The 230686-nt window shown below is 45.9% G+C and carries 203 protein-coding genes, 2 tRNA genes and 4 pseudogenes (1 of these 209 cut by a window edge); 125 read left to right on the plus strand and 84 right to left on the minus strand.

Annotated features, from left to right (window positions below; all coding sequences use genetic code 11):
* Positions 1-611: 611 nt before the first annotated feature.
* The 4 genes and pseudogenes from IPL83_03955 (at position 612) to dnaK (ending at position 3692) form a co-directional block, all read left to right on the plus strand.
* Positions 612-1054, plus strand: a pseudogene (locus IPL83_03955) (DnaJ domain-containing protein).
* Between the two features lie 256 nt (positions 1055-1310).
* Positions 1311-1682 (plus strand): hypothetical protein, encoded by a 372-nt coding sequence (locus tag IPL83_03960; protein ID MBK9038310.1) that lies wholly within the window; start codon positions 1311-1313, stop codon positions 1680-1682.
* Between the two features lie 111 nt (positions 1683-1793).
* Positions 1794-2136: pseudogene (locus IPL83_03965) on the plus strand (Hsp70 family protein).
* 46 nt (positions 2137-2182) lie between these two features.
* A pseudogene (dnaK, locus tag IPL83_03970) lies at positions 2183-3692 on the plus strand (molecular chaperone DnaK).
* A gap of 129 nt (positions 3693-3821) precedes the next feature.
* Here dnaK and IPL83_03975 read toward each other — a convergent pair.
* On the minus strand, positions 3822-4484 hold the full coding sequence (locus IPL83_03975) for a hypothetical protein (GenBank protein MBK9038311.1): 663 nt from the start codon (positions 4482-4484) through the stop codon (positions 3822-3824).
* 335 nt (positions 4485-4819) lie between these two features.
* On the opposite strand from IPL83_03975, the gene IPL83_03980 reads away from it, so the two are divergent.
* Together IPL83_03980 and IPL83_03985 are read left to right on the plus strand one after the other, a co-directional pair.
* A complete protein-coding gene (locus IPL83_03980) occupies positions 4820-6133 on the plus strand; it encodes a FecR domain-containing protein (GenBank protein ID MBK9038312.1) in 1314 nt (437 codons plus the stop codon).
* A 122-nt stretch (positions 6134-6255) separates the two neighbouring features.
* A tRNA-His gene (locus IPL83_03985) sits at positions 6256-6331 on the plus strand.
* A 154-nt stretch (positions 6332-6485) separates the two neighbouring features.
* On the opposite strand, the gene IPL83_03990 is transcribed toward IPL83_03985, so the two are convergent.
* The 9 genes from IPL83_03990 to tnpB (IPL83_04030) form a co-directional block, all read right to left on the minus strand.
* The gene (locus IPL83_03990; GenBank protein ID MBK9038313.1) at positions 6486-7658 is read right to left on the minus strand and encodes a hypothetical protein; all 1173 of its coding nucleotides are present in this window, start codon (positions 7656-7658) and stop codon (positions 6486-6488) included.
* Positions 7651-8283, minus strand: coding sequence for a TauD/TfdA family dioxygenase (locus IPL83_03995; protein MBK9038314.1), 633 nt, complete (start codon positions 8281-8283; stop codon positions 7651-7653). Before IPL83_03995 ends, IPL83_03990 begins: the two co-directional genes overlap by 8 nt.
* An 8-nt stretch (positions 8284-8291) precedes the next feature.
* The gene (locus tag IPL83_04000; protein ID MBK9038315.1) at positions 8292-8738 is read right to left on the minus strand and encodes a hypothetical protein; all 447 of its coding nucleotides are present in this window, start codon (positions 8736-8738) and stop codon (positions 8292-8294) included.
* Between the two features lie 603 nt (positions 8739-9341).
* Entirely contained in the window at positions 9342-9575 is a 234-nt protein-coding gene (locus tag IPL83_04005; protein ID MBK9038316.1) for a hypothetical protein, read from the minus strand.
* A gap of 141 nt (positions 9576-9716) precedes the next feature.
* Positions 9717-11399: a transglutaminase domain-containing protein gene (locus IPL83_04010; GenBank protein MBK9038317.1), complete on the minus strand. Its 1683-nt coding sequence runs from the start codon at positions 11397-11399 to the stop codon at positions 9717-9719.
* Positions 11400-12165: 766 nt separating this feature from the next.
* On the minus strand, positions 12166-12426 hold the full coding sequence (locus IPL83_04015; protein MBK9038318.1) for a transposase: 261 nt from the start codon (positions 12424-12426) through the stop codon (positions 12166-12168).
* Entirely contained in the window at positions 12357-12980 is a 624-nt protein-coding gene (locus IPL83_04020; GenBank protein ID MBK9038319.1) for a transposase, read from the minus strand. Before IPL83_04020 ends, IPL83_04015 begins: the two co-directional genes overlap by 70 nt.
* Before the next feature lie 5 nt (positions 12981-12985).
* Positions 12986-13543, minus strand: coding sequence for a hypothetical protein (locus IPL83_04025; protein ID MBK9038320.1), 558 nt, complete (start codon positions 13541-13543; stop codon positions 12986-12988).
* Positions 13512-13922: an IS66 family insertion sequence element accessory protein TnpB gene (gene tnpB, locus IPL83_04030; protein ID MBK9038321.1), complete on the minus strand. Its 411-nt coding sequence runs from the start codon at positions 13920-13922 to the stop codon at positions 13512-13514. Before tnpB (IPL83_04030) ends, IPL83_04025 begins: the two co-directional genes overlap by 32 nt.
* A gap of 989 nt (positions 13923-14911) precedes the next feature.
* Between tnpB (IPL83_04030) and IPL83_04035 the strand changes: the two genes are divergently transcribed.
* The 8 genes from IPL83_04035 to IPL83_04070 all read left to right on the plus strand — a co-directional run bounded on the left by IPL83_04035 (position 14912) and on the right by IPL83_04070 (position 18958).
* Positions 14912-15511 carry a hypothetical protein gene (locus IPL83_04035; GenBank protein ID MBK9038322.1) on the plus strand — a complete coding sequence of 200 codons (600 nt, stop codon included), beginning with the start codon at positions 14912-14914 and terminating at the stop codon, positions 15509-15511.
* A gap of 53 nt (positions 15512-15564) precedes the next feature.
* Positions 15565-15837 carry a hypothetical protein gene (locus IPL83_04040; protein MBK9038323.1) on the plus strand — a complete coding sequence of 91 codons (273 nt, stop codon included), beginning with the start codon at positions 15565-15567 and terminating at the stop codon, positions 15835-15837.
* Complete coding sequence (locus IPL83_04045) at positions 15800-16060, plus strand: transposase (GenBank protein ID MBK9038324.1); 261 nt, start codon at positions 15800-15802, stop codon at positions 16058-16060. The genes IPL83_04040 and IPL83_04045 overlap by 38 nt, the downstream gene beginning before the upstream one ends.
* A gap of 138 nt (positions 16061-16198) precedes the next feature.
* Positions 16199-16339, plus strand: coding sequence for a transposase (locus IPL83_04050; GenBank protein MBK9038325.1), 141 nt, complete (start codon positions 16199-16201; stop codon positions 16337-16339).
* A gap of 44 nt (positions 16340-16383) precedes the next feature.
* Positions 16384-16950 (plus strand): IS3 family transposase, encoded by a 567-nt coding sequence (locus tag IPL83_04055; protein ID MBK9038326.1) that lies wholly within the window; start codon positions 16384-16386, stop codon positions 16948-16950.
* Between the two features lie 38 nt (positions 16951-16988).
* Positions 16989-17498, plus strand: a complete 510-nt coding sequence (locus IPL83_04060; protein ID MBK9038327.1) for a hypothetical protein — start codon at positions 16989-16991, stop codon at positions 17496-17498.
* Between the two features lie 946 nt (positions 17499-18444).
* Entirely contained in the window at positions 18445-18699 is a 255-nt protein-coding gene (locus tag IPL83_04065) for a type II toxin-antitoxin system Phd/YefM family antitoxin (GenBank protein MBK9038328.1), read from the plus strand.
* Positions 18686-18958 (plus strand): type II toxin-antitoxin system RelE/ParE family toxin, encoded by a 273-nt coding sequence (locus IPL83_04070; GenBank protein MBK9038329.1) that lies wholly within the window; start codon positions 18686-18688, stop codon positions 18956-18958. Before IPL83_04065 ends, IPL83_04070 begins: the two co-directional genes overlap by 14 nt.
* A gap of 392 nt (positions 18959-19350) precedes the next feature.
* On the opposite strand, the gene IPL83_04075 is transcribed toward IPL83_04070, so the two are convergent.
* The 8 genes from IPL83_04075 to IPL83_04110 form a co-directional block, all read right to left on the minus strand.
* On the minus strand, positions 19351-20121 hold the full coding sequence (locus IPL83_04075; protein MBK9038330.1) for a transposase: 771 nt from the start codon (positions 20119-20121) through the stop codon (positions 19351-19353).
* 12 nt (positions 20122-20133) lie between these two features.
* Complete coding sequence (locus IPL83_04080; protein ID MBK9038331.1) at positions 20134-20571, minus strand: transposase; 438 nt, start codon at positions 20569-20571, stop codon at positions 20134-20136.
* Entirely contained in the window at positions 20544-21734 is a 1191-nt protein-coding gene (locus IPL83_04085; protein MBK9038332.1) for an IS66 family transposase, read from the minus strand. The genes IPL83_04080 and IPL83_04085 overlap by 28 nt, the downstream gene beginning before the upstream one ends.
* Positions 21718-22074, minus strand: coding sequence for an IS66 family insertion sequence element accessory protein TnpB (gene tnpB / locus IPL83_04090; protein MBK9038333.1), 357 nt, complete (start codon positions 22072-22074; stop codon positions 21718-21720). Before tnpB (IPL83_04090) ends, IPL83_04085 begins: the two co-directional genes overlap by 17 nt.
* Positions 22052-22372, minus strand: a complete 321-nt coding sequence (locus IPL83_04095; GenBank protein MBK9038334.1) for a hypothetical protein — start codon at positions 22370-22372, stop codon at positions 22052-22054. The genes tnpB (IPL83_04090) and IPL83_04095 overlap by 23 nt, the downstream gene beginning before the upstream one ends.
* Positions 22373-22927: 555 nt before the next feature.
* Positions 22928-23533 carry a hypothetical protein gene (locus IPL83_04100; GenBank protein ID MBK9038335.1) on the minus strand — a complete coding sequence of 202 codons (606 nt, stop codon included), beginning with the start codon at positions 23531-23533 and terminating at the stop codon, positions 22928-22930.
* Between the two features lie 130 nt (positions 23534-23663).
* Positions 23664-24089 carry a hypothetical protein gene (locus IPL83_04105; GenBank protein ID MBK9038336.1) on the minus strand — a complete coding sequence of 142 codons (426 nt, stop codon included), beginning with the start codon at positions 24087-24089 and terminating at the stop codon, positions 23664-23666.
* Positions 24090-24368: 279 nt separating this feature from the next.
* Positions 24369-24668: a recombinase family protein gene (locus IPL83_04110; protein MBK9038337.1), complete on the minus strand. Its 300-nt coding sequence runs from the start codon at positions 24666-24668 to the stop codon at positions 24369-24371.
* Between the two features lie 494 nt (positions 24669-25162).
* On the opposite strand from IPL83_04110, the gene IPL83_04115 reads away from it, so the two are divergent.
* The 11 genes from IPL83_04115 (at position 25163) to IPL83_04165 (ending at position 34773) form a co-directional block, all read left to right on the plus strand.
* A complete protein-coding gene (locus tag IPL83_04115; protein MBK9038338.1) occupies positions 25163-26269 on the plus strand; it encodes a Fic family protein in 1107 nt (368 codons plus the stop codon).
* 417 nt (positions 26270-26686) lie between these two features.
* Positions 26687-27007 (plus strand): DUF393 domain-containing protein, encoded by a 321-nt coding sequence (locus IPL83_04120; protein MBK9038339.1) that lies wholly within the window; start codon positions 26687-26689, stop codon positions 27005-27007.
* Positions 27008-27041: 34 nt separating this feature from the next.
* Positions 27042-27878 (plus strand): hypothetical protein, encoded by an 837-nt coding sequence (locus IPL83_04125; protein ID MBK9038340.1) that lies wholly within the window; start codon positions 27042-27044, stop codon positions 27876-27878.
* A 111-nt stretch (positions 27879-27989) separates the two neighbouring features.
* A complete protein-coding gene (locus IPL83_04130) occupies positions 27990-28331 on the plus strand; it encodes a hypothetical protein (GenBank protein MBK9038341.1) in 342 nt (113 codons plus the stop codon).
* Positions 28332-28475: 144 nt separating this feature from the next.
* Entirely contained in the window at positions 28476-29882 is a 1407-nt protein-coding gene (locus tag IPL83_04135) for an amidohydrolase family protein (GenBank protein MBK9038342.1), read from the plus strand.
* Positions 29882-30415, plus strand: coding sequence for an LOG family protein (locus IPL83_04140; GenBank protein MBK9038343.1), 534 nt, complete (start codon positions 29882-29884; stop codon positions 30413-30415). The genes IPL83_04135 and IPL83_04140 overlap by 1 nt, the downstream gene beginning before the upstream one ends.
* Before the next feature lie 10 nt (positions 30416-30425).
* A complete protein-coding gene (locus IPL83_04145) occupies positions 30426-31061 on the plus strand; it encodes a GTP cyclohydrolase I (GenBank protein MBK9038344.1) in 636 nt (211 codons plus the stop codon).
* The gene (locus IPL83_04150) at positions 31058-31324 is read left to right on the plus strand and encodes a hypothetical protein (protein MBK9038345.1); all 267 of its coding nucleotides are present in this window, start codon (positions 31058-31060) and stop codon (positions 31322-31324) included. Before IPL83_04145 ends, IPL83_04150 begins: the two co-directional genes overlap by 4 nt.
* 28 nt (positions 31325-31352) lie before the next feature.
* Positions 31353-32504 carry a cupin domain-containing protein gene (locus tag IPL83_04155; GenBank protein ID MBK9038346.1) on the plus strand — a complete coding sequence of 384 codons (1152 nt, stop codon included), beginning with the start codon at positions 31353-31355 and terminating at the stop codon, positions 32502-32504.
* Positions 32501-33118, plus strand: a complete 618-nt coding sequence (locus IPL83_04160; protein MBK9038347.1) for a cysteine hydrolase — start codon at positions 32501-32503, stop codon at positions 33116-33118. Before IPL83_04155 ends, IPL83_04160 begins: the two co-directional genes overlap by 4 nt.
* Positions 33115-34773 (plus strand): thiamine pyrophosphate-requiring protein, encoded by a 1659-nt coding sequence (locus tag IPL83_04165; GenBank protein ID MBK9038348.1) that lies wholly within the window; start codon positions 33115-33117, stop codon positions 34771-34773. The genes IPL83_04160 and IPL83_04165 overlap by 4 nt, the downstream gene beginning before the upstream one ends.
* Positions 34774-34792: 19 nt before the next feature.
* Here the strand turns inward: IPL83_04165 and IPL83_04170 are convergent, their stop codons facing one another.
* Positions 34793-35260, minus strand: coding sequence for a Crp/Fnr family transcriptional regulator (locus IPL83_04170; GenBank protein ID MBK9038349.1), 468 nt, complete (start codon positions 35258-35260; stop codon positions 34793-34795).
* A gap of 304 nt (positions 35261-35564) precedes the next feature.
* Positions 35565-36008 (minus strand): hypothetical protein, encoded by a 444-nt coding sequence (locus tag IPL83_04175; protein ID MBK9038350.1) that lies wholly within the window; start codon positions 36006-36008, stop codon positions 35565-35567.
* A 228-nt stretch (positions 36009-36236) separates the two neighbouring features.
* On the opposite strand from IPL83_04175, the gene IPL83_04180 reads away from it, so the two are divergent.
* The 3 genes from IPL83_04180 (at position 36237) to IPL83_04190 (ending at position 38123) form a co-directional block, all read left to right on the plus strand.
* Positions 36237-37649 carry a hypothetical protein gene (locus tag IPL83_04180; GenBank protein MBK9038351.1) on the plus strand — a complete coding sequence of 471 codons (1413 nt, stop codon included), beginning with the start codon at positions 36237-36239 and terminating at the stop codon, positions 37647-37649.
* Positions 37650-37731: 82 nt separating this feature from the next.
* Positions 37732-37935, plus strand: coding sequence for a hypothetical protein (locus IPL83_04185; GenBank protein ID MBK9038352.1), 204 nt, complete (start codon positions 37732-37734; stop codon positions 37933-37935).
* A 44-nt stretch (positions 37936-37979) separates the two neighbouring features.
* Positions 37980-38123: a hypothetical protein gene (locus tag IPL83_04190; GenBank protein MBK9038353.1), complete on the plus strand. Its 144-nt coding sequence runs from the start codon at positions 37980-37982 to the stop codon at positions 38121-38123.
* 28 nt (positions 38124-38151) lie between these two features.
* Here the strand turns inward: IPL83_04190 and IPL83_04195 are convergent, their stop codons facing one another.
* Positions 38152-38535 carry a tellurite resistance TerB family protein gene (locus IPL83_04195; GenBank protein ID MBK9038354.1) on the minus strand — a complete coding sequence of 128 codons (384 nt, stop codon included), beginning with the start codon at positions 38533-38535 and terminating at the stop codon, positions 38152-38154.
* A gap of 123 nt (positions 38536-38658) precedes the next feature.
* Complete coding sequence (locus tag IPL83_04200; GenBank protein ID MBK9038355.1) at positions 38659-40014, minus strand: MATE family efflux transporter; 1356 nt, start codon at positions 40012-40014, stop codon at positions 38659-38661.
* A gap of 201 nt (positions 40015-40215) precedes the next feature.
* Here IPL83_04200 and IPL83_04205 point away from each other — a divergent pair, with 201 nt between their 5' ends.
* From IPL83_04205 to IPL83_04220, 4 genes are all read left to right on the plus strand, one after another.
* A complete protein-coding gene (locus IPL83_04205) occupies positions 40216-41118 on the plus strand; it encodes a phosphate/phosphite/phosphonate ABC transporter substrate-binding protein (protein MBK9038356.1) in 903 nt (300 codons plus the stop codon).
* Complete coding sequence (gene phnC / locus IPL83_04210; protein ID MBK9038357.1) at positions 41118-41885, plus strand: phosphonate ABC transporter ATP-binding protein; 768 nt, start codon at positions 41118-41120, stop codon at positions 41883-41885. The genes IPL83_04205 and phnC overlap by 1 nt, the downstream gene beginning before the upstream one ends.
* Positions 41875-42945: a phosphonate ABC transporter, permease protein PhnE gene (gene phnE / locus IPL83_04215; protein MBK9038358.1), complete on the plus strand. Its 1071-nt coding sequence runs from the start codon at positions 41875-41877 to the stop codon at positions 42943-42945. Before phnC ends, phnE begins: the two co-directional genes overlap by 11 nt.
* 77 nt (positions 42946-43022) lie before the next feature.
* Positions 43023-44567: a hypothetical protein gene (locus tag IPL83_04220; protein MBK9038359.1), complete on the plus strand. Its 1545-nt coding sequence runs from the start codon at positions 43023-43025 to the stop codon at positions 44565-44567.
* Between the two features lie 76 nt (positions 44568-44643).
* Here the strand turns inward: IPL83_04220 and IPL83_04225 are convergent, their stop codons facing one another.
* From IPL83_04225 to IPL83_04235, 3 genes are read right to left on the minus strand one after another with little or no spacing between them, the layout of a single operon-like run.
* Positions 44644-45087 carry an ATP-binding protein gene (locus IPL83_04225; protein ID MBK9038360.1) on the minus strand — a complete coding sequence of 148 codons (444 nt, stop codon included), beginning with the start codon at positions 45085-45087 and terminating at the stop codon, positions 44644-44646.
* Positions 45084-45386: a hypothetical protein gene (locus tag IPL83_04230; protein MBK9038361.1), complete on the minus strand. Its 303-nt coding sequence runs from the start codon at positions 45384-45386 to the stop codon at positions 45084-45086. Before IPL83_04230 ends, IPL83_04225 begins: the two co-directional genes overlap by 4 nt.
* 2 nt (positions 45387-45388) lie before the next feature.
* On the minus strand, positions 45389-46867 hold the full coding sequence (locus tag IPL83_04235) for an IS21 family transposase (GenBank protein ID MBK9038362.1): 1479 nt from the start codon (positions 46865-46867) through the stop codon (positions 45389-45391).
* A 155-nt stretch (positions 46868-47022) separates the two neighbouring features.
* On the opposite strand from IPL83_04235, the gene IPL83_04240 reads away from it, so the two are divergent.
* Positions 47023-47385, plus strand: a complete 363-nt coding sequence (locus IPL83_04240; protein ID MBK9038363.1) for a hypothetical protein — start codon at positions 47023-47025, stop codon at positions 47383-47385.
* A gap of 69 nt (positions 47386-47454) precedes the next feature.
* On the opposite strand, the gene IPL83_04245 is transcribed toward IPL83_04240, so the two are convergent.
* On the minus strand, positions 47455-48486 hold the full coding sequence (locus tag IPL83_04245) for a metallophosphoesterase (GenBank protein MBK9038364.1): 1032 nt from the start codon (positions 48484-48486) through the stop codon (positions 47455-47457).
* 185 nt (positions 48487-48671) lie between these two features.
* Positions 48672-49049: a hypothetical protein gene (locus IPL83_04250; protein ID MBK9038365.1), complete on the minus strand. Its 378-nt coding sequence runs from the start codon at positions 49047-49049 to the stop codon at positions 48672-48674.
* A 380-nt stretch (positions 49050-49429) separates the two neighbouring features.
* On the opposite strand from IPL83_04250, the gene IPL83_04255 reads away from it, so the two are divergent.
* Positions 49430-49570, plus strand: a complete 141-nt coding sequence (locus IPL83_04255) for a hypothetical protein (GenBank protein MBK9038366.1) — start codon at positions 49430-49432, stop codon at positions 49568-49570.
* Between the two features lie 26 nt (positions 49571-49596).
* Here IPL83_04255 and IPL83_04260 read toward each other — a convergent pair whose 3' ends face one another.
* Positions 49597-50028 (minus strand): hypothetical protein, encoded by a 432-nt coding sequence (locus IPL83_04260; GenBank protein ID MBK9038367.1) that lies wholly within the window; start codon positions 50026-50028, stop codon positions 49597-49599.
* A 250-nt stretch (positions 50029-50278) separates the two neighbouring features.
* Here IPL83_04260 and IPL83_04265 point away from each other — a divergent pair, with 250 nt between their 5' ends.
* From IPL83_04265 to ftsH, 3 genes are all read left to right on the plus strand, one after another.
* Positions 50279-50677 (plus strand): CBS domain-containing protein, encoded by a 399-nt coding sequence (locus tag IPL83_04265; protein MBK9038368.1) that lies wholly within the window; start codon positions 50279-50281, stop codon positions 50675-50677.
* Between the two features lie 28 nt (positions 50678-50705).
* Complete coding sequence (locus tag IPL83_04270) at positions 50706-51332, plus strand: hypothetical protein (GenBank protein ID MBK9038369.1); 627 nt, start codon at positions 50706-50708, stop codon at positions 51330-51332.
* A gap of 148 nt (positions 51333-51480) precedes the next feature.
* Positions 51481-53286 carry an ATP-dependent zinc metalloprotease FtsH gene (gene ftsH, locus IPL83_04275; protein ID MBK9038370.1) on the plus strand — a complete coding sequence of 602 codons (1806 nt, stop codon included), beginning with the start codon at positions 51481-51483 and terminating at the stop codon, positions 53284-53286.
* A gap of 3 nt (positions 53287-53289) precedes the next feature.
* Here the strand turns inward: ftsH and IPL83_04280 are convergent, their stop codons facing one another.
* Positions 53290-54438 carry a hypothetical protein gene (locus IPL83_04280; protein MBK9038371.1) on the minus strand — a complete coding sequence of 383 codons (1149 nt, stop codon included), beginning with the start codon at positions 54436-54438 and terminating at the stop codon, positions 53290-53292.
* A 262-nt stretch (positions 54439-54700) separates the two neighbouring features.
* Here IPL83_04280 and IPL83_04285 point away from each other — a divergent pair, with 262 nt between their 5' ends.
* The 4 genes from IPL83_04285 to IPL83_04300 all read left to right on the plus strand — a co-directional run bounded on the left by IPL83_04285 (position 54701) and on the right by IPL83_04300 (position 59580).
* Positions 54701-55141 (plus strand): hypothetical protein, encoded by a 441-nt coding sequence (locus tag IPL83_04285; GenBank protein ID MBK9038372.1) that lies wholly within the window; start codon positions 54701-54703, stop codon positions 55139-55141.
* An 821-nt stretch (positions 55142-55962) separates the two neighbouring features.
* Positions 55963-56736 carry a hypothetical protein gene (locus tag IPL83_04290; protein ID MBK9038373.1) on the plus strand — a complete coding sequence of 258 codons (774 nt, stop codon included), beginning with the start codon at positions 55963-55965 and terminating at the stop codon, positions 56734-56736.
* A gap of 127 nt (positions 56737-56863) precedes the next feature.
* Positions 56864-58123 carry a Flp pilus assembly complex ATPase component TadA gene (tadA, locus tag IPL83_04295; protein ID MBK9038374.1) on the plus strand — a complete coding sequence of 420 codons (1260 nt, stop codon included), beginning with the start codon at positions 56864-56866 and terminating at the stop codon, positions 58121-58123.
* A gap of 200 nt (positions 58124-58323) precedes the next feature.
* The gene (locus IPL83_04300; GenBank protein ID MBK9038375.1) at positions 58324-59580 is read left to right on the plus strand and encodes a S8 family serine peptidase; all 1257 of its coding nucleotides are present in this window, start codon (positions 58324-58326) and stop codon (positions 59578-59580) included.
* 28 nt (positions 59581-59608) lie between these two features.
* Here the strand turns inward: IPL83_04300 and IPL83_04305 are convergent, their stop codons facing one another.
* From IPL83_04305 to IPL83_04320, 4 genes are all read right to left on the minus strand, one after another.
* A complete protein-coding gene (locus tag IPL83_04305) occupies positions 59609-60364 on the minus strand; it encodes a pentapeptide repeat-containing protein (protein ID MBK9038376.1) in 756 nt (251 codons plus the stop codon).
* Between the two features lie 87 nt (positions 60365-60451).
* Positions 60452-62980 carry a hypothetical protein gene (locus IPL83_04310; GenBank protein ID MBK9038377.1) on the minus strand — a complete coding sequence of 843 codons (2529 nt, stop codon included), beginning with the start codon at positions 62978-62980 and terminating at the stop codon, positions 60452-60454.
* A 207-nt stretch (positions 62981-63187) separates the two neighbouring features.
* Positions 63188-63784, minus strand: coding sequence for a hypothetical protein (locus tag IPL83_04315; protein ID MBK9038378.1), 597 nt, complete (start codon positions 63782-63784; stop codon positions 63188-63190).
* Positions 63785-63815: 31 nt separating this feature from the next.
* On the minus strand, positions 63816-64577 hold the full coding sequence (locus IPL83_04320) for a hypothetical protein (GenBank protein MBK9038379.1): 762 nt from the start codon (positions 64575-64577) through the stop codon (positions 63816-63818).
* Positions 64578-64914: 337 nt separating this feature from the next.
* Between IPL83_04320 and IPL83_04325 the strand changes: the two genes are divergently transcribed.
* The 4 genes from IPL83_04325 (at position 64915) to IPL83_04340 (ending at position 68568) form a co-directional block, all read left to right on the plus strand.
* Entirely contained in the window at positions 64915-65202 is a 288-nt protein-coding gene (locus IPL83_04325; GenBank protein MBK9038380.1) for an RNA-binding protein, read from the plus strand.
* A gap of 200 nt (positions 65203-65402) precedes the next feature.
* A complete protein-coding gene (locus IPL83_04330) occupies positions 65403-66503 on the plus strand; it encodes a universal stress protein (protein MBK9038381.1) in 1101 nt (366 codons plus the stop codon).
* 17 nt (positions 66504-66520) lie between these two features.
* Positions 66521-67945 (plus strand): MBL fold metallo-hydrolase, encoded by a 1425-nt coding sequence (locus IPL83_04335; protein MBK9038382.1) that lies wholly within the window; start codon positions 66521-66523, stop codon positions 67943-67945.
* Positions 67942-68568 (plus strand): ATP-binding protein, encoded by a 627-nt coding sequence (locus IPL83_04340; protein ID MBK9038383.1) that lies wholly within the window; start codon positions 67942-67944, stop codon positions 68566-68568. Before IPL83_04335 ends, IPL83_04340 begins: the two co-directional genes overlap by 4 nt.
* Before the next feature lie 28 nt (positions 68569-68596).
* Here the strand turns inward: IPL83_04340 and IPL83_04345 are convergent, their stop codons facing one another.
* A complete protein-coding gene (locus IPL83_04345; GenBank protein MBK9038384.1) occupies positions 68597-69829 on the minus strand; it encodes an endonuclease/exonuclease/phosphatase family protein in 1233 nt (410 codons plus the stop codon).
* Between the two features lie 70 nt (positions 69830-69899).
* On the opposite strand from IPL83_04345, the gene IPL83_04350 reads away from it, so the two are divergent.
* From IPL83_04350 to IPL83_04365, 4 genes are all read left to right on the plus strand, one after another.
* Complete coding sequence (locus IPL83_04350; protein ID MBK9038385.1) at positions 69900-70898, plus strand: hypothetical protein; 999 nt, start codon at positions 69900-69902, stop codon at positions 70896-70898.
* 2 nt (positions 70899-70900) lie between these two features.
* Complete coding sequence (locus tag IPL83_04355) at positions 70901-72067, plus strand: hypothetical protein (GenBank protein MBK9038386.1); 1167 nt, start codon at positions 70901-70903, stop codon at positions 72065-72067.
* A gap of 731 nt (positions 72068-72798) precedes the next feature.
* Complete coding sequence (locus IPL83_04360) at positions 72799-73704, plus strand: tetratricopeptide repeat protein (GenBank protein ID MBK9038387.1); 906 nt, start codon at positions 72799-72801, stop codon at positions 73702-73704.
* Positions 73705-73778: 74 nt separating this feature from the next.
* Complete coding sequence (locus IPL83_04365; GenBank protein MBK9038388.1) at positions 73779-74363, plus strand: chalcone isomerase family protein; 585 nt, start codon at positions 73779-73781, stop codon at positions 74361-74363.
* A gap of 36 nt (positions 74364-74399) precedes the next feature.
* On the opposite strand, the gene IPL83_04370 is transcribed toward IPL83_04365, so the two are convergent.
* From IPL83_04370 to rpsD, 4 genes are all read right to left on the minus strand, one after another.
* Positions 74400-74924: a hypothetical protein gene (locus IPL83_04370; GenBank protein ID MBK9038389.1), complete on the minus strand. Its 525-nt coding sequence runs from the start codon at positions 74922-74924 to the stop codon at positions 74400-74402.
* A gap of 246 nt (positions 74925-75170) precedes the next feature.
* Positions 75171-75518: a hypothetical protein gene (locus tag IPL83_04375; GenBank protein ID MBK9038390.1), complete on the minus strand. Its 348-nt coding sequence runs from the start codon at positions 75516-75518 to the stop codon at positions 75171-75173.
* A 25-nt stretch (positions 75519-75543) separates the two neighbouring features.
* On the minus strand, positions 75544-78300 hold the full coding sequence (locus tag IPL83_04380) for a hypothetical protein (protein MBK9038391.1): 2757 nt from the start codon (positions 78298-78300) through the stop codon (positions 75544-75546).
* 211 nt (positions 78301-78511) lie between these two features.
* The gene (gene rpsD, locus IPL83_04385; GenBank protein MBK9038392.1) at positions 78512-79144 is read right to left on the minus strand and encodes a 30S ribosomal protein S4; all 633 of its coding nucleotides are present in this window, start codon (positions 79142-79144) and stop codon (positions 78512-78514) included.
* 379 nt (positions 79145-79523) lie between these two features.
* Here rpsD and IPL83_04390 point away from each other — a divergent pair, with 379 nt between their 5' ends.
* From IPL83_04390 to IPL83_04415, 6 genes are all read left to right on the plus strand, one after another.
* Positions 79524-80669 (plus strand): hypothetical protein, encoded by a 1146-nt coding sequence (locus IPL83_04390; GenBank protein MBK9038393.1) that lies wholly within the window; start codon positions 79524-79526, stop codon positions 80667-80669.
* A 180-nt stretch (positions 80670-80849) separates the two neighbouring features.
* The gene (locus IPL83_04395) at positions 80850-82181 is read left to right on the plus strand and encodes a HAMP domain-containing protein (protein MBK9038394.1); all 1332 of its coding nucleotides are present in this window, start codon (positions 80850-80852) and stop codon (positions 82179-82181) included.
* Entirely contained in the window at positions 82139-82951 is an 813-nt protein-coding gene (locus IPL83_04400) for a HAMP domain-containing histidine kinase (GenBank protein ID MBK9038395.1), read from the plus strand. Before IPL83_04395 ends, IPL83_04400 begins: the two co-directional genes overlap by 43 nt.
* Complete coding sequence (locus tag IPL83_04405) at positions 82948-84234, plus strand: hybrid sensor histidine kinase/response regulator (protein MBK9038396.1); 1287 nt, start codon at positions 82948-82950, stop codon at positions 84232-84234. Before IPL83_04400 ends, IPL83_04405 begins: the two co-directional genes overlap by 4 nt.
* Complete coding sequence (locus IPL83_04410) at positions 84227-84655, plus strand: response regulator (protein ID MBK9038397.1); 429 nt, start codon at positions 84227-84229, stop codon at positions 84653-84655. The genes IPL83_04405 and IPL83_04410 overlap by 8 nt, the downstream gene beginning before the upstream one ends.
* Positions 84633-86339: a hypothetical protein gene (locus IPL83_04415; protein ID MBK9038398.1), complete on the plus strand. Its 1707-nt coding sequence runs from the start codon at positions 84633-84635 to the stop codon at positions 86337-86339. The genes IPL83_04410 and IPL83_04415 overlap by 23 nt, the downstream gene beginning before the upstream one ends.
* On the opposite strand, the gene IPL83_04420 is transcribed toward IPL83_04415, so the two are convergent.
* Both IPL83_04420 and IPL83_04425 read right to left on the minus strand, forming a co-directional pair.
* On the minus strand, positions 86298-86807 hold the full coding sequence (locus IPL83_04420) for a hypothetical protein (protein MBK9038399.1): 510 nt from the start codon (positions 86805-86807) through the stop codon (positions 86298-86300). The genes IPL83_04415 and IPL83_04420 overlap by 42 nt on opposite strands.
* A gap of 50 nt (positions 86808-86857) precedes the next feature.
* A complete protein-coding gene (locus tag IPL83_04425; GenBank protein ID MBK9038400.1) occupies positions 86858-88804 on the minus strand; it encodes a hypothetical protein in 1947 nt (648 codons plus the stop codon).
* 137 nt (positions 88805-88941) lie between these two features.
* Here IPL83_04425 and IPL83_04430 point away from each other — a divergent pair, with 137 nt between their 5' ends.
* Entirely contained in the window at positions 88942-89874 is a 933-nt protein-coding gene (locus IPL83_04430; GenBank protein ID MBK9038401.1) for a diguanylate cyclase, read from the plus strand.
* Between the two features lie 45 nt (positions 89875-89919).
* Here the strand turns inward: IPL83_04430 and IPL83_04435 are convergent, their stop codons facing one another.
* The gene (locus IPL83_04435; protein ID MBK9038402.1) at positions 89920-91062 is read right to left on the minus strand and encodes a hypothetical protein; all 1143 of its coding nucleotides are present in this window, start codon (positions 91060-91062) and stop codon (positions 89920-89922) included.
* 64 nt (positions 91063-91126) lie between these two features.
* Positions 91127-91801: a TetR family transcriptional regulator gene (locus IPL83_04440; GenBank protein MBK9038403.1), complete on the minus strand. Its 675-nt coding sequence runs from the start codon at positions 91799-91801 to the stop codon at positions 91127-91129.
* A gap of 214 nt (positions 91802-92015) precedes the next feature.
* Between IPL83_04440 and IPL83_04445 the strand changes: the two genes are divergently transcribed.
* From IPL83_04445 to IPL83_04455, 3 genes are all read left to right on the plus strand, one after another.
* A complete protein-coding gene (locus IPL83_04445; GenBank protein ID MBK9038404.1) occupies positions 92016-94607 on the plus strand; it encodes an acyl-CoA dehydrogenase in 2592 nt (863 codons plus the stop codon).
* A gap of 141 nt (positions 94608-94748) precedes the next feature.
* Positions 94749-95240 carry a hypothetical protein gene (locus tag IPL83_04450; protein ID MBK9038405.1) on the plus strand — a complete coding sequence of 164 codons (492 nt, stop codon included), beginning with the start codon at positions 94749-94751 and terminating at the stop codon, positions 95238-95240.
* A gap of 237 nt (positions 95241-95477) precedes the next feature.
* Complete coding sequence (locus IPL83_04455; protein MBK9038406.1) at positions 95478-96146, plus strand: PilZ domain-containing protein; 669 nt, start codon at positions 95478-95480, stop codon at positions 96144-96146.
* Between the two features lie 48 nt (positions 96147-96194).
* Here the strand turns inward: IPL83_04455 and IPL83_04460 are convergent, their stop codons facing one another.
* Both IPL83_04460 and IPL83_04465 read right to left on the minus strand, forming a co-directional pair.
* Positions 96195-97448, minus strand: coding sequence for an alkaline phosphatase (locus IPL83_04460; protein ID MBK9038407.1), 1254 nt, complete (start codon positions 97446-97448; stop codon positions 96195-96197).
* A gap of 149 nt (positions 97449-97597) precedes the next feature.
* Entirely contained in the window at positions 97598-99430 is a 1833-nt protein-coding gene (locus tag IPL83_04465; protein MBK9038408.1) for a DUF885 domain-containing protein, read from the minus strand.
* A 207-nt stretch (positions 99431-99637) separates the two neighbouring features.
* On the opposite strand from IPL83_04465, the gene IPL83_04470 reads away from it, so the two are divergent.
* The 5 genes from IPL83_04470 (at position 99638) to IPL83_04490 (ending at position 106129) form a co-directional block, all read left to right on the plus strand.
* Positions 99638-100900 (plus strand): hypothetical protein, encoded by a 1263-nt coding sequence (locus tag IPL83_04470; protein MBK9038409.1) that lies wholly within the window; start codon positions 99638-99640, stop codon positions 100898-100900.
* Between the two features lie 6 nt (positions 100901-100906).
* The gene (locus IPL83_04475) at positions 100907-103975 is read left to right on the plus strand and encodes a DUF4214 domain-containing protein (protein MBK9038410.1); all 3069 of its coding nucleotides are present in this window, start codon (positions 100907-100909) and stop codon (positions 103973-103975) included.
* Positions 103976-104058: 83 nt separating this feature from the next.
* Positions 104059-104406, plus strand: a complete 348-nt coding sequence (locus IPL83_04480) for a DUF4214 domain-containing protein (GenBank protein ID MBK9038411.1) — start codon at positions 104059-104061, stop codon at positions 104404-104406.
* Between the two features lie 426 nt (positions 104407-104832).
* Entirely contained in the window at positions 104833-105876 is a 1044-nt protein-coding gene (locus IPL83_04485) for a patatin-like phospholipase family protein (protein ID MBK9038412.1), read from the plus strand.
* A gap of 34 nt (positions 105877-105910) precedes the next feature.
* Positions 105911-106129, plus strand: a complete 219-nt coding sequence (locus IPL83_04490; GenBank protein ID MBK9038413.1) for a hypothetical protein — start codon at positions 105911-105913, stop codon at positions 106127-106129.
* Here IPL83_04490 and IPL83_04495 read toward each other — a convergent pair.
* The 5 genes from IPL83_04495 to IPL83_04515 all read right to left on the minus strand — a co-directional run bounded on the left by IPL83_04495 (position 106126) and on the right by IPL83_04515 (position 111530).
* Positions 106126-106677 carry a hypothetical protein gene (locus IPL83_04495; GenBank protein MBK9038414.1) on the minus strand — a complete coding sequence of 184 codons (552 nt, stop codon included), beginning with the start codon at positions 106675-106677 and terminating at the stop codon, positions 106126-106128. The two genes, IPL83_04490 and IPL83_04495, sit on opposite strands and share 4 nt — an antisense overlap.
* A gap of 88 nt (positions 106678-106765) precedes the next feature.
* Positions 106766-108130 carry an aldehyde dehydrogenase family protein gene (locus IPL83_04500; protein ID MBK9038415.1) on the minus strand — a complete coding sequence of 455 codons (1365 nt, stop codon included), beginning with the start codon at positions 108128-108130 and terminating at the stop codon, positions 106766-106768.
* Positions 108131-108145: 15 nt separating this feature from the next.
* Positions 108146-108955 carry a type 1 glutamine amidotransferase gene (locus IPL83_04505; GenBank protein ID MBK9038416.1) on the minus strand — a complete coding sequence of 270 codons (810 nt, stop codon included), beginning with the start codon at positions 108953-108955 and terminating at the stop codon, positions 108146-108148.
* On the minus strand, positions 108952-110145 hold the full coding sequence (locus IPL83_04510) for an iron-containing alcohol dehydrogenase (GenBank protein ID MBK9038417.1): 1194 nt from the start codon (positions 110143-110145) through the stop codon (positions 108952-108954). The genes IPL83_04505 and IPL83_04510 overlap by 4 nt, the downstream gene beginning before the upstream one ends.
* A 20-nt stretch (positions 110146-110165) precedes the next feature.
* Positions 110166-111530 (minus strand): glutamine synthetase, encoded by a 1365-nt coding sequence (locus IPL83_04515; protein MBK9038418.1) that lies wholly within the window; start codon positions 111528-111530, stop codon positions 110166-110168.
* A 308-nt stretch (positions 111531-111838) separates the two neighbouring features.
* Between IPL83_04515 and IPL83_04520 the strand changes: the two genes are divergently transcribed.
* The 4 genes from IPL83_04520 to IPL83_04535 all read left to right on the plus strand — a co-directional run bounded on the left by IPL83_04520 (position 111839) and on the right by IPL83_04535 (position 116177).
* The gene (locus IPL83_04520; GenBank protein MBK9038419.1) at positions 111839-113656 is read left to right on the plus strand and encodes a cyclic nucleotide-binding domain-containing protein; all 1818 of its coding nucleotides are present in this window, start codon (positions 111839-111841) and stop codon (positions 113654-113656) included.
* A 178-nt stretch (positions 113657-113834) separates the two neighbouring features.
* Positions 113835-114101: a type B 50S ribosomal protein L31 gene (locus IPL83_04525; GenBank protein ID MBK9038420.1), complete on the plus strand. Its 267-nt coding sequence runs from the start codon at positions 113835-113837 to the stop codon at positions 114099-114101.
* 258 nt (positions 114102-114359) lie between these two features.
* Entirely contained in the window at positions 114360-115478 is a 1119-nt protein-coding gene (locus tag IPL83_04530) for a hypothetical protein (GenBank protein MBK9038421.1), read from the plus strand.
* A gap of 114 nt (positions 115479-115592) precedes the next feature.
* Positions 115593-116177, plus strand: coding sequence for a hypothetical protein (locus IPL83_04535; GenBank protein ID MBK9038422.1), 585 nt, complete (start codon positions 115593-115595; stop codon positions 116175-116177).
* A 4-nt stretch (positions 116178-116181) separates the two neighbouring features.
* On the opposite strand, the gene IPL83_04540 is transcribed toward IPL83_04535, so the two are convergent.
* The gene (locus tag IPL83_04540) at positions 116182-117225 is read right to left on the minus strand and encodes a hypothetical protein (protein ID MBK9038423.1); all 1044 of its coding nucleotides are present in this window, start codon (positions 117223-117225) and stop codon (positions 116182-116184) included.
* Positions 117222-118523, minus strand: a complete 1302-nt coding sequence (locus IPL83_04545) for a NupC/NupG family nucleoside CNT transporter (GenBank protein MBK9038424.1) — start codon at positions 118521-118523, stop codon at positions 117222-117224. Before IPL83_04545 ends, IPL83_04540 begins: the two co-directional genes overlap by 4 nt.
* A 364-nt stretch (positions 118524-118887) precedes the next feature.
* Between IPL83_04545 and IPL83_04550 the strand changes: the two genes are divergently transcribed.
* The 4 genes from IPL83_04550 to IPL83_04565 are packed head-to-tail and all read left to right on the plus strand — an operon-like array spanning position 118888 to position 121893.
* Positions 118888-120594 (plus strand): hypothetical protein, encoded by a 1707-nt coding sequence (locus tag IPL83_04550; GenBank protein MBK9038425.1) that lies wholly within the window; start codon positions 118888-118890, stop codon positions 120592-120594.
* Between the two features lie 45 nt (positions 120595-120639).
* Positions 120640-121116 (plus strand): hypothetical protein, encoded by a 477-nt coding sequence (locus IPL83_04555; GenBank protein MBK9038426.1) that lies wholly within the window; start codon positions 120640-120642, stop codon positions 121114-121116.
* Between the two features lie 32 nt (positions 121117-121148).
* A complete protein-coding gene (locus IPL83_04560) occupies positions 121149-121634 on the plus strand; it encodes a sigma-70 family RNA polymerase sigma factor (protein ID MBK9038427.1) in 486 nt (161 codons plus the stop codon).
* Complete coding sequence (locus IPL83_04565) at positions 121627-121893, plus strand: hypothetical protein (protein ID MBK9038428.1); 267 nt, start codon at positions 121627-121629, stop codon at positions 121891-121893. Before IPL83_04560 ends, IPL83_04565 begins: the two co-directional genes overlap by 8 nt.
* Here the strand turns inward: IPL83_04565 and IPL83_04570 are convergent.
* The 9 genes from IPL83_04570 to IPL83_04610 all read right to left on the minus strand — a co-directional run bounded on the left by IPL83_04570 (position 121873) and on the right by IPL83_04610 (position 136581).
* Positions 121873-123492, minus strand: coding sequence for a serine/threonine protein kinase (locus IPL83_04570; GenBank protein ID MBK9038429.1), 1620 nt, complete (start codon positions 123490-123492; stop codon positions 121873-121875). The two genes, IPL83_04565 and IPL83_04570, sit on opposite strands and share 21 nt — an antisense overlap.
* A gap of 112 nt (positions 123493-123604) precedes the next feature.
* Positions 123605-125722, minus strand: coding sequence for a serine hydrolase (locus IPL83_04575; protein ID MBK9038430.1), 2118 nt, complete (start codon positions 125720-125722; stop codon positions 123605-123607).
* Between the two features lie 134 nt (positions 125723-125856).
* A complete protein-coding gene (locus IPL83_04580; protein ID MBK9038431.1) occupies positions 125857-126765 on the minus strand; it encodes a trypsin-like peptidase domain-containing protein in 909 nt (302 codons plus the stop codon).
* A gap of 298 nt (positions 126766-127063) precedes the next feature.
* Entirely contained in the window at positions 127064-127405 is a 342-nt protein-coding gene (locus IPL83_04585; GenBank protein ID MBK9038432.1) for a BamA/TamA family outer membrane protein, read from the minus strand.
* Positions 127386-129869 carry a BamA/TamA family outer membrane protein gene (locus tag IPL83_04590; protein MBK9038433.1) on the minus strand — a complete coding sequence of 828 codons (2484 nt, stop codon included), beginning with the start codon at positions 129867-129869 and terminating at the stop codon, positions 127386-127388. The genes IPL83_04585 and IPL83_04590 overlap by 20 nt, the downstream gene beginning before the upstream one ends.
* 3 nt (positions 129870-129872) lie before the next feature.
* On the minus strand, positions 129873-133853 hold the full coding sequence (locus IPL83_04595) for a translocation/assembly module TamB (GenBank protein MBK9038434.1): 3981 nt from the start codon (positions 133851-133853) through the stop codon (positions 129873-129875).
* A complete protein-coding gene (locus tag IPL83_04600) occupies positions 133850-134902 on the minus strand; it encodes a flavodoxin family protein (protein MBK9038435.1) in 1053 nt (350 codons plus the stop codon). The genes IPL83_04595 and IPL83_04600 overlap by 4 nt, the downstream gene beginning before the upstream one ends.
* Positions 134903-135100: 198 nt before the next feature.
* Complete coding sequence (efp, locus tag IPL83_04605) at positions 135101-135664, minus strand: elongation factor P (GenBank protein ID MBK9038436.1); 564 nt, start codon at positions 135662-135664, stop codon at positions 135101-135103.
* 77 nt (positions 135665-135741) lie between these two features.
* Complete coding sequence (locus tag IPL83_04610; GenBank protein MBK9038437.1) at positions 135742-136581, minus strand: tetratricopeptide repeat protein; 840 nt, start codon at positions 136579-136581, stop codon at positions 135742-135744.
* A gap of 130 nt (positions 136582-136711) precedes the next feature.
* On the opposite strand from IPL83_04610, the gene ruvC reads away from it, so the two are divergent.
* From ruvC to ald, 6 genes are all read left to right on the plus strand, one after another.
* Positions 136712-137227 carry a crossover junction endodeoxyribonuclease RuvC gene (gene ruvC, locus IPL83_04615; GenBank protein ID MBK9038438.1) on the plus strand — a complete coding sequence of 172 codons (516 nt, stop codon included), beginning with the start codon at positions 136712-136714 and terminating at the stop codon, positions 137225-137227.
* The gene (ruvA, locus tag IPL83_04620) at positions 137224-137805 is read left to right on the plus strand and encodes a Holliday junction branch migration protein RuvA (GenBank protein MBK9038439.1); all 582 of its coding nucleotides are present in this window, start codon (positions 137224-137226) and stop codon (positions 137803-137805) included. Before ruvC ends, ruvA begins: the two co-directional genes overlap by 4 nt.
* A gap of 10 nt (positions 137806-137815) precedes the next feature.
* On the plus strand, positions 137816-138841 hold the full coding sequence (gene ruvB, locus IPL83_04625) for a Holliday junction branch migration DNA helicase RuvB (GenBank protein MBK9038440.1): 1026 nt from the start codon (positions 137816-137818) through the stop codon (positions 138839-138841).
* A 122-nt stretch (positions 138842-138963) separates the two neighbouring features.
* Positions 138964-140196, plus strand: a complete 1233-nt coding sequence (locus IPL83_04630) for a hypothetical protein (GenBank protein MBK9038441.1) — start codon at positions 138964-138966, stop codon at positions 140194-140196.
* A 556-nt stretch (positions 140197-140752) separates the two neighbouring features.
* Positions 140753-141661, plus strand: a complete 909-nt coding sequence (locus IPL83_04635; GenBank protein ID MBK9038442.1) for a UDP-3-O-acyl-N-acetylglucosamine deacetylase — start codon at positions 140753-140755, stop codon at positions 141659-141661.
* A 125-nt stretch (positions 141662-141786) separates the two neighbouring features.
* Entirely contained in the window at positions 141787-142893 is a 1107-nt protein-coding gene (ald, locus tag IPL83_04640; GenBank protein ID MBK9038443.1) for an alanine dehydrogenase, read from the plus strand.
* Here ald and IPL83_04645 read toward each other — a convergent pair.
* Positions 142839-143675, minus strand: coding sequence for a hydrolase (locus IPL83_04645; GenBank protein ID MBK9038444.1), 837 nt, complete (start codon positions 143673-143675; stop codon positions 142839-142841). The genes ald and IPL83_04645 overlap by 55 nt on opposite strands.
* The gene (locus IPL83_04650; protein ID MBK9038445.1) at positions 143642-144475 is read right to left on the minus strand and encodes a ComEC/Rec2 family competence protein; all 834 of its coding nucleotides are present in this window, start codon (positions 144473-144475) and stop codon (positions 143642-143644) included. The genes IPL83_04645 and IPL83_04650 overlap by 34 nt, the downstream gene beginning before the upstream one ends.
* A gap of 453 nt (positions 144476-144928) precedes the next feature.
* Between IPL83_04650 and IPL83_04655 the strand changes: the two genes are divergently transcribed.
* From IPL83_04655 to IPL83_04665, 3 genes are all read left to right on the plus strand, one after another.
* Complete coding sequence (locus tag IPL83_04655) at positions 144929-145588, plus strand: tetratricopeptide repeat protein (protein ID MBK9038446.1); 660 nt, start codon at positions 144929-144931, stop codon at positions 145586-145588.
* 36 nt (positions 145589-145624) lie between these two features.
* Entirely contained in the window at positions 145625-147373 is a 1749-nt protein-coding gene (locus tag IPL83_04660; GenBank protein ID MBK9038447.1) for a LysM peptidoglycan-binding domain-containing protein, read from the plus strand.
* Positions 147374-147478: 105 nt separating this feature from the next.
* Positions 147479-148363, plus strand: coding sequence for a DNA-processing protein DprA (locus IPL83_04665; protein MBK9038448.1), 885 nt, complete (start codon positions 147479-147481; stop codon positions 148361-148363).
* A gap of 31 nt (positions 148364-148394) precedes the next feature.
* Here the strand turns inward: IPL83_04665 and IPL83_04670 are convergent, their stop codons facing one another.
* Positions 148395-149456: an LptF/LptG family permease gene (locus IPL83_04670; protein ID MBK9038449.1), complete on the minus strand. Its 1062-nt coding sequence runs from the start codon at positions 149454-149456 to the stop codon at positions 148395-148397.
* Positions 149457-149575: 119 nt separating this feature from the next.
* Positions 149576-150472 (minus strand): 3-deoxy-8-phosphooctulonate synthase, encoded by an 897-nt coding sequence (kdsA, locus tag IPL83_04675; GenBank protein MBK9038450.1) that lies wholly within the window; start codon positions 150470-150472, stop codon positions 149576-149578.
* 210 nt (positions 150473-150682) lie between these two features.
* On the opposite strand from kdsA, the gene IPL83_04680 reads away from it, so the two are divergent.
* Positions 150683-151504 carry a hypothetical protein gene (locus tag IPL83_04680; GenBank protein ID MBK9038451.1) on the plus strand — a complete coding sequence of 274 codons (822 nt, stop codon included), beginning with the start codon at positions 150683-150685 and terminating at the stop codon, positions 151502-151504.
* A gap of 23 nt (positions 151505-151527) precedes the next feature.
* On the opposite strand, the gene IPL83_04685 is transcribed toward IPL83_04680, so the two are convergent.
* Positions 151528-153474 carry a response regulator gene (locus tag IPL83_04685; protein MBK9038452.1) on the minus strand — a complete coding sequence of 649 codons (1947 nt, stop codon included), beginning with the start codon at positions 153472-153474 and terminating at the stop codon, positions 151528-151530.
* Positions 153475-153663: 189 nt separating this feature from the next.
* Here IPL83_04685 and trxA point away from each other — a divergent pair, with 189 nt between their 5' ends.
* Positions 153664-153984 (plus strand): thioredoxin, encoded by a 321-nt coding sequence (trxA, locus tag IPL83_04690; protein ID MBK9038453.1) that lies wholly within the window; start codon positions 153664-153666, stop codon positions 153982-153984.
* A 23-nt stretch (positions 153985-154007) separates the two neighbouring features.
* Here trxA and IPL83_04695 read toward each other — a convergent pair whose 3' ends face one another.
* From IPL83_04695 to mreC, 5 genes are read right to left on the minus strand one after another with little or no spacing between them, the layout of a single operon-like run.
* Positions 154008-155411, minus strand: a complete 1404-nt coding sequence (locus tag IPL83_04695; GenBank protein ID MBK9038454.1) for a hypothetical protein — start codon at positions 155409-155411, stop codon at positions 154008-154010.
* A 26-nt stretch (positions 155412-155437) separates the two neighbouring features.
* Entirely contained in the window at positions 155438-156559 is a 1122-nt protein-coding gene (rodA, locus tag IPL83_04700) for a rod shape-determining protein RodA (GenBank protein ID MBK9038455.1), read from the minus strand.
* 52 nt (positions 156560-156611) lie between these two features.
* Positions 156612-158612: a penicillin-binding protein 2 gene (gene mrdA / locus IPL83_04705; protein MBK9038456.1), complete on the minus strand. Its 2001-nt coding sequence runs from the start codon at positions 158610-158612 to the stop codon at positions 156612-156614.
* On the minus strand, positions 158602-159147 hold the full coding sequence (locus IPL83_04710) for a hypothetical protein (GenBank protein MBK9038457.1): 546 nt from the start codon (positions 159145-159147) through the stop codon (positions 158602-158604). Before IPL83_04710 ends, mrdA begins: the two co-directional genes overlap by 11 nt.
* Positions 159148-159150: 3 nt before the next feature.
* A complete protein-coding gene (mreC, locus tag IPL83_04715; protein MBK9038458.1) occupies positions 159151-160077 on the minus strand; it encodes a rod shape-determining protein MreC in 927 nt (308 codons plus the stop codon).
* A gap of 115 nt (positions 160078-160192) precedes the next feature.
* Between mreC and IPL83_04720 the strand changes: the two genes are divergently transcribed.
* Positions 160193-161722 (plus strand): SurA N-terminal domain-containing protein, encoded by a 1530-nt coding sequence (locus tag IPL83_04720; protein ID MBK9038459.1) that lies wholly within the window; start codon positions 160193-160195, stop codon positions 161720-161722.
* 275 nt (positions 161723-161997) lie between these two features.
* A complete protein-coding gene (locus tag IPL83_04725) occupies positions 161998-163860 on the plus strand; it encodes a S8 family serine peptidase (protein MBK9038460.1) in 1863 nt (620 codons plus the stop codon).
* Positions 163861-163879: 19 nt separating this feature from the next.
* Here the strand turns inward: IPL83_04725 and IPL83_04730 are convergent, their stop codons facing one another.
* The 4 genes from IPL83_04730 to IPL83_04745 form a co-directional block, all read right to left on the minus strand.
* Positions 163880-164389: a hypothetical protein gene (locus tag IPL83_04730; GenBank protein MBK9038461.1), complete on the minus strand. Its 510-nt coding sequence runs from the start codon at positions 164387-164389 to the stop codon at positions 163880-163882.
* A gap of 56 nt (positions 164390-164445) precedes the next feature.
* Complete coding sequence (locus tag IPL83_04735) at positions 164446-165147, minus strand: hypothetical protein (protein MBK9038462.1); 702 nt, start codon at positions 165145-165147, stop codon at positions 164446-164448.
* Positions 165148-165157: 10 nt separating this feature from the next.
* Positions 165158-166513, minus strand: a complete 1356-nt coding sequence (locus IPL83_04740; protein MBK9038463.1) for a hypothetical protein — start codon at positions 166511-166513, stop codon at positions 165158-165160.
* Between the two features lie 140 nt (positions 166514-166653).
* Positions 166654-166740, minus strand: a tRNA-Leu gene (locus IPL83_04745).
* A gap of 344 nt (positions 166741-167084) precedes the next feature.
* Between IPL83_04745 and IPL83_04750 the strand changes: the two genes are divergently transcribed.
* Entirely contained in the window at positions 167085-168410 is a 1326-nt protein-coding gene (locus tag IPL83_04750; GenBank protein MBK9038464.1) for an outer membrane beta-barrel protein, read from the plus strand.
* Positions 168411-168456: 46 nt separating this feature from the next.
* Here IPL83_04750 and IPL83_04755 read toward each other — a convergent pair whose 3' ends face one another.
* On the minus strand, positions 168457-169041 hold the full coding sequence (locus IPL83_04755; GenBank protein ID MBK9038465.1) for a hypothetical protein: 585 nt from the start codon (positions 169039-169041) through the stop codon (positions 168457-168459).
* A 380-nt stretch (positions 169042-169421) separates the two neighbouring features.
* On the opposite strand from IPL83_04755, the gene IPL83_04760 reads away from it, so the two are divergent.
* The 16 genes and pseudogenes from IPL83_04760 to dut all read left to right on the plus strand — a co-directional run bounded on the left by IPL83_04760 (position 169422) and on the right by dut (position 191206).
* Positions 169422-171608 (plus strand): hypothetical protein, encoded by a 2187-nt coding sequence (locus tag IPL83_04760; GenBank protein ID MBK9038466.1) that lies wholly within the window; start codon positions 169422-169424, stop codon positions 171606-171608.
* Positions 171609-171628: 20 nt separating this feature from the next.
* Positions 171629-174103, plus strand: coding sequence for a hypothetical protein (locus tag IPL83_04765; protein ID MBK9038467.1), 2475 nt, complete (start codon positions 171629-171631; stop codon positions 174101-174103).
* Positions 174100-174384, plus strand: a complete 285-nt coding sequence (locus IPL83_04770) for a hypothetical protein (GenBank protein MBK9038468.1) — start codon at positions 174100-174102, stop codon at positions 174382-174384. The genes IPL83_04765 and IPL83_04770 overlap by 4 nt, the downstream gene beginning before the upstream one ends.
* A gap of 337 nt (positions 174385-174721) precedes the next feature.
* Positions 174722-177880: a hypothetical protein gene (locus tag IPL83_04775; GenBank protein ID MBK9038469.1), complete on the plus strand. Its 3159-nt coding sequence runs from the start codon at positions 174722-174724 to the stop codon at positions 177878-177880.
* A complete protein-coding gene (locus IPL83_04780; GenBank protein ID MBK9038470.1) occupies positions 177877-178860 on the plus strand; it encodes a hypothetical protein in 984 nt (327 codons plus the stop codon). Before IPL83_04775 ends, IPL83_04780 begins: the two co-directional genes overlap by 4 nt.
* 96 nt (positions 178861-178956) lie before the next feature.
* On the plus strand, positions 178957-179712 hold the full coding sequence (locus IPL83_04785) for a hypothetical protein (GenBank protein ID MBK9038471.1): 756 nt from the start codon (positions 178957-178959) through the stop codon (positions 179710-179712).
* Positions 179712-180182, plus strand: a complete 471-nt coding sequence (locus IPL83_04790; GenBank protein ID MBK9038472.1) for a GNAT family N-acetyltransferase — start codon at positions 179712-179714, stop codon at positions 180180-180182. The genes IPL83_04785 and IPL83_04790 overlap by 1 nt, the downstream gene beginning before the upstream one ends.
* A 151-nt stretch (positions 180183-180333) precedes the next feature.
* Complete coding sequence (locus IPL83_04795) at positions 180334-180882, plus strand: ribosome maturation factor RimP (GenBank protein MBK9038473.1); 549 nt, start codon at positions 180334-180336, stop codon at positions 180880-180882.
* Between the two features lie 5 nt (positions 180883-180887).
* Positions 180888-182321, plus strand: coding sequence for a transcription termination/antitermination protein NusA (gene nusA / locus IPL83_04800; protein MBK9038474.1), 1434 nt, complete (start codon positions 180888-180890; stop codon positions 182319-182321).
* An 82-nt stretch (positions 182322-182403) separates the two neighbouring features.
* A complete protein-coding gene (infB, locus tag IPL83_04805; protein MBK9038475.1) occupies positions 182404-185121 on the plus strand; it encodes a translation initiation factor IF-2 in 2718 nt (905 codons plus the stop codon).
* Between the two features lies 1 nt (position 185122).
* Positions 185123-185515: a 30S ribosome-binding factor RbfA gene (gene rbfA, locus IPL83_04810; GenBank protein ID MBK9038476.1), complete on the plus strand. Its 393-nt coding sequence runs from the start codon at positions 185123-185125 to the stop codon at positions 185513-185515.
* Positions 185505-186551: a tRNA pseudouridine(55) synthase TruB gene (gene truB / locus IPL83_04815; GenBank protein MBK9038477.1), complete on the plus strand. Its 1047-nt coding sequence runs from the start codon at positions 185505-185507 to the stop codon at positions 186549-186551. The genes rbfA and truB overlap by 11 nt, the downstream gene beginning before the upstream one ends.
* A gap of 131 nt (positions 186552-186682) precedes the next feature.
* Positions 186683-186952, plus strand: coding sequence for a 30S ribosomal protein S15 (gene rpsO, locus IPL83_04820; protein MBK9038478.1), 270 nt, complete (start codon positions 186683-186685; stop codon positions 186950-186952).
* Positions 186953-187075: 123 nt separating this feature from the next.
* A pseudogene (gene pnp, locus IPL83_04825) lies at positions 187076-189174 on the plus strand (polyribonucleotide nucleotidyltransferase).
* Positions 189158-190483, plus strand: coding sequence for an insulinase family protein (locus IPL83_04830; GenBank protein MBK9038479.1), 1326 nt, complete (start codon positions 189158-189160; stop codon positions 190481-190483). The pseudogene pnp and the gene IPL83_04830 overlap by 17 nt, the downstream one beginning before the upstream one ends.
* 180 nt (positions 190484-190663) lie before the next feature.
* Positions 190664-191206: a dUTP diphosphatase gene (gene dut / locus IPL83_04835; protein ID MBK9038480.1), complete on the plus strand. Its 543-nt coding sequence runs from the start codon at positions 190664-190666 to the stop codon at positions 191204-191206.
* A 47-nt stretch (positions 191207-191253) separates the two neighbouring features.
* Here the strand turns inward: dut and IPL83_04840 are convergent, their stop codons facing one another.
* Positions 191254-191487 carry a hypothetical protein gene (locus tag IPL83_04840; GenBank protein ID MBK9038481.1) on the minus strand — a complete coding sequence of 78 codons (234 nt, stop codon included), beginning with the start codon at positions 191485-191487 and terminating at the stop codon, positions 191254-191256.
* Between the two features lie 420 nt (positions 191488-191907).
* Between IPL83_04840 and IPL83_04845 the strand changes: the two genes are divergently transcribed.
* From IPL83_04845 to IPL83_04875, 7 genes are all read left to right on the plus strand, one after another.
* Positions 191908-192513, plus strand: coding sequence for a DUF4360 domain-containing protein (locus tag IPL83_04845; GenBank protein ID MBK9038482.1), 606 nt, complete (start codon positions 191908-191910; stop codon positions 192511-192513).
* Positions 192514-192763: 250 nt separating this feature from the next.
* Positions 192764-194512: a hypothetical protein gene (locus IPL83_04850; GenBank protein ID MBK9038483.1), complete on the plus strand. Its 1749-nt coding sequence runs from the start codon at positions 192764-192766 to the stop codon at positions 194510-194512.
* Between the two features lie 25 nt (positions 194513-194537).
* Positions 194538-195533 carry a hypothetical protein gene (locus IPL83_04855; GenBank protein ID MBK9038484.1) on the plus strand — a complete coding sequence of 332 codons (996 nt, stop codon included), beginning with the start codon at positions 194538-194540 and terminating at the stop codon, positions 195531-195533.
* 20 nt (positions 195534-195553) lie between these two features.
* A complete protein-coding gene (locus IPL83_04860; GenBank protein MBK9038485.1) occupies positions 195554-199159 on the plus strand; it encodes an FHA domain-containing protein in 3606 nt (1201 codons plus the stop codon).
* Positions 199160-199269: 110 nt separating this feature from the next.
* Complete coding sequence (locus IPL83_04865; protein ID MBK9038486.1) at positions 199270-200196, plus strand: AAA family ATPase; 927 nt, start codon at positions 199270-199272, stop codon at positions 200194-200196.
* The gene (locus IPL83_04870; protein ID MBK9038487.1) at positions 200197-201135 is read left to right on the plus strand and encodes a DUF58 domain-containing protein; all 939 of its coding nucleotides are present in this window, start codon (positions 200197-200199) and stop codon (positions 201133-201135) included.
* A gap of 6 nt (positions 201136-201141) precedes the next feature.
* Complete coding sequence (locus IPL83_04875) at positions 201142-203196, plus strand: DUF3488 domain-containing transglutaminase family protein (protein MBK9038488.1); 2055 nt, start codon at positions 201142-201144, stop codon at positions 203194-203196.
* A 4-nt stretch (positions 203197-203200) separates the two neighbouring features.
* Here IPL83_04875 and IPL83_04880 read toward each other — a convergent pair whose 3' ends face one another.
* Positions 203201-203590 (minus strand): TM2 domain-containing protein, encoded by a 390-nt coding sequence (locus IPL83_04880; protein ID MBK9038489.1) that lies wholly within the window; start codon positions 203588-203590, stop codon positions 203201-203203.
* 141 nt (positions 203591-203731) lie between these two features.
* On the opposite strand from IPL83_04880, the gene IPL83_04885 reads away from it, so the two are divergent.
* The 5 genes from IPL83_04885 (at position 203732) to IPL83_04905 (ending at position 208669) form a co-directional block, all read left to right on the plus strand.
* Entirely contained in the window at positions 203732-205138 is a 1407-nt protein-coding gene (locus IPL83_04885; GenBank protein ID MBK9038490.1) for an aldehyde dehydrogenase family protein, read from the plus strand.
* Positions 205139-205187: 49 nt separating this feature from the next.
* Entirely contained in the window at positions 205188-205592 is a 405-nt protein-coding gene (locus IPL83_04890) for an AgmX/PglI C-terminal domain-containing protein (GenBank protein ID MBK9038491.1), read from the plus strand.
* Between the two features lie 157 nt (positions 205593-205749).
* Complete coding sequence (locus tag IPL83_04895; protein MBK9038492.1) at positions 205750-207069, plus strand: hypothetical protein; 1320 nt, start codon at positions 205750-205752, stop codon at positions 207067-207069.
* A 387-nt stretch (positions 207070-207456) separates the two neighbouring features.
* Positions 207457-208137 carry a hypothetical protein gene (locus IPL83_04900; protein MBK9038493.1) on the plus strand — a complete coding sequence of 227 codons (681 nt, stop codon included), beginning with the start codon at positions 207457-207459 and terminating at the stop codon, positions 208135-208137.
* A 265-nt stretch (positions 208138-208402) separates the two neighbouring features.
* A complete protein-coding gene (locus IPL83_04905; GenBank protein MBK9038494.1) occupies positions 208403-208669 on the plus strand; it encodes a hypothetical protein in 267 nt (88 codons plus the stop codon).
* A 372-nt stretch (positions 208670-209041) separates the two neighbouring features.
* On the opposite strand, the gene IPL83_04910 is transcribed toward IPL83_04905, so the two are convergent.
* Positions 209042-210007 (minus strand): hypothetical protein, encoded by a 966-nt coding sequence (locus tag IPL83_04910; protein ID MBK9038495.1) that lies wholly within the window; start codon positions 210005-210007, stop codon positions 209042-209044.
* 451 nt (positions 210008-210458) lie between these two features.
* On the opposite strand from IPL83_04910, the gene IPL83_04915 reads away from it, so the two are divergent.
* The 3 genes from IPL83_04915 to IPL83_04925 all read left to right on the plus strand — a co-directional run bounded on the left by IPL83_04915 (position 210459) and on the right by IPL83_04925 (position 215393).
* A complete protein-coding gene (locus tag IPL83_04915) occupies positions 210459-212603 on the plus strand; it encodes a hypothetical protein (protein MBK9038496.1) in 2145 nt (714 codons plus the stop codon).
* Positions 212600-214447 (plus strand): hypothetical protein, encoded by a 1848-nt coding sequence (locus IPL83_04920; GenBank protein ID MBK9038497.1) that lies wholly within the window; start codon positions 212600-212602, stop codon positions 214445-214447. The genes IPL83_04915 and IPL83_04920 overlap by 4 nt, the downstream gene beginning before the upstream one ends.
* Before the next feature lie 154 nt (positions 214448-214601).
* Positions 214602-215393 (plus strand): hypothetical protein, encoded by a 792-nt coding sequence (locus IPL83_04925; protein ID MBK9038498.1) that lies wholly within the window; start codon positions 214602-214604, stop codon positions 215391-215393.
* 454 nt (positions 215394-215847) lie between these two features.
* Here IPL83_04925 and IPL83_04930 read toward each other — a convergent pair whose 3' ends face one another.
* On the minus strand, positions 215848-216153 hold the full coding sequence (locus tag IPL83_04930; GenBank protein ID MBK9038499.1) for a hypothetical protein: 306 nt from the start codon (positions 216151-216153) through the stop codon (positions 215848-215850).
* A gap of 134 nt (positions 216154-216287) precedes the next feature.
* Here IPL83_04930 and IPL83_04935 point away from each other — a divergent pair, with 134 nt between their 5' ends.
* Positions 216288-216428, plus strand: coding sequence for a hypothetical protein (locus IPL83_04935; protein MBK9038500.1), 141 nt, complete (start codon positions 216288-216290; stop codon positions 216426-216428).
* 220 nt (positions 216429-216648) lie between these two features.
* Positions 216649-218433, plus strand: coding sequence for a right-handed parallel beta-helix repeat-containing protein (locus tag IPL83_04940; protein ID MBK9038501.1), 1785 nt, complete (start codon positions 216649-216651; stop codon positions 218431-218433).
* A 909-nt stretch (positions 218434-219342) separates the two neighbouring features.
* On the opposite strand, the gene IPL83_04945 is transcribed toward IPL83_04940, so the two are convergent.
* From IPL83_04945 to IPL83_04960, 4 genes are read right to left on the minus strand one after another with little or no spacing between them, the layout of a single operon-like run.
* Positions 219343-220116 (minus strand): ThiF family adenylyltransferase, encoded by a 774-nt coding sequence (locus IPL83_04945; protein ID MBK9038502.1) that lies wholly within the window; start codon positions 220114-220116, stop codon positions 219343-219345.
* Between the two features lie 43 nt (positions 220117-220159).
* On the minus strand, positions 220160-220945 hold the full coding sequence (locus tag IPL83_04950; GenBank protein MBK9038503.1) for a TatD family hydrolase: 786 nt from the start codon (positions 220943-220945) through the stop codon (positions 220160-220162).
* Positions 220946-220958: 13 nt separating this feature from the next.
* The gene (locus tag IPL83_04955; GenBank protein MBK9038504.1) at positions 220959-222908 is read right to left on the minus strand and encodes a M48 family metalloprotease; all 1950 of its coding nucleotides are present in this window, start codon (positions 222906-222908) and stop codon (positions 220959-220961) included.
* A 41-nt stretch (positions 222909-222949) separates the two neighbouring features.
* Positions 222950-223324, minus strand: coding sequence for a hypothetical protein (locus IPL83_04960; protein MBK9038505.1), 375 nt, complete (start codon positions 223322-223324; stop codon positions 222950-222952).
* A gap of 391 nt (positions 223325-223715) precedes the next feature.
* On the opposite strand from IPL83_04960, the gene IPL83_04965 reads away from it, so the two are divergent.
* Together IPL83_04965 and IPL83_04970 are read left to right on the plus strand one after the other, a co-directional pair.
* Positions 223716-223898, plus strand: a complete 183-nt coding sequence (locus IPL83_04965; protein ID MBK9038506.1) for a hypothetical protein — start codon at positions 223716-223718, stop codon at positions 223896-223898.
* 50 nt (positions 223899-223948) lie between these two features.
* A complete protein-coding gene (locus IPL83_04970) occupies positions 223949-224494 on the plus strand; it encodes a hypothetical protein (GenBank protein MBK9038507.1) in 546 nt (181 codons plus the stop codon).
* A 37-nt stretch (positions 224495-224531) separates the two neighbouring features.
* On the opposite strand, the gene IPL83_04975 is transcribed toward IPL83_04970, so the two are convergent.
* Complete coding sequence (locus IPL83_04975) at positions 224532-225668, minus strand: c-type cytochrome (protein MBK9038508.1); 1137 nt, start codon at positions 225666-225668, stop codon at positions 224532-224534.
* Between the two features lie 236 nt (positions 225669-225904).
* Here IPL83_04975 and IPL83_04980 point away from each other — a divergent pair, with 236 nt between their 5' ends.
* From IPL83_04980 to IPL83_04995, 4 genes are all read left to right on the plus strand, one after another.
* Positions 225905-227155: a hypothetical protein gene (locus IPL83_04980; protein ID MBK9038509.1), complete on the plus strand. Its 1251-nt coding sequence runs from the start codon at positions 225905-225907 to the stop codon at positions 227153-227155.
* Between the two features lie 69 nt (positions 227156-227224).
* On the plus strand, positions 227225-228508 hold the full coding sequence (locus tag IPL83_04985) for a S1 RNA-binding domain-containing protein (protein MBK9038510.1): 1284 nt from the start codon (positions 227225-227227) through the stop codon (positions 228506-228508).
* Between the two features lie 113 nt (positions 228509-228621).
* Positions 228622-229512, plus strand: a complete 891-nt coding sequence (locus tag IPL83_04990; protein ID MBK9038511.1) for an efflux RND transporter periplasmic adaptor subunit — start codon at positions 228622-228624, stop codon at positions 229510-229512.
* Positions 229509-230686, plus strand: partial view of an efflux RND transporter permease subunit gene (locus IPL83_04995; GenBank protein MBK9038512.1) — the 5' end (the start) only. Its footprint extends 1972 nt past the window's final position; only the first 1178 of its 3150 coding nucleotides appear in the window; it begins with the start codon at positions 229509-229511; the stop codon falls past the right edge of the window. The genes IPL83_04990 and IPL83_04995 overlap by 4 nt, the downstream gene beginning before the upstream one ends.

Here is a 230686-nt window from a genome sequence, read left to right on the forward strand (position 1 = left end):
ACACCATGGGGGCGACAGGATTGAGTATCCTTGTTGATGACCGGGAAGGAGCGGAGATCATTTTTGACAAAGGGTTGTTGCTTTTCCTCGAGTTTGGCAGATCTCTTATACGGCCGCCTATCATGCTCTTTTTGAGACAGGAAACTTAGAGAAAGGGCCAGGCTTCTTAGCAAGCGGGAGATTCGGGAGCCCTAGCTGGGTCTATTTTTTGGCAACCACGTTTACTCCCAGGCTGGCCTGGCTGAGCTAGGAAAGGCAGTCGTAGAGGAATACATACAAAAATTCCCCTGACGAGGTGCCTTTGCGTGCAAAACAGAGGTTGGCAGAAGTTGAGGCGATCCTCCGCAAGGAGAGAGGCATTTCATCGCTAACCCCATCTCAATCAGCGGATTTAAAGAAATAGAGGGACGCCCACCAAGCCCTGATAATGTTTGGATTCTTGGGCAAACATGATCGTTTTGTCCTTTCATCTGGAGCCCTCTGTCGAGATTTAGTTAAAATATGAGAATATTCGTCGTCTTGGCCTTGACGTGGCTAGAGAAAAATCCCAGTTTGAGGGGGTGTGTCTGGCCCGGATCGGAGCCTCGCGTAGTCTTTTAAAAAGGTGGGATATGAGCGGAGATTATTATCAGGTGCTTGGAGTGGGCCGCGAGGCAGATCAGTCGACAATTAAGAAAGCCTATCGAAAAATGGCGATGCAGTTTCATCCTGACAAAAATCCTGGAGATAAGGCCGCCGAAGAGAAATTTAAGGGAAGCCGCTCGGGCCTATGAGGTTCTCGGAAACCCTGATAAGCGTTGCTCGCTATGATCGATTTGGTCGGGCAGGAGTTGACGGTCCGCAAAGTGGCGGGGCAGGTTTTTCTGACGTGAACGACGTTTTTAGCGCTTTTGGTGATATTTTTGGCGACTTTTTTGGTGGAGGAGCTCAGCGGTCGACTCAGCAGCGAAATCGTCCTCGAAGAGGGCGTGATCTCAGGTATCTTTTGGAAATCAGTTACCGAGATGTGATGTTGGGGGCTCAGCATAAGGTGGAATTTCTTTCGGGGGGTTGATTGTGAGCCTTGCCGGGGAGCGGAGCCCAAAACAGGAACAGAACCGAGAATTGTTTGACTTGTGGGGGTCTGGGCAGGTCGTTCCGAGCGTCAGGTTTTTTTTTCAATGGCCACAACTTGTCCTGATTGCAAAGGGCAGGGTCAGTGGTGATTAAAGACCCTGTGTGTGCCATGGCCGTGGCCGGATAGAAAAAAACGCGAAATGATGATCAATGTTCCTGCAGGTGTTGATAAGGGACTCAGTTGAGATTGTCGAATGAAGGAGAAGGCGGTTTTTTGGGGGGCCAGTGGTGATTTGTATGTCGAAATTGATGTGACGGAAGAAGAGTCTTTTCGACGGCAGGAAGAACATCTCATTGGGGGTTTAGAGATTAGCTATCTCCAGGCTCTCTTGAGTGCAGAGGTTAACTTCCCAGTCTGTGGTAGATCAGAGAAGGTGCAAATTCCTAGAGGGACGTCGAGCGGGGACAGAATTCGTCTCGGCGGCAAGGGATTCCCTCGCTTCGGGGGAGGACGTCGTGGTGATTTGATTTTGGAAATTGAAGTGAAGATGCCAAAAAAATTGGGAAAGAAGGAAGAGCAGCTCCTGCGTGAAATTGCTGGGAGTAAAAGGCGAGTCAGTGTCTGAGGGGCAAAGGTCTGTTTGGTTTTAAATTCAATCTTATATCTTGACGGCTGAAAATGGCGACCCAAGTTAAGGTGTGAAGAGTAAAATTTTTAGAATAAGGGGTATGTGAGTATGGGAAAAATCATTGGGATTGATTTAGGTACGACGAACTCTGTTGTGGCTATCATGGAGGGCGGAGAGCCCAAGGTTCTCGTTAATGAAGAGGGTGGGAGGACGACGCCTTCGGTGGTTGGATTTACTAAAGATGGACAAAAGTTAGTGGGTCAAATTGCGAAGCGCCAAGCAGTGACAAATCCTGAAAAACACGATTTTTTCGGCAAAACGGTTTATTGGTCGACGTTTGGAGGAAGTCTCCGAAGAGAGTCGGTTGGTGCCTTACAAGGTCGTCAAAAAGGTACGGATTCTGCGTTTGATATCAACGGTAAGGCCGTCCTCCGGAGGAAATCTCCGCTGATTTTGGGTAAACCAAAAAAGTTGCAGAGGATTATTTAGGCCATGAGGTGACCGAGGCGGTGATCACGGTTCCAGCCTACTTCAATGATGCTCAACGTCAGGCGACGAAGGATGCTGGTCGGATTGCCGGCCTTGAGGTGAAGCGAATCATCAATGAGCCAACTGCAGCGGCTCTCGCTTATGGGCTTGATAAGAAAAAAGATCAGAAAATTGTCGTTTTTGATTTGGGTGGAGGTACGTTTGATATTTCCATTCTCGAGGTTGGCGATAATGTTGTGGAGGTTAAGGCGACGAACGGGGACACTCATCTGGGTGGTGACAACTTTGATGAACGCATTCTTGTTTGGATAATGGATGAGTTCAAAAGGATCAGGGAATCGAGTTGCGCTCGGATAAGATGGCGCTTCAGCGCCTCAAGAGGCCTCTGAAAAGGCCAAAGTTGAGTTGAGTTCGGCCCAGGAAACAGAAATCAACCTTCCATTTATCACTGCAGATGCCTCTGGTCCGAAACATCTGAACATGAAATTGACCCGGGCTAAGTTTGAGCAGTTAACAGGGGATTTAGTAAAGAGGACTATGGAGCCTTGCAAAAAGGCTTTGGCTGATTCTGGTATGTCTATTTCCGATATCGATGAAGTCGTGTTGGTTGGAGGTTCTACTCGCATTCCAGCTGTTCAAGCAGCTGTAAAAGATTTTTTTAAAAAGGAGCCAAATCGTTCGGTAAATCCCGATGAAGTGGTGGCTCTTGGAGCCGCTGTTCAGGGTGGTGTACTTGCGGGCGATGTTAAAGATGTACTTCTCCTTGACGTGACTCCTTTGTCTCTGGGTATTGAAACCTTGGGTGGAGTGATGACAAAGTTAATTGAGCGTAACACGACAATTCCAACTCGAAAGAGCCAGACTTTTCTACAGCAGCTGACAATCAGACGAGCGTTGATGTTCATGTGTTGCAGGGCGAGCGTGAGCTGGCGGGTGACAATAAGGCGCTGGGGCGTTTTGAGTTGGTGGGAATTCCCTCCATCCCCTCGTGACATGCCTCAGATCGAGTTTACTTTTGACCTCGATGCAAACGGTATCCTGAATGTGTCTGCTAAAGATGTCGGGACGGGCAAGGAACAGGCGATTAAGATCACCGCTAAGTCAGGACTTTCTGAGGATGACATTCAGCGTATGGTGAAAGACGCTGAACTTCATGCTGATGAAGATAAAAGAAAGAAAGAGACAATCATCCATCGTAACGACTTGGATAATTTAATTTATCAAACTGAGAAATTGGTTGCTGATAATAAATCTAGCCTTAATGATGGAGATCGAAAACCCATTGAGGACGCAATCGAGGAAGCAAAAAGAGTTCTGAATAATACAGGGGCTTCGGTGGGCGATCTTAAGTCAGCGACCGAGCGCCTCACGAATTCAAGTCAAACTTTGAGCAGTCTTCTTTACGAAAAGCAAAAAGGCAAGGCAAGTGCTGGCGGCGCTCCTGATAGTGGATCCGGAGGCTCGGGTGACAGCAAGTCAGGTGATGTTATTGATGCAGATTACAAGGACGTCAATTAACTCAGCTGACTTTTCTTTGCTCTGTAGTTGGAGGAGAGAAAACCCCATCTTTTTTGAAGGGTGGGGCCTCCTGTGATGGTTTTTCGCTTGATGTTTATTTAGTGTCAGATTTCGCGTCAGATTGAGATATTAATCAAGTGAGAAGCCATTTTCTTTGTCCCACTGGACACGGGCTCCAAGGGAGAAATAGGAGAAGGCTTCATGTACATTGAAACCAACTTCTCCTGTAAAGGTGATGTTGTCCCACTGTTCAGTTTTCCACTCAACGCCGCCGGTGAGTTGGACGGGGAATTTTCCTTCACCTTCTCTGGATGAAACGCCGATCGGAATGGAAGCATAAGAATTCATTTCTCCAATTTCTGTTTTTATTTTCTTACTGATGAGAGGGTGAAAGCGGAGAGATATTTCATCGATGTCTTCATTTCTGTTTGAGGAATCAAATCCGTCGTATCTTGCATAGATAATGCCTGAGGAGAGACCGATTGCTGGCTGGCCCTCCGTATCTGGATAAGGAACCCATTTGAAAAATCCGCCAGCATAGAAGTCAGTTGTGCCGGAGCCCACGACGGCTCTTAGGTTGGCGTCCTGGTTAAACCAGGAATCAATTCGGCCAATCAAATTAACACCCCGATCTCCGTCAGAGATAAATTGAGACTCTAGGCTTGCCTTAAATGAGCCTTCAGAGAGGATATCTCCAGTTTCCATGACTGAATAGAGAGCTCTCGCTTTGGTCGCAAAACATAGACTCAAGATAAAAACAGCAAGTCTTAGGGAGGGTCTGTCCAAATTCATTGTCTCATTCCTTTCCGTTGTCTCTAGGGGCGGAACCATAACTCTGACTGCCGTGTTAGACAAGCGGCGAGGTTATGCCTTTTGGGAACTTGTAACTAAAATTATTTTTCATGGGACATATGCCGAGCCATATGAAAAAAATATAGGTCTCACTTGGCGAAAACCTACCGCGCTTGGGCTGAACAGAGACAAGTTGACATCTATATTTCTGAAAATCTCAAACTGGTACTAAGGTCGCAGAGAGGAGATGTCGAAAAACTCATGTGGGATGCGAGCGGCGCCCATTTGTTGCTGACATCTTCCTACCTTAAGTTGGAAAGTTGGAGAAATGAGTCATGATTAAGTGCATAATAGCGAAAGCCTTTGAGAGCACGATTGTGTACACAGGCCGTGGCGGTGTCCTTGGCAAGCTAGAATTGTCCCGTTTTGGAACTTCAGGTTTGTTGCCAACATCCTTTTTGATATTGGTGCTCGCCTTGGTGTTTGGAGTTTGTGTTCAATCCTTTGCTGGGTCGGGAGATCCCTGCGACTGTCCGAGGCTTGAATGCAGTTCATGCGAAAACCAAACTGGCCTTACGTTCTATTCCGAAAAGTGTGGCAATAACAGAGTTCGCAGTTGTTCGAGACCAAGTTGTCAATTGAAGGATCCAATCCCATCTGGTTGCGAAATTTCTCAGAAGAAAGGGACCTCGGAGGTCCCTGAGGGAAAGCGCACTCCGGCTTCAGCGGCGGCGGAAAATGAAGCTTTGCCTCGCGGTGGTGAAATCGGAAAAGTCATGTGGAGCAAAGGCGATTCATGGCTTGTGGAGCCTTCTGGAAAGCAGCACGCAGCTCGTGTCGGAATATCTGTGCATACGAAGGACACAGTAAAGACCGAGGCTCAGGCTGAGATCAGAATAGAATTTCAGGATGCGAATGAACTTCATATTCAGCCCCAGTCAGAAGTTTTGATGTCTGAGTATGAGTCTGATTCTAAGCTAGATCGGCGAGCCTTGCTGGATTTGATCAAGGGCAAGGTGAGGAGCAAAGTTAAGCAGAAGTACAAGAGCGATACGAGCTCTTACTTTAAGGTTCGAACAAAGAGTGCTGTTGCCGGAGTGCGAGGAACCGATTTTGTGGTCAGTTTTGATATTGGGGACAAAGAGGTAACTAAAGTTGAAACTTTGACGGGATCTGTTGTTCTGGCCAATGCCGACCAGTCGCAATCTTTGGATATCAACAATGGGACCTATGCCAGTTATGTTGTTGAGGCGAATAGTTCGGAAGTCTTTTCTGATAAAGAAATCAATGAATTTGTTGCTCGTGGATATATGACGCCGGTTCATAAAATGAGTGCCAAAGAAATTGAGCAATTGGATTGGGAATCATCCGTCGGAGAGAAGCCAAAAGGAAAGACAGCTGCCCTGAAGGCAAAAGGAGCTGCAAATTCTGTTTGTCAATCGCCTCAAGCTGAAATTGACCAATGCTACTGGGCTTGCGAAAACAATCCAAAGGGAGCAAAGTACTGCCGCACGGATCTTGCTCAGGTCAGTTGCCTGAGAAGGCGGTGTGATGCCAACGGAAAATGGGCTGATGAAACAAGGCTTCCTGCAAATTTTCATGAGCAATGCCAAGCGAAGGGTGTACGGGTTGGACCTTGCGACTACTAGGGGTTTCACGTGAATCATACCCAGGCTTTATTGGTGTCGCTAAATCTTAATGCATTGTATTATATTTAACTCAGTTGATATTTAGGGTTCAATTTTTTATAAACAGTCACTGTTATTCTGTGGCGGCCGTAGCTCAGTTGGTAGAGCCCCGGATTGTGATTCCGGTTGTCGCGGGTTCAAGCCCCGTCGGTCGCCCCAATTTCTTATCCCTCGGTTGGGGGGAAAATAAAATTTTGTAATGATACCAAACATGTAATCGCGGGCACTTAGCTTGGGTCCAACTTGCGTTCCACCACGAACCGAGAAGAGCCGGAGAGCCCAGGCCTGCCGCTGAATGTGCGCAAGACGTGTTTCACATTTCACTCAACTTCAACAACTTTGAAAAAGCGACCCATCTGGCCAGGAGCAATCCAGTAGAAATATAAGTAATCCAGTGTAGTGGTACAGTTGAAGCAAATGTGCCTAAGAACATTCCTAAAAATACACCCAAATCCATGAGAAAATTAACTGAACCTACACTTGAACCAACTGTCTCCGACTTAGAAAGGACTGCTGTAATAATATGAGTTTTCGCCGAGAATTGGATTGATAAAAAGACATACAAGGAGGCAAAACCAATGACGATAACAGGGTGGATGCTGCTAAATGCATTATATAGGAGCATGCACATGCCAAAAGTAATGCCTAAAAACCACTTCTTACTATCAAGGATTTTAGTTTTTCTCATTATAACCGTTGCAGAAAAACCAGAGAGACCGGCCACTAGCCAAAAAAGAGAAATATCCTTAGGTGTACCAATTTTTTCCAAATGCAAAACAAACAAGGGATTAAAAGGTATAGATAACATACCAGTTAGAAAAGCTGCTAAGACAAAAACAGGTGAGGAAAATAATGAAGCCATATTTTTCAGGCTAAGTTTAAAAGCCTTTTCGGAGTTAGTTACTTTGACGCTGATGACGGGAGAAGTTTTCAAAATTAATATCAATTGAATAATTGATGTCATGAGGAACGCTCCACCACAAATAAGTAGACTATTTCTTCCAATAGTGAGGAATAACAATGGACCCAGAGAGAATCCTAAAAGTTTTGAGATTAGAGTCAGCATTGTTCTATCTAAAATGCGTTTCTGGAAATCAATTGTTTCGGTTGACTTCAATAGCCATACGGATTCAGAAATAAATCCCAGAGAAAAATTAAAATAGAGTAATGGCAAAACAAAAAGAAGATATCGCTTAGTCTCTCCAAAGGTAAAACCAAAGATTGTAAGAATGAAAATAAAGCTAACAAAGTGGCTTCGAACAGCAAGCTTGCCATAGTTCCCGGTATCACCCCATACACCGCCAATTAATGTAAACAAAAGAGTTCCTAGGGTGGCTAGAGTGTATACACCCGAAAGTGACCAGCTCGTGTTCGTTATGGATGCATAGTAAACTGGAAAACCCGTCCAGAATAAGCTGGCACCAAAAGTTCCGATAGAAGCTGCAATGAGAAGAAAGAGGACAGAAGAGCTAATGTTGTTATTCACTTTTGATCCAGTTGCGCATAAGGAACCTATCACTTTTTGGGTCAAGTAGAGGTCTGCGATGAAGCATTCTTCTATTTTCAATAATTAAAAGATCATTCTGTTTCCAAAAGAATATATTTTTTAAGCCATCGTTTAAACGTAGTAATCGTTTTACTTCTTCTATGGTCTGTTTTTGCAGCTCGTTCAGCTTGTCGTCTATAAGCCAAGGGCAAAAATATAAGATTAATTCGCCGTTGGAAGATCCTGAGACCATCGTAGTTTCTTCCTCACAATCATCAGAAGTTCTTATAGTCGTTTTGATGCTTTTTAATATTTCTATTTCTACAGGTGATAAAAGATTAAAGAGAATTCGGCCATCGAAGGTTTCTGTTGGTTCGCCTGGGTTAATGCAAAACCATGCTAACCACTTAGCTTCTGGGGAATCTTGATGCCATTCAAGGGGTTCTGCAGTTTGAACCATCGCTGTCGCATCTGACTTGATTTTTACATCAGTTTTAAGGATGACGTGTCCTAAGAGAGAGGAAATGGATTCAAAGGTTGCAATGTCTTGATTTTCGAGAAATATAAGCCCGTCTTGATCTAAATTGGTTCTAATTTGTTCTAATAGTGCTGTGTTTATTGGCATCGGATCTTCTATAGTAGTTCTGGGAAATGTTTCCCCATTAGACCGATAGTGTTTTCGATAAACTTCTCATCATCCGTTTCTGAAACTTTAGTACCTTCTAGGCCGGCAAAAGGAAAGTGATGAAGATAGTAGCCAAAAACATGCTGGCAGTCCTCGATATAATGTCGAGTGTCCAATATGTGTAGGTGCCAAAAATCGTCCACCTCTTTTGTTGGGACTATAATTTCATCTGGATATGTTTTACATAAAAACAGAAAAGCTCGATATAGATCTGCCACTGATAGTGACACATCAAGTTCCCAATTATACCCGGAATGAGGATCTAGAGATTTGGCTATGACTCTTTTTAAATTAAGATTGTTAATTTGTTTACATGGAGTTTGCAATTTTGGAGGCATGTCTGGAGCAATCTTTAAAGCCGGTTCATAGTAGTACGCATCTTGATTCTTATTCATTAAAAACATCCTTACATAGAAGCCACAGATGATTATGGCACTGAATAAAAAAGATGAATAGATCTAAAATGTTGCTTTATTTGATCAAAGAGGCAGAGGAGACCTTATGCAAGAAATGCATAAGGTCTGTCACCTACTACTTGTAAGAAGTGGCTGGCTTTGTATATTTCCAAGAAATTTTTCTCATACGGTCCTCCTTTTTTCCTAGCCTAAAGCAGGTTTTAAAAATTAGACAGGGCATATGGTGTGTTTTGTAAATGTTCCAAAAATGAACTTCTGGGCAGGCTGCTATAAAATCGGGTAGGCCGGTGCATTGCTGAACCGACCCCAACACAGAATCCATCGTGCCAATTTCAAGCAATGGGCTCTTCAGAAGGAAATACACTTATCATCGAGCATAAACGAGCGCCGTCAAAGCGGCACGTATACTTGCCGAAGCCAATAAGACACCGCAAGCCTAAATAGAAACCAAATAAACCCTGTTTTCTAATCTTTGGCAGTTCGGCGGTGCGACGTGCGGCGGTGGGCCTCGGCACTATGGCTGAGTACGTTGCAGTCTTCAAAGATATCTGTCATTGACTGGACAAAAATAAATCATTGGAACTAGCAGAGAAATTTTCGATATTTTCGGTCAAAATTAATCAACACTGATGCGAGATCATTTACTAATAGGATTTTGTCTTTCATTTGCTCAGTAATACTTGAAAATGGAATAAACAATCCAAACCCGCTCACTCTTGATTTTGCACCTTTTAGAATATCAAAGTCTTTGAGTAGTATTGGTTCACCTTCATCTAATTCTAAATAGGGTTCGGCTCCTTTGATTTTGCCCACCATCTCCTTGCTTGCATCAACCGTTTTTTTGGGGGTTCAATTTTCTTTGAACAACTCATCCCAAGTGTCAGATTTCCTCCAGGCCTATACGAGACTGAGCCCGTAAACCCTCTTAGGGGAGAATCACCACCCACCGCAGATTGTTTACTTTGCCATAGGGGCAGTCGTGTCCCTGATCATCATTGCGTCAGGTATAGCGGAAATCAATTGCATGGCGGTCTTGAAGTCAGTGCCGCCTTCAGCGTCATAAGCGAGAGGTAAGTACCTCGAAAAATAGATCTTGCCACTCTCGCTTTGGGGCTCTAAGGGCAGCCAAATTCCATCTGCAAATTCTGATTCTACCCAGGCGTGCATGGCGCTTGAATTAGGATGGAGAGAGACTCCAAACACTGTCCTGGTGGGCAAGCCGACGGCTCTAGCGATTGTGGTAAATAGATTCGCAAAATGCTGACAGACTCCTTTTTTGCGCTCTAAAATTTCCGATGTTTTAAGGCCTTGAACCAAGTTTTCCTCAACCATCTTACCGTCATAGGTGAGATAGGAATTCACTAGCTTCAAGATTTTTAAAGCCATATCTATGCGATTGCCCTTGAAATTCTTGAGCAACTCCTCAGACCAGGCTTGAATTTGCGGCAGGGAAGTCTCTAAGTCCTTGGTTGCCCCTAAATATGGACTTGTGGATCGGCTTGTGTCTAAAGGCAATATGCTTGGAAGGGAGTCATGTTTTTGCCGGCCCACCATTTTATATTTATAATTGTAATTTGGGTTGTCAGTTATCTTATCTGTTTGAATAATGTTCCAATAGGCTCTCATGTTTGGAAATTTCAACTCTTTATTTAGCCAAATGGTCAGGCCAAGTGGGAGTTCGTCTTCGTATGGATTGGTATCGAACTGGATGTCAAAACTTTTGGAGTGACCGCTTGTTGGATAGGTATGCAGCCAAGTATTAAGATCTACTGTATACGTGAATTCACCGTTTTCCAAAATGGATGTATATGGGGACTCGTCAGAGAACTTAAACTCAACCTTAAAAGTGTCATCGGTATCGGGCGACACATATTCTATTAGAAACGATTTGCCCCTTGTATCGGTTTGTTGAATTTCTAATTGAAGAAATGAAATGACACCAACATCGAAGGCGTAGGTGTTTTGACTTTTCACTAACTGCAATAGGCCTTCGGGTTTGTCAGTTGGTACCTCAGAGGCACAAATAGGTGGCTGGCCCTGAAAGGCCTTAGTCTCAATGTCGGGTCCTTCTTTTTTAATCGTATTGTAGGACGCCGTTTCTTTCCTGATAGATTGACCTACCTGTCTCATGTCTTTGTATTCTACCGACGAAAATTGAAGCTCACAGTTATCCGAAACATTGTAATTTTGCACAATTACTGTGGATGAATTGGCTGGGATATTGTCTTCTGAGTATTCCAGCGAAAGTTCATATTTGTATTTAGAACCATCTTCGCCAGGCAAAATTGTGGTTTCGATGACAAAGTTAGACGTTTGATTTTTATAGTAAACTTTTTTGGCAATAGTATGGAAAAAATTCGATCCACGCTTCTGGGAAATCTCGTAGTCCTCTTTTGAAATGGCGATAGAAGCCATGTGATGATTGACTTTTAGAAGACCATCATCAAGGTTGGTTTCGGGCTGATCAGTAAAAAAAATCTTATTCTGAACGATATCGTTTTTAATTTTGCTTAAACATTCCAAAGAAGGACGGGCATCAGGAACCGATTTATTGCCTTTTTTGGCACAGCCAGAAAATAGGAATGCGAGAAAAAAACATAGAAAAATGTTCGGAATACGTATCTGAAACGTTTGAGCCACGGGAATCCTCTCCAAAAAAACCCGATGACCACTGCATTTTTCATGCCGGGCTCACTGGCTATTGGTTCCAGCAAAGGACCAGAATCTAACAATAATATAGAAAGATTCCTCCGGCCGTCTCTCTGAATCGGCAGCAAATTAACAGTCCTCCCTTTTAAATTCAAATGACGATCAGAAAAATATTGCCCTAGCAATGGGAATCCAAATTAAATCGTCACAAAGCCATCAATTCAGCGCACAGAACTGGATTCAAAGACTCACGAGTGACCCTTTCGCTGACCTTGGTTGTATGTAATTTTTGTTTGTATTTCGAATTCTTTTCAAATATTAAGTCTGCCCTTCGTGATTTTTGGGTAGTGGATAGAAGCAAAGAGGAGGAGCCCGCACTTTATCATGGCAATTCCCAAGATTTGAGGCGAGAGAAAAGTGAGTAAATACCCCCCCCCGATACCGTAGATTGCGATATTGATCAAACTCATCCGCTGGTTCACTGCGGCCCAGCCATCGAGGCTTCGAATCTCCTCGGGCAATGAGTGCCGTCGATACGGCACGTTTCCTTGCCATTGCGATAAGAATCAAAACGAAAACTTGTGGCCAGAGAAAATCACGATAATTTGTATCCGTTCATTGACCGTGAATGACTACTTCGAAATTTTGTGTGTAGTTCCATGGCATCCAGTTATCAGGGTTGGACCTGACCAGTTCAAAGTTTTTTGAATGGACACCATATAGTCAAAAGCGTTGGCCTCACTGATGTCACAAGTTTTTATAACTGAGAGAAGAATGTCGCCCACGAAGGCCCCGTATTCACTTTTAAAGAAGAGGAAGTTTTTTTTCGGTTTAGAACGGGGGTACGGAGCTGTTGCTCGAGGATATTGTTGTCGATGGGGGCTCCTGGGTGGCGGAGAAATGCGGTGAGCCCCTTCCAATGCTTCTGCATGTATTTGACGCCGGCTCCTAGTTTTGAATTGGGCTCAGCGAGTTTGTTGGGAAATACTTTGTCAATCCAGGTTTTGAGTTCCCCCATCGGCTGGGCACTTTTCTCTTGGTGGTATTGAGGCGCTCTTCGGGGGATAAATTCACATCTTTACAGTGCCGTTCGTTTGCATAGACCTGAGAAATAAGGCCCAGCACAAATTCGCTTTCTCTTTTAAAGTCCTGCTCGATATCCTTAAATTGCCTCCGACCGTGGGTGAGACACAGGTATTTCAATATCTCCTGGGCTCGGTCTTTGATATTATTCATATTCAGAGCATCTGACATGATGGCAATGGGACCCTGACTTTGCCGCCGAGTCAGGAGCTCTTCCAAATTCTCTCCACTGTATTTCCTTCCGGTAAAATATAGAATGATTTTTCCCTCTGGAGTTTCAGAAAGAATGCCCGTGGTGTACATGCCGGTTCTGTTTTTGGTATTTGGCTCCTGAAGTTCATTCTCCCTCATGAGGGAGAGAACTCTGGCCTTGGTGTCATCAATATAGAACAACGCTCCCTCCGAAGCCTTTCGGACCATGACCTTCCAAACCAGAATCATCTGGTTGGCCAGGTTTTCCGTCTGAGTCCAGAGTGTTGATCGAGCCACAGAACTTATAGTGAAGAATGGCTATCATGGCTTTGGCTTGTGCGTCGAATTTTTCCTCCCTTTTCCGATAAACTCAGCCTCAAATATTTTGCCACACAGGTTACAACGAAGTTTCTGGTCTTGTGAACGCTCACTGAAAGTGGCGGATTGTCCGTCACGCGCACATACATGCCTGGATTCCAATTGTACACCCTCCCTTTTTGACAATCCGGACAAGGATCCTTTTCCTTTAGATTTACAATCTCATAATTTTGGACACTGACCGATGGATAATGATCGTGGCCATGGCGACCACTGCTCCGGTGTTCCCATGAGCAGGCTTTTTCTCCTGAGGGTCTTTTTTGTTGAACTTTCTCTGATTGCTTTCCAAATATCTTGCGCAATCTGGCGATGGTGGCACTTTTCAGTCCCACCAAACGATCTAATTCAATCAAGGCTCTGAGAGAATTGATTAATTCTTGACGAGTTTCTTCCGTTAAGTTTGAGCTCTCAATCTCGTCAATCAGCCGATGAAGCTTCTCATCTGTCATCTCAATGTGGATCTTCTTCTTGGCTTTCAACATCGGAAAAGTCTTCCGCTGATTTCACAAAATTGGAAGTACTTTTCCATTCTGTTTGTGGTGCGGCTAAATCGGGATTTCCATTCCAGATAAGAACTGCCAACTCTGAGGCTCGTAGCTCACCCGAGACTCCCTCTCCCGTCCTCCACCACTTAAACGATCCACGACTGAGCCGCTTATGAAATATCCAAAACCCCTGGGAGTCATAAACCAATATCTTGAGAGATTTCCTCGATCTATTGGAGAAAACAAAAAGAGCTCCACTCATGGGGTCCTTCTCCATCTGCTCCTTGCAAACTCCACAAAGGCCATCGATTCCCTTACGAAAATCCACAGCTCCGCAGTGGATATAAATCGGTGAGGACGGACTGATTTGAATCACCGATGAATTTCAATCGTCAAATCAGAAAGTCGTAAAACAACTCGAGGTGCCTCAACTGTTAGATCGGGGGAAAACTTAATAAAGGGCCCAGAATTGTTTGGCACAAAATTCCTCCGCCGAAGCTTAGAGGCGGATCGTTCCCCTACTTGCTTTGGATTGAAAAATCCGGGCGATAAACTGAGTTCTCGACGCAGGAGGCGGTCATCAAATAGCTCTCGCAGACCAAAATCCGACTCCTCAGTTCATCAGAAATTTCTCCTGAGGAGATTTCTTCCTGACTCGCCAGGCTTCGATATCTCTCCTTAATTCTTGCAGAAAATCTGAAGTCATTGGTTACCGCCTTTGAAAGTGTCAATCGGCGGATTTTACTTAAAAAAATATCAGATTCCATTCACGGTCAGTGAACGGATACGATAATTTGGGCCTTAAGTACTTCAGCACTTCAGCACGTCTTTTTGCCTGTCATGTAGGCTGCGCGACTTATCACTTTCCTTAATACCCTATGGGTGTTGGTTCTCGAACATCCAGCACAACAGTGCGTTCCTCTCGAGACTTCTGGGCTTCGTGTTTAAACTCGAGAATTCGTTTGTATACGTCTCTTCCATGAAATTTACCGATGCCCCCGAACCTTGCCGACTCTCACGCTCGAGATAAGACGCTCTTCTGACTTAACTCCTTTCGCATCGAAAAAGATCTTGCGCCGCTATATTTCCAGGTCACCATTGTTTGCTTATCTAAAACCAAAATTCTAGCAAACTGTATTAGAAAAAAAGCGGCTGTGGAAAATCAATCCTAAGTGCGGGCCATTTTTCTGGCATTGGTTTCGTCTTGCTTTCGCTCAAGCAACCGTGCCATATCGACGGCACTCATTCCAAAAGCGTATGTGGAACCCTGGCATCTTAATTGCTGCAGGCAACCACTAGAACTAGATGGCCCTAGGGTCTAAGCCTCAGTTGGTTGACCTTTTACAGTTATGGGAGAATTTTTACATGCCTCGCAGTTGGATTTCTTTTATCTTTGTACTGTTTGTGGTTGTTGGATGCGGCACTCGTTCGGACGAGAAGCACGCAGATACCTCAGATCCAGGAACTGTTTTCCAACAGGCGGAATTATCCTTTTATGAGCTCAAGTGCAAAGGGACTATGAAGGAAACATTCAAGGGCGAAAGTTATAGCGAATACAAGTGTACGCTGGATTGTCTCGAGCTGAAGAATATCGAGGACCAGCGCAAAGGCATAATGGCACTGGGCAACGTACTAGAATTGTCTAAAAAGGCATTGGCGATGTCCCAGACCCTAACTCGTCAGAATTACCTTCGAGCAGTGGTAGCCTGCGCGTCGCCTGAGCTTACAGAACTGAAAGCACTCGAATCCAGGACAGAAGAAAAATTAAAGCGCTACTTAGGCGATGCAGACAAGAAATTTGTGGAGATTGTGAACCTTTGTGGGGACCAGAACTTGTCCTGTTTTGAGAACGGCGACATTAAGAAGGTGTCGGCTCTCTTGCCCAAAATCGAAGCTTACAGGAATTCAATTAAAAAAACCTATGAGTTAACGGGAGACAGAAGTTCGATCACAGTGAAATTTTGAATAGTAAAGTATGGTCTTGCATAGATGCGGCCACTGGCCAAGTGGAGGCAGAGATGTCGGCGTTTCATGAGGATGTAGATCGTAGTTGTGGCTTTGACCCCGCCTACCATAAGTCGGATCTCTTTCATGTTGAACGGTATTCCGATCCGCCTTCGGCAAGACTTGAAAGCCTTCAGGACGCCAAAAACACCGCTGCAAATCTTCGGTCGTTGATAGCCGATCTAGAGTTCCCCAAAAATAGTGGACAGTTTTCTTCGAGCGGTTTAAACAAACCGATGGGAGATAACAATGAGTTCAAAGAGAAGGGTTTTTTCAGAAGAGTATAAGGCCGAAGCCATTGATTTAGCAGAGAAAATGGGAACAACAAAGGCCTCACAAGATCTAGGTATAAATCCGGCAAATATTCGTCGATGGAAAATCGAAGCGCAATCAGGTCGCGCCGCTGCGAGCGGCGCGAAAACCTATGAAGAACTGGAGCTTGAGGTTCGAGAACTCAGAAAGGAAAATGAGTATTTGAACAAAGTCAGCGATGTTCTAAAAAAAGCCTAGGGATCATATCAAAGGATCAAATGAGAAATTCCAAATGATTTTGGACCTTTCAAATGAAGTTCCTATCAACCGCCTGTGCAGACATTTTGGGGTGAGTACCAGTGGGTATTACCAATGGAAAGCGAATAGTCAGTTCAAATTCTTGACGAAAAAAGGGAAATCTGCAAGGAAATTGAGGAGATTTTCAAAGCTAGCAAAAGTACCTATGGCTCACCAAGGATCTTTCATGAGCTGAGGAGCAAGGGATTTTCTGTAAGTGAAAATACTGTTGCGAAGTAAATGATGGAGATGGGATTGGATGCCCGATTAAAGAAAAATATCGAGTGAGAACGACTAATTCGAACCACGAGGGCCCAATTGCTCCACGAGTTTTCAGGATCGAGGATGATCTGCCCAAAGACTCTAATCAGGTCTTTGCCGGAGATATCACTTATCTGAGATTTGGATCTGGCTTTTTCTATCTGGCCATAGTTCTCGATGTTTGTACCCGAAAAGTTGTGGGCTGGTCGGTCACTGACAGTTTAGAAACCACCGGGGTCTTGAATGCTCTGCAGATGGCATTGGCTAATTGCGGAAATAGAGCGAAGATCGTCTTTCACTCGGACCGCGGGATTCAGTACGCGAGCAAATTATTTTTGGCTTTGCTAAAGAAGAAGGATGTGATTCCGAGCATGAGTCGCAAGGGAAACTGCTACGACAATTCGATTGTTGAGAGTTGGTTCAAGTCATTCAAGTCTGAGTGTCTTTACCGTCATGACTACAAAACCGAAGCAGAGTTGAGAATCTTAGTTTTTGAGTATATTGAAACCTGGTACAATAAAAAAAGATTGCATTCATCGCTTGGCTATCAAAGTCCTTTGGAGTATGAATCAACACTAAATGCCGCCTGAGAAACTATCCAGTTTTTCTGGGGAATTCCAATCCTGTTATGAGTTCCCTACTTTGCCATAAGCTAAATCCGATATATTTAACCCTTGATTCGAGGATCAGGTTTCCACTAAAGAGCTCCTCAGATAGGTATAATTATGATCTCAACCTTCGCTGGGAACAGTCCTTACAATTGCCTGTAAACGCCACGGTTGATCAAATTAAATCCCTCCTTAAGGCCGCCCCTCTTTCGAAGGATTTTAGAACGGTCAAGGATTTGGATAAATCAAAAAAAACGACCACGCGAATCACTTGTGTCATGGAGGATTTGGAGAGCTGCTATAGAGTCCTCGCTCTTGCCTATGAAGTACAAGAGTCACTGAAGCCACAACTAGAATGGGGAGACGGAATTCAGATTAAAAACAAAGAGTCCTGTAACCGATCATACTTAGGCACCGAAAGTTTGAGTATAAATTTTAATGCCAGCTGGAATAGGGCGGCAATGTTGGACTATGCCATTTATTGCCTGAACGGCCGATCGTCAGCTCCCGTTGAAGACTTAAATGACTAAATAGAAATCGCTCGGGCCAAATAAAAAACCCGCCCGCGGCGGGTATTGGACTGCGGGTGCAAAATAAACCTGTTTTTCTGATCTTTGGCAGCCCTGTTAGAGCAAAATATCCATTACTTTGATATCCCATTTCGAGCAAAGGTGCCCATGAAAAACAGTAAGGCAAGGACCGTTCTTCGATTGCAAAAGGAAAGGAGGCTCTAAAGAGGGGTCTTTAACGTTGGCGCGTGAGTCGGCAAGGTTCGGGGGAATCGATTAAGTTCAAGGACACGAGATCTATAGCAACGAGCACTCCAGTTTAATCAAGAATCCCAGAAGTCTGGAGTAGCGCGCACTTTTGTGTTGGAATGTTGAGAACCAAAACGATGGATTGAGGAAGAAAGTAATAATAAGTCGCGCAGCCTTCAATCAAGGCAAAAAGACGTGCGGAAGTATTTCTGGTTCGGGCCTCTGCTTTTTTGCTTTGGCGATATTTGTCATTGAAAGGGAAACGAAGGCACCTGATTGATTCCTCGAAGGGTAACAAATTGCAGTTCTCGAGTGCGGGAGCACCTAGATGTATTTAATTATTGCAATGACTCAAATTCTCATCCTACAATAGGACAAGGTGACACCTTAAGTGGATGATATGATTGAGTTCGGGTCTCTCGCCCCAATTAATTTTTCAAGCATGGCCGGAAACGGCCTAAATATCTAAAATCACAAACGAAGGATTGCAAAGGCTTAGCGAGATTGCTCGGGTCTACGGGTCTGGGTCTACGAGCCAATATCGTCCAAATATGCTTGGCCTCATTTTACCAGAGGCTAGGTTAGCACCCTGTTTTACATTTAGAAACGATGCAAACTAAAACTGAGTTAAACCAATCATTTACAGTAAAATTGACTCTTAGATCTACTTGAGCTATTATGGATCTTATAGCTCATTGGAGGAAATATGGGTCTCAAATTGAAATCGTTTTCGGCGAAAGAAGCAAAGGACGAGTTCGGACGACTTTTAGATACAGCGAGGCAAGAACCTGTTGAGATCAAAAAGAACGGTCGCTCTGTTGCTGTGTTGGTTTCGTCTGAAGAATATCAACGGCTGGAAGCAATAGAAGATGCTTGGTGGGGCAGACAGGCCGAAGAAGCTATCAAAGAGGGAACTATCGGTGAGAAAGAGAGCGAGAAGAAACTTGCTCAATGGTTAAATGCTAAAGATTGAAATCACCAGGCGAGCCGATAAGTTTATTGAGTCGTTGCCAGCAAAACAAAAAAGACAAATCACCACCAAAATCCTAGAGCTTCGCAACAAACCAGAGCCGCACGACTCTATTCAGGTCAAAGGTTTTTCGCAGTATCGCCGAACCAGTGTCGGAGAATATCGCATAATCTACCAGGTCCAAGACAACATACTTTTGGTAATCGTGTTGGTAGGCAGAAGAAACGACGACGATGTTTATAAACAACTGAAAAGGCTTTGAAATGAGTGCCGTCGATACGGCACGTTTCCTTGCCTTTGCGTTAACAATCAAAACGAAAATTTGGCCAGAGAAAATCTCGATAAATTGGGCCTTAAGTACTTCAGCACGTCTTTTTGCCCGTCATGCAGGCTGCACGACTTATCATGTTCCTTAATACCCTATAGGTGTTGGTTCTCGAACATCCAGCACAACAGTGCGTTCCTCCCGCGACTTCTGGGCTTCGTGTTTAAACTCGAGAATTCGTTTGTATACGTCTCTTCCATGAAATTTACCGATACCCCTGAATCTTGCCGACTCTCACGCTCGAGATAAGACGCACTTCTGACTTAACTCCTTTCGGAGCGAAAAGGATCTTGCGCCGCTATATTTCCAGGTCACCATTGTTTGCTTATCTAAAACCAAAATTCTAGCAAACTGTTTCTGAGGAGAAGCCTACGAACTGGATTTGACCTTTTGTCGCCAGTGATTTCCGTGCGAGCCTTGTTGATAGCGGGATTCAGAAGGCGCAGCACATGGAACTTGTCCGCAATGGTGATAGCGTTAGGAAAGAAGTCTTTTATAAACTTTTTAAACGGATCACACATGTCAATCACGGCTTGTTCCACGCGCTCTCGCCCGGGAATATAGGAAAGGGCATCTTTCATAGATAGTACAGTTTTTCCATTGACCATTTCGCCGATGCGGCCACGATCATAGTCAACGATGAGCGAGGCAAACTCAGTCATTCCATTTTTGCGGCATTTCCTCCAGCTGTGTTCATCGATGCCGATTCTTTTTCCCCAAGGGTCGTTCATTCGTTCGTGCCATTTGATGTCGAGTTGTTCGTAAAATACTTTATTCACTAGCCATGCGGAGCAGCTGTAGGCCCGGCAGACACGCTTTAGATCAGCGAAGTTTTCACAGGCCCACTTAACCCCTCGGCGGAAGCGTTCGGTGGTTTTATGGCCTTTCCTGACGCCACTAAGGGGTTCTGTGAAAACCTTCTTGCACCCGGGACATCTAAATCGGCGCTTGAGTACTTGCAGCTGAATTCCAGACCCACGGATGGGTTGATCTTGGATTTCGACCCATCTGCGGTCATGGACGGAATAGGATTTCGTGGCGCACTTAGGGCACACTTCGAACTTGGATTCCTTGGCACACTTGTAATGTAAGCGATTCATAACCTGTATTTTTCAGGCTCGAGAATCAGGTGATAAAATGATCTCAGCGAGGCGCTCGAAGTCTTCTAGGGATTTGGCCAGTGGTAGCTCAGTGAGCATTCGAACCATGGCCGCGTAGGGATTCACCCCATTGATTTTGGCTGTTACCGTGAAGCTGTACATGACACTGCTGGCCTCGGCCCCCGCGGGTGTGTCGGAAAACAGCCACGCATTCCTGCCGATGGCATACTTGCGGATCGCTCTCTCCGTAAAGCCATTGTCCGCCTCCAGACGCCCATCCTTGAGGTAGCCTGTCAGGTACTCATACTCATTCAAAAAGTAGCGGAGGGCCCCTCCGATCTTGCTTTTTACTGGAACCTTTGGCTGATGCCTTTCAGCCCACTCCTTCATCTCTTTCCAAATGGGCTCAGCTATTTCCAGCCTCAGGCGGTACCGCTCCTCAGGCGGCATCTCGCCGATTTTTTCTTCCAGATCATACAGTTTTTTAAGTAACCAAGTCCTGCCTCTCCAAGGCTTCGGCCGGACTTAGCCCCATCCACTGTGGCGGATTCAAATTTCCTGCGGGAGTGCATCCCACATCCTATGCGGATCACGCCCTCTTGTTTTTCCAACACATCATAGGCATTCAATCCGTCACATTGCAGATATCCTGTAATTCCGTCCAGAAGCTGCCTGGCCGCTTCCTGGCTCCGGGATATGCGGTAATCAAACAGAACAATCTTCTTGTCCCCGTAGGGCGTACTCCTCACCCACATCCATGATTTGTCTTCGGCCTTCCTGCCATTCTCTTTGAGAACCTGCACTTGCGTCTCATCCACGGCCACATAAAAAGAGGTTATCAGCCGGTCTGAAAGAACATTCCAGACAGGCACGAGAGCCTGCGCCACTTGCACCACCCAGCGGGCCATCGTGCTGCGGGGAAGATCAACTCCCTGACGCTCCATGATCTCCTCAATCCGATACAGCGGAAGTCCATCGCAATATTTGGAGGTGATAATGGCGGCAAGCAACTCGGGAGTGGCAATCCCCTTAGGGATCACGCAAGGCACTGGCGGAGCGGTCTTCACATAGTCCCCGCTATCCACTCCATACTTGGCCCGCTCATAGCGGATCACACTGACTTTAGCTGGCTCATACTTGAGCTTCTCCGAGAACTCCCAGCCAATCACCTTGAGAGGTTGCCCCTCTTCAGAAAAACGCTCGTTTTCTGGAAGCTCGATCTTCACCACTTCCCGCTCAAGGTTCTCGGGGATTGGACGACGATGACCCCGCTGCCTCTTATGCGAAGGAACCGTGACCTCGACCTGCGCCTCATCCTCTTCGGGTGTCCCTTTGGAGACTTCAAGTTCCACTTCGTTGTAGAGAACCCTCTGTTCGGGCGACACCCAAGACTCCGACTTTCTACCAAACTGCGCTCGTTTGAGAGAACGGATCTGCTCATGCAACCAAGTGACCTCACTTTGCAGGAACTTGATCTTCTCTTCATCAAGACGAGCACGCGCTCTCAGGCCTTCATTCTCTGAGGACAACTCTTCTTGTTTTGAAAATAGCTCTCGCGCCTGCATGCGCGGACTCTTCAACATTTTCTTCGAAAGATCAACAGACTCTTTCAAAATTTATTTCTGAAAATGGCTTCATTTTCCAAACATCATAACCTTCCAGAAGCCAGCTCAATTGCTCTGTGGATATGTGGACTACTTCCTGCAAAGATTTCCTCGGCCATGGGAACTTTTCCACATCCAATTGCTTTTGCCATAGACAGAACCCACTTCGATCAAAATACAGAATCTTGATCGTGTGCCGTCGTCGACCACAGAACACGAAAAGATTTTTCCCGTTCAACTTTCCCATCTGGGCACTCTCCACAATCTGACTCAATCCCGGAATCCCACGGCGCAAATCGACAGGATCTCGATGCAGAAAAACACCCTCAAATTGACTGGGAGATTTCACCTAGTACCTCCCTGCAGATAAAGATCAGCTCAGCCACCCATTGTGCGTCAGGGAGCGAACGAACCGCTCTTGGTTTCTGAATTTCCACTGGCACAAAAGCAGAGCTCACCGGCTTTCGGCGTCCAACACTCCCTCTCTTGCTTCCCTTGGATAGTCGATACTTCCAGTTCTTGAACGTGGTGTTGTTCAGTCCCTCTTGCCGACAGAACTCGGTCTCGGAGCCAGAGAAATTTTCTGCCTCCCTGATTTTAGTTTGCCAATATTCTTTGGTTTTTAATCTTTGATCAGAATTTTCCACTCAAGCCTCCTTGGTTGTTGAGCAATATATGTGGAAAGTTCAAATCACAAAAATAGGGTTTATGGAGCGCTTACCTTGTAATGAGTCCTGAACTTGTGACTCTGCCAGTGAGTTAACATTTTCAGTTCTGGCAAAAGGATAAAATTCTGGGTACTTTCCCAACTGGGATTCATCCGTCTCTCCTTTTTAAGATTTAGTCTCGACAACCAAAATTCTAAGAAGATCTGAGACGGCTCTGAATCCCTTTTTCGCCCGCTTGAGTACAAGCGGTGCGACCTAGACCAGAACCCAAGTTAGGCAAAATTGACGCACTCCGAAGTCACTGCTGTTCCGCAATGCGTTCCACCACGAACCGAGAAGAGCCGCAGCTCATGGCTGCAGCGACAGGTATTTACAAACAGGCAGTTTTGCATACTCTTATTTTTTACTATTACACCAAGCAGATTCGATACCAAAATTCAGTTTGCGGATATTGGTGAGTTCATTTTGATGGCGTGTATCTACAGATCGAATCGGACTGATAAACAAATTTCCCGAGGGTGTAAGCGCCATTTTTTAGGTCCTTACCATCTCTGTGAATGCCTTCCCGAATGTAGCCAAAAACAGTGTATGAACCGTCACTGTTTTCGTGACTAGCGATTCGCCACGTCCCGGAGTTTCAGGTTCGTCACCGTTTTTGGACTTCACATTGACTTCAAAGTTGTCTTGGACCGCGAGAGTGCGTTTCCAACTGTAAGAGTCGGTGAATGTTTTGCCTTTGATATCGCCGTTATCTTTTGTGGTCGTTGTGCTCGTCACAGTGGCGCTTTCTTCAAACTGATTGTCGCCAACCGCCTTCACAGTTTTTTGAGTCAAATCCTCAGTATCCGCCGAATAATCGTCGCTTTGAATTGAGTAAACTTCTTTGATTGTGGTTGAATCCCCGGACGTGATGTACAGGCTTGTGCCGGTTTGATATTGTACACGCCGGGTGATGCCGTTTGAATCTGTTCCTTTTGGCACCGGGTGGTCCGTTAAACCGGGCGCCGGGGGATCATATTTTTCAACTGTTATATTCTGGCACTCCGTCGTATACTTGCCATCGGGAAGATTCGATGGAATCGAAGCGGCCATCGCATTTGCGGATAAGATAAAAGCAGACAACACCAATGACTTGTACATCCCAGCGTCCTTTGTATTAGATTCGAGCCAAGCGCCATGTTGATAACACGATAATGCGGCATATTAGAAATGAAAAATTTGGGATGATGTAAAAAATCTATCAATGGCCAACTTAGTGTTTAGTGTCGAATTACCTGATCGGCGGTTGCGGGGGGAGATCTGTCGGACTCAAGTTTATTTGAGTCGGGCCGACGAAAAAGTTCCCAGCGCTGGGCGGCTGTACCTTCCGATTTTTGATTTCAAGCTCACGAAAAATCTGCCTCACCTGGGTGAGTGAACGGTCGGCGATGTTACGCCAGCGTTCGACGGTTCGAGCGCACTGGTCCATCGACTTATAGGTGCATTCCTCAGCACGGACGGTCATCAACATAAAGCGACAATAAGAGAGGTATTCCATGACCGCCATTTCAAGACGAAGTAGATCGCTTGCACATCGTGCTACTCCAAGTTCGGAAGCGAGTTCGACGACGAGCGGAGGAATATGTTTTTCAAAATGGAGGTTTTCCCCAGTCAGCTTAGTCTTCTCAATGAGTTTATTGAGGAAAGTCCAGTCCATCGCCTTGTAACTCGCTGGCGTGATAGCAACCGGGCAGTGGTTCAGCGCCCCTGCGCGTTCATAACGGCGCTCAATGCTTTTGTCCCACCCTTCCTGTTCTAAATAGCGTCGAACCGTCTGTCGTGATACCCCGGCCTGTTTCGCGGCGGCACGAACCGATGGATTTGCAACATAGGCTTCTCTCAGGTCCTAAAGGCGTTCGGGCGAGAGGGCGTTGGACATTAGAAATTCCTTTCAAAGTTGACCATGGTCAATGATAGCCAGTGTCGCATGCGCACGCTATAGCGCAATTCTCGTTAAGATTTTATGCGCGGTCTTGGCTGACCACTTAGCCCTGCCAGTTTTGGTTGGAACCCCCATCGTGTTGAGAACCGCCGTGATCTTCCAGTATGAAAGCCCCTGCGTTATTGGCACCCGCATTTTGGCGATCGCCGCAACCTCGCCAAGATTTCGTTTCACCTGCCGGTCCCGCCATACCTCCCCGTATCCGGTCTGCGATTTTGTTTTAACATCGGTTGAGCGCAGCGGAATTTCAAATCGCTTGAGGTACTTGAGAACGACGCTACGGGAGGACGCCAATTCGGTCGCGATTTCCTTCGCCGACTTCACTTCGACGACTATTTTTGATAAAGGAAGTCCTTTCTTCTATAGGGTGGAATGCCCAAATGGTGAATGAATTTAGGAACCTCAAGGGGAGGACGACTTTCAGGGTTTACCGATGCCCGGCGGCCCCATTTTTAGAGCCCTCGATTCAATAAAAAATAGGAATGCAAATGAAAATTAAGGATTTAGAAGCAAGTAGTATCAAGGAGATAACACCTTCGGGTTTTCCCAGTCAGTCGTGAGATTTCGGGATTTTCCTATTTTTGTCCTACGAAAGGTGTTGCTAGCAATACGTGTTTGAAGAGTTTCCTGAATACCAGGGGCTGGCGCGTGTTGAACTACGGACTTGTCCGCCACTTTCCCGCCATCCGCCACTTGGAGGATAAGGACCAACCTGCATAGGCCTTTATCCAGGCAATACCCATATTTTCATCCATATATACCCATAAATAGCTAATTTTCTGTACTTTATGGGTATTTATGGGTATTTTTATAGGTGTATGAGAGTATCTAAATTAGACCTAATACCGAAAGAAATCACAAATTTCATCGCGGAAATTGATGAGTTCAAAGGCCGCTGGGCCACCACGCAAACGCTTGCGCCAGATCGGCTGGCGGCACTTCGCCAGGTGGCCACTATTGAATCCGTTGGATCCAGCACCCGAATCGAAGGAGTGAAGCTCACCAACTCCGAAGTCGAGGGTTTGCTTCGCGGGATCAAAACTTATTCCTTCCGTTCTCGCGACGAGCAAGAGGTTGGCGGCTACGCAGAGCTGATGGAGATGATCTTTGCTTCCTACAAAGTCATTCCGCTGACAGAAAACTACATCAAACAGCTGCATAGTGTTTTGCTTAAATATAGCACCAAAGATGACCGCCACCGTGGCGAATACAAGAAGTTCGCCAACAGCGTTGAAGCCTTTGGCCCCGACCGCAAAAGCAAGGGAGTCATCTTTCAGACGGCAACGCCTTTTGATACACCAGCACTCATGAAAGAGTTGGTGGATTGGACTAACTCACAGATCACTCGCAAAGAGTTACACCCGCTTTTGGTGGTGGCCGTGTTTGTTGTCGTGTTCCTGCACATCCATCCGTTTCAAGATGGCAATGGCCGTCTGTCGCGGGCGCTGACCACTTTATTGCTGTTGCAATCGGGTTATAGCTACGTGCCTTATAGCTCCTTTGAAAGAGTGATCGAGGAAAACAAAGAGGTTTACTATTTGGCTCTACGCCGTGGACAGGCGGAGTTAGAGGAATCCGAAATAAAAACGAAAAGCAAAACTAAGCCGGGCGGTCTATTTGACTGGCTCACATTTTTCTTGAAGTCCATGCAGAGACAAAAGGTCGCACTCGAAGCGAAGATGAAACACGAGCTGGCAGCGGCTAAGCTTCCGCCTCTTTCATTGCTAATTATTGAGTTTATCAAAGGCCGAGGCGCTACATCTATTGGCGAAGCAGTAACCGCTACCGGGGCCAACCGCAATACGGTGAAAGTGCATTTCAAAAACCTGGTGGCTGATGGCCATCTTGAAAAAGAAGGCGTGGGACGCGGCATGAGGTACCGAATGCGGTCTTGAGCTGACCGGGTTGCGGCGATTTCACTGCCTGGGCGACCCACGGAGGGACCTCCGCTAACTTCTTGAACCTATGGGTGTTCCTACGAGAGCTCCATTATCGACCAGAAAGTGGCTGATATAAACCAAACAATGGTAGATAATATCCCTGCGTTAGAACGGATATTTTGAAACAAAACAGCAGAAAAGGTTTACTTATAGAGAATTAATCGAAAGGGTCTATGAATCAATTCGACTCAAGGAACGGCAGCAACTTTTTGAAATAGGCAGGCGCCCACGAAATTTTATGAGACTGGGCAACCGAAGACATTGCTGGTTTTAGCCATTACCCAAATCCGAAAATCGATCTGCGTCAACTGGTCCATTTTTTCCATATGTGCATCCTTTTCCGAAGAAACAATCATTGAGGAGGGCTCAGTCATGATAAAACAAACCATGACCACTCAGAGTACGACAAAGTCCAAAATATTTTTTGATGGCGCTTGCATTGTTTGCGACATGGAAATCAGCTATTACAAACGCAAAAATCCTGAGATTTTTGATCTGGTGGACATCTATTCTCCGACGTTTGATGCCAAGACCTACGGGCTTACGCCCGAGGAGGTCCAGCTCCACATGCATGTACTTACCCCCGACGGTAGGATTGCAAAAGGGGTCGACGCATTTGCTCATATTTGGAGCCGTATGCCGATGTACAAACCTGTGGCGTTCCTGATCAAGCTACCTGGGATATATTCCTAATAATGCAGCTCAGGGCCATTTTACAGGAGGCTAGATGTCAATCCTATCGACGGTAAGGCTCTTTGCGTCGCTCGTTCTTGCAACCAGCTTGGCGGCATTTCCTGCCGACGCCGATGACGCTCACCATACGTGGGAGAACCGCGCCGTTGCCGAAGCCCATTTTGTTGCGCGATTCGGGGGATTGATTTCCAAAAATGCAAGCCTCCTTCAGCAAGCTAACCAAGTAGGTGAGGAAGTTTATTCTGCCTACAAAGCACTTTATCCGACGTTCATGCAAAACAAACAAAAGCCAATAGTTATTCTCATTGAAAGCCAAACCCCTTTTGAATCCTTTGCTTTCATGCCCCGCATGGATGGACCCCGCCAGGGCATGTTGGCTATGACCGAAGGTCTCGTAAACCTAGTCGGGATAGACAAAGAAACACAGCTAGGTATTGTCGCACACGAAATGGCGCATATTCTCTTTTGGCATCAAGATGTTGACGGAAAATCGTTGCGCCCAATCCTTAGACTTGGCCAGTCTGTTACATCTGAAACTGAGGATTCGTTTTCTCGATGGATGTTCTTGGCCACAATGGCTGGTGGACATAGTCATTCCGTATTGAACGGTCTCCCACTAGGGGGATTATTGAGCGATGACATACGGTTTGTCATCGAGCTGATTAAAGAGAAGGGAAAGGATGACTGCGGACCGATTTTGCTTGCTGAATTAGAGAGTTCGACTCGGAGAATCATGGAGAACTATTCGTATTATCTGTGGGGATTTGATCTGTCGACTCCAGTCGTTGCAGCAAATGTCAGAGAGCGCTCAAGTGCTCTTATTGAAAAGATTGGCGAATGTATTTTGAAGCAGCCGGAACTCAATGAGTAATTCCTCCATCGTAGGAAATATAGACTGGGAGGTCAGCTGTATCAAGCCGCTCAAATCTTTTCCCGTATCTCTCCGAGTCTCGACATAAATGCGGCCACTCCTGATTTTCGATTGATCATTGAAGCTTCACGGCTTGCGCACAACGAGATGAATCAGATTTTTACGCGCGAGAGATTCAGCGCTGTTCGTTGGTACTCTGGTGAGGATCAGGCAGATGAAGCGGCTGCAACTATTCTCAGACACCTCAAGGTGGACCACCGAAAGTATGCAGCGGGTATTCAATCCGCGTTACAGGTTCCGGCCACAGATTCTGCCAGATGCCGGGCCGACATCGACTCCAACATTGAGCCGCCCTATGGAGAATTCTCCGATTCCCACCATTCGAGCTGCTGGCGATCGTGGAGGATTATTAACTTTGGAATTCAGAATACGCGACTACCCTACCTTCAATAAGGCTGAAAACGCACATCGGGAGGAATATTCCCGGTACGTTGATTCGACTCTCTCAAAAGTATGATTTAAATCATATTTCACAATCACCTTAGTCCTTGTCTGCTCCCTGACAGTGAGTTTTCATAGTTGTTCGCGGGGGATTCAATGTTTGATTTGGTTCTTAAAAATGCTCAGGTGGTTACGCCGGTCGGCTTAATTTGCAATGGATCGGTTGGTGTAAAAAACGAGAAAATTGTTGCTGTGGCAGAGAGTGCAAGCAGCATTGGGGGCTCTCTTCGGGAAATCGACCTTGAGGGGAAGACGCTTTTTCCTGGATTGTTTGACCCTCATTGTCACCTAGGAAGTGGAGATGAGCGGACTTACGAGTACATGGCCGAGAGCTTTGCTAAAGACACGCGCGATTTTCTGATCGGTGGTGTCACCGCGATGGCCACAACGACTGTGCTGACTCGTGAGCCGCTTCTAGATAACATCAGCAAAACAAAAAGGGCTGGTCAGTCCAATTCTTGGTGCGATTTCAGAGTGACGAGCGTTGTGCTGACAGATGAACATGTGGAGCAAATTCCGGGAGCAATTCGGGAAGGAGTTCTCTCTTTCAAATTTTATTGTGGATATTGTCTCGATCAAGCTGAGAGAATGGGCATGAATCGAGATGGTGTCCCGCCCGATATGTTCTATCGTGCCTGCGAGCAGGTGGCGAAAACGGATCTCAAGGCGCTCCTTATGATTCATGCCGAAGAACCACATGTGCGGAGAATGCTCGCACAGCGCTTGAAAGATGCGGGGCGGGAAGATTTAATCGCCTGGGCCGAGCACAGTCCCCAGTGGTCCGAAGCCGTTCAAGTTGCTCTTTACGGAGAAATTGCGAACGAACTCAGAGTTCCTCTCTATGTCGTTCATATCTCGCGGGCACCAACGGTAGACATGATTGAATATTTGCGGTCCCGTGGTCATGTTATCTTAGGGGAAACGCTCGCTTGCTTTCTGTCGACCACAGCGCAAGATCGACACGAGTGTGGCTGTGGGCTCAAAGCCAAAATCCAGCCTCCGATCCGGTTTCAAGAGGATCAAGATCGCCTTTGGCGGGCGCTGAGGGAGGGATCTGTTACTTCCGTTGGAACTGACACCATCCCTTACACCTCAAAATATAAAAGCGAGCAGTCCTTTTGGAATTCCAGGCCAGGCTTAAACATCCAAACCATTGACACGCTCCCACTTCTTCTGACCGAGGGTTTTCAGAAAGGGAAGCTTGATTTAGTCACTATGGCCAAGGCCCTTTCAGAGAACCCAGCGAGGTATTTTGGGGCTGGTCACAGAAAGGGGCAGATCAGCCCAGGTTACGATGCCGATTTTGTCGTCATCGATTTGGAAAAGGAGACTGAGCTTGGACTTGAAAGAATGCGTGGCCGTTCCGACTACTCGATTTGGGAGGGGAAGAAAGTTCGTGGTTTGCCGGTTATGACAATTCTTCGCGGGCAAGTGGTTGCTGAAAACGGTGAAATCGTCGCGGAGAGACCGCAGGGCAGATTTCTAGAGAGGGAGGAGCGATAGTGGATACTCTTCGCTTTGGCAGTCGCAAATTGGTTATTGCGATCACGGGTCGCAAGGAGTCCAGTCCTCGTTATACCTTGGAACTTTCCAATGCCGCCATGGCAGCTGGGCGAATTGCTGCCGAGATGGGCTTGACTGTTTTAACAGGAGGGCTTGGCGGCGTCATGGAGCGGGCGGCGGAGGGGGCTAAAATTGCGGGTGGCGAAACAATTGGAATTCTTCCGAGCAATCATCACGATGATGGCAACCGATTTTTGGATTTAGTGCTGCCATCGGGAATTGGGATTGCGCGAAATGTCCTGATGGCAAGCGCCTGTGATTTTATGCTGGCCCTTCCCGGTGGAACAGGAACTCTTGAAGAGCTCTGCTTTGCTCTTGATTTTGATCGTCCGGTCATCTCGTGGGGAAGCTGGGAGATCGAGGGAGTACGGGCTGTCCCTTTTCCCAATGAGGATCTTCTGTTTCGAGAACTTAAGAAGCTCGTTGATGAAAAAATGAAATTGAATCCAAATACAAATCACAAACTGAAGTGAGGAGAGATCTATGAAGGAATACTCTGCGGGAGAGTCCTTGCCCCCAAAACCTGTGGCCTTAAACGATATAGAAGATGGAATACGGCGTCTCCTCATTGGTCTCGGGCAAGAGCATAAAAAGGAGATCATGGAAAACACACCAAGAAGGATTGCAGAAATGTATCAAGACATCATCAATGCTCCTTGGTGTGATATTGAAATTCCGTGGAAGTGTTTCCCGAATCGAGACACTGATGGAAATAAACTCATGGAGGATTTGGTGGTTGTGACGGATTGCCATTATGTGAGTCTTTGTGAGCATCACTTGGCTCCAGCTTTTGGAGTTGCTCATTTTTCCTACGTTCCCAACGAAAAGATCACGGGTTATTCAAAAATAAAGAAGGGACTCAACTACTTGGCCCGACAGCCGCAATTGAACGAAAGACTTTTAAAACAGACTCTTGATGTGGTGGAGAAGGTTTTGGAACCCAAAGGATGCGCTTTGATTTTGCAGTCAATGCACACATGTCTGTCTTGCAAAGCAAATGCTCCATCCCAGGAAATAGTCACAGTTCAAGGATTTCGAGGGTGCCTCAAAGAGGATCCCTTTCGCCGTGAATTTTTGTCTACGGCCTACGGGAAACGACCAGTGTTTGGAGCTGTATGAGTCAGAGGGATTTGCTTGCAGCGAGACTTCGTCAGGCGGTTCAGGGTTGCACGGTTCATTTGCATGGACCCATTCAAGCCTGGGCAGCGATTGAGCAGGCCTGTGTTGAAGGAGCCGTTCAAAGAGATGAAGTGGCGATGCTGGCGATCGAGGCCTGCACAAATCGTATCAAGGATCTGCGGCAGGCTGGGGTTGATCCCAGTGATCTGAGAATAAAGAAGGAAGAGCTGACCCGAACCTTTATAGAGAAGTTATTACTCTAAGCTAGGCACGAGAAAGGGAGGACTGGAAATGGCAAAAAGTGAAATTCACGCGAGAAGGGAAGAGTTCCACAAGAAGCTCAGAAGCAAAGAGCTTCTCGAAGGGTATTCATATGACGATGGAAAGGATTTTGTCACAAGGCCCTACTGGCCCTATGAGCCGAAGAATCGAATGAAGCCCCATCTCTGGCGCTGGGAGGAAGTGCGTCCTTTGATCGTCCAATGTGGAGAAATGATTGGACTTGGTCATGGCTCCACAAAATATGACCGTCGCGTCCTCGCACTTTCAAATCCGGGAGCAAACGGGGATTTTACCATGTCTGGGACCCTATTCGGCGATCTTCAATTGATCCGCCCAGGCGAGGCAGCTCCCAGTCATCGCCATACACCCTGTGCAACTCGATTCATATTAGAGGGCAGCGGGGGGTGGACCACAGTTGCTGGAGAACGGGTGCATGTCAAGCCTGGCGATATTGTCCACACGGGTCAGTTTCCCTGGCACGACCACTCTAACGAAGGAAACGATGATTTTATTTTTCTGGATGTCCTCGATATTCCGCTGCTCTTTTTCACGGGCACGTCTTGTTGGGATTTTGATTATGAGACAGTAACAGGGAGTCAGGATAAGGTGAGTCAGCCACCGCTTCCTTCAAATCTCCAAAATGAAATTTACACAAATTCGAACCTAAAGCTTGCGTTTAAACCGAAATGGAAAAGAGATCCGAACGATTTTGCCCACCTCTCTTGGGAAGAAGCAAAAGGCTCTTTGCTGTCTCTGGCAGAAGAAAGAGGTTCCAGCTACGATGGAATCCGCCTTGAGCTACAGAGCAGAGACAGGAGTCGCGCGGTGGGACAAACAGTTTCTGTGCACACACAGTGGATTCGTCCCGATGAACACACCCTCAGTCATCGCCACACGGGGGCGTTCATTTATGTTTGCGCAGAGGGAGAAGGTAAAGTTTGTATTGAGGAGAAAGTGTTTGAGTTTGGGCCAAAGGATATTTTCGTGATTCCGAGCTGGCACTGGCATTCCTTTGAGAGCGACAGGGGCTGTTTCCTTCATTCGATCAGTGATCTTCCGCTCATTCAAAAAATGAATCTTTTCAGGGAGCAGCGAAAGAACAAGGAAGGAGAAATTCTTGATAGTGGTTGGACTAACTTATTGGATCCATTCGAGCGATGACCACTTTATCGATTCCAAAAATGGAGGCGGCGCTTCTGATTGTCGATATGCAGAATGGCTTCGTGCACTCTGAGAGCAGAATGGGACAGAGTTTCGCGGGAACAAAAAAGCAGCGAGAAATTGTCCCTTCGATCTTAAAACTTATTGATCTTTTCTCATCAGCAGTTATTCCGATCATTTGGAGCCAACAGGAACATTTTTTGGATGACAAGACTCGGGAGAAGAGGGTCATACGTCCGCACTCAATCAAGCAGGGATTCTTACCTTGTCTTCGAGGGACTTGGGAAACCGAAATTTTTGCGCCCTTAAAGGCAGCGATGAGACAAGAAGATCATATTGTTCAAAAACATAGGGCTTCCGTATTCTACAATACGAATCTTGAAACAAAACTAAGGATGCTTGGTACGAGATTCTTATTTATCTCCGGCTGCAACACTGAGTTTTGTATCGAAAGTACCGTTCGTGACGCCTACGCGCGGGATTTTGAAATCATCGTTGTCAGGGATTGCGTGGCGGGGATAATGCCAGAGTTTCACGAGAGCTCTCTCGCGGTCATCGAGTCATATTTTGGAGAAGTTCTGACGCTCGAACAGATTCGGGGCCTCATTCAATGAATCAGAGAAATGTGGGAGAGGTCCTGTTAGCGAGACTCAAACAACTGGGGGTTGATTACTTTTTTGCCAATCCTGGAACAGAGTTTGTATCGGTGATTCGAGGATTTCAAGAAATGTCAAAGGAGTCGATTCCTACGCCCATATTGGCGCCCCACGAACTTCAGGCTGTCAGTATGGCTTATGGTTATTATCTTGCTACGAAGAAGCCTCAGGCGGTCATGACCCATGCCAATGTGGGCGCGGCCAATGCCTTGATTGGGCTCATCGGAGCTTCTCGAATGAACATACCAATTCTTTTCATTTCGGGAATGACTTCTCAGAGCGAGCACAAAACCTTTGGACATCGAGATAAACTCATTCACTGGTCCCAGGATACCAAAGATCAGGGATCAATGTTTCGGGAATATGTAAAATGGGAAGCTGAAATCTCTGATCCATCTGCTGTTTGTGATGTATTGGACCGAGCCCACGCAATTGCAATGTCGGCTCCTCGTGGGCCAGTGGCCATTAAGGTATCTCGTGATATCTTGATGAGCGATGAGGTCAAGTCATTCTCTGATCAGCCATCCGTTAGATGTCAGGCTCCACCCATGCCTGACTCAAAGGTCATGGACCAAATCAAAGAGATGTTGGCGATAGCAAAAAGGCCACTCGTTGTGACAAATCGACTGGGAGCTGATGAGTCTGCGGTTGGTCTTCTTTGCAAGATTTCTGAGAAACATGAAATAGGTGTGCTGACGCCCGAAGACTTTTATTTGAGTTTTCCGGCTGACCATCCAAATCATTTGGGCTTTCGGCAAAGTGAGGCGCTGCAGGAATCAGATCTTGTCTTGGTACTCGACACAGAGTCACCGTGGTATCCGCTGGAGAATGGGCCGATCGCAGGGGCAAAAGTCGTTCATGTTGGACCAGATCCTCTCTTTCAAGCGATCCCATTGAGAAGCCACAGGGGGGATCTATTTATTCAATCCTGTCCAAAATCTTTTCTGGCCGGTCTCTGTGATTTTGCTGCCACCAATTCTTTGATTGGCGGCAGACGAGATTGGATTTCGTTGAAGAAAAGTGCAACAGTTAGCAAAACCCTCGATGGGTCGACGCTCAATGCTGACTCCATTTCTTCTGTTCTTTCGGGATTTCTCAATTCAGATACTGTTTTGATCAACGAGTTAGGCCTTGCCCCAGATTATTTGCAGTGTCGGTATCCGGGAACCTACTTCCGATCTGGTTCTGCATCTCCACTTGGATGGGGGGTCGGTTGCGCATTGGGACTTTGTCTTGCCGATCGAAAAAAGACGGTCATCGCATCAATTGGGGATGGCGTATTTTATCTCTCTCCCATTTTGCCGACTCTTCTTCTTTCTGCCCGGTTGGGGGCCCCATTTATAATATTGGTGCTGAACAATGGTGGTATGAATTCAATTGCAAAAAGCGTCAGGGACTTATACCCAGATAGTTCAGGCAATTTGCCCCTGACTTCATTCTATGGGAACGAGGCTGAATTTGAAAGCTGCGCGGCGATGGTATCTGGGCTTGGGCTTCGTGCGACAACGCCGCGTGAGCTGCATCGGGCCCTTGCAGAGGGGATTGGTTTTTGCCGAGAGCAGCGTCGGCCTGTGATTATCAATGCCATTTTTTCTGAAGCCTATATTTCCTGAAGTTGGCAGGGCAGTTGATCTAGCGAGTAACACGACTTAACAGGCGGTTAGAAAGAAAGATCTTCTTTCCTTGTTCTCGGAGAAGGTTCTCTTTTTTCCACTTTGATAGTTGACGGCTAACGACTTCTTGAGATGCTCCAACCATTTCAGCTAGCTCGACTTTTGTGATCTTGGCGGAAAGCGCACGTCCATCTTTGCATTCAATGCCAAATTTTTTGTCTAGCACACGAAACAGGGAAATCAATCGGGTCGGCACATTCAATTTTTGCTGTTCCAGAAGCCGCCGTTCTGCATTTTCTAGATCATGAGCGATCAGGCGGATAAGGTGGTAGGCAAAATCCTTGTTTGAACTGAAGAAATGAAGCAGCGTTTCGGTCGAGATAAGGCAGACACGAGTCAGTTCTTTGGCCTGAGCTGAACCTCTGTAGGTTTGGCTTGTAAAAATGGAGCGATGTCCGACCCAATCTCCATCGGTGACCAGGCGCACGACAACTTCTCGCGTCCCCTGAGTCTGTGTGACTTTCGCTATGCCAGAAGAAATACAGAAAATCCCTGGACGGGGTCTCCAGATTGGAAGAGGAATTCACCTTTTTTAAAACTGTATTGTTTGATCCTAGAGCTGAGCTCGCGGAGTTCTGCGTTCGACAAAACAAAAAAGGGATTTGATTCGTTCACGGGGCAGCTCAGGCAACCACTGTCGCAAAACTCAAACTTTTTTGTAGACATGGCGAAAAACTATCATGAATGACAGCAATATCAACCCCTTCTCCGCCCGATGGACGTTTTAATATCTACCAAAGAGGAATAGGATGTTGTCTCTTCAGTCCAGACGGCTCAGCAATCACAATATTGATTCCGATCGAGTTTTTCCTTATTTGGGCCGATTGAACTCCTTGAGTTGCCGTCCTACTTTGAATCTTTGGTGTGTTTCGAAACCCGCGGATTCCAATCATAAAATTGCTGACTGAGGGCGGGCAGTTTGCTCTCAGGTTGAAAAAGACCTCTGAATCGGAACCCCTGCCAGCCACGGCCGCATGAATTTGCACGTTTTGGCATTTGTAAGTGTTTCCGAGAACCTGTTCCAGAGAAGCCATTATTTTAGGTACAATAAACTCCTGGAGAAAACTACGATCGAGATTCGATAAAATGTAGAACTTCTGAGTTAACGGCTGGGCATGCCCAAATGGGCCAAATGTCCAAGCCGCTAGCAATACAAGTAAGACCATCGCCTTCATTGCAAACTCCATATAAGATAAAAACAGCGGGTATTGAAGAGCACGCAAAAGGTGAGATGCAAGAATCAGGGGCTGTATAGTTTCCATGTTTACTCGCTCTGAATGGAGAAGAGGCAAAAGGAATATGGGAGGGTCAAAGAGTCCACCGACAAATTCTTTGACAGGTTTGTCAGATATTCAGGTCCAAGGGAAAAATAGATAGGGAGAAAGCGAGAAAATGAAAACTCGTTGAATTCTTTCTCCTTGCGGCATACCTATCAGGCCAAATCTCTAGTTCTAGCGAAGGGCACCCTTGTGATTTGCCAAAGTCCCAGAAAATTTCATCCTCTTCTTATTCTTCCTGTTCTGTTTTCGGTTTTTCATTTCACGGCTTTGGCGAGTTCATCAGGTCGCAGTGGTTGCCGCAATTTGATCGTGTCACCAGGTATCGGTAGTCAAACTGTGATAGAGTTGAGGCAGCTACACAATCGTTTGGCCCGTGAGTACAATGGACTTGAAGCGAAGCATGAAGAGGAAGACGAAGCTATCGCTGAGTTCGATTCCCGGGTTGGATTGCCCGAAGAAGGCCTTTCTTCAGCAGACGGTCGATCTGGTTCAGGCAATTCAGGAATTATTTCAGTGAGTCTTGATTCACCTGAAGGCCCTATTGGCTATGGCCTCAGAATGAATGGGAATCCCTCTCTCGAAAAGTCCAGGCGCTCCGATGTGCTTGGTCGCACAGGGGAGTTATACACTCTGCTCAAAGGATTAAAAGGCAAGGGAGAGAGCAGGGCTCAGTTCTCACAGGTATATGTGGGTAAAGATCGGATTCGAAGCTTTCTTGTCACGATGGCCCGGGCTCTCAATAGGCATTTGAAAAATTCTCCCTCAAGCGGAGGTCTTGATTCTCGTCATTATGGGACGGACCAAGAGGGTGAAAATGCATTTGGTTTGGATCTTGGATTTTTTGAGATCAAATCCTGTAGACAAGGCGATCGTAATTTGTGTTCGATCAGGCTATTCTCAGATGAGCCGATCCTCACCTTTCCTCTGTCGGAATATTTGGTTGCACCCTTTGGAGAATTATTTTCAATCTGGGTTTTCCCGGGGGAACTGATGCTTGAGATCGCAAATGACATAACTCATTTTCAATCTTTGGTAAACGGGGGTCTGTCTTGGTTGTTTACAAATGCGGGATTGACGTGGCTCCTCTCCTCTCCGGTCCATCTATCAGTGCAGGAATCCGCTACAGTTCTGGTAGGTGGTCATATTGCAGTCAACGCCTTGAGATATTTGGTCAATAGGTTTAGCTCTGCCACTGCTCCCACCTCTCCCTCAGCTTCTTCTGCGAGTTCTCCTCAGCCTGTTGAGCCGGAGGGATCTAAGATCTCAAAGATAACTTTGGAAAAAAAACCGGTCCCTATCATCCCCATTGCGGCCCAGTATAAATTGATGATTGCGATGCTAGCGGACCTTGCAAGGGGAAAGCGGATAATTGGTCCCACCGATCTTATCTATTGGAAGAACGAATATGTGTATCGCCCAAGAAGCCCACGTACTTCTGAAGATGGTAGCGAGGAGGATCATGAAATGGCCATTGATATGATCCTTTACTCTCGCAATGGCGAGCCAGTTCTAATGGTCATAAATAGTGGGGAGTGAGAGAATGACAGTTTGGAGATTATAATTCTGTCTCGTGCCCCTGTGTTTTTTGTCCGTTCTCGGACGGGATTCGGGAGCCTCTGTGTCTCCCGGCAAGAAGGGAAGATTTGAACTTATCATGAGTGAGTCAGTTGACTCGAAAGAAGTGGAGTATATTGATTTTCACAAAAATGGCTATGAATCTGCAGTTCGTGATCCTTCTTTTATATTTCAGGAAACCATATCGGTTCGGAATGTCGTTGGACAGTTGATTCTAGGAAATCAAACCAATATACCGAACAGGTAAGCACGAGTTGATCACCGTCCGTGGAAAGGGAGGCTGCAGATATCATGACAGCAGTCCTACAAAGAAACAGGGGGGTGCTTGTTGATCCAAAGGCTGTTGAGGCCGTGAGAAAGGGATCTCTAAAAGATTTGAATGAGAAGTCGAGCAAACAGCAGATTTGTCGTTTGCAGCACATTCGTGGGGACTAGCAAAACATCCAATTGATCATCCATCCAATTAAGAATTGGACTCAATCCCAAGTGCATGAGTGATTTCGTTCAGCACGATATCCTCTGAATCATCAAGCTTCCCGTCGCCCACTGCGGCGGCTCGACAGACTCTTATCACTTCTTGCGCCAAGTGTCCCTGTCCACGTATTTCATTCAATCTCATTTTGGTAACTTTGATTCCGGCTTCGAAGTCATCGGCAAACAAAGTGACCATGTCTCTGAAATATCGCCTGATGTTGTTAACTTCAAATTGGGTTGCAAATGGAGATTGCATCATCACATGGTCATACTTGAGCGCTTCGGTCATATCGACCCCTTTATCCGCGCTGGCCACCCACACGTAGGCACTGGCCAAAACCTTTAAATATTCGTCGGCTTTATTTTTGTCCACACTCTATTGCCCTCGGTTATCATTTATCAGTTTCACGACAGAACGGAACAAAACAAAAACAAAAACAAATCAAGATTTATACAAGTAAAACATATGCCCGTATATATGCCCGCAAATTTAAACTCAATGAATAACGCTCATCGACTTCCAGCGACCCTGCTTGAATCGCAAGACAAGGATGGCCACAATGATCATGGAGTACAGTGCGGCAAAACACCATGCCCAAATCACGGCATTGTTCCAATCTTTGACCAGATAAGCGGGCAGGACCATGAATGGCCAAGGAACGATCAAGGCGACAAGCGACACAAAGCGAGTGTCACCTGCCCCTTTCAAAGCGAGTGAAATATTTAGGTACATGCTATCTAGCAAGGTAAAGCAGGCCACAATTTTCAAAAGAGCTGGGGTCATCGATGTGACTTCCATCCACAGATTTGGATTTTCTTTGTTTGCAAACCAGGACAGGTAAAATTCCGGGAAGGTAAAAAAAGTAAATCCAATGAATGACATATAAACAATTGAGACATGAACTCCAGCCCATGCGATGGCCTCTGCCTTGTCCGGCTGTTTGTCACCAAGATTTTGTCCCACCAAGGACATCACGGCCTGAGCCACGCCCATACAGGGTAGGACTGACAACATCATAACTGTCACTGCAATGCTGCTGCTTGCGAGAGCCGCCTCGCCGTTTGGCAATCGGCCCATGATAATCAAAAACACAGTGAAGGCGAGCCCCTCCAACGCCCATTGCAAGCCACTGGGAAGACCGAATTTCAGAAACTGTTTGAGAAGTCGAAGATTGGGATGCATGGAAGAGCAGGCTCTCAACTTAAAATTTAAATCGGCCTTCCACATTTGATGAAATCCATAGAAAGCGGCCCCCCAAGCGGAGATGGCCGTTGCGTAGCCAGCGCCAGCGATTCCCAGAGCCGGAAACCCAAATTTGCCGAAGATAATCAGGTAATCAAGGAGGGCGTTGAGAGCCAATCCAATCATATTGATGCCAATTATTTTTTTTGTCTGACCCAGACCCGTGAAAAAACCGCTTATCACGGCAACTAAGGCCGTGGGAAGAGCTGAATAGGCCACGGCGTTGAAATACTCAACTTCGAGACCTTGCATATGTCTGGAATGTCCAATAAGAGAATAAAACCAAGGAGAAAGTTGATTCAAGAACAAAAAGGCAAGGCCGCCACAGAGAGCGACAAAAATCGCCTGCCATGTCACTTCTCCAATTTTTTCGCTTTCGTTGGCACCAAAATATTGAGCCACAAAAGTTGTAATATATCCTGAAGTCCCTTGCAAAAGAGCCATCGGCACCCAGAATACTCCCATGACAGCTATCGCCGCACCGAGGGATTCTGTTGATAGAAATCCTAGATAGACCCGGTCAATAGTGAGCTGTAGGTTCCAAAAACCATTGGCAATAATGAGAGGCCATGCAACTTGAATAACTTGTTTCCAGAGATTTTTCTTCATCAGGGCCCCGATCTATTCATATCCTCTTCAGATCTTCTGAACTGAGATCATAAAATGGAAAAATGTCAATTGCGGTTCATTAAAAATTTTGTTGGTATTAAATTATCAATTTGGGGATTCGTACAGCTTAATAAATGAATAATAATATTGGTTCTTCTTTTTTTAATAGACCTTAGTTTGAGAATCTTGGAATATGCGATCATGCGCTATCCTCTACTCTTTCTCCTTGTCTTTGGAATATTGGCTTCAGGCTGCACCCGTAAGCGGGCTGAACTCGGATCAAGTGAAAATCCGATTAAATTTTTCTTTGTCCCATCTGTGGATGTAAAAGTGATCGAAGACACTTCAAACGTTCTCAAGAAGTACCTGGAGTCAAATACCCCCTATAAATTTAAGATCTTGATCCCTCCTAGCTACATTGCCGTGGTTGAGGCTTTTGGAACAAACCGAGCGGATGTGGCCGTTGTTAATACATTCGGATACATTTTGGCCCACGATCGATACGGAGCGAGGGCCCGATTGACGACAATTCGCTACGGAGAGTCGACTTATAGAGGACAGTTTTTGGCAAGATCGGATAGTAAAATTAAAAAGTTGGAGGACTTGGAAGGGAAGAAAATTGCCTTCGTCGATCCCGCCTCAACTTCTGGGTATCTTTTGCCCCTCAAGTATTTAAAGGACAGAAAGATTAAACCCAAGGAAACGATGTTTGCTATGCGCCATGACAATGTGGTGTCGATGATCTACCAGGGCCAAGTCGACGCCGGAGCGACTTTTTATTCGCCCCCCGTCGAGGGCCGAATTCAAGATGCGCGTCGCCTCGTGGTGGCGCAGTATCCAGATGTCGAGGAGAAAGTAAAAATAATTGAACTGACTTCTTCTATACCCAACGATCCTGTTATTTTTCGTAAGGATTTAAACGAGGAGATGGTTGAAAAAGTGGTCTCAGCTTTGCAAGTCTTTACCAAGACTCCCGAGGGCAAGGATGCTCTGGAAAAGCTATCTTCAGTTAATGGGCTGATCCCAGCTGTGGATAAGGACTATGATCAGACAAGGGAGATTCTCAGGGCCTTGGGAAAATCAGCCTCCGAGCTCGTCAAGTGATGGAACCCATTCTCTCAGTTAAGAATTTATCGAAGATCTACCCCAACGGAGTTGCAGCGCTTAAGAATGTTTCGTTTGATGTCTATCCTGGAGAATTTCTCATTGTGATCGGCCTGAGTGGTTCCGGGAAATCGACATTGCTTCGCTGTATCAATCGTCTGCACGATCCTTCTTCAGGTGAAATTTGGTTCGGCGGTGAGCGAATTGATTCTGTCAAGGGGACGCGATTGAGAAACTTGAGGCGGGAAATCGCCATGATCTTTCAGCAATTCAACTTGATACCGCGGCACACAGTCATGGGCAATGTACTCATGGGTCGATTGGGCTCGTCTTCTACGATATCGAGTTTATTTGGAAATTTTAGCAGTCAAGATAAGTCCGATGCAATCAAGTATTTGAAGCTCGTCGGCATCGAAGAGAAAGCCAAAGTTCGTGCAGATCAGTTGTCAGGCGGGCAACAGCAGCGAGTCGCCATTGCCCGAGCCCTCTGCCAGAACCCGAAAGTACTTCTGGCCGATGAACCGGTGGCGAGCCTTGATCCGGCCACTTGTCATCTTGTGATGGATTATTTGAGAAAAGTAAACCGGGAACTTGGAATTACAATTGTTTGTAATCTGCATTTCTTGAGCTTGGTGCGTGAATATGGAACCCGCGTGATTGCCCTACGCGGGGGCGAACTCGTCTATCAAGGTTCACCCAAAGAAATTGATGACCAGTGGTTTTCTCGTATTTATGGTGAAGGAGCAAAAGAAGTTCATGTTAATTAAATCAGAGAGTTTTAAACGTCTTATTTTCGATTCGACGTTTTTTACCTATTCAGTTTGGGTGCTCATTTATTCAGTTTTTCTGATTATCCGGTGGATGGGTTTTACCGATCTAGAGATTGACCAAGAATGGGCGATCACTCACATGAGGATCCTGGCTCTTGCAACTATTTTGGTTGGCGGCTTGATGCTTGGTGTTTCCTCATTGTTGGCTAAAATGAATTGTGTGAGCTTGGGTGAATTTTTATTTGCCGACCCAAAAAGGAAGCAGATTGTAACTGACATCCCATTTTTTCGCTCTTTCTGGGGACCTCATCTACTGGCAACACTCTTTCTCACATTTTTGGTGAGTTTCAATGTCACTGAGGTGTCAATATATGAATTGACTGATCCCGATGGTTTGGCCGGGGCTTGGCGTCTCTTTAAAGGGCTCGCAAACGCAAACCTCGAGCTTCTGCCAACGGCGATTGTTAAAGTGATCGAAACGGTATTCATTGCTTTTCTCGGCACAGCAATTGCTATTCCAATTTCTTTTTTCCTTTCGTTTATTTGCGCTAAAAATATCATGATTCATCCAGTGGCTTTTTTTCTCTATTTTGCTTTGCGCACGATTCTCAATGTCATGCGTTCGGTTGAACCATTAATTTGGGCGATTATTTTTACTGTCTGGGTTGGAGTGGGTCCATTTGCTGGAATGCTGGCTCTGATGATTCATTCCATCGCTTCTCTCACAAAGCAGTATTCGGAGATTGTTGAGGGGGTTGCCGAGGGTCCAATAGATGGCATACGCTCCACGGGAGCGAATTCGATTCAAGTTATTTGGTTTGCGGTCGTCCCTCAGATTGTTCTTCCCTATATCGCATTTACTATTTACCGCTGGGATATCAATGTTCGAATGGCAACTGTGATTGGCTTGGTTGGAGGTGGAGGGATTGGAACACTTTTGATCAAGTACCAAGGGCAAGCGATGTGGCGAGAAGTTGGCTGCATCATTCTCGTCATTGCCGCTGTTGTCTGGCTCATGGACACAGCCTCTGCTTATATTCGCGAAGCACTTAAATAAATTGGAAACTCAGAAGTATCTTTACTTCTATCTTTATCCTAAAATAGGCTAGAATCCCTTTCTGGATGGTTGGATTTATGAAACTGGGCGTTTCGCTCTTTAGAGTAGTGCTACCTATTTGGATCGGGCTATCAGCTGCTGCTGGTGGATCTTCAATTCAATTTTCGTCTTGCAGGGATTCCTCCGATATCTCCTCGGTTGATTTGGGTCATTCGTCGGTAGAGAAGGATTGTCAGATTCATTCAGACCCTCTCGATGCAAAACCAATCAGAACAATCAAGGCGAATATTGACACACAAGCTAGGTCACATTTATTGCAGATGTTATCAAAGCGAGTGAGAATGTTGGCTGGAATCAACATTCAAGAATTAGAAGACTACGAATCCTGTCTACTTCGTCCGGAGGCGAAAGACTGCGCGAATAAAAACAGTGGGGTAAAATCGGCCATCGAAGAGAACTGGCCCGCAATGGAAAAGGGCTTAGTGTACGGATTTTCTCCCAAATGGGGTCAGATCAAAAAGCACCTCTATGATGTTGAATCATTGATTCCCAAAAAAGTAAATTCTCCGTTTTTTGTTGGCAATGGTATCTCCTTAGATAAGGAGGGGCAGGCCCTTTACTTTGATGATTTTGTTTCGGTCGTTAATAAATTTGCGAAGGAGGCGTGCGAAAAGAGAAAGGTTCCATGCGAAGATTTGAGAAGTGCGCAGTATTCGATTAGCAAAAGCGTTGAGGCCGAAGTAGTGGAAAGATTGAATGGTGAGTTTAAGTCGCAGTACAGGAATCAGTTCATGGATGCGATGAGGAAGGCACCTGTGATGACCTACCTAAAATCAAAAAACCCCACAGACCAAGAAATTGTCTTGGCACTCAATGAAATGATCACAAATAACAGGAAAATGCTGGAGACGGAGCTTGACCCTTCGAGTCTGGCCGGATTTACTTCTGCGATAGAAGGTATATTGAGGGAGTTTCCTGAATATTGTGATGTCGCGAAAAAGTGGATTCAGGAAGTACACGAGAGCGAAAAACTGAAAGCGAATCTGGAACTCGCGGCTGCTGGAGCCGTGGTCACCGGATGCGTTGCTGCCGGTTTCTTTTCGGCAGGGATCGCAAGTGCGCTGTGTCTCGCAGCCGACGTGAGTTTGGCATCTTCAACGCTCTATATGCGCCGCCAGGATTACATGATGGAGAAAACCAGAGCCCTGGGGAGTGCTTTGGACAATCGAATGGTCGAGGACTACCATCGCCTTACGAGTGCTGGACAATCCTACTCTTTCGCCTTGGCAGTTGCACCACTAAATGGACTGGGAATTGGTCGTGTCATCAAGGCCAGTGGGGAAGGAGCTTTGGCTGCGGGCAAAAGCGTTCCGAAGACCCTAAATAGAAGCGCAGATTCTTTGGGTTCGGATATTGGTGTGCCCGTTAAGGTGATCTCTCCTTCTGATTCTCAAGTTGTATATCGGATGGATCCGAGGTACCTCACTGAAAATTTGGAGGGTAACTTAGTAAAACCTAGGGTTGTCAACTACGTGGGGAAGGATCAGCACAAGTATCAGGTCATGTCCAAAGGGGACGGAAAGCTATACGATTCAGAGGGCTGCACGATTCAGACTTATTGACCCACCCGATTCGGTGAATTGACCCACCCGGCGGCGACAGAACTGCTAAATAAACGAGCTAGCAGATTTCCACAAGTTATTTTCCTCTGGGAAGCTGATTTAGTTTTTCGCGGTAAGACCCCCCCTTGAGATTTATTCTCTGGCTGGGGTTGATCATTCTATCCACGATGGCTTCGGCAATGACTGGGTCTTCGAAGAGCTTGAACCAACCCTTGGGATCAATCTGGGATGTGACGATGACAGGTCCTTTTCTGGCCCGCGCTTCGAGAAGTTCAACAAGTACATTGGCTTCTTCATGCGAATATTGCCTGAGTCCAAAATCATCGAGGATAAGCACTTGTGTGGAATTGAGTCTGGTGAGAAATCCAATCATCTTGCCCGAGCTTCTGGCTGCGAGAACTTCTTCAAACATGAGGTTTACGGGTAAAAAAGACACTGACAAGTTTTCTTGGCAAATCTTTCTCCCGAGTGTGATTGCCAAATGGGTCTTGCCTTCGCCAGTGCGACCCAGAATGATCAAGTTCTCTTTATTTTTAAAAATGATAGAACCGAAAGCTCCTTGAGTTTTACTTTTGTCAGTCCCCTGTCAAAACTCATGTCCCAATCTTCGAAGTCCGCCTGGTGTCTGAACTTCGCTCGTCTGGTAAGAGATTTTGATAGACGATCTCGTCTGAAGTTTTTCTCATCCTCGAGGATGAGGGACAAAAACTCCAGAGGATGCAGATTTTTACTCACAGCTTCTTGAGACCTAGAATCGATGTTTTGGTGAATACCGAAAAATCTAAGGTCATAGGCGATACGTTTTGCCTGTGCTTCCATAATTAAGGTTCCTTGTTGTTATGTAGATAAATTAAATTGGGATCTCGTTCAGGTTTAATGATGCGTGGTCTTGTACCTCCTACTTTGTGATGGAGAGCCGAAGCTCTGATGAAATTGAACTGGGTTTTATTGAAAATAAGGGCTTGTGTCGCCGCGTACTCGAGATCAGCCTTTGAGACTTCATTTTTGTGAACTAACCTGAGGATGCCCTGAGCCCTTCTGAGAGACTTGAGGGGATAAGGATCACGGAAGACTTTTTGAAAGAGTTCAAAAGTTTTGGATCCGATATTTTGCGCTTGCCTGAGAGCCGAGGCCACTTCGAATCGGGCGGTGGCGACTTGGTGTTCTGGGTAGTGGGCGTCGATGGTGGAGGCCCTGTCTGGGGATTTTACTTTTGCGTGGATTGCGATTGAATCTGAATCCGCAGTAAATATCTCGACGGTATTTATTTTGATTCGGGCTTTGACCGTGGTGCCGACAAACTGATGCGGGACGGAGTAGAATTTGGAATCGACTTGAATATGGCAATCTGGATGAACCTTACAGGTCTTCCAGACGGAGAGTTCAAATGAATTGGGGTTTACAGTTTGCAAAAGAGGTCTTTCATTTTCGAATCTATCCTCTCTTGAAATTCCATCATGATCCTTCATGGGTGCAGAGTTGAGTTCGTTGAGATATTTTTGAAATCTTTGATTGAGATCAAATATTGAATAAAAGATTTGATCTCTGACTTCGTTGAAGAATTGTTTTTGTATAATGCCGATTGCGCCTTCCACCGCGGCTTTATCTTTGGGCCGTCGAGGCCTTGCTGGGAGGACGGCAAATCCATGATGGTTGCTGAACTCAATGAAGGACTGGTTGGTGTCGGGATCATAGATATGGGCTCTTGTGACGCCGGGCTTAAGATTGTCAACGACTGCGTACTTTGGGGTGCCACCGAGTTTGATGAATGAGTTTTCAATGGCTCTGAAGAACTCAGGTTGCTTTTGTCCGAAGGTAAACTCACCGACGGTGTATGAACTCCATGGCAAGGTTCCGACGAAGAGTTGAGTTTTAATCTTAGCTTGAGTCCTTGGATCAGTGATTGAAATCCCATCTGAAAAATCGAAGAAGATTTTTTCGCCGGGATTGTGTTGAAGTCTGATTGTCACCTGCGGTTTTTTTGGGAATCGCCGTCTGAAACGATGATAGAAAATCATATAGGTCATGACTTCGATGGCGTGTTCTTTGTGAAGAATTTTAAGAGGGACACCTTTGTTGAACTCGGTCGCGATAAATTCCCAGTTGATTGGGACAGGCTGGCTCTGTGCGAAACCCACTACCGAGGGGACTGATGATGGTGGACCTGAGTCTCTGATGCAAGCTCTGACGGTATTCCTGGCGATCTTAAGGGCCTGCGCAATCTTGCGGATGCTGCGGCCTTGAGTGTGAAGTTCTAAAATTTGATTTTGCATGGCAACTGAAGTTCTCCGTTGAGTCATGGAACCCTCCTTTTGTTTAAGGATAGGTGCCACGGGATTGAAGATTTAGTCGCTGCCTGGATTTATGACTCAGTGCTCAAGTCGAATATAGGTGGGTCAATTCCCCGAAACGCCTGGGTCAGCTCATCCGAATTGGGTGGGTCAGCTTCTTTGAATTGGGTGGGTCAACTCAAGCCGAATCGGCCAAGGGCGTTCTTTTATCGACATTCGACCCAAAGCGGCCAAAGAAAAAGGCCATTTTTGTCATTACGACCGATGGGAGACTTCTTTTGAATGTTAGCCCTGAACCAGGAAAGTTTCAGCATTCCTCATTAGTAAATGGAGGTCCAGTTCGCTACGCAGGAGAAATGACAATTAAGGATGGTGATATCATGAGGATTACCAATCGGAGCGGTCACTATCACCCAAATCCAGACGCAGGGCTTTTGAAGAAATATTTTAAAGACGGCTTAGGGATTGAGTTGACCGATCAGCAGATTGATTTACTTCCTCGGTCTTTCGGGCAGAAACCCCAATGAGCGCCTTAAACACTTTGGATAGAATAATATAGGGAAGAAGACAAATAGGAAGTTTCTCCACTTTTAGGCTCAATCATTGTTTTCAAAATTTGGGCTAACGAGATGAATTTTCCGTGTCTTTAGATCATAGCGAAGCATGGCGACACATTTTGAAGTCGTGCAGACTCTTCCTTTTGGTGGAAGATTTCCCACAGCAATTGTCTCAGTATCTCCTAATCTTGTTGTTAGATTTAGAGCGTAATGGGAGTGCCCATGGAAGTGAAACCTGGGTTTTAGAGTCAAGATGAGATTTTCAATCCAAGAATGACCTTTGACTTCAAAGGTCGGACCTTGGTGAGTGAGGAGAATGGTACTTTGTGTCTGTTCGAGATACAGATTATCTTTGCCATGATGAGGACGAGCTCCAGATTCTCTGTTTTTCACTCGCAGTTCGCTTTCTGCTTGGGCCATCCTGGAACCCGTTGTTTGACCAAAGCTATCGGTTTCGTTAATTCCGCCTGCGGCTCCAACGTAAATTCTTTCACCAGAGATAAGCTCAAGCTCTTGCATGACCCCATCTGGAAGGATGAAAAAATGGTCTGCAAAAGACGAGACTCTCGAAGTATAAAGAAATTCATCAAGGTAAAAATCATGATTGCCACGGACGACAAAAATATTGCCTTCGATCCGATTGAGTTCATATGAAGTTCCAAAGTATTTATTAAAAATACGATTGTCTCCAAGAAAAAATTCATTTATCTCGGTTCCATTTTTTTGATGCCATCGTGGATATCGAATGGGGTCCTGATTAATCCCAAGATCACCCAGCTGAAAAATAATTGGAAATTTGACCTTATATTCAATCTGTAGTTGCGAGATGAGTGACAGAAAACGATCGAGTTCTCCGTGAACGTCTCCAATGAGAGGGATATAGATGGAGTCGTTTAGAATAAACTTTTGATCTCTAGGCAAAAATTTATTTTCTGTTCTTCGTTGAAAGGGTCTCCTCAGTTTTTCCCAGAGCTGCGGTAGGCAACCACGCTCGTCGGCACTCGCAAAATGAGAACAGGTAGGGTGAGTGAAAAGTAAAATAAAAGCTATTGATCGAAATATGCTAGACATAGAAACAAGCCATATCATGGTCTAAATTTAAAATCAGGTATTCTGAAAAACATTTACGGTTGAACATACCTTGTCCATCTTTGGATCTGGACGATGTTGAGGAGATCTTTGGCTCCTCAACAAATAGACAAGATAGTTGATGGTATTAGCCAGAGGAATCTGAATTTATCTATTTCGACTCCCCTTCAAGGTCGGTTTTCCCTGAAGCATCTAGGAAAGATGCCTTTAGACAATGTGTAGACGCTCTCACCAGAGGGTGACCAGCTTTCAATCTTTTTGATGTTAAATTCTTCTTGGCAGCGAGTTTCTCCCGTCCTGTATCGGACCGAAACTTTTGCAGTATAGGTCATTTCCTCTGGACACATGGGTGTGGGTTTACTCTCGTGGTAAGAGAACTCCGTTGTTACGGCAGAGATCTTTGTGACCCCTTTTAATCCAGCTGTGACAACGGTTTCGAGCTCTTTTTTCATTGCGGCTTGATCGATTGTATAAGAGCAGGCATCTGCTGCATGTGATCTAAGAATCACACCTAGGCTTAGTATAGCTAGAATTTTTGTCATCATCCCCTCCTAAAAAATAAACGGTTTAGATTTCAAAGTCTTCTGCACAAGAATGTTAGGATATGCTTGTGCAGAGTAAACAGAAACAGGCGATTTGAAAAAAATATACAATTGGCGGTCTTCGTAAAAAGAGCGAGATCTAAAAAGAAATTTAGGGGGCCAATATCTTGCGAGTTGGGTTCCTTCGGTGGAATTGCCACGGACGGTTCATCAAACATATTATTCCTCCGTTTTCGCCATTTCCCATCGAGTCGCAGAAGAAATTCGAGAAATGGTTTTGAGGAGCCTAACGGATTTTCGAGAAAAAATGGTTTCAGCTCCTTCAGAGCAACTTTTTGTTTTGTGCTTGGGCGACTACCCTCTTAATCGTTCTCAAGATGGTCATGAGTATAAAAAATTTTGATCGGAAATTCGCCGTTCATGACGATCAGGGATCCATTTGGAATAACGATAGGCAGGCCCTCGCTCTCATCAAACAAGAGGAGGGGCCTATCCATGACTTCGACGGCAATGAGTTGAGGTGAATCAAGCCAGTTAGGGAAACGGCTCTTTATTGCATTTGTGGCCCAATTCCGCTGTCATTTTGTACAAATATCCTGTGGTTATTTAATCGGCCAAGATAAAGACTGCCAGGGTTTATCCTCTTGAGGATTTCTTGATTATTAAATTCTCCCCTTTTGATTTTCCCACCCCAGGTAGCATTTGAAATATCCCTAACTAGTTGCCACAACTGGGGAAAATCCATTTCAGTTGAGATCAAGGGTGAAAGGTATTCGCGGATGAGCTGGACGAGAGGTGTGAACTTATCGAAGGTAAGATATCTTGGGCATGCCTTGGTGGCTTGGGGGCCATGATCTCGATCTTTGTCTGTTTCAGTTACGGCCAAAGATGAAGTCGAAAGGAGCATCAAAAACAAAATCGAAAGCAAACGACGGGGCAGGAGGTATCTTTCAGAAGGGGGCATGAATGCTTGATTCACCATAGACTGAGGATACCCTGCAACAAGTCGGCCAACGGTGCCGTGCGCATTGCCTATTGGCCGGGATGTACCGTGTCATTTTTGATAGACAGGAATCCGGAGGCTGAGTCGGCCAGCCCGAGAGACTGAAAAGAGACTGACAATTTAGGACACTAACTTAAAAAAATCGTCATGCGCTTCTCTCAATCATACTCATACTAGCGGTGTGGGTGGTGTGTGTTCTTAATTGAAGGCGTTTAAAGGGAGGTTTTAAATGAAGAAAACTGTGACAGTGGGAGATTACATGACTCGTGTCCCAAAATCGGTTGGGTTTGATCAGTCGGTCGCGAAGGCACAAAGCGTTATGAGGGATTTGCGAGTCAGGCACCTTCCAGTTTTGAAGGGTGGGAAATTAGTCGGTGTTTTAACAGATCGAGACGTCAACCTGGTTCTTGGGTTTGCCGATGTTGATCCTGAGGTTTTGACCGTGGATGAGGCCTACACGCCTGAGCCCTATTTTACGGCTCCTGATGCAGCCCTGACGGAAGTCGCGGCCTGTATGGCGGAGGGCAAGTATGGCTGTGCTATCGTGCTTGAAAAAGGTAAACTGGTAGGGATTTTCACTGAGGTGGATGCCTATCGGGTTCTCTCGGAAGTCTTAAAAAGAGAATAGTCAGATTGAGTGAGGTTAAAATAATTGCATGAAGGAACGATCCAGTTCTGGTCAAAGTAAAGATCACGGTGATCGGCGTATCCGAAAACTACGCAGGCGTGACAGTCAGTTGAGGTACCGGGTTGAGAGCGGAAAAGTTGTCATTGATCTTCAGGTGAGGAGCCTAAATCAGCTTTTTGATTCCCGGGACCCTTCTCCTTTTAGGGAGAGAGATTTGGACGAAAAGGCCGTGGAGTACATGGTGAGCGCAGCAGAAGAAATTGGGGTAAAGGAACCGCTGAAAATTGTGATTCATTACTCGAAGCAAATCGACGGGGAGTTGAGAGTTGATTCGGTGCCCAGTGCTATTCACAGTTTTTTTGAATACGAAGCCGACATATTACGTCGAAGAGTTGCTTTGTTTTTTCAGAACGGGCGGGTTTCGTTGGGGGTTGGTTTTTTAAGCCTCTTCGTGTTGCTGGGTTTGGCCGAATCCGTTGCAAACTCAAATATTCCGCTGGGGAATATTTTGCGGGAAGGATTTATGATAACGGGATGGGTCGCGTTGTGGACGCCCCTGAACACCTTTTTGTATGGCTGGTGGCCCATCAAGCAAAAGGAGAGGTGCTATGAAAAACTCTCTAGAACTGAAGTCGTGTTAGTTTGCGAAGCATAGCTGAGCAGTGAATCAGACACAAATTTAAGAAGAAAATCAAAAGCGCAACAAAGAAAAATAGTTTTACTTGGGGAGAGATTGGAAAAATTCAGAGATGAGCCAACCAGAAGCTAAAAATAAGATTCCACCACTTGGTTTCAACCCATTGATGTTGTGGGTGGGCCTCATTATTTTTTTTATTGTGAGCTCCTATTACACCAATACAAGTCAAGATCTCAAGACCTACACGGAATTCATCGAGCTTGTTGAAAAAGACCAAGTCAAGGAAGTGGTCTTAGATGAAGAGCGGATTCTTGCAAAATTAAAGGATGAATCCAAGAACGTGATCGCTTATCGGGTCGAGGATGAGGGTCTGATTCCCCTTCTGAAATCCAAGGGAGTGAAACTCGAGGGGTCTCCGAAGGCAACGTTTTGGAGAAGCCTGGCTTTGTGGGTTTTTCCCGTTCTTCTTTTCTTTTTTCTATTTCGGAACATTTTTGCCGCCCAAGGAAGCCGTCTGATGAGTTTCAATAAATCCAAAGCAAAACTTTACATGGAAAAGGATATCAAGGCCTCCTTCGCAGATGTGGCTGGAGTTGACGAGGCAAAAGAGGAATTGATGGAGGTCGTTAATTTTTTAAAGGATCCAAAAAAATATTCGAGATTGGGCGGGAGAGCTCCAAAAGGGGTTTTGCTGGTGGGTCCTCCAGGTACAGGAAAGACCCTCATGGCCAGGGCTGTTGCGGGAGAAGCGAGCGTACCATTTTTCTCTATCAATGGATCTGAGTTTGTCGAGCTGTTTGTGGGGATGGGAGCTTCTAGAGTCAGAGATTTGTTTGATCAGGCTCGGAAGAACTCTCCCTGTATCATTTTTATTGATGAGCTGGATGCCTTAGGAAAAGCAAGAGCACTTGGCGGTTTTGCTGGTGCAAATGATGAAAAGGAGCAGACTCTGAATCAACTCTTGGCGGAGCTAGATGGCTTTGATTCGACAATAGGAGTGATTCTTTTGGCCGCAACCAACAGACCAGAAGTCCTCGATCCAGCACTCCTAAGAGCTGGGAGATTTGATCGACAGGTTCTTTTGGATAATCCCGACCAGAGGGGACGTCTTCAAATCTTAAATATTCACGCCAAAAACATCAAGCTTGAAGAGGGACTCAAGCTTGAAGAGGTGGCCTCAATGACTCCGGGTTTTTCTGGTGCAGATTTGGCCAATCTCGTCAATGAGGCGGCCCTCATTGCGACTCGACGAAATGCCGAAGGTGTTCAATTGCAGGATTTTGTGCAGGCGATGGAGAGGATTGTGGCTGGCCTCGAACGCAAACAAAGATTGATGAACAAGGATGAGAAGAAAAGAGTGGCCTACCATGAAATGGGTCATGCAACAGTCGCCATGGCCCTGCAATTTCTTGATCGGGTTCAGAAAGTGAGTATCATTCCTCGTGGTATTGGGGCACTGGGCTACACGCTCCAGAGGCCTTTGGAAGATCGGTATTTGATGACAAAAGAGGAGTTAAAGCGAAAGATCTCCGTTTTGCTCGCCGGTCGCCTTGCTGAAGAAAGATACTGTGGAGATATATCGACGGGGGCGGGTGATGATCTGGTCAAGGCGACCAATATTGCGCGTGCCATGGTGACTCAATATGGAATGGGGCAAGTTCTGGGTCTCATGAGTGGCGAAGAAAGTGGTTCATCACGATACTTGCAAGGGCCGGCCTATCAAAATCGAGGGATTCGGAGTTGGAGTGACAGCACAGAAGAGAAGATCGATTTGGAAGTGAAATCACTCTTGGATGAATGTCGAGTGAACGCAGAAAGTGTGCTCAATGCCAACGTCCAGTTTGTTGAAATCTGCGTCAACGAACTGATGCAAAAAGAGACTCTCGATGCAACTGAGCTTGCTCGTCTTTGGAAGGCCCATAAAGGGGTCTCGGAGAAGACAAGCTCTCCTTCAATTTTGCCCAAAATCTAAAAACTAAAAAGCACTATTCAAGGAGATGTCGACAAGGTTCACAGGGCGGCCCGGGTCACTCGCAAAACTACCCCGCTTTCCCTTCTCGCTTTCAGTCTGAGTCCATTGAGCTTTTGCGACCAGGGAGGGAGAAACAATATAATTGAGGCCCAGAATTTTTGAGGTCTGTTTTCCGTTTTTTATAAAAGGGTTGGTTGCTTCCAGCTCAGATTCTGCAGAATAAGTGAGATGAGTCAAAATTGACTTTTTCCCCCCCCAGTAATATCCCAGCGTCGCATAGTACGCGGCTATTTTTTCTAGGTCCGAAACGCTATTCTTTTGTTGAACATACTCGCCAAGTGCCAAGACTCTCTCTCCATCCCAGCGAAATCCCATATTAGAAAAAGTGGCTCGGCCAAGATTCAAGGGAGTCACTGAAGTCGTGCGCGCAGATAAGGTATCGTAAGGCGCAGGAAGACCGAGAAGGGTGTCTTTATTCGCGACAATCGAGGCATCCACGTGAGCCTGAAAATAGGCCACCCGAAAACTCAACTCATTGCGCTTTATAGTCAGTGTCGATCCAACTATGTCCCGGGCGTCCAATTCAAAAGTGGTGTCCTTATCTCTGCGAAGGTCGGAATTGGCACCTCCGCCAACCAGCTCAATTTGTAGATTTGTGGATTTTGGCAAGGTGAAAGAAAAGGAATGGCTCATTCCCACAAATGAGGAGAGTGGATTCGTGTCGTACACTTCATTTGGGGGGCGGTTCCAAGGATAAAGAACACCAACGTCTAAGTGATCAGAAATCAGCCATGCGGGTAGCTTCTGTTTTCCAAGCCTCAGCGAGTAGATAGAACTGGGCTCCCAAGTTGCCAAAGCCCAATCCAACTCAGGTTCAAAGCTTCGGTCTCCACCAGTACCCCTAGCCACCAGCTGAAGAGTCGCTGTCCATGTCTCATCAATCGAAATTGTTCCGTTGAGTCCAGCTTTGCTATCGTTGTAAAGGTTGAGCTTGTCATTGAGGTAGCCCCCATAAAGTACATCCGAGTCAGATTGATTTACAGACAAGGTCCAAAAGCCTCCCCAGCGGATCATACTCTGTTCGGCATGCACCATTGAATTTTGAAACAAGAACAGCCAAGAAAACAAAAAACACAATGCGAATGATTTCACAAGAGGCTCCATATTTTATAACTAAAATTCATTTATGCTCGGCCGACACAGCCCTCATGATTGCAAAGGAAATTTTATTGGTCAAATCTTAATAGTGAAATATATTTAGACCTTTTCTATAAAAAGAATTGATTTCGTAGCTCTATTTGCAGGTATAATTGAATGGTATTTTGGGAATGGTATTTTGGAAATTCAGGGCTTTCTGTCGTTAGATTTTTTGTCTGATTGGGTTAGTTCGGAAAGTATTTTTTTGGGGTGGGATGTGAGATTTCAAATCATTCGTTTGACGGTTGTGATTGGTATGTTGATTTTTGTGAAGATAGCTTCGGCCGAAGCTGCTTATTATTTGGCCGTTAATTCAAGCAATAAAATTAGCGAGATCTCCCAAGAGAAGCTTGAGAGTATTTTTTCTGGAAGGATGATTTTTTGGGAATCGGGAGGTCGAATTCGACCTTCCTTAATTGATGAAGAGAGTTCATCTGGTAAAGCCTTCTTAGCTCAAGTTGTGAAGATGGATTCGAAACAGTACGTTGATTTTTGGAGACGCAAACTGTTTAGCGGGAGAGGCCTGCCTCCGAGAAGTTTTAAGTCCGAGAAAGACCTTATTCATTATGTCAGTGAAAATGAGGGTGCCATTGCTGTCCTCTCCTCTCGTCCTGGGGCCGTCGAGCCAGGTTTTCGAATTATTGAGGTTACCCAATAGAACAATGTGAACTGGCCTGCTTGATTGTTGATCCAAACTCCAAAGGTACCTGACTGAACCAAATCTCAGGGGTCCAGGATCTTCAAACATGCGTCCGGCAGCAGCGCTCCCTTTGTGAGCACTGCACCAAGCCGAACTCGATCCTGAACCCCTGAGATTTAGTTCCGCCGGCTCCCTGTGGCTCTTGGATACAACAGCTTCACCCAAGGGCTGCAGGCCAGCCGCTGTATTAAAATCTAGATCTTTATTTTGGAGGCCTTCATCGTGAGATGATCTGGTGATTATGAAAATCTACATATAGGTCAATATGATCCTTAAGCCTTTTGGGATCTTTGGTTGTACATCAGGTTTTACGAATGAGGCGATTGATGTTAGCTCTGAACATGGCGTAGGTGTGATTAAGATAAAATAAAGGATCAAATCCAAATTCTTCTGATTTTTGATCCTCGACCAATGGGCAAGAAAAAGAAACTTTCGGGTGTCCGTCCGACTTTCTGAAAAAAGATCCGAAGTTCGGATCCTTTTGAGGTCGTTCGAAAGTTTCTTTACTTTATAACAGCGGCCGGCCTGCAGCCCTTGGGTGAAGCTGTTGTATCCAAGAGCCACAGGGAGCCGGCTGAACTAAATCTCAGGGGTTCAGGATCGAGTTCGGCTTGGTGCAGTGCTCACAAGGGCGGCTGCGGCGCTGTTTGAAGATCCTGGACCCCTGAGATTTGGTTCAGTCAGGTACCCTTGGAGTTTGGATCAACAATCAAGCAGGCCAGTTCATGGGATTTGCGAACAGCCCTAAATTCAGGTTTGGTATTTTCCGAATACAATTTATGGGTTTCGATTTTTTTTCATTGATGACAGGCTTGATTGTCCTATTTTTTCCGCTTCACGCGCAGGCGGGGGCGGGTGGGGCCGGAGCCGGTGTAGCTGCGGGAAGTGAGCTTTCTCAGATCTGTCATGAAAATGGAGGGGTTTGGAAAAGTACAAGCCATGGGCAAAGGGGTTGCATCTGTCCAAATGGCCAGTATTTGACGAATGTGTATTTCGATGTTTGTGGTTCCGTCTCTAGAACTTCGCGAAAGAAGGTCCTGACAGCCCCTTCTGGCGGACCAAAGTCGGAGTGGGCAGAGAAGGGAGCTGCATGGGGCTTAAGCAGCAGGAAAAGGTCTTTGAGTAGTCCCAAGGAAGTTGTCATGGAATTCGTTACAGACGTTAATCGGGGAGATATTGATTCAGCGATGGGTCTGGTTAACGACTATGAAGTCCACCCCAGCCGGGAGGTCGCGGGAATAGATGAGCTTTTAAGGAGGTTTCGCAAACTTGACTATCGTGAGTGGGATTTTTTGATTCATAGATTCTACAGTGCGATCGCAGAACCCAACGAAAAATTCTCAGGCTGCCTTTACTTGGAGGAGTCAATCACAACGATTGTGAATGGCCTCGACACCAGTCGAGGTCTTGGAAAAATGCATATCTATTGTGTTGATTACTCCGCAAAAAAGCGAGGGCGTCATCCTATCTCGGAGGCAAAAAAGCTGTGTTTGTCCTACCGTCCAAAAAAACCCGATTTTGTTTGTAAAATTGGATTTTTCAAAATGACTTAGGTTTGAATCTTGTATCTTAAACATCTGAAGAGGGATGTCGCCCTTTAGAAGGCCATTAGAAACTCCGACAAAGAGTTGTGCAAATGTATGTGTGTGTGTCACCAAAGACGGGTTGGAGTGTTACTAATTGAAGCAGTCTGACGGAAAAGCTACGAAGCTAACGAGCATTGACCAAGAGGGAGCATCAGTTCCTCATATGGTGGACTATCTCTTTGATTTAGCGATTCGCGCAGGAGCGAGTGATATCCATATGGGGTACAACAATGTGCCTGGAGATAAGCAGAGGTACCTGCTTCGATTAAGAGTCGCCGGCCAGTTGAGAATGGTGAAAAGTCAATTTATCAATATTCACTACAATGAAGTGGTTGCTCGGATCAAGATTCTGGCTGGCCTCAATATTACCAATATTGGCTTGCCTCAGGATGGGCAGATCGTTCTGGAGAGACCAAATCAAGAAAATGTCACTTTGCGATTGGGTATCATTCCTGGTCCTGAGGCGGAGGAAATCTGTATTCGAATTCAACGCAATGAGAAGTTTATCACAATGGACCAATTGCTGATGACCGAAACGATGTACACATCGGTCCAAGATATGATTCGTCGGCAGAACGGAATGATCGTGTTAAATGGTCCAGCTGGATCGGGAAAAACGACAACAATTCTCTCATTTCTTCACGAGTTAGCTGGTCCGGAAAGAAAAATTATCACCGCGGAAGACCCTATTGAAAGACGCCTGCCTTATGTCAACCATATTCAAGTGACCGAGCGAGCGGGGTTTGCTGAACTGAGTCGCAGCTATATGAGACAGGACGCCGATGTCATTTTTCTAGATGAGATTCGTGATGCTGAGTCAGCCATCACAGCTGTTCAATTGGCCCAAACGGGTCATTTGATACTCACTTCTCTTCACACGCGAGATTCCATTGGTGTTATTTCACGGATGCAAGCATTTGATGTCAGTTCGAATTTTGTCGCAGATACGCTGGTCGGATCCTTAGCTCAGCGCCTCGTTCTTGGCTTGTGCCACTACTGCAAAGAAGAGTATGAACCGGAATCGCGAATTCTCGATAACATTTCTGAAATTCTAAAGCCGCCGGAAGACGTGCGGTTTTATAAAGAGGGACCGGGCTGTGAAAAGTGTATTGTTGTTATCAATGGCGAAGTGACGATGAAGGGCACGACGGGACTAGTACCTATTTTCGAGCTACTTCTTGTAAATAATGAGATTCAGGAGGCCATCAACCGAAATAGACCGCGAATGGAAATTCGCGAAATCGCGGGGAAGTATGGAATGGCCTCTTTGGGTGAAGAGGCACTTCTTCGCGTTTATCAGGGGTATATTGATCTTTCCTCCGTTTACGGTACCGTGTTTTCTCCGCGCGATTGATAAGGGTGCCTGGCTGAACCCCTGAGACTTGCTTCAGCCAGCTCCCTTGGAGTTTGGAACAACAATCAAGTGGGCCAGTTCATAAACCCAGAGCTAGACCTAGGTGTAGGTCGTCGGCCTGACTGAAAGCAAATCCGTCCCAAGAACAATTAAGGGGGTATTATCAATGGATGTCACCGCAGGTCCGTTGGAGATGTTTTGTGAGTGGTCGAATTGTCTTGGGTCTTTTTCTACTTCACTTACTTGCGGCCTCCTTTGCTCATGCGGAGAGATGGGTTTTGGTGAATCCTTCTGTTCAAAGGATTCAAGATCAGAAGGTAATTGTTCATCACCAGCTTAGAATTGGTTCCACTCTATTTGTGATAATTGAACGGGATCATGTCGGCCCTTTGGTTTTTTATCCCTCCTCGTTGGTTCGACAATTTGGAGCTGAGAGCGCTCAACCGGATTTTCCAATTGGGTTGGGCGGGCGTTCGAAATTTACTTCAAAAGTTATTTTTTCTGGGATGCCATCGGATGTGGCAGGAAAGGCTTGGCATTTGCAAAGGTTATCTTACGCTAGATTGCCCGCTGAGAAAGCGGGCAAAGGCATCACGGTCGCTGTGATTGATACGGGAGTTGATTACAGGCATCGCCAGCTATCGACGCAAATCTGGGTCAACGAAGCTGAGATACCTTTAAATCGCATCGATGACGATCACAATGGCTTTGTCGACGACGTTTATGGTTATGATTTTGTTAATGGTGATCCTGATCCAATGGATTCTCATTCACACGGGACCCATGTTGCGGGTCTTATCGCAGCTCTTCCTTTTGGGGTCGGGGCAGGAATTGCTCCTGAAGCAAAAATCATGGCAGTGCGAGTGCTCGATAATAATTTGTCTTCAACTTTTTTATCTGATGCTGCTCAAGGGATAATTTACGCTATCGAAAATGGAGCTCAGGTTTTGTCGAGTTCGTGGCGGGTCTATAAGAGCTGGGACGGATATGAGCCTTCAGAGGAAAATTTACTTATCTTGCGCAAAGCCATCGAGTATGCAGAAACGCGCGGGGTGATCTATGTGACTGCAGCGGGAAATGAGGCTCTGAATCTGGAAGACGGGGAGAATAAAATATACCCGGCTGGCTTTTCGGGTCTGAAGAACATGGTTGTCGTGACTTCCTCTGACCGGAATGACCATCTCTCTCTCTTTTCCAACTATGGAACCAAGACTGTTGACGTGGTTGCGCCTGGAAGCAATGTGTTGTCAACTGTTCCGAGCGACCGGTGGCGGCAGATGAGTGGAACATCCATGGCAGCTCCTCTCGTTGCGGGCATTCTGGCACGAGGTTTGAGTGGTGGATGTGACCCCTTTCGACTGATCGATCGACTTTATTCGACCGCCCAATTGCGGGATTCCTTCTCAGATAGGGTCAGGTCAGGATTTATCAACCCACTCGATTTATTGAATGACTAAGAGACAAGACCCTGAGGCCGAAATTCAGCTACTTCCTAAAAATCTTATGACCCATAAAAACATCCATAAAATCTTCGGAACTCTTAATTGTCAGTCCAGAAAAATCGACATTAGCCACTTTTAGATCGCGCAATTTAACTCCAGAGATTCGGGTGCCAAGAAAACGACAATTGCGAAATCGCGAGTTTGAAAAATCGACGTCCTCCCAAACAGAATCGGCCATGTTTACAGAATAAAACTGTGCAGACCCGATTCTCACCCTGTTCCATTCAACGTCTCTCAATGAAAAATCACTCATGCGAGTGTTTTCGATAATAGAAGCATCGCGAACATAGAATCTTTCAATACGGCTTCCCTCTACTCGGGAGGTGAGAATAAAACTGCCATCAAGGAGACAAATCTGATTGAGATGACTTCCGTTAAAGGTGACTTCTTGGAGAGAGCTCTGTCCTTTGAGCTCAAGGTCGTTGAGAGTGCTACTGTTAAGTGAATTTTCAATCATGCGCGAATGACGGAGAGACACGCCCAAAATTTGGGAGGCCTTCAGGCGGTTTCCAACAAAGCGGCTATGCTGAAGGTCCAGTCCCATCAAACAAGACACGCGCGCGTCGTTATTTTCGAATTGACTGTCATGAATGAGAGGAGGCTCAAACTGTGACATGGTAATGGCGTTGCCATTTTCATCTTTAAAACCAAACCGCAATTTTTGAATTTCAATTTCCTTGAGAATGCTTGCAATCACGCGATCTTTAAAATCTCTGACCTGGTGAGAAAACTGAATCATGCTGAGATTTCCTTTGTTGCTCCTTTCTCTCTCGGACTTTAAACAGAGGCAAGAAAAACCATTCCAAATGTAAAAAGTGTGAGCCTGCTACTGACTGATGAGCTCAATGGTACAAAAAGATCTTTGTCCACTGCCGGTATCGCTGTCTATTACGCGAGAAGTCGGGCCATCATGCGATACCTCAAACCAAGCAAACTGTCCGGCCGTCATTCTCACTGTGGTGCTCCCATCTAAAACCGGGAAGTAGGCGACTGTGCCAGCGCCACCCCAGCGAGAGGCAATCATCGTGCGTTTAACTCCATTGTTCCACAGGAATTCAAGATAAGCTCCCTCTGAATTTAGCAAGCTGGAAAGAAATTCGATCTTTGCCGAAATGCGATAGTAGCCTGTGACAGGTGCGGTAAAGTGCCAGGTGGCTCCTGTAGTAACAAAGCTTCCCGTGTCATAATCCGAAGTATTAAAATTAACACGAGGAGCTGATGCTGTGGGAATGGTTTGGTCGTTTGTTAGCATGTAGCGGGCTCCGGTAAATGCTGTTTTCGTATCAACGTAATTTTTAGTGGCGGCGTCTTGGGCTGCCGTTGGATTGGCCACGTTGATGACTTTATTGGATCCGGCGTCGATATCACTTGTAAGAACACGTAATTTTTTGACCTCAACAGTGCCGTCCGAATCAAAGATTCTCATCTGAATGCCGTTTTGAGTTTGGACGTAGTAGTTGTTTGAATCATTGATGTAGATTCGATTGCTGGTCCCGCTGCCGGCACTGCGAAAATTGAGGCCGGAGGTGGTATTTGTGGAATGCATGATGAAAGCATCAATGTTGCTTGAATAGATTTTAAGTGGAGAGGAGGCGTCGGGAGCTCCTCCGACACCAAGTTTGCCACTGACGGTCAAATTATCGGTAAAACGGCCTGAGCCGACGACATCCAGGGGCAAGCCAGGAGAAGAGGTGCCAATTCCGACGCTTCCTGACATTCGCGAAACATTTCCTGACGAGAATTCCCACAAATCATTGCTAGGAATCCACTGTGTGCCATTGTATTTCAAAACTTGATTTGTCGTCGGAGCAGTGGAGGACACCGTCTGACCCTGCAGCTTTGCAACCACAGGACTTGGATAGGTTCCTGACAAGTCACCTGTAGCAGATCCGGAAGGGGAAGTGGTGTCGTAGTCAGCCACGCAGGACCAGGAATAGACGGGTCCTAAACTCATCTGAAGCTTTTGGGCGGCACCACAATTGGGAATCGATGAGTTTTGCAACCATTGAGAGCTGGAGCTCCCAAAATCTGCTTGAACAGAAGTTCCGTTAAAATGAAGCCCGGTGCCTAGGTTGAGTCCCACGGTGGTCGTGTTTGCTAAGACTGAACTTGAGAGGGGAAGATTGAACACAAAACTTTTCGTACTTAAGGTCTCGGCAGCACTGCCGCTCCACACTCTGACTGCACTCAGATCCGAGTTATACCAGGTCGCTCCTTGGTTGGAGGTGTTGAGAGACCCGATAAGTGTTGTTTCTTGGGTGCTATTCATAGTTCCAAGCTGGAGCTTCCCTTGTGGACTGATCTTAATGGAAGGAGTGTTAATGATCGAGGCTGCTCCGAGATCGAGCTGGCCCGAGGCGTTCATCTTCAAGACCTGGTTTGGACCCGTTCCCAGGTCGACGTTGATGGTGCCTGAAGTCGTGATTGTGTTGGCGACTAAACCTACTCCGGCCGTGATTGATGTGACCGTGCCTCCTGCGGGGATCGAATAGGCTTCCCACCTACTGTTGCTCGTGCTCCAGCGAATGGACTGCCCGTCTGTCGGCGCTGGAGCAGAAAAGTTCTGACCTCCCAATTTGCTATCGCTGTAACTTTTATTTACGGCTTCATCAGCAGAAATTGGTGTTGCTAACTGTGAGAGACGCTGATTGTTCATGGTCATCGTACCGGTGGGATTCCAATTAGAACCGTCGCTCTTGGCGTAGAGTGCCGAGGTTCCGTCAGCGAGGTCGTTAAGGGCCGTTGCACGGCTTGAAAGACCTTCAAGTTTGGCCTGGGACACTGAGCCCAGCACCTGAATGAGTTCGCTGGGAGAGATTCCCTGAATTGTTTGAGCAACAAAGGCCGAGGGGACAGAAGAAAGGACGTAGTCAGGTGAGAGTTGCTGTTCGCCACTGACACCGTCATTGACATAAACGCGAAGCTGCCTGGCAGCTCCCGAGGCGGGAGTGTATCCTGAAACGCAAGGTGATGCGGCAGGAATGCTCGTTGAAACCATGTTACTAAAAATCGTGCTCATTGCGTTGCCAGGGTCAGAACCACTGCGCTTTGGATCGCCGAGAGACGATCCAATTTTCAGTGAAAATCGCCCGACGTTTTCTGGATCCGAATTCGATAAATCTATGTTTACTTGAGTTTCTTCATAAAGCATGCAGGAAGATGATGGATCCCATATTTGAAATCGAAAAGATGTAGAATTGCTATTGTTGGGGAATCCGGCGGGAGTAAAAAGCCGACCATCTAAAGTGAATGTCAATTCAACATCACCTGCCTGTGCCTTCGGTTCGATATAAGACGAAACCAATATCAGGACTAACGAAGACAGAATGATAGAAAATCGACTGTCTGTTTTCACCGAACCATTCCCCCCCAGAAACGTACAATTGATGGGATCAACCACAGCCTCGCCAGCGATCACGCCCGCGAGTGCCTACACAGCTTATCGGCTAGACTTTGGTAGAGTTTAAGCGGCCACTCCAGATTTCATAAGTGTGTGTCAAAATCTTCGAGCTATGGGTCTTAATGAGATTTTGCAAAAACCGCCCCAGATTAAACTGGTGTGTCACCGCACAGTGGCGCCTTCGACTCGATAGTTGGGGCTGGTTGATGACTGGGTGTTTCCAAAGTTGATACCAGCATCAAGCTTGTAATTACTCGAAGAAGCGGAGCCTGAACCGGAGGAAATGTTTCCCAAAGGTGGTTTGCCTGAATCTGCGGGTCTGTAGAAGACATTGACAGTGCTGGAGCCACTGGGGCCAATCTTTGTGGAAGAGCGAAGGCTGATCTGAAAAGTTATTGGCTGGGTCAATTGGCCCCAAAATCCGAGCTGAGATAGGCCTTTGAGGGAGAGAGAAAAGGAGCGGCTTGATTTTTCACAATTTATTGAAGGAGGTACCAGCGAAAACTCAGAAGCTCCCGCCCATTGGCTCAGATCTTTAAATTGCACCTCGATGTCCTTCACTCGTTGGTCACACTCGCCTGCCAAGGAAATGGTCTGAGTGGGCGAAGTCAAGGTGATCGTTGTTGTCGACTTTCCTGAAAAAGTGGGAATGGGTATTTTATTTGATCCCAATTCTGAAAATTCAGGAACCCCACCCTCGCATCCGAGGAGAGGCAGAACGAAAAATCCAAAATAGAGACAAGGTCTTATAAGTTTCACTTAATGCACATCGGCAGAAATGGGGAAATTTTTAAGCCTGTCGCTTTTTGATTTCTTGGCGCGTATGTTGAAGTGTTTGATTTGGCTTGAATTGAGCTGAGTTAAGTTCAATTGGTTCGTCGTGACTCGACTCATCTTGAATCGATTTATTTTTCTCAAGAATTTGAAGTCCTTGAAGCCTGAAGTAAAAAGGGAGCAGGCGTTCAATGAATGGCAAATGCAGGTGTCCACTCAGAATTTCCTTTTTCGAAATCCATCCTGCTGTTTCGAACTCCTTTGGCGCTATACGGATTCTCCTTCTTAAAAAAATACTAAGAAATGTGGTCGATAGAAGTGACACAAGAGAGGAGCCAATTCCGAGAGAAGGCCGTCGAAAAACGAGACTGTATCCCTTCTCCAAGGCGATCAGATGAGACTTTAATTCTTTCATCGAGAAACTCTTCGCTATTCCTGGAAAGGCAATCACTTCATAACGCGCACGTTTGACTCCATAGCGCAGGCAAGAGGAGATAGAATCAAAAGGATGGGAAGAAGTAGCAGGAGACGTGACAAAAAAAGCTTTCACATAGGAATAATTTTGTGCAAGCCCGCTCATGATCATTTTTGAGTGATCAGTTGATCCATAGTCAACATATACGATTTCAAATGGAATTTCTAAATTTTCCAGTTCACGGGTGATTTCGGCAAAATTTGCTAAAAGAAGACTTTCGCCATTTTTGACTGGAATAATTAAAGAAATAGCAGGGAGTCGAGACTCAAAACCAGGCTTTGGAGAATTCAAAGGTTCAAGCATTTGGTTTAAATTCTATGAGAGGTTTCCTTCGAAGGCATGAGGATGTCCCAAAGACCAAAGATAACATGAGGCGGGATCGCAACCAATCGGACAAATTGAAATCAAGACCATGCGAAAGAGAGGTTGCTTGGCCGCCAAGGACTTTCGTCTCACGAATTTTGCCATGCGCAAAGCAGAAGACAATTGAGTCGAGTCAGTATTTTCGTCGAGAAGTGCAAATGGGGTTGTGTTCAGTGAGAAAAATTTGTCATAATGAAGAGTGTTATGAATACAATGACTGGATTGGATATTGTTTTTTCCTAGCAATTGAGTGCTGCATCCACGGATGGGAGGATGTGTGGCCAACAAAGTCTATGTGGGAAATCTGTCATATGATTTAACTGATGATGCCTTGCGATCTATCTTTGCAGGTTGTGGAGAGATTCTCGAGTTAAAAATTGTTAAAGATTTTTATACTGGGAAAGCTCGGGGCTTTGGTTTCGTGACATTTGGAAAACCTGAGGCTGTTGAAAAGGCTGTCGCCCTTGATGGAACAATGATTGGGGGGCGTAGTCTCCGGGTCAGTGTCGCTCAGGATCGCGGCCGAAGTAGTTCTTTTTTTCATGGCCGCGGAATGTCCGTTTGAATTGAGAATATTTTTCTGCCCATAGTTTGACTGTTGCGGATGGAAATCTATAATCTACAATTACAGAAAACTTATCTCAACAGTTGAGTCTGAAAGACTAAAGGTATATTCTCTGCCACCCAAACTGTGAATTATTGGACAGACGTTGTTCTCTCTCTTTTTTTAAAAAGTAAGAGGCGGGAGAGCGAGAAAGGCAAACCATGAGCAAAAAGAACACTGCGAAAATGAAAGCTTCAAAAAGATCTGCTGGAAAACCATCTGCTGGAAAAAGAAAGAGTGAGGGAGGAACCCTGAAAAGCAAGAAGCATCTAAAAAGTAAGAAGTCTTCTATTTCTTCCAAGACTTCTTCAAAGATTTCTTCCAAGCCCAAGAGTTCAGATTTTTCTCGTCAGATTGTTTGGGCCGTTGATCCTTTTAAGGCAAGCGGGCCGAGTTGGTCAAAGTTGACATCCATTGTGAAGGCCCTTTCTCTGGAGGGAAAGACCACGATTCAACCAGTTTACGTATTGAGTCCAAGCAATTTTAATTTCACGGGAGAGTTTTCGGGTCCTTGGATGGCCGTGTTTGAGCCAAAAGTAAGAGAGGCCTTCACCAGAGTCCTTTCCGGTCTCGGTATTTCGTCCTTGCTTGAACCTGAAATTATAACGAATAAAGAGACTTCAATGGCTTCCAATGTGAGCAAGCTTTTGAAATTCGTCGAAAAGAGTCAAGCAGAAGTTTTGGTCATGAACAGCCACGCGCGGACAGGATTGGCGCGACTTTTCTTGGGTTCTTTTGCAGAGACAGCTCTCATGACAACAAAAGTGCCACTTATTTTGGTTAATCCCGAGACCAAGTCGGTGACTCAGTTCAAAAAGGTGCTCTTTCCCACTGATTTTTCGGCGTCTAATAAGAAGGCTTTTAAGAAAACTTTGGTGTTTTGCAAAAAATACGGCGCACAACTGATCATTTATCATAAACTCCCGGATCCCATTGAACCAATGGTTCAAACAGGAGTTTACATGGCTGGAGGAGGTTGGGTTTCTGTCCAACAATATATCGATTTAGAGTCGGACGCGAGGGAAAAAGAAAGTCAAGTCTTGGTGGCTGAAGCCGCAAAGATGGGAGTGGATGCTAAATTTTTTATTGAAGAAAAACCTGGTTTTATCACCGATTCAATCAATCAATATGTTTCTCAAAATAGTGTTGATTTGGTTGCGGTAGGGTCAAAATCAGGGCCAATTTCCTCTGTCCTGGTGGGTAGCATTGGCAGACAAATGGTTCGAGAAGCCAGCTGCCCGGTTTGGGTTGTTCACGTTTAAGAAGAGTGGTTTTGATTATGTCTAGGAAGCTTCGTATTCAATTTTTAGGTGGTGCAGGGACTGTCACTGGAAGTCGGACTTTGGTTCATTATGATAAGTTTCGAATTCTCGTGGACTGCGGACTTTATCAGGGGCCCAAAGAGATTCGGCAACTCAATTGGGACGTTTTTCCTGGGGCAAAAAATCTTGATGCAGTTGTTTTGACTCATGCTCACATTGACCATTCTGGATACTTACCCAAGCTGGTCAAAGAGGGTTTTACGGGTCCTGTCTATTCCACGCGTTCAACAAAAGACTTGTGCGAAATCATGCTATTGGACGCGGCTCATCTCCAAGAAGAAGATGCCAGATACGCCAATCGAAGCCGTCATTCGAAACATGATCCGGCCCTTCCTCTTTATACTACCGATGATGCGGTCAGAGTGCTGAGGCACTTTCAACCTCTGAGTTTTGACGATTGGCATGAAATGGTTCCTGGGTTGAGTCTGCGTTTTTTGCGAGCTGGTCATATTTTGGGTTCGTCCATTATTCAGTTTGCTTACGAAGGAGATCATGGTTCGCGCCTGATTAGCTTTTCTGGAGATCTTGGCAATGGGCGTTCTCATATCATTAAACCTCCCGTCGCTCTGACTGAAACAGATTACTTGGTGCTCGAGTCGACCTATGGAGATCGAGTTCAGCCGAGAGAGGATCATATTGATTTGCTTGGCAAAATAATCAAGCGGGTGTTGGGGCGAGGCGGGACTTTGGTCGTTCCAGCTTTTACGGTTGGCAGAACCCAGGAGTTGCTTTACATCATTCGTGAATTGGAGAGTCAAAAGCTCATACCAAAAACACCAGTTTACGTCGATAGCCCCATGGCACTTGATGCGACTCAGGTGTACATGAATCATCCGGAAGAACTGCGGCTTGCATTTATCGATGGGCAATTGCAAACACCTCTTTGTACAACCTCCTACGAAGCCGTGAGATCTGCGGATGATTCCATGTTATTGTGCATGGACACTTCTCCAAAAGTTGTTATTTCGGCGGCTGGCATGCTTACGGGGGGCAGAATCCTTCATCATCTCAAAGCAAAACTGCCAGATCCGAAGAGTGCCGTTCTGTTTGTCGGGTACCAAGCTGAAGGAACAAAAGGCTTACTGCTGAAACAAGGTTTGACAAGTGTTCGGATTCACCACCAGTTGGTGACCGTCGAAGCTGAAATCATATCGGTAGATAGTTTTTCTGCCCATGCAGATTCCGATGATATTATGGATTGGCTCAAGAATCTTAAATGTCCTCCACGAGGTGTGTTTTTGAATCATGGAGAACCAAATGCCTTGCGATCACTCCGGTATCGAATCATTCATGAGTTGGGCTGGAAAGTTGTGATTCCTCAGTTGAATGACGAGTTTCTGATCAATGGTCAGAAGAAAAATCTTGATGTGGAGAGGCAATGAAAATAGTTCTCACGGGAGGTCCTTCAGGCGGAAAGACCACGATGGCTTTGTCTATTACAAAATCATTTTCTCGTCGAGTGACAATGATTCCCGAAGCAGCCAGTATTTTGTTTAGCGGTGGATTTTCGAGGCGTAGTTTTCCCGAAGCGATTAAACTTCAGCAAAAGGCTATTTATGCAGTTCAGATTGCGCATGAAGGAATTTTCGAAATAGAAAATGTGAAGCAAAACTTATTGATCTGCGATCGTGGCACCTTGGATGGGTTGGCTTATTGGCCAGAGATGCGGGAAGATGGTTTTTTTAAGGCCGTTGAATCGACAATGGAACAAGAGTTGAAGCGTTATGACTGGGTTATTCACTTGGATACAGCTGGGGCTGAGTCCTATGACAAGGATAACGTGGTTCGCATCGAAAATCACAAAGAGGCCGACTTAATTAATCAGAAGATAAAAAAGTGCTGGGCTGGGCATCCCCGCCGTTTTATTATCCCGAGCACCGAATCGTTCTTTAAGAAGGTATCGGCTGTGATTTCCATTGTAGAATGTATTCTCTCCAATGAAGATTATGATTCAATCTGTAAAAGTCTGCCGATTGACGTTCGTAATGGTGTTTTTAAAAGCTAGGTTCACGGGGCAGCTGGCTAAAAAAAACTCACTGTGTCTTCAATTCCTTTTTGCGAAGCCAGGCCATAATTGGCCAGTGATCGCTGACTCCTGTCGGAGAGGTCTCTGAAAAGCGAGCAGGTGTGAGCCAGCGGCTGACTTGGTATTTGTTTTGATTTGGAATATAAATGGATTTAGGATCGACGTACCATTTGGCTGAGCCCGCTGGTGACATTTCCTTGTGAAAAAGAAGGGCATCCAAAAATGACCATGATTTAGCCGGAGTAAAATAGTTTGTTCCGCGGCAGTCCTGACATCCAATAAGATGAGAGATTTGCCACTGAGGAGCCAGTCGAAGTCGAAATTGCCCGACCTTCTTCTCCTCCTCTGATGAAATATTAAAATCACCGCCTGCCACAGTCATTCGATCGGTAGGCAATTTGCTTTTCAGTCGAATCAGGTGGTCGATGGCTTGTTCTCTCCAATAAATGGGATTGTGGGGCGAAGGAAAGTGGACTCCGAAGACGGTAAGTGTTTCGGTATCAGGTAGGATGAGATTGACTTGCAAGATTCCCCGGCTTCGGGCCATCCATGTCTGATCTTCTAGATTGTTTGCTTTAAATGGTATCAGATGAAGTTTTGCCGGCTCCGAAGGATTTTCTGGAAGGCGAGATAAGAGTCCAATATCGATTCCGCGCTTGTCGGGGCCCTCGATCAGGATCAGCGTTTGATAGTTGGATTTTTTCAAGTATTGATCGCGCAGGATTTGAAGGACTCGAATATTTTCGACCTCCTCGAGAAGAAGAATGTCAGGTCCAAGGCCTCCGTTGACCTGCAAAATTACCTGTGCCAAACGCTCGAGCTTTCTCTGAAGGACTGGCTCTGACCAGTCCATGTTCAAACAAGTGTCCATATGACGTGAGTTTGACTCTTTGCAATTGTTTCGATGCTCGGCTGACTGCTTTTTTGAGCGGGGAAGATAGTCAAAATCTTCGCGATCTGCATCGTGCTCAGTATCGAAGAGGTTTTCTACATTGTAGGCCATCAAACTGAGGACGCTCTCGTGTTGAGAATCCTGTGACTGGTGATGCACTGTCGTGCAACTCACGATGAATTGCAAAATGAGCATTAATGTCAATCTTGATTTGAGTTTTGGAACTATCGTCGTTTTCAAGTCTCTCACTTTTTGCTCCGGCGCGGCTGCGTTGAATTCTCGAAGTCCATTAAGCCTTATGCCAGACTCAGTTTCAATCAATTTGCCTTGCAAGCTAAATCTATCCATGGGAGAAATCGATGCGCGGGCATTTTGATTGCGATAAGGGCCACTAGAACCATTTCTCGGGGGATTAATCTTGAAATATTGGGGTCGAAGAGGTCGATATTTCCTCTTTGTTCTTGCGATACACGGTTTTCTTGGAATTGTTCATAGTCAAGAGCCGGCGAGTTCTTCCAAATCGCGATTAACGGTGGAAGAGGTTCCAGAGCCAATTCAGGATTTAGCGCTGCCACCTCAGCGACGGGCTCTCATTCCTTTCACCGAGCAAGATACGATGAGTCGAAAAAAATCCCCGTTTTCTTACAGTTATTTTAACTGGGCGACTGTCAACTCGAGAGATTACCGGAATGGGGATGGACAGTTTTCATTTTATAATTTTATTGGTGTGGACTATCGGCTCAATTACGAGAGCAAGATTTCTTTCCGGCCGGTATTTTTTCTATCTAGCGCTGGAAAAAATTTTTTTGGTGAGGATGTTGGTTCTGAAGTTGCAATAGGTGATCCCTATCTGCAGTACTCTCATTATGGCATCGCCTTGTTTCCTGGCGATATTGGTCTGTTTGGTGCATTCAGATTGTACCTCCCTCTCAGTGAAGCTTCAAAGGTGAACAAGCAGTTGACCCGTGCCGAAGCACGATTTGTTTTTACAACTCCAGTTGGGAGAGGGATTGAGCTGTCTTACCACATGCATCAGGGATATTACTTTTACGCTCGTCGCGGGACAACCAATCATTTTGGCTTTGCAAAGGGAAATAAGCAGGCTGAGCTTGAGCATTTTTTAGAATTGAGTGAAATACTGACGACTGAATTGGGCTTCAGCCAGCGAGTGGGAATGACTCACCAGTGGATTTATGATGTTCCCTCGTTGGATTTGGCGGCCAAACGGGATGAGTTTCTGAATCTGAGTTTCATGGTGAGCTACAGTCTGAGTTCAATCAATTTTCTCGCGGGTATCATCAATGATATAAAATTGAGAGAATTTAAGACTCCCTCAGCAAAGCTTCGGCAGAAACCATTGGCTTTATTTCGGGAGGAGGAACTTCAGTATTCACTGATGACCTATGTGAGGTTTTAATTGTGAAAAAATATTCTTTGGTCATATTGCTTGCCTTTATTTTTTTTGGATATTCTCTTCGCCTTTTTGCTGCGGACGAAGCCGAAATCATCTTGAGCTTGGGCAAAGGTCAGGTGAAGATTCAAATTTATGGTCTAGAGATTTCCGCTGATTTAAAAGAAGCTTTGGAAAGAGAATTGGAGCAGGATCGACAGCTGTCCGACCGTGTGATCTCCTCGGCTGTCACTGAAGTCAAACTGCAGGGAGATGTATTGGAATCCATAAAGGATAAATTGAAATCCGGCGAGCCCGAACAGTCTATTGAGGAGATAACAAATCTTGTGCATCTTCAGTTGAATGGGGGCAGTCCTGTTGTCCCTGGAGCAGGGGAAGATGCGGGACAAGAAAATCGGCGAGTCGTTGTTGGAGGCAAGTTTGAGCTAGCTCAAGGAGAATCCTTAGAAGAATTGGTTATACTTGGTGGGCAGGCCGAAATCAGGGGGAAAGTGGCGCGCCTCACCGTGAAGGGTGGGCAGGTGCGGATTCATTCTTCAGCTGAGATAACTGAAGAGCTTGATAATCTTGGTGGAGACCTTCAGATTCATCCAGGAGCAAAGGTGCACCATGGGCCCTCTCAGGTATTTAGTCCCTTTCATCGTTCTTTTGATTTGTTCTTAAACTCTGCGAATGAGTTCAATCTTTTTGACTTGGTTGGTAGCTCAGTTTTTTTATGGGGATTTCGATTTTTCAAAATATTTTTTCTTTTGTGTGTTGGTCTTTTGGTTGTCCGGCTAGCCCCCGATCTTTTCCTCGAGGTTCAGCGGAACATTCGGGAAGATTTTTTTGGAGCTGGATTGGCCGGTTTTTTGTACTTAGTGGCCTATCTTCCGGTCGCTCTTTTTTTGGTTGTGACTGTTTTTGGCATTTCGCTATTGCCAGTCCAATTTTTATTGACGGGCTACCTCTCCGTCATGGGCTGTGTTGCTGCAATGCAGGTGATCGTCAATAAGCTAGGATTTTTCAGGGAACGACACGAGCTGATCATTGTGAGTCTTGGTATTCTTATTTTTGAAATCTTTGGATGGATTCCCTATATTGGGGCCTTGGCCCATGTTGGTATCACTGTGCTGGGGATCGGCGCGAGCTTTTTGGTTCTGTGGGACCGAGTTCGAAGGAGGAAGGTGGTTTGATGAGGGGTCATTATTTTGACTGATCAATTAGAAAATGACGTTTTTTTGGCCGATTGGCATTCGAATGACTGCTGTGGTCTGGGAGCAGAATGAGGATTGAAGAAAATCTACAAAGAACTCCGCCATCCGGACAACGAGTCGGTCGAGTTCAGACAGGTCTAGTCCAGTTTCTTTTAAGAAAAGTCAATTCGATTTAGTGGACGAAATGGTCCATTGTTCTGGTCGTTACGCCACATTTTGGACATTCAGCATTTTCCACCAAGCTCTGAGCATCCGGCTTGAACAGAACATGGATAGTGAGGTCTGTCTCGCACAGGGGGCATTGATTTTGTATCTCAATGAACAATCGATGGCGCTCAGGGCATTGACTGTTAATTCTTGTCTGATCTAAATTCATGTTGTTATCTCCAATGGAATTGATTGGTTTCATATGCAAGAATGGCTCACCAACAAAAGTCGAGTCCTTAGGTTTGAAAGTTTGAATATCAATGCATTTTTTAGAAAATTGTCCCCAGTGTGGAAGTTCCAGTTTGGATCAAGACAATCCCTTCGGGAAGATTGAGTGCCAGAATTGTTCTTGGATCGCAGATGCGAGGGAATTCTCCAGGAAGCCTCATAGGAATTGGTCCAAAACTGTTCAAAGGTGTCTATTTGGTCTGTTTTTGGGCTTCACCCTGTTCTTTGGTGTTCAACTCGTCCTGTGGCAGAAATTCAGCATTGAGGCTTCTTGGTTGATTCTGAAGCGTGCAATGGGCCAGGCCACAATTGAGGACTGGCTCAGCATGGGGGCTATTTGTAACTCTCTTGAGAAATTTGATTGTTCGGTCGATGCCTTTTCTGAAGTCGTGCAGCGCCAACCACGTCAACGCGCAGCTCTAGCAAATCTGGCTATCGCCCACTGTCAACTTGGAAGGTGGAATGAATCTAGAAAGTATTTTGAAGCTTATTTTTCGCTGGGGGGAGAAGCTTATGACGCCATGTTTTGGTATGCCCGCTCCCTTATTCATTTGGGAGAAAGGGAAAGAGGAATAGAGTGGTACTACAAAACTTTGACAAAGAACCCGGATTATCTTGAAGCCCTCACGGAGCTTGTGGATCAGTTGGTGAGCATGGAGAGGACCGAAGAAGCTCTTGCTCTCATCGGACATCATGAAGATGGGCACCCAGAAAAGGATGTTTTTTGGGGACAGAAAGTAATGAGCATAAATTCCTTTTTGCAGAGTCAAGAAAGCAGAAAGGATCGTACTTCGGCTGTGGAATTTCTAGCTCCCTCATTGAACGGAGATCAATATTACCTCCCTTTGTGGCTGGCGGAAAAAGAGCTTGTTAAGTTTGTGCTCGTCGATGAATCTCAGCCTGATTTGATCCTCCCGCGGTCAACGATTGATGCACAACTGATTCGTGAGGTTTTGACGAAGCGCAAGCTTCGTGATTTTAGTGAAATTGAGCGGTTGGAAATTCCTCGCTTGAGGATCGGTCCATGGTGGATGAATAATGTCGCGGTATCGCTTTGTGATGAATGTGAAATGAGAGTGGGCCGGCAGATGTTGGATTATCTTAAAATGAAAGAATGGGTAAAATTCGGAGTTGAGTTTTTATCTTTCTCTAATGATGAGAGTGAATCTAAGGGCAAGTAGCCCGGCGGGCAAATGATTTAAAATTGGAGAAAAATTTGCGCAATAATTTGGACAATAAAAAAGGGGAGATTGCCATGAAGGTGGTTGTTTTTGGGTTTGTATTTGTTTCTTTTTTATCTCTGGTATTTGTCAGAACGGGATACGCAGCCGAGCTTGAAGGTGTAAAAATGGAAGATAGCCTCAGCTTAGCTGAAAAAAAATTAAGTCTCAATGGGCTGGCCCTTCGTAAGGTTTCTAAATTTGGAATTCCTATTAAAGTTTATGTGGCAGGATTGTATCTAGAGGAAAAGAGCGAGGATGGCGACGAAGTCATTTCAGGCGATAAGAGCAAATTTCTTGAAATGGAATTTGTTCGCAATGTTGAGAAGGAACAAATCACAGAAGCTTGGTCTGAAGCCGTTTTTAAGGGTTGTATTGTTGACTGTGATGCCTACAAAGGGCCTTTAAAAGAGTTCAATAGCCTGATGGGTGAAATGAGAAAAGGGCAGCGCATGTCTTTAACTTTTTATCCGGACCGCCTGGAGGTTGATCAAAAGGGTCGAAATCCAAAAAAGGGTTCGATAGCAAGCAAATCATTTGCCAAAAATCTCTTGGCAATCTTTATCGGTCCTAAGATGTTTAGCCAAGAGGTCAAAAATTCGCTTCTTGGGAAAAAGTAGTTCGAGCTGGTTTATCTTTGCGATGAGAGAGCTTTTTTAATTCTCTAGGACCTGCAGGCGAAGTGGGGTTCTTTTCATTGCTTCAGAAATTAATGAGAGCGCAGATTTATCGTAGACTTTAAAAAAGTCTTCGTTGAATTCGGCCAATTCAAAATCGAGTCCTTGGGAGTCAAATTCTGCAGAAAAAGTCACGAATCGTCCATCTTCTGAAACATCAATCTGAACATTTTTTCTTGAGTTCCCGCTCTTTACGCTGACCGATTGAGGACTCAAGTGTTCGCGTAACTGAACATTTGTCGAACGATAGGGTAACTCTAGCGTACAAGAATAGCTGAGTGAATTTTCTTCTCTCACAAGGACCTTGCCGCAGATCTTGTAATCAGTTGGAGTGAATCGAAAGCGTTTTAATTTCAAGTCAAGTGGGGTGTAAAGATTTTCTCCCTCCTGGGCAGAAAAAAAGGCCTTTTTCTTGAGGTTCGTGGTCTTTACTTTTACCGCGTAACTCATCAATGGAGCTAAAAGAGCAAAGCTCAAAATTACGAATCCAAGCAGTTTCCTCATGGCACTCTCCTCAAAGTATGGCTGAACGATGACATCTAGAGCAAGGTCTATGCCGGTGCTTTAGAGGCTCTGAAGATAATAAGGCGAGAGAGGAGCTCTATCTGCGGACATTAAGGGTCTTTGGGGTGACTATTTCCGGCAAAAATATCGACCGCTTCTTCTTCGAAGACCCTCCACTTGCCACCACAGCAATTGCTGACTGGCATCCACATTGCTGTCTCAGACCCCTTTCGGCGAAAAGGTGATTTATTTAATTTGTTCCCGAATTGAATTCAGGACGAAGTTTCCGCGCTTCCTCTCAAAATCTAGGGTGACTGGAGTTGCAATCACGTAGCCCAGCCAATCGGTTTTGGCCGCAGTCCGATACGGATTGCTCAGCGCTTCGATTTCTTCTCGACGCTCATGAAGGGAACGGACGACAAGATTTATCGCCTCAGACACTTCAATTGGGTGCCGAACTTGTTGAGCGAGATGAAACACACAGGTCGAATTTGAGCTTCCTGCCTTCGCGAAAGAAGCCCCCAGGACGACAGAGGTAAACTTGAAAACGAGGAGTACCCGAAGCCAGAAGAATTTGTGCTCGAAGCAAGGCATTATCGTTTCATAAACGTCAACAGCACTAATAGCAATGAGAACCAACACTGCTATTGATCATAGTTTGACTGCCTCCCGGCGAACCGCTGGCACCATTGCTTTCAGAGCCTGTTCCGAATATCCCCCCTGTTACATCAGGAGTTCCGAAGCTGCCAGTACCCGAGCAGGCAAGTCCAAAGACATGTCCGCCACCGCCACCGCCACCACCACGAGCGGTCCCGGCTCCTGTGGCATTTCCTCCGGGCCCACCAGGGGCATAAAGACTCAAGCTCGTCGCGAGGTCTTTTGTGCGGATGACGATCGTGCCGCCGCCGCCGCCGCCGCCAGAGTCATCGTTCGAGACAACCGTATTGCCTCCATTCGAACCGTCGGCTCGAACAATCGATAGGCCGGTTCCGCTTGTGCGAAGGATTCGTTTTGCGTTGATAAGGACAGCTCCGCCGCCGGCTCCGCCCTGAGAGCTGGCCGCATTACCTGAACCGCCGCCACCACCAAAGAACACTCGAAAGCTTGGGTCACAGCCTCCTCCACAAAAGAGAGAGTCCAGACCTTGTCCGCCTTGACCCCCAAAGCTAGTGCCAGAGGCACTGCCCCCGTTTCCTCCCGGTGCTGCCCCGGCTCCGCCGCCGCCACCATACAAAGTCATAGCTCCCCCGGCATTGCCCACGTAGCTATTTGTATTGCTTTGGTTACCCAAATAGCCAATTCCAGTTTCGGAACTGGCGGTGTAAGTCCCACCTTGGAAGCCATTGCCAGAAGACGTGATAACAAAATTATTATTACCGATATAGGAGAGTTCGTTTAAAACTCGAAAGGCAATCAGCCCTCCGCCAGCGACGGAAGTCGTCAGTCCCGCTGCATTCATCATAACAACCGAGCTAGTAGAATTGAGTGTCAGGTTATAAAAATTTGGCACGCGCTGAACAAAAATTCTGCAAACATCTGTTCCGTTTGTAACGCCAACGGACTGAAGGGCGGTGGAGGATAAGCCCGAGCCATTTAGCACAAGAGGGGCCCTCAAAGTGATAGAAGCGGGAGAGGAAGTTGCCGACGCCACTCGATTGAATCCGTAATTGCCCGGCCCAAGTTCGGGTCCGCATCCATTGGTTCCGGTATCTACGAGCACCATCCAAATGATTTCATCCCCAACTTCAAATTCTGGATTTGGAGTATTGATGGGCGAGGCGCCTAAACCTAGCGTGCGTCCATCAGCAGACACTGAGTGGACTTGTCTTTTGGCCATTAAAACTTTACCGCCGAGAACTGTTGTATCAGCGTCGGGGCTTGAAATACTGGATGTGATCGTGCGGCTGCCATCATCTCCAGTTCCAAATTCCTGAGCACCTGTACCTATATCGTGTACCTGCGCTGCAGTCCCTGGAATGAATTTTTCACCCTGATCGAATGGGCATATAAAAGCGATATGATTGTAGACGCTCGCCTGGGGTAGATCCCGCATCAGAAAGGACTCGGCAAGTGGGCCACTAAGCCTAGCTGTTTCTGTAAAACCAAGAGCAGGAAGTTGGGAGCAATCGAAGCGGTCTCCTCCAACATGAAAATTGGAGCTAACTGGATCGAAGCGTTTGAATATTTTAACGCCAGCAATAGCTCCGGGACCAACAAAAACGCCAGGTAAAAACTTCCAGGAAATTTGTGAGGCGCTGATGTGAGACTGATAAAAACTTGTGGCCTGAGTCGGTCCAAGATTGCTTTTTGCGTGTTGGAATGCGCGTTCAAAACCAAACAATGCGCTTGTCCAATCTCCCTGAAGCTCATAATGCAAAAGAGAGAGTTTGTTGACATAATCGATTCCAGATGTGCAGGCCGTCAGGTTCTTGTTGACTCCCCCGCCCAGGCGAGAGAAATGGCCTAAATTGGCTGTGCTTCCAAACCACTGGAGAGGTGTGCTGCCATCCCCAGTCAGCCAGGCCTTTTCCAAAGCAAGGCCGTCGGTCGCATCATAGCAGACGGCTTGAGTTGTGGCTCCCGGACCCGCAAACCCCAAAAATATTGTGCCAGCAGGGAAGAGTTCGTAAGGAGCCGAACCGTCATGATTTTTATCTCCATAAAAGATCGGAAACCGAGCGCGAATCATGCGATTGCTCGCCTGGAAGTCCGGATGGCTAAAATTGAGTCCAGAAAAAAGGATCTCTCCCGTCTCTCGAAGCCTATAGTCCACCGGAGTGGTTTGAAATAAATGTACCTTCATCCATCCACCGAGAACAAAAGAGCTATCCACAACCATCGGAGGTCTGTCCGATGGCGGTTTATATACTAGATCGAGCCATCCAGTAGGGCCTGTGCCGTCAGCTCGCAAATACCGAATTCCACCCTCCGCACTTTCTTCAGATGAAAAAATTGAATTTACGCTGATCTCAACAGCGTTGTCTCCGTTGACAATATTGATCCCTTTGTCGCCATAAGAGAAGGCAGTCTTTCCCGATAAGTCTTCTGACACAATTAGCACTTGAACGAGACGGCTCGGACCTGGATCAACGGGAAGTGCAAAAATAGCGGGAGGATATTCAGTCTGCCCATCTGGGAGACAATGACAAGATTCCCAGCCTCCCGTAATTAACCTCGGACCACCGTGAACGTTGATAGCCACTTTGACTATTTTTCCACCTGCATTTTTAGAACTTGGCTCCTGGCTATAAAGATCAGCCATCGAGAGACTGATCTTGGTGCTTCTTCCATTGTCGCGTGTGCAGCCCCAAGTGACCGATAATATGAATAGACCAATAACCAATGCTTTGGGACGAACAAAATTTGAGTTTTCCATGCCTAGATTATCGGTAGGCTTGGATTTCTTCCACAGAGGGCCACTCTGACTTAATTTGAGAATCAAATGATGACAGGGACTTGCTCTTCTTGATTTGAGACTTATGAATAAAAAATCAATTTAGATTTTAGATTAATCCTACCAAAACACCAGCCTTCTCAAGAAGACTGGGTATTAGGTATTCAATCGAAGAAAAATACCGCTTCCGAATTTAAGCTTTTCGGGCAGCGTAATACTCGGTAAACAAACCGGAATCAAACTGGAAAGGAATATGCTCAAGCCCGGGCACGGCCTGCACGATACCCACTTCCGCACCATTCTGATCCTCTTTTCTAAGAAAATCAGGAATTTCAAGGCGGGGAGCCTGCTTTGCGCGAAGATAAATCTGATTTTCACCAGCCTTCGTGTTTAAGCTCACTTTTGTTCCTGCTTTTAACACACAAGACCCAACGGTGAGGGGTTTGCCATCAACCAATATATGACCGTGGCTGACCAACTGGCGGGCTGATCGAATGCTGGGGGCAAAACCAAGACGAAAAACAACATTGTCGAGGCGACTTTCCAAGAGACCGGCCAGCTTTGATACCCAGTTGGTTCCTGAACCACGCTTTGAGTCGCGAATAAATCGACGCAGCTGTTTCTCGCGCAACTCGTAATTACAGCGGATCTTCTGTTTTTCTTCTAAACGAAGGGCAAAGTCAGAATACTTTCGGCGGCGATTGCCGTTTTGACCTGGGGGATATGGCCTTCTCTCAAGAGCCCCCGCTTTACCTAAACCAGGAAGTTCAACTCCCAAACGACGCTGAATTCTATATCGCGCTACTTTGCCCACTTTTTTGCTCATTACCTAAACCTCTTCTTTGAGCGGTCCAATCGATTCATCCCTCTAACCAGAGGGATGCATATACTAAGAAATTTCACAAACATCAATGCTCTTTTCCCATTTGGAATGAATGGCTTCCAACATGGAAGACCCAACATTCTTTTGGGTGAAAGACGAGAGACGGAGGCTAATGTGGAAGCTCTTGCGGGTCAACTCCTGAATTAAGACACGATATTTGAAACAAGCCTGTCTCAATGATCGACAAAATACCTCAATTTTAGGTGTTTTCTTGAAATATGAATTTTTTTTAACACAAAGTGTTATAAGATAGACGAAATAAAGTAACCATCCAATTAATTAGCCAAAGAGAAGCTATTGGGAGGGTTACAGAGGAGACTCTATGAGGGTTCTGGCGCGTTTGTTGACCCTGACGGTGCTGTTGTTATTGGCTTTGCCATCCTGCGAGGAAGGCGACTCAGTGCTGGTGGACCCAGATGGTGGAGGGGACACGGTGGTGGATATAGTTCCACCTTATATTCCGCCGGATCCCAGCACCTATGTTTGCGATCCCTTTGAGGAATCAACGGCAGGTGATCGAAACCAGGGCTTGGTCGCGTCTTTGTTTTACACTTTGCCCGGAGAGGCCAATTACACAAAGGCAGTCGATTATATTAATCATGCCCACCCGGTGAACGATGTGAGCCTCTTTTTTAATCAGTTGAATATCCCGACCAGGCCCTTTGATCGGGGGTTTATGACCCGCTCCGGAGAGGTTATCTCCACTCCTCAAGGAAATACACTCTATGAGTATTTTGGAATCAATTTTCGATCTTTTTTAACACTTGAGGACAGTGATCCAGAAGGACTTTATCAGCTCGCTGTTCTTTCTGATGATGGTGCAGTTCTTCGGATGAAGGATTCCGCTGGGAACTGGCAGACCATCGTTGACAACGACGGCACTCATCCGACGCGCATGGGTTGTGCGGCGGCGCCTGTGGACATGAGGCATGATTCTTATGTGCCTCTTGAGTTAGACTATTATCAAGGTCCTCGCTACCATATTTCTTTGGTGGTGATGTGGCGTCCTTGGAATGGAAGTGCAGAGGACCCTTCTTGCGGAAAACAGGGCAACGGTATGTTCTTTAATTCCCAGGTTGATCCTCCAGCGCCCCAGGCCGCCTACAATTCTTTGTTGGGCCGTGGCTGGAAGGTCGTCAGTTCTCCACATTATCGCCTTGAAGCCCCTAACCAAAATCCCTGTAATGAGCCAGCTCCACATGTGGAGGATTATGTTGTGTCCAATGTGACTTCAACTGGAGTTACGGCCTCCTGGTTGACTGATATTGCAGCAATAGGAAGGCTTCATGTTACAGAGGTCGGGACGGGGGCGACCACGATCTACACTAAAAAGGGATTCGCCGTCAGACACACGATGACGGTCAATAATCTAACTCCAAACACTCTTTATCGAGTGAAGTCTTCCTCTGAATCGGGATCAGGTTTGGCTACGGAGACAGACTATGTGGAATTTCGAACTCTCAGATAGAAAGCCAATGAGGGTATTTTCAAAGCGTTCCTGAAGTCCACGACTTTCGTTGTGGACCTTTGGTGAAATCAGAATAGACCAGACGAAAGGTCAGTTCTCTCGGGCAATTATTTCAAATTGATACCAAATATGAAATCTCAGATTCAATCGTCCGATAGGGAGGCAGGAGACGCTATTGAAATGAAAGCCATATTTTCGATTCGTTACAAATTCTTGTTCGTCACGACTTTGTTATTGGTACTAAGCGTAGGGGCTTACTTGGGACTGGCAGCTAGGATTCTCAAGGAGGATAAGACTGAGCTCGTTTATGACTACAATCGAAGTGCGGTTTCCAATATGGCTTCCGATATTGATACGTATTTCAAAGGGGTGGCTGATAAGATCAAGATCGTGGCCTTCTTTTTCAATGAGAAACACGGCCGGACATCGCGCTTGATGCAGGAGCTCCTTGAGAATGACGCTGAAACTGTATTTGTTGGAGGAAGCAATAGCTTCAAATCCCTTGATGCGTCGTTATTTATGAACAAAGTCTTCATGGAAACCTACGGTCTCAATGCAGATTTTTTTATGGAGACTCTCCATTTGCAAAAAGCCATACCATTTGATCGAATTCGAATTGATGGCGAAGCCGTTTGGAATTCAACGATACAAGATGGTCCTCCCCTCATAGGATTTGGTCGAAGCGTTGTAGAAGAAACTGATTCGGGTGTCCCCGTTCGCCAGTATGCCGTGATTAGTTACCTGCGGGCCGATAAAATAATGTCCTCTCTTGGCCGCGGAAGTCTCAATGAGGTCTTTATCACGAATGCCCAAGGCGAGGTTCTTGTTCACCCTCTGATGGCGGTCATGGTGGCGGGGCTCAATCCAGACGCTCTGACTCAAAAGGCACTTCAACATCCTCTCAGCACGAGCGTTTTGCCAGCCGAAGTGGATGGAGAAAAAATACTTGGAGCTTTTTCCAAGGCATTCAACAAAAAGATTGTCATAATCTCAAGGGTAAGCGAAGCAAGGGCCTTTAATGTGGTCTATCGCTTGATCTATCGATCTTTGTTTTTTGCACTGATCGTATTAACCGCTGCGTTTATTGCGGCTATTCTATTTTCGCGTTCGTTGACAAGTCCCTTGCAGACTCTCATTGACGGAATGAGAAAGGTCTCAAATGGTGATTTGGGTATACAGATCATTGTTAAAACCAGGGATGAAATCTCGCTTCTTGCAGATTCGTTTAATCGCATGATTCGCGATTTAGGACATTCAAGAAGGGAACTGGAGCATATTAACTCAGAACTGGAGAACAAAGTAAAAGACAGGACCCGTCAACTTGAGATACAAAATCAAGCCGTAAAAAAGGCTCAAGAAGCCTGCTGCGCACGACGCGTTTGGCGGCAGTTGGAGAAATTGCAGGAAGGGCGGCTCATGAAGTACTCAATCCACTCACGGGCATCATGTCCCGAATTCAGAAGATTCAAATGCGGCTGCAAAACCATCAAGGGGGAGAATCTCAACTTTTAAGCGAAATTTTGCAGAGCTGGGAAACTGACATCTCAAAAGGCGGAATGACAAAACTAGTTGAGAGCTGGAGAACGCCGTCCCAGATCATTGAGGGAGCGACTCTCTTTGAGGAGGATCTGGAAAATATCAAGACGGTTGGCAATTCATTGGCTGGGGAAGTCGGAACGACATCGGCTGATGTCGATTTTTTGCTCAAAGAGTGTCAAAGAATCAATCGAATCGTTCAGTCAATGCGATCCTTAAGCGTGGTCAAGGGGGAGTCCAAAGAGCATTCGATTGAAAACTTAGTCAGAGAGTCAATTCATATTATGGCTGACCTCGCATCTCAAATGAATTCAGAAATCAAAATGTCAGAGGGAGATCGAAAAGTCATCGTCTTGGTAGACGAAGATGAGTTCATCCAAAGCATGACGAATTTGATCCGAAATTCCTTGCAAGCGATTAAGGCACGGGAGTCTGAATCAGGTGGAAATTCATTTAAGGGAAAAGTTGAAGTCAACATAGAAACCTTAGAAAACAAGATAAAAATTCATGTGAAAGATAACGGTGTTGGAGTCGAACCAGATCATCGGCAAAGACTATTTGAAACCCAGTTTTCAACGAAGCCTCGCGAGGAGGGGACTGGATTGGGACTAAACATCAGTCGCAGATTCATTCGTTCTTTTGGTGGTGACATCTATTTGCAAGACTCGAAATTGAAAGTGGGAACTGAGTTTGTGGTCGAATTGCCGATACATTTAAAATCTCCAGAAGAAAAGGTGTCAGCATGAAAAAACTGGCCAAAAAGTGGACTGATGGTCAAGAAGCCGATCTGGTTATTGGAGTGGCCTACGATTGGAACAAAAGAATCTTAGTTGTTGATGACGAACCAGCGATTCGTGAAACTTATAATGATATTCTTTGTCCGCCAACGAGAAAGACATTGCCTTTGCGGTCAAGTCGATCTGCTGCTTCAAAGCCGCCCAACGAAACGGATCCGGGATTTGAGTTTGATGTGACGGTTTGCGAGTCCTTCGAAGAAGCTTTGAAGGCCTTTCGGGCGGCAATGGCAGAAGGGCGCCCCTATGTCATGGGATTTTTTGATGTGATGTTGGGGTCTGCAAAAGATGGATACGATTTAGTCAAAGAGATGCATTCTCACGATTCAGATCTTTATGCTGTTTTCGTGACGGCTTACAATGATCGGTCAATTGAGTCCATCAATAGTCTTTTAGGATCCAAGATGGTCGATCGTTGGGACTATATTAATAAACCATTTTCTCAGGGCGAGATTTTACAAAAGGCACGCAACTTTGTAACTCTATGGAATTTAGAGAAAGAGAGCGAATTAAAATCGAATCAATTGGCAGAGGCTCAGGATCGCCTGCTCAGCAGCGAAAGGACGGCGGCGGTAGCGGCTGTAGCAAGAGGGGTAACCCATGAATTTGGAAATATTTTGATGCAGATTATGGGCAAGGCAGATCTGGCGAGAAAAAGAAATGAAGCAGAAATGCGGCGTGCCCTTGAAACTATTGTTGAGGCTTCCCAGCACGCGAGCGATATCTTAGAAAAATTCAAAAATCTATCAACCACAGGTGAATCCATCAGTCGCCATGACTGGGTTTTTGTGCATTCCATCTTGGAAGAGGCCCTTGATCTATTGGATCATCAATTTAAAACCACAAATATGAAGATCTCTATCGTTAAAAAGGATGTGGTTAAAATCAAGGCCTCGGCCACGAGTTTACTCCAGGTTCTGATTAACTTATCCATCAATGCGATTCATGCGATGGGAACTTCTGGTCAAATTGATTTCTCAATTGTTTTGGCAGATCCCTGGGTAGAAATAAAAGTGCGAGATTATGGTCCGGGTATTAGGAGTGACCTTGTCGAAAAGGTACTTGAGCCATTTTTCACGACAAAGGGCAAAAATGGCACTGGACTTGGTCTTTCAATTTGTCGCGAGATCATTGAAATTGAACATCGAGGAACTCTGACTCTCAAGAATCATCCCATTAAGGGTTTGGAGGCGATCATTCGTTTGCCAATAAATGGCGGAGATTTAGATGAATAGTCCTGTCTGGGATCTTCCCTTATTGGTGGTTGACGACGATGCCATGGTTCGGGGAGTCGTGGTGGACTATTTAAAGGATATTGGCTTTACGAGCATTCTTGAAGCCAAGAACTCGCAACAGGGTCTTAAAATGATTCAAAACTCAAAATTTCCGATCGGCTTGGTACTTTCAGATTGGGAAATGCCGGGTGTGAGCGGATTGGTTCTTCTCAAGGCATTGAGGAAAAATCCGCATCGCAAGGGCACTCGATTTGTGATGATCACGAGCCAGCGATCGATGGAAAAGTTTAAGATCACTCAGGCCGCGCAATGGAAAGTCAACGCTTACATTATCAAACCCTTTACCTGTGCCGTATTGAGAGAGAAGATTTGGCAGGTGATGGATTGGGAAGATAGCGATGAAAGAAAAGCCAGTGGCTAAAAAATCACTCATTTTAGCGGGGCTCCTTTTGATGACCGGATGGACGGGGGGAAATGCGAGAGCCTTGACTTGGACAGATGAGGTGACTTCTCTCACCAAAATTGAAAGCCACAATATGGTTTTTAATCTCGCTCAGGGTTTGCTGAATCCGCCTCAGCGACTGGAAGGCTGGAATTCTGGATCCGGTCCTGACATGACTCCACTTGATATGGGCGACGGATCTCTGGGGGCATTTTCAATATCTACTTTTTCATTGTTCGGAACAGTTGTGGGCTCGACCGTGACGATCAACACAGATGCCGCAGGTTTTTATCCGCTCCAGGTGACCTCATTTGATCTTCCCGCCGGTTACACTTTGCGGGGAGTTGGATCCAACCCGCTCGATATTCGCAGTCAAACAGATATTGTGGTGTCTGGGACCATTGACTGTAGTGGTGAGAGCGGAGAGGCCATCGGTTCAAATAATTTGGTGACATCGCAAGGTGGAACGGGTCATTGCGGAGGAGGGGCGGGCGGCAATGGCGGTTCGACAACAGTTGATCCAACAGATGGAATTGCGGGGGGAGCGAGTGTCACAGGGGGGCTTGGCGCGAGTTCGGTCAATGTGGCTCCAGCTGCGACCCCCATTGGCGCTACTGGGGGAGGAGGTGGGGGGGCGTATCGTCAGCTTGGTACTCCTCCAGAAAATGGATATGATTCTGCAGCAGTTCTTTGGGCCGGCAGTGGGGGTATTAATTTTCGAGATGATCAATTCAGTGAGATTGGGGGTGGCTCAGGTGGAGGCGGTGGCAGTGCTTACGATGGCATAATTGTAGCCGATCGCTCAAGCGGCGGCGGCGGTGGAGTTGGTGGAGGTGTTGTTTTGCTGAGGGCGGTTCGTGATATCACAGTCTCAGGTTCCGTTTTGGCTAGAGGCGGTGATGGAGGAGGGACAATCGGGACACTTCGAGCTGGCGGTGGCGGCGGCGGTGGCGGAGGATCCATCGGGGTGTGGGCTGGAAGAAATTTGAGTTTTACGGGGGTTATTTCCGCAACAAATGGAAGTGGAGGTATCTCAGGCATCGATCCAACACATGTTCTTGATCAAGGAGGCGGGGGGAATGGCTCCGAAGGACGAACTTGGATTACGGATAAAGACAAGTGCACGGCTGGGGATTGTCCTTCGACGGAAATACCAACGACACTCCTGACTGATGAAGGTCGAGTTCTTTATCAGACGGGTACCTTTACAATTTTGTCAAAGGTCATTGATCTTGGAAACTCGCAACCGAGTTTTACTTCGGCGACTGTTTCAGGTCATCTCGGGACGGGAAGCTCAGTTGGAATTGAAATTGCCAGCGGGTCAACGGATGACTTTGATGCAACGGGTTTGTGGATCAGCTCATCGACTCTGGCAGGTCAAATTATCGGCAGATATATCCGGTTTAGACTCACGATAGACAATCAAGACACAACAAGCGCGACTGTTGTTGATTCGATCGCTATCAATTATGAAGGGCGGCTGCAGGAAAACTTTAATCTCATCTCCACTTGTGGTGGGATAAACGCGGATTCGGGGTCATTGTCTCGCATCTTTATGTGGATTCTTTTTATGGGATTGCCCTTGGTCCTTCTTCTTGGATCGAAATTGGCCTGGCAAGATTTACCATTCAAATCCAAATCGCCATCCGGCCGATCCTCCTGAATTTGTATTTGGTCCGGAACCCCACTCATAAATAAAATTGAGCTCCATCCCTGTGAAAATCTTCATTCCCCAAGCGGGAATTGAGTAATCGAGGCGATTTGTCCATTGAGAGGAATTTATAGTATTTCCCGTCGTGACCCAGAGGGAGGACTCAATAAATATGCGAGGACTCATGAAAGTTGTGAAATACCCGACAGACCCTCCGTAGCTTGAAATGCTCTTCCAGCTAACTGTCTCCAGGTCAGTTCGTTCGAGAATTCCGTCTTGCCGAAAGGAAGGGCCAAATCCCCAATTTTTATGAGGATAAAAGTAGAGAACGCGCAGGAAGCCGGCCGATGTCTTGAGGTCTTGTTGAAGTGGAAGCTGGCTTTTTTCTTTGGGTTGCCAATCAAAAGATCTGAGGCGAAGGTGAAAAAGAGTACGCCCCTGTTCTTTCAGGGGAATATTGACGACGAGATCGGTTGTCACTTTCGACCATCCCTGCAACTGCCCTTTGATTTGGTTTTCACCAATGAATTTTAAATCAACATATTCGGGAACGAATGCAAACTGAAGGGAGAACTCTCTTTCGTTCTGGCTGGGCTCTTTAGCAATGTCTGCATTTTTTGGCTGGCTTGTTTGGGGAGGGGGAGAGTCCTTTTGTACGGCAAGTGAGGGATTTCCTTCTTTTGGAGGAGCAAGCTTTGGCTTGGGAGCCTCTTTCCCTGCAATTTTAGTTCCCTCTGGCATAGCAATCGGACTGTTTCCAGAGGGCACATTTCGGGTTTCGAATTCCTTGGTGAGATCAATCTCAGCGGCATTACTAAAGAGGCCCATTCTTCCATTGTTTTGTCCTGCAGCCACGCGCCAATAGAATATTTTTTAGAAAATGAATCCCAAGTAAATGAAGCTTTCGTAACTTTTTGAATAACAATTGGAATTTGGAAAGTGGGATCCGACGAAATTTCAATTATATAGAAATCGGCGTCAGGAACAGGTAGCCAATTAAAAACAGGCGAATGACCTTTCTTATCTGATTTTGCTTTATTGAGCTCAGTCGCCTCTAGATCTGGAATTAGAACGACATAGAGTTTCTTAGCAAAGTTAAGGGCCGTGTCCACAAGAGAAGAAAGAGAGGGGCTATTTTTAATTTTTTCATTGAATGAACTCTTAGCTCCCTTCTTAGGCTCGATTTTATTCTCCGAATCTTCCTCCACTTTTGTACCCTTGCCTTTTTTTGGATCATTTCTTAAGTCGAAGCTCGCGGGCTCTCGCTGGGAGGGGCTGATGAGCGTTGGCGCTGCCAAAGGATCAAGGGTTGAATAGAAAAGTTGATTGTAAGGAGGGGTAATCAGAAATCCTTCGTTGTCTTCACCCACAATGCGCCAATAGAGCGGTCCCTTCTCTTTTGATTGAAATTGAACTTGAGTCGAAGTCACGACCTTTTCATCAATTAGGGCAGCGAAGTCAGGGGCCATTGAAGTCTGGAGATGATAGCGCACCGCTTGACTCGATGGGGACCACGAAAAGATCTCTCCCGTACCAAATCGGATTCGGTCGCGAGGGAGTGGTGAGAGATAATTAATTTTTTTGCTTGGCCAGATACTGACAGGGAGGGAGGACGAGCTTTGATCCCCTCGAGTGAGACTGAGGAAATATGTACCGTTGCCGAGGGGCAGATTGATTTCCGATTGACCAACCTCCAAATTGATCGAGGATTCCTCTCCTTTTTGGCTCACGATTCGAATCGAGTCGGCCTTTCCCTTCCACTTGAGATGTAAAAATACCGGAGACTTGTGAGTGTAGACGCGATAGAGTTCCTTTTCAACTTCCCAGGCGAGTTCATCGGTGATCGATTGGCGGTCTCTCATTTTGCCATTATCAATAAGGACCCTCTGTCCGGCATCGAGGGAGCCTGTGGTGTTCTCGCCTTGACTCTCTTGAGTGCCATTTGATTTCGGATTGATCTTGACATGTCCAGATGCAACTTCGACCTCTATTTTTTCGTCTCCCACACTGCGAAGATTAATATCAGAACCTGCGCCGGCCTCGATGACGAGTTCTCCGGCCTGAAAGTCAATTTTTTTGTCTCTCGTTTTAGATCTCATTGTTCCGCGCGCGAATTTCAGCCGAAGGTGTTCGTCTTTTCCCGCCTCGATAGGCTCCAGGACAACAAGGGTATTTTCGTGGAGCTGAAGTTGGATGTCCTCATTGAGTTCAATCTTGGCAAAGCTGTTTGAGAGAGTCAGAAGTGAGTCAAAAGAATAGAGTTGATCCTTTGGGACAGAGTCCTCCCAAATCAAAGAACCTTTGGTCTTTCGCCTTACATTTTGATTGATTTGCAGAATAGACCCGATTTTCTGTTGATTGATTGAGAGAGAATTCAGATGCAAGGGATCAAGCGGTATGATTCCAAGATCTCCGAGCAACAAAGCAACCTCGAGGATTAAGAGAGTGGTCGCTCCTGATAAAAGATATCGATCCATATTCGGGTATCTATTCGGAATATTTCCATTTCTACCTTATTGGCTGGGTTATAAACGTGAAGATTTCTTTTGCGAAACTGGACCTTCGTCGCAAAAAGAAGACGGATGGGTTTAAGCGATAATTATTTGGGTACAATGTGAAAGTGAGAAATGACAAATCTAGGGTCCACAAAATTTTAATTGTCGAGGATGATGCCACCGTACTTGATGTAACAAATGAGGCCTTGGTCCAAGCTGGCTTTTTGACCGAACGAGCTTCCTCAGGAGAGGCGGCAGTTGCAAAGATTGAAGAATTTAAACCTGATTTGATCCTATCTGACCACGACATGCCGCAGATGACTGGTCTTGATTTACTCAGGACACTTCGCGCCAATAAGAACTATGTGAGCGTAATTTTCATTTCAGGTCGCTCAGAACTCAAGACGATTTGTCAGGCTTTGGAGCTCGGAGCCGACGACTATCTTCGAAAGCCTTTCAGATTTGAAGAACTCATTGCTCGCATAAGGGGATGTCTGAGAACCAAAGAAGTTCATGAGCAACTTCAGAGGGCAAATGAAAAATTACTTGAGATGGTGGATCATGACTTCTTGACCGGTCTCTATAACATGCGCACGATGTATGAAAAAATTGACTTTGAGCTAAAAAGGGCTCGTCGGTATGATCGTAAAATTGGCGTCGTCATGATCGATATGGACTATTTTAAGACCGTAAATGATCAAAATGATCATTTGTTTGGCAGCTATGTGTTGGCCGAGATGGGTAAGATACTGCAAGTAACGGTAAGGGAAAGTGACTATGCCGCTCGCTACGGGGGAGATGAGTTTCTCATTGTCTTAACCGAAGTTGATCAGATGGGGGCTGGAATTTTCTGCGAGCGACTAAGAAAACAGATCGAAAATCACACATTTCGAAATGAAAATTCCAGTATAAAACTGACTATTTCTCTTGGCTACGTTGTTAGCCAAGGTGAAAATAGCGCTGATGCCAGAACAATGGTTCGTAAGGCCGATCATGCACTTTATGAGGCCAAGAGACTTGGTCGAAATCGAGCATTTCTAGGATCCTTGTAGGGCTTGCCGCGCAAGTATGTAAATAAGGTTGGCGAGTTTTTTGTTCTATTGCGCCTCCTCCTCGGAAGAGGCGCCTTCCCACCACTTCTTCCAATCGACGATTGCCTTATCGATTTTTTCTTGAGGATCCTGCGGATCGATCAAAGGTCCTTCTTTGTAGCGAATGCGAAGGACCGTTGTCATTCTCTGTAAGAGGCTGGCATCTTGAGTTTTTTCCAGGGCTTTTACCAAAACACCGAAATTTTCTATTGAGGGTTTTTGTCGAATAGCTTGAACGATTTCTTCCTTAAGTTTGGGATCTTCGCCCGGATTGGTGAGCACAGAATGATAAATGTGCTTGATCGCTGGAGACCATGCAGAACCTAGTTCACGAACGGCATTCACTCTGCTCTCGGGAGCTTGAGTATTGTCTTTTATGATAGCGAGATTTCTCGCGTGTCTATCTCTCCATAGTTCAGTTGACATATCCATTAGAAAAGAGAAGGAAGGGGATGCAAGCAACCAATTCAGCTCTGGCCTTTTGATTGCCCATAAATTGTCACTTAGTCTGAAAAATTGATAAACCTTGTCATCAGTTTTTAGCGTAAACTGATTGCTTCCCTGTGTAGCGAGAAGACTCACCCGACCTGAGATATCGTATTTATCAAGCGATTCCAAAAGTTGATTAAAAATAACCCACTCAGTAAAGAATGCTGAATCCTTGTTCTTCCAATCGGAGCCTTGCTTTTCGAATTCAGCGAACACGACCCCATCCTTTTCGATTTTCAGGCTTGATCCGATTTTTACACGTCCTTCTTTTGGGCCAGTGAACCAAGACCGATGAAGTGGCAAATAATAGATTCCGTCTCCGTCCATATCTCCGCACTTTTTTCCCTCAGCAACTTGTTTTTTGGATAAATAAAACTGGCGCTTAATTTTTTGATTCCCACGCTGGGCGACCGCGACCAAATCTGGCTGACCCAAATTTTTAGGACACTGTCCCTCAATTTTGGCATCAAACAAAGGAAAGAATTTGGTCAGTTGCTCCAATGTCACCAAATTCTTTCCAATAAAATATTTCTTTTCCCTTCGAAGAATTGAAAATGTGTCGAATCGAGAGCGAAAGAACCATTGATCCATCGCGTCTGCAAACACAGCTGAAGGCAAAAATAACAAATTAAAAATGAGGCAAATTTTTGACAATTTCATAACCAATCCTCCCCGTTGCCCATCTGACCCTACTATTATTTCATGAATTCAATTTTCATTGCAATCACTTCACCTCAATCATTGAATGCTTTAGGCGAGAAAAAATCTCGACGAGTTGAGATGAAATTCGATTGCGCTCTGAAGGGTCTTTAAGACTACGACCAAAGCTTTTTTCATTGATATGATCCAATCTTAGCTGACTGGAGAGGCATCCAAAAAATAGGCTGGCTAGAATGTAAGGGTCAAAGGAGGAGCTCACAAAACCCTTTGCTTGGGAATCCTTAAAATAATGAACGATCGTTTCGATGAGATTGAGGAAGTTTTCCTTAAATACTTTTTCGGCCGGAGAGTGAAGTCGATCATACTCGCGAATAATGATCAGGCCAATGTCACGATCCTCTAGAAATAGCTTGAAAAGGCTCTCTGCGAATAGTTTGAGTCTCAGCCGATAGTCCTGGAAATTGGCGGGAGATGCGAGGAGGTCGCGTGTGAATTGCAGGCGCGTGGAACCAATTTCCTGCAAACAGGCTCGATAGAGTCCATTCTTTCCTCTGAAATAATAGCTAATCATGCTGGAATTCATTTTTGCTTCTCGAGCTATATCACGGATAGAAGTTCCGTTGAGGCCGCGGCGTGCAAAAAGCCGCTTTGCGGCCGTGATCAGAGTTTTTTTGGAGTCTGGGTCAAGACCGTCCTTTGGTCGAGATCTGACACGTTTCCCTGCTTGTTTTTGGGCCAAAAAATCCCCTTTTTCGAGTCAATACTGGACTTTGATTGGTGTTACAAAACGACTGATAACCGAGTATCAATCAAAAGACTGAAAAATTCAATCAATTGATTGAATTCAAAAAGGTATTGAACTAAAACCTAGTTGAACGAGCAGAGAGAAATTCTCTTTCTTTTGGGATTTAGTTTTGTGAGTGCTAGACTTAAGTGAGCAGGAGGCAATTGTGATACCATTCGATTTCTTTTACGGTATTTTTGGTTATCAAGATCCAATATGGGTCGCATGGGCTGGGACAGTTTTGGTGTTTGTCACGATTGGATATCTCGGTGCTCCTATATGGGTATGGTCTGTCGCAGGCTTGATAAGCCTTGTGGGCTGGGGCTCCCCTGGGATTTTGATCTATGTGGTCGCGGCGATCATGCTGGTAGCAAATCTGAGACCTCTTCGTCGAATTTTGATTTCTTCGGTCGTCATGAAAGTAATGAAAGCTCTTGGTGTTATTCCCAAGATCAGTGCAACCGAAAGAACGGCGCTCGAAGCAGGTGTTGTTTGGATGGAAAAGGAGTTGTTTTCGGGGCGTCCGGATTTCAAACTTCTCATGAGTCAAGCTTTTCCAAAGCTCAATAAGGAAGAAGAGGATTTTCTCAATGGGCCGGTTGAGGAACTTTGCAGGATGGTTGATGATTGGAAAATCTATAAAGAGCGAGACATTCCTCCCGAGGTGATAGATTATATAAAGAAGAATAAATTCCTGGGAATGATTATTCCTAAGGAATATGGTGGATTGGGGTTCTCTCATTACGCTCACAGTCAGGTGATCCATAAAGTCTCTTCGCGGTCTGCGGCCGTTGCTATTTTTGTGATGGTACCGAATTCTTTGGGACCGGCAGAATTGCTAAATCATTACGGTACAAAAAAGCAGAAGGACTATTATTTGCCTCGTCTTGCAGTTGGAGATGAACTGCCTTGCTTTGGGCTCACTGAACCAACAGCGGGAAGTGATGCGGGATCAATTCTTTCTTACGGAATATTGTTTAAAGGCGATGATGGAAAAATTTATGTTCGCATGACCTGGAAAAAACGCTGGATTACGTTGGCTTCAATTGCAACAGTACTCGGAATTGCATTCCGTTTGCGCGATCCTGAGAATTTGCTGGGACGAGGCGAGGATTTAGGAATCACCTGTGCCTTAGTTCCTGCAAAGACAAAAGGGGTTGTCCTTGGCCGACGCCACGATCCTTTGACTATTCCGTTTAGCAATTGTCCGATGGAGGGTCACGAGGTTGTCGTAAATGCTGAGGATTGTATCATCGGTGGCATTGAGGGAGCGGGCAAAGGGTGGAAGATGTTGATGGAGTCGTTGGCTGCGGGGAGAGGAGTGTCCCTTCCTGCCCAAGGAACGATGGGCGCAAAAGTCTCAGCCAGGGTGGCTTCTGCTCATGCCGTCGTTCGTAAGCAATTTGGTGTTTCTATAGGAAAGTTCGAAGGCATAGAAGAACCTTTGGCTCGTATCGCTGGGGCGACCTATTATCTTGAAGCACTTCGCAAGTACGTGCTAAGTGCCTTGGATCAAGAAGTGAAACCACCTGTTGTAACAGCCATGGCGAAGTACATGGCGACCGAGGGAATGCGCAAAGCCTTGTCTGACGGAATGGATATCATCGGGGGACAGGGGATCAGCATGGGCGCTCGTAACCTTCTTGCTATCCCTTATATTGGTGCACCTATAGGTATTACTGTTGAAGGTGCCAATATTCTGACTCGAACACTCATTATTTTTGGACAGGGAGCAATGCGTGCTCATCCCTTTGCTTTTCGTGAAGTCGATGCGATTGAAAGAGGTGATTTGAAAGAATTTGATGTCGCATTTTGGGGCCATATCGGACATGTGGTTCGAAATTTATTTCGTTCCGTTGTTTTGAGTCTCACGCGAGGGCGATTTGCCTTTACGGGCCGGCCTTCTGCTGTTCGTCGGTATGCCCAAAAACTGAAGTGGGCCTCTGCCTCTTTTGCCATTATGGCTGACGTTGCGATGGGAACTCTTGGTGGTCAGCTGAAAATAAAGGAGAAATTGACGGGCCGATATGCTGATATTTTGAGTTGGATGTTTATAGGAACGGCTGTGCTTCGGAGATGGGAGGCTGAGGGCTGCCGCAAGGAAGATTTGCCTTTCGTGCACTATTCGATGCGGCATTGTTTGGCTGAGATACAGAATGCTTTTGATGGAATTTTTGGGAATATGCAAGTTCCTGGCTTAAGTTGGTTTTTTACACGTCCAATGAGATGGTGGTCTCGGCTGAATTTTTTCACTCAGGGACCGGATGATCGTTTGAGCCATAAAGTCGCTTCTCTCATTCAAATTGAGGGGGAGCAAAGGAATCGTTTGACCGATGGGATGTACATTCCTAAAGAAACAAGCGAAGCCCTTGGATTGCTAGAGGCTGCCTTTTCAGCTGCTCATCGGTCAGCTGCTGTGGAAGCAAAGCTTCGTAAAGCAGCAAAAGATGGCTACCTACCTCGAAAGAGACGGCCTTCCGCTTTGTTGGATGAGGCCCGACAAAAGGGCCTCATTGATCAGGCAGAATATGATATTGTTTTTGAGGCAGAAAGACTTCGTTTAAATTATGTGCAAGTAGATGATTTTTCCAAGGAGGAGCTTGTTGCAGCGAAGGGTCTTCCTGCGACGGAGCACAAATTTCATCTTCCTGAGGATCCTCCGTCTGGAAAGTTATCAGATGGCACAAACGGAAAATCAGCTGCCGGTGGCGTGAACTCAAATTCAGGCAAGGAAAATTCCGGGCATTCTGGACGGGTTTAGTTTCTTGCATCAATGAACAACTCATTGATGACCAAACCCAAAAGAAAGTCAAAGCCACAGAGAATTGGCTTTGACTACTAATAAGTGGTCCGTCTCTTGCAGGAGGAGATAAAACTCTTAGCTGTTCTTTTGGAGGAATCAATGAAAAAAATACTTTTAATGTTAGCGGTCTTGTCAGCTTCTCCTGTTTGGGGTTTGACCTCTGGACAAATATTGGAGTGTTCTAATCTCAAGACGAAGGAGAATAAAGAAGGTCCTGTGATTCGAATCAGCACCATCCCTGTGAGATTCGATTATGTTTATTTTTGGGTGAGTATTGAAGGAGTGGGAGGCTCGGGTGCCGTGGGATATCGTGTGGGTAATAGGGAAATGTCTTACGTGGAAGCAGATGGGGTCCTGAAGCTTGAGTGGAAGGGGGAAATTGCGGATGGACCAGTGAGTGATTTTCTTTTGCTAGAGGCAAGAAAGACTCAAGGGGAAGGCGTTTTTAACATTACTTCGTTGTCCTTACATCCAGCACTCATTCCGCAGGTTATGTCGAGGACGACTTTGGGGCAGTATTTTGGAGCGTTTGAGAATGGGACCTGCCGTTTCATTTCAAACCAATCACCTTCAACAATAATTATTCATTGAGCGTGGTGAATGACTGTTTCCATATTGAATATCAGATTGAGCTGAAAACAAGTTTCATGGTAATCGACGGCAAATGACCGATCGTCGTATGATCACTTATTTTAGGCCAGTGTAAAACAGTTTTTCAAAAAAAGCGAAATAGACAGAGTAAGCGCGCTCTGCTCCTGCCCTGTGAGTTAGGGGTGAGAACGTCCTTTGCATTGCCCTCTTGTAGGTGGTTATTGGGTGGGAGGGGTTATGTATCAGATTGGATTGGTTGGGAAACCGAGTTCATTGCGTCACAAAGTGAATCAAATTCTTAACACTAATTTTGACTTTCACGTCCTCGTATTTTCCAATTCAAGTCAATTGGTCATGGGATTTAATCACTTTAGTTTTAGCGCTTTGATTGTGGTTCTTGATGGTCTGCAAGTAAATCAACTCAAGCAACTAAAGCTGATTGATAGAAACTTGCGACGTATTCCAATCATTTTTGTTGCGCCTGAGATGTCTCCACAAGTTCGAGCTAGCCTGAAAACTATTCGTTATAACACCCTATCGATTTTGGACGGACGAAGCGAAGTGAGAGGACTTTGTTCTGTCGTTGCCAAGATGAGTGATGGACAGCCCATTTTTAATCGGGCCTATGCTCGGTATGAGACCAATCAAATGGGCGAGATTGCCATGGGGCGCGAAACAAAGGGACGAGTTCGAATTGTCAACCTCTCTTCTGGCGGTGCTCAGTTGGAACTCAAAGATGGCAATTTTGGCGAGGGCGATGAGATTACTTTAAACGTGAGAAGCTTGAGAAAAACCTCCTACGGAATTCGTGGAAAAATTAAGTGGCGTGACGAGAAAACGAAGCGCGCGGGAATCGAATTTAGTCTTCCCACTGAAAATCAGATGCCAAGTTTGACTCTGGTGTAGAATTAATTAAAACACAATCTGCCATAGACTTAAAATTAGGTGGCTTAGTCAGTGCTTCAATTGAGATTTCCGAGCAGGATCAATGAAGAGCCTCACTGCCAATTCAAAAATTTGGGTGTTTTCGATGGTACCGTGAATTTGGTCCGCGCCGGGACCCATGGCGAAGAGATCGACATCGGAAGATGTATGAGGAGCCTTGGGCAAATTGATATCTCCCGGTACATCAGTATCAGTGGATAGGCGAGCAACTGGATACGAAGTACCAGAAGCTTTAAGGCTCTTTATCAGATGAATATTAAATTTTCCGGAATCATTGTCCTTTGTCCATAGACCCCCTTCAGGTACAGGGCCGTTTATGGCCAAACCGCCGGCATCATGATCGGCGGTCACCAAAATAAGAGTATTGTCTCTCAGATTATTTCGAGTTAGCCACTTAATCGTATGATCAATTGCCAAATCCAGTTCTCGAGTAGCATATAAGGCCTGAGGGATGTTCCGACTGTGGAGGGACTCGTCAATGTCCTCCGATTCGACCATCAAGAAAAATCCATTTTTAGAGGCCGAGAGGCACTCAAGGGCCAATTCACTCAGTTTCATGAGTGTGAGTGGACCTGTGGAATTTGTTTCAATGGCGGGAGGGAGATCCTCGTCTGCAAAAGCCCCTATTATTTTCTGATCCGCTCCTTCACATTTTTTGGCGGAAAACACATTTCTTTCAATGGAAAAATGCTTCTTCAACAAGCTCTCTTGGGATTTCAGGTCCTTCCAGCCTCCTCCCATTATCAGATTGACTGGACTCAGGCTTAAGTTCTGAACAATTCTTTCCGTATTCTTGCGGCTATCAACGTGGGAGTAAAAGGCAGCTGGTGTTGCATCAGTGATATGAGTCGTTGTGAGCAGGCCCACCTTTTTTCCAGCCCTTGCCGCCATTTCCAAGAGGGTCGGCGCTGGAATGCTTGGTTTCTCGCTATTCGAATCCATGATTACAGACAAAGCCCCATTCACGACCTTTTTTCCTGTGGCCATTGCCGTGGCGGCTGCAGCAGAGTCAGTGACCCAGTTATCCAACGACGAAGTCTTTATTTTTGCTGTATGTGGAAAGCTATCTATTGTGAGCGCACCGCCCTTCCCATAAAACTGTAAGCGAGTGGCGTTGATAACAGTTGACCCCATTCCATCGCCAATAAAAAGAATTAAATTTTTTGGATTCTTTTTCGAGGGAGTGGCCTTAGTGGCAAAGGCCAATTGATTGACCAAAAACAAAATGAGGATTTGAGATCCAATTGAGAGAACGCCAGACATAAAGTCCCTCTTTTGATTAGTGGGTAAAGAAAAGACGCGCCAGCGGAAAGATAGTGGAACCTTCAAATTCGCACAATTAAAAAGTTGAATTTTGAAAAAAAATTCCACTTCTATGATGCCAATATGTGAGACTGCAGAGTCTGGTTTGATTAGCTCCGCGATCGAAGTTCAATCCATGACATGATTTTTTCCTCCAAGATATTGAGAGGAAGAGAACCATGCCGGAGGACTTCATCGTGAAATAGAGGGAGTTCAAATTTGTCTTTGAGTTTCAGTTTCGCTCTTTCTCTGAGATCCAGAATTTTTATCATTCCGATCTTGTAGGCAGTGGCCTGCCCTGGTGAGATAAAATAGCGTTCCACTTCCACCAATGCCTCGCGCTCATCGATCGGAGTTTGGTCCGTCAAGTACTTAATGGATTGTTCCCTGGTCCACTTTTGAAAATGGATCCCTGTATCGACCACGAGGCGACAGGCCCTGCAAAGCTCAATATAAAGGCGCCCAAAATCTGAATAGAGATCACCATAGCTGCCGAGTTCCTTAGGAATATACTCGGCATAAAGTCCCCAGCCTTCGATAAAGGCAGTGGATGAGGTGTAGCGCCGAAAACGAGGGAGTCCTTTCAATTGGGTCGCGATTGCGATTTGTAAATGGTGGCCTGGTAGACCTTCGTGATGCGCCAGTGCTGCCATCGCCCATTTAGGTAGTGCTTTCATGTTGTACGTGTTTAGGTAGTAGATTCCGGGCCTTTTTCCGTCCTCTGAGGGACTTTCATAGAAAGCAAGGCCCGCGGACTTTTCACGAAAGGGCTCTACGGATTTTACAATTAAGTTGGCATTTGGTCGGATGGTCAATAAACGAGCGAGGTTCTCATTCATGCCTCTCATGAGATTCTCGACCTCTGAGATATATTCCTTTCGTCCGCCATCAGTGTTAGGATAGTAAAAGTGGGGACTGGTTTTAAGGTAGCTAAAGAAGTCTTTCAGACTTCCTTGAAAGTGCAATTGTCTCGCAATCTCACCCATTTCTGATTGAATGCGATTTACCTCAGATAGACCCAATAGATGAATTTCTTTGGCGGTTAAGTCCGTTGTAGTATGTTTAATCAATTGAGATTTGTAGTACGCTTCCCCCTGTGGAAGAGCCCAAGCTCCATTATTGAATTTTGCTTTTAGGTAGAGCTTCGCCCAATAGCCCAGAAATTTTCGATATGAGGGTGCCATGCTCTTTTGCAAAGCGAGGCCGAGATCGGCAGAGAGCTTCATTTTTGTGAGCCTGGACAGATATTTCACTTTAGAGATCTTCGATGTGAAATCTTCGTAGATGGGATGCATGATCCTAGTGTCATTCGTGAGAGGAAGACCTCTCAACAGGTTTTTTGTGTCTCTTTTTACCTTTTCAAAAACAAACCTGGGTGGGATAATCCCTCTACGTTCACGGTCCGCCATGCCTTGCAAAACTTGGTCCATTTGAATTGAAAAGGCAGCAACTCGTGAGATATAAGCCAGAGCTTCGTTTTCATTATCGATTGTATGCTTGTTGATCAGAAATGCGGGAAAGCTTGATTGATATCCAAACATTTGGTTGAAAGGGTGATAATGAAATCTCCATTCATATTCACTCAGCTTTTGTTTGGTTTCGTTTTCGAACAAACGGTAGCTTGTTTGCTCTTCAATGCTAAGAGAATCAAATTTAAAAGAATGGAGTTCCTGGAGATTCTTCCTGGCTCGTTCGTTTTCAATTTTTTGAAATTCTTCTGAATAGTCATCTAGCCTGTCGTAATCAGTTTTAATTCCTAATTCCGTCTGAAGTTGGGGTGAATTTTTTAGATCGGTTTCAAATGACTTTTCAAAAAATCTATTGATTCTAGCTGATTCATTGTCCGCATCAGATAAGGTAGGCACCTCTCTTATCTGGTGATGGCAAGACGAAAGCGAAATAAACATTAGAAAAAGAATAGAAGGCGCGAACCAAAGTCTCATATTGAGATTCTCCCATATTGTAAACGCATGTGAAAGTTATTTTCAAAAATTCTAATGAATACAGAGTATCGATTTGAGACGTCAGTGGCGAAATTCGAGCGAAATTGCCGAAGTTTGGTACACTAAGTCCAGGGAATAATCAGGGGTTGGTGGCGATCTGAAGATTGAATCGTATATCTAGAAAAAAATATTGAAAGAGGGCAGAGTGTGACCAGAGCAAAAATGATTCTTGTGATGCTAAAATTGGCTGGGGCATTTACATTCTTGGTCATCTTCTTTCACAACTGTGGTGGCAGCAATTTTGAGGCCCGAAAAATAGCTGATGAGCTAAGCCTTTCCGGTGTTGCCGAACTGCTTTCAAAAGATGAAATTAGAGCAACCGCGATTCAGAATGCCTTCCCTATTCCATTTGGCGGAAACGGTCACAGTACAACCTGGGATGGTCGTTTGCTTGTCTATACACCTGAAGCAGGGGGCAGCTGGAATGTTGTCGTGTTTCGCCCCGAAAGAGTTCAGGCTCAGCAGGGGATATCTGTAAATTTTGGTGCCTTGGGCGGAACGGGGGCTTTTAGCAGTAAAATTGGCTTGCTAACTAACTTCAGGGAAAATGAGAACGGAACTCCAAAGGATTTTTCAAGAGATTCAATTGGCTCGAAAAGTATTTTTATGCAATTGAATGCATTGTCTTTGGTGCCAGCATCAGGAGTTCCGGATGTTTCAAATCCCTTTAAATCTGATGAGAATGGAAATTCAAATCCAGCAGGGCAATATGAAACCTATGATTTGTATTTGTATACTCAGCATTATGGCCATCCGAGATGGGGCGTGCAAAACAGTCGCATTTTAGCCATTTCTGATACCTATGGGGATCGTGTTTTTGGTCGGATGCAAATGAAAATTGTGGTACAAAATCCAAAGTCAGGCAATGCTGTTCCTGTTAGAACGATTTTAGTCAAAGATTTTGAAGTCATTAAGACAAGCTCTGGCTCGGCCATTCGAGGGATTGAGCCGACAATCACAGTCGATGGTAAATTGATGGCTTTCAATTCAAATAGCATCGCTGGAAATGGCGATGAGCTTTTTTATATTTACAATAGCAATCCAACGGCGCTCAATAGTTGGACTGAACCTAAAAGAATTACTTTAATGAACAGTGAGAGCGAAGCTTTTAAGGCTCAATATGCCTTGGCTCGAAAGCCGATATTGTCTGCGACTGGAGAGGCATACAGTCCCGGAGAATCCCTGTTGGGTGCCTACCCTTGGCTTTCGTTTGAAGGATCTGAAATCACTTATATGGCCGCGCATGCGCATCATCCAACAGCTCCCGCTCGAAGAACGGGATTTTCAGTTCTGGGGAGATGGACTGGAAACAAGGTCCGTCACATCGATGGCTCATTTAATAAGGATACAAACGGTACGAAAACTGTGCGATTGTTTACTTCTGCACTGGGTTCAACAAGTTCTATTTAGAATCCAATGAAGGAAGGCAAAAATCCTCAGCTTCCTTTTCTTTTTGAGTCGCCGAGTTATTTTATGATCTCATTAAATACAGTTGAATTTTCAGAGCTTGGGTTTCGAGATTTTGTGGATGGGAGGTATGAAGTTTCTTTGCCTATGAATCCAACGTTAAGAAAGAATACCAATGCCGGATTGGGTGGTGAGTTTGATTTTAATCAAACGGCAGATTTGTCGCAGAATAATTTGAACGGTTCGTTATTAGGTGGGGCGGCGTTTCCAATGGAAATGTCGAACGGTATTCAGGACTCCGTTGAACAAATCGGCTTTCGTGGTCAAGCGATAAAATTTCCGGCTTCTGGGTCCGTTGTGGTGCAGAATCATAATGTTTTTAAGGAGACAAACTTTGGAACAACCTTTGAAATATTTGTAAAGCCAATTTCTGACTTAACGACAGTTGCAGAGAATGCGTATTTAGTTTTACTTAACAAACCTGGATCGATGAGTTTAATTCTAGAAAAAAATCGTCAATTACATGGTCGAATTACAATCAATGGGAAGGAATTCTCAACGGGTTTTATTGGTTCAGGCTTGGAATTGAATCAGTGGAGTCATGTGGCGACAACGCATGACCCATCATTGGGTTTGTTTCGAGTGTTTGTAAATGGCCAGAAAATTTCTGAACTTAAAGTTGATCAAGGAGTGATGTCTGCGAGTACTTCAACATTAATTATCGGTCCTGGCGGTCAGAATCCAGTCAGTAAAACTGATTTTCTTTTACATCTCGATGAATTCAAATTTTCGAGTGTGGCACGCTCCTCTGTCGAGCTCGCCGATTCTGCGGGAATTCCCTATGCGCAAAGGAATAGGTCTTTGACTGCCCTGTTGCCGAGTTCGTTTACATCAAGGGATGTTCGATTGCCTTTAGAGATCAATTTGGATACAAACAAAGTACAGCTTGGATTTTTACTTTTTAACGATCCAAGATTATCCTCAAATGATAGGATTTCATGTTCCAGTTGTCATTCAGCAAACAATGGATTTGCAGATCCAGTTGATTTTTCAGTTGGGGTCTCTGGTCAAAAGCTCGCACGACATTCGCCTACTGTATTTAATCGTCTTTTTGGATCGACGCAAATGTGGGATGGCCGGTTTACCTCCTTGGAGCAGCAATCAGGAGGGCCGGTGACCCATCCTGCAGAGATGGGCATGGCAAGTTACCAGGCCCTTGTTTCTAAATTGAAATTAAATTCTTCGTATGTGAAAGCCTTCCAAACTGTTTACGGGAGTGAAATAAAACCTGAACATATTGGCAATGCATTGGCCTCGTTTCAATTGTCACTCATTTCTGGGACATCAAGGTACGATTCATATTTTGCCGACGGTCGTACTACAGCATTGTCGTTAGATGAAATTAAAGGAAAGGATTTATTCTTTGGAAAAGCCAAGTGTGCTGCTTGCCATTCCGGACCTAATTTTACAGATGAGCTTTATCACAACACAGGACTATTTCCAGCAGACGCGGACAAAGGTCGTGGTGATATCAGTCATCGAGCATCAGAGTCTCGCTTTTTTAAAACACCAACATTAAGAAATTTAAGCTCCTCCGCACCTTATATGCATAATGGTTCGCTGCAGACTTTGGAGCAAGTTGTTTTGTTGTATAATGCCGGTGGAACTTCAGATTCTTTGCGTGATTCAGAAATAAAGCCTTTGAATTTGACTTCCAATGAAATAGCTCAACTGGTTTCATTTTTGGGTACATTAAATTCAGAAATCAAGCCGATTGTTATTTTTGATATGTCCGTTAAGAATGTTGAAGATGTCTACCCGACGTCTTCACCACCGGTACCACCACCAACAGTGCCACCAGTTTGTATGCCCAACTCCAGCACGACGTCGGGTTGCACTCAGCCGACAAATGGACAGAGCAGGAAGACTTGCAACTCGACCGGCACGGCCTACGGTGCTTGCACGATCTCTTGCAACACAGGCTTTGAAGTAAAAAATGGTCAGTGTGTGGCACTGCCTCCACCTCCACCTCCACCTCCACCTCCAGCTCCAGCTCCAGTTTGTACGGCGAACTCCACGACCACCTCGGGTTGCACTCAGCCGGCAAATGGACAGAGCAAGAAGACTTGCAACTCGACCGGGACGGCTTACGGCGCCTGCACGATCTCTTGCAACACAGGCTTTGAAGTGAAAAATGGTCAGTGTGTGGCACTGCCTCCATCCGGTCCCAGGGTTGATTTTTTCTCAATACTAACCTCAGATTTATCGAGACCGATGTCGAATTCCGATTTTGTTGAGAACCTCTATCGAGCGGTTTTAGGACGAGGATCTGACAGTTCTGGATTTGCCGACCATAAGGCTAAGTTAGATTCAAGCGCTGTAACGAGAGAAAATACTCGAATTGGTTTTATGAAATCCGACGAGTTTCTCAATGTTCTCTTCAAGACCGACAATCGGGCGTGGGTGAAGAATTTGTACAAAACGGTTCTGAGACGAGAATCCGATTCGGGCGGCGAGAATTTCTGGGTGAATAGTTTGAATGCTGGAACGCATTCTCGCCTGGCTGCGGTGAATGGCTTTTTGAATTTGAGCGAATATATCAACATTACGAAAAAGGACAATATAGAAGATGGATCCTCGCTATCACCAGTCTGTACGGCGAACTCCACGACCACCTCGGGTTGCACTCAGCCGACAAATGGACGGAGAGCTTGCAACTCGGGGGCCGCCTCGCACCGGGTTTGTGGTGAAACGGCGGGGTGGCGCAGCCTCACGCCAGTTTGTCGGCGAACACTTCAACGACCTCTGGTTGCACTCAGCCGACAAATGGACAGAGCAAGAAGACTTGCAACTCGACCGGGACGGCTTACGGTGCCTGCACAATCTCTTGCAACACGGGTTTTGTGGTGCAAAACGGTCAGTGCGTGGCGCAGCCTCCACCGCCAGTTTGTACGGCGAACACTTCAACGACCTCTGGTTGCACTCAGCCGACAAATGGACAGAGCAAGAAGACTTGCAACTCGACCGGGACGGCCTACGGTGCTTGCACGATCTCTTGCAACACAGGCTTTGAAGTAAAAAATGGTCAGTGTGTGGCGCTGCCTCCACCTCCAGTAAGGGTTGCATTTTTCTCAATACTTACGTCAAGTATTTCGAAACCGATGTCCAATTCCGATTTTGTTGAGAACCTCTATCGAGCGGTGTTAGGACGAGGATCTGACAGTTCTGGATTTGCCGACCATAAGTCTAAGTTAGATTCAAACGCTGTAACGAGAGAAAATACTCGAATTGGTTTTATGAAATCCGACGAGTTTCTCAATGTTCTCTTCAAGACAGACAATCGGAAATGGGTGAAGCATTTGTACAAAGCGGTTTTGAGACGAGAATCTGATTTGGACGGCGAGAATTTCTGGGTGAAAAGTTTGAATGATGGAACACATTCTCGCCTTGCTGTGGTGAATAATTTTTTGAATTTGAGCGAATATAAGAACACCACGAAAAAGGATTGAGCGAAGTGCAGTTTGAAAACTGGCCTGCTTGATTGTTGTTCCAAACTCCGAGGGTACCTGGCTGAACCAAATCTCAGGAGTCCAGGATCTTCAAACATGCACCCGGCAGCAGTGCTCACAACGGGAGCACTGCTGCCAAGCCGAACTTGATCCTGAAATCCTGAGATTTAGTTCAGCCAGCTCCTCGTATCTTGGATACAACAGATTCACCGAAGACTTGCGGTCCAGCCGCAGTATTAAAATAAAGAAACCTTCGAACGAAGGTAGCATGACTGATTATCAGAAGTTTAGCCACCTTTCCGAGAAAGGATACGAACCTCGGGTGGCGATGCCCTCCGATCAACCTGTCATTGGTCTAAAATTCATAGAACAAAAGGAAAATGTGATTCATTCATAATACAATTGATAGTCCAAGGGGGGATTCGCATGTATCCGTTTAGCAACTTGGTCTTTGAAGGTGGGGGAGTTAAGGGTTTGGCCTATGTGGGAGCAATGGAAGTTCTTCAGGCCGAGGGGATATTGGGTCATATTCACCGAGTCGGAGGAACCAGTGCGGGGGCAATCAATGCCACTCTATTTGCGCTGGGGTATTCGCTTTCTGAGCAGAATGAAATATTGCATGGGATGAATTTCAAAGGTTTCATGGATGATGAATGGGGTGTTGTTCGTGATTCCGAGCGATTATTGACCCACTTTGGTTGGTACAAGGGTGATTTCTTTCATCAATGGATTTCAAAACTGATTGAGGAAAAGACGGGAAGCCCAACTTATACTTTCGGTGATCTTTGGTTGGACGATGGTCCCGAGCTATATATGTGTGCCACCAACGTCTCAACCGGCTACATGGAGATATTTTCTCATGAGCTCACTCCAGCGGTTACCATTGCGGATGCGGTTCGTGCCTCAATGTCGATACCCCTTTTTTTTCAAGCGGTTCGCGGGGCATCGAAAAGTTGGCTGATTGATGGTGGAGTGCTTTGCAATTATCCTATTAAGCTTTTTGACCGCTTAAAGTATATTTCGCCGATTGAGCAGGAAACCTACGCTCGATTCACTGACTACTACAAGGCTCACAATTCTTCGGATCAAACGAATAAATCCAATCCTTGGATTTTCAATCGCCAAACTCTTGGGTTTCGATTGGATTCCAAAAAGGAGATCGGGATATTGAGAGATGAGCAAAAACCTGAGGTTCGGGAAATCAATGACCTATTTGATTTTGTTAAATGCCTCATGACCACTTTGATTGATGCTCAGGATAATAGCCATCTTCATTCAGACGACTGGCAGCGAACAGTTTACATTGATACCTTAGGAGTTGGAACAACTGACTTCGATATCAGCGATGGAAAGAAGGCGGAACTGATTGCTTCGGGCAAGGCCCACACACAAAAATATCTGGATTGGTGGAAACGGGAGCCGGAGATCGTAAATAAGCTTGCTCCGATCTCCGCATCCAAAGTGTCCTAATTAAATTATCATAAACTGGCCCACGATGATGTGGGTGAGGCTGGCCCGCAAGCCATCGGTGAATCTGTTGTATCCAAGATACGAGGAGCTGGCTGAACTAAATCTCAGGATTTCAGGATCGAGTTCGGCTTGGTGCAGTGCTCACAACGGGAGCACTGCTGCCGGACGCATGTTTGAAGATCCTGGATTCCTGAGATTTGGTTCAGCCAGGTACCCTCGGAGTTTGGAACAACAAGCAAGCAGGCCAGTTTAAAAATTCAAAGCAAAAACTATGTAGGGGAGACTGTACGAATTGGTGACATCTACAGTCGTTTCACTTCCGCCTGTTTCATATTTTGTGTATTTGAAGCTTCGATAGGTCAATTGTGGGCCAATGGCGAAGGTGGTGTTGATAGACCAGAGATAGGCGAGATCTACGCCGATTCCACTGCCACCGGTCAATTGGCTCGTCGCGCTCAGCTCATCTTCAGCGCTCAGAAAATAATGTGCGGTCAGTTGCCAGCCACTCGATCTGTAACCAATAGAGACTCCAAGATAATTGCTCGACACGTCGTTTGTTCCATCATCTTCGCCCACGACTCCATAAATACCACCAAGATAAAGCCCGCTTGCCATGCTGTAACCGAATCCCAAGTCATAATTTAGCTGCGTCCCACTTCCAGTTCCTCCTCCGATATCAGTAAGGTCGTATTTGTGTGTTGAGTGAAAGACTGCAGCATTTATCGAAAATCCGGCTTGATCTGCTGCAAAGGCCTCCAGGGATAGAAACAAAACTGTCATGGCGACAACTAGAATTCTCATAGGTGTGACTCCTCGCTGAAAATTTGAAATCCTCTCTTCATGGTGCCACAGGATTGGTATCAGCCCAATCGGATTTTGATTCTTCTTCTCAGTAGACCAAGTGCCAGGCTTTGGGTTGCAAAAATGAGCGAATTCCAAGAAGAGAGAGTGTCGAACCCATTCCCGATCCCTTGCGACCGGTCCAGGGCAGGCGTGGGCTGACGCGATCACAACAGTTCCAATAGACCGAACCAGCATCAAGCTGCTCAAGGATCCCTTCTGCCTCTTCCCTGTCTGAGGTATAAACTCCAGCCGTGAGTCCATATGAAGAATCATTCATCAACTGAATGGCTTCGTCGTCACTTCGTACTCCTTGAATTCCAATGATGGGTCCGAAACTCTCCTCCATCATCACCTGCATACTATGATCGACTTTGGTCAAGACCGTCGGTTCAAAAAAGCCCGAGTGCTCAGACCAAACCTTTCCTCCGGTCAATACTTGTGCTCCCTTGGAAAGGGCGTCAGCGACCTGCCTTTTTAAAATTTCAATTTGTTGGGGTCGAGTCAAAGGACCAATATAGGTTTCTGATTTTGACGGATCGCCCAGTTTAAAATTATTTACCGTCTTTAGAAAATGATAATTAAAATCCTGGTAAACTTCTTCGTGAACATAGATTCGCTCAACTGAACAGCAGCTCTGTCCGGTGTTATAGAAGGCGCCATCTGCGATCCCTTCAGCGGCCACCTTTACATTTGCATCTGGTCGCACATAGACTGGATCTTTGCCACCCAACTCGAATTGGGTTCTTACGAACCTACTTGCAGTCATTTGGGAAATTGCCTTTCCCGTCTCATGGCTCCCCGTAAAAAAGACTCCTTGTATATTCTGTTTGAGGAGGATTTCTCCTTGAGCTCTGGTTCCTACAACGACGTTAAATACCCCATCAGGGAGGCCGGCCAATTTGAGGAGTTTTTCAAATTGAAGTCCCGTCAAGGTGCTGTATTCGGATGGCTTATAGAGCACTGTGTTTCCGGTGAGTATCGCTGGGATAAATACGTTCGTGCCGACAAAATACGGGTAATTCCAAGCCGAAATGTTGGCAATAACTCCAAGCGGTTCCCATGTCATTTTTTCTTCGTTGGCTGGAGTCGTCAAGAATGTTTCGCCTTTGAGTGCCGATTCTATATTTTGAAGAAAAAAATCCAATCGCCCTTGGGTGCCTTTTATTTCATTGAGAGCTTGCTGGATGGGCTTTCCCATTTCCTGTGACAGCAACTCGGCCAAACTTTCAGCCCTATCTTCGAGCAAAACCCGAAATCTGCCGATGATTTCCATTCTTCGCACCAGAGGGGAAAGACGCCATTGATTGAAAGCGAGCGCAGCCCTTGTTGCCTTTTGTTTGATTGAGGCCTCGGTGTCAACGGGAACCTCTTGAATGAGTTGAAGTGTGTAGGGATTCACAATCTTTAGCATTGGTCAGGTCTCCTGTTATTTTCTATCTTGTTGATGAGCAATTTTACTGAAATTTGCTCGTCGATATTCAATGGCCTGTAAAAAACTTTTCATGAGCTGACTCTCGGGCAGCAGATCTGCGGGGCCTGCCGTGAATTCGGGGTGCCACTGAACACCCAAGATATACGGTGATGAATCAGCGGGAGAGGGCAGCATGGCTTCATGACGTATGGCTTCGATGACACCATCGTCAAGGCTTGTTGCTTCAACAATCAATTCTTTGGCAAGTTTTTTTATTCCTTGATGATGCACAGAGTTTACCTTCGCTAGAGGTGTATTTGGATAAATCTGGGAGAGAAATCCATTTGATTCAAGGTTGATCTGATGCCAGTGCTCATCGTAAAGATCTTTGTCTCTGTGAATTTTAGCTTTTTTATTCTGAGTGTTGAGGTCCTGATAGAGAGAACCTCCCTCGGCGACATTTATTATTTGAAGGCCTCTGCAGATTCCGAGAACAGGCAGTCCTATTGCCTTTGCTTCGCGGTAGAGCTTTATTTCATATTGATCCCTAATTCTATCGCCAGGCCAAATATCGCTGATGGGTTCTTCGAAGTAGCTCGAAGGGGCGACGTCAGCTCCTCCGTGCAGAATCAAGCCGTCGGTGAATTTCAGAATCTCCCTTGTTGTTAGACCGCGAGATTCTGTTGGAAGCAACACGGGAAAAGCTCCATGGTTCATTACCCAGTGGGCCATCGACTGTTCATAATAGAGAAGAGTCTTTTTTGAAAAGGTCGCGCGTTCAGGATCTGGATGTAGAAAACAGGAACTGATTCCCACTCGTATCATTCGAGAATTCCCTCGTAGGCATTCCGAAAGATGGCGCGAAAATCATTTTCTGTAACGGGGACAGGGTTTGTTTGATGGCATCCGTCCTGAATTGCGACTTCAACTAAGTTGTCTAGCTGATCTTTTCGGACCCCAATCTCTTTGAGCGTGTGAGGAATTCCAATTTCGCGTCGGAGCCGGATGATCCATTCAATAAATTTTTGAGGGGTTGCTGGAAGGATATTTGCGGCTTGAGCGAGACGAACAAAGCGATCGGGAACAGCTCGACTATTAAAAAGCATGGCGTAAGGAAGAAGGACTCCGTTTGCCAATCCGTGATGTGTGTCACAGACCGTGCTGAGAGCGTGAGCGCAGGAATGAGTCACTCCCAGACCCTTCTGGAAGGCTACAGCTCCCATGTATGCGGCATTCATGATCATGCCCCGCACATTCAGAAAATCTGTTTTGTCTTTTGGTGGTGCTTTAGCCATTGACACACAGGTCTTTAGATTTTGGGCGATGAGGCGAACTCCTTCGAGGGCAATGCCATCTGCCATTGGGTGAAAGCCAATGGCTAAAAAGGCCTCAATCAGATGAGTCAAAGCATCCATCCCCGTTGTGGCTGTAATATCGGGGGGCAGCGAAAGCGTCAGTTCAGGATCAACGTAGACCTCAGAAGGAAGCAAGCGTGGAGAAAAGAGGATCTTTTTAACCTTTGATTGATCATCAGAAACCACAGCGGAGCGACCGACCTCGCTTCCTGTGCCGGCCGTTGTAGGCAGGGCAAAAATGGGCGGAATTGGCTGATCAATGGGAAGTCCATTTGGCTTCCCATCTTCGTAGTCAAAAAGGTCTCCGGGATGATTGACCATCAGAGCAATCGCTTTTGCCACATCTAGGACGGCCCCTCCGCCAATGGCTATAATGACTTCTGCCTTCGATTTTTTGTAACAGGAAACGCCTTCAGTTACCTGAGATTTTACCGGATTGCTCCAAATTCCATCAAATACTTCCACTGTGATCCCAGACTGCGAGAGATTGCCTTTGAGTTCATTCAGAAATGGGAGTTTTGCGACTCCGCGATCTGTCACAATCAAGGCATGATGGAGCTTTCCCTGCTGCAGTGACTTCGTCAGCAGACGCCTGGCTCCCACGCCGTAGTGAATTCGAGTTGGGTAGTTAAAATGCGATATGAGTTCCCCATTATTCATTGATTCATCTCCTCAGGTGACTAAATGATTTCGAGGTAGCGACGACGCTCCCAGTCCGTTACAACTGATTGGGACTTTCTCCATTCCCAGTGTCGTGTTGAAGTAAAATGGCTGACGAAGTCTTCACCGAACATCTCCGCGGCCAGACTTGAACGAACCATTTTGTTAGTTGCCTTATAAAGATTATTGGGCAGGCGAGTTGATTCGGTATCGCCGTATCCGTTTCCGGTGACTTCGGGTTGAAGTGTGAGTTCATTTTGGATGCCGTAGATGCCGCTGGCGATTGCAGCTGCGACGGCCAAGTAAGGATTTATGTCGGCCCCAGCAACTCGGGTTTCGAGACGGGTCGAAGTGGGGCGACCAGAAATCACGCGAAAGGCAGTTGTTCGATTGTCGAGACCCCAGTTGGCCCGGGTTGGAGCCCAATGTCCCTCAACGAGGCGCTTGTAGCTGTTTACGTTGGGAGCGAAGAGGGGCAGAATTTCTGGTAGGCAATGAATCTGTCCAGCTAGGTAGTGTTTAAATATTTTTGACATTTTATTGGTGCTATTTGGATCAAAAAAAACGTTCTGTTTTTCATCGAGGGCCCAAAGACTCTGGTGAATGTGTCCTGAGCAGCCAGCAAGTTTTTCATTCCACTTTGCCATGAAGGAGGGGATGATTCCAAAGCGGCATCCAATCTCCTTTGCCCCGCTTTTGAAGAGAACGCCTCGGTCAGCAGCGGTCAACGCGTCGGTCACGCTGATCGCGGCTTCGTAGACCCCTGGGCCAGTTTCAGTATGAAAGCCCTCGAGTGGAATCTGAAACGCTTCCATTTCGTCCATGAGGGCATTGACGTATTCATTTTCAAAACCGGTTCTGAGAAGAGAATATCCAAACATTCCAGGTGTGAGAGGTTCGGGTTGGTCAAAATTTTTATCATGGAGGGATTGGGGAGTTTCTCGAAAATTAAACCACTCAAATTCCAATCCAACGCGCGGGAAGAATCCAAGAGCTTCTGTTCGCTTAATTACAGATTTGAGCAATTGCCGCGGACAAACGCGAAGAGGTTGCTGCTGCTCATCGAGAAAATGACCAAGAAAAAATGGGATATTATTATCCCAGGGCACTTCCCTGTAGGTGGATAGATCCAACTCAACAAGGGCATCGGGATAACCCGTATGCCAACCGGTGAAGCGCACGTTATCATAGACGGCATCTGTCACATCCCATCCAAAAATAACATTGCAAAAACCAAAGCCATTTTCAAGGGCAGAGAAGAACTTATCCTTGTGGAGATACTTTCCGCGCAAGACCCCATCAATGTCTGTTACCGCTACCTTCACCTTGTGAGAGGGTGACTGGCGAACTTTTTCTAGGATTTCCTTTTGACTGGTATCATTCAAGGTAACCTCCCCTTCATTGTGAGCAGAACAAGACGGACAAATGACTAGTTTGACAGTGCTTTGCAGAGAGACCAGATCAAGATAGTAAAAAATGAGGGGGCCGTCCAGGTGTAAAAGAAGTTAGAATTTGACGAGCTGAATGATAATGAAGCTCTGCATCACCTCGACCAAAGGCTCGATTCACGGTGGGCTGGTTTGGAAAGCAAGCGTTCTCGGATATTTAACTAAGGAGACAGAGAAAATGGGTCGATATATTAATTGACCCTGTGTGATTTTTTGTGAAGCGCAGTCAAGGAACAGGATAGCTGATGAGTCGTGGGGCAAAAAAAATAGATTCAACTCAGGAGGCAGTTGCTTCGGCCTCTATCTTGAGAGAGCTGCATTTCTTTAAGCATTTTCCTGATCACCTACTAGATAAACTGAGTCGTCAGGTTCAGATCAAGACAGCTCCAGCGGGATCCGTGATTTTGACTCAAGGACAAATAAATACAGATCTCTTTATCCTCTTGTCAGGAATCTTATCTGTTTCGGTCGATGGCGGTGTCGTAGCGAGATTGGATAAAAAGGGCGACTTGGTGGGCGAAATGAGCGTAATTACGCACGAACCCGTTGCAGCCACCATTACAGCTGAGATGGAAACACAGATTATAATTTTGAGAGGAAAGGATTTTCTAGCCTTAGAGGGGACGAGCAGTGATGAATTTCAACATGCCTTGTTCCGCGTCTACGCCCATGATCTCTCGAACAAATTAAGAATAACGAATCAAAAAGCCAAATATTTTGAAGATCTAACGATGAAGCTAACTCAGGCTCAGAACGACCTGCGTGAAGTAAATAAGGGCTTAGAAATAAAGGTGGCCAGTCGAACTCTCGATCTAAATAAGCGCACACAGGATTTGCAGAAATCGCATCAAAAGCTTGAACAGCAAAATGCTGAACTGGTAGCAAGTCATAAAAAGATGGAAGAGTTGTATTTCACTCGGGAACTAACATTTCAAAAATTGGAAGAACTTTATAAGAATTCATTGATCCCCCTACAGATGACTTTGCTTCAGATCGAACAAAACAGTGTCGAGGGCAATCAGCAAGATCTCATTAAAACGGCTTCCCACGAGTTGAGTGATGTACTGAATTTATTAGAGCCAGTGGTTTCAATTTATTCTTCTCAGAAAGCAATGAAGAGTAAAAGGGTTCTCCTGGCAGAGTCTAACATGAAGTATCAGATGCTCGCCAAGATGGCTTTAGGGGGGACCGGGGTCGAGTTGGATATAGCTTCAACTATTGAGGAGGGGAAGGCGGCCCTCTCTGGAAAATCCTATGATATCCTATTTGTATCAGCTGAAATGCTTCAGCTTTGTGATTTATCCCAGGCATTGAATCCTTCTATACAAATGGTTTTCATGACCTCTGATCGAATTGATCACTATCTCCCAGCTCTCAGAGAACACAAAGTGATGCCTCACATTGTCTCTCGAGATGAATATGATCGCACCTTTACTATAAAGAATATTGTAACTTCGGTAGCGAAGTTAGCGAGTGGTGATATTTTTGGGGTGAGCAAATATTTGGCTTGGGGTTCTGACTTAAAAACTGTTGAGGTTTCAAGGAGCGACAAGAGAGATCAATTGATTAACGATATGAGCCTTCACTTTGAGCAGCTAGGCATACGTCGAACAGTGAGAGATCGCGCCGCGACAGCACTTGAAGAAATGCTAATGAACGCGATCTATGATGCACCCGTAGGCAAAGATGGAAAGAGCCTCTATAACCATCTTTCGCGTCTTGAATCGGTTTCCTTAAGTCCTGAGCATCAGGCTTCACTTCGCTATGGAACGGATGGAATGATTTTAGCGATTGCTGTCGAGGATCCATTTGGTTCACTCGATGGTGATACTATTCTTAACTATTTGGATAAGTGCTACGGGGGAGTTGCAACGGAAACGGGTCACGACGGCAAGGTGGCGAAAGGCGGAGGCGGCCGAGGCCTCCACCAGATTATTGAGAACTCGGATTTGGTGGTTTTTAATATCCACTTTGGGTTTAGGACCGAAGTGATAGCCCTATTTAATGTCGATCCGAGAGGTGTTGGTCATAAGTTCCCCAGTTTTCATTTGTTCTCACAATAGAGTCGTGCAGCCTCGCTTGAACACATGGATAGCCTTCATCTTATTGATTTTATTATGTAATTTTAATATTTTGTCTTTTGTGATGAGATTAAAATGGGCGTTGCGCTTACAAATCAATAGTGTTAGATTGCCGCGATTCTTAAGGAACATTTAAACGAGTGGATCGAGAGTACAAGCCATGAAAAAAGATATTCACCCAAAAATTCGGGAAGTAGTTTTTAAAGACGTTTCATGTGATTTTTCATTTAAAACCCTATCGACAGCTAGGTCTAAAGAAAATATCAAATGGGAAGACGGAAAGGAGTATCCTCTTGTGACCGTGGATATATCCAGCGCTTCCCACCCATTCTATACTGGCAAACAGCGTCTCATTGATACAGAGGGACGTGCTGAGAAGTTTGCTAAAAAATATGGACGCAAGTCCGGGGCTACGGGCGGCAACTAGGTCCTCTCGTTTCTATTCCGGACTAGTTAATTAGCAAGGGGAGCGGGCGCTATCATGGGCCCGTTTTCGGTGCCGGTTGAGGTAGGTCTTTTCTGTCAGGGGTGGATTGGCATTCCTGATTTTTTTATTTTATCTCGAGAATAAATAAACTTTTATTATAAACACAAAATATTTTTCCGATAACTAGATGAGGATTGTTTATTTCTTCTTGTTTCGGTTTTTTTAATTTCCTGAGGTTAAAGTCTGGGAGTTGGAGTTTTGAGACGTCTTAAGAAACACGCCGCTTCATTCGAAAAAATGGACCGGTTTCGCCCCGACGATTATTCTCAACAATTGCGTGATTCACTCTTATCCATTTTAATTCAGCTTCCTTTTCCGGCCTTGTTAACAGATCCGACGGGTGCAATTTTGGGCATGAGTAAAGCCGCACAAAAAGAACTCGCCGAATTGAATGGGACAGAATTGATCAATGGAGCAAAATTAGGAGAATTTTTCGCGCCCCCCAAGAATGACTCGCTCAAGTTTTCTCTGACAAAGACTAACAGTTTTTTTGAGGAAGTGTCTTGGCGAGAGCAACCAAATGAAGAACCAATGCGGTTAGACTTCATTTATTGTTTTTCTTGCTGGTTTGTGACCTGGAAAGAGCCCGAGGGCATTTTTGTTGAAGAGCTTCGTCAGCGATTTGAAAAGAGTGCTCCCCTCATTTCGGTGGGAGAGATGGCTGGAAGTATTGCTCATGAAATCAATAACCCATTGACGATTCTTCTCTGGCAGGCGGGGCGTTTGAAAATGCTTTCAGATCGAGGAAAGCTTGATTCTGGAATTGTTGATAAAATCAGTTTGGAAATTGAGCAAACAGTTTCGCGCATCGTTCGAATTGTTAAGACTTTAAAGACCGCTCTACATGGACACGAAGGCCAAAAACTTGAAAAAATAGATATTGGGCAGTTGACTGATGAGATCTATGAGTTGAGTTCTGCTCGGCTAAACAGGCTTGAAATAGAATGGAGACATCACCAGTGGGTAGGGCCCCTGATGGTTATGGCGCAACCCACGGCTCTTTCTCAGGTTTTGTTGAACCTTGTTAGTAATTCCTGTGATGCTCTTGAGCAATCACGCGCCGATCGGTGGATTGATATTAGGTTTGTGGAGAGGGACAGTCAGCTTGAGATTCAATTTTCTGATAGTGGTCAGGGGATTCCTCCTGAGGTTTATGCCAGACTCTTTGAACCTTTTGTGACGACGAAGCCTCCTGGCAAAGGCACAGGCCTAGGTTTAGGGCTGTGCCGCAAGTACATGCAGAATCAGGGTGGTGATTTTAAGTACAATCAATTGAACCCAAACACTCAATTTATCCTTACACTCCGCCGTATTTAATTCGCTCTGGGTAATGCCGCACAACGATAGAGTACGATTTCAAGGCCTCGCGTTGACTCGGTTGAGGCCCTCCTTTATTTTTGAGACAAAGTTTGAGATGAAGGAGATATGATTATGCAAAGATCCCATAGGTTCTGGCTTCTGAGTGTTCTGGTTTTTTTCGCGGCAATGAGCCGGTGGGTGCCTCACGCTCCTAATTTCACTCCCATCATGGCGATGGCCCTTTTCTCAGGGACATTTTTTCGCCGTTGGGAACACGCATTGGCCGTCCCCTTTCTGGGCTTATTGATTTCGGATTTTGGTTTGGGGTTTCATGACCAAATGATTCCGGTCTATATCAGTTTTGGTTTGGCCGTCGGCATAGGGCATTGGATCGGATTACGTGGTGATGCGGTCAAGACATTAGCAAAGCGACTTCCTTTTGGAATTGTTTCGTCAAGCCTTGTCTTTTTTCTTATTTCAAATTTCTTTGTGTGGGCTTTTGCAGGGATGTATCCTTTGACTTCGGATGGATTCGTTCAATGCTATATGATGGCAATTCCTTTTCTGCATAATGAGCTTTTGGGCAATCTTGTGTTCAGCTCTGCACTCTTTGGTTCTTTGTACGCGGTCAGATTTTTGGCTCCACAGTTGTGGGGTCAGTGTGAGCAGGGCAGGTGGCCGGTTCGTAGCCGAGATTCTAGAGACTGCGTCGCCTAAAACACTAAAAGCCATAGGAATAGGATGGGGGCTCCCACCCAACGGATTTAAAAAGATGGGTCATCAATTCTCTGCGAACTTCAATCCAGGACTTCACTCCTAAGGATTCTTTTCCAAAATTCAGATGACGAAAGCCACCCTTTAAAACTGAGGTGCTATTTGAGGTCTCTCGGACCGTCCATGCGGAGAGTTTATTGTGTTCAATAAAAGACCTGATTCCCGAGGGGCTTACAAGTTCATCATATGGATCAACAAATACAAGGGTCGGAATATTCAAGCTCTGATCGGCATTTGAGTGCAGTTGATCCACCAAACGAAAAAGGCTTCGAAAGCTTTTCATTTTTATTCCATACATGACCCGATAGGCTTCGGGAATAAAGCTAGGAAGAGAAAAATCTTCGCCGAAGACAAAAAACAGGCGGATCAAATAGGAATAAAATCTGAGAGAGATAGCCGGGGCGAACAAGACCACTCCATCCATCCTGTAAGTGTCTTCTATCTTTTGAGAAAGAATTTCTTCGTAAAGTGCTCCGCCCAAAGAGAATCCAACATAAAAGCTTGGTAGATTTCCCAATTCTTTGGCCCGTGCTTTTGCCACACAGAGGCTTGCCCTTAGGTGCCCGGCCCAGCTGACATAAGGTTCAACCCCCTCATCAGTTGTGAGAAGGCGATGTCCGGGAAGTCCAACTTGAAGAACTTCGCCGCCAAAATCCTGAAGCACTCCTCTGATGTCATCCATCGTGCCTGATTTGAGATCGAGTCCGTGTGTCACAACTGCGACAAATTTTGGATCTTTGTTGGCATGATGCCACTGGGTTTTAAGTTCCCGAGTCGAGAGGTCATCCCAACGTGGCTGAAGGTCATTGATCGTGAGCTTTCGATCACTGCAATGAAAGACCCCAAAAGTGGGATCGTAGCCCAAGCCTGTGGCACTTCCTCGCACAGGGGAAAAAAACAAAAACAATGAAGTCGCTAATAGGCATAAGGATATCCCCTTGTGCGAGCGAGAACAGACAGTGATGTTTGTAATGACCTTGCTTGATATCAAATCAAAATTCCTGCAATCGTCGCTGTCATAAAGGTTGAAAAGCTACCTGCTATTACAGACCGAATTCCCATCTCTGCCAAGTCAGATTTTCTTGTTGGAGCCATTCCGCCAATGCCTCCAATCTGAATAGCGATGGAGCAAAAATTGGCAAAGCCGCAAAGAGCATAGGACAAAATGATCATGGTGCGGTGACTGACTTGTGCTGAAATCTCTGAAAGGTGAAGGTAGGCGACGAACTCATTAAAAACAATTTTTTCTCCAAGTAAGGTGCCAGCCATTCCACACTCAGTCCAGGGGACGCCCATGAGAAAAGCGATGGGCGAAAAAAGCCAACCAAGAATAACTTGGAAACTGAGTTCCGTCGGTTTATTCCCCCGAAAAACTTCTGGGATTGAGTTGATTCCCCAATGATCAAATCCAATCAAATGTCCAAATTGAACGAATAAAGCGTTCACCATTGCAATGAGTGCAATAAAGGCCAAAAGCATGGCCGCCACGTTGAGTGCTAAGAGCAAGCCTTCATTGGCTCCTCGAGCGGCGGCCTCAATGACATTGCGATCAATCACTTCCTCGCTGGATTTTGGGAGTTTCCCCAAAGTTTCGGGGTGAATGGTCTCGGGAATCATGAGTTTGGCGATCACGAGGGTGGCCGGGGCTGACATCACACTCGCCGTCAGAAGATGGCCTGCAATGTCGGGAATGCGGTCTTTGAGAAGACCCACGTAGGCAGCCATCACTCCACCCGCAACAGAGGCCATCCCTCCCACCATAACAGCAAAGAGTTCGGAACGAGTCAGGGATCCCACGTACGGCTTGATAACAAGAGGAGCCTCCGTCTGTCCCACGAAGATATTGGCAGCCGTAGAAAGAGATTCCGCTCCACTAATTCCCATGGTTTTCTGCATGATATAGGCTATCCCATTTACAAGTTTTTGCATGACACCGAGATGATAAAGAACCGCCATCAATGAGGCCATAAAAATAATGGTGGGTAAGACCTGAAAAGCAAAAATAAAGCCTGATTTTTGAACGTTTAACAGCTCACCAAAAACAAAACGACTGCCCTCCTCGGTGAACTCAAGGGCTGCCACAATCGCGGTATTGGCCATATCAAAAATAAAACGCAAAGGGCCCGGAATTCCAAGAGCTGGAATGCCGAGCACAGAGATGGCGAGGAATATCTGAAGGACCATTCCCCATCCAACGAGTTTCCAAGATACCTTATCTTTTCTCTCCGACATAAAATAGGAAATGAGAATAAACCCCGTGAGGCCAAAAAAACCTATCCATCGTCCCATAATGTGTTTCCTTCGTTGGATTCGACATCTCTGTATCTTGGTTTATGAGTATCTCTATCTTGTTTAGACCTGCAATTTGGCAAAGTACACAGTTAATTTTGCGGGGACTCTTGATCAGATTTAGGAAGGAGACTTGAAGAACTTTCTAATGCGCGGGGGATGTGGGTCCAAGACAATTTTTTTGGTATCACTGTCTCAAGATGAGACGCAGTTTCATCAATGTGACGATATTTGGCTTCAAATTTGATACACTCTACTCATGTGGGTGTGACTGCCGGAATGATCCTGGCCGGACCCAGAGACATATGTGATCTTTTGGACGTAAATCGGTTTAGAGATTGAATGAGTAAGGTTGGAGGATTTTATGAAGACGGAGTTACTTGTTATGAGCGCTGTGAGGGTCATTGCAATGGCGTGTATTGCTATGGGGATTTCTCACCGCTCTCTGGCGGGTGATGGTGACGGCGGCCTCGCAGCTGAGGCTCCTTCAGGCCAACCGGAATCTTCTGGTTCATCCAGGATTGCTCCGCCAAGGTTTGCTCGAGGTGTTGGAGCGGGAGCACAGACTTACGAGAGAATGTGCAGCAAACCCGCTGTGGAAAAAAATTATGAAAAGTGTGTTATCAAAAATGATTTGGCCTCGCGTGAGATCGGAGAAGCTATCTCGATTCCTGACGGAAGTTCGCCAGAGGGGATTCAGGAGCAGTCAACGGCTGGGTCCGATAGGGCGGCCGTTGCTCGCGATGTGAACATACGTGCCGGGCAGATTTGTGTCTCTGAGGGACGTGCCTGCGTTGAAGGATGTAAAAAAGCGGGAAAGACACTTCTCGGTGAATATCAGGCCAAAGTCTCTTGCGGAGCCCAGTCGCCAGAGTGCCCAAAAGCTGCAGAAGAGATCCGAGCGAACATGCGAAGAGCTAAAGATGGCGAAAAGGAATGCAAAGAGTATTTTGAAGCAATTGTCAGTCAGTACACTGGCAGTATTGCTAGCTTGGACTCTGCGGGAGCCCAATACGGAAACGTCAGAGACGCGACGGGATCTAGTGGTACCGGTGCTGGTCGAGGCGGTGCTCATTCAGAAGGGGGTGGGCCGTCTAAATTTGACCAACTTGGCGGAGGTTCAGATTCCCCAACCCCGAAAGACAGCAGTGGAGGTTCGAGCATGAGCCCTTGGCTCGTAGGTGGAATTGGGGCTGCCGTTGGCGGCATTGCGGGCTACATGTTTGGCAAAAACACGGGCGAAGAAGAAGGCTATGAGGCAGGAAAAAAGGACGCCGAAGAGGCTGCAAGAAAAGAGGAAGAAGACGCAGACGGTGACGGAAGTGCAGATTGCGCGAAGGCTGAGTCGGCAACCAAAACGGAATGCAAAGGTACTTTTTACGCCAAGTGCGACAAGGATCCTACAGCAGAGGGTTGTTCAGACTTTTCAGATAGCTATTGCAAGACGACAGATCCCGTTCCGGATGCTGCCTTTTGCCGCAAGATGAGCGCGGCCAACTACTGTTCGAAGAGCGACAGCATTAACAAGGGAAACTGCATGAGCTGTCGGGAAATATCGAGTGGATTCACGGGGCAGTATTCGCCTGAGGACTTAGCCAATTCATGCGCTCTTTGTTCTGGAGATCCCTTGTGCTCCACGGGTGGTTCTTATTTCGCCTATCGTGCAGCAGTTGGAAATACCACCCTTGCCGGTGGCAATAGCTTATCGCCGAATTTGCCGGGCACAGCGGGAGCAGGGAGCGGGGGAGGCTCGGGTTCATCGGTGGGAGGAGTGTCAACAGGATCTGGTGGGGCTGGCACTGGCGGGAGCGGACCTTTTGGCCAATCCTTGACTGGAGGAGGATCTTTGGCAGGTGGTACAATGCAAGTTCAAAATTCTGGAGCGAATCAATATCGAATTTCAAGTTCACACGGTCAGAGCAACTTTCGAGTTCACTCTTCGGTCATTCAACGGTTTTGTCAACAAGGCTCAATGGTTGGTTGTGGCCCCTTGGTCGGTGTCTCGGGAGGCAGGGGAGTCTCAAGCAGCCCAAGTGAAGGGGAGAGTTTAACAGGAGTGGGTGCCCAATAAGTTTTATCGATTGGGCGCCGGGGTGATTTCGGAAGTGCGGGTGTTATGTATAGGGTTTTTCTGATTTGTACACTTTTATTTGGATTTGAGGTGAATGCCGAAGGCGATTCACTTCCTGTGCCTATTCAGGATATTACAGTTGTAACGATGAGTAAGGGTGGGGAATTAAAGGAGTTTTCTGAAGCCTATGCGATTGAGATTGCCGCTATTTTAGAAACTCCACTCCATCCTGAAAATTACTTCCCTGTGAATCTAGAAAAGTCAAATTGTTCGCAGATTGAAGAAGATCTTGGGATGGAAGTAAACTATTTATTGGAGCTCCCAATAATGATAGGTTCTCTTGTTACATCCAAAATTGCACTTTTGAACGAGTCGCAGAAAGAAACTCTAAAGAAAGTACCTTTTTGTGAGCCCTATTTACTTGATTTGAAAATAATCGCTCTTCAGCTCGATGGGTGGAAGTTGGTAAAAAGAGAGATTGTACCCCCTAATAAAATCCCTTCTAAACTGAAGAAGGCTTAATATCTTTCCTTCGACAGGCACAGAGACATGAGATGGTAAGTTTTGAAGATCTTTATAAGCAATATGCGAAACTGGTTTTTACGGTTGCGAATCGGATTGTTTTGTCGGCGCCTGTTGCGGAGGAGATAGTGCAAGAGACTTTTATTAGGTGTTTTGGAAAATTGAGTGAAATAAGGCAAGAGAATCCAAAATATTGGCTTGTGAAAGTTGCAACAAACCTGAGCCTTGACGAAATCCGTCGAAGGAGATCCAGAGGTTCGGACCTGTTTTCTACCCTCAGTCGGGCTTTCCCATTGTTTACTACGACCATTGGGACAAGAGTTTCAAACCGGCAAAGATCCCAATTGATTCTTGAAAAGTTAAGTTCTGATGAGAGAGCACTTGTTGTCCTGCGATTGACTTATGACTATAGTTACTCGGAGATAGCTGATATTCTTGAATTACCTGAAGGAACAGTGAAGTCAAAGATTTCGCGCCTTCTGGATAAGTTGCGAGAGGAGGTAAAAGAAGTTGAGTGATACTGATGACCAGGTCGAAAAAGAATTGCGTCAGACGATGGATCTTGATTCTCTCGAGATGGATGAAGACCGCAAAGATCGAATGTGGATGAAAATCCAAAAGGCCACTTATGGGAACATTCAGGTTGGGGGCGTAGAATTTTCGCACAATGAAGAGGGATCTGTTTTTCGGTCGGCTGCTTTTCGCTCTGTGCCTCTTCGCTATGCTCTTTCTTTGATTTTACTTTTGGCGGCTCTTCTATTGTTCATTTTTGTTTAGAACTTTTATTTGTCCACCGTTGACAATGCAGACCAGAAACCTCGCTTTTTTGGAGAGGTCAGCATTATTTTGTCCATTTATGAATTCTGAGCATTCCTCTATTATTTCGTTATTTTTCAGCAAGAGGCATTCAGTTTGCGATTTCGCAAACGAGGGAGTGGTCAGCTCTTTGCTATTTAGTCTGAAGTAGCAATCGTCATAGATGATTCGGGCAGCATGAATCTGCTCTTGGCGATAGGGAGTTGAAGCTTGGTTGTGGGCCTCAGGAATGTGAAGATTTATGCAGGCTGGGAGGTTCGGATTAAAGTCAGCATGGCCGCAATCTTCAGTGCAGATCCCACACCTTTTTTCGAGAAAAGTGCATATTGAATCTCCGCATGATACGGATGGGTATTCTGTTGATATTTTCTTCAAGCGATCGCTGATCGCCTGGAGACAGCCAGAGAGCTTCAACTTTTGGTCACCTTTTGTCGTTTTCGCGTGCAAACCAGCGCAAGGGGAATCGACTCTATCGCAGGGGTAATCTTGACATTTTTCCAGGAGGTCCACATAAGAGATCCTGGATGACTGGCTTTCCTTGGTTTTCATGGGGCTTCTTTTTTTTGGTGGGCTCCTCACAGGATTGGGTTGATGAGATTCAATACCGGTATCGTTATTGGCAGGCCCTCTATTTTTAGACGGGTTCCAGTGAAAAAGAGTGAAATAGATGGTCGAGAGGAGAAATACAAAAGTGGAGATAGCCAATACGCCCTTGGAGGTTCGCTCTGATTGAGGATTTTTAGAATCACTTGGTTGAACCTTTCTTAATTCTTGCTCTAAAAGAAGGGCATTTGAGTATCGATCAGACACAGACTTTTTTAAGCACTTGAGAATAATCCGATCCGCAGTTGAAGGGATTTTTTTGTTAATTTGAGAAGGAGGTAGAGGCTCCGCATAAGAGATATTTGAGAATGTCTGGCCAAGCGTATTCCCGAGGAAGGGATGTATTCCTGTGAGTAACTGGTAGAAAATGATCCCCAAGGAAAAAATATCAGAGCGCAAATCCAGTGTGTCACCACGAATTTGCTCTGGAGACATTGAACAGGGGGAGCCAGTTAAATTTTTGGTCAAGTGCTGCTGAGAGTTTTGATCTTTAACAATTCCAAAGTCCATTATTTTGATATGCTCGTTCGAGTCGAGCATGATGTTTGCGGGCTTAAGATCTCTGTGAATCAAATTTGCTGCGTGAATGGCATGCAGACCTTGGCAAATCTGGATCATGATTCGCAGTGATTTCTTGATATCAATCTCCCTACGTCCTTCAAGAAGCACAGTGAGTTCCGACCCATCAATATACTCCATGCTAATGTAGGGATTTTTATCATCGGGACAAACATCAAAAATTCTTACAACGTGGGGGTGATTAATTTTGGCGAGATAATGAGCTTCATTGATGAAACGGTGATAAACCTCTGGTTGAATCTCGTCAGCAGGTATATTTTGGGGGAGGGTCTTGATGGCGACCTGCATGTTCAAATAGGGGTCATAGGCCAGATAGACATGGCCCATAGCACCCCTGCCGATTTCTCTCAATATTTGATATCGACCTATGTTTTTCACTTGAAGATATTCTAAACGAGAGAGGATTGGTCTGCACGCAGGAACTGAGGATGACTGGACGGTGGGAAGCGGAGAGAAGGGACATCATCCCTCTCTCCTCTTCTTTGGTCTATTATGGGTTTGCAATTGCATTGATGACAGCGGTACCTACGGCTTTAACTTTGGCACTGCCGGAGTTTGACATGACTACGACTCCAATTTTTAGATCATTGCGCCAAATGACATAGGCCTGGCTCGAGCGTGTTGCGCCGTCCTTGGAATAGAATGTTGTTCCTGTTTGATCCTTCTTGATATCAATTGCGTAGCCAATAGTTTGGTCGGGTCCGACAGTGGCGAGCGGCTTTATTGCCAGTCCAATGGCGTCTTTCAGGTGAGATTCCCGCAATCCGACCAGGTGTTCTAATAATCTATTCATATTATTTGCAGTGGATATGATTTCTCCTGCTCCAGCCATACAGCCCATATCACTAAAGGGGAGAGGATCGAGGGACGACAGGTCCGCTCGATAGCCCTGGGCCTTTCGAGACGTTGTATTTTCTATAAAGGCGGGGGTGTTGGTGCCCGTGTCATCCATACCGAGAGAGCGGGAGAAATTTATCTTTAATAACTCATCAAAATTCGAAGCACCCAAGGTGTCCTCGAGAGTGAGGCTGACCAACGTAATTCCGAGATTTGAATAGAGAAAGGTTCCAATTTTAGCTGGATTAGGCCGACATCCTCCGCCTTGAAGGCATGCGAGAAGCTGCGTTCTTTCGTAATGTCTGGCAGGGGACCACTCCAAGCTATCTCCGATTCCATCTTTATCTTCGTCTCTAAAGGAAGAAACATTCTCAGGGTAAGACGATAGTCCTGAAGTGTGGGAGATGGCCTGCTCAAGTGTAATAGACGGAGACAGGTCTGACTTAATCGGATCTTTGAAATAGGTTACAAGACTCTTTTTTGGATCCATGCGTTTGGAGACGACTTCTTGTGCCAGCATGATGCCGGTAAAAATTTTTGAGACAGATCCAATGCCGTAGAAGGTGTCCCCATCAGGGGTGAGACTCTCTCCTATTTTTTTGGTACCAAATCCCAGCACCTCAGAATATTTTGGTGAAACAATCCCAATGACAAATCCGGGTGACTTGTTGCTATCCGATCCCGTTGGGTCGACCATGGGAAGCACAATACTGGAAATTGTAGATTTTAGTTTTTCCGGAAGCGACTCTATCGCTCTTGGAACCAGTTTGTCGTTTAAAAATGAAATAAGGGCTGAGGACAAACCATCATCTTTCGCGGAGCCATAGTCTAATATCAGCTGAGTGTGGTCTTTTTCCTCAAAATGCTGGTGTTGGCATATTCGTTTGCCTAAAAGCAACTTGTCCTTAAAGGCGCTAGATCCTAGATTGCTAACATCTTGTTGGCTTCCATCCTTGAATCCCGCAGAGAAGAGAAGCATTGGTGGTGTGATTGAATCATTGACATATTCTGAAGGAGAGGCCTTTTTTTGCTCTGCTTCTGTTTTGCCAAAGATTGTTTTTAGGGCATTGATCTCTTGCTCTAAGGAAGTCCCAGCCATCAGGCGGATAGCTAGAGGAACGTCATAGGCATGGAAGTCGACAGCAATTACGGCTTTGACCGTGCCCTGAGTGATATTTTGTTCCTGAAAGTACCTTTTGTTACTAGCGGTGAGAGTGACCAAATGAGCCCCTGAGGAGAAGCCAAACAGAACTATGCGAGTGCTGTCTCCTCCAAATTTTTCTGCGTTTAGACTTATCCATTTCACCGCTCGCGCGACATCGACAGCTTGGTCCTCGTAGGTGGTTCTCTCGGAATTTCCTGTTGGGCCATTGAGTTGTAAATTGAGTCCACGTCGGTTGATGCTGGCAATCACAAATCCATTTTCAATGAGGGACTTGGGAAGTTTCTCATTTTTCTGCAAGTTCTCCTTATCTCCATCGATGACGTCGGGACCGGCCCAGCCTCCGCCATGAACATAAATAACAACGGGTTTTCTTTCGGTTGTGTTCTGGAAATAGACGTCGAGCTTATTGAACCTTGGATCCGATACCGGCTCGGCGTGGTAGGAGATATCTGCAATTTTTTTGGCATAGCCAAGATCAATCGATTCTCCGAGTTCTGAATTGGTTTGTTCGATCTCCTGGGGGTTCCAATTTTTGATTGGACTTCCAGGATTCGCGCATGAAACCATCAGCATGACCATAGACACTCTGAGCATTATTGTTTTCACTGGTTTTCCCTCCCTCATCACTTGCCAATAAGACGTTGGAGGGCCTCAGTTGGTTCCAATTACAGGCCAAAAATATTCTCAAAATGAGACATATCAATAAGTGATTGTTTATAAAGGAGAAAAATGAGCAAATTCTATTTGATAGCCTCAACAACATGACGGATCTTTGTGAAATCCTCTCCTCTGCAGCCGTCATTGGTACAGGAATTGGAGATATTGCAGCCATTCTTGGTGATATAGTCAGTCTCGCCTCTCACTAGAATTCCTTCCACTTGTCCTGTTTTTGAATTAAAAACAGGTGATCCGGAGTTTCCGCCATAGGTGTCTAGATTGGCGACGTAGAATTCTGCATTGATAGCTCGTACGCGAGCACCACCTGCAATTTTGACAGGAAGACCTGACGGATGTCCAACGACAAAAACCTCATCTCCTAGGCTTAACTCTCCTTGTGTTCTCAATTCCAGAGAGGATCGTCCAATGGCCTTTCGATCAATTCGAATCACAGCATAGTCTGCGCCACTGTTTGCAATCTCGGATTTAATGAGCTCGACACAGGAGTAGACCTGTTGATCATCGAAGATATCGTCCTGCGCCTCGGGACCCCTGAGAGCAAAGCCGAAAACGAGTTGGGTATTTTGACATTCCGCCTGAGATCGTACGCAATGTCCAGCTGTTGCTACGAGATTGGGTGCAACAAGAAAGCCTGTGCAAAACGCCGAGATTTGTTGATTGAAATAGGGTTCAGTCGTGCAAAGTCCATAGGCAGATCCATATTGCCTTCCGCCCAATTTGTATTTGGCACCGGGCAGATTTTGCAATTGCCCTCTATCAACGAGAGCTAAGGTGCTGTCAGCCAGCTCCTTTACCAAGGGGTCTTTGATTTCATAGTATTCCTGTCGATTGTCGACTCCATATATCACTTTTGGTTGAATACACAGAGGATCCCTCGAAGAGAGTGCTTCTGTAATTGGACTCCAGAGAAGAAAAATGCTGGTGACGGAAAATATGCGTGATAGCTTATGGATTAGATTTCTATTGATCATGGATCCCTCCTTGGAAATTTTTGATAGATAATGCTGATTTTGGTAAATCAGTCGCAGATAAACTGATAAACCAAGTCATGAGTTACTCATCTGAAATGAATTGAGGCTCTTGTCATCTATCGCTCACAATGAACAAACAACGTGAATTTTCTCATTATAGATGAAAAGAGCTAGAGTTAGAAAAACACCTTGAATTCAAATGAGAAAATGGCCTTCGGTCCATTTGAATTGATGGAGTTTACGTCTAGGAAAAATTCTCTCTAACTAAAAGTCTGAATAGACCAGGCTCTGTGGGTTTTTAGAATGAACCAATAAAGAAGTGCAGGCGCCAAGGGTCTTCGTTGCGCTCTTTGATGCGGTCCAATTTGAATCCGATATCAAGACTGACGGGTCCGACTGGTGTATTAAAGCGAACACCAAATCCTGCTGCATGTCGATAGGGTCTTTCAAAATGGTGACCCGAAACTTGAACGGCCCCTCCGTCATAAAATACGACCCCACCCAAGGAATTATAGACCGGAAAACGAAACTCACTCTTTATTAAGGAGTATTCGCTTTCTCTCTCGACAATCACTTCCTCATTTGGAAACTCAACTCCTTGCGGGATTCTTTCGTTTGAACTAGAAGCCCCCAAAGCCACGAATACTCGAAGTGCCACCCAAGTAAAAAATCTGGCTAACTGGAACTTTACTTCCAGGAAGGGTGCTGAGATTAGAAACATTTCCGTGTCTGAGCTGGTTTGCCCATACAAGACTTGGGGAGCCAAGATTCCAGAGATAGGTGTAAGAAATTTCGCTTTTTACAAAATTGACGTCGGACGAGGATCCAAAAGCTGGATCTGAGTAAGACAAGTTCCATCGGACATGGGAGCCGCGAGTGGGCACAAATGGATTGTCCCGCAGATCATAATCGAGAGTGGGGCCAAGAAGAGCAATCCGGTCAATTTGATCGGGACACTTTCCCGGCTGACCATCTAAGCAGTTACCATAACGCTCGAAGGTCTTGACGGAATCTAAGCTCCAAAGAGTCCATGTCAACTTGAAGTTGCGGGCAAGGTCTCGCTCTAGGAGAAAATCGACGCGGCTACTGTCAGAGATTTCAGTTAAAAGTGTGACGTCATTGAAGTTTGAAATTTGCTGCTGTCGAGTGAAATTAATGCGCCCTCTCGTGCGCGTAGAGAATAAAAAGGGTTCAAGGTATCCGATAGTGGCTCGGTGTGTAAGATACTTCACTTGATCTGGATTATATCCCAACTCCAGCCTTGCAGCTATGGTCCGCGCGGTACCCTCTATATTGTTAAATGAAACGGATGTAAATTGGCGGAGAGTAAGATCGCGTTCACTATCGGCTCCTACGCCGATTTTGAAAAGTCCAGGATCGCGCTCTCGCAGACTGATGAGAACGGTTCTTTGGGATATGGAAGTTCCTTCCTCAAGTGTGCGAATTCTTACCTGGCTAAAGATACCCAGTCGGTTAAGCCGCATTTGTGAATCTTCTATTTTTTCGGGAGTCAAGGTTTCACCGATGGAAAACTCAATCTCTCTGAGGATCACATAATCCTTTGTAAACTTATTACCCTCTAAATTAATTGCTGACACAATGATCTTAGGGCCCTCAAGGATTTCAAAACGCACGATGGCTTGGGTGCCCTTTTCGTTGTACTCGACGAGTTGGTTGTTGATGTTTTCAATTTTCATCTCCAGAAAACCGCGACTAAGATAAAAGGACTTGAGCCGATTGATACTCTCTTCAATTGTAGACAATCGAAGAGGAGCGTTGCTGTGAACAGTAACGACTTCATTCAATTCTGCTTCATTGAAGGCTTTAATTCCTAGGAAGTCGACTTTCTTTACTTGAGTGAGGGGCCCTTCATCCATGACAATTTTTATTTTTGCTTCCGATTTCTTGTTCGTAAACTCCGTTCTTAAGGACTGTATCCTTGCTTTGAGAAATCCTTGGTTGCGCAATTCGTTGATAAGATTCTTGTGCCCAAGCTCGATATCGATTCTGCTAAAATATCCGCTCTTGATCAGCTCCGAGCTATTATTTCGAATCAGCGCGGCGTAGTATTGCGGATTTCGTGAGATTCTCCCGCTGACATCCAGCTGTGCGATCAGGACTCGTGGGCCTTCGTAGATCAGGATTCGAGCTTTACGCAAAAACTGCTTGTTGTCTTCAATGATTTCTGTCGAAACTTGGGCGTGCGCGAATCCGCTGGCGAGGTACTTTTTTCGAATTCTCTCTGCTGCCTCAGAGATCGGGTCTCCGCCGTTCGGAGCGGCGTCCAGAGGGTTGAGTTCTCGGGAGATATCAAAAATACTGAGCTGCTTATAACCTATCACTTGGCGGTCGTATTTATAAGGATCTTGAATAGAATAGGTAAGGCTGGCCGAGGTACGGTCTGCATCGTATGTGATTTCAGGTTCCCCAATAACGGCACTCAAAAATCGTTCATTCTTAAGGAATTCTTCAGACGTCAGTTTGATGTTTTGTAAGACAACAGCCGTCAAAGCTTGGTGGCGGTATTTATGACTGCGGTACTGCAAACGCTGTCGAAGATAGGGATTGAGGGTGGTGAATTCGACAGCAGAAACTTTGCATGGACTTTGTTCGTCTATCACAAAGCTTGCTTCCAGACGACCATCGCTCGCATTTGCGAATCTTATTTCAACAATAGCATTGAAGTACCCTTGCTCTGAATAAAAAGCTTTCAGTCGTTCGCCACTCTCGGTAATCTTTCTTTTATCAAATTTGTCACCCTCTTTGAGTTCTATAATTTCTAAAAGAGCTGTCGTTGAAGCGATTCTATTTCCGGTAACTCTTATTCCTGAGAGGAGTTTAATGGCCTGGGCCTCAACTGAGATATTTCCCTCTGGACCCCGATAGGCAGATACTCGCTCAAAGGAACCATGTTCCATCAACAATCGGACCAGAAGGTCAATTTCAGATAAAGAGGAGCTGTTATCAAATAGCTCGGGAGATTTTTTACGGAGAAATTCAATAATCTCTGGCTGGGCGCCATGTATCTTCAGAGTCTGTGCAATCGCCGGAAAAGCGAATGCAAAACTCAGAGCAATAATAGAGGGAACAAATAGCGAAAACATGACCTACTTAAACTCCAATCGGTACTCAAGATCCACTCCAACTTTCTCGGTAGAAGTATCTTTGATTTCTGGATTTCCTTCCTTATTTTCCCATGTGCCAATAACAGAAAGCTTTTTGTTTACTTTATATTCAATTTTAGCATTGTTTGTCGGATTATTTTCGACTGTTCTGCTTGCTGAAATACCAAATTTTGGGGTCCACTGCTTTTTTAATGTTAAATTTGGTACGACGGCTTGATCGGCACCAGCGGCTCCAGACACGTCAACCTCTACCCCCGTCAATTTATTAATGTCTCCTAGTGGCTTTTGGAGCAGGGCTGAGCCTATTTGCAGAGTTGTCTGGGTTGCCAATTCTCCAGTTTGAAATTCCTTGCTATCACTTTCGCTTTTGGGTTTTATTCCGAGAGCCAAGAGGCTAATGATCTCGGATTCAGCCAAAGGGGGTTGGCTAGATAGGTTAAACTGAGGATCTTTGGCTCGCCCTTGAATTAACAGGTTAATATCATATTCATCTTTGACCCTCGAGCTGGCATTGAGAAATATATTTGGATTATCGGAGTCATCGCCTGAAAAAACAACCTGACCTACCGCGACATCAAATGGCGTTTCATGGAAGAAGACCTTTCCATCTTTTTCCAATGAGAGTTGTCCCTTGAGAGAGGGTGCAGAAATTTCTCCACTGACTTTAAGAGATCCTGAAAGGGGTGAGTTGACCAAAGAGTTTTTGACAAGAATTGGACGCTTCAGAATGACATTCCAGTCGAGAAGAAAGGGCTGAAATTTGTCTTCAATCAGAAAATCAGGTAAAAAACTAGATGGTTTGATTTTCCCGGCTTTCTGGGCATTTCCATCAATCTCTTTGGAGACTTCTCCCTGACTAACTTGGTATTCGCCTCCCAAAATATAGGGGAACCAATTTCCTTTCAAAAAGAAATCACCCGACCCCTTTGTTTTTACTCCTTCAGGAATCGTAAGACTGACATCTTTGAATCGACCCTTTACATCAATCAGGACCTCATTCATTTTTTTCACCTGAATTTTTCCGTCTGCCGCGAAGGGGCCGCCTCCCAACTGTCCGCTGGCCGAGTTGATGACAATCTTTTTATGGCTAAAGAGCAGATCCGCCCGGATCTGCTCAAAAGATTGTGGGAAGTCCCTTATCCTGAGTAGGCCATTATCTATAAATGCTGATCCCATTACCTCTGGATTTTCCCAGTCGCCTTTTAATTGTCCAGAGAGAGAAAGAACGCCCTTCAAATCATCAAGAAACGGCAAAAAGAGAAGAGCCAGCCCCATGTCGAGCTTTCCATTTACTCCTATGTTTAGGCGATCCTTTGAGGTGTCTTTAATAGCAACAGAAACAAGAGAACCTTGGCCTTGAAGGTTAAAGGTCTCTGATCTCAACGTGCCTTCTCGTACTTCCAAGTTGATCGGTCTATTTAATGCAAGAGTGGTATTTCCTCTCCGAACCGTGAAATCATCGATCTTAGCGTAACCAGAACTCTTGAAAAGACCTCCATTGCTGGAGCTTAAGTCAATGGTTGAGGTGAATTTAGAATCGAAATCTACTTTTCGCCCTGGTCCGGAAAAGACGGTGAACAATTGGGTAAAATTGAGATCATTCGCTTCTACAAAAAGACGAAATGGCCCATCATTTGAAAAGGGAATTGTAAAGTCTGTCTTAACGAGATTTCCCATAATGTTGCCCCCACCTTGTAGAGCAAGTGGAGTTAACTTAATTTTAAGATTGGAGTCCTCAAAGGGTTTATCTGCAATCACCAATTGGGAAAGTCGAAGATGTATGTCTGTTTTTGGGTTGCGAATGGGACCACGCAATGAAGTCGTAAAATCGACAAGTCCAGTCACATTTAGGTTAATTTTTTCGATATTTTCAGACTGCTCAAGTCGCAAATTTCTTCCTAGGACAACAGCGTCAAGAATTCCGTTGGAACTGAGTCCCCCATCAAAGGAGATTCGACCTGTCGCTTTTGACAGATGAGCTTGTCGCAGTTTAACATTTCCATTTGTAGCTCCGGCATTGAGAATTAACTCGTCGAAACTTTCGTTGCCTAAGGTTCCTCGATAGAATGCAGATCTAAGATCAAAATTTAACTGATTAAGGATCAGTGGGCCGGATACTTTTATTTCTGCAGATCCTGAACCATCGATGGAGAGAGGAAACAAATATTTTCTTGAGAATAACAGCCTGAGATCTTCCAAATCGACGAAGGGGACTTGGCCAGTTAGATTCAAGCTGTTTTTGCGGAGATCAATTGCCACATTTCCTGTGTATCGCGAAGTTTTAAAGAGACCTTTGACCTGTTTAAAATAAAGGAAACCTTCCTTGTATTGCATTTCAGTGTTCACTTTCCCGAGAGGGAAATCTTCTATCCAGAAATCATCATTGTTGATATCCATTTTGATTGTTCCATAAGAACTATCACCCGCCGTATTCCCTTTTACTTTTCCCGCTCCTTCTAATTTTAATTTTGCTAAGTTTTGGACGTCGGAAAAATCGACGTGATCTCCCTCGTAATCGATATTAAAACCCTTGGAGTAGTTAATTGTCCCTGAAGATCTACCCGTTGAGGATTTTCCAACCCTTATGTCAGCCTTATATCTAACCTCCTGCAAATTAACTTTTACTTCGCCCTCCGTCTCGATATTGGCCAAGTCAACAATTGGAAATTTCTCTGGTTCTCCGGAGTGTACGCTCAGGTTTTTTCCGAGGACTTTTCCTTTGCAGTTCAGCTGAAAAGGGTACATTTCTCCTTCGCAGGGAAGGCTGCCGCTCAGATCAAGGTGAAGAGGCGTTTTTGGTACTGTGAGGTTGAGCAATAGCTGTTGCAGCTCTAACTGTGAAATGTTGACGGAAGTTGAGAATTTCCAAGTCTTATTTGTATCAAAGACAGTTTTATGCAGGATGACTGTGCCTGCATTGTTGCTGATATTTAAACGTTCAAGAAGCAGGTTTTCTTTTGAGAGACTGCCATTTGTAGTCAGAGTTCCGAGAACGAAACTGTCTATTTCTACTCCAGTTGCCTGAGTTCGGAATTGAATGTTCGGGTAGACATTTTGAACCCAATTAAGATCTAAATCTAAGTCGATGGATCCCCTGAGTCGCGGAAGTCTTATCTTTTCCAAATAATCCTGAACCAGTAGACGCACCTCTGGCAAGGAGAAATGAGAGCGGCTGCTCATCTTACCTGATTCAAAATTTGCTTTGGCCAGTTTGCCATTGAGGTACCCGGAGGCGACAAAATAGGAAGATTGTTTTCTCAATTTAAGTGCTGAAATCTGCAAATTTTCGTCATCGATCAAAAATCTACTTTCAAAACTGAAATCAAGCGGTGCCAAACCTTCCTTCCGTAAATTGACATTGGGAAAGTTAGCTTCAATAAGGAATGCATCGAACATGTTAGTCATGACAAAGGAAGCTTTTTCTAACTGTATTTGAGCCTTGTCTCCAGGAGATCGAGCCTTTAACTCGAGATCAGTGATAATGAGTTTATCAATTGGGATCGTGGAGAGCGCTCTTATTTGAATATCAAGCCTGGGGTGTTTGGCTGCGCTCTTTTGTTCACCTTCTGGACCAAAAAGATGTGGGAGAAGAATGTTTAAGTTGGGATGGTCGAAGATCACCTCAGCCAGACGAAATTGTCCACGAAACAGTGCTATCCAATTGAGTTTAATTCGCAATTCCTTGATATAAGAGGGTGAAAAAGACGGAGCCAGAGGCGGTTTCGGAATGATTCTGACTCCCTCAAAAATGAGCTGAGGGGGAAAGAGTCCGAACCCGAGTCTCTCGGGCCAGACCCTTGCCGATGTGTGCTTCTGGGATTGATTCTCTATTTCAACAAGTAACCATGATTTGATGCGGGGCAAATGGTATCGGTAGGAGAACCCGAGCAAAAAGAAAAATGCGGCAAAGACTGCTGAAGAAATAAGCCATTTACGCCATTTCTGGATAAATACCCAGCTCATCGTGCCCCTTCTGTCCACTCCGTAAGAAGTGTTTGGGCAGATCGATAATTCGGACGTATCTCAATTATACTCTGAAGGATTTCCACTGCGGCTGTGTGTTGGCCAAGTCCGTGCAAGGCATGTGCTCTTGTGTAGGCAGCTGAGAAGCTTGTTTCGGGGTCATCCGAGTGGATCATCTCTGTTTGATCAACTTCGGAGAGGCAATCAACGAAAAGTCGACAATGAATAAGAATATCCAGTCTGAGCCAATCTCGATTTTTGGAAGGAGGCGCCAAGCTAAGAATCTGAAGAGCTTGCTCCCAGGCTTCCGCGAAGATGAAAAATATAGTGAACATGTAAGCCATCTCAGGTCGGGCCTCCGAGATTTTCTTGGCTGTGGTAAGCCAAGAATCTAAAAGTGCGGTTTCATTTTCAGTCCATTTAATGGCCATCCGTGCTTCAGATGTTGGATTTAGGTAATTCTGATTACTGGTCGACAAGATGTTGCGTGCCCAGCGCTCCTTAAAACCAATTTGATAAGCCTGAATTTCTTGATCCTCTGGGAACATGTTCAAGAGGGACTCAAGAATTCGCTCTTCTTCTTCAATCATACGGTGGTTGGCGAGAAAACCCAATTTTTCCTTGAGTGTATTTTTCTTCTGAAGAATTTCGTCTTGGAGGCGTTTGCGGAGTTCATCTCTTAATTTTTGAAACCTCGTGTCGTAATTGTCCCAGCCGTGGGACAGAATTAGGTTTTCAAGCATTTGATGTTTCAGAGCCCCTTCAAAGATGGCGTTAAGGACTTCGCGATTTGGCTTCACATCGTTGCGGCTCATGATTTCGATAAGGGCTAGCCAGGATGTCGGACGGTCATTTTGCAACCGCTTCAGCAGAGTGTTAAACAGCAATTTAAGATAACCCGACTGGAGCAGAAAGCTCATTATCGCCAATTCATGGGCGATTGGAAGTTCAGATTTTTCAAGGCGATCAGAGAGGATCTCCGCCACTTTTTCTGTATTTGACCAGCGTTTCAATAGCTCGCTGATCTCCCTCTCTATCTTCTGTTCCAATTGGCCTCCATCTTCTCCCTCTATATTATCCTCTCAAGAAGGGATATCGGCGAGACCTGACGTCAGGCATTAAGGCCACCGAAAGTGCCGCGGGATTTGATTTATTTTAATAAACCAATTCTCTCAGCAAGCGGGAAAAAAATGCCGAGCCTGAAGGCTGGTGCCTGGAAAGCGCGGCCAGCCATACCTCACGCCGGGCTAGTCATTTACTCGGCCAACGTAGTCACCCGTTCGCGTATCAATTTTGAGCTGGTCACCCTCATTGATGTGCAAAGGTACCTGCACAATGTAACCTGTTTGCAGTTTGGCGGGCTTGTAAGTGTTAGTTACCGTATTGCCTTTATGGCCGGGATCTGTTTGCGCTACCTTGAGAACGACCGAGTTGGGAAGTTCAACACCGACGGCACGATCATTGTAAATGCAAACATTCACTTCCATGTTTTCGAGGAGATATCGAGGAGCATCACCGAGAACGTCCTCATTTAAGGCAAACTGTTCAAAAGAAGTCTGATCCATGAAATTGTATCCAGTCTCGTCTTTGTATAGAAAATTCATTGTCTGAAAATGGACGTCTGGTACCGTGAATTTTTCTCCCGATTTAATCGTTCGTTCCAAATTAGAACCAGTGATGAGATGTCTCAATTTTGTCCGAGTAAACTGATTGCCTTTGCCTGGTTTTACATGTTGGAAATCCACTATGGAATAAGGTTCGTTGTCGACGAGAATCTTCATTCCCTTTTTGAAATCGCTCGTTGCCACCATAAGTTACCACCTTGAATGAGAATCATTGCTTTTAAATGAAGCAGACCTCAAAGTAAACAAAAGATCAATCATTTGGCTCAGATTCGGGACTCTCGAGAAGTCGACACATGATGAAGAAGCTCCTTTAGGAACTGAACTTTTTCGTCTTTGCTCTGATTTTCTCTGTTCTTTAAAGGGCGACTTGAGGAAATTGATTCGGGGCCTTCTTTTGTGTTGTCCGCAGAACTGGGATTCAGAAGCTTGAAACGTTTTATGATTTCATCGTGTTGGCCAAACTGCCTCTCGGCCTCTGCGAGGACTTGTCGTGCCTGATCGAGATCGTTGCGGACCAAAAAAGCATCAGCGAGGGAGATGATCCGCTCCAGAGTTTTGAGCTTTGTGGAATCTAAAAAAGGCTTTGTGGAAGGCTCTATCAATGGAATCAAAGGAGTTGCAGTATTTTCTCGTTGCCGCACAGCTTCCTTCAGGGGTTGCATAGCAAAAAGATCAGCTTCATACTCATCCGCCGTCAAACTCTCAAGTTTTTTAACGGCATTTTGGGCTTTCACATTGCTGGGTTGAAGAAAGAGGAGCATTTTGAAGGCTTTGAGTGCGCCTTTCGGATCTTTGAGTCGAAGGAGAAGCTCAGCTAAAGTTGACTGGGCTAAAATATTTTCGGGAGAGAGTTCTGTGGCCGTGCGGAATTGACGAGCGGCCTCAATCCAGTTTTCCTGATCAATAAAAATCCTGCCCAATGCGACATGGCCGCCCGCAAAATCAGGATGCAAAGAGACTCCTGATTGCGCGACCTCGAGGGCTTCTTTCAGGAGCCCCATCTTTCTATAGGCCTCAGAGAGAGGGGCAAAAATTTTCGATTTGGGATTTTTTTCGTAGATCAGTTGGTAGCGCTCAATAAATTCTGGGCTGATATCATCCATGAACGGATCTTGACATTGACCCCCTTAAAATTCAAAGAAATGAGAAAAGATGTGTCGATGTGTTAAAATCTCTTTCTTGAATGTTTGGAGAATTCCATAGTTAAATGAGAAATACTTGGCAGGGGGCATTGTGAGTCTCATTATCGGATTGGATCCCGGAAGTCAGTGCACTGGTTACGGGATTCTCAAGTTGGACGATGGTTCTCAGCTTCAGTACCGAGGTCATGGGACCTTAATTCCTCCTCGAGGCTTGGAGTTTGCTGCAAGGCTCCATTCTCTGTATGAAATGTTAGATGAAGTTTTTTCCCGCTGGAATCCCTCGGAAGTCATCATTGAAAAAGTTTTTTTGGGGCCGAACGTGGACAGTGCTTTCAAACTCGGACATGCCAGGGGTCTCTGTTTGGCCGTGGCCTCGCGGTATCGATGTCGGATTCGAGAAATGGCCCCTAGAGCCGTAAAAAAAGCCGTGACCGGGTACGGAGCAGCCAGTAAGGATCAGGTGTCATTGGCTATTGTCAGTTGGCTCGGCTTGCAGACCCGGGGTATTTCTCACGATGCCACCGATGCTCTCGCTCTTGCTGTGGCACGCGGTCTTCTCTTGGAAAGTGAAGATCGATTGAGCCAACTGATGAAGGAGAATCCATGATTGCGTTTCTAAGAGGTGAAATTCTTTCCCAGGATGCGGAAGGCATTGTTTTAGATGTACGGGGAGTTGGTTATGAACTCCACTGTTCGCAGAGCACCTTAGACGAGTTAGCTGGTCAATCAGGAGCTGTGGAGATCTTTGTATATACTCATTTGCGGGCAGAGGCCTTGCAGCTCTATGGGTTTGCTCAAATGAGTGAAAAGCAGCTTTTTCTTTCCTTAACAAGAGTCAACGGCATTGGTCCTAAGATGGCAATCAGAATTCTCAGTGGAGCCAAGACGGGAGAGATTGTTGGGATGATTGAGGAAGGGGACGCAAAGAGTTTGGCGAGTTTGCCAAAAGTAGGAAAGAAAACGGCTGAGCAAATAGTTCTCACTTTAAAGGGGAAACTGGTATTGAACTGTGGCGAAGTCGGTGGTCGGTCCAATTCGAGCGTTCGTCAGGAAATACTCTCAGCTTTGGTTAACCTGGGCTATCGTTCTCACGATGTTGAAAAAGCAGTCGCGCAATTGGATACCAAGACAGACGTGCAGAATGGGGTTCGTGAAGGTTTGCGAATCCTTTCAGCGAATTTTTAATTAGGAGAGAGTGTTGGAAACGATTCAAGATCGAATGATAGATGGTCAGGCAAATGAGACGGATCCGCCTCTGGATAAGGCCTTGCGTCCCATTCGATTTGAGGATTTTCCCGGGCAAGACAAGGTGAAAGAAAAACTACAAGTCTTTGTCTCCTCAGCCAAAAAGCGCGAAGAGCCACTGGATCACACTTTGTTATGTGGCCCCCCTGGCTTGGGAAAAACCACCTTGGCTTACATCATTGCAAAAACGATGGGAGTTGAAATCCGAGCCACAAGTGGACCAGCTTTGTATCGAAAAGGAGACCTTGCAGCGATATTGACGAGTCTTCGACCGCATTCTGTTTTTTTTATTGATGAAATCCACCGACTCAGTCGCGATGTGGAGGAATATCTTTACAGTGCCATGGAGGATTTCCATTTGGATATTATATCAGGCGAAGGACTCGGCGCCCGAACGATGCGTTTCAAGTTGGCTCCTTTTACTCTTGTGGGTGCCACAACACGAGCGGGCTTGTTAAAGGCACCTTTTCGCGATCGGTTTGGGATTGTTGAACGTTTGAACTTTTATGACAAAGAGTCGCTCCGGCAAATCTTGGCTCGTTCGGCCTCGCTTTTGAAAATTGAGCTGACTGAAGATGGCTCGATGGAGATTTCTCGACGGAGTCGTGGAACTCCACGAATTGCAAATCGCCTCTTGAGGCGAGTGCGCGATTATGCGGAGGTCGAAGGCAACGGCACGATTGATGGGGAACTTGCCCGCTATGGTCTTGACCGCCTCGAGGTAGACCAATTGGGTTTGGACAATATGGACCGCAGAATACTTCATTTGATTCACCATAAGTTTCAGGGAGGTCCTGTCGGGATCGATACCATGGCGGCAGCGCTCTCTGAAGAGTCCGATACCTTGGAAGAAGTCTACGAGCCCTTCCTGATTCAAGAGGGCCTTCTCCTCAAAACTCCGCGCGGTCGGGTGATTACTGAGACGTCTCGCAAGCATCTGGAAAAAATGGAGCCGGACGAATTTTTGAGTCGATAGCGAAGACACCGCTTCTCAGGATTTAATGAGAGGCGCAGTGGCATGATAGTTGCTTGATGTTGTGAATTTATGGATCCCTTATTGCACTGGTGTTTTTGTTTAGTTAAAAAATTTACAGCTGTGTGCTTACTTTTCTCTCTCTCAATTCCTGTGAAGTGCACGCAGGTCTTGGTCGTGCAGTGAAGTGCGCTGAGTTTATTGCTGAAGGTGGACCTGTTCTTGCTTTGGGTTCAGAAGTGCCCTCGGTGCCAATCGTGACGGTTTCGTCTTGGGAAACTCTCCATTTTGTAGTCGACAGATTTCTTGGGAAAATTAACTACGCAGAGCCCACCTTTGTTCAAAGATCGATTGGTACGGACCGGCTTCAACAAGTTCTCGCTACTGGGACAGATCGAGATGAAACCTCGATCAACTGGAACGGCGGCGTCGATGCCTCCCCAGAAGAGCAGAAACGTCATGGCATCACCAGATCCGCATTGATATACGCGTACCTGATAAGTAGTTCAAATTTTACAGAAGTTTTGGCACTTGATGGAGAATGGCAAGATGGCCCAACTCAAAGTTTGAAAGATATTCTAAAGTTTAATCTCAAAGACAGTTTTTATGATCACTCCGTCATTTATCGAACGAGCGGCTTGATTCGCGCAAGTTTAACGGAGTTCTGGTTTAAAGGTCACCCTCGTGACTCTATTTTAGCCGTCTTCAAGTCCGCTTTGCCAGAGGATGGGGCATTGCCCTTGGATGATTTGGCACTGAAGGAAATTGAGGGTAAATTGCTCCTTGATTCAAAAGAAACAGAAGAACTTTTGGATTCCTTGTTAAGATCATTGCCTTGGGAAAAAATTGACGGCTTTGTTATTACCGATGCGAGAACACATCGTTTGTGGAACTTTTCTGAAAAGATCGAAATTGGACTTTTGCCAACCATGGAATATGCGGAAGTGAACAACTCAGTTGACGTTAAAAATGCAGTTGTTCAATTTACTTCCACATTTTCAAAGCCACTTGCGGACTTGCTAGACGATAATAGTTTAATTACAAAGGAAACCGATCGACAGCTTAAGGTCACCGTTCACAACCATATGTTTGATGTTAATCATATTTTACAAGGCTTGCGTCCACGGGCCGATAATCCCTTCCTCGGATTGCCCGTTCCATTGGATTCTGATAATCCGAGAGTGAGGTCTGAGTATCGTGACCTTTTCTATCGCTTGAATCCTGGCGCGGTGAGAGACGGAGTAGGTTTTCACACTCAGGATGCAGTTTTTGTATTGAAATCAACATCTACGTCGAATCGGGACGCCGCTCGACTGAGGGAGTTGGGATATAGATATATCTATGGCATTGCGAAATAGCCATCAGAAAAAAATCGTTAGTAGGGATCGCTGCAAGCATATGAGGTCTTTGAGTAATAGGACCCTTGTCCCAGTTCTGTGCAGTGTTTGTAATAAAATTGCAATGGAGTCCAGTCCCCGCGATTGGGCATAGGCCGCCGAACATGCATGGCATCGACCAAGAAAGCAGCACCATGGGCTTTGTTGTTCTGATCGTAGTCTTCGAGTCCGAGGGTCTTGGACGTGGCGCACGCAAATGAAATTGAGCCCAACAGAAAAATTGCTAAAATGGAAACAAACTTTCTGAGGATCAGGCTGTGTTGCACATACTCATTTTAGTTCTAAGGAGATGGATCCACAAAGAAGAAAAGAGATGGTCTTGGGAGAGTTCTGTGAGGCCTCAGGCATTTCTCCGTGGGTGATTATCTCCACAGAAGTGTGTTTTAATAATCACACACAATGCGTAGCGTTATTTAATTCGTGTGGAAAAGTGAAAAAAACTGTTTAAATTCGATAGGTTACTGTGGAGCCATCGGAGGGGGCAATGGCACTTTTTTTGAATACTTTCCGAGTCATTATGTTTTTACAGAGAACAATTCGCAAGCGAGTGGAAGTGAGGGGAATTGGCCTTCATTCGGGAAAGCCTGCACTCTTAACCTTTTGTCCAGCTCCGGAGGGAACTGGAATTTATTTTGTGCGAAGGGATCTTCCGGGAAGTCCGGCGATTTCAACGCAAGCAAAATATGTTCAAGCCACGACAATGGCGACGACTCTTGGTGGTCGTGCTTTTTCTGTTTCTACAGTTGAGCATTGTTTGTCCGCCCTGGCGGCTTTTCGTATCGATAATCTTTTTATTGAGTTGAGCGGTACCGAGATCCCCATTGGGGATGGAAGTGCGAGTATTTTTCTCGATGCTTTGTTGGAATCGGGAGTGGTGGAGCAGCAGCAACCGAGAAAATACGCCTATATTAATCAGGCGATTTATTATGGGGACGATGACAAGCATGCCTATGTTGTTCCTTACAATGGGCTTCGTGTCACTTGTACGATTGATTTCCCCCATCCGAAGATCGGTCGTCAGACTTTAGATTTGGACATCAACGAGCACTCGTTTGCTCGTGAAATTGCCAGAGCCCGAACTTTCGGTTTTTTAAAGGATGTGGAGGTCATGCGGGAGCGGGGCCTTGCTCTTGGGGGAAGCCTTGAAAATGCTGTCGTCCTGGATTCTCATGATATTATTAATCCCGAGGGGCTGCGATTTCCTGATGAGTTTGTCCGCCATAAGATTCTTGATGCTTTGGGAGACCTGGTGACATTGGGGATGCCGCTGATGGGTCATTTGGTACTTTACAGAGCTGGACATGACGTGATGAATCGTCTGGTGAGGACCATCATAGATTCTCCGGATCACTATCGGCACATTGAATTAGGGGCCGATCTTCCTGAAGACATCATGGTGGGTCGTCACTTATGGGCATTCTCTTGACGGAGAGCCTTCTTCTCTCATAAATGAAATGGCGGGGAGAGGGAGTCAACGGATTTTGACAAGAGCCTTGCTGTTTGATGTCTTTTACTTAACATTTTAAAAACGAGAGAACTAAGGAGAGGGCCATGATTGTTGGTATTCCAAAAGAAATTAAGATTAGCGAAAACAGGGTGGGGATGACGGAGGCGGGTGTTCGTCAGCTCGTTCAAGAGGGGCACACTCTTCTTGTAGAAAACAATGCCGGACTGGGCAGTTTGATTACGAACGAACAATACGAAAAGGTGGGAGCCAAGATCGTTGGATCGATAAAGGACATCTACGGTAAATCCGATATGGTTGTGAAAGTAAAAGAGCCACTTCCAGATGAATATGACTTGTTACGTCCCGATCAGATTCTCTACACCTACCTGCACCTGGCAGCGGAACCAAAATTAACAAAAGTCTTAGTTGAAAAACGAGTGAAGGCAGTCGCCTACGAAACCATTCAAGACTCCTTCGGGAATCTTCCCTTATTGACTCCAATGAGCGAAGTTGCTGGACGAATGGCGACGCAGATTGGCGCTTTTTATTTACAGAAAGATCATGGAGGTAAAGGTATTTTGCTGGGTGGAGTTACTGGCACTCACGCTGGGAAAGTCACCATTATTGGGGGCGGAGTGGTCGGAACCAACGCAGCCAAAATGGCAGTTGGCTTAGGTGCCGAGGTGACTGTTCTGGATGTGAATCACAAACGGCTTGAGTATCTTGATGATATTTTTAAAGGTCGTGTTCAGACCCTTCATTCAAATTCCCAAAACATTGAGAGCAGCACTTCTCAAAGTGATCTTTTAATTGGCGGGATTTTAGTGACAGGTAGCAAAGCTCCAAAACTTGTCACCAAGGAAATGATTGCGACAATGTCCCGTGGAAGCGTGGTTGTCGACGTGGCCGTTGATCAGGGTGGATGCATTGAAACCTGCCGTCCGACCTCTCACACTCATCCGACTTATGAAGTGGATGGAGTTATTCATTATTGTGTCCCAAATATGCCTGGTGTCGTCGCGAGAACATCTACTTACGCACTAACAAATGCCACATTTCGTTATGCCTCTATGTTGGCGCGGATGGGTGTCGAAGAGGCCATTTCCAAAGATCCAGCTCTTTATAAGGGGCTGAACGTCTATGGAGGCTACGTTTCTTACGAACCCGTCGCCCGTGATTTGGGAATGGAATACCGTCCGTTTCGTCTCTGATTGGGTGATGTCCTAAATGTGGGAATTAGTCTCGCTGGAATAACGAGATGTCCCCAGTATTCAGTCTGAATAAGGGGGATTCCCTTTTGGCGGCATCGTTGAACTATTTTTGGGTGCGGGTGTCCGTAGCGATTTTTCCTGGCGCTCACAAGGCCCATTTTCAATTGGGGGAGGTAGTTGAGTAGAAGCGCCGATGTGCTGGTTGCGCTTCCGTGGTGACCAAGAACGAGAAATTTGGTTTGTGATATCTTGAATTGATTTTGAATCGCCCAAAACCTCTCTTGGTTTGACGGTGAATCTCCTGGGATGAGAATTTTGTCTTGAGGGCTATAGTACACGCGACTGAGTTCATTGCTGGTTTTTTGCTTTGGACCTCTCCATGATATCTCGATCAAGGAGTGTGGAAGATCTAAACAGGGCTTTGTACCTTTAAGGACTTCAGCTTTGTTCGGAGAGGGAGGGGGCCCCAATGGTTCCCGATCGACACAAAATTGAGTGAAAACTGCTTTCCCTTTGCTGACCAATGAAATGTGGTCCCAGTCCCAATGGGAGAGGGAGAGGCGATTCGACTTGCCTTGGCATTCTCTTGTGATTTCGGGCCAAGGAGCCTTGTCGCCACCCATATCAAAGTGCCAGCAGGTTTGAGGATCAGAGAAGGTCAGAAATTGTCCCTGTCCGATATTCCATAGAATCCACCTTGGAAAGCTTTCATTTTGGAGCACTACTGGTACCAAAAGAACCAGAAGGATTAAACTGAGCGACGCAAGCGAACGATTTCCCACGCAAAACAGACTCCAAAAAGAAATAGCAGCCAAGCCCATGACCAATGATTGAGTTGAATGCGAACGGGTTGAAGAGGGAGGGGAATCCATTGAGCCACTTGATCAAGAATCGAGAGAATAACTCTTGTAAGTCTGCTGAGGAGACTCTCAAGAGGTGGAAAAAACCAAATGGTCCATGAAATTACAAGTAGGGGCACTGCGGCAATTAGGGTGAGAGCAATGTTTACAAGTAAACTGAAAGGGTGTGCGGCTCCCAGGGTGGCTAAGAACGGAGACAGCCCAATATAAAATGCGATCGCTTTTTTCCAATTTGAAATGGGAAGACAGGCTATGAGGGAAGCTCCAAAACTCAATTGGAAAGATAGGGATATGAGCCATTGAGGGAACAAAACGACACCTATCACTCCCGATATCAAAGTCAGAAGGGAGCGACCCCAAAACAAATGAAAGCTTGAATTTAATTTTCCAACACAAATCTGAAGGAAGGCGCGAACAACTGGTGGTTGAAACCTGCAAATGAAAACAAAGGGTAATAGAAAAAGATAGGATTTTTTAGCTACTGGGCCCGCCCAACCGAGGGCAAGAACAATCGCCTTTTCGATTAAGACCAAGTGGAGTCCCGATACAACCAGTAGATGAACGAGCCCCAGATGGCGAAAAAGCAACATTACCGGTGAGTTCTGAGGAATAGCTGCTCCGCAGCAGAGGGCTTGGTAGAGATTTGAGTATTGTGAATCCGGGACTCTACTTATGCACAACAAATGTGAGGTTTGAGAAGCTTTTGTTAAATAGCTAGTCATGTCAAATTCAAGAAAAAGGGGTATGAAAGGAAGAATAAAGGGAAGTAATGCCATGTTTAGTGTTTATTGGCAAAACGGATACCAAATCTAGTGTAGAATAGCTTCTTCAGCGGGTTTTTCGTGGTCGTCTCTCGCCTGTCACTCGGATTGTAAGAAAAGTATTATAAATGCTAGTTATTTTAATAAAACCATTTAATTTCAGTTACTTAATATTGCCTTTTTTTTAATCAATTCGCTGAAATGCAGATCAGAACACAAGTCCAAGGTCGTGAAGCCTGAGAAATTCACATACCTTGTGGATAAGTCTGCGAGCCGAAAGAAACTGACGAAAAATTAACGAAAACTCAACATATAAACACGAAATTGGAGTGAGCCACTGAGGGGAATACCTTTGCAAATGAGCAGACATCCGCTAGGCTTGAAGGGGTGTTGAATTTAGGTAGGGGGCCGTTGATGTGCTCAAGATTTACAGTGGTCATGGTTTTGGCACTGAGTGCGTACGGAGGGAATATTGCCGCAGCCTTTTCACAGAAAGCTGTGGGGTTAACTGATGACAATAAATCCACTCAAATTGTGAACCCGAAGCCGAACAATGTATTCAGGAACGAGAACCTTATATTGAATGAGATGGCGTCTCAAAAGAATCGGAAGACTGCAGATGGCGTCTTGAACAATGAGACTCTTCGGGACCGAAAGAAGGTTCGCCTCATCGAGCAATATGAGAAAATGGGGGAAGATGATCTTTATGCTAGAGTTATTGAGTCATTTCGCAGCAAGGACAAAACTGCATTATCTGCATCAGCCGAGATGATACGAAGAAAATTTCCTTCGAGCTTGCATGTTGATAATTCAATTTACTTTATGGCTCTGTTGGATATGCAAGATAATTCTTTTGTACCGGCGCTGAGAAAATTTGAATCGGTTATTCAAGATTTTCCAGCAGGGAATAAAAGGGTTTCTGCTCTTTTTGCGAAAGCAGTTTTATATAAAAAGCTAAATTTGGTTGATCAGAGTCAAACGGTTTTAAACCAGGTGATTAGAGAATATCCTGGTAGTCCTGAGTCCCAACGTTCTGTCATCGAATTGAAGCTTTTGAGTTCGGCCAATCATTGAATGAATATAAGTAGACCATGAACAAGGAAGTTCTAAATGGTTTTGTTGCGACGAGGCTCTCATTTTTTTATTTCAGCGGCAATTTTTTTTCAGGGATTCTCCTTTGGTAAAGCCCATGCCAGGCTTGGCCAGTCGGATTTTTCTGCAAAGAAAGAGACGAGGACAAGGGTTTCATCTGGAACAGCGGTAGCGGCGAGTGAATTTTCGGATGACAACGAAATGGAACTGGAACCATCTGATGGAAACGAGTTATCGCCTGTTGAGAGCGCTGAACCAGATGAGGGCTCAACAGTCGCAGATGATTTGCCCCCTGCCGAAGATGATTCAGTTTCAGAGTCAGACAAATCAAGCGAGGGCCAGCAAGATTCTGGTGGATCATTTGATGATCCGGATCTGGCTTATGAGGCTCGTCTCTATGATATTTTTATTAATTATAATAGTGAGGCGACCTCACCCGAGCAGTGGAAGGTCATAGTCGGGGCGCGGGAGACTGAAATCTACCCTATTCAGAAAGGGGACAACCTTTGGGAAATTTCAAAAACCTTATTTAGTGATGGATATTTTTGGCCAAAGGTATGGTCGATCAACAGTTCAATTACCAATCCTCATGTGATTGAGCCCGGTCGGAGAATTCGATTTGTACCAGGCGATGATTCGCAAGCTCCTGCATTTAATTTGACGGAGGGAGGCGAAGACGTCGATGAATCAACAGAGCCAGCTGAAAGTCAAGGCAAAGAGGCTAATGGAGAAAAGGCCGATGGAACACCAAATAGTCCCGAAAATGAAGAGGGGGATTTGATTAAACCGGTGCTTCCTGCTCGAGCGACTCCAAAGGCAGGCGACGATGACCTTGATATTCCTCCTCCAGAAAAAGTGAGCCGTCCAGTGATAAGGAAGTTTCCTCCGAGTTTGCCTGATTGGCAAAATGACAATATTCTTGGGGTTTATGATTCTCTTGGAATCAGTTTCGGAAAACGAAGTGATCTGCATTTGATCACGAGTTTCGAATTGATCAATTATCTCGTTGAAGAGTTTCCAGAATCCTTTGGAGAGGTCAAAGAAGTTGAATCTGGTGGTCTTTCTGCGGCGAGTTTTCAGCATATTTATGTGCAGGTAAATAGAGGTCAGGCTCGCGTGGGAGACAAGCTCTTGGTTATCAAAAATACGGGGCTATTACAAAGACCGAACGACTTTGTGGAAAAGCTTTCCTTTTATGGCCATGGAGTTGAGATTCAGGGAGAAATTGCTTTGCTTGAAAATGTTCAAAGCAAGGAATATTCAACTGAAACAGAATTGTTTCGTGCTCTTGTGATCAAGGCCGTCAATCCGATTGATGTTGGATCAAAAGTGCTCAGAGGAGCAATTGAAAAAGTCAATTTAAGATCAACTAATCAACGGAGTTCTGTCGTTGCCCAGATAATAGGCGGTATGTCCAGCTCGAAGCGCCAGACATTTTATCCTCAGTCCATTGCTTTCCTAAATCGTGGTTCCAAAGATGGTCTGAAGGTAGGAGATGTTCTGCCGATTCGGTCCAATCGCTTGCTGCGTTTTCAGAACTCGATAGTTGATGAGAATAGCCGTCCCAGCGGATGGTTGAAAATCGCTCATATTACCCCGCGTTTTTCTACAGCGGTCATATTAAAGACGTTTGAGGAAATCTATGCTGGAGATTTCACAGGCAGGGGTAAAACTATCAGTGGTTCTGGGAAGGAGACAAAGAGTCAGGGAACTACTCCAGAGGATTTGTCGGCAGAGGCTTTGACGGAGTCGGAGTCAAAAAATTAAAAAAAGATCAGATAGATAGGTTCGGAGCGAAGTTCGGACTAAAATGGAGCCGTCGCGTTTGAGGCCCTTGCCCTCGTGCGGACGCGTTTGCAGTTTCTTTAATGGATGTACAATATCGACAGGTGGGCCCTCGCTTTTTTAGTATGGTCAAATTTTCCAGTTCTTCCTATTGAATTCGTCGGCTTGCGAGAAAAGCTCAGAGATGTGGCCCCAGTCGACTGGGGAAAACTTGAAATTTGGTCTTTGTTACAACGGGAATTTTTTGTGGTTCAACCATTTTGGTATGAGCAACTACCGCCCTTTGTGGACAGGGCTCAATCTCTTCAACTTCAATTGTTACTTTTCGGTGAGGCTGGCTATCCTCGGATGTTCTACGAACTGAGTCTGCCTCCTTTAGCGATGACTTGGTTAGGTCAATCTAGCTGGCAGGAGGGTGGCCATTTTGCGGTCGTTGGAAGTCGTGAAATCACCCCTCAATCAAAGCGTTGGATGGAAATACATTTGCCGAAGGTTCTTAATCAATATCCCTTCTTGCTTCTGAGCGGGGGCGCTCGCGGCACAGATCAGGCCGCACACGCCATTTGCCTAAGATTACAGATGGCCACGGTTTGCTTTTTGCCAAGCGGCCTTTTAAACCCGTATCCTCAGGAAATCAAAAAGTGGCTCAGCGCCATTGTTGATGGAGGAGGGGCAGTCGTAAGTCCATTTGCACCACTTCAAGGGATGCGCAAACAATTTTTTTATTTGAGAAACCAGCTCATTGCGAGTCTTTCAGGATTGGTTCTGGCTATTGATGGTCGACGCCGAAGTGGAACCATGATTACAGCACGTGCGGCGATGGAAATGGGGAGAGCCGTAGCTATCTTGCCGCAGCATCCACTTCACTCCAATTCATTGGGTGGACTTGATTTGCTTTACGACGGAGCTTTTCCGTTGCGAGATCACTTGGACTTAGAGGCACTTTGTCGGTTGTACGTAAAGCGGTTGTAACCCGACCGATGAAGTCGTTGAGGCTCGTCTATTAACTCTTAGCCGCTCGTCGCAAAGTCCAAAAGCTAAGTCCAAGAAAGATCAAGTTTGTCAGCCAAATGACAGGAGGGACAGGTAAAGAGCTATTCTTCGCCATATTCTCCAAAGAAATATAAACAATCCAATAGCTCACAATGACTCCAAGACAAATGGCAAAACTACTGCCCTGTGCTGATCGTCGATTTGTTGAAATGCCAAACCCCATGCCGAGCAAGGCGAAAATGAGGCAGGCTGCCGAGAGGGCGGATCGTCGATGAAATTCAATTTCAAGCTTGCGCCTTTGTTCTTGATTTAGATTTGTTTCGCTGAGTTCAGAGCGAATGTCCTTTAAGGAATATGAAAGCAGGGATTTTTTCTTTTCTTCAACATTGGCCGGATCAAATAGATTGATATCATAGGATTTGAAGTGGATTTTGGTATAGGCAGCATCATTTGTTCGATGAATGTCTCCATCAATCAAGCGGAGCAGCGCCGCATTTCCGTCTTTCTGTTGGCTCTGAAGAATCTGGCCTTCTTTTGCAATAATTGTGAGGGGGGAAGTGGAATCGCGCTCGTCAAATATGAAAACTTTATTGAGGCGACCCTCTTTCGAGTTGACCTGACTCGCGTAGATCACCATATCAAAGAAGCCCTCAGAAAAAACTCCCTCTCGAATAGTTGCGCTGGCTTTGAGTCGACTCAAAGCCGTTATCATCAGCTCAAATTGGCGATTGCCCCAAGGGGCCAAATAGAATGCGGTTTCTGCCGACACAGAGGCAGTGAGTATTCCTAGTATTATTGCTGGAACACTGAGGTGTTTTAAATTCAATCCGAGACTCTTCATTGCTACGATTTCAGAGTCTCCACTCATGCGGCTGTAGGTGAGAAGGACAGCGAAGAGGAGGCTCATCGGAAGAATAATAGGCAAGAAGCTAATGCAAAGGAAAAACATCATCTGCAAAACGTCATAAAGTCTGACCCCGTGAACAAGGACAAATTCGGTCAAGCGCAGGGTCTGGAACATGAGCAGAATAAAAATGAAAACGACAGCGCCCAAAATGAGGCCTGGCACCATTTCTACCAAAATATACAGAACGGCCAAACGGGCTCGAAAAAAGCCTAACAAGAGATATCCTTATCAATTTTGTCAGAGGAGGGGCTCGACCAACCCCTTTCTCCAATTATCAAATTTGCCTAGACAGGTTCGATCATACCGACTTTTTCAGGAGATCCAATTGCTTTGCGAACATTCAAAGCCATTTGGACCAAATTTTCAAAGTGTTTGAGATTCAATTGAGAGGCGGCATCACATTTTGCTTCCATAGGACGAGGATGGGTTTCTATAAAAAGAGCGTCACTCCCAGCTGCAACGGCGGCTAGAACCAAATGAGGCACGAAGCGCGGCTCACCTCCCGCGGGGTCAGCACTTGAGATTCCATAAAGTCTAACAACATGGGTCGCGTCGAAGCAAACGGGGGCTCCCAACTCCTGCATGACAGGGATGGACCTCATGTCGGCAACCAGACGATTGTAGCCGAAGCAGGCTCCTCTTTCTGTAAGGAGAACATTTTTGTTTCCCGTTGAACGAATTTTCGAAACAGCGCCATTCATGTTTTCGGGGGCAAGAAACTGTCCCTTCTTAACATTAATAGGTCGACCAGTTTCTCCGCAAGCGATGACCAGAGAGGTTTGCTGGCACATGTAGGCTGGAATTTGAAGAACATCAACGTGTTCGGCAACCATAGCGACGTCTTCAATTCGATGAATGTCGGTAAGAACGGGCAAGCCAAACTCCTTGCGGACGTTGGCTAAAATCTTCAGACCATCGATAGCCATTGGTCCTCTCCAGTTTTTTTCACTTCCTCGGTTGTCCTTTTCAAAACTGCTCTTAAAAATCAGTCCGACTCCCAATCTTTGGCTGATTTCGGCCAATGCATGAGCTGTTTCGTAGATGAGCTCCTTGCTATCGATCACGCAGGGTCCAGCAATGAGAGCTAAGCCGTGCCCCTTACCAACAGCAATATCAGGGCCGCGCGGACTAGGGACGCGAAATTCACGAGATGGCAAACTGATTGTTTCGATTCTTTTCATTTCCATGGGTATCCTTTCGAAAATTCCATATTACCTGCTTCAGGTAGCCCTTTGCCCAGCACAGCGCCAAGCGAAGCCTACTCTCTGGCGATCAGACGATAGACTAAAGGCTTAATATTGAGTGTCAATTTTGTCAAAGAGCCAGATGCTATTTTCTGCCAAAGGTCTTCTTGTTGACCACTTGCTTCTTCGTACTCGATAATGGTGGATATGATGCGTGTTCTGCTGGTGATTGATGATTATGGGGAAATGGTATATTTGCAGATCCTGCTGAAAAAGTTGGGTTTTGATGTTGATTCTGCCCAGTCTCAGCGAGCATTCACGACAAAACAGCTCGGTTTTAATCCGCAAATCATCATTGCGACAGCTGATGGTCGCCGAGTAAATGGAATTGAAATAGCAGAAGGACTAAGGCGTCGCCAGGGGTTCCCGAAAGTTATTTTGCTGATACCGTCCGGCATGGATCGAGGGATTGATGTCACAAATCTCTTAAATGTTGATGGAGCAGTTGAAAGCCCGGTCAACGTGCAAAGGCTTCTGGAGTTGATTTCGAGTGTCGGCGGAATTGAATCTCATATCTTGATGGATAAATACATCAAAATGCGGGCAAATCTCCAGCCTGATGAAGAAGGGGATTTGGCTCTCATTAAAGGAGAGTCTTTTTCCTTCGACAAGTCTGTTGTTCAGTCGAGGCCATTACAGGAGAATGCTTCGGCGCCCGAAGCCAAAGATCGACCTCGCTTTGCGGTCGTTGGTGGCCTTAGCAAAGAGCCTGGTGCACCGGAGAATATTGACGTGGACCTTGGCTCTCCCTCTCCAATCAATCTCTCCTTGGAAGTAAGGGAAGCGAGATTCAAGAAGTATCTCAGCGAATTACCTGTTTCGAAACACCATGGATTCTCACGTGATAAGGTGACGCAGGCCAGTCGGGAAATCCGCCGCACAGAAAACCAGGTGATCTTAAATGAACTCGAAGAGGAACGTCGGAGCTTCGTCTCATCTTTGTTTGCTTTAGGAAAAAAATCCAAGTGAGACACTTGGTCATAGGATTCTAACTAACCCTTTCCCCTTCCAGACTTACCCTTGTTATTAAAAAACATTCCCACGATGCTGGTTAGATCGCCGGAGTTACTGCTTCGTCGAAGTTCTCCTTCCAATCCCACCAGTTCTCGTTTGGCTGGAGTGAGAGAGGGATCCATAGTGAGGGCGTGGTTAAAGTAGGTGTAGGCCTTGTCAAACTTTCCAGTCATCTTTAGATAAAGACCCTTAACGAATATGTAAACTGCCGTGTGCCGTTCGTCGGGAGGGATGTGATTGAGCTGATATCCAACCTCATCGATTTGCCTTTCTTTTCCAGTTTCGCCAGGTCCGTTTTTGATCTTCGCCCATAATAGATAAAGCAAAAAATCTGTCCGATTTTTTCGCGCCTGGCTGATTTGCAAAAGAATTTCGAGAGCTTTTTGATAGGTTCCACGGTGCAAGAGTCTCACAGCTTCCTCAAATTGTGACTCATCCCGAAGCAACCCATGTGCATCGCCCCTGGTTAGTTCATTGATATATCGTTCGCGGCGGTTTGTTTCTCGCAGCACATCATAAGCCTCAGCAATTCTGGCAAAGACTTTGGTTTGGAGATCTTTTATATGTTGAGGTACGGACTGTTCGAGCTTGTCAGGGTGGAGCACTTTGGCCAAATCCAGATAAGCTCTATTAATTTCCCGATCTTTCGCTTTTTGGCTGATCCCAAGGATTTCAAAATGATTTTGTGCTTTGCCTTCATTGATCATATGGGTGAGTCGCTTTTCCTTACCATCGTAATCGATAGAATTAAAGGGTCTGGTATCGAAAACCAATATTCTCTCTAAAAAAAGAAAATGAAGTGCTCGAAGTGCCTTGTGCTCATGACTCGAAGAGAGGTTTAGAATCTCCTGAAGAGTTTTGGAATTATCAATCGTCTTTAGCAGGCCGGGAACAAGGTTTAATAGCGATTGTCCCTTTATTATTTCATATCGACTCTTTTCAGCGCCAAACCTAACGGAGTATTCAAGCCAAGGCGTGTAAAAGGCCCGTAGCCAGTTGATGCTCAGTTTTGAGATGACCCAATCATTCAAGAGAGTTGTCAGAGCCGACGAATCAATCGCTTCTTGACTGTCATTGACGGGGTGTTCATGAAAGCTAATTTGGACTGATGTATCTTGAATCGTTTTGCTGAGACGAATGGCAGATTGTTCGCGTCGAACAAGGGAAATGGCATGGGGACTTAAGGCATTGGCCTCAACGAGTCTCTCCCCAATTGGCTTTTCGCTGGTTCCACTCAGGCCAGTTGTGACCTCCTCATTCGAGGTGAAACCGTGTTCAACCAACAAGACCCCAAAATAGGAGGTTTTATCCTGGATATTTACCTGGGTGATTTTTCCTTCGGAGAAGGTGACAGAAGAAGCCTCTCCATCGGCGGTAATAATATTGAGATCTCCGCTCACTGTGGTACCGATTAAAAGTGAATAGACAAAAGGGAGATCAAAGCCATGGATGCTCTCCGTTTTTTCCAGTGCCTCAAGACGCTCTTTGAGTGAATGAGACTCTTTTGTCAGAAGGAGGAAAAGAGGGTCTCTCTCTTGTTCCACAAGATCTTCAAAGGCGGATTCAACGGCATCAACGAGAATCATTGAGTCAAATGGTTTTGAAAAAAATCCCAATGCTTTCGTCTTGCGTAGTGCATCATTTATAAAGCTTCGATCCTTAAAAATGCCGCTGATCAAAAGGATCTTGAAGTTATCTCCGGCATTTTCACGAAATGATTCGGCTAACTGAACCCCATTTATTCTAGGAAGCATACAGTCCAAAATGACGACCAGATATCCATTGATTTTAAAGGCTGTTTCAGCTTCCTCAACAGACGAAGTCAGTCGGCAGGGGTATCCGGCCCGCTTGAATGCCTCTTCGATTGATCGACCAAATGTTTGGTCGTCTTCAACGATAAGAATCCTAATATCTTGCTTTAACATCAGTGGCTTATCGGTCGGATGCAGAATTGAACTGAGCTATGATGGAGTAATATTCCGTAGTCTTTGGTTTTGTCCCTTCTTGACATTATAAGTTGGCATTTCATATTGTGTCGATTGGGTGGGGAGTGGCTTTTCGTATCAGAAGTGTTTCATTTCGCTACAAATATTTCAGTCTGATGAGGAGGAATTATGGGGACTAAAGCTGTAACAGACAATGACTTTGATGGTGAGGTATTAAAATCAAACGTTCCAGTGCTCGTCGATTTTTGGGCCGAATGGTGTGGTCCTTGTAGAGCCTTGGCTCCAAAATTGGAAGAAATATCTAATGAGTTGGGGGCGAAACTCAAAGTACTAAAGATGAATGTTGACGAAAACCCGAATATGCCTGTTCGTTATGGAGTTCGCGGTATTCCGACGATGATTATTTTTAAGGGTGGCAAGCAAGTGGGGCAGGTTGTTGGAAATCTTCCAAAGGATGAGATTGTAAAAATAGTTTCTCAGCATATGTGAGTTCCAGAGAGTTTGTGTCCTAATCACAAGATGCTGCGATAGGTGCGGTAACTGTAAGTTGACATTTTTGATTTCCCAAATCGGATGGCAAGCGTCTGGTTTTTTCCATTGTGTTCGATAAAATTCCAATCATCTTTTTCCGGCATTCCAGTTCCCACAGAATAAATCAAGTCTGACAAGGGTGATAAGGGGAAGTTTGCCTCAACCCCCCCGCTGTGAACTGAATAAATGTTACCCAGCGGGATTTCCTTTAGATGGATGACTTTGCGGTTAGCGATATCAAGCTTGAAATCAAGAATTCTTGACCGTTTGGTCTGGTAATTGTTGTCATAAATGATCAGTCGATTTTCAGACAATCGCCAGCGGGGAGTATGTATGTAATTCATTTTAACTTTTTTAATGATGTCAAATTGGTCTTGGAATCCACCCAATATCCATTCTGGTTTTCGTGTCACGTGGTTAAACATGAGAACGACGCCTTCTCCTAAACTCATTAACCAGGAGTTCTCAGAGATAATCTGAATGGCATTAAGGTGTGATACTGTCTTACATGATCGACCATGAAAAACGGTGATAGATTCCTCCTGAATCTTGAACCCGGCTTCAACGAAATCACGCACACTAAAACTTCGAACTTCCTTGTTGTTTTTCCGCTCCACTGCCCGTTGATTGAGAAAGCAAGTTCCGTCCGGAAGATCAACTATTTCGTAAGAGGAGTAGAGATAGTGGTTGGGCCCTAGGTAGTCGAATTCGTGGATATCAGTTAAAAAATCTGTTGATTCGATGTTGGAGAAATTTTCATCGAGAATTGTTCGAGTTCCTTCCGAAGTCACGCCGGGAGTTGTTATTGTGTTATTGAGATAGGAATAAAAGATTTTCCCATGCACATTGTGGGGTTTAAAATCATTGAAATTGCCAGTTGGAGATCTTCGAAAAAAAATCATTTCTCCGGTTGGACTGATTTTAATGAGTTGCCCTCCGGGAGTTGCAAGAATGGCTTGATTGAGAGAAGATTTGCCTCGTATTTGCAAGTCATCAAAACCATCGGCCAGATCAAACAAAATGTGAACAAGAAATGCCTTTTGATCACTCCCTCGGCAACTGATTTTGTGTTCAAAAGGGGCTTTGTGTGTCATTGGAAATGGGATTTCCATGGGCAAAGAAATCCACGGCCCTACGCTGTTGAGCCGACATTTGATTTGGGTGTTCTTGGAAGAAAGCCGCGGCTTTCTTTTTGAATTGAATTCGAACAAGCGAAAGGTATTCTCATTGTTCTTTGCGATAAATTGGGGGTTGACTTGAGAAATAGAGAGAGTTTCGTTGCTCTTTCCTTCGCTGGAGGCGAGGCCGGCTGACAAAAGAACGCCTGCAATGAGAAAAACCGTGCTCAATGAGGGAGCAGATCCTTTGAAAAGGTGAGGTTCCATAAAGAGGAGTTCCCCCGCGGTCCATTCTAAAACAAGTATCGACGGAAGGCGACCGAAGAAATAAGACCAAGTCCAGTCATAATCGAGAGGGTCCCTGTTCCTCCATAAGACAAGAGGGGCAAGGGGATTCCCACGATAGGGAGAATGCCAATAACCATTCCAATATTGATGAATACATGCCAGAAAACGTATGATACCACTCCCACGACAATGAGGGCCCCAAATTTATCCTTTGCCTGACTCGCAATTCTCACCGCCATGAGCAGAAGTACAATAAAGAGACCGAGAGTCAGCATGCTCCCGATGAATCCGTGTTCTTCGCTCAGAACAGAATAAATAAAATCAGTGTGTCGCTCAGGCAAAAATTCCAACTGCGACTGAGTTCCTTTGCGAAATCCCTTTCCTAGGACTTTTCCGCTGCCAACGGCGATCTTTGACTGAATGCTGTTGTATCCAGCCCCACGCGGATCTCGTCCTGGATAGACGAAGGTGAGGATGCGGTTTTTTTGGTATTCTTTGAGTCCGAAATTCCAAACGACGGGTGTTGCAATGGTGGCCGTCACAAGGCCTACGATGAGTATAGTTCGACTCACTCGGACAAAGGCGATCATGGTCGAAAAAACTGCAACCAAGAGAAGTGCGGTTCCCAAGTCTGGTTGTCTCACGGTAAGGACGAACGGGATCAAAAGGAGGACCGAAGGGACTATCAAATCCTTAAACTTCAAGCCGTCACTCTGACTTTTCGTTGAAAAATATTTTGCGAGCACAATAATCAATACAAGCTTCATCGTCTCAGAAGGTTGATAATGAAAAAAACCAAGATTAATCCATCGCTGAGCGCCAAGTGCTGTGCGGCCAAAAAAAGCCACAACGACAAGACTGAGAACGTTGATGACATAAAGAGCGAAAGCAAGACGGCTGAAAATTTGATAATTAATAAGAGTCGCTACAAAGAGGATCGCCCAGCCGCCCAGCAACCAAATGATCTGATTGATAAAGAGACGGTTGGTTCCAATGTCATTCACTCCGTGCGTTGCGCTATAAAGATTGATAAGGCCAATAAAATTAAGACCCAAAATAACGATGAGAAAACTAATATCCAATCGACGAAAGAACGTCCTTTCTTCCACTTGCATAGCTGTTTTCATTTCGCGGCTGTCTCCTTCAAGTATCTGACTAATTGGTTCGATTCGCGGCTGCTTATTCGATTATTTCCGCTGGGTCCACCTGTGACGGAGGCTTGGTATTTGATTTCAAACCCTTATTCTCCGCATCCTTGATTCTCTCTGGATGATACTTTTTCATATAGGCGAGGATCACATCTCTCACTATGGGTGCTCCTCCCGTAGAACCATGACAGGCATGCTCGGCGAGGATGGCCACTGTTATCTCTGGCTTGTCTGCTGGGGCGAAGCCAACAAACCATCCGTGATGGCGCTGGTTAAAGGGCCTTAACTCACATTTGTCATAGATTTGCTCAGCTGAATAGGATCGCATTTGGACTGTACCAGTTTTTCCGGCGATCTCAACTCCGGGAATTTTCCACCACCTCGCCGTACCACGTTCACCATTTGCCACCCTCCAGAGTCCTTTTTTTACCGCTTGAAATGTACTCTTATCGATAGCAACCCCATCTTCATTGGGGATGCTCGCATCGCGAACGAGTTCCGACTCGAAATCGGCAATCAACTCATTATCCTGGTTAATGATTTTCTTGACGACGAAAGGTTTGTAGAGCAGACCTTCTTGACCAATTGCGGAATAAGCCATTGCCATTTGAAGAGCATTTGTTAAGACATAGCCCTGGCCGATCGCATTGCTTAGATTTTCACCTGGCTGCCACTCTTCTCCGAGGTTTTTAAGTTTCCAATCCCGCGATGGCATCAGTCCTGGGACTTCGTTTGAGAGTCCGATTCCGGTCAATTGCCCGAGTCCCAGCAGTTTTGCATAGAGTGCCATTTTATCAATTCCCAAGGAAATTCCCATCTTATAGAAAAAGACATTTGAAGATCGTTCGATCGCTTCTGCAAGAACCACGTTGCCATGTCCCCCCTTCTGATGGTCATGATAAACCCTGCGTCCAAAGCGGATAGAGCCCGGGGCATTTATCACTGTCATTGGTGTAATTATTTTTTCTTGGACTGCAGCCAAGGCCACAAAGGGTTTAAAGGTTGAGCCAGGTGAATAATGGTCCTGAATGACCTTGTTGCGGAGGGGCCTAAAGGGATCATTCACCAGCTTGCCCCACAGCTCGGGAGAAATTCCCGTGGAGAAATTATTGGGATCGTAAGAGGGAGTGTTCACCCAAGCAAGCACTTCGCCATTGGATTTAAGAGCGACGAGGCTTCCAATTCGATTTCCGATGTGGTCATCGCGATTCATTGCTTTAAAGGCGGCATCCTGTATGTCACGATCAATGGTCAATATGAGATTGTGCCCGGGAATTTCATCTTGGGGTTTAAAGCCGAGGGTTCTCGGACTCTCGGTCTCTGCGCGGCGTCCTCGAGCATCAACCTCCACGATCGATATACCATCAAGACCGCGAATATATCTTTCCCAAACTTCTTCAATCCCACTCTTTCCTATCATGTCGCCTTGATCAAAAGCAAAAACGCCAAGATACTTTTGATTGAATCTGCTGATTTGTTCTTTGGAAATCTCCGCAACATAACCAAATAGTTGGGCTCCATTCTCGTGCAGGGGATAGTGCCTTTTGATCGTCTCGTTGATATTTAAGCCAGGATGATCAAGGCGGAGAAGTTTCAGGCGGAAGACATCCTCAAGGCTGAGGTTTTCTTTGATTCTGACCGGACGAAAGGGGCCATTCTTGGCCCGACTTCGCTTGACCAAGGCAATGATATTGGCTGGCATCATTCCCAATATAGGTCCCACTACCCGGGCGGTCTCTTCGAGGTTGGTTGCGTACTGGGGAGAAATGGTTGCCTCAAATCCCGGGAGATTGTCGACCAAAACGCGTCCCTCTCGATCGAGCAAGAGACCTCTTGGAGCCGGAATTTTAGTCTCTTTAATGAGGTTTTTTTCCGAGAAGTCTCTCAACTCGGTGCCCATAATAATTTGTAGATACCAAAGGCGAATAAAGATAGTGAGACCGGCAACTATGATAAGGACATAGATGCGTCGAAACCGGGGGGCGAATGCCTTTGCGTCCTCTTCTTCATTTGCAACAAACTTACTGCTCATGGCCGATAGCTTCCATTTTTGCAGGGAGCTCCTTGTGAGTGAGTCGATCGAGCCAGTAAAAACATCTAACGAGAGGAAGAGCCGCCAGCATTGTTAGGAGTGGTTCCAAAATCCAATCAAACCAAGCAGGATGGGAAAGTGGATTTGATTCAAAGGTCCAAGAATAGATAAAACCAATCACGAAAAAACTAAAGCTCGCGCCTCCGCAGAGAAGCATGAAATAAACAGTTCCCGAAGTGTAAATTCGATTGCGTATAGCCAAGAGGCCCGCAAAAAGAGTCATGTTACAAAGCAGAAACAGGGGGCCGTGGAGGGCTGTGAGCGCAGAAAGAAACAAACTGAGGAGATAGACCATGGCCATTCCCTCCTCGGTTTTTCGGTAGAGACTCCAAAAGACCAAAACGGGAATCCATAAATTGGGTCCTGGTGAATCACCAAAAACTTGCAGCCACAAAGAACACTCCACTCCTGAGAGAAAAATTGTTGCAGCAAGAAAGACCAGATAATTACCCACGAAGAGACCGATTTCTTTCATGAATTAGTTAGCCCTTTTCTTTTCTATTTTTGTGTTGCCGGCCTTCTCCTTGTCTTTTTCCTTCTCGTCATTTGGACCAAACTCTTCATCTGATTTTGGACTGAAGTCTTCATTCATTGAGTTGATGACAATGAACATTTCTTCAAGAATCGAGGGATTGATCGCTGGTTTGAGATCTATATCTTGGGTCATTCCATAACGGCTTTTAGAAACCCCAGTAACCACTCCTACAGGAAACCCCTTTGGGAAAATATTGTCAAGACCACTGGTTACCACCAAATCGCCAACTTGGACATCGTCACTCCGATTGAGGTACCTGAGTTTACAAGAGTCCGGCCCGCGGCCCTCCACAATGCCTCGAGCACGTGAACGCTGAACAATGGCATCAATAATTCCATACCTGTCGATGAGAAGCAGGATTTGCGAGGTGAAAGCCTCTGATCGGAGGACGTATCCAACAACCCCGCCTGTGGTGATCGCGGCCATATTTTTCTTGATACCATGGTGTGTTCCTCGATTTATTGTGACGGACTGATGGTCAGCTAAAAGGTCCCGTCCCACAACCTTTGCGGCCAAAAGATCCATTTTGGTTTCTTTTTTGAAAGACAATAGGTCCACAAGCCGTTGATTTTCCATTTTCAGTTCGGTCAAGGCGCCCAACTGCGCACGCAACTCAGCATTTTCATCAAGCAGGACTCGGTTCTTTGTTTTGACGTCAATGAGGTTGATGTACATTGCAGTCGTCCCGCGAATCCCCGAGCTAAAGGATGAAAACGTATTCTGTACGACCCCGGCCACGAAGGTAAACGGGCGCGCATACCAAGGAACTTCATCTGTCGACTCCCGTTGTAAATTGGTTATCAAAAGAGGAAAGCCAACAATCCCCAAGATCAAAAGAAATTTACGCAAATCAATTGAGAAAAAATTCAAGGTAGACTCCCCTCGGTGCCTAAAATATCAAATGCCAGGGATCATTCCAACAATCTCCTTGAAAAAGACCAGAAAAATAGTGAAGCTACCGAAATTGTCGGAAGGAGCCCACATTATGAAGAATCTTTTAGATAAGTTGCGCCATCCAGGTCGTACAAAAAGCATCGTGGCCTATATTCTATTTGGCGCTATTATCGTTGTTTTTGTTTTTTTCTTTCAATCGGGTCCACTCAGAGATATGGGAGGCGGAGGCTCTGCGGCAATCGTCAACGACCAGGTGATTCCACTCAGTGATTTTAGAATGAGAGTGCAGAGGCAGGAAGAGCAGTTGAAGATGCGAATGGACGGGCTTCCTGATTCTCAGCGTCAACTGTTTTCTGATGCTATTCGGCGTCGAGCGATGGACGATCTAGTAATGGCTGAGGTGCTTGCGCAGAGCGCTCATCAGTTTGGTTTTTCCGCTTCAGATAGTGAGGTTCGTGACCGTATTCTTGAGATTCCGCAATTTCAGGTTGAGGGAAGGTTTCGTCGAGATCGATATGAGGATCTCTTAAAGGCCAACCACCTGAATACCCGCGAATTTGAAGAAAAAATTCGCAAGGATGTCATGAGCCAGAAGGTTCAGGTTTCTTTTTCTCGGGCACTTTATCCCACCTTAGATGAATTAGAAAAAGAAAAGCGGCTGAGAGAACTTCAATTAAATGTGGCCTTTGTTGAGTATGATAAGTCTAGCTTGACCGCAAACTTCAAGCCCTCCGCCGATGAGATCAAGGCCTACTTGGCCAGTCCTGAGGGAAAGGCGGCCTCGGAAGCTTATTTTGCGAAGAATAAAGCCACTTTTTTCGTTCCAGAACAGGTGCGAGCGCAGCACATTCTCATCAAAGCCACGCCTGGCGATAAAACGAGCGAAGAAGAATCGCTCAAAAAGATCAAAGATATTGCTGAGCGATCGACCAAGGAGGATTTTGGAAAATTGGCTCAAGAATTGAGTCAGGACGAAGGCAGCAAGGTTAAACAAGGAGATCTTGACTATTTTGGACGTGGTCACATGGTCAAAGAATTTGAAACCGCTGCTTTTGCATTGAAGGCGGGAGAGATTTCTCCACCGGTGAAAACTCCTTTTGGATATCATCTGATTAAAGTCAATGATCACCGCAAAGGTGGAGAAAAAGCCTTTGAAGAGGTTGCTGAGAATATTGCGGGAATACTTCTAACGGAACAGCAGTTTGCCAAGGCAAACCTGAAATTGGAGGAGCTGACTAAGGATCGTGGAGAGAAGGCCCTTTCTGCTTTTTTGAAACCATTGAAAGTGGAGTGGCAGGAAACGGGAGATTTTGCTTTGGGTCTTCCACAAATCCCTCGAATTGGCGACAAGGAAAAGATCGTCACTGCTGCCTTAAGCCTTGAGAATCCAGGGGCTATCTACCCTGAAGTTCTGCAAGTCTCAGGCAAATACTATATTATTAAGCTCAAAAGCAAAAAAGTGAAGAGGGATGAAAACGCTGACAAGCTCTCCTACGCTGATGAAGCCCGGTATATTGCAGCCCGCAAGACGGGAGGAGTTTTTGAAGATTGGCTGAGCTCTCGGCGGGAGCTTTTTAAGATTTCTACAAACTCCAAGCTTTTCAAGGAAGAGACTCAGTGATTTCTTGAGATAATTTCTGTGTGAGACGCAGGCTAGATTTTGCGTTTCCTGCGATTCTTTGACTGTGCCGCTTAGTTTGTATCAGAATGATACCAGTTGTGTGCAGTTGTGTCCTCAGTTGACTTGAGATGAGGCTGGCCTGGCCCCTGTTTGTTGCAAAAGAGCAACTGCACAATTTATTTCCGATAAATCTCAGATTTTATAGCCTCGATATTGAGACTTTCATTAACTCTACCCGACAATGGTCCGAATAGGTCTAGGAGGGAAAACAAATAATGAGAGCATTGCGGTACGTTTATCTATTTATTATTGTGTTTTGGACAATTCCAGTTGGAGCACAGAATTATGTGCCTGGAGAGGTGATTGTTCGTCTCAAATCAGCCTCTGGAAGTCAGTCCGCCGCCTCTTTTCTTGGCAAAGCCAATTCCAACAAAAGTATGACTCTGAAACGTTCGTGGGGCAAATTGAATGCTTATCATTTTGGAGTAAAGGCCGGAAAAACCGTAGATGAAACCATTAATGAGCTTCGAAATGATCCTGATGTCCTTTACGCCGAACCTAACTATTATTTGCAAAAAGCCACTGATTTTCGGGCAGAGCGAATTTATAATCGGGATCAGGTTTCAAATATAGTTCAGAGCGATCCATCAAGTGCGTATGAGGGTCAACTCGGAGTAGAGCAGATCTATCAGTCAATGAAGGCATCGAGCTTTTCCTATAAACCTGTTGTGGCGATCATCGATACGGGCCTTGATGTTACGCACCCCGTATTTGTCGAGTCCAATGCACTTTGGCAGAATCCCCACGAAATCGCTGGGAACGGAATTGACGATGATGGGAATGGGTATGTTGACGATATCAATGGCTGGAATTTTGCCTATCATTCAAATAACGTCTCTGATGACGATGGCCATGGGACTCATGTGGCCGGTATTGTATTGAAAGCAGGAATGGATATTCTAGCAAATCCTGTGGAGGAAGCCAAAGTTCACATTATGGCTCTGAAGTTTCTCGACAGCAACGGAGTTGGGACTACCACGGATGCCATTCAGGCCATCTATTATGCTGTTAACAACGGAGCTGTGGTCTTAAATAATTCTTGGGGAGGTCCCTCCTACAGTGCCGCTCTTTTAGATGTCATTGTTTTTTCCTATAACGAGGGAGTCGCATTTGTTGCGGCAGCAGGAAATTCGGGAACCAATAATGATTCAGCCCCCATGTATCCTGCAAGCTATGGAGTTCCTCATATTATCTCCATTGCTGCGACAACGAACTTAGATTACTTGGCTTATTTCTCAAATTTTGGAAAGGGTACTGTTCATGTGGGCAGTCCTGGTTTAAACATTTATTCGACCTATCCAGGTGGTGGCTACGCGCCCATGTCTGGTACAAGTATGGCGTCTCCATATGCAGCTGGTATTGCAGCTCTGATGAAGGTGGCGGCCCCCGATATGACCGGTTTTCAAATAAAATCGGGTATGTTGGCTCAATCTGACAAGATCTCTCAATTGACAAATAAATTGGTCACAGATGGCCGGGTGAACGTCGCACACGCCGTGGCTTATGCCAGTGGAGCTCCGATTGATTCTTCTCAGCCGGGTTATAATCCGTCTTATTTGACTCGAGAACTTGCTTCAGAGCTGAGCGAATCAAGCGGCGGCGGTTGTGGCCTGGTGACAAAGCTATATACTGAATTCAATCGAGACCAAGTTTCTGGTGGTAAGAGCACTCACTCGGGCACGGAGACTTGGTATATCTTAGTTGTCGTGGCTCTGTTTGCTGTTCCATTGGCCTTGCGAAGTTATCTCCGTTCTCGTTCGCCCGTCAGCCGTCGAAAGTTCCCTCGCTATGAAATCGCCACCTCAGTTTCGATGGATATTGGGGATAAAAAGCTCATTGGGTCTGTGAGTTCCATATCTTTGGGAGGATTGCGAGTCGATACGGATGCCTTACTTGATCAGGGTGGGATCGTCACCATGACAATTGCGAGTCCGGATGGTAAAGACCAGTTACAGGTACAAGGCAAAGTTGTGTGGAGTGAGTCTAAGAAATCCTATGGATTAGCCTTTAGCGAAGCGAATGACTTGGTTCTTTCCTCTATCGGCAGTTGGACCAAGGGCCTCAAAAAGGCCTCTTAGTCCATAGCGATGACAAGAATTAGAAGCTAAACCGTGCCTTGGCCAATAAATCAAGATGCCGGACACCCCGGTAATCGTTGTTGAACCAACCCACAAAAAGACTGTTCTCAACCCCTACAGCGATGTTGCGCTTTATCTGATACAGAAGTCCATAATTGATACTTGGTCCCAACACAGTTTCATCATCATTGGGTCCATCTATAATCATCAGGTTAAAACCCGGAGAAACATAGAAATCCCACTCTCTCCGATTAAAATGAGGACGTATAAATCCCCCAAGTACGAATAAGCTGGTTCGGCCTGAGCCGTTGGAATTGCTGTCTTTGCTGTAAAAACGAGCTGTCGCTCCAAGCCCAAAGATTCGATCGTAGGCGTATTCGTAATCGCCACCAAAGGCAATTCCGCCCTCCCAAAAACCAAGACTTGCGTAGGCCGCATTGTTGTAACTATCGTAAGTCGATTCGCTCGTTGCACCGAATGAAACAGATGCGCCTAGAAAAAAAATGAGAACTGACAGAGCGTATTTCATGGGACATGACCTCCAATTGTAAATCCTTAAAAGAAGTCATAGTGTTCAATTATTATTTACCTGGAGGCAAGCGCCGCGCGCTGAGTTATCGAGTTTAGCAAACGCTGCGTGTATCGAGCCAGCCTGAGGTTGTCTTGTCGAGCAAGGTGTTTGAGCAATTCACGCCTCACTTGGGAGCGATCAGTTTGATTGGAAATCTCCTCAAGCGCTGCCGATCGAATGAGGACTTCTTGCTCGTAGAGCGCACCCTGCTTTGCAGAAGAGGGGAGTGGTGAGTCTGCCACGGCTAAGAGAAGCGGGAGGGCCTGGACATTTTGACTTTGTCCCAAAAAGAAAACGGCAATAAACCTATCATCTCCGTTCAAACTTTGATCATTGGCTATTTGTTTGAGGCGATTCAATTGATTTATGGTGAGTCCTTGAGCAATCAAGTGGAGTCTTTTTTCGGTTTCTTTTGGACTGGAATCCACTCGTCCGATTTTGAGAGCCTCTGTCTGAACAATTCGATCAATGACACTGACCTCTGAGCTGGAATCGCTCTGATGATGAATTCCCTTGCTAACAGACTCTTCAATTCGAGGTGAAAGATTTTTTCCAGAAGGCCGGTGGTACGGAGAAGCTTTTTGGGTATTTGGAACTAGCGATATGTCTTCGTGCAAAACATTTCGAAGGAAATCATGAGGACCCAGCAGCCACAAAATTAAGAGGAGAACCATGCCCCCTGTCAATGTGAAAGAGAGTGTTCTGAATGTTCTCATGTTCTCCCCTTCAGAGTGTTTCTGAGGACAAGGCAAAGGAGTCAAATAAACGGACGGAAACGATATCATCGATCGGTTGATTCATCAGAGGGGGGTAAGAGGTGTGGGTGGAAGAATGAAGCACTTTCTTTTCACGATTGAGCTCCACCAATTCATCTCCTGATATGGCGTATTGGATGATTTCCTCAGGCCAGAGAGAATGAGAGTCGGGACAATTCAATGTTTTTAAGTCGACTTGGCAATAGCGTCCTCCACTCTTAATTACAAACAGGCCTTGGCTGCCGTCCGGTGCGATGCGCGCAAGTTTTACGGCACCTGGGATCTTAACAGGAGGAGACCAGGCCGCATTTGAGAAGAGAAATGATCTCATTTGTTCGTTAGCAGCGAGTCCAATCAAAAACCGACGCTCACCAAGGTCCACTTCCTCGATGTCAATCATTGGAACGTGTTGTGGCATTCTTATTATCTTAAAGTAGGAAAAGTCATCGATGAGAGATGTTGATCCCTGATTTCCCTTATAAAAATCGATAGCGAAAGCTTCGGAGCCATTAAAAAGGGAAGCCCCGAAAGAAGTGGATTTGAGAGCGTAGCCTTGAAGAACAGGAATGTCCGCACGAACGAGTCCCTCTGCACTTACGACAAATGCCGAATTTCCAGAACGGGCGAGCAGTCGGAGCTCCTCCTTCATCGGGTTTTCATTAAACACAAAATTGGCGCGTCCGAGAGTCATTAACCGAGCCATTGATTTGTAGAGAGGGTGAAAATTTTCACCTTGCAATACGACCCGAGAGTAATATTCCATCTCAACCGCATGAGCGCCTCCCTCAGAAATGCTTTCATCGCATCCGGGAACCCTTGTGTTGGAGTAGGGCCCATGTGAACAGGGCCGATGTGAATACCCCTCGGTGTGGCGGGCTTCATGAAGGAGAGTGCCCACGCGCCCGAGAGTTGATAACTTGGCCCAACCATCCTGCATCGTAAAGTAGCCGCCTGAATTGTAGGCCGTGGCCCAAGGCAGATCGCTTCCGCGGCGAACTCCGTAGGTGACAGAGCTGAGCCATTGATAATAACTGTCAGCTGAGATGAGATTTTGAATAAATACGTTTGAATTGCCTGGTGCGAAGAGACCTCGTTCAACAATCTCAAAATCATTGATCAGCTTTTTTGTGTCCACTTTCGAGTTGCACAATTCCGGCCCGCCGAAAGAATCGATATCAACTGAAAAATCATGAATATACTGATCAAATTTTTCTTTGAGAGAACAGCCAAAATTTTCGTCCACGCTCGGTATGTCCGATGAATGAGCAAAGCTGCCAAAACTTACAGAGAAGATTACCATGAGAACCAAGAGTCGGCGAAGGTACATACATGTTCCCCCATTTTCTTTTGCCAGTTCTCCGACCTAGTTTTTCATCCATATAAACTTAGGTCAAAGACCCCAGAGCACTTCTCTATCCTGTCAAGAAAGAGAGGGCTAAGTCGAGAAAAAAATCATTTGAATAATGATGGTGGCCTCTCCGAGACTTGAACTCGGATGGGGTTGCCCCCGGTGGATTTTGAATCCACTGCGTCTACCAATTCCGCCAAAAGGCCCACGAATCAGGGAACAATACCAACTATCTTGCCCCGATCGAATGCACGCAATGTAGAAGACGTGCTGAAGATTCTCAAGCAGTTTTTATGCGTTTTAGCGGGGAAGTATCGAAGATCTCCCGCAGTTTGAGAACTGATTCTGTACGAATATTGTCTTATCAGAAACAATTTTGGGCAAAGAAATGGACCATCTTTGATTGGAGCGGACGAAGCAGTTTCTAAAAAAGTAATTATTTCAATATGTTAGAAATATGGCTCAGATGGCCTGGAGCGGCATAAGCCTTGCTCCTGTGTTGGCAAACCAGAGACGAGCTCAGGTCTTGGATATTTAGGAGAAACTTTATATGAAGCTGTTATTTTGGACGAGTAGATTGGCTGTTTTGGCCGTTTGTGGCGCAACTTTTGCCAGCTCAGCTCAGACTGACGGAGAAGTTCTGGATCTGGGTTTCCAGGACGAGGCTAAGGAGATTGCAGTCGACCCTGTGAAGCCCGTCGTAAGTGGTTCATCCAAAGCAAGTGTTGTTACTTCAAATAAGGTCATCTCGAAAACCAAAAAGCTGACTTCGGCTTCGAAAAAGTCTGGAACTTCGGCAAATAAGATGAACTCAGCTTCGACAAATGAAGAGAGTGTGGCGGCAGCCCCTGGCATCATTATTTTGAATCAGGGTAACGCAAATCCATCCACCCAACAGCAGCCAACAACCTATGTTGAGGCGACCCCAAGTCCTGAATCTCGAACGGAACAGTTCCGTCGTGCGCGCCAGGATGCTGAGGCAAATACAGAGAAGATCCTTTCTGAAAAGCTGGAAGAGTCTCGATTGGTTGATGAGAGAAGGCGTTTAGAGAAAATATTGGGCAATACCATCGAGGGGTCGGCGATAAACACTGAGCCTCAGCAGCAACAACAACAGCAGAATACCCAAGGTCAAGGCTATAATTCCGTTCAGAAGGTTCAAGTGATCAATGAGGCGCCTCGTACTTTTGGGCAAGAAAATGATTCCATGATTAAAGAGAAGCTTGAGAAGGTGCACAAATCAGATTTGGACCTTGTCCAGGAAGTCGAAGAATCGGAGGCTACCGCAGCGAAGCAAGTCGCCGCATTGGCTGCAGTTAATACTCGCCAGTATTACTTAGGCGGTACAGTGGGCTCTGCCAGTTATGTTGGAGTCGCTAATGTCCAGGGCAATTTGGCTGCGGGAGTTACGTTCGGTTCGATTTTGCCATCTGGAGTTTCTTTAGAAGCAAGTTTTATGTACTCTAATTTTTATATTGATGAGTATTGGTGGAATTATCCCTACTTCAGAGAATTGGACCAATATAGCTTGGGTCTCGGAGCCAAATATAATTTTAGCTTTGGAATTGTAAAACCGAATTTTGGTGGTCTGATTAGCTATAGTTATCGCAAATACTTTGATCGCGGCTATTATAGCTACGGTTACTCCAACGACTCAGAGGTTACAAGCCATGCCATTGACCTCGGTTTAACAGCAGGCGTAGACGTGGATATCACCGAGACTTTTTCTTTGGGATTTGAATATCGTTACATGACCAATTTGGCTAATCGAGCCGACTCTGACTACTTAACTTCACGCAGCGTTTGGCGTGAGGGTCAGCCAGTTGAGCGCACGGACTATAACTTTGTGACCTTGACTGGAAAGCTTCGGTTTTAGTTTGTTGGCTGGCACGGGCAGATCTCCATAGATCTGCCGTTATATATCAAAAATTTATTCTTGGCTTAAAGACAGGATCGCGTTCTGGCGGTGCTAAGTTTGCGAGATCTTCGGGATGAATCCATACTTCGATCAAATCTGAAACTGATATTGGATTGCGGAATCTAAATTGGCTGACTGCACCGGCGTGGATTTCGTAAAAGAGATCTTCGATTTTTTTCAGCAAGAATTCTTCCCCCATTTCACAGCCTAGGTTCCAGCCCCGGCAAGGAATAAAGTCGGTTCTGTCCAGCAGCTCGCCTCTGAATACAAGAATGGCGTCGGTGCCTTTCAGGGCGGGCGGTGTAGAGTCAATACTCGTATCATAGTAGTCGACCGCCGAGCGGCGATTTCCAAAAAGCGGAGATCCTTTGTTCGTTCTGCTGAATGCTTGGAGATAGACTTCGCCAAGGGCGTGGAATCCCAGGCCATTGCCGGAATGTGCTGGTTTAACTTCAAGCTGCTTCCCAGGCTTAAGTTCGCCTGCCAGGAGAATGGGAAGGACGTTGGCAAGGGCTGTCACATGAATGAGGTAGTCAATACCGAGCTTTCTTGCCGCCTGCGAACGACTGGATTGCGACCGACCGAGCAAAGGTAGGAAGGCATGTCACCAATGGAAATTTTGGCAATGCTAAAACCAATTGGCCGGGCCAAAACATGGCTATCAGAATGAAAAGCAAAAGACACCTGTGAATATACCGCCAAATGGTCATCGAGCAAATGCAATAGCAAAGCATGCCAACCTCGGGTATAAAAAGTTGTGCCACGGGAAAGATTGCCTGCAGACCTTGCGATAATGTGGGGTCCGCGACACACCATTTTGAAATTATTTTGTGGACCTAAAATAAAGTCAGGGTGCAGTTCTCCTTAGAATAAGAGTGTGGCGAGGAAGTTGTAATACATTGACGACGAATTGGCTCTAGCAAAGGTGGTCCAAGTTCCATGGCATAGCAGTTGCTAAGCCACTTGCGAATGATTGATTCACCTTCCCTATTTTTTCGGCTTATCGCCTTTATCTCACTTTTTGTTGTCGTCAGCACTTTGAACGCATCCCCTCGTCCATTGGCTCTGGAATCGGCAGAACCAGAGAATTCGCTTCTCGTCATGGGAGGGAGTTTCAGTCCGATTACTGAAATGCATTTGGCCCTTATGGCCGACACTCTCTATGAACACTCTTTTCCTCGCGGCGTCTTTCTCGTGGCAAATCCCTACAAAGAGGGTGCCGAGAAGGTGGATGTGGTCCTGAAGTTGACTCAGGTGGCAGTGGAGAGTTTCGATTTTATTCTACGAAAACGTAATATTCCTTTTCGCGATTTTCGCATTGTAGGCCCAGGACATGTGACTTGGGTCTCTAAGGCGGGTCGTTTGGTTCGCCTTGAGATGTCTCGGTTCGATGTCGAGAATCAAATTAGCGAATCTATTGATTCGATCTTGCATTTTCGGAAATTGGTTGGGCATCCTCGTAATCTTTGGTGGTTAGCAGGGGGAGACAGTGGTGCCAGCATGCCAAAATGGGGTCCGAGGTGGCAGGAGATGTTTGAAAACACGAACATGATTTTTATTGGACGCCAAAGCTCTCCTGGAGAGACTTCCATTGATCACACACTCAATAACCCCTTACAACAGATTTACCCACAAGACTTTTTGGAAAGATATGAATACAGAAGAGAAGGAAATGTCCATTTTTATCAAGCCCGCGAGAGGCTTCGTCCGTCTCTTTATATTTTGAACAGGAGAACCTTGCCGATCAGTAGCACAAAAGTCCGTCAGTCTCTTTTGACTGAAAGCCAAGGTGAGGCTCAGATGATGTTAACTCCTGCGGTCTATCGAGCCATCCTTGAGGGTTCCCATTATCAATCCGCTCGCGTGCACCTCTCTCGTCAAAATCTAGAGACTCTTCTCGTTGATGAATTGCGAAAAATTGAAGAGGGAAGGAACGACTCAAACGAATATGTTCTCTTCATCAAAAATCTCATTTCCAACATCACAGCCCTGAAACCATCTGGTCCATCGGTGTCCGCCCCGCCACCGGAGCGATCTCCAAATGTTTCGATGGAGAACCAACTCTTTCCTGGAGCTTTGCGAACTACCACGAAAATTCCAAAGAGCTTGGTTTCTCTTCGTCGCCAACTTTTACTTGGCGATCCCAGATTTCTCGTGAGCCGGATGGCTATTCGTAACGGGTATGCCATAAAACCCGACCAAGAAATTACATTCAATCTCGTGAAAAGCCAGATGAGTCATGATTTACCCCTCTCTGTTCGTCAAGCTGCCGATCGACATATTGATTGGCTCGATCTCAATATTTCAATTAATGAGCTGAGGAATATTCTTGGCGATGGGCCTTTGGCAGAGCAATTGGAGATTTCGTCAAGGGATGAACAAGGTGCACTCGCCAATTATCTGGCTGTCGCGATTCATAATGATGCTCGACTGCGAACTAGATTTGAACTCTTTTCAACCCGACGCTATTTTTCGCGTTTGGCATTTGGCTCAGTCAGGCCGGAGTTTCAATCTGAATTGAATCGAGAAGAGAAGTCATTTGAAACTTGGGCGAAGTCGTTTATCAATTCCCTCGAAAATATTCTGACTCGTTCTCAGATAGCAAAGCTCATTGATGCGATTGCGGACGTCTATATCATCTCTCGAACCGCCTCACTGAGGCCTGGATTGCTCGAGACAAACGAATTCTGGACAGATTTCTTAAGCCTTGCGGTGACGGGATATCCTGGAGAGGTTTTAGATCTGAGTAAAGATTTGATTAAGAAGAAGGTGGTCTTTCGATTGGCTCTCATAGGGCGATTGCTTCCACTTATTCATTTAAAAAGTGGACCTGAATCAAAAAGTCATCTGGAGATAGACGTTCGTATCAGCTACAACGGCCACTCCATCGGATATTTTGATCGGTCAGTTTTTGTTCCTGCCTCGAGTATGGATCAATTGGAGTCTCAGCTTTTCAGCGATCGGAGGCAGGAAGGAATTTATCATCTTGCCGTATTGTCTGGCGCCAAAAAGTACCTGGATACTTTTTATGACTCCAATGTCTTTCTTGAAGGAAATGATCCCTTTGGACCGATAAAAATGGATTTTTTTGCTGACCCTCAACCTTTATTTTTGTCAACTTTAACCGGTCGACCTTCTCCGAAAACTGGAAAATAATCAGAGATCTTTGGGCTCAATTGGAAGCACTGGAAATCTTCTGGCTCAGAAAAAAGAAGGCCTATCCTTTTGAAAGCATAGACTCCGATGTGCCAGGCTATCTTGAAGCGCTAGAGCAGTATCAATGGCTCCAGGCTGGGCTTGCGAAAAGTATCGATGAGCGAAGAGCAATCAACCACGTTGCGATGGGTATCACCGAAGAATTGTCTGATGCTAGGGGTTTAACTCCTAGCGCCCCCGCCTCGAGAGAGGTCTCCTTGGAGATGTTAATCAATGAAATTATCAGCGATACATTCAGGAAGTATATTGTCAGTTTTCCCAGCGGACCTCTCGGTTCTGATCTTCGAGTCGCCCTGCAAAGCTTGAGTGCGCTAACTTTCGATGAGCTTAAGAATTTGAGACTTGAGGACTTGCTTTTTCATGTTTTGAAAAGGCAGCATCCAGTTTCAGATCCAGAGGTCAATCGTCGCAAGGCCAAAGAAATATGGGGTGGGCTCAATCAAAAGTACGGCCTTACCAACGAAGTCATATTGCGGCCAATGAATGTGTCTGACGAGGGTACCTATCGTTCGGAAGGTCCAATTCACTTTGAGATGAAAAGAGCTGATTTACATCCGCTCTTCGATCTCGATGCTCCGAGTTCATTGATAGATCTGGACGTTTATATCAAGAGGAAATGGGGTGGATTGAATCATATCGCTCGACCTGATCAAGTCATATTCTCGGAACTAGGAACCTACGACACGATTCGAAGTCTTAGGCTTCAAGGCTATCGTGAATTTTTTCAGGTTAACTCCTCCTACGCGATGAGGGGTTCGAAAACCATGCTTGCGTTTAAACCCATGCGGGCAGAGCCGTTGATCATCTTTCATAGCTTTATTGGTGTTGATCTATTGCATCACAAGAAAATGCAGTTGGCGGTAGATTTTCGCGACGATTTTAAAAGCGTTAGGATTTTGACTTCGGACGGGCCAAAGTCGTGGGAGCAGACGGCTGAAGTTCTTGCCAAGGGAGTTCAGAGATTGCCTGGTCACCGCATTGATGATCTTGTGCTGGGTTACGGGGAAGTCATTGCTAGCGTCCTTGAGCAGGATCGCTCCGTCCATCATATCGAAACGAGTCGTCTGGGCGATTTTGCTGAGATAGCCTATTTTGCTGTTTTGGGCAAAAGCGGTATTCCAAGAAATGTCGTAGTGGTGATCAGAATGGACTATCGCTATTTCGGTAAGTTCGTTTTGCCATTGATTCGTCCTTTTCTTGAACGTGGCGTCGATCGAGTTATTTTTGCTGGCTCCGGTGGAGTCACGGATCCACAGGTCGGCAAACATAGGATAGTAGCTCCTAGGAATTTCATGTTGTTGAACGATTCGGGACAGGTCAATAGTCTACCAGGAATTGTGAATGACCTCTATGATTTAGCACCCTTTGGTGTGGTCTATTCGGGGCCTCATATATCCGTTCCTTCTCCGCTCGTCGAATCACGACAGCTTGTTCGGCGACTCAGAGACAAGAATCGCATTCTTTCGATTGATGTTGAGGGTTCTCAAATAGCCAATCTGATTCGAGAATTTAATGAGCGGACGAATCGAAATATTCGCTATGCTTCCGCCTACATTGTGACAGATGTTCCCCAAGTGGAGGACTCGGCAAGGGCCAATTTCGGACTTCACAAGCCCGATTTTGAGGGGAAGAAGAAGGCCAAGGAACTTTATGCCCTTTTGGTTAAGCTCGTTTTGGGTCTTCCCACGCGAATGGGATATTCTGCGCACAGTTCTCTCATTGCACAATACTATCTAAGGCAGTTTCAAAGCTTCTCAGATAATTCTGATTTGGACGGGATGAGGGATCTTTTTCAGGATGTTCGCGTTCGGCATGCTCAAGTTATTGAGCTTTCCAGGAGAGGGGAGCGTGTGTCGCGTGGATTAATCAAGACTTACGGTGACCTTTTAGCTCATTTTGAGAGATCTGTTTCTCCGGATAGAAATGGAGATGCACATATACATACACACGCACACGCAACTGCAGAGGCGTCTGATGCGCATGTCTATGGTGAATTGCATGGTTTGACTCTTGCCTATCAGCGGGCGATCGTGCTCCAGTCCATGACTCGATCCGCAACTTTAAATACGGGAGATGTTGTTTATCTTCGTGGCAGCCAAGTGGACGCGGAAACCCTTGCTCAATCTGTTCAAGGGGCTCATCGGGCCGTCGATTGGATATTTGCGCATCATCAAAGACCGATGACCGAGGCTGATGTTAAAGAACTTCACAGCTATCTGACTGAAGGAGTCCTTTCGAAAGAACATCAAGGTGTGTTTTCGAACTTTGATTACACTGCGGTCACAGGTGAGACAAGGACCTCTGCGCTGGCTCTCAAAGAATTTTTGCCTGGTTGCAATCAGTGGAGCCCAGTTATCAAATGGCCATTGAGGCGTTTACGCGATACGAAGCGATTCATCCTCACAAGGATGGGAGCGGGCGCATCTCAGAATTGATTGCTCAACATCTTCTTTTGCGTGGCGGACTTTCGCCTCTCCTCTTTCCGAATCGATTTGATATTAATTACATTTTAGTTTTGAGTCGGAATGGGGGTTTCGTCGATAGTCGGCGAGAATTTGTTGCTGAACTCGTCCGCAACACCGCGGCTTTTGCAGAAGGAATTCGTCGAGCATCTGGTCACAGTGCCGTCGTGAATGCGAAATTTAATTCTGATAGTGGTCATCTCGACTTAGAACTCCACGATGGGAGAGAACTGCAAATCAAGGTTTTTATGTAGCCGATCGGCCCATCGCTCTTGAGCGCGAAGTGCGCAATTTTGTCAAAGAGTCTGACCTTCCTGCGGCACTGCCAGCCGTTTTGGTTCAGAGGAAGGAATATGGGGCCTATTATGTCTTCGAGCCGCGAGGATTGTGTCGTCGGGCTCTCATTCAGAGTCTCTGATTTCTCACCGTTTGGTTGGTTGGTTGGTTGGTTGGCTGATTGGCAGGTCAAATTTCTGTTTGGAGCGAATGGCACGGAACCTGCAAAAGCAGCGGTCCGATAGCGGACTTCTAAATATCTAAGTAAGAGATCTATTCGTTGAAAACGAACCTTCATTCAGTGAGGAGATAAGGGTGATTGAGCATCTATTCGATTCTAAGACATGGGCCATTGAAATTGGGCGGTTTGGATTTTTAGGTCAGAAGGCCAAAAGGATCCTCATCTTTTTTGCTGCCATGGCATTCTGTTTTGCCTCGGCCGGCGCGCAGACTTTGCTCACTCTCGATGCCAGTGGTGCGGACGGCCTAGACGGTTCTATTGAGCGTGATTACTCAACAAGCCCGGGAGCATCATCTGGTCACGGGCGCGGAGGGCACGCGGCATCGTCTTCGACCCCAGGTCAACCCGGTGGCTTGATTGATATCCTGATGAGGGATTTGAGCCCTGCCGGACAAAGCGCCATCATCAGCATTTCTGGAAGCGTTGGTAAAAACAGTTTCAATCGATCAATTGAATATCGGCCTACGGATCAGTTTATTCTTCTCGATACTCGGGGGGGGCGTGGGGGCAACGGCGGGCATGGAGGAGACGGTGAAGGCGGATGCAATGGGCGAGACGGGTCCAATGCGACAAGAAGTAGCAGAGGTGGCAACGGAACCGATGGTTGTGACGGGGGAGATGGAGGACCTGGGACCCCAGGCTCGCCCGGAGGTCCTGGTGGCACAGTGCGAGTTCGGTTGGATCAGAATGACACCCATCTCATTATGCTCGTTCGACCTGATGTGAGCGGAGGAGCAGGTAGCAAACCCGGCAAGAGCGGCAAGGGGGGCAGTGGGGGCCGTCGAGGGGATGGCGGCAGTGGATATTCTTGGACGACCACTCGAGTCACGGGGCGAAGATGTGACTCGGACTATACGGTCAATAATAGCAATGGTTCTCGAACAGTTAAGAAGGGAGCCTGTCATGATGTGACAACGACTGATTCCCACTCCAATCCCGGCGGGTTTGATGGATCAAATGGAAGGGATGGGGTAACTCGGAATAACCCCGTTTCGGGCGGGCCCCCAGGACCCAATGGGAAGTTCGAGGTGATCGTTCAAAACGAGGATGGTTCATCTGACACTTATGCACGCCCATACAATCTTGAACTTAGAAGTTTTACAATGCTGGATGAAAATAGGGATGGGATTTTTGAATTTGGCGAGAGGGTTTTGATCAGTGGGATCACTGTAAAAAATGTGGGACAAATGCCAACGCCTGCGGGGAAATCCGACGTGCTTGTGTTGTTGGGCTCTTCCACTTGGGCGATTGCAGACCCTGCAATGCTCAAGGTTCCCCAGCTGAAGGCGGGCATGGAGTATACCCTCCCGGATCAATTGAGCTTTGTGATCAAGGACAGTGGGCTTGTCGGAACTGACAAGAGAGCTGTTGTTGAGGATCGAATAACGCCGATCGCAAAAGTCACGAGGGTCGAGAAGACATTTGAGGGTTTTCGATTGCCCAAAACCCTAACGGTCACCTATCCAGTTGAAATAACACCTATTGATGTGCGGCCTTCGATAGGTCCGGGAGAGAGGGCGCGTATCGTTTGGAAGGTGAAAAACTTATCGAAAAAGGCTTACGGTGCGAATTCAGAACTGAAGAGGATTTTATCAACGGACCTGAAATTGGTGGGTGGTGATGCCCAGAAAGACCAAATCTCTTATTTGGTCCCAACGGATCAAAAATCTTGGAATTTAACAGACGGGTTTATTCAGGCTATCACTCAAATACCTCCTGGCGGCGAAGTTCTCATAGAGGGAGAAGTTGCGATAGGAGCCGAGGCATTGCCCTACACCAACTTTGAGTTGAGTTCTGGTTTGAATCTGCAAGCCTATGGAGAAAGTGCTCCCAGAAAAATTCAGAAAAACTCCTTCTCTATTCGAGTGGCTCAAGTGTACTCACATGATCCAGAGGCCTCTTTGCTCTTATTAGCCGACAAGGATTCGAATCGAGAGGAAATCCTTGCATGGAAGAAGCTGACAGAAAAAATCGGTCTTAAAATGAACATTTGGGATGTCTCTTATTACGGATTCTTTTCGTTGACGAGAATCTTGGAAAAACAGCGAGACACTTTCGAAAATATGTATGCTCACAAAACCATCATTGTGCCAGTAGGTTCAAATCAAAATTTGCAAACAGAAAAACCCTTGGACTTTCTGTCGCGCACCGAATTTCTTCGAGCTGCGGTCCGCACGAAGTTAAACATGCTTGTGTTGGGCGGGGAGTTGGGCACAGAGAGCGGCCTGACCGCCTCATTGCTCAGACCAGACGAACCTCGGTTGACGAGTGTTGCAAGCATTGAAGAGGCACTTAAGGCCTCTGAAAAATACGGCTCTTTTGACGAGACAGAACTTCCTGGACCAGGTTACAGCATTTCGGTGATGTCCACTCAATTTTCAAAACCTGTACCAGAGGAATTGATCGCACGGGCAGAAGAATTTTTAAGTCAGATGAAGAAAGACAATCCGTCGCTTGGATTTCGAATTGAATCTGGTTTTAGTGGTGCAATCAGTGAACCAGGCACTCTTCGAGATACCTATCATTTAGGGAGCCTTGAGGTCATACCTGTTCATCGACGCGACTCGGGCCGACTTGTTGTACTTTCGGTTCCAAATCAGGAGCTCCGCAGCACTGACTACATTCTCAGTCAGGAAAATTTGCGAGCTCTCTTGCTTGGTCTGAGCCTAAAAGAGAAGGTAAAAACTTTTCGCAAAGCTCTGGACTCTGGCGATTCTGTTTTAGAAAAAGCCACTCGTGATGCTCTTATTTATGAGGTGGCATTTCGGCTTCAAACGGCCGCTCATGAAAAAGAAGGCTCTGAGGCGGCCAAAAAACTAGACGCCTTATTGTCCGAGCTATTGGAATATTCGGTCAAGTCTGGACCCTTTTCCAAGAATCCAGCAAGAGTGTACGAGTTGATAGCCTCCGTTGACCTATTCGCTGCAAAGGTATTGGAGGGTTCCTCTCGCGCAGCTGTTCAAGATAAATGGGAATCTTCGATCAGGAAGACCTTGTTGAACGCGAGTGGCGTTTCTAGTTCTACCGATAGAAAAGCAGTCGAAGAGGAAATCAAAAAGGCGGCTCGATTCTTGGAAGAAAAGGCGCGGACTCGAAAGAGCATCCTGCCTGGAATTAGCAAAGTTGATAATTATCGCCATCTTTTACTGTGGCCGGCGCTTCATCGAGCGCAAGGGACCGACCGAGACCTTTATGACAGCCAGACGATTTTTAAAAAGGGAGTCACGCCATGACACAAAAACGAATTCTCGCAAGTTACTGTCTTTTCATCTTGATAGCTATCGTCCCTGCGTTTGAGGTTTTTTCAAGCGTATCTCCAGGGGCGTGTTATGTGATGTTGCAACCCGAAGATACTATCTGGGACTATTACGTTTGTGAAGGCTGTGGCAGTACCGTCTCAGCAAAGCCTGATGTACACAATAGACAAGCTTGTCCCAATTGCCCAAAGCCGCACACAACTGAAGCATATGTTGAAACACCAATTGTGGAACGTGACGGAAAACTCTTTGCTCTCCTTCCCGTCTTGTCGGTTCCGGGGACGGAGGAAAATCGGCAGGCCTTGAGTGGAGAGAAATTTAACTGTCCCTGGTGCAAGTCCAGCACCTTTCAGATTGACGAGCAGTGTCCGGGTTGTGGTGCCCGATTTGATGTTGATCACACTTTTACCGGACTCAGCAATATTGCGACTGGACATTCTCATAATCGCGGGGGCCATGCTTCTCAGTCTCCTCTATTGAATAAAAGTGGTGCGGAGCGCGATCAAACTTCCGCTCAGAGCCCGGACGTGGTGGTCAAAGGCGAAGGCCTTGGTTCAGGCGGTGCATTGCTGGAAAAAAGGACAGAACAGGCCAGAGCGGCAGGGAGAGGAGGCACATCTGGTGGTCATTTTTCTCGTGTTCCCTTAAAAATTTACGGGCTTGCGGCTGGGGGCTTGCTCCTGGCCACAGTTGGTGGGGCGTCTTATTGGGGTTCTCTCGGGTCTGTAGAGCCAGGGGTCGTGACGGGGGTCACAAGTACGCAGGTTCAGATCGAGTACGCCGATTCGCCCGAGACGAGAAAAACCATTTCTATTTCTCCCGAGAGTGGAGAAGGAGTGGTTGGCTGGAGAGTGGGAGAAAAGGTTCGGATTCATTTGACGAATTGGAGTGGACCAAAGGGAGCTGAGCGCTACAACGGGGATGCCCACAAGATCGATCCTCCACAAAAAAAGTAAGTGAGCACGAGACGAAGGTCAGGACGTCCTTCATTTGTTCCAAAGGAGAATTCTCAAAAGCCGTGACTACCCTCAGAGAGGTGGTTAAATAGAACCATGAAATTGATCTGGCAAGCATGTATCATAAGATTTTTTAGTCTGAGCCTAGGTGGATATTGCGGCGCACAGGCATTCTTGCTGAGTTTCGGTTTGTGTTTGTTTTCAATGCAGCAGCAAGGTCTGGCGCAATCGAAGCAGGGACAAGCCCAAGTGCAACAGGAGATTCCCGCAAGGCAGTTATTAACCACCACAGTGGCCGTTGTGGGCGGGAGGCCCATCACCAGCCGGGAGGTGCAAATTGCCTTTCTTCTTGAGAAGGCGATGTATAGCAACAAGAAAATTCCAGAGATTTTCTCTCTCGATGTGAATGGTAAGGAGTTTGATCGAGAGGTCGTCTCAAGCCTTTTGGAGTGGGTTGTTTTTCTTGAGGCGCAAAGTTTTTCGGCCCATGAGATTTTGGGCCTTGAGCTGGAGGCGGCCGAACAGAGAGTTCAGGATGCTTTGAAGAAGAATATCCAGTGGAAGGGCCTCGCCGTGACCCGCTCTGAATTAAAAAGCCAATTAGAAAGAAAAATGCGAGCCAAAAGATTTATTCAATTCAAGGGTCGAAGCTCCGTGGTGCCGGTGACGGACGATGAGGTTCGTGAGTATTTTGAGAAAAATAGGATAAAATTTGGCAACTTTCCGTTTGAGAAATTTAAAGATGATATCAGATCGTTTTTAGAACGTCAGCATGTGGACATGAGATTGAAAAACTGGTTTGAGATACTTCAAGAGAAGTACAAAGTGAAGAATCTTTCTTTGGACGTTTGATGGGTCTTGCTAAAGGTGACTCTTGGGAAATTCGGGCTCTTCAGGGGAGCGATTTTGTGGAACTGCACCAGACAGTTCAGGCCGTCTATTCAGCTTCCCCATTTCCGATTGGGGGAGGTTGGAGCGAGGAGCAGATCGCAGAAGAAGGAAAGACAGGCAGTTCGCTGGGAGTCTTTTATAAACCTTTTGGATTAACCGCCTTTGTTATCTGGCGTTGCTTTCCCGGGGGTCGCGAGATTAGGCTTCTCGGAACCCATCCCAAATGGTGTAGGAGAGGCATTATGGCAGAGCTTATGCGCTCGGTCATTGAGGGGCTTGATTCCGGCGAGGAGATCTGGCTTGAAGTTCATGAGGGAAATCGTGGGGCTCGTAACCTCTATGAAAAGTTAGGGTTTTCTAAAGTAGGCAGGAGACCCAATTACTATCGCGATGGTGCCGGTGCCGACCTCTATAGTAGGCTTTGTCCTTGAATCCAGTCGAGTGAATAAGCTCTGATAATGACTTGCCTTTTATGTTTGCCTTCGTTATAAATCGAACACTCGTAAGGGGGCCAGTGGTCCTCTTTTTTATTGTGTCCGCGTCTGGTCGCGAGGGATCGGAGTGGTGTAGAAGGACAGAGATTTGAGTAGTTTGTCTGATGATGTTTTGGGTCAGATTCGTGAATTGGCGAGTGAAATTTGCCAGCGAGAGGGTTGTCTTCTATACGATATTCAGTTTTCTGGTGGATCTAGGCAAAGAAATTTACGAGTATTTGTTGATCGTGCTCAAGGCGTAGTTTCTGTAGACGATTGTGCCAATATTTCGCGGGGCCTCAACCTTTTGCTCGATGTAAGAGATCTCATTCCTGGCGGAGCCTATGATTTGGAAGTTTCTAGTCCGGGACTTGAGAGGCAGCTTATTGAGACATGGCATTTCGAGAAGGCGATTGGTCAGGAAGTGAAGCTTTCCACTACGGAATCCATTCCTCTGCCTGAGGGTGTGGAAGCAAAGCCTGGAAAGGGTGGTCCGTTGTCGGTTGAGGGGAAGCTTACGGAAGCATCGGACGAAGTGGTTGTGGTTGAGAATGATAAGGCAAAGTGGGAAGTTCCTCGACGAATTATTCGGAGAGCGAACGTAAAATTTGTTTTCAGTGAGAAATCAGGAAGCAAAAAGAAGATGAAGAAGAGGTAATAGGGATGGCTGTGGAAAATGTATTCTCTGATTTGAGTCGTATGATTGAGCAGGTCGGCAAAGATAAGGGCATTGATAAAGGTGTCGTTATTGATGCTGTTATCCAGGGTATGTTGGTGGCGGCTCGAAAAAAGTACGGGACTTATCGTGAAATTGAGGCCCAATATAACGAGGAGTCTGGCGAGATAGAGCTCTATGAATTCAAGGAAGTGGTTAACGACGAAGATTTTTGTGATGAAGAAGTTGAAATTAAGCTATCTAGTGCCCTTGAGTTGGACCCTGATGCTCAACTTCATGATTCGATTGGGCATAAGTTAGAGACCTCAGATTTGGGGCGAATTGCAGCTCAGACGGCCAAGCAGATTATCACTCAGCGAGTGCGCGATGCCGAGCGTGACCTTATTTTTAATGAGTTTGAACAACGAAAGGGAGAAATTGCCTCAGGAATTGCCCGACGGGTTGAAAGAGGAGCTATCGTTGTTGATCTTGGTCGGACTGAGGCCTACATTCCACCCCGGGAACAGATCCCGGGCGAGCAGTACAAACCAGGAGATCGGATTCAAGGCTACATTGCTGATGTTCGTCAAACAACCAGAGGCCCTCAGATTATCATGTCTCGAGCTGATGAGCGCTACCTGATGAAGTTGTTCGAAATGGAAGTTCCGGAAATTTATGATGGTATTGTTGAAATAAAGGCAGCCGCTCGTGAGCCTGGTCAGAGGGCTAAGATTGCTGTGAGTTCTAAGGATTCCGCTGTGGATGCCTTGGGGGCCTGTGTGGGAATGAAGGGCAGTCGCGTACAGAGTATTGTGCAAGAGCTACGAGGCGAAAAAATTGATATTGTTAATTGGGATGATGAGCCAGCTCGATTTGTTTGCAATGCTCTGGCCCCTGCGGAGATTTCTAAAGTGTATATGGACGAAAATTTGATGGAAATGGAAATTGTAGTTCCAGATTCTCAACTCAGCTTGGCCATTGGACGAAAGGGTCAGAATGTGCGTCTGGCAGCAAAGCTGACGCGTTGGAAATTGGATATTGTTTCTGAGTCGAATGCTTCGCAGAGAACAGCCGAGGCGATATTCAATCTGATGCTGATTCCTGGGATGAGTCAAACGATGGCACAGAATATTTTCCAATCAGGATACGGGTCATTTCAAGCCATAGCTGAGGCACAGATTGATGATGTGATGAAGATTCCTGGATATGAAGACGTAAGCAGGGCCACCAAATTAGTTGAAGATTCAAAGGCTCTCCTAACCCAGTACCAGCAAGAAGGTAAAACTGTACCAAAGGCTCCAACAAAGACCCCAGAGGTTCAGCTGGAGGGTGATGCTAAGTCTCAGGCGGCGCAGCGTTTGAAGGAAGAGATGGCTCAGTTGAAGGCGCAGGAAGAGACGGCAGGTAGTGAAAAGACTGAGGTTGGCGGAATTCAGGAATAATTGAAAGCATCTTAAATGTGGTTGATTCGTGATAAAGAGATAGACAGCGGTATAAAGCGACAGTTTGGTTGAAGGAGAATGAGTGACCCAGCCCAAAGTTTATGAATTTGCAAAAGAGATTGGTATCGAGACTCTGACTCTCATGGATAAGATTCGTGAATGGAATCTTCCGATTCGAAGTCATATGGCTGGTTTAGATGAGGCCATGATCCTCGAAATCAAGAGCCGTTTTGATGCGGAGGCGGGAACAAAAAAAGAGATAAAGGCTAAAAAAGCCAAGCCGAAGAAGAAGGCCACCGCGAAGTCCGTGCGTAAGGTCGTTACAGCTACGTCTAAGGCGGATGAAAAGTCTGTGAAAGAAAAGAAGGCAGAAAAAGCCGCAGCGTCTCTGCCCAAAGTGATTCGACGTAAAGCTGGAGAAAAAGAGGAGGCCGAGGCTGCGGCAGCTGCGGCCCTGGCCGCACAGGTAGAAAGTCAGGAACTTTACGCCTCAGAAGAAGTGAGTACGACTGATGGGTCAGAAGAGGGTTCTTCTGCTGCAGCTCATTTGAGGGAAGCAGACTCCGGGATAAGTGCGGAAGGTGTGTCTCCAGATTCGATTTCTCCTGATTCACCTGAGGTAAAAACTCGTCGTAATATTGTAGGTCGCATGGATCTGAAGAGGGTTGTGCGTCCTGTAGCTCGAGCAAGTAGCACAGCTTCTTCAACGGGACAGCCTCATGCTGCGGGGGCAGGGGCCTCGTCGCTTTTTGCTGGACAGATTTCGGATCCCTCTCGTCCTCCGCGACCGGGAGTTGGTCGGACTTTGAGAACTGGATTTGTAGCTCCCTCCCCTTTCCTCGATGAAGTCGTTACTGAAGAAACGCAGAAGGAAAAGGATGATAAATTAAAAAAGCGTCCTGGGGCGGGGAAAGAGCTTCCTTCGGCTGTATTTTCGGCTTCTGAGTTTAGAAAAAGAGAAGTTGTTTTCCAGCCAAAGAAGAAAAAGATTCCCGGTAGGGGAGAGGTTAGAAAAACTCAGATTACAACTCCAAAGGCCAGCAAGCGAGTTGTTAAATTTCATCATGTGATTAAGGTCGGAGAACTAGCCAACCAAATGAATTTGAAAGCCCCTCAGCTGATTAAGAAATTAATGGGCGAAGGGATTATGGCCACGATTAATACGGACCTCGATTTTGATACGGTCGCTCTGATGGTGCCCGAATTTGGTTTTGAAGCTCAAAATGTGGCTTTGTCGCCCGAGGGCTTGATTGAGGAGGCGGTTTTTGGTGATCTTTCTTCGGAGATGGTATCTCGAACTCCAGTCGTGACTGTGATGGGTCACGTCGATCATGGCAAGACGACACTGCTGGATTCTATTCGCAATGCAGACGTCGCGTCCCGCGAGGCTGGCGGTATCACCCAGCACATTGGGGCGTACCAAGTAACTCTTGAAGATGGAAGCCACATTACGTTTATAGATACTCCAGGCCACGCAGCATTCACAGCCATGCGGGCCCGCGGAGCAAATGTGACAGATGTAGCGATTATAGTTGTTGCAGCGGACGATGGGGTCATGCCTCAGACGGCCGAAGCCATTAACCATGCCAAGGCCGCCGGGGTCCCGATTATCGTAGCAGTTAACAAAATGGACAAACCGGGTGCTAATCCGGACCGAATTAAGCAACAATTGACGGAGTTCCAACTCGTTCCTGAGGAGTGGGGTGGAAGCACGATCTTTTGTCCTGTTTCGGCTCTGAAGGGAGAAGGGGTTAAGGAACTGCTTGAGCAAATTCGGCTTGTGGCTGAGGTTCAAGAACTTCGGGCGAATCCGAATCGCTCGGGCACAGGATTGGTGATAGAAAGTCGCATGGAGAAGGGGCGGGGATGTGTCGCCACCTTATTAGTGAAAGATGGGACAATCGGTGTAGGTCAGGATATTGTCGTTGGAACGGTGGCTGGTCGAATCCGGGCCATGAACAATGATCGAGGTGAGCGAATTAAATTGGCTGGTCCAGGCACGCCCGTCGAAATTTTTGGTCTCCCGGAGACTGCTTTGGCTGGGGATCGTTTTGATGTCACGGAGACGGAAGCTCAGGCCCATGAAATTGCTGAATTGAGAAAACGTCAGGCGGAAGCCGCGATCGCAAGTCTTGATAAGACCATGACGTTGGAGCAGATTTTTTCTAAGGTGAAGGCGGGTGCGGCAAAGGAACTTTCAATTGTATTGAAGGCCGATGTGGCTGGCAGTTTGGAAGCCATCAAAGGGATGTTTGAAAAGGCAGGCACGGAAGAAGTCAAAGTGAAAATCGTTCACTCAGGGGTGGGTGGAATCAGTGAATCGGATGTGTTGTTGGCGGGAACAGCTCATGGTTTGGTTCTGGGTTTCAATGTTCGTCCTGATGGCTCTGCTCAAAAGCTGGCAAAAGAGAAGAACATTGAGATCAAGGTTTATACAATTATCTACGAGATGATTGATGATGTTAAAAAAGCACTTGGAGGATTGTTAGCACCCGAGATGGTTGAAAAATCATTGGGCAGAGCTGAAGTGCGAAATACTTTCTCGGTGCCAAAATCAGGAGTTATTGCTGGATGTTCTGTTTTGGATGGGAAAATTACGCGAAGTAACCAATTGCGATTGGTGCGAGATGGCCGAATTGTTTATCAAGGAAAAGTTTCTAGTCTAAAGCGGTTCAAAGATGATGTCAAAGAAGTGGCCTCGGGCTTTGAGTGTGGGATTGGAATTGAAAACTTCAATGATATCAAAGTTGGTGACGTGATCGAGGCCTTCGAAGTTGAGAGTATTGCGAGGGAGCTCTGATTTGTCAGGAGAAAGCAGGCGCATACAAAGGGTTGAAAAAGAACTTCGTCATGTTGTAGCAGGTTACCTTTTAACTGGCTTAAAGGGTCCGTTTACCTGCTTGATTTCGGTGACACAGGTCAGAGTATCTCCGGATTTGCGTCACGGTAAGGTTTATGTGAGCCTCATGGGTGATCCAAAAGCGAAACAAACCGATTGGGCTCTCCTTGAGAAGCAGGTTTCGGAGATTCAAAGGCATGTAGGAGCCAATCTTAAGCTGAAGTTCACTCCGCGATTGCAGTTGTTCCTTGATTCGTCTGCTGACGAGGTCGATAAAATTCAACGAATTTTGAATGATATAAAGGCGGGCGAGATGCAATTGCGACCCAGTGTTGAAGGCGAAGATGAAGGCTAAGGCTAAGGTTAAGCTATCTGAGCCAGGGCTTCATGGTCTTTTGTTGGTTGATAAGCCAAGCGGGATAACGAGTCATGACGTGGTTGCCAGAGCTCGACGTTGCTTAGGAATGAAGGCGGTTGGCCATGCAGGGACCCTGGATCCTTTGGCCACGGGCCTTATCATTTTACTCCTTGGAGAGGCCACTAAATTATCAGATTATGTTTTGAATGCGGACAAGAGCTACCAAGTTAAGGTTCGGCTCGGTCTTATCACGGACTCTCTGGATATCACAGGAAGGGTTCTTGAGCGTCGCGAAGTCAATATTCCAGAAGAGACTTTAAGTAGTGCGATATTGGAAGCTCAAGGTGACCTGTCTTTGCCCGTTCCCGCCTATTCAGCAGTAAAGGTGGGGGGAAAGAAATTGTATGAACTGGCTCGAGCGGAAAAGCTCAGTCCAACGCCAGTTCGCACCATGAATTTTTTTAACCTAAAATTATTTGAGATTGGTCAGGATTCTTTTTCGGCTCGGGTGGATTGCCATAAAGGTGGTTACATACGATCCTGGGTTGAATTCATCGGAAAAAATCTCGGATGTGGCGCAACGGTTGAGGAGCTCAGGCGTTTGGGGTCAGGCCGTTTCCGAGTGGAGCAGAGTCTTACTCTAGAAAATCTTGAAGAATTGGTGAGAGCCTCTAGGATTGAAAACCAGGTTTCAGAAGATCAAGAAGCTCAAGGGATTCAGGAAGCTCCACTGGGTCATTGCGGTATAAATCCTCTGATTTTCGGAGACTCATTTGTTTCTCTAAACCAAGCTCTTCCTCATTGGAAGGCCTTGACTGTAAAGGGACGCGATGAGCATTTAATGGTGAATGGACTCGTCAGTCATGATCTGAGTCGTCGTTTGATAATAGAAAGAAAAATGGCCAACAGTGAGCGTGTTATCGTTCCTGTGAAAATCCTGAGTTCTGCTACGGGGCAGCTCCTTTCGCTGATTGAGGCGATGCCGGAGGGAGGGCTTAAGGTGAGGAGAATATTTCAGCTGCCTATACTCTGAGAGAAGTGCAAAAAGCTCATTTTTTCTTTCTCCACTTGCCCTTGTTTTGAAAGCCCTGTAAAGATTGCTACTTAATGCTCCCTGGGACGAAAGCCATAACGTTCCAACGGGGGTTTTTTTGGAGGTAACCAATGGCGTTTTTAGCATCACAAAAGCAAGAAATTGTAAAAAAATTCCGTCAATCAGAGCTGGATACGGGGAGCTCGCATGTGCAAGTCGCTCTTCTCACTCATCGAATTAATCATCTCACGGAACATTTTAAAAAGAATAAGAAGGATGTTCACGGACAACGTGGCCTTCTCAAATTGGTGAATCGTCGTCGAAAACTCTTGGACTATCTTCGTTCGCAAGATTCGGCTCAATATTCTTCATTGATAGCTGAGCTTGGTTTAAGGAAGTAATGTCGAAAATCTTAAATCTGGTTACCTACGCATCAAGGCCTATTTCCCCCTTCCTTAAATGAGACATCGTTGGCATTTAGGCCCGCGATGGGGGATTTGGTTGGCATTAAACAAGGAGAGGAAATGAAACAGACAGTGACCTTTGAAATGAACGGTAAGGAAATCGTTCTTGAAACTGGTCGTTTAGCAAAGCAGGCCGATGGTTCGGTTCTGGTGAGCTGTGGCAGCAATATGGTCCTCGTGACCGCCGTTTCAAATAGGAAGGAATCCACCATGGATTTTTTCCCGCTGACAGTGGAGTACGCTGAGAAATTTTATGCCTCAGGCAAAATTCCTGGCGGTTATTTTAAGCGCGAAGGCCGTCCAACTAACTTGGCCACTTTGACAGCTCGAATGATTGATCGCCCCGTTCGGCCTTGTTTTCCTGAGGGCTATCGTTATGAGACTCAGCTGGTCGCCACAACTCTGAGCTATGATGGTTCTTGCCCCATTGATATTTTGGCCAGCATCGGTGCGAGTGCTGCTCTGCACGTCAGTGATATACCCTTCAATGGCCCCACTTCGGCTGTTCAAGTGGCGAGAGTGAAGGGGCGATTCATCGCGAATCCAACACCCGAGCTTCTCAGCGAATCTGATATGGATATTGTCGTAGCTGGGACACGCAATGGTATTTTGATGGTTGAGGGGGAGCTTCACTTTATTTCTGAAGCTGACGCTTTGGCAGCATTGAAGTTTGCCCATCAAGCCATGATGCCTTCCTTTGATGCTCAGGACAAATTGAAATCCTTGGCTGGAAAGAAGAAGCGTGAGTTTACGCCCGTATTTCCGGACGCGTCTTTCAAAGGCGAAGTGAAGGATTTTGCAGCACCCAAGGTTGCAGCAGCCTTAAAAATTCGAGAAAAGTTAGAACGGTACACGGCTCTCGATGCGGTCCTTGCTGAGGCAAAGGCGAGGTTTTTGGTAGGTGAGGTGGACAAAGAGATACTTGCGAAGAAAGCAAAGGATCTCAATGCCATTTTTGAGGATGTGAAATACTCGGTGGCTCGAAATTTAGTTCTCGATACGGGTTTCCGAATTGATGGGCGATCAACGACTCAGATTCGCCCCATTGCTTGTGAAGTTGCCTTGTTACCAAGGGCTCACGGGTCGGGATTGTTCACTCGTGGGGAGACTCAGGTGCTTGGAACAGTGACTCTCGGCACAGGCGATGACGAGCAAATGATTGATGCCTTGAGTGGTTTGGTAAAGAAAAAATTTATGCTTCACTATAATTTTCCTCCTTACTGTGTCGGAGAGACAGGTCGTATGGGGGGGCAGAGTCGTCGTGAAATTGGTCATGGATTTTTGGCGGAACGTGCCATTCAAGTTGTACTTCCAGACTATGACAAGTTTCCCTATGTAGTTCGTATTGTGAGTGAAGTTCTAGAATCAAATGGGTCAAGTTCGATGGGAACGGTTTGTTCCGGAATTTTGGCTCTGCTAGATGCGGGCGTTCCTATAAAAGGAAACGTCGCTGGAATCGCAATGGGACTGATCAAAGAGGGCGATCGAGTGGCAGTTCTGAGTGATATACTTGGTGATGAGGATCACTTGGGTGATATGGACTTTAAGGTTGCGGGAACAAGTCAGGGCATCACTGCTTTGCAGATGGATATCAAGATTGACTCCATTAGCTTTGATATTATGGAGCAGGCTTTAAGTCAGGCGAAGGAAGGTCGCAATCATATCCTAGGGAAGATGGAGGAAGTGATTCGGTCTCCTCGCGGTGAGATCTCTCAATTTGCTCCACGTATTGAAACTATTCAAATCAAGTCAGAAAAGGTTCGTGAAGTGATTGGTGCCGGAGGAAAGGTCATCAAGGGAATTATAGAAGAAACTGGTGTGAAAATCGATATTGAAGATGGTGGGAAGATCCATATTTCTTCAGTGAACCCTGAGGCGACCAAACGGGCGATCATGATGATACGAGACATTTGCGCAGAAGCCGAAGTGGGCAAAGTGTATTCTGGCAAGGTCGTTAAAATTATGGATTTTGGAGCATTTGTCGAGATTTTCCAAATACAAGCGGGCTTCTTCATATTTCTGAAATAGCTCATGAGCGCATTAGAACTGTGTCAGAGGTTCTCAATGAAGGGGATGACGTGGACGTCAAGGTTCTCGATGTGGATCGAGCTGGACGTATCAAGCTGAGCCGCAAGGTTCTCCTTGAAAAGCCGCAGTGAGGTAAATATCAGGGAAAAAACCACGGCCTTTGATTTTCAACCGGAATTTCGTAAAACTGTCTTGGGGAATGGTGTTCGTGTTGTTACTGAGCACCACCCTTTTTCTCGTTCCACTTCAGCTGCAATCTATGTGGAGATAGGAACGAGAGATGAGTCAATAGGAATTAATGGGGCAGCTCATTTTGTAGAGCACCTCGTTTTTAAGGGGACTAAGTCGCGTTCTGCATTTGAAATAGCTAAAAGTCTTGAATCCGTCGGTGGTGAACTCAACGCGTATACCTCTCGTGAGGTAACTTGTTTTCATGCGACCAGTCTCCGTGAGCATTTGCCACTCAGTCTGGATGTTTTGGTCGACTTGGTTGGGGGTGCTGTTTTTGATTCTAAGGAGTTTGTTAAAGAAAAGGATGTGATCCTTCAAGAAATTGATATGTCGGCAGAAGTGATCGAAGATTACATTTTTGATTTGTATTTTGAAAAAGTGTTCTCCGGGCACGCACTAGGAATGCCGATTCTTGGAACCCCAAAATCTCTGAATCGTATTTCTCGCAAGGATTTGTTTGATTTTTATCATCATCGCTATGGTGGCCGAAATCTAGTGGTGAGCGTTGCTGGCGATGTGGATCATGATCGGGTGTTAGAACTGGTTGGCAAATCACTGAGTCGGTCAAAAAATTATTCAATCAGGAAGAAACGTGTGAGGCCAAAACAGAAGGCTTTTACACAGGTTATCTCTCGACCCAGTGAACAGGTGCACATGTTAATCGGGTTTCCCTCTGGTGCCTTCACAGATTCTGCACGTTTTGAATCCTATATCGTTAATGCCGCGCTCGGCGGAGGTATGACTTCGCGGCTCTATCAAAAAGTGAGAGAAGATAGAGGTCTGGTGTATTCAATATATAGCTACCTTCATTCCTTTACGGATTGTGGATCCATTATGATCTATGCCGGCTCTTCTCAGAAAAATGCACCAAAGGTGCTCAAGATTATCTCCATGGAAATCAAGAAACTTTTAAAAAAAGGCTTGAGCAAAAGGGAGCTGGATTTTTTTAAAACGCAGGTAAAAGGGTCCATTTTGCTTGGATCAGATGACGTTGAAAGTCGAATGAATTCCATAGCGGTTAATGAGATGGTGTTTGGAGAGTACCGGCCCGTCGATGAGGTCGTAGCGCAGATTGATAAGGTGTCTTTGGGTTCAATTCATGAGTATCTCGAGCGTTTTATTGATTTCAATAAATCAGGTGTCATGTTGGTGGGGGATGTGGACGAAGAGAAGGGGTCTCGTTGGGTGGAAAATTCATTCGAAAAATAGCAAGGAGAGAGTGGAAGTATGGGGAAGCTAGATTCGGACAGTCATAATTGTGAAGTGAATCCAGACGCAAATTTTTTGAACAAATTAAGACAGTTTTCAGTTCGGGTGGGGTCTGTTGCGGGAGTGGTGGAGAATTTTGTCGAACACAACATTATTGAGAGAGAAAAACTAGATCACGAGATGAAAGGTCTTGTTTTGGGGATTGAAAAATTCGTGAAAGAGAACCTTGCCAGAGGTATCTCAAAGGGACTTCAAAATATAGAAGATTTTACGAAAGGATCTAAAGTGGAACTGAAAGTGAAAACTTGGCCTCACTTTAAGGGAGACTTGCCAAGTTATCAGTCAGCTTCGGCGAGTGGCTTTGATGTGAGAGCTCAATTGAGCGAGACAATTAAATTAGCTCCTGGAGAGAGAATTTTGGTTCCGACCGGTCTTAGTTTTTCTATTCCTCCTGCTTTTGAACTGCAGATGAGGCCTCGTTCCGGCTGGGCCATCCGTGACGGGATCACTCTTCTTAATTCGCCTGGAACAATTGATTCTGACTATCGAGGTGAAGTGAAGGTTGTCGTTGTGAATCTGGGACAGACAGAGGTTATGATCAATGATCAGGATCGAATTGCTCAAGGGGTGCTTTGTCCTGTATTTCAAGCCTGTTTGACTTTGACGACTGAACTTGATTCAACCCCTCGGAGTGATGGCGGGTTTGGCAGCACGGGAAAATGAAATAGAAAAAATTTGCTTCCAGGTCTAGCTGCGGAATAAACTCGTTTTTAACTTCTTTTTAGTGTTTCCAGTTTTTTCTGAATGGCTTCGCGGAATTTTCTTTGATTTCCATCCGCCAAAAAGACAATCAGAAACAGAATAGCAAAAGCAAAAAATAGCCAAACCGCAATGGGAAGAAGATCTCCTCCAACATTTTGCTTCGGGCCTCCAATAAATTCGGCCCCCGCAGCACTATCGCCATGGAATCCCAAGCTATTCATCAACGCAGAGATGGTTTTCATTAGGTATACCTCCCTAGTAAAATTGAGTCGACCAGGAAAAAGGATAGAGACAATCTCGTGCCATACCCCATATCAAAAAAAATTAAAAGGATTATTTAGCTATCTTGAACTGGCCTGCTTAATTGCTGTTCCAAACTTCAGTCAGGCTTCCTTGGAGTTTGGAACAGCAATTAAGCAGGCCAGTTCATTATAGATAGGGGGCCCATTTTGGAGTGGGGATTTTCTGATACCAGTAAAATACAGACTGCCTGATATTGCAGCAAAAATATTTCGTTTGATACCGAAACGGACTTTATCCAGTATCCTTTTGCGCCTAGACCTCTGATGTTTGCAGTTTAATTTGATTTGGAGTTGGTCCGTGATTTGCTCTGGATACTCCGTGTGTGCGAATCACGCACATTAAATAAAAAGGAGTGGGAAATGAAATGCGCAGTAGCTCTCTTGATAGCATCAGTGACGTCAGCAACTTTAGGTATGAGCGCTCAGGCGGATGATATTAGACTGGGGACGCCAGGCTATGGTGGAAACGGATGCCCTGGCGGAAGTGCTTCAGTAACTTTGAGCCCCGATAAAAAGTCTCTGAGCATTCTCTTTGATGAATATATTGTTGAGGCGGGGGGAAGCTCGGGAAAGAAGATTGATCGGAAGAGCTGTAACATTGCTGTCCCAGTGCACATTCCTCAAGGATATAGTATCAGTGTCTTCCAAGTTGACTATCGAGGCTATACTTTTGTTCCGTCTGGCGGAGAAGCGAGATTTAGTGCTGAATATTTTTTCGCAGGAATCCGAGGGCCGAGCGTTGAGCAGTCCTTTCGTGGATTTGTAGACAACCAGTACGTCATTACCAACCGTCTAGCTGCTGAGTCTCTTGTTTGGTCCGCCTGCGGCCAAGATGTCAATATGAGAATAAACACGGGAATGATAGCTAGGACGAATAGCCGTGGCGATCAACTTCTTGCAACGGTCGATTCTACAGACATAAAGAGTGGGATTGTTTATCATGTTCAGTGGCGCCGTTGCTCTTAAGCTGATTGAGCCAATTCAGTCCTGTGCTTTGCCACATGAGTCCAGGGAAGCGGTGAGAGAGTCTTTCTCTCACTGCTTTTTTTATTTTCTCAACTTAGGCCAAGGAAGCGTTAACAGAAGTTTATCATTTGAGACACTTGTGTAAACTGACAGACCTAAGCCTGGCATCAAGTTCATCTGCCCACCATCCGAAATAATCACATGAACGGGTTGAAAATTGTCCAACTTTTTCAAAGGGTTTGTGAACGCTATGGGTTTTGATTATGATAAATCGAAATCAAAGTCAGAACATAACGATAGCTTTTGGGTATCGTACTCTGACCTTTTCATGATGTTGTCTGTTGTTTTTTTACTTCTATTTACGGTCACCAGTCTGAGGAGTGGTACGTTCGGAATAGAAAAAAATATGGAAGCTCAGAGAATAGCTTATGAAAACGAGGATCTAAAACAGCAAATCAAAGTTTACGAGACACTAAAAGAACAGCAGATGCGCGAATCGAGCCCAGAAGATACTCAGGTTTATGAGGAACTGATGGGTCAATTGCATCTTCTCAAAGACGAAGCAAAAGACGAAAATCAGCAGCTAAAAAAGAAGGTCGCTGAAAATGAAACAAAAGAGAAGGCTCTAAATAAATACCAACAAATTATTCGGAATATAATCAACTCGAATGTGTTGGCCCAGGCCCGTCTTCAACGTCGAGACAAAATTATTAAGGAAAGAGAAAGTGAAATTTCAAGCAAGTCAGTTGAAATTCGAGGACTTAAACAGGTCGTCAATGAAAAACAAAAGTCAATCGCTCAGAGCGAACTTGAAGTTGCTCGAATAAACAAAAAGCTTGAAAATAAAATTCAGGAAGTTAAAAGAGCTTACTCAGAGAAAAGAATAACTGAAGAAAAAATGGAAAAGTCCATTTCTGACCTAAGACGGGATTCAGTTGAGAAAGTCACCTCTCTTCAAGAATCAAAAAGAAATTTGGAAAGCGAACTTAATCAGATTTCAAGTAAGTTAAACGTTGCCAGTCGCGATTTGCAATCAGCAAATTCAGCTATCGCTCTCAAAGATCAAGAAAAGCAAAAATTGGTCGACGAACTGACATTTGTTAAGTCCAACTACAAACAGCAAATGGGAAATCTCCAGGCAGAATTTGATGCCAAGCGTGAGCGTGAGCAAAGGGAGCTTAGAAGCGCTTTGGCAGATGCAAAAGCGTCCGCCGGAGAAATTGCTGCGAGAGAGGCAGAACTTCGGGCTAAAACCGAAAAGGATCAGCAGGCCTTAAATCGACAATTGGGATCTCTTTCTAAAAAAATACAGGATGCTGAAGGTAAGTTGTCTGATGCGCTAGCAAGCAAAGATGCCATTGCCCAAGAGGCCTCCTCGATGAGGGAAAAGGCAGTTGCTCTCAAGAAGGATCTCAACCAGATGAGAGAGCTAGCTGATGCCAGGAAAAATCTGGCTCGAAGAATAAAGCAGAATTTTTCAAAAGCGGGAGTTAAGGCAGACGTGGACGCAAATACCGGTGATGTGATTATTTCATTTGGCAATGAGTATTTTGATACAGGAAAATCCAACTTGAAAGCGGGCATGAGAGCCATCCTTGAGAGGTCTATTCCAATCTATTCTCAGAGTCTTTTTGAGGACAAAGCGACGGCCGAGAAATTATCTACTGTAGAAATTGTTGGTTTTTCATCCCCTACTTACCAGGGCCGCTACATTGATCCCGACTCATTAGAGGAGAGAGATAAGGCTGCTGTTAACTACAACTTGGATTTGAGCTACTATCGTGCGCGCTCGATTTTCTCTCATATTTTTGACACAAAGAAAATGACATATAAGCATCAGAAAGATCTCTTGCCACTTGTTAAAGTGACGGGTCGAAGTTATTTGGCCGAGAAGAAGGGTTCAAGAAACGTAGCCGGAAACGATTCAGGGTCTGGATTTTGCGGCAGTCATGATTGTAAGAAAGCACAAAGAGTAATTATCAGGTTTGAATTGGAATAGTTTAGAAAAGTGAGGAGAAAATACGATGTTAACCTATTACATTGACCAAGTGGTGAACATGGTGGTCACCATCGCAACAGAGATTCTCATGCCAACGATGGTGTGTGTCTTCCTTGTCGCAATTGTGTTGAGACTTCTGATTTTCTACACGGTGAAGCGAGAGGAGTGGTTTGCAAAAGAGTTCGATCGGCGCGTTGATAATTATTTAGAAGAAGCAAAGAAAAAGGATTTTGAGTCCTTCTTTATCGCTTGTAAGCGCCTCTTAGAGAAAACATATTATGAAATCTTCGAGGTGAGAGCCCTTCTCAAAAGACGAAAGCCAGATTCAGTTATGCATTGGAGCGACAGAGTCTTTTTGATTAAACAAGGGACGGCTTGGATGGTGAAGGACTTATTAAAGCACTTGCGGCATTTGCGATTTCATCTCGATAGCCGTCCGAAGTTGCTGCAAATATCAAAAATAAGCTTTCAAAGAAATCCTTGTTTTAGCAAAGTTTTCGGTTTGCTTCCTGCATCTGCCTTTTCTGATATTTTAAATATTCTTCCCAGTATGTTTATCGTAGGAGGAATCTTTGGAACATTTGTCGGGATAATGAAGGCCTTGCCTGAATTGGGAGGAATGGATCTCAATGACGTTCAAGGAAGCAAAACCGTGATGGATCAGTTTCTGATGAGCGTTGCCTTTTCCATGAAAACATCGGCCGTTGGAATTATGCTTTCTGTCACTTCTGGATTTGTCAATGCGCTCTTCTCTCCAGAAAAGGTCTTTGTTGAGACAGTTGATCGCATGGAGAGTTCGTTAGATAAGTTGTGGCATATCAGCAACAACAATGATCTACCACATGAAATTCCAGCATTTGATGAACACCGAGATCCATTAGATGCCTTGGCGGAACAAGCAGTGAATTTGGAGTTTAGTAAAGCGGAGCGACGTGGTGGCGGTGGAGGAAGTAATAAGGATAGCGACAGAGGTCATGGAAAATCATCGACAGAGACGTCGGAGGTCAAACGTACCGGATAGAGAGGATCAGCTAAGAGAATATGTCAAAGGACACAGCTGTTTTTATTATTGAGGAGCTTCTGACAAGAGGCTCCAAATTTCATTATCTGGACGAGGAAAGCTTCTCCATCGGACGATCTGGAGAAGCTGGTCTTCAGATTGAGGAGAACGGCGTTAGTCGCGTCCATGTTGTCGTTTGGGTTACCAATAATCAGATGTTTATCGAAGATCAAAATTCAAAAAATGGTACTCGTGTCAATGAACAAGCGATTTACCCATCGAGTCCAGTGCCCCTGCAGCATGGCGATATCATTCAGCTGGGCAATTACAAACTCATTAAGATTAGTTTAGGTCCTGGAGCTATCAAAGGCAGTGAGGCGGAGCCGAAAGGCGATCTTGAGTTCAAAGGTCAAAGTGAAGGGGCGTACGAGGACCCTTTGAACAAGATCACGGTGGACGAGGACATAGATCCGGAAAAAACGGATGTTTCTCAAGCGAACTATATGATGGAGGAGGAGTCTGTCGAACGACCTCCCTACTACGCCAAAATGGATCAATCGAGCGATTCTCGCCTCGGCGACAAAGGAGAGGGCGATCGGCAAGACAGCGTAGAAAATAGGAGAGAATTTCGCGCGGAAGAAGGTGAATATCGTCCTCCATTGCCTCCTAAGGGTGTAGAAAAGCCCTCAATTCAGTTTCACGAGGCCCAAAAAGTTCTTGGAGAGGCGAGCCTGATCCGAGATGAGGCACAGAAGAATTCCTCTGAGCTGCTCCGTGAAGCCAAGGAGGTGGCCGAAAAGCTAAAGCGTGAGGCCGAGCAGTCCGCAAAGGCGATAACTGAAAATGCGAAGCTAAGTGCCAAGGAGATCATTGAAAAAGCCGATTCAGAGGCAAAGGATGTAACGAGCCGATCCGAAATGGCTGTGGACTACGCCCGCCGCGAACTCGAAGAATTTGTTGAAAAAACAGAAAAGGCAAGAGTTTCTCTGAACGATTTGAATCACGAGATTCTAGGGCAGGAGAGTCGAAAGCAGGAGCTGATCGAAATTCTGTCCCATTTAGGCGAGGAAAGAATTCAGGCTGAAAATGATCTAAAGGCGGAAAAGAAGAGGCTTGAGAAAGAGGTTGAGCAAGTTGATAGAGCTTTGCAGGAACTTAGATCTGAGGTGGCTGATAAGGAGGAGAAGCTCCGCGACTTGATGCTCGAGTGCGAAAGGGTTCGGAGATCGGCAGAAAAGGCCCTCGAGGAAGAAAAAAGATCCGTTCAAGCACAGTTGAACTCTGGGACGCTCACTGTGGAGGCGGAACGACGTTGTTTGAGAGCAGAAGAAAGTTTCAATTTCTTGACGACGGAAACAAAGAAATTAGAGAGTGGAATTCTGAGTCTTCGATCGGAAAGGGACTTGCAGATTGAAGAAATCCGAAAAGACCGCGCCGAGGCTGACGAGCATATAAAAATTCTTCGAGCTGCGACGGTAGAGGAAATTGAGGCATTTAAGAGTCTGATCGAGGATGAAGCCTTCAAGCTAATGGATGAGGCCGAAGCAGAAGTGACAAAGATTGCTGATCAGCTGGGCAGAGCCTTGGAGGGAAAACGTGAGGTTTTGCGAATCGAAAAGGAAGAATTTGAGAAGAAGAGGCTTGAACTAGAATTGGAATCCAGTTCCAAAGCCAAAGAAGTGATGGCCGAGGCGCAAAGGCAGGCAGAAGTTGTATTGAAGAATGCTGAAAAGTGGGCAGATGATAATTTTAATAATTCTCGTCGAAAAGCGGAGGAAGAGCTGGAACGCATTCGAATTGAAAAGAGAGCTCTGGTGGAAAAGGCCGAGGAGGACCTATTAAAGGCACAGCGGGAATCACGAAGCCTGTTGGATGAGAGTCAGATGAAAGCTGAGAGCACTCTGCGTTCGGCCAAAGATCAAGCGCAGGCAGAGAGAACCAAGGCTGCGGCTTTGGCCGAAAATGAATTGGGCACAGCCAGAGAAAAGGCTCGGGAGCTATTGGAATCTGCAGAAGCTCAAGTCGTGCGGCGCCAGAGAGAGGCTCAGGAAATATTGAGTGAATCTCAAGCCAAGTCTCAGGAGCAATTGGAGAAGGCCAAAATGACAGCGGAGGAACTCGCTGTCTTTTCTCGACGTGAGGCAGATGGTTTGATGGAGGAGGCTCGAGAGAGAGCACGGCAGATAGTTGAGGAAACTCAGAGGAACCTAGATCAGGAAAGGACCACTTGGGAAGAGCGAAAGCGCAAGATTGCTGAGGAGGTCACCTCAATTCGTGAGGAGGCAGAAGCAAAAACAGTTGAAATGACAGCTTCTGCCCAGAGAAAATCAGAGACTTTGATTAAAAAGGCACAGGAAGAGTACGACTCCAAGATGAAAAAATTAGAATCGGAGCGAAAAGCAGCTGAATTGGAGATGAAGCAGGAGAGGGAGAGGGTTGGAAAGGAAGCGGCCCAAGAGCGTGAACAACTCTTGGCGCAGGCAAAAAATGAATACAGCGAACAGCGACGCAAAGACACCCTGGAATTAAGTGCCTTTAAAATGAAACAGGTAGATGAGGCAAAAGAAAGATTCAAGGAAGAAGAAAGAGAAAATCATTATCGCAGAAGAGAGGAAGCCTCTAACATAGCATCTGCTATTGATAAGGCTGTGTTACGAAGGATTCAAGATATTGCATCGAAAGACGTAGCTCCAGAAGTGCGAGATCAAATCTCAACAGAAATCCAGGACGTTGTTAAAAGAATACTCAATGATGAAGCTCTAAATGATCAGGAAGATTTGAAAAAAATCATGTTTTTTGCATCAAAATCAGGCTGGAAGGCAAGACGCTTTTGGCGTCGCATGGGCTACGCGGGGGCAGTCGCTGCATCGCTTATCATTTTCTTCACGATTTTGCCTCTTGTATTTCCTGAGTGGAGTTCCAAGGTAATGGATTTGGCGTCCTCCGATAAATCCTCTCAGGAACGTTATGTCGATGAAATTAGAAAACAGCGTGAAAGTCGCCCTCGCTATGAACCGCCCCAAACGGATGAATACAAAAATTCCTATGTCGAAAATGTTCTTTATACGCGAGATTTTGTTAAAATCAAAACTGACAAGGGATTTCAGGAACGCTGGATTGCTGACTTAAATAAATTTTTTCTAGATAAATTGCGATTGAGCGAGAGCGTGATTGTGAACTTTATATCGCGCGAAAATACTTTGCTAAAGGATCTGCAAATGGTTCAGCAGTCCCTCCAGCCAGCAACTGCGGAAGAAGGGATAAAGCGCATGAACGATATTGAAGCCATCGCGATTGAGGATATGAAGAAGATCTTGGGTGGAAATCTCAAGATAAAAAAATATAAAGAATTTGCAGCGAGCTACTATGTTTCTCATCAGGGCAAACAGGGATCGCCTCAAGATGAAGGAGTGTCGAGTCAGAAGGGCGCTTCTCAAGGTGCGAGAAAGGGTCCTGGCGATGGAAGTGAAAAGAGCGAGCAGGGCGTCACATCTTCGTCTAATAGTGAACAGAGGGATTTGTCTTCTTCTGAGGCAGAACAGGATTCAGTTGTCAAAAAGCCCAAGTCAAAAAAGCGAAAATTGGAAGAAACGATCCTGGACACCGAAGTGGATCAACTGGATCAGATGGAACAGGAAATTCAATAAATTATCTGTCATTTTATTAACTCGGTTTGGCTAAACACCGATATGAACCTATGATGTCAATTTGAATTCAAAGTGGGAAGATCCAAGTGACGGCGGCAAAGCAACTTGAAATTTCTCAGTATCATTTGTCTGTTATTCAGCTTTTGGATAAAGCTGATCAGGTGATACTAGGTAAAAGGCCTCAGATTAAGTTGGCCCTTTGTTGTCTTTTGGCACGCGGCCATTTGCTTATTGAAGATATACCGGGTGTTGGCAAAACGACTTTGGTTCGTCTGCTTGGAAAAAGTTTAGGATTAAATTCCACTCGAATTCAATTCACGAACGATCTTTTGCCATCTGACATTATTGGAACGACAGTGTTTGATTCTGAAAAGAGGCTATTTCATTTTCATCGCGGCCCAATTTTTGGTGAGATGGTAATTGCAGATGAATTGAATCGGGCGACACCGAAAACACAAAGCGCCTGCCTCCAAGCCATGGAAGAACGGAGGGTTACCGTTGACGGAGTAACTCATGAGCTCCCGATTCCGTTTTTTGTGGTTGCCACTCAGAATCCCATGAATCAAGCCGGTACCTATCCATTGCCAGAATCCCAATTGGATCGCTTTTTGATGAGAATTGAGATCGGCTACCCTCATGCTATCGCCGAAAAGGCTCTTTTAAAGGGTGAGAGAAGAGAGAAGTTGATTGATGAATTGGAACCTTCTCTTTTTCCTCAGGATTTAGTTGAACTACAAAAGATTGTCGCAGGGATTTACTGTTCAGATCCCATTATTGACTACATTCATCGAATTCTCGAATACACTCGCAACCAGGCGACGGATCAGTGGGGGTTGTCTCCGCGTGCAGGACTTGCGCTCCTTAGTGCATCAAAGGCCTGGGCCTTTATTGAAGGTCGTAACATAGTGGTTCCTGAAGACGTTCAAGCCGTTGGAGTTGGTGTCATTTCTCACCGACTCAATGGGGGAGACAATCTTCAGAACGGAATTGCAAACCAGAAAGCCAAGGAAGTCCTGCAAGCTGTTAGGGTGGACTAGATGGAAAAATGGGCTCGGCATTTTCCTGGAATGAAATTCGGAAAGGTTTATATTTTCCCGACAGGAATGGGCTTTGTATTTTTGGTTGGAACGGCTCTTGTGATCATCACCGGAGCAACTTATAACAACAATTTGGTCTTTCTATTGGGCTTTTTTCTCTTTTCCATTTTCATTATCAGTATGGTGGAAACTCACAATAATTTGAGGGGTATTAATGTAGAATCGGCTATGATACCCGATCAATTTGCCGGCTCACCCCTTTCAATCCCTCTGCGGTTTGTGAATCAGGGGAGCTCTGTTCGCCAGATGCTTGAATTCTATGCCTCTCATTCGAAGAATTATTTTGGCCATCGCAGCTTGATTGAGGAGTTAGGAGGTCGGGCAGTGGTCCTTCATCCCTTGGTTTGTGGCGCTGGCACCCGTGGGGTCTGGCCGGTTCCGCAGGTTGTCTTGACGACCGTCTTTCCTTTGGGATTATTTCGCGCTTGGACAGTTCTGAATCCTGGAGGGGAAGTCATTCTCTATCCCAGTCCAATTGGTAGTTTGCCACTCAGCTATGCTATAAAGGAGAATGATACCTCCAGCGTGAATAAGAACCTTGGACATCAGCGCGGTGATGATTTCAGGGAACACAGAAAATATGTCCTTGGGGATAGTTTTCGGCGTGTCGATTGGAAAATATTTGCCCGTCGAGACCGATTGATGGTTAAGGAATTTGAGGGCACTACGGATAGAAAAATATCAGTGAGATTTAGTGACGTCTTGGCTCGTGACTCTGAGCTGGTTTTGAATCAATTGTCTCGATGGCTTGAATTGGCAAAGGAAACAAACGCGCCTTTTGAACTGGTCATGCCAGGGGGAAGAATTCCATTTGGAGTCGGTCCTCAACATTACCAGAAGTGTCAGAGAGAGCTGGCGCGTTTTAACAGGGCCGCATGAATTATCATGAATTATGATGATAAAAAGCGAAATCTCATTTATTTCCTTGTGGGAATCAATATCCTCCCTCACGCATTGACAGTTCCCACTTGGGTTATAGGGGTGTCAGCTGTTTTTCTTCTATGGGGTCTTTCCCATTACTACCGTTCATGGCCGCTTCCTCGGTCAGGATTTCTAAAGGCCATGGTTGCACTTGGGGGAGCTGGAATATTTTTCCAGTATGGAACAGTCATGGGACAAGAGCCGGCAACAGCTCTTTTGGTTCTGATGGTTTCGGCCAAACTATTGGAGCTAAGGAAGTTCCGAGACGCTGTGGTCGTCATTTTACTTTGCTATTTGATATTGATGGCGAAGTTAATTGAATCACAATCAATGGAAATGACACTGTTCATGGTCTTTGATGTTCTACTCATAACGGCAGTTCTAGCCACCCTTTATTCGTCCTCAACTCAGGGAAAAATTCGTTTCCTCATGCGTCGGTCTTTGATTTTTGCATTGCAATCGATGCCATTGGCATTTGTTCTTTTTGTTGTCTTTCCTCGATTTAGTCTAAATCTTTGGAGCCAGTCAAAGAAAGTAACAGGAGAAACCGGATTTTCTGATTCTTTGCGCCCGGGCCGAGTCGCTCATTTGGCAGAGTCCGATAAAGTGGCATTTCGGGTTTCATTTCCGGAGAGGCAACCTGGCTCGGTGCGAGGTCTCTATTGGCGGGGATTGGTATTGACTCTCAGTCGCGGTTTGGATTGGGATAAAGGGACTTTTCAAAAAGGGATTCCCGTCTCGCCGAGAGCGCCTGAAGGGGGAGATGCGGAACGCAATGAAATCACACAGGACATATTTTTCGAACCCTCTCCTGATCCTTATTTATTTGCTTTGGATTGGCCAGCTTTCGTTGGTTTTTCAGGCGATCCAACTTCGCGTTTGGTTCGGACATCAGAAGGAAAGACTTTTGAATCAAAGATTAACCTTAGCAGTCGGCTCTATTATCGTGTCTTTTTTGTGGTTGATAGTAGAAAAGTGAAATGGATATTTTTTGATCCAGAAATATATTTAAAGGTAGTTGGAGGGGTCAGTTCAAGGGTGGAGGATTTAGCCAAGGAATTTCTTGGGAATGGCAAACAGAGTTCAAGGGAGATTGTCGACAGAATTCTGAATTATTTCACTTCTAACAAGTTTAGATACACTCTAAAGCCTGGAGAAATGACGGATCTAGATGATTTTCTGTTTTCTAAAAGGGTGGGGTTTTGCGAACACTACGCCGGTGCGATGGCCAGTCTTTTGCGTTTGGCTAAGGTCCCCTCTCGAGTTGTTGTTGGTTTTCAGGGTGGAACACCCAGTCTGTTAAACGACTATTACTTCGTTAGATATTTAGATGCGCACGCCTGGGTTGAGTTTTGGGATTCGGATAAGGAGACCTGGATGAGAGTAGATCCAGTTGAGGCGATTTCTCCCCAGCGCATCGCAATGGGTGCTGCCGCCTATTCAGAAATGGTAAGGGAGGATGTCAGTGGTATTTTTAATACGCAAAACTTACCCAAGTGGCTAAGAGGAGGTCTTGGCGAGGTGGGTGAAAGGATTCACCTTATTTGGGATCAAACAGAGTCTTTGTGGGTCAATTTTCTCTTGCGTTATGACTGGTCATTTCAGAAGGATATTTTAAAGAAGTGGGGAGTGGAATCCTATGGCCGTTGGGTATTTGTTCTTGCAGCTGTGCTTCTCTCGGTGATGACGGTTGTATTTGCTCTATTTATTTTACGTGGCTCTCATGATCACAACGAGCCTGATTTGGAACTTTACCGATTACTTTGTGACCGTCTTGCTCGAGCTGGATTGGTGCGAGAGAAAACCGAGGGCCCACTTGAGTTTTGGAGCAGGGCAAAAAACAAGTTTCCTCAAGCCAATTTGCTTCTCGATTCCATATTCGAACCCATTATTGAAAGTCGATATGGCAGATCTCGCCTTGATCGAAAGAAATTAAGTGAACTGCGTTATTTAATTAAGAGACTGAGAATCCAAGGCCGCAGGGAAGAGGGACAAAAACCGAAGATGCTCAGTGAATAGATGCTCAGTTAAGTTCACTCAATTGGTCGTTGAGGGTCCAAAGATCATAAAGCCATCCGAGACCGCAAAGAGAACCAGTTAAAAGCCAAATGATTCCTGTCACAAATTTTCCCATGTAAAAGCGATGAATCCCAAACACTCCCAAGAATACTAGTAATATCCATGCGACGTTATAGTCCAATGGACCTTCTTTGAAACGGCGATCTGCTTGCCTGTTCATGCCAGGAATAAGAAAGAAATCCACAACCCAACCGATTCCAAGCAAACCAAAACTAAAGAAATAGACAGTCCCTGAGATGGGCTTCCCAAAATAAAAGCGGTGAGCTCCCATAAATCCAAAAATCCAAGTGAGATAGCCGATAAGGAGACTGTGCGATGATCTATTTGTATCCATGAAGCGCCTCTTGAGGTAAGGTTAGGTGAGGTTGCAAAAGAACTAACTGGATTCTGAGTCTCATTTGAATGAAGTCAAGCTGCCATTCGCCCTTCTCTGCAGCTTGGCCATGACGGATGCATTTTATTGGAAGGAGTTGTAATGCCTGCCAAGTCGTTGGAACTTTCGGTTTTATCTCCATTTAGTCGGGAGATTCTTGAATCTCTGCCTTATGATACGCCTCAAGAAATTGAAGACTGGCTAGTTCGGGCCCACAAGTTGAGCCGCCAGCCCAGATCTCGGTTGTCGGTTTGTCAGAGAATTTCTATTTTGGAGAAGGCCCAATCCTTTGTGGAAAAGAAATTTGATCGTATTGTCATGACGGCAACTCTGGAGGGCGGCAAGCCTTTGCGTGATTCCAGAATCGAAATTGAGAGGGGGATTCAGGGTATCCGAACAGCCATTGAATCACTTAAATCTATGGGAGGGGAAGAAGTTCCCATGGGACTGACGCCTGCTTCGGAAGGTCGATGGGCTTTTACCAGACGAGAACCAGTAGGAATTGTTCTTGCTGTCAGCGCATTTAATCACCCCTTCAATCTTATCATTCATCAAGTCATTCCTGCGGTTGCGGTTGGTTGCCCCGTATTGGTTAAGCCCGCGAGGCAAACGCCCTTGAGTTGTCGTCGTCTCATCGAAATTCTTTACGACGCCGGCTTGCCTGAGGAATGGTGTCGGATGGTTATTTGTGATCATCAAATGACAGAGAACTTAGTGAAAGATCAGCGCCTGTCTCACTTTAATTTTATAGGATCTGCCGAAGTGGGTTGGAGATTACGGAGTTTATTGGCGCCTGGGGTAACGAGCACCCTTGAGCACGGTGGGGCCGCTCCTGTTATTATATGTGAAGATATCAAATTTGATGAAGCGATTCCCCTTCTTTTGAAAGGCGGATTCTATCACGCAGGTCAAGTTTGTGTGTCGGTCCAGAGAATTTTCGTTCATGAAAGCAAGGCCCGGAATTTCGCCGAACAACTTGCGAGAGGTGCAAAAAATCTTAAAGTCGGTGACCCCTTGGATGAAACTACAGAGGTCGGTCCCATGATCGAGCCTAAGGAAGTTCGACGAATTGATGATTGGGTCAATGAGGCAGTGCAAACGGGGGCCCAACTTCTCGGAGGGGGGCAAGTTCTTGCTCATCACTGTTACTCGCCAACGGTCTTATTTAATCCCCCCGAGGCCACTCGCATCACTCGCCAGGAGGTCTTTGGCCCTGTCGTTGCGATCTATCCATTTAAAAATATCGAAGAGGCGATTCAGAGAGCCAATCATTTGCCCTTTGTTTTCCAGAGCGCCGTTTTTACCGAAAACATTCATCTTGCTTTAAAGTGCTGTCGGGAACTTGATGCTACGACAGTATTGGTGAATGATCACACGGCCTTTCGAGTCGACTGGATGCCATTTGGAGGGCGACGCCAGTCAGGTGTCGGAGTCGGAGGGATTCCATATTCGATGAAAGAACTGACTTTTGAAAAACTTTTGGTATGGAAGTCACCTGAGTTAATGTGATTCTATGTTAATGTGCTTCTATAAACCTGAAGCAAGACGGAGAGAAGAAATGAACACATATCTGATTGCACTTCTAACGGTGATTGGCGCCCTCGTGACAACGGGTTGCCAATCGATTTCTCATCGCAGAGCGGCTGACCCAGAAGTGGCGATCCGTCATTTTGAAGCAAATCTTGCTCCTGCTAAAAAATGTGCCGATGATCTTGTGAAAAAGAAAAAAGACAGAGAGGGCGAGATCTCTGTTCAGTGGACGGTGAACGACAAAGGTGAGGTTTTGAACCCCCTCGTGGCGCAGAACACGTTTGGAGATCTTGCTGTTGGCGATTGTTTTTTGAGTTTGCTGCATCGCCTTAAATTTCCGCCTACTCAAATTTTTACAAAAACCACAGTGACCTACGCATTCCGGTGGACGAGTCTTGTTGAGAGAGCTTTGCCTCCAGCAAAGTCCCCTTAATCATTTTATTTAGTTGAAAAAAATTCCCGAGGAAATTTGCTTCAAGCGAATTTTTTTAAGTTATCTTTTGAATAATACCCAAAATAGGACTAGTTACTGGGGCGTTTCTTAGATTCTTTATTTGCCTATTTGTTTGTGCCACTTGATGGAGGAGAAAATGGTATTGTTGATGCCTGCAAAAATGGAACGAAGTTCATTTCTAGTGAGAGCTTGGTCTCTTGTATTGGTTTCTATTTTGACATTTGGGTGGGGGCAGGCTGCCTTCGCAATTATCTTCACGGATGCTGGTAAGGATCAAGAAGCGGCTTATGCTGATCCTGGTGACACAGATACAAACCCGGAGCTGCAGGTCATTGACGGTATAGGCGCATTGGCAGAGGGAGACGGGAAGCTTGTAGAGTCGCAACCTATCGAGGTTGAAGGAGAAAAGATCCAAGTGGCTAAGCCCACAAAGGAGTTTGCCCTATTTTTAGATGGGCTTGGGGACATTTTCGCAAAATATGGGCCAGTTGGGGTTGTTCAGCAAATTGAATTGGCCTTGGCACAGAACAAAAAATTACAAGGCCTAATAAAGTTGACCCAAGCTGATGGGAAATACACTGTGACGGTAAGAGTTCACCCAAATGCCGTTGAATCAGTTACTTATCTCAATCAGAGATTTGTTGAAATGGGCTTGAATAACTTGGTGTTTGCCGCTTCTGAGGATACTAACATGGAGGACCCAACGGCCCTCCCAAGAGATAAGATTAAAATGGTCCAGCCCCTTCGTATTGGATTGGGTGTTGGAGTGGCTTTAGCAGCAGCCACCTTGAGTTTGCCCAGCTTGGATATCCCCGCGAGGGAATTTCTCATTGCCGGGGTTCCAGCTGTGTCTGTGGGGGTGGCTTCAGCAGCTTTGGAGTACCAGTTTGCTGCCAGAGGAATGAACAGATTTTGGAACAAATTCTTCAGTGGTGGACCCGTTATCGGTCGAATAAAAAATATTGGAGTTAATTTTGCCTACGGAATGATTCTTTATGGAGCAGGAATGGGAGCTTCGCAACTTCCCACTTTATGGGGTGGACAACCAATTCCTGTTGATGGACAGCTGGCTTTGACGGCCGCAGTGATTCAGGCGGCGATTCAAGGTGTCTGGTACAACGCGGTCATGGGACAATTTCAGACTGATATTGGGCTTCAACAGAGGCAAGGCAAGCTAAAGGCACCTCGTAGGTATGTCCTTGAAACCTTTGGCGTGGTCATCAATAACTCCGGTCGTGTTCTTGGTTGGATTATCCCTGGCAATCTTGGCACATACGCACAGATGGCATTCTTTTTTCTTCAAACTCTTCCCAAAGCTGCCCAGACCTATGTCTACGATAAGGCCACTGATGCACGAATCTATAGAGAGATTCACAGTGGTGAGGAAAAACCGACTCGAAGTCGGTGGCAGAGGTTAGTTCGAAGCTGTGCCAGGATGGTCAATCCGGGACATTGAAGTCACAGTTCTTGTCCTTCCAACTTATGCGCTGTATTTGAGTAACGCGAATACATGCGCATGAGGTTTAAGATTTAAACAAAAAGAGAGAGTTTCAGTGTTGCCCCAACCGTTTGGCCAATCACTGCGCTTGAGGAGGCGGCACAAATTGTCGCAATCTGGAATGATGAACAGAGGGTCTCTCTCATTTTCAGCCTCGCCTTAGGGCGAGTCTTGAAAAACTGTCTAAAGTCACGTCACGGCAATCTCGGCAGACTTGTCAATTTTCTATGGAGTGATTTGGATCTGAACGTTTTTCTGTGGTTTTCAATCAAATATCTCGACCTTGGGACGGCTCCTTCCTTGCTTTGTAAAGAGTCAACAAAATGACTTTCAAAAGGGGGACGTGTGGGATTGACAAAACGGATCATAATCACTCAGGCAGTTTTATTTTCATTAGGTCTTATGACGATGGCTTGCCAGCAAGATTTTCAGGAAAGAACGGCAGTTGGTTCGGATCAGACATCACTAGGTGATAACTCACCGGAGAGCGAACTTCCAGCTAAGGTGAATCAAGTCAGTGTCGTTGCAGACCTCACTGAAACTGCACTCTCCGATGCCACTCTCCAGATAGAGAGTCTCGTGGATTCAAGGGGCAGTCTTCTTGGCTTGAATCTCTCTTCTGACAGGACAGGAGCTCAGAGTGCTCTTGATGTACTCAAGAAATTGCAGGAAGCCTTTGATAGGGTTTTGGCTTTTCTCGATCAGGTTACAGAAAGACTTGATGAAGCTAGGGCCAAGCTGGACGAGGCGAAAGAGTGGTTGGATCCTACAAATCCCGCGCACGCAAAACTCATTGAAAAGCTGGATAAATTGATCGCCCGCTTGGAACTCATCGAAAATCGCATCGATGCTCTTCTGGGGCAGATTGTTCAGAGAGTTGATGCTGTGGTTGCAAGTCTTGATCAATACAAAGCAAAATTGAATCCTTTGAATCCAGTTCATGTTGTTGTGCTCGTATATGTTGATCAGGTCAGGGGCAAACTAATGGATTTTAGACAGAAAATCGCAGACGTTATTGCGAACTGATTCAAGATAGATATCTCTCCTTTGCGGGTGGAATCTCAACCGCAAAGGAATTTAATGTGGCCCACGTGATTGTTGTTCCCATCTCCAAAAATCCACCGAAGGCTTGCGGGCTAACCGCTGCATTAAAATCTAGATTTTCTAGCCAACATTCTCGTGGGCCAGTTTAAACCTTTATTGACTTCTCTTTTCAGAATCAACCAAAATCAATGGGAGAAGGAATGGGGGCTATCTCATGTCAAAATCCATATTGTATTTGGTTATTGTGATGTTTTTTTTGACCGGTTGTGCAGGAATGAAGCTCATTCATCCTAATGATGAAAATAAAAACAACGGGACGAAAGCGCTCGATCTCTCTGAAGGCCGGCTTAAAATCGTTTCCACCTACACTTGTAAACTCCAGTCCATGGGCCATCGGGTGTCTGCTATCGGAAAGACCGAAAAAGAGGCTCGCGCAGAAGTCTTAGAAAAATGTCACGACAAGACCTTGGTTTCATTTTGTAAGGAAGATAAGATCACTTGCACTCAAAATTAGGCTGAGAGTTAATTTTTATAAACTGGCCAACGAGGATTCCGCCTGGGATTTAAAATCTCCTAACCAACATGCCCGCAAGCCTTCGGTGAATTTGTTGTATCCAAGACAGAGGGAGTTTGCTGAACCAAATCTCAGGGGTTCAGGATCGAGTTCGGCTTGGTGCAGTGTTCACAATGTGAGCGATGCTGCTGGACGTGACCAGCAAATGAAAGTATCACAAGAATAAAACGCAACATGGCTTTTGACATCAGAGTCCACCATTCCTTAATAATTCGATAGGCTCTCTCTAGGACCTACAAAACTTTTATGCCGGCACATAAGTAGGCCAGGTCCCTATATTCGGCCCAAGAACTAGAATTTGCTGGGAACCTTTCAAAAAACAGCCTCCGCGTTAAAGACGATTCCCGTCTCGGCCCGAAAATTTTGTAACCGTGGGTAGGACTGATATGGACTGATTGAAATGTCAATCCAATCTTCGAAGATATGTTGGCGATAGACCGAGGTGATCGTGAAGGCATTGACCCACCAAGGGGCAGTTCCCACCGCCGCAGTGAAGGACAATGAGATGGCTTTATTAGGTGAAATGGTATAGGCAAGCGAAGGCCCGAGATTGCTTTCGAAATCGCGCGCAGTAAGGAGCCAGTTAAACGAATTTCCGAACTGAAACAGCAGACAATCCGTGAGTGAATAAGAAGAGACTATCGAAAGCGCACTTTCCCATTGCCTTGGCATCGACCAACGAACGTCGAAGACCAGGTGGTGCAGGAAGTTGCCCCATTCGATGTCTTTGGTGGTTTTGAGCCGTCCGTCAAAAAAATTGTTGCGGTCAAGACGATACCGTTGCTCAAACGCGGGCCTCCAAGGGTCACGAATCCCGGGTTCATCGGAAGCGTTCTCGTCTTCTTCTATCTCGGTTCTCTCGATCAATTCGCTGTTGTCTTTTTCCTCGCTCTTCTCGACGGTGAAGGACTCCGTTTGCTTTGGACGTATAAAGTTGCGCACCTTGCCTTTTTTTCGTTTCATCCACCGGTTGGCCTGGGCTGACCAATTTTGAAAGGTTGCCGGTCTTAGCATGAGTCGCATGTTGTAAGAAGTTTCGCTAGGGGAACCGTCCAAAATTGCGTACCGACCCGAAAGGCGGAGTGTTGAAAACTGGCGATTTTCATCCCTTCGTTGGGTACCGAAGAGATCATCAATCATATCCGTCAATCGGCGAACCTTGGATGTCGCTTTGCGCCTCAGCAAGGGCTTCTGTGCCTCCTGCTTCGCTTGTTCTTCCGCAATTGCGATTGTGGTGGAAAACAATAAAAATATCGTAAAAATCGCAGAGGTTTTCATGAGAGAACTGAACCTTTTCAGACTGTTAATTTCAGTGTAGGTATCCCTCGGCAGCGCAGAATGTCAATTGCCAAATGAGAGGAGAGTAGAACCAATTTTTATTTTGGTAGGTCGGATTTTTTAAATTTCAAAAGGCGACGCTCAATCGTGCAATGGTGTCGCTCTAAAATGTGACGTTGTGCTTTGACAGTTTCAGGAGCTCCGAAATCTCACTTTGATCCAATTTATTAAGTTTCTATTGAAGGAGCATTTTTGAGAGATATTTTTTAGACACTTTGAGGAGGATAGACAGGTTCAAGTCCTTGCTTAGAGGCATTGCTTAGATCTGCTTGGTCTTGAGTTTGCAGTTCTATGAATATCTAACGACAGGGACAGGCACAGAGATAGGCAAAAAAGTGATTGGTTTGCCAGCGCCTCATTTGGAGAGGCTTGGCAGGGGTGGGAGAAGGAAGTGTCGCAGGACCTCTATTATTCAAGACAGTATCGGGTGACTGGCCTCGTGGTCATTGTCATCACGTCTCTATTATTTGTGACTCAACAGTGCTCCGACGTTCGCCTTCATTCACTCGCCTATAACTATGAAAGCGATTTTGAGAGTAACGGTCATCCCTATCGCCTCTCTCCGCCTTCCGATTACGAGCAGTATCGACGATATGTGATCATGGTTGATATGTCGCGCTCAATGCTTTCTGGTCCCTGCCCTTTCGACGTTGGTGTCTCACCAACTTTCCATACCGATTCCTACTATCGTCCCTATGATCCAAACAAAGATACAGGTGCTGACATCAATGATGGGCGAGGTGCCGCCCGCGGTTGTTATGTTGATCCAAACTTACCTGTGCAGGCGGGTGCTCAAATTATTCCCCGACCCTATGAGGTAGGTCAGCAATATGGAACCTTCATCGGCAGCGATTTTGAGGCTTATCGCTTTCAAATCCTCGAGAAGTGGATAGCTCAATTGCGACAGGGGCTCACGCCACGAGCTCAACGCAATACCAAGATTATGGTGATTCCGATATCTGGTGGAACCGCTCAGTTGGCCTTAGACTTGATCGATCCCATCAAACGTCAATTTATTGGTCTTGATGATTTGGCCTTGGATCAATCGCTCGAGATGATGAAAACCCAAAACCAAAAAAATCAGGATTTGCTTCTTGATAAAACATTGGCTGGTCGATGGATGGATTTGACGATGGGAACCAGTGCTCCCGGTCAGGTCTTTACCGATATCTTTACGCGCATGAGTGAGGATATGAAAAATCTGAACGACACAGGAGTGCTCCCTGATACCTCCTATAAGATTATTTATCTTGGAGATGGACTCATTAATCCCGTTCAAGAAAATGTCAAGGATGTCCTTAAGATCCACAGTCTTTGCGGAAGCAACGAGGCCTCCGGATTTTGTTCTTCTCTTGTTGCCTCGATGACGCGCTCATGGGGAGATCACAATTTGAATACTGATTCCGCTCTCGATCTCAAGCTTTCACTTATTCAAGCCTTGCCGAAGTTCTATGGTGCTGGCTTGGTCGAAATTGAGTTTTTACAGATCCAGAAGGAGCGGGTTGAGCAGAGTTATCCAAATGAATCAAACGCGTTTGTGCGTCTTAAGGAAATCGCTAAAGAACGTCATAGTCGCATTGGTCTTTGGCAAATGAGAGATGGAGTTCCGCCCTTTAACCTGGCAACGACTGCCGGCGATGTTCGGTTCTTTAAAATGAGTCAAATGTTCATCTTAAATCCCAATGTGCGGTTGGACCTGAATGGTCAGGTGCAGATCGACTCTGATGGTGACGGCCTCGCCGATGTGGAGGAAGTCAGAAGTGGGCTTAATCCGCTCAAAACCCGGACCAATGGATATTGCCTAGATAGTTTGGTAGCGCGACAGGCCTTTGCTTCGCGTTGTGAGAGCTTTGCGTCGGGGTCAGCTTGCGATCCTCAATTGGATTCCGATGGCGACGGGCTCAATCAGTGCGATGAAATCGTTCTCGGTACAGATCCATTTGACTTTGATACGGATGGAGATACCATTCCAGACTTTTTAGAGTGGGTTTATGGCTTCAACCCGTTGGAATTAGATCGAGACCAAGACACCAATGGCGATGGCATTCCAAATCTTGTTAATTTTTCGGCAGGTTTGGGACCCAAACTTTATCTCGAGCAGATTCCCTCGGTGCAACGTTCTCATTCCGCTATCGATTTTCTGGGTACTGAGCGATTAGAAGATGAACAGCTCGGTGGCGTCGTCGTCGAAAATTACCGGGTCGAGCTCAAGAATATTTTAGCCGCCCCCATCCCTGTTCTAGATATTGAGAGTCGAGATCTGCTTTATCTCAGTCGGCTCGGGCGGAGTTCTGATAATCTTGGCGCGATTCCCATTCCAGAGCGCCACCAACTCCTCAATTGTAGTATTCGTGCGAATTCCAACCGCATTATGGTGTTGGTTCGCTTGGTCGATGAGAATCAACCACAGGTTGTAAATTGGCGGATTCTCAAATTCAATATGTCGGATGCCTCAAATGCCAGTGGTGTGCAGTTGGACTTGTCGGCCTTTGAGCAGATGAGAGTGATGGACCTTCACTACGAGGTGGAGGAATGATTGCGAAGGGGAGAGCTTCTCGTTTGGGTTTCGCTTTGGTTACCGCTGTGCTGTTTTTTCAAAACTGTTCTGATGTTCGTTTGAAGAGCCCCGAATATGGGAGTCAAGTTTCCCAGGCTCCATTTCTCATTTCGGCTTTGATATGCCCGCAAACCGACCTGAAGCCTGCATCTAATACCAAGTTTATTTTCATGATTGATATGTCGGTTTCTAATATTGGTGGTTGGATTCACCAAGCTGGACCCCAGGGGCAAAGGATGAGTTATTGGGATTCATCTCAGCAGACGGATATAGAGGGTGTTCGGTTCGACTATCTAAAGGAATTTCTAAATGGTTGTGGAGCTCAATTCGGCAATCAGTTTTCGATCATGGGAATGAGTCACTCCGCAGGAACGATTGTTCGAAATGGCGCTAAAAAAGTCCTGTCTTGCGATCCGAGATTTCAAGATCAGTCAAATTCGAATGGAGTCGTAGATGCCTTCAAACTAGCTCAGCAAGAAGAGCGCCCCTGGTATGAGCAATGGACGAATCACCATTTGACGTCGAGTGATTGGCCCGGGATTTTGGGCGCCACCAGCTACAGTGCAGCCCTGTCCTGCAGCGAAAATTTGATTTCTCAAGAGTTGACGAGTGACCAACATCTCGGAACCGAAACCTATCATTTGTTTATGGTCTCCGATGGAGTACCGAATGACGGGTATCAAAAGGGGTGTAACCTCAAGCCAGAATTGGAGCGCAAAGATTGCTATTTATCGGGAATCGCGGACTCGACGAGCTACCTTATGCAATTGGGCCTCGCTAAAAACAAAACTATGCGGATTCATGCGATTTCCTACGGGGGTGGGGGCGATCGATTGGAACAAGTTGAGTACATGGACACGATCGCTCGCTATGGTAACACCGGTCGGGCAGTGGAGCTGGCCCGAGTCTCTGATTTTTCTGAGGCGCTCTGCAGAGCCGTCGCCAGTCAAGCTGCGGTGGACTACCAGGCAGATTTCGTGATGGCCATCAACATGACGACCATCCGGCGCAATGGGCAGCTGTTGGCGGACAGTGATATGGACGGCTTACCTGACGGAGAGGAGATCGCAAAAGGTTTTGATCCCCTGAATCCGCGCAGTCAGGTTCTTGGCGTTCTCGATGGGATTTGCGATCGTCTTGGCGGTGTAGCGAACTGCCAACAAAAGCGATCCCTCTTCATTTGTGAATCAACTCTGTTTAATAGTGCGGGCTTAAGTGACTGCGACATAAAAATTCTTGAACTAGACAAACTGGGTAAGGGCCCAAGCTTTGGCTTGGATACTGATGGCGATGGTATGCCAGATTTGATTGAACTGGTTAAGGGAACCGATCCAGTTTTTCGGGACATGAATGACGATCCCGATGGCGACGGCCAGGCAACACAAGCTGAACTTCTTGCCGGCACGGATCCCTTTGCAAATGAAGGCCCGTTGACGATCGCTGATCGTGCTCGAATACAAACCAAATACGTGGGCCAAGCCCAAGACGATCCGACTTGCAATTTTGGCGCGTGGCGCATGGATTTGGAATTTGTTCCGGTTTCTGCTACCTCTGCGGTCACTCAAGCTCACTCGCCTGAATTTGCCCATGGTGAAAACACTCATCTATTATTTTTGTTTTACCGGCTCAACGCGATGAATGCAAATGGTGAGGCCAGCCGTTTTTTCGGGACCTTCCAGCAGGTGCAATACTCTTTCTTTGAAGAAAGAGTCCCGGGTCCCGATGGGACTGGTTCGGTGGTGCTACGCCAGCGTCTCATTCCTATTGGTCAGACGTCTCTGAAGTCTCAGGACTTTAAGCAACTGGGGGAGACACTTAAATGACCAAGATTAAGAAATGGTCTTTCTTATTTCTGGGATTTGCTCTGAATTTGATTGGATGTTCCAATGTCCGCTTGGAGGACTTAAGTTCTTTCGAGCGCTACGATTCATCCTTTGTTTTTGGAGAGGAGAATTTTGTCTGGCGGATGATCAGACCATGGTGTCTTTTCAAGCAACGAATTTGAATTCCGTATTGCGGGGAGGAATTCTTGAGCCAGATACTGACGGCGATGGACTTTTCGACAACGAAGAAATTCAATTGGGATTTGACCATCAGTCTTTTCGCAGTCGTGGGCTCCTCAGCGATCGCTTGTGTTTGGGGTTGACTGGACGAGCCGATTGCACGGATGTGGATGTTCAATGCTCGGGTGTGGAGACGGCCTTGGGCCTCAACGACTGCGATATCAAGGCTGCCGGTCTTGACATTCTTTATGATCATCCTGCTCAGGGTTTGGATACCGATAAGGATGGCATCATTGATTTGGTTGAAATTCGTGAGGGTGGATTTCCGAAGATCAAAGATGATCAAAGCGATATGGATGGTGATGGATTAATTAATCGTGAGGAGTATCTGCAGGGGCGAGAAGTCCGTCGTTATGACAGTGATTTACCCGATCGCTATCGGACATTCGTCGAGGTGAACAAGCGTCCTGACGATTCAGAAAAATGCACAGGACAGATTTGGGCGGTAGATGTTAAACAAATACCAACAGTGGGAACGGAGTCGTATAATGATCCCGGTGATCAGTTCCGCCCTGGATTGAAGCTGTCTCATCCGGTGCGCGGCAATGTGATTCTTCTGACATTTAAGACTCGTTCTGTAATAGGAGGAGGAAATGATCAAATTTGGTATTTCTACAAGACAGCAGTTCATGCGCCTGAAGAAATGTACCAAGAGATGCATTTCTCTCAATCAGATTTTAGTTTGGCAGGAGAGGTCTTGCCATGAGGTTGACGGTCAATATGAGTTTTAAACTATTTCTACATCTTTGTCTCACTTTTCTGACCTTGTCGGCGATCCGAGGTTGGGCCAGAGTTTATCAGGATTGTCGACCGGAAGATCGTCGCGAGCAGCTCGATGATTTTTGTCCAAAACTTGAGGGGACACCGCTTGATCACTGTTGTCCCGAGGATATTCGTCGAGACTCTCCGCTCACTTGCCCTTATGCTGTAGGTACGACCGAGACTTTTCTATCGGCGACGGCATATGTTAAGTGTGTGAATGGGTCCAATGAAACTCGCCAGTGTTGTGGGATCCACGTTAGGAGTTGTCAAACGGATCTTATCATCAAGACCTTCATATCGCGGTTGCTGAAGCGGAACGGCCAATGTTGCTTCGAAGCCTCGTGTCCCCCTGCTGATTATTGGCGCGCGCCACCGGCGGCCCCAGGATTTACGCCAAATCATCGCCTGACGACCCCTGGCAGTTTGAACTGTACTGAGGGAGTGATCCGACCCAATGAGTGTTCGCCTGATTTAGCAATGTGTGACAGCATCGACTCCAGTAACGACCCGTGTCCCTCGCCTCCAGCTCCGGATCCGCCCTCGCCTCCGGGACCGTCCGATCCGGGTTCACCAAATCCCGATCCGGGTTCGCCAAATCCCGGTCCGGATCCAGGACCACCAGCTCCGGACCCGCCGGCGCCGCCATCTCCTCCAGTGGAAGAGTGAAAATCCATTTTTGAATTGGCTCTTTTCTTGCTTATCACATTGTCTCAGCTTGGGCGATGTGACATCTAAAGCGATTGAGCTAAATCCCTTGATCCCATGATTCCATGACTACACTTCTGCCTAGAATCGCCTTATTGTGGTTGGCTGAAATCAGGTCAGAGAGTGTCGCACAATGAATTTAAAAGCGATCGTTTTTTCTTGGCAATTATTTTTTGTGGCAGAATCGCTTGGTAATAACAAGAATGGAAAGAAGGAATTGGGTGTGATTCCTTTGGGCAAAGGAAAAGACTTTGGTCACCTTATTTATTTTTGATTCAAATTGATACGTTGGCTGCGATTTTTTGCATATCTCGCATTCTATCCCTTTCTTGGCATTGGCTCGCGGCGTGCAGAGACAAATGCACACGGGGTGATTCTATGAAAAATATGAGAACTAAAATTTATATTTTTTTTCGATTTTGGTCGTCGTCTTTGCCTTTAATAACTGCCAAGGGTTTCGCGCGCATCACTCTCTTTGGGGTTTCTCACCTTCGTTGCCATCTGCAATTAGGGTGATATTTGATGGTGGAGCCTTGGTTTGCGATGATCTGGCAGGAGGGACTCCGGCCGAGGTTGGCCGGCGCCTGCAATCTTGTTTTGATAGGGCCGACGCCTATGGGGTTATAGAGCTGTTGCCAGGGGTGCATCTTGTGTCTCAAGCACTTCATATTCAAAAGCCAGTTCGAATTGTAACTCAGGGACTTGATGAGGCTTCGCCCCCTTGCGCCGACAACGTCGATAAACACTGTGCCGTCATTCGCGCCGTTTCTCCTATGGCAAATATCTCCCGCAGTTTTTTGCGTATCACAAGCAACGAGGTGGAATTAGATCGCATCGTTATCGACGGTAACAAAGATCAGAGGTACTCAAGTCCCGAGGCCGACGGCTGCTTACGTGGAGACAATGGGTATGGTATGAATATTTCCGCAACTTCCAATTTTCTATCCCTGGTAGGCATGACTTCGACAAATGCCCTATGCGGAACGGGTGTTGAGATTGGCGGTGGGTTGAATCTTTTGGTTCAAGATAGTTATTTTACAGCCAATGGAGTCCATAATGTTCAAAATTTATGGTCCGATGGTTTGACAGTTGGGTCAGCTATCAATGCCACGATTACAGGAAACTATTTTAGAGACAACACTGATGTAGACCTGATTTTCGGCGGTTGCACAAATTGTAATATCTCTGGAAATACAGTTAAACACAGTGCCAGTTTTGCCTCCTCCACATTTGCTGCGATGATGTTTCATGCTTGGCCAGGAGGACCTGGAGATTACACGGGATCGACAATAACTGGAAATAAGGTTGATTGCGCAAACTTTCGTTGTGGCTTTGGCTTTATGATTGGAGCCTCTCCTTGGTATCAGGCGACGACCAAAGGTGGATTGTATTTTGATAATCAAATTACTGGGGCGCAGGTAGGAATTTTGATCAATGATGCAACCGATGTCAATGTGCCTATTCAAATTGGACCCAATAATGTATCCAATTGTGGCGGAAATTTTCTCTCGAGCGCAGGTCCAGTAACTGCGGCCGCTTTGGTTATTTCGCCAGGTTCAATTCGCAATGTTCAGTTTGTACAAGGTGCGAGTATTTCTGAATATTCTGTCATGAATTTTAAAGGTGCAATATTGAACTGGTGGACTCAAGATGTCGCTCCACCACCTCCACCTGCTTCTGTGTGCGATGCAAATCATCCGGCACCCAGTTGGGGAGGAAAAGATGGCCAGTGTTTGGCTTCATGTGGTGGGCTTGGTGGCACATCCGCTTTTGCGGATGCCTGCTCCAATCACGGAAAAGTTGATGCTGGCAGAGCCTACGATGTGCCATTTTGCTGTAAGGATCCAGCCCCTGTGTCGCCGCCGCCACCACCGCCGCCGCCGCCACCTACTTCTGTGTGCGATGCAAATCATACGGCACCTCATTGGGGAGTGAAAGGTGGTCAGTGTTTGGCTTCATGTGGTGGGCTTGGTGGCACATCCGCTTTTGCGGATGCCTGCTCCAATCACGGAAAAGTTGATGCTGGCAGAGCCTACGATGTGCCATTTTGCTGTAAGGATCCAGCCCCTGTGTCGCCACCGCCGCCACCACCGCCGCCGCCACCACCTACTTCTGTGTGCGATGCAAATCATCCGGCACCTCATTGGGGAGTGAAAGGTGGTCAGTGTTTGGCTTCATGCGGTGGCATTGGTGGCACATCCGCTTTTGCGGATGCCTGCTCCAATCACGGAAAAGTTGATGCTGGCAGAGCCTACGATGTGCCATTTTGCTGTAAGTAAGAGGTCGTCAAACGATGATCTGTTTGTAGTTTGAGTTGCACCGGGGAACCGATTCTGGACCCAATGGGTGTTCGCCGGTTCTTGTAGTGTGCGACGGCCTCGACTCGAGTTTTGACCGGTTTCGGTCTCCTCCACATCTGGACTCATCCCATTCCATCTCATCGCATGAAGCGGTCGTCCTTTAGCATCAAGCTAGCAGAGAGAGATAAATCGGCAAAAGACCGAGCAGAGAATTTCTGCCTGGCTTGTCGGTTGATTGCTCATTCAATTGCGTAATAGAGGGGGAGCCTAAAAGCCAAGTAGATAACTGATCAATCATGGGCTGGCCTGTTTTCATGAAAGCTCGCTGGTTTCGTGGAGTCAACCGAGGCATATTAAGATCTGCATTGAAATTCCCTCGGAGAAAGATTCTTCTCTCGGACACCTAGGGCTTGGAGAAGTTCTATCTCGCGCCTCAACTTGGCCATGTATCGATTGAGTACCTTGTTTTATTTTATAAAGAGGTGCAGGCGTTCGATTCATTGTATAAGCCTCACTATGGATCAGATGAAAAGCCGCTTATCTAGAGATTGGGCCCGCCACTGTCATAACTATGGCCGCCAATAGCATCCGAGGCCAAAAAGGACCTCATCCAAAATTGGATTCCACACACCAGTCATAAACTCTCCCTTTCTTTATATTACAAACTCAATGTAACGCTGCAAGTGAGTTGCCATTGGATCTGTGCTTTAATAGGATTCAGGGCTTCAAATAAAATGAAGCTGCCCTCTGTAAAGACCTTCGACATTAAGGAGCCTCTTTCTCATTTTGATACGCCATTAATAACCGGTCCAAAATCGATTTATTTCATATTCTTGTTGACTAAAAATTCAATCGCAACTGAAGCGGTATAAAAACCAAAAACGCCGGTCACAAAACTGGCGGTGCCGTATCCAGTGCGGCAATCAAGTCGCCCAGACGGAGACTCTTGGATATTGTGACCAGCTTGAGTGATGTGGTCCATCTGGTCAGACGCGAAAGGATCTGGAGAAATTTCACAGCCATCTTCTTGTGGCAAAGTCGGTCTTTCACTGCTCGCCACAACGGTAAGGCCAAATTTTTGTTTTGGAGCTCGAGGGAATCCGTATTTTGGCGAAGAATCCGTCGCACTCGTGCCAAAAGGGCATCTTCTTGAACTTCAGTGATGTCGCTGATCTTAATGAGAGCTGGGTTTCTCCTGCCTCCAGCGGCACCGGTGACGACGAGAGGGATGCCTCGATTTTTACATTCGGTGATAAGGAAACACTTGTTTGACGCCCGGTCTATTGCATCGATGACCACGTCAGTGTTCCCGCCTAACACGGCTTCAACTGAATCAGAATTGAAGGCAAAATCTAAGATATTAATTTTAATTTCGGGATTAATGAGGCGAAATCTATTCGCCAAAACCTGAACTTTAAGTTTTCCCACCTCGTCGGACAGAGCCTGAATCTGTCGATTGGTATTGGAAAGGCAAACTTCATCGAAATCGACCACAGAAATTTCGCCGACTCCACTGCGCACCAAGGCCTCTGCGGCCCAGCCTCCAACGCCACCCACTCCGATCACGGTGGCATGAGAGAGACGCAATTTTTCCAGCATTGGCTTTCCTATGAGTCGACCCATTCCGCCAAATCTAAAGGCATAATCATCAGAAAAGCTCACTGCTTTCTCCCTCGATCAGAGCACACTGGTTCCAAATTAAAAATCACAATGAAAAGCCGCACAAAGCCTCAAGATTTTCTTGATTTCCCTGCTGGACCTCAGTCATCGACAGTCCCTTGATCTTCGCTAGCTCCTGAGCCACTCTGTTTACAACTCCTAGATCCAGTTCAGGTTCAAGGCGGTCTCTGGGTGAATCACTCTCAATCACGAGGTGTTTCATTTCAATTTTCATGACCGCCTTCTTAAGCTGTTTGAATCCCTTTTTCAAGAAATTGGGCCCGACTGAAATGAAAAAACCCAAGCTGATGTATTCCTGAGCCATCTCTGTGCTGGCTGAGAAACCGTGGATAAGCCCTGGCCTTGAAGGGAGAGGATGCTCTTTCAGTATCTGAATGGCGAGTTGATGGGCTTGAACGATATGAAGGACCAGGGGACGATTGAGAGTTCTGGCAAGATCCAAATGCCGCCGAAAAAAATCAACTTGAGTGGCTCTTGCCACGGGATCTTGAGTCTCAAAGTGGTCTATGCCGGTTTCTCCGATCAGCTGAGCCTGGGGAGCCATACTTAAAAGCTGATCCCAAGCTCTATTTCGCGAGGTTGAGTCCAACTGCATAAGTGCCCAGGGGTGCAGTCCAAAACAGAGTGACAGGTGCTCGGGGTAGGCACTCGAAATCTCGATTTGGCGTTTCCAATCCTGAGGATCGTAGCCGCCTTGAATAAAATGCCCTGCTAGGTCTGGGTTTTGGGAATCAACATGACGAAAAAGAGTGGCCAATTGCTCGTCTTTGAGAAAGGACAAATGACAGTGAGCATCCCACCATTGATTCAAGGTTAAATTTCTCCTACTTTTTCGAAATTAATTTGCTTCTGCAAGATGTTAACAGACTTATCGGAATTCTTGAAGAACGAATCCCGTCAACGGAATCTGTTGAGACGGGACTTGTTCTTCTGCGAATCAATCGCAAGTCCTCGTCCGTCTCGGCCCTTGCGATTTGTTCTAAAATATTCAGCCGATCCTTGAGTCGCGATCTCTTTTTGTAGTGCCAAACGGGGGTTGTGTTTAGGGTTTGATTGAGCGAGGACAAAAGTCCCTGAAACAATCTATTAGCTTCTATATATTTTCTACCATTCTCTTGTAGTGTGGTCTCCACCGCCCCGTTGGCTCTTTGGATCTGGCGCCTCAATTCAATTTGGCTAGTGATAAATTGCACGAAATTATCAAAGTGAGGATTGGCAGGGGCTGCCAAAGAAGAGCGGCTTTCAGTGCCAGCATGAGTGATCAAATAGAACAGTCGACTCTGTAATTTTGAAAGTAGCGAAGAGACCCGCTTCAACTGGTTTGCGGGCGCTGACTGCGATGAGAGGTGACTAAGCCTTAAATTTAACTCATCTTCCAGGAGCAGCAGTCGCAAAAATGGGTTGGCAAAGAGGATTGCCGGGTAGGCTGGCGTCTGCATGATTTTTGAAATGCGAGGAATGTTGCCGGGATGTGTAGAGCCGAAAGAGTGAGCAGCTCTTTCATCTTGTGAAAACTTGGTTTGAAATCTTTGCCACTGCTGTTGCACTTGATCGAGCATGGAAATTCGATCATTTCGCTGCAAGCGAACATCTAGGGTTGCAAAAAGAGTTGCGGCAGCTGTTTGATCGCTGGAAGTCACACTGGTTCCGAATCGATCAGCGGACTCCTCCTGCGCTTGCGAAAGAGCATTAAACGCCCTATTCATTTTCTGGAGAAGAGCATCGAGAGGCAATCTGTCTTTGTGGGATTTATCAAACGGGTCCAGAGCAAACAAGGATTTATGGAAAGAAATGTCTTCTTCCTGGGCCTTCATTTCTTTCAATCGCTTCAGTTGAATTTCAAGAAAATCTCTCATCAGAGCCTCAAACTCAGTTCTCTCGAGGGTAAGCAAGCTTTCAAAGGCATCCTCAATGATGTTTCTTAAATTGCTTCTCGAGGATGGCTGGGTTCCATCTTCGCCAACAGAGTGGGCAGTGATTTTCGTTTCTGGTCCAAGGTTGATGTGCCTCATGTATTTTAACAGGCGCCCAAGCAGGTCATTGTCAATTTGATCGGGAACACCATTTGAATATATTTCGACCGCAAGACTGCTCAGTATGCTTTCAATATGTCTTTCAATGACATGTTGGTTTTTGATGTGGGAGAGTTCGTGCGCGAAAACAGATCTTAGCTCAACAAAATTTAATTTTTCGATCAGTTGGGAGCTTAGAACAACAAATATATGCTCAGCGGTTTTGCTGACTGCAAATGCGTTTTGCCCGAACTCGACATAGACTCTACGGTTTTCGATGGCCTGAGGAGAAAATCCAAGGTCCACGGCCGTACGAGTGAGGAGTGAGTAAATCGCGGCATAATGTCCTTTTGCAGCAGGGCCGAGTTCGAGCAGCTCGGCTCCCTTTTCAAGTTCGAAAGAACGGAGGGATGCTTCTTCGTTTTTAATAAAATCATCTACAATCGAACCCAAAGTAAATTGCCTGGCAATAAATTCGTGTAGAGTTTGATCTGGATTCGAGGTGAGGTAGCGACGCTGGAGGTCCGAAAAGACCCCTCTCAAATAGGGGTCGCCCATGAATTCGGCAAAAGTGGCTCGACTGGATCTGAGGGTGAAATCACCCTCAGCACTTTTTCCACCAGCTAGGGATAGAGGCGCCAAAACAAGATTAAGAATGATAAAAAACATCTCTATCCGCATTTCATTTCCTTGCGATGCCCCCCAATCATCAAGGTCACAGCATTTGCTGCGGCCTCTTGATTTTGGTCCTTGATCTTTCAATTATACTCTTCTGCCTTTTCTGGTTCCTTTCATATCAATAACTATTTTTCGCACTCAACAGTTTTTTCACCCACACTGAAATTTACCAAGTCTTTGGTAACCTCAGGTTGTTGCTTGAAGGTGATGGTGATGAGGCAATTGTTCTTTGTGGCAATATAGACGACGTATGGCTGGTTAGGCGTATCATCGATTGTTATGCTTTTTATGCCACCAGCATCTCCCATAGCTCGCATGCCTTCCCCTCGTGAATTGAGGGATCCCGCTGCCAAACCAATTATTCGATTTGTATTCATGTACTCCACAATATTGGTTTCCCTGTTGTTATCTTCTTGGGCGCTTGAACAGATGGTCGAGCTCAAGGTTAAAAAGACCGCTGCTCCAAGAGCAATTGATTTTACATTTATCAGATTCTTCATTTTTCTATCTCCTTTTCGATTAAAAGCAAAATGCTTCATTGATCAAACAACTCTTTACCAGGTCGATACTTCTCCATTTTTTGTGCCGACCTAGATTAGAAAGCTTGAGGGTCTCATGAGAGGCGACCTGAAAAATGGTGAATACCGGTGACAATAACTGGCTCATTTTAAGGCAAGTAAATCTCCTTCATAAATATGGCCTCCGTATAAATTATGGTCAGAGAAAATGGACTAGACAGCTAGGGAACGGGGCCTGTGCCTCTTGTGCCCTAAAAAGGACGATCGTCAATAGGGCAGCAGAGCCCGGGAATTGCAGTAGTGAAGCACTAGGGTTCAAAGGGTTTTTACATTGAGCAGATGTTCGATTTAATTTTAAGGGAGAGGGGCCGACGTGAAGACTGTAAAAGGGGCCTTGATTTTCATTTCGTCTGGACTCGTTTTGATTGCATTTTTTCAGAATTGCTCTGGTGTAAACTTCGGAAGCAATTCAGCCACTAATGATTCATTGAAAGAAAATGATGGAGCGGGAAAAGAGGGGATCGATGATCCTTTTACGACACAGAGGAAGGACTAAAAGGAGGACACTTTGACCTCGATACTTCACATCAGGTCTATGCTGCAGGTATGGGAAAAACAGATCACCACGTGCACGAATATGATGACAGATTTGGGATAACTTATGCCGATTTTTTCCGACTGAAGGACTCCAAAATTAAAAATATCCATGAAAGAGTGGGTGCGAGCACGGAATTTGTATTGGTTATTGCCAACGCGCAACTTTCTCCTAAAGGTGTTTTGAGCATCAATGGGGTGTCGCAGACGGTGGGAGATTATCAAAGTAGAGTCAGAGATTTTATAAGCGGAAACAGAAGTGCCCTGACGGCTTACAGCTTAAACGGTTCGAAAGGGGAGATGCTGTCGGATCTAAGAATTGGGTTTTCAGCTGACGCGATTCTGGCTGGAGGGCTGGTAGGAACAGAGACAGGTTGTGTCGTGAGAAACGAACCGGGTAGACTCGGAGAGTACCGCAATGGTGCTCTCACCTTGCAGGCGATTGATGCCAAAACAGCCCACTTTAACTCCGAAACAGGAGTTGCAGATGTTCAGGGTGGCCTCATTTGGGAGAGCACAATTTTTTACCACAGAGAAAGAGGCGGCTGTTATCGTTAAACAAATCGAGTGAGAACGCTCCTTCAATGAGGGTATTTCAATCCTTGCTCTCCGTCTTTTCAGGACGAAGATTTTGAAAATATATCCCTAGCGCTTGCAGATCTTCGTCTGTGAGAGGCGGATTGGCCTGCTTGAGTAGGTTGGGCATTACCGATGCATTTGTGCGCTCGCCTGACAGGAACGCTGACAATTGCTTCTGAATATAAACAGGGTCTTGCCCAGCGAGGTTTGGAAAATGAGGCGCAACCGTAAGCAGATTTGGCCCCGAATCGTGGCAGCCAGTGCAAGCCAAGTTTTTCACAAGCTCTTGGCCCTTTTTAAACAGAACATCAAAATTTTCTATTTTTTTACCGGAAAGCGGAGTGGCAGCAGGGGGCGGACGATTGCTGAAATAAGAAACCACAGCGTCCTGATTCTCTTTGCTTAAATTGCTTGCGATCCCATTCATCGCCCCTGATGAGTCCTTTCTTATTCCTTCGCGAAAATGATTGAGCTGTTCATTTAAGTAACTCGCACTTTGACCCGCTAAATGAGGAAACCCGCTACTGGAAGAAAGACCGTGTTCGCCATGGCATGCGGCACACTGCTGCAAGGTAGAGGCAAGACTCTGGGGGGCTGCAGGAGCTGGAGAAGCCACAGTCACTTCAGTCACCGGATCTGGAGTGCCACCGCCGCTATTTCCAGTCCCGTCGGCACCTGGTGGTTGGCCTGCTGCGGAACCGCTGTCCGGGCTGGATGTGGCGCTCTCTTTTGGCTTAGAAACACTTGAGGCCCATTGTTGGATCAGGTCTCTTTCCGCAGCCGTTATTTCAGTCGCCTCGGCAGTGCCTGCAGGAGGCATGCCCCCCTTGTCTGCGATTCGCTGGATCAACTTTCTATTTTTTGCAAAGTCCTCCGCAACTTTCTCGTCATTCCAATTGGGCAAGCCAGCTCCATTGTGGCATCGTCCGCAGCGGTTCTTAAAAATGGCTTGAACGTCTGAATACTTTATTTCTTTCCCAGCGCCCCCAGCGCCAGTCTTAGTGCCTTCCTTTTTTGTTCCATTTTGGGCTACTGGGCTTATTTTCTGGTGAGGCCCTCTTCGGTCGCATTGGATGCTGAAGACAAGAAGCGCTAAAAGGAAGACAAAAAAAGGTACGGGGTTGGTCAAATTCCCGATAATCCTGTGATTCATAAAGGCTCCAATCCAAATTCCATCGTTAATAGACTCTCATTAACCGAATTCCTCCGATGACAACAGCAACTTTCGAGCCAGTTCTCATTTATTCAAAAACAATGGATGAATGTTTGTATAATTTATATTTTTTATCTTTTTATTTGTTTGCCTGTGCATGTTTGTTAATCGCATAGCAGTCATGATATTTCTCTGAATACTGATTGGCATTGTGATTGAAGCGAAAGGATGTCGTCGTGAAGCGAGCTCTACATTTTTTATTGGGGAAAAAACAACCTATTTATTATCTGTTTTTCATTTTATTTGGGCTATCTCCCATGTTGGGGCAGGCGCGGCCTGAGTACGCAATTCGCCACGGATTCACTCGATGCACGACTTGTCATCTCTCTCCGGTTGGAGGTGGGACCAGAAATCTGATGGGAAAGTCGTTTGGTCTGCGAGGTTTCAGCCCAGGGCCTTATGCGACACAGGACGTTTGGTCTTTGGATGTCCGGGGAATATATTTGAATAATCCAGAGGGGCCCAACACCTTAAAGGGAGGTGCTGGAATCATGGCGGGAAATTTAAGCGCGAATCTGCCTGTGACCGCTGAAGAAGAGGGAAAGGCACCTCTGAGAGCTGTACTGACTCACAATGTGGGAGGATTTCCTGGGGGAGCCGGTGGGCCGAGAGAAGCTTATCTGCGATGGGAGTTGAAGGATGATTCTGCCACAGGAATCAGTCCTCAGTATGTTCTTTTGGGACGATTTGTGTCGCCCTTTGGTATAATTACAGATGAACATCGCACCTACACAAAACTTCAAACTCAGAGCACTTGGAACAATCTCGATATTGGAGCTTTGTTTTCAGGAAATCCATCCAGCTTTCTTCACTATGATTTCTCATTGGTCAATGGTCAGAAGACAAACGGGACAGGTTTTGGAGACGGTAATGCAGCCATCTGGGGCGGTGCTTTGAATCTGAGGCTCATGACCTCGGCCTCTCCGGTGGGCTTCGGTCTGAGCGGACTTCATTACGAGAAGGTAAAGGATCAAGACAGTCCATCTGCCAGTGCGGCCTACGTGATGGTGAGCATGGATCGCCTCACTCGCGATGTGTTTAAGGGGTCACTATTGGTCGAATATGTGAGCGCCCAAGGGTTCAATTCAAACACTGATCTCGAGAGGTTCATGTTTAAGGAAACAGACTACCGCGATACTGTAATAAACTCTGAGTCCCGTGGAGTTTACGCCTTGCTGAATTGGGAATTTAGTGAGGTCTTGAGTTTTAGCTACAAATACGATCAATATATTCCGAACTTGAGTTTTGTGGCGGACTCCTATGTTCGGCACGGACTTGGATTTAAATACTATTTTGGACCCAATCTCTTCACTCTGGTGCGCTTTGAAAAGGCTGAGGCAGGGCATCCTTCTGAACAGGATATAACGAAAAATTCGAAGCTTGGAGCTTCTGATGCGGCTTGGGCCTATCTGCAGCTGTCGATATAAGCGATCGGTTTGGTGGTTGAGTGAGGCGTTTGTTAGGTGTGCCTGATTTGGATTTTCAATTGAGTCTGATTGGTAACCGATAGAATGACGGCGAGAAGAGCGACAGTAGAAAGAAAAAAAACGGCAGAAATATTTCACAGCAGTGGTGAGGGCAGGATGGCAAAAAAGGATATCTTTGGGGATGAAATTGTTGATGGCAAGGCTCAAGACTATGAGCGTTTATTGGCAGAGACATCCAAGCCGGTTCGAAAAATTTCGGTAGGCGATCGACTCAAGGGCGAGGTTCTTTCGGTTGGTAAGGAAGAAATCTATGTCTCAACTGAAGGGCCTGTGGATGCTGTTGTTGCGCGCAGAGAGCTCCTTGATGAACAGGGTCAGGTCAAAGTAAAAAAAGGAGAGATTCTTGAAGTCATCGTAACTCAGGTTCGCGAAGACGTGATCAGAGCGAAGCCGGCGGATTCTCGAAGCGGCACAGAAGAGATCGACAATCTAGAAGATGCTCATGACATGGAGCTTCCGGTTGAGGGGCGTGTCTTGGAATTCGTCAAAGGCGGATTTCGGGTTCAAATTCAATCCTACAAAGCCTTTTGTCCGATGAGTCAGATGGATTTGGGATCAATAAAAACCCCAGAGGACTACGTCAATAAAAAATTCGAATTTTTGATTACCCAAATAGATGAAAGGCATACAAATATCGTTGTGTCTCGACGTAAACTTCTCGAGCTCTTACGCTCTGATCGTGAGGGAGAGGTGCTTTCAAAGTTGAAAGAAGGGGATCTCGTTGAAGGGCATGTGACGCGGATAGAGAGTTTTGGTGCCTTTGTTGAGGTTATGCCTCTGGTTGAGGGATTGATTCACATTTCTGAGTTGTCCTGGGCCCGCATCAAACATCCTGGCGAAGTTCTTGAGGTGGGTGCTCCAGTCAAAGTCAAGATTCTCAAGATACAGGAGAGTGATCAGCGGTTGCACATCTCTCTGTCTCTCAAGCAAGGCGGAGGAGAACAAGATCCATGGATGCGATTCACTCAGCAGAATCCTCTCGGTACCAAAATCGAAGGGCTCATAGAACGAAAAGAACCATTTGGCTTTTTTGTGAAGTTGGCGAGTGGTGTCAATGGGCTTCTTCATCAATCCAAATGGCGCGATGCTCTCGATGGAAAATCAATTGAGGCGAAGAGGCCCGGTGATTCCTTATGGGTTGAAATCGAGAAGATTGATTTGGAGGCTCATAAGATAAGTCTTCGTCTCCCTGGCGAAGGAGAGGATCAATCCTGGAGAGATCATCTGCCTGCACCAAGCACCCAAGGACTCGGAACCTTTGCCTCCCTCTTTCAGAAGGCCTCAAAGAAATAGGAGTTCAATCGCTAAAAAGTCCTTTTCATTTCGTCGCTTGCCGTGATGTAGTTGAACTCGCTATTTTGGATTACCAATGGAAGTATCCTGATTGAGGATTGGCAGGGAGGACGATGGAACTCAGAAAATGCAAATTTGTTTTTCTGTGTGTTCTGATGCTTGTTTCAAATTTCCTGTTAGCTGCAGTCCATCTTGAAAAGAAGCCAACCGTCTTTGTATTGACTGCTAAGCGCACAGAGATCAGTCGAATTTTGAGCTATCCTGCTTTGATTGAGGCGAGAGTTCATGCAACAGTACTTGCAGAGGCGGATGGCGTTGTAAGAAAAATTCATTTTGCACTCGGGAAGAAAGTTGCGGCAGGCAGTCCACTTCTGAGTTTGCAGCAGACAGATCCCATTTTTCAATATGCTACGGTCTCTACGAAAGCCCCTGTTACGGGTGTTGTGAGTGAAATAAGCGTCACAGAAGGAGCCTTGGTTACAAAAGGACAAAAGTTGGCTTCTGTGACGGACCCAAGAAATCTTAAGATTCTTGTCGAAGTGCCAGCTCAGGATATTTCCTCATTGCGAGTTGGGTTGGCGGGAAGCTTCGAAAGTCCGTCAATTCCTGACAAGGTACCTCTTCATCTCGCCGGTTTGAGTCCGAATGTGGATCCAGCGACGGGCACCGCTTCGTCGGAATTAATTCCTCAAAAGGGTGAGCGATCTCTTCTCTTGCGTCCGGGAATGATTGGAAAGGTGACATTTAAAACCAACATTCGTTCTGGATTTGTTGTTCCTGAAGATGCCATCATTAAGGTTGAGGACCGCAGGTATTTGAGAATTGTTGTCGACGGAAGGGCTCGTAAAGTGCCGGTTTCGATTGGAGATCGCCAGCGCGGAGAGGTGGAGGTGACGGCAGGCCTTGAAGAGGGATCCAAAATTGTGGCGCGTTCGAGCGGCTTTGTCGCAGATGGAGATGAGGTGTTAGTCGAAGAAGCTAAGACTCCCGGAGAGGGCAATTGAAATCACTCTATAGCTCCCCGTTAAGAGTTTACTTGTCGTTGGGGTTATTGGCCTTGTTCGGTATTTTTTCTGGAAATAAGCTTCCCATTTCTATGTTTCCTGAAAGTTCCAAACCAACGGTCGGCGTTCAGGTTCCTTACACGAACTTAACCCCTGAGGAGTTCTCCAAAGCCTACGGGGCCTACATTGAGAATCGGCTGCAATCTCTGTCAGATAGTCAGATGAAGATTGCTTCCATAGAAACCAATTATCAGGCCGATCAGGCTCAATTTAAGGTTGTGTTTGATTGGGGAACAGAGCAAAGGCGAGCTGTAAAGGAAGTTGAAGCAGCTATCTACGGAATGAGCGGACAGTTTCCTAAGGAAATGCGAGATCATTTAAACGTATGGACTCAGTCTGAAAATCAGGGTTTTCTTGCAATGAGCTTTTACAGTGAAAAGCGGAGCGTTGATGAACTTTACGAGTTCCTTGAGCCGATTCTCACGCCAATGTTGGCAAATGTGCGTGATACGGATCAGGCCGGGCTCTGGAATCCCTCTCGAAAAGAAGTTCAGATTGAGCTCATTCCTGAGGCCATGGCGGCACTTCAAGTATTGCCGCGCGAAGTGGGATTGGCGGTAGAGCAGGCCACAACAGCCCAAAGTGGTGGATCCCTTTTGATCAATACGACAAGTCAGCGAATTCAAATGCCACGACAGGCAAAAAGCATTGAGGAGCTAAAACGAATTCCCATTTTGTCGCGAACGGGTCGAGCCACCCATTTGCAAGATGTCGCTCATGTCGAGTTGAGGCCATCTATTGGCGGATCAAAGAGCTTTAAGACAAGTGGTTCTCCCAGTTTGATTTTATTTGCTTCTCCTTCTCCCGGTGGAAACATCAAGGCAATGTCTGAGGACATCATTGCCTTGGTAAATGAGAAGAAGACAGGTTGGCCAGAAGATGTTCAGATGAAAGTTTTAGTTGATCCTTCAGAATTTATCAGTAATTCCATTCGCAATGTTTTTCATGAAGTTGTTTTGGCCGCTTTTCTTGCTGTGGTGATTTTGTTTCTGTTTATCGGGAGCTTAAGAAATGTGGCGACAGCTGCGATTGAAATTCCACTGAGCATAGTTTTGGCCTTTATTCTCATGTGGTACTGGGGGATCAACATCAATCTGATTTCACTCGGAGGATT

It is taken from the genome of Bdellovibrionales bacterium, assembly GCA_016716765.1.
Lineage (GTDB): Bacteria > Bdellovibrionota > Bdellovibrionia > Bdellovibrionales > UBA1609 > JADJVA01.

What these genes read in the sequence shown, in the direction of transcription:
- IPL83_03960 (MBK9038310.1), top strand. Translation starts at nt 1,311, where the DNA reads ATGAAGGAGAAGGCGGTTTTTTGGGGGGCCAGTGGTGATTTGTATGTC.
- IPL83_03975 (MBK9038311.1), bottom strand. Translation starts at nt 4,484, where the DNA reads ATGAATTTGGACAGACCCTCCCTAAGACTTGCTGTTTTTATCTTGAGT.
- IPL83_03980 (MBK9038312.1), top strand. Translation starts at nt 4,820, where the DNA reads ATGATTAAGTGCATAATAGCGAAAGCCTTTGAGAGCACGATTGTGTAC.
- IPL83_03995 (MBK9038314.1), bottom strand. Translation starts at nt 8,283, where the DNA reads ATGCCAATAAACACAGCACTATTAGAACAAATTAGAACCAATTTAGAT.
- IPL83_04000 (MBK9038315.1), bottom strand. Translation starts at nt 8,738, where the DNA reads ATGAATAAGAATCAAGATGCGTACTACTATGAACCGGCTTTAAAGATT.
- IPL83_04005 (MBK9038316.1), bottom strand. Translation starts at nt 9,575, where the DNA reads ATGGTGGGCAAAATCAAAGGAGCCGAACCCTATTTAGAATTAGATGAA.
- IPL83_04015 (MBK9038318.1), bottom strand. Translation starts at nt 12,426, where the DNA reads ATGGGGGAACTCAAAACCTGGATTGACAAAGTATTTCCCAACAAACTC.
- IPL83_04025 (MBK9038320.1), bottom strand. Translation starts at nt 13,543, where the DNA reads ATGTTGAAAGCCAAGAAGAAGATCCACATTGAGATGACAGATGAGAAG.
- IPL83_04035 (MBK9038322.1), top strand. Translation starts at nt 14,912, where the DNA reads ATGCCTCGCAGTTGGATTTCTTTTATCTTTGTACTGTTTGTGGTTGTT.
- IPL83_04040 (MBK9038323.1), top strand. Translation starts at nt 15,565, where the DNA reads ATGTCGGCGTTTCATGAGGATGTAGATCGTAGTTGTGGCTTTGACCCC.
- IPL83_04045 (MBK9038324.1), top strand. Translation starts at nt 15,800, where the DNA reads ATGAGTTCAAAGAGAAGGGTTTTTTCAGAAGAGTATAAGGCCGAAGCC.
- IPL83_04060 (MBK9038327.1), top strand. Translation starts at nt 16,989, where the DNA reads ATGAGTTCCCTACTTTGCCATAAGCTAAATCCGATATATTTAACCCTT.
- IPL83_04070 (MBK9038329.1), top strand. Translation starts at nt 18,686, where the DNA reads ATGCTAAAGATTGAAATCACCAGGCGAGCCGATAAGTTTATTGAGTCG.
- IPL83_04075 (MBK9038330.1), bottom strand. Translation starts at nt 20,121, where the DNA reads ATGAATCGCTTACATTACAAGTGTGCCAAGGAATCCAAGTTCGAAGTG.
- IPL83_04080 (MBK9038331.1), bottom strand. Translation starts at nt 20,571, where the DNA reads ATGCCGCCTGAGGAGCGGTACCGCCTGAGGCTGGAAATAGCTGAGCCC.
- IPL83_04100 (MBK9038335.1), bottom strand. Translation starts at nt 23,533, where the DNA reads ATGTACAAGTCATTGGTGTTGTCTGCTTTTATCTTATCCGCAAATGCG.
- IPL83_04105 (MBK9038336.1), bottom strand. Translation starts at nt 24,089, where the DNA reads ATGGACTGGACTTTCCTCAATAAACTCATTGAGAAGACTAAGCTGACT.
- IPL83_04115 (MBK9038338.1), top strand. Translation starts at nt 25,163, where the DNA reads ATGGGTATTTATGGGTATTTTTATAGGTGTATGAGAGTATCTAAATTA.
- IPL83_04120 (MBK9038339.1), top strand. Translation starts at nt 26,687, where the DNA reads ATGATAAAACAAACCATGACCACTCAGAGTACGACAAAGTCCAAAATA.
- IPL83_04125 (MBK9038340.1), top strand. Translation starts at nt 27,042, where the DNA reads ATGTCAATCCTATCGACGGTAAGGCTCTTTGCGTCGCTCGTTCTTGCA.
- IPL83_04135 (MBK9038342.1), top strand. Translation starts at nt 28,476, where the DNA reads ATGTTTGATTTGGTTCTTAAAAATGCTCAGGTGGTTACGCCGGTCGGC.
- IPL83_04145 (MBK9038344.1), top strand. Translation starts at nt 30,426, where the DNA reads ATGAAGGAATACTCTGCGGGAGAGTCCTTGCCCCCAAAACCTGTGGCC.
- IPL83_04150 (MBK9038345.1), top strand. Translation starts at nt 31,058, where the DNA reads ATGAGTCAGAGGGATTTGCTTGCAGCGAGACTTCGTCAGGCGGTTCAG.
- IPL83_04155 (MBK9038346.1), top strand. Translation starts at nt 31,353, where the DNA reads ATGGCAAAAAGTGAAATTCACGCGAGAAGGGAAGAGTTCCACAAGAAG.
- IPL83_04160 (MBK9038347.1), top strand. Translation starts at nt 32,501, where the DNA reads ATGACCACTTTATCGATTCCAAAAATGGAGGCGGCGCTTCTGATTGTC.
- IPL83_04165 (MBK9038348.1), top strand. Translation starts at nt 33,115, where the DNA reads ATGAATCAGAGAAATGTGGGAGAGGTCCTGTTAGCGAGACTCAAACAA.
- IPL83_04175 (MBK9038350.1), bottom strand. Translation starts at nt 36,008, where the DNA reads ATGAAGGCGATGGTCTTACTTGTATTGCTAGCGGCTTGGACATTTGGC.
- IPL83_04190 (MBK9038353.1), top strand. Translation starts at nt 37,980, where the DNA reads ATGACAGCAGTCCTACAAAGAAACAGGGGGGTGCTTGTTGATCCAAAG.
- IPL83_04200 (MBK9038355.1), bottom strand. Translation starts at nt 40,014, where the DNA reads ATGAAGAAAAATCTCTGGAAACAAGTTATTCAAGTTGCATGGCCTCTC.
- IPL83_04205 (MBK9038356.1), top strand. Translation starts at nt 40,216, where the DNA reads ATGCGCTATCCTCTACTCTTTCTCCTTGTCTTTGGAATATTGGCTTCA.
- phnC (MBK9038357.1), top strand. Translation starts at nt 41,118, where the DNA reads ATGGAACCCATTCTCTCAGTTAAGAATTTATCGAAGATCTACCCCAAC.
- phnE (MBK9038358.1), top strand. Translation starts at nt 41,875, where the DNA reads ATGTTAATTAAATCAGAGAGTTTTAAACGTCTTATTTTCGATTCGACG.
- IPL83_04220 (MBK9038359.1), top strand. Translation starts at nt 43,023, where the DNA reads ATGAAACTGGGCGTTTCGCTCTTTAGAGTAGTGCTACCTATTTGGATC.
- IPL83_04230 (MBK9038361.1), bottom strand. Translation starts at nt 45,386, where the DNA reads ATGGAAGCACAGGCAAAACGTATCGCCTATGACCTTAGATTTTTCGGT.
- IPL83_04235 (MBK9038362.1), bottom strand. Translation starts at nt 46,867, where the DNA reads ATGACTCAACGGAGAACTTCAGTTGCCATGCAAAATCAAATTTTAGAA.
- IPL83_04245 (MBK9038364.1), bottom strand. Translation starts at nt 48,486, where the DNA reads ATGTCTAGCATATTTCGATCAATAGCTTTTATTTTACTTTTCACTCAC.
- IPL83_04250 (MBK9038365.1), bottom strand. Translation starts at nt 49,049, where the DNA reads ATGATGACAAAAATTCTAGCTATACTAAGCCTAGGTGTGATTCTTAGA.
- IPL83_04255 (MBK9038366.1), top strand. Translation starts at nt 49,430, where the DNA reads ATGAGTATAAAAAATTTTGATCGGAAATTCGCCGTTCATGACGATCAG.
- IPL83_04260 (MBK9038367.1), bottom strand. Translation starts at nt 50,028, where the DNA reads ATGGTGAATCAAGCATTCATGCCCCCTTCTGAAAGATACCTCCTGCCC.
- IPL83_04265 (MBK9038368.1), top strand. Translation starts at nt 50,279, where the DNA reads ATGAAGAAAACTGTGACAGTGGGAGATTACATGACTCGTGTCCCAAAA.
- IPL83_04270 (MBK9038369.1), top strand. Translation starts at nt 50,706, where the DNA reads ATGAAGGAACGATCCAGTTCTGGTCAAAGTAAAGATCACGGTGATCGG.
- ftsH (MBK9038370.1), top strand. Translation starts at nt 51,481, where the DNA reads ATGTTGTGGGTGGGCCTCATTATTTTTTTTATTGTGAGCTCCTATTAC.
- IPL83_04290 (MBK9038373.1), top strand. Translation starts at nt 55,963, where the DNA reads ATGGGTTTCGATTTTTTTTCATTGATGACAGGCTTGATTGTCCTATTT.
- IPL83_04305 (MBK9038376.1), bottom strand. Translation starts at nt 60,364, where the DNA reads ATGATTCAGTTTTCTCACCAGGTCAGAGATTTTAAAGATCGCGTGATT.
- IPL83_04320 (MBK9038379.1), bottom strand. Translation starts at nt 64,577, where the DNA reads ATGCTTGAACCTTTGAATTCTCCAAAGCCTGGTTTTGAGTCTCGACTC.
- IPL83_04330 (MBK9038381.1), top strand. Translation starts at nt 65,403, where the DNA reads ATGAGCAAAAAGAACACTGCGAAAATGAAAGCTTCAAAAAGATCTGCT.
- IPL83_04335 (MBK9038382.1), top strand. Translation starts at nt 66,521, where the DNA reads ATGTCTAGGAAGCTTCGTATTCAATTTTTAGGTGGTGCAGGGACTGTC.
- IPL83_04340 (MBK9038383.1), top strand. Translation starts at nt 67,942, where the DNA reads ATGAAAATAGTTCTCACGGGAGGTCCTTCAGGCGGAAAGACCACGATG.
- IPL83_04345 (MBK9038384.1), bottom strand. Translation starts at nt 69,829, where the DNA reads ATGGATAGATTTAGCTTGCAAGGCAAATTGATTGAAACTGAGTCTGGC.
- IPL83_04365 (MBK9038388.1), top strand. Translation starts at nt 73,779, where the DNA reads ATGAAGGTGGTTGTTTTTGGGTTTGTATTTGTTTCTTTTTTATCTCTG.
- IPL83_04370 (MBK9038389.1), bottom strand. Translation starts at nt 74,924, where the DNA reads ATGAGGAAACTGCTTGGATTCGTAATTTTGAGCTTTGCTCTTTTAGCT.
- IPL83_04375 (MBK9038390.1), bottom strand. Translation starts at nt 75,518, where the DNA reads ATGCCTTGCTTCGAGCACAAATTCTTCTGGCTTCGGGTACTCCTCGTT.
- IPL83_04380 (MBK9038391.1), bottom strand. Translation starts at nt 78,300, where the DNA reads ATGGAAAACTCAAATTTTGTTCGTCCCAAAGCATTGGTTATTGGTCTA.
- rpsD (MBK9038392.1), bottom strand. Translation starts at nt 79,144, where the DNA reads ATGAGCAAAAAAGTGGGCAAAGTAGCGCGATATAGAATTCAGCGTCGT.
- IPL83_04390 (MBK9038393.1), top strand. Translation starts at nt 79,524, where the DNA reads ATGAGGGTTCTGGCGCGTTTGTTGACCCTGACGGTGCTGTTGTTATTG.
- IPL83_04395 (MBK9038394.1), top strand. Translation starts at nt 80,850, where the DNA reads ATGAAAGCCATATTTTCGATTCGTTACAAATTCTTGTTCGTCACGACT.
- IPL83_04400 (MBK9038395.1), top strand. Translation starts at nt 82,139, where the DNA reads ATGCGGCTGCAAAACCATCAAGGGGGAGAATCTCAACTTTTAAGCGAA.
- IPL83_04405 (MBK9038396.1), top strand. Translation starts at nt 82,948, where the DNA reads ATGAAAAAACTGGCCAAAAAGTGGACTGATGGTCAAGAAGCCGATCTG.
- IPL83_04410 (MBK9038397.1), top strand. Translation starts at nt 84,227, where the DNA reads ATGAATAGTCCTGTCTGGGATCTTCCCTTATTGGTGGTTGACGACGAT.
- IPL83_04415 (MBK9038398.1), top strand. Translation starts at nt 84,633, where the DNA reads ATGAAAGAAAAGCCAGTGGCTAAAAAATCACTCATTTTAGCGGGGCTC.
- IPL83_04425 (MBK9038400.1), bottom strand. Translation starts at nt 88,804, where the DNA reads ATGGATCGATATCTTTTATCAGGAGCGACCACTCTCTTAATCCTCGAG.
- IPL83_04435 (MBK9038402.1), bottom strand. Translation starts at nt 91,062, where the DNA reads ATGAAATTGTCAAAAATTTGCCTCATTTTTAATTTGTTATTTTTGCCT.
- IPL83_04450 (MBK9038405.1), top strand. Translation starts at nt 94,749, where the DNA reads ATGAAAAAAATACTTTTAATGTTAGCGGTCTTGTCAGCTTCTCCTGTT.
- IPL83_04455 (MBK9038406.1), top strand. Translation starts at nt 95,478, where the DNA reads ATGTATCAGATTGGATTGGTTGGGAAACCGAGTTCATTGCGTCACAAA.
- IPL83_04460 (MBK9038407.1), bottom strand. Translation starts at nt 97,448, where the DNA reads ATGTCTGGCGTTCTCTCAATTGGATCTCAAATCCTCATTTTGTTTTTG.
- IPL83_04465 (MBK9038408.1), bottom strand. Translation starts at nt 99,430, where the DNA reads ATGAGACTTTGGTTCGCGCCTTCTATTCTTTTTCTAATGTTTATTTCG.
- IPL83_04475 (MBK9038410.1), top strand. Translation starts at nt 100,907, where the DNA reads ATGAAGGAAGGCAAAAATCCTCAGCTTCCTTTTCTTTTTGAGTCGCCG.
- IPL83_04480 (MBK9038411.1), top strand. Translation starts at nt 104,059, where the DNA reads ATGTCCAATTCCGATTTTGTTGAGAACCTCTATCGAGCGGTGTTAGGA.
- IPL83_04485 (MBK9038412.1), top strand. Translation starts at nt 104,833, where the DNA reads ATGTATCCGTTTAGCAACTTGGTCTTTGAAGGTGGGGGAGTTAAGGGT.
- IPL83_04495 (MBK9038414.1), bottom strand. Translation starts at nt 106,677, where the DNA reads ATGAGAATTCTAGTTGTCGCCATGACAGTTTTGTTTCTATCCCTGGAG.
- IPL83_04500 (MBK9038415.1), bottom strand. Translation starts at nt 108,130, where the DNA reads ATGCTAAAGATTGTGAATCCCTACACACTTCAACTCATTCAAGAGGTT.
- IPL83_04505 (MBK9038416.1), bottom strand. Translation starts at nt 108,955, where the DNA reads ATGATACGAGTGGGAATCAGTTCCTGTTTTCTACATCCAGATCCTGAA.
- IPL83_04510 (MBK9038417.1), bottom strand. Translation starts at nt 110,145, where the DNA reads ATGAATAATGGGGAACTCATATCGCATTTTAACTACCCAACTCGAATT.
- IPL83_04520 (MBK9038419.1), top strand. Translation starts at nt 111,839, where the DNA reads ATGAGTCGTGGGGCAAAAAAAATAGATTCAACTCAGGAGGCAGTTGCT.
- IPL83_04525 (MBK9038420.1), top strand. Translation starts at nt 113,835, where the DNA reads ATGAAAAAAGATATTCACCCAAAAATTCGGGAAGTAGTTTTTAAAGAC.
- IPL83_04535 (MBK9038422.1), top strand. Translation starts at nt 115,593, where the DNA reads ATGCAAAGATCCCATAGGTTCTGGCTTCTGAGTGTTCTGGTTTTTTTC.
- IPL83_04545 (MBK9038424.1), bottom strand. Translation starts at nt 118,523, where the DNA reads ATGGGACGATGGATAGGTTTTTTTGGCCTCACGGGGTTTATTCTCATT.
- IPL83_04550 (MBK9038425.1), top strand. Translation starts at nt 118,888, where the DNA reads ATGAAGACGGAGTTACTTGTTATGAGCGCTGTGAGGGTCATTGCAATG.
- IPL83_04555 (MBK9038426.1), top strand. Translation starts at nt 120,640, where the DNA reads ATGTATAGGGTTTTTCTGATTTGTACACTTTTATTTGGATTTGAGGTG.
- IPL83_04560 (MBK9038427.1), top strand. Translation starts at nt 121,149, where the DNA reads ATGGTAAGTTTTGAAGATCTTTATAAGCAATATGCGAAACTGGTTTTT.
- IPL83_04580 (MBK9038431.1), bottom strand. Translation starts at nt 126,765, where the DNA reads ATGATCAATAGAAATCTAATCCATAAGCTATCACGCATATTTTCCGTC.
- IPL83_04590 (MBK9038433.1), bottom strand. Translation starts at nt 129,869, where the DNA reads ATGTTTTCGCTATTTGTTCCCTCTATTATTGCTCTGAGTTTTGCATTC.
- IPL83_04595 (MBK9038434.1), bottom strand. Translation starts at nt 133,853, where the DNA reads ATGAGCTGGGTATTTATCCAGAAATGGCGTAAATGGCTTATTTCTTCA.
- efp (MBK9038436.1), bottom strand. Translation starts at nt 135,664, where the DNA reads ATGGTGGCAACGAGCGATTTCAAAAAGGGAATGAAGATTCTCGTCGAC.
- IPL83_04610 (MBK9038437.1), bottom strand. Translation starts at nt 136,581, where the DNA reads ATGGATGATATCAGCCCAGAATTTATTGAGCGCTACCAACTGATCTAC.
- ruvA (MBK9038439.1), top strand. Translation starts at nt 137,224, where the DNA reads ATGATTGCGTTTCTAAGAGGTGAAATTCTTTCCCAGGATGCGGAAGGC.
- IPL83_04635 (MBK9038442.1), top strand. Translation starts at nt 140,753, where the DNA reads ATGTTTTTACAGAGAACAATTCGCAAGCGAGTGGAAGTGAGGGGAATT.
- ald (MBK9038443.1), top strand. Translation starts at nt 141,787, where the DNA reads ATGATTGTTGGTATTCCAAAAGAAATTAAGATTAGCGAAAACAGGGTG.
- IPL83_04650 (MBK9038445.1), bottom strand. Translation starts at nt 144,475, where the DNA reads ATGACTAGCTATTTAACAAAAGCTTCTCAAACCTCACATTTGTTGTGC.
- IPL83_04655 (MBK9038446.1), top strand. Translation starts at nt 144,929, where the DNA reads ATGTGCTCAAGATTTACAGTGGTCATGGTTTTGGCACTGAGTGCGTAC.
- IPL83_04660 (MBK9038447.1), top strand. Translation starts at nt 145,625, where the DNA reads ATGGTTTTGTTGCGACGAGGCTCTCATTTTTTTATTTCAGCGGCAATT.
- IPL83_04665 (MBK9038448.1), top strand. Translation starts at nt 147,479, where the DNA reads ATGTACAATATCGACAGGTGGGCCCTCGCTTTTTTAGTATGGTCAAAT.
- IPL83_04670 (MBK9038449.1), bottom strand. Translation starts at nt 149,456, where the DNA reads ATGGTGCCAGGCCTCATTTTGGGCGCTGTCGTTTTCATTTTTATTCTG.
- kdsA (MBK9038450.1), bottom strand. Translation starts at nt 150,472, where the DNA reads ATGAAAAGAATCGAAACAATCAGTTTGCCATCTCGTGAATTTCGCGTC.
- IPL83_04680 (MBK9038451.1), top strand. Translation starts at nt 150,683, where the DNA reads ATGATGCGTGTTCTGCTGGTGATTGATGATTATGGGGAAATGGTATAT.
- IPL83_04685 (MBK9038452.1), bottom strand. Translation starts at nt 153,474, where the DNA reads ATGTTAAAGCAAGATATTAGGATTCTTATCGTTGAAGACGACCAAACA.
- trxA (MBK9038453.1), top strand. Translation starts at nt 153,664, where the DNA reads ATGGGGACTAAAGCTGTAACAGACAATGACTTTGATGGTGAGGTATTA.
- IPL83_04695 (MBK9038454.1), bottom strand. Translation starts at nt 155,411, where the DNA reads ATGGAACCTCACCTTTTCAAAGGATCTGCTCCCTCATTGAGCACGGTT.
- rodA (MBK9038455.1), bottom strand. Translation starts at nt 156,559, where the DNA reads ATGAAAACAGCTATGCAAGTGGAAGAAAGGACGTTCTTTCGTCGATTG.
- mrdA (MBK9038456.1), bottom strand. Translation starts at nt 158,612, where the DNA reads ATGAGCAGTAAGTTTGTTGCAAATGAAGAAGAGGACGCAAAGGCATTC.
- IPL83_04710 (MBK9038457.1), bottom strand. Translation starts at nt 159,147, where the DNA reads ATGAAAGAAATCGGTCTCTTCGTGGGTAATTATCTGGTCTTTCTTGCT.
- IPL83_04720 (MBK9038459.1), top strand. Translation starts at nt 160,193, where the DNA reads ATGAAGAATCTTTTAGATAAGTTGCGCCATCCAGGTCGTACAAAAAGC.
- IPL83_04725 (MBK9038460.1), top strand. Translation starts at nt 161,998, where the DNA reads ATGAGAGCATTGCGGTACGTTTATCTATTTATTATTGTGTTTTGGACA.
- IPL83_04730 (MBK9038461.1), bottom strand. Translation starts at nt 164,389, where the DNA reads ATGAAATACGCTCTGTCAGTTCTCATTTTTTTTCTAGGCGCATCTGTT.
- IPL83_04735 (MBK9038462.1), bottom strand. Translation starts at nt 165,147, where the DNA reads ATGAGAACATTCAGAACACTCTCTTTCACATTGACAGGGGGCATGGTT.
- IPL83_04740 (MBK9038463.1), bottom strand. Translation starts at nt 166,513, where the DNA reads ATGTACCTTCGCCGACTCTTGGTTCTCATGGTAATCTTCTCTGTAAGT.
- IPL83_04750 (MBK9038464.1), top strand. Translation starts at nt 167,085, where the DNA reads ATGAAGCTGTTATTTTGGACGAGTAGATTGGCTGTTTTGGCCGTTTGT.
- IPL83_04760 (MBK9038466.1), top strand. Translation starts at nt 169,422, where the DNA reads ATGATTGATTCACCTTCCCTATTTTTTCGGCTTATCGCCTTTATCTCA.
- IPL83_04780 (MBK9038470.1), top strand. Translation starts at nt 177,877, where the DNA reads ATGACACAAAAACGAATTCTCGCAAGTTACTGTCTTTTCATCTTGATA.
- IPL83_04785 (MBK9038471.1), top strand. Translation starts at nt 178,957, where the DNA reads ATGAAATTGATCTGGCAAGCATGTATCATAAGATTTTTTAGTCTGAGC.
- IPL83_04790 (MBK9038472.1), top strand. Translation starts at nt 179,712, where the DNA reads ATGGGTCTTGCTAAAGGTGACTCTTGGGAAATTCGGGCTCTTCAGGGG.
- nusA (MBK9038474.1), top strand. Translation starts at nt 180,888, where the DNA reads ATGGCTGTGGAAAATGTATTCTCTGATTTGAGTCGTATGATTGAGCAG.
- truB (MBK9038477.1), top strand. Translation starts at nt 185,505, where the DNA reads ATGAAGGCTAAGGCTAAGGTTAAGCTATCTGAGCCAGGGCTTCATGGT.
- rpsO (MBK9038478.1), top strand. Translation starts at nt 186,683, where the DNA reads ATGGCGTTTTTAGCATCACAAAAGCAAGAAATTGTAAAAAAATTCCGT.
- dut (MBK9038480.1), top strand. Translation starts at nt 190,664, where the DNA reads ATGAAAGGTCTTGTTTTGGGGATTGAAAAATTCGTGAAAGAGAACCTT.
- IPL83_04840 (MBK9038481.1), bottom strand. Translation starts at nt 191,487, where the DNA reads ATGAAAACCATCTCTGCGTTGATGAATAGCTTGGGATTCCATGGCGAT.
- IPL83_04845 (MBK9038482.1), top strand. Translation starts at nt 191,908, where the DNA reads ATGAAATGCGCAGTAGCTCTCTTGATAGCATCAGTGACGTCAGCAACT.
- IPL83_04850 (MBK9038483.1), top strand. Translation starts at nt 192,764, where the DNA reads ATGGGTTTTGATTATGATAAATCGAAATCAAAGTCAGAACATAACGAT.
- IPL83_04855 (MBK9038484.1), top strand. Translation starts at nt 194,538, where the DNA reads ATGTTAACCTATTACATTGACCAAGTGGTGAACATGGTGGTCACCATC.
- IPL83_04860 (MBK9038485.1), top strand. Translation starts at nt 195,554, where the DNA reads ATGTCAAAGGACACAGCTGTTTTTATTATTGAGGAGCTTCTGACAAGA.
- IPL83_04870 (MBK9038487.1), top strand. Translation starts at nt 200,197, where the DNA reads ATGGAAAAATGGGCTCGGCATTTTCCTGGAATGAAATTCGGAAAGGTT.
- IPL83_04875 (MBK9038488.1), top strand. Translation starts at nt 201,142, where the DNA reads ATGAATTATGATGATAAAAAGCGAAATCTCATTTATTTCCTTGTGGGA.
- IPL83_04880 (MBK9038489.1), bottom strand. Translation starts at nt 203,590, where the DNA reads ATGGATACAAATAGATCATCGCACAGTCTCCTTATCGGCTATCTCACT.
- IPL83_04885 (MBK9038490.1), top strand. Translation starts at nt 203,732, where the DNA reads ATGCCTGCCAAGTCGTTGGAACTTTCGGTTTTATCTCCATTTAGTCGG.
- IPL83_04890 (MBK9038491.1), top strand. Translation starts at nt 205,188, where the DNA reads ATGAACACATATCTGATTGCACTTCTAACGGTGATTGGCGCCCTCGTG.
- IPL83_04895 (MBK9038492.1), top strand. Translation starts at nt 205,750, where the DNA reads ATGGTATTGTTGATGCCTGCAAAAATGGAACGAAGTTCATTTCTAGTG.
- IPL83_04905 (MBK9038494.1), top strand. Translation starts at nt 208,403, where the DNA reads ATGTTTTTTTTGACCGGTTGTGCAGGAATGAAGCTCATTCATCCTAAT.
- IPL83_04910 (MBK9038495.1), bottom strand. Translation starts at nt 210,007, where the DNA reads ATGAAAACCTCTGCGATTTTTACGATATTTTTATTGTTTTCCACCACA.
- IPL83_04920 (MBK9038497.1), top strand. Translation starts at nt 212,600, where the DNA reads ATGATTGCGAAGGGGAGAGCTTCTCGTTTGGGTTTCGCTTTGGTTACC.
- IPL83_04925 (MBK9038498.1), top strand. Translation starts at nt 214,602, where the DNA reads ATGGTGTCTTTTCAAGCAACGAATTTGAATTCCGTATTGCGGGGAGGA.
- IPL83_04935 (MBK9038500.1), top strand. Translation starts at nt 216,288, where the DNA reads ATGAATTTAAAAGCGATCGTTTTTTCTTGGCAATTATTTTTTGTGGCA.
- IPL83_04960 (MBK9038505.1), bottom strand. Translation starts at nt 223,324, where the DNA reads ATGAAGAATCTGATAAATGTAAAATCAATTGCTCTTGGAGCAGCGGTC.
- IPL83_04970 (MBK9038507.1), top strand. Translation starts at nt 223,949, where the DNA reads ATGGGAAAAACAGATCACCACGTGCACGAATATGATGACAGATTTGGG.
- IPL83_04975 (MBK9038508.1), bottom strand. Translation starts at nt 225,668, where the DNA reads ATGAATCACAGGATTATCGGGAATTTGACCAACCCCGTACCTTTTTTT.
- IPL83_04990 (MBK9038511.1), top strand. Translation starts at nt 228,622, where the DNA reads ATGGAACTCAGAAAATGCAAATTTGTTTTTCTGTGTGTTCTGATGCTT.